This is a genomic window from Pollutimonas harenae (genome assembly GCF_004153685.1).
Lineage (GTDB): Bacteria > Pseudomonadota > Gammaproteobacteria > Burkholderiales > Burkholderiaceae_B > Pusillimonas_C > Pusillimonas_C harenae.
On record NZ_SDQD01000001.1, the window covers coordinates 1 to 230,686 of the forward strand.

Here is a 230,686-nt window from a genome sequence, read left to right on the forward strand (position 1 = left end):
TGTTGCGCGGAATTGCTGGCCGGGTGATCGCGATTCGGCCTTGCTGAACGGCTGCTATCGGGAAACGCAACTTGCTGCTCTGGGTCGGACTGAGTCATCGGGCTTTGGCTACAATCGGCCAGAAGCTGTCATTGCAAGCTATCTTCAAACGACTTCAGGTTCCAGCCATTCGATCCGGCATGCAGCAAGTCGGTCAGTCTCAGCCGTTTTAAAAATTCCTGGTCGTGTGATGTAACGATCAGCGCGCCACCATAACCCGTCAACAACGCTTCCAATGCTGCCAGCGATGGCAGATCCAGGTGATTGCTCGGCTCATCGAGCAACAGCAATTGCGGAGGCTCATCTGCATAGATCACGCAAGCCAAAGCGGCTTTCAGGCGCTCTCCGCCACTGAGCGAATCTGTTGGTACCGCAATCTTTTGTGCATCCATTCCCAACTGGGCCAAGCGCATGCGGAGCTCGTTCTCGCTGAGCCTGCGGTTGACATCCTGCAGCACCTCGATAGTGGATCGCTTGGCATCCAAGCAATCCAGTCGTTGATCGAGGTAGGCCACGCGGCCAGTGACCTTACACAGCCCAGACAGAGCATCGATTCGCCCTGCGATCACCTTGAGCAAGGTCGATTTCCCGATGCCATTGGGGCCGATCAGGCCTATGCGCTGTTGACCATTGACCTGCAGGCTGATGTGTTGAAGCGGTGGCGGCACGAAGGGCGGGAGCTCTAGGTAGTCCAGCGCCAGCACCTGTCGTTGAGCGACCCCGTTGCTCATGGGCGCGTGCAGGTGGATGTGCACGTCCTCCGCGACCTGCGCGGCGGCATGTCGCACACGTTGCGCAAGTTCGGTCCGTGTCTGAGTCTGTTGGCGTTGCAACTTGCCCATGGACTGATCACTGCGCTCCTTCTGATGGTCAAGCAGGCTTTTGGCTTGATTCGCCTCCTTACCACTGCGGGCTGCGCGAGCCTGACGCTTTTCCTGCCGCTCGCGCTGATCGCGCAAAGCTTGCTCCTCGCGCTTTCGCTCCAATCGGGCGCGTTCCAAGTCGTTCAGTGCATGCTGCTGCTCCTGAGCTTTTGCATTGGCGTAGAACGCGTAGTTGCCGCCATAGCTTCGCAAGCCCAGTGAGGACAGTTCAACAATGCGCGCCATTGCGGCCAGTAACTGCCGGTCATGGCTGATGACCAGAAGTCCCTTGCGCCATTGCTGTAACCATTCAATGAGGCGCAGGCGGCTGGGCTGGTCCAGGTGGTTGCTGGGTTCGTCGAGGATCAGGAAGTCCGCGTTAGACAGCACTGCTCCGACCAAGGCCACGCGCATGGATTCACCACCACTGAGTGCGCTTGCTGGGGCGTGAGCATCCAGATGCCCCAAGCCTTCCTGCGCCAATGCGTTTGCCAACTGCGCAGGTGCATCCCAGTGGGAATCCACCAGGTCAAAGTCAGCCTGCGCACAGCTACCGTTTTCAATGCGTTGCAGCGCGTCGAATACGCCACGCAGGCCTGCCAAGTCAGTCACTGTGGTGCCGTCTTGAGCACTCACCTGTTGGGCGAGGTAATGCACTGCGCCTGATCGCACGCAACGCCCTTGCGTGGGGTGCAATTGACCGGCCAGGATACGAGCTAGAACGGATTTTCCACTACCGTTGCGGCCAACCAAACCTGTGGGGCATTGGCCAAAGTGTTCGTTCACATGGGAGAAAAGAATCTCACCATTCGGGAGTACGAAAGAAACGTCCTCCAACGAGATATAGGGAGTCGCCATACTGTTTCCAAAGATGCAAAGAGCTCCCCCTGCGAATGGGGGCAGTGGAGATTTGCCGTTGTCTCAACGGCCGCATCAATGGCGCATGGGTCTGATTCCTAAAAAATGTATTGGACTGTGAATTATAGCCAAGCGGTCCGCATATCGCGCCGAGAGGCAGCTTGGGGTCGGTTTCTGCCCTTCGGACCTAGTGATACCTGTCTGCTAAAGTATGAATCAGCAGCTCTGACAGTTCCCCGTATGCTTGATGTCACAGCAAGGTGAAGCTACCGTCACCGATGCGTAACCATCACATAGCACCCTTGCTGTCGCCATGCAATCAAGGTGCAGATTGAAAGTCATAGACATGTAGTCATTATGTTGAGGACACAGGCTGGTTACAGCGTCTACGTGCAAAAGGGCCACAGCTGTGGCCCAATTTTTTCCCAAAATATCAATGCCTTAAATCACTTTGTCGCTCTATTCTCCCTACAGCAAGAAATACAGTCGTTTTCGCGCAAACGATTGAAAAACAAGCGCTTTCCTTACCCCGCCAGGGGTGCGTCTTGTGTGGCACTTTTAAGGCCACAAATGAGCGGCAGCGAATTTGGGGATTTATAAGTGCCAGCCAGGTCGAAGAGCTGGCAACGTCATCAGTCAGGGACCCATCGAAGATGGGATGCCAATACTATTCAGTTGATACCCACTACAAATGTCCCATCAAAATGACTGGTGAATTTTTCCTTAACTGCACTATGGTTCTTCATCAACCCTCACTTGCTGCAGTAATGAAATAGCACTGAGCGGCGCCAGTTTGATGGGCGTCCGGGCACCGTGCCGGACCTGCCATCGTGCAGCTATATAGACAAGAATGATGAAGATCATCGCAGCGACACCAAGGCATGCAAAAGGGGCCAAGAACGCTATCGCTTTTAAAACGGTGTCCTGGAAGGTATATCCCAAAGCCAACGCAGAGCCCGCCCAGATAATGGAACCTATCGCGTCGTAAGCAATGAACTTACGCAAGCTTGTCCTGTTCGTTCCGGCAAGCAGTGTCGTCATTGCGCCAGCGCCAGGTAAAAACTTAGCAATCAATAATGCGCTGAGCCCGTATTTTTGATTGAAACTGGTGCTACGCATGACACACTCGTCTGGCGACATGGACAGATGGCAGATTCTGCGAGTCAAGGCGCTGCCGAACCGGCGACCCATCCAGTACCACACCATGTCGGCCGTGAGGCAGGCGAGAACAGCCATACCGAGCATCTGGCAAAGAAAGCCAGCACCAGCCATAGTTGCAGGAAGGGCGCCGGCGACAATTAGTGAGGGATAGGCCGGCACAGGCAACCCAATCTGCTCCAGAAAGACCGTTGCGAACAAGAGTAGCTCGGTGTGCTGTTCGAAGATCTCTCGTGCAAGGTGAAGCAAATGGTCCATGATGTTGTCTCCGTCTGAGCTTTCTGTGTAAAGCCAATTCTAGAGAGCCGCATCATCGCGCGGTAGGCTTGGAGACGGTCTCACTATATTGCCTTCCAGGCATCAATCGAAGCGCGCCATCATCTTGTTGAACCCGACATTGACTCGATACGAATCATTGGTGTTGTGGACATGCCAACCCTCAGCTTTGCTGCCGAAGGTTGGCCGGGATCGATGCGAATGCGCACGGGCAAGCGCTGTACGATCTTCGTGAAGTTGCCGGTAGCATTGTGTGGAGCAATAGGGGAATAGCTGACTCCGCTGGCCGGCCCCACGCTGTCCACGGTTCCTTTCAGTACATCTCCTGGCAGGGCATCCACCTCGATATCAACGGCCTGCCCCTCTTGTACGCGTGCCAGTTGTGTTTCACGGAAATTGGCTCTGATGTAGACAGCATCAAGGGGCACGATCGCTAGCAACGGCTGTCCGATGTGGACAAATGAGCCAACGCGGACCGATCTTTTCCCCACTGTGCCGCTGATCGGTGCAATGATGCGGGTATAGGAAAGCTTCAGCTCAGCGGCTACCTGAGCAGCTTGCGCCTGCGACAGGCCTGCCCTTACTTTTGCCAGATCGGCTTTCAGAATACTCACCTGTTGTCGGGCAATTTCCAAACCGGCTTGGTTGGTTTCCAGCCCAGCGAGCTGAATGTTCAACTGCGCTTCGGCCTGCTGCAGGGCCTGCATCGTTCCCGAGCCATCCTTGGCCAGATTCCGGTAACGCTTACGATTTGCTCTGGCCAGTTTAAGCGAGGCGTCGCTTACGGCAACCGCCGCTTGTGCCTGTCGTATGGTGGATCTCTGTTGCATCAGGCGCGCTTCTAGGCCGGCGATAGTGGCCCGTGCACTGGACACTTGGGCCTTTGTCGCGTTCACTGCCACGACAAAATCACGATCGTCTATGGTAAAGAGCAATTGCCCCTTCTTTACGTGCTGGTTGTCTTCGATCAATACCTCGTCGACAACTCCCGCTACTTGGGGCGCTACCATGGTGAGGTCCGCCTGTACGTACGCATCGTTTGTTGTTTGAGTCGATGCGCTCGATTCGGAACGATTAAGATAGAGAGCACTGCTGATTGCCACTACAAGCAATAGCACGGCACTGATGATTTTAGCTTTCTTTGGTAATGCCATAATCTATTGTCCGTATTAGGGAGATGGGACGGAAGATGCTGCCGTGGCGACATGTGAGCCCGGTGCAGGGATATAACTGAGCCGCAGCACTAAGGGGATCAAAAGGAGTGCCAGAATGCCCAGCACGCGATAGGCATCCGCGATAGACAACACCAGCGATTGTTGGCTGATGATCTGCGTGAGCACGGCAGGTTCGGGAAAAAGCGAGAGAGAGGCATTTGTAAGGGCTGCATGGTTCAGCAGCATCTCGGCATGAAAGCGCCCACGCACAGTAACCAAATGGCCGACCACCGCAGCGCCGAGCAGAACACCGAAGGCTCGCAACGTGTTGACGATACCGGACACATATGGCCCTTCGTGAGGCTGCACAACGCTAGTGCATAGAAATAACATCGATATCACGGCCATGGGCTGGCCAAAGGCCTGCAAGGTTTGCGGGACGACGAATTGATCTCCGTTCCAGTCTGAGCTCAATTGCGCACCGGAAAAGCACGCCAACGAAATCAGCAACAGTCCCAATCCAAATACAAGCCGCGCATCGATCCACTTCTGGTACAGCAGAAGTGCCACACCAGCCCCCAAAATCAGTTGCGGTATGGCAACGATAAGACCAATAGATGCCATCTGTCGTGGTCGGTAGTCTTGAACATGCCCAAGATAGCTTGATGGCAGTAGCGAGCTCGACATTAGCACTACCAACAGGAAGATGAACAGAGTGAAGCCCAACCCCAAATTCCTGCGGCCCATGATCTGCAACTTGATGAATGGGGACGGGTGATACCACTCAGTCAGCAAATAGACGGACAGCAGCACAAGACCGGCCACCAGCGAAAACACAATTAAAGATGAGTGAAACCAGTCCAGCCGGGCACCTTGGTCCAGTGTCACCGCAATAAAACCAAGAGCTGGTATACCGCATGCCATGCCAAACCAGTTAGCCTGCCGGAAGCGCGAGGTCTGGACGGGTTCATTCGGCAAACCCCAAGCGACCAGGTAGCCCGAGATGACAGCCAGGGGAATGACCTGCCAGTACGCCCAGCGCCAGTCGAACACACCATCAGCCCAGTAGCCCGTCAGCCAAATAGAGAGATTGGGCGCGAAGGTGGCGGTCATCGCATACAAGCCCAGCCCATGTAGGCGTATAGGCGGCGGCAGAAACTTCAGGGCAGCCATCATTAATAATGGGATCATCGTGCCGCTGGCAATGCCTTGCAAGAAGCGCAAGATCAACAACAGGTTCAGATCCTGGATGAAGGGCAGCACTAGGGCCAACATCGCACAAGCACCGAGCATCCATAACTCGAAGCGGCGCACTGAGAGCGTTATGGCAAACCACGCCGAAAATGGCATGGCAATAAACTCCCCTGCGCTGTAGACCGTGGTAATCCATGAGGCGCCGTCAAAACCGAATCCAAGGGCGCCACGTATATCCGCAAGTGCCAATGCGCCAACTCGATTGTTCAACCCCGCCATCATGGCAGCGATGAAAATGCCGACAAGTCCCGCCATGAGCCGCATGGAGAAAGTGACCATAGGCGTCCCGGGAGCTGAGGCTACCGCCGGCTGCGACAGTGCAGCGCTATTCATTGGATAGCCCGCGATCGGGAGCTGATCGGCGAGACGATGGGAACTGCCCGGATGCCGAGGTGTTCGCTGAATCATAGTCGGTGATTCGCGGCTCGGTGTTGAGTCCGTCTGGGTCCCAGCCACCTCCCAAGGATTTGTATAGATTGACCACGGTCAGTGCAGCATCGGTTGCGCTGGCATTGAGACGGGTCTGGCTGGCAAGCAGGTTCCGCTGCGCCGTCAGAACGCTTAGATAATCGGCTACGCCTTGCTGGTAACCTCGCTCGGCAATATGCAAGGCCTGCTTGTTCTGTTCATATGAAACCCGCAGCTCACCGTATTGACTCTGCTGGGCGGCCCAGGCATCGAGAGCATTGTCCACTTCGTGCCAGGCTCGCAAAACCGTTTGCCTATACGCGATGGCAGCGGATTTTTGCCGTGCTTCATTCAGAGCCAGGCGTTGCATCAATCGCCCGCCCTGGAAGATAGGAAGGTAAATCGTCGGTCCTATCGAAAACAGGCGGGAGTCCCAGCTATCTAGATCACCGCTTTCGAATGCTTCTACGCCGACTCTGCCTTTCAACCCGATACGCGGATAGAAGTCGGCCTTCGCCGCGCCGATGGCCGCTGTGGCAGCATGAAGCTGCGCTTCGGCACTCAGAATGTCGGGGCGCCGATGGGCCAACTCAGAAGGGATTCCAACTGGTATGCGAGTCGGAATCGAAGGCAAGGGCATGCCTTTGCGTAGTTCCGCATCGAGCGCGCGAGGCTTTTCTCCCAATAGCAAGGCAAGCGCGTTCATCAGCAGGTTTCTGTGCGCAACCAACTCGGGCACAGTGGCCTTGGTCGTCGCCAACTGCGCACTGGCTGATGAGGTTTCGAATCGAGTTGCGACGCCGTTGCGCACACGGCTTTCAGCCAGCCTCAAGGTACGCTGCGCAATTATGAGGTTCTCTTGAGCGATATCCAGCTGGGACTGTATTCCGCGAAGCTGCAAATAGGTCCGGGCAACTTCGGCGGATATGGATACCCTAACAGCCTCGCGGTCATACACAATGGCTTCCATGGACGCAGCTGCGCCTTCTCGCACTCGTCGCGCCCGGCCCCACAGATCAATCTCCCAACCGGCGTCAAACCCTATCTGCCAGAAGTCGCTGGGACCCGCAGGCGCGCCCAAAGCGACAAACTTGCCATGTTCGCTGAGCCTCTCACGCGTGTAGCGGGAACTGGCTGCTACGCGGGGCTGCAACTGCGAGGAAGCGATACCAAGCTGCGCCCGGCTTTGTTCAATGCGTTCGGACGCCAGTTGCAGATCCAGATTTTCATCCTGTGCACGCATTTGCAGCGTCGCCAGCAACGGATCGTTGAATAACAGCCACCACTTCGTAGGTACCTTGACCTCCGAAATCGAGAGAGGCACCATATAGTCCTGCCGGGGAGCTAGCACCACTTTGCTAAGCCCGCTGTCAGGTGCCATGAAATCAGGGCCGACCGTGCAACCAGCCAGAGAAGCCGTGCATAACACAGCGCCTATGCACCGATACAATTGTGAAAGCACTGTTTTTGAGATCATGGCGATGTCCAGCCGGATAGTGCCCCGGCACTGCAAAGACATCCTTATGACTGTCTTCAGAACAAATCTTAGGCGTAGTCGAGGAGCGGCAGTAGGGCCGTAAATGGGCTCAAGGTGTTGTCTCTGCAACAACAATCGACTATTGTCACTATTCTTGAACGCATGAAATAGACCAAACCGCGAATACGTAATCGTGAACAAACCGAGTTTCAGAAACTCTATGAAACACCAGCCAACGCTGAAAAAGCTGCCGACATAACCATCTGCCCATGACCGACGCTGCACCTATCTTTGATCAGCTTCGCTCACGATTGCAGCAAATCGCGTATCGAATGCTGGGCTCGGTCGCCGAAGCCGAAGACGTCGTGCAAGACGCGTGGCTACGCTGGCATGGGGCGGCCAATCATAGTATCGACAACGAAGAAGCCTGGCTCGTCGCTGTCACGACGCGCTTATCTATCGACAGGCTTCGCGCCGTCAAGGCGCAGCGTGAACATTACTCCGGCATATGGTTGCCCGAGCCTCTCATGACTGAGTTTCCGGCTACGCCGGAAGAAATCCGCGAGCGCGCCGACGATGTATCCATGGCTTATCTACTGCTGCTCGAACGGCTAACGCCCGAAGCGCGTGCAGCGTTTCTTTTGCACGAGGTGTTTGATGCTGACTATGACCAGATTGCAGAAACCCTCGGGAAGACGCAGGCGGCATGTCGGCAGTTGGTGAGCCGCGCAAGAGCACAACTGCGTAATGACCAGCCGCGCTTTACCGTGTCGCCCAAAACGCATCACAGTTTATTACAGACGTTTGCGCAGGTACTCGAGCACGGAGATTTTGCCGAAATCACTGCGCTGCTGGCCGAAGATGCCGTATTGATGGGCGATGGCGGCGGCAAGGTAACCAGTTTTCCGAAGCCTATGCTTGGGGGCAGGCGGATTGCGCAGCTTTTCTTTGCCGCATCACTCCGCTACAAGACCGAGCTTCGCATGGAACTTGCCGCGCTAAATGAACAGTGGGCATTGCTGCGTTATATCCAGGGTGAGCTCGAATCGGCATTAATGTTCGAAGTTGACGGCGAACGTATCACCCGCATTTTCGTTCAGCGCAATCCCGACAAGCTGACACGTATCGCTGCGGCATATATGCGTAGCTGAGTATTTGCTCGCGATCTTCGGAGCTCAGCCCATATCAGGGAACTCCTGTTTGGTGCGCATGAGACAACACAGTGAGCCCGCTTGCGTGTCTACCGCCATACACCATTGCTCCCTACGATGATGACATGCGGCCTTCTGCCGTGATCAGGGCCCTGCAAACCAGGGCGCTGCCCTCATCATCATCGTCTGGAGCAATCATGACACATCGCATCAACTACATTCAGCAATCCCCCGAACTGTTCAAGAAATTCATGGAGTTCAGCACCGCCCTGAACAACACCACAATCGAACAGGCAATCCGCGACTTGGTTTCAATTCGAGCCTCTCAGCTCAACGGCTGCGGATTTTGCCTCGACATGCACGTAAAGGAGGCACGCATCCATGGCGAGCGGGAACTGCGTATTCACCATTTGGCGGCATGGCGCGAATCCACACTCTTTGCACCACGCGAACGCGCAGCACTCGCTTGGGCCGAAGTGCTAACAAAACTGCCTGAACACGGTGTATCGGACGAGATCTACGAACGAGTGCGGACTCAATTGAGTGAAAAAGAGCTGTCTGACTTGACGTTCGATGTAATGGCCATTAATGCATGGAATCGCGCGAATGTCGCGTTTAAGACTGTACCGGGTTCGGCCGATAAGGCTTTTGGCTTGGACAAAGCCAACCTCGCCTGAACGGCATCTTGTTGCCAGTATGCCGACTGGCTTGGCCCGGACAATCGGGCTTCCTCTGTGGAGATTAATTATGAATAGCTTAGACAACACCTTAATCCTCAATAACGTGGGTACCAATGAACTAGTTCCGTCGCGCTACGCAGTGCAGGTTGGCGAAATCGAAGTGCTGGTGATCAGCGATGGCGTACTACCGCTCCCAACCGCGATGTTGGGACACAACGCCGACCCAGCCATCCGGGCAGCCTGGATGGAAGACATGTTCCTGCCTCCAGACGCTTTCGACTGGGCACTGAACGTGGTCGTGGTACGCAGCGGCGAGCAGACGATACTGATCGACGCTGGGCTAGGATCGGACCCCGACTTACAATTACCTCGAGCAGGGCAGACGGTCAAGCGGCTACAGTCCGCTGGCATCGACCTTCGCTCAGTAACTGACGTGGTACTCACTCATATGCACATGGACCACATTGGCGGGCTACTCGTCGAAGGGGTGAAGGACCAGTTGCGCCCGGATCTCCGTATCCATGTGGCAGCCGCCGAGGTCAAGTTCTGGGAGTCGCCCGATTTCTCTCTCACCTCGATGCCTTCTGGGTTCCCGGACGCGCTTCGGTCAACTGCGACGCGGTTCATAAAAGAGTACGGCAGCTACCTGCGACCTTTCGAGGACGAATACGAGGTAGCCCCGGGGGTGGTCGCCCGTCGTACCGGTGGTCATACGCCCGGGCACGTCGTAGTCCGCGTAGCGTCTGGCGGCGAAGGGCTAACGTTCGCCGGTGACGCTGTGTTTACAGTCGGATTCGAGCATCCTGACTGGCACAACGGCTTCGAACATGACCCCGAGGAGGCTGCCCGTGTTCGGGTCGGTCTTTTGCGGGAAGTAGCGGCAACCAGCGAACTACTGGTAGCCACTCACCTACCGTTCCCATCCGTCGGCCGAGTGGCGGTCGATGGCGACGTATTCCGCTGGGTACCGGTCTTCTGGGACTACTGACCGTCTGTGGGTCCGATCCGAACAATCGGGCTTTCTCTTTGGAGTTTTTACTATGGTTATCCTAAAACAAGCTGCGTTCAGCCTATTGATGACCGCAGGCATACTAACCGGCGTGGCTCAAGCAGCCCCGCCCGAAGCGATAGTCAAGCAGGTTATGACTAAGCCGCTGGACGATTACCCGGGCAAGGAAGCCCTCATGATTACGGTCGACTATCCCCCCGGGGCTGTGGACCCAGTGCATCGGCATCGTGCACACAGCTTCGTTTATGTGTTGGAAGGTTCGATCGTGATGCAAGTGCAAGGTGGTCAAGAAGTGACGCTGACACAAGGACAAAGCTTCTACGAAGGTCCCAACGACTTGCATACCATCGGGCGTAACGCCAGTCAGACGCAACCGGCGAAATTTTTGGTTTTGCTGCTGAAAGATCAAAACGTACCGTTCTTCATCCTGGAGCATTAGGCCGTTTCGGTGCTAATGTAACGATTTGAAAAAACGAGGCGAACAGAGTCACACAGGGAAGTATTCATACGTCTAGTCAAGTATGAATACTCCCACTTCCCTCCCTACACCGAATGAGCAATCGCGCCGCGTCCCAGCCAGCGCGGCCGACTCGCTCGCCAATAGTTTTGTCACCAGTTACGCGGGTGTTGTTGCATTTCTGGCCGTGGCCGACGAAGGCAGCTTCTCGCGAGCCAGCGATCGCTTGGGCATAGGCCGCTCGGCAGTGAGCCGCAGTGTGCAAAAGCTTGAAGCGCAACTCGATGCCCGCCTGTTTCACCGAACGACGCGCAGCACGGCGCTAACCCGCGAAGGCGAATTGTTCTACGAAAACTGCCAGCCAGGAGTGACGCGTATCGTGCAGGCGCTGGAAGATTTGCGCGAATTGCGAAACGGCCCGCCGCGAGGCCATCTGCGCATACATTCGACACCCGGTTTTGGACGCAAGGTGATTGCCCCGCTGCTGCAGAGCTTCCATGCGCAGTACCCCGATATCACGTTGGAGCTGTTGCTGGACGACCGGCCTGCCGATTTCACTGCAGACCGTATCGATGTGTCGTTTCGCGATGGACGAATGGAAGACTGCGATATCGTGGCGCGCCAGTTGATTTCGATGCAAATGGTCGTATGCGCTTCGCCCGGCTATGCAGCTGCCAATGGCCTTCCGCGCCGTGTCGATGATCTGACTCAGCATCGCTGCGTCAACTTTCGTATGGCGTCGGGGCGCGCGAGAGAATGGGAATTCAAGATCGATGGCTATGCCCAGAGGTATTTGCCGTCCGCCGAACATACGTTCAACGATCTGGATCTGATCGTACAGGCGGTACTGCATGACCAGGGCATCGCGCAACTCCCCGCTTACTTGGTGTGCGATCTGCTCAATGACCAGAAACTGGTCGCTTGCCTTGCACAGCATGCCCCCGACGATGGCGGCCATTATTTGTGCTACCTAAGCCGCAAACAGCTTCCCGCAAGAATTCGCGTATTCGTTGACCACATCGCCGAACAAATTCGCTCACTTGACCTGCAATGCCTGACCACGCTGGCGAACGCCGCTGCGGCCTGATGAGTGCATCCATTGATGCACTCAATGCAACACCATGAGTCCGTTTCCGGCTCTACCGCAAGTCCGCGCTCAATCCTACAATTTTCATACATACCCACCATCAGGAGAATGCTATGAAAATCGTTGTCATTGGAGGCACTGGCCTCATCGGTAGCAAGGTCGTCCAAAAGCTAAAAGATCAAGGGCATGAAGTTATTGCAGCGGCCCCTGCAACAGGTATCAACACCATCACGGGTGAAGGGCTGACACAAGCCATGGTAGACACCGCTGTTGTGGTAGACCTTGCCAACTCCCCGTCGTTCGCCGATAAAGATGTTTTGGAGTTCTTTGAAGCCTCCGGCCGCAACATCTTAGCCGCCGAAATTGCGGCCGGAGTGCAACATCACGTTGCCCTATCCGTTGTAGGAACCGACCGCTTAGCACAAAGCGGCTATTTCCGCGGAAAAATTGCACAAGAGAAACTCATACGCGAATCTGGCGTGCCTTATACCATCGTCCAATCAACGCAATTCTTCGAATTTCTGGGCGGTATTGCACAGGCAGGTAGCTCCGGTGAAGCCGTTCGGATATCTCCGGCGTTCTTCCAGCCGATTTCATCAGACGACGTCGCTGCGGCTGTAGCGGACTACGCTGTTCACAGCCCTTGCAATGGCATCGTCGAGATTGCCGGTCCGGAACGTGTAAGACTGTCTGACCTGGTTCGACGTTACCTGGAGGCGACGGCCGATTCACGTAGGGTTGTAGAGGACGTACACGCTCCTTACTTCGGCGCAGAGCTTAAAAGCGACACGCTTATGCCAGGCATCAATCCTCGTCTCGGCTCCGTGAACTTTGATGCCTGGTTCGCTCAGTCGAGCACATCGAGGTAAGTAACAAGCTCAGCAAATTATGGCCACATTAAAAGCACCACCCCTATCCTTACTAGACAAATACCGCGGACGCGATACGCGAACGCTTTACTCGACCACCGTCACGGTGACAGGCGGCGATGCTAGCCATGGGCGGGCGTCTGGCGTTGCTCGCTCTGATGACGGTAACCTGGACGTCCACCTGCGCCTGCCAGAGGCGCTGGGCGGACCGGGCGGAGGCTCCAATCCGGAGCAACTGTTCGCAGCCGGATATGCCGCCTGTTTTCACGGTGCCCTGAGCTTGCTCGCAGCGCGTGATGGGATCGCAATTCCTAACAGTTCTGTGCAGGTCCAGGTCGACTTTAGCCGTGACCCGATGGATGGCTTGTTCGTCCTGACCGCTCACACGCGGATTCGTTTACCCGGCGTAGAGCGAGCTATCGCCGAAGAACTGGTCCGCAACACCGAACGCTTTTGCCCGTATACAAAGATGGCACGGCAAGGCATTACAAATATTGTGGCGCTTGTGCCGACGGATGAGACTGGCGAGCAGTAATACCGGAAATTAACCTTCTTCTTTCTTGAGTAACACAATGACCAAATTCAATAACCAAGTCGTGCTGGTGACCGGCGGTGGCGCCGGCATTGGCCTCTCTGCGGCATCAACGTTTGCCAAGCAGGGCGCTCGCGTAGTCATCACCGGTCGTAGACAGGAAGCACTCGAGCAGTCTGTGCGCACCGCATCTGGCATCGATTACATCGTGGCCGACGCTGGCAACCCTTCCGATGCTACGCGAACTATCGATGAACTCATACGTCGACACGGACGGCTGGATGTACTGGTCAACAATGCAGGTGCCGGTGCCGTTCTCCCTTTGTCACAGGCCAACTTTGCGCAAATTAACGAAATATTCTCTGTTAACGTCATTGGCCCGTCGTTGCTGGCTACGGCGGCACTGCCTTATTTGAAGCAGTCCGGCGGCACCATTGTCAATGTAACAAGTACCTTCGGACACAAGGCGGCAGAGGCCCTCTCGCACTATGCAGCCAGCAAGGCGGCGCTCGAGCATATGACCAAGTGTTGGGCGCTCGAACTTGCGTCCGACGGCATACGAGTAAATGCCGTTGCCGCAGGTCCTACAGAAAGCGATTTTCTCTCGGAAAGAATGAAGTTGTCGGCTCAGCAAATCGAAAACATCAAGGCGAGTGAGCGTGCCCGCATTCCGCTCGGTAGACGCGGTCTGCCCGATGATGTGGCTGGCTGGATCGTTGCGCTCGCGTCCCCCGATGCTGCCTGGGTCACCGGTCAGGTGTTTGCCATTGATGGCGGACTCAGTGTGACCTAATTCGAGAGTGTCCGTCAGCATGCTGGCAACCAACCCCACTAGTGCTAACAGCAAATCTTCTCAACTCCGAGGTTAACAATCATGCGAACTCCAACTGACAATACTCGTGCTACTCTTCCCCAAAGCTCGCTTATCGAAAGCGGTCCAGCTGCAGAGAAGCTGATTGCATCTAGCTTCATAACGGCACCACCGGCGACAGCCAAAACGGCAGTTAAAGGGAATAGCAAATCCGCCTCGAGATCAGTCAATATCATCACGGCGGCCGATGGTACACACCTTTACTACAAGGACTGGGGCGAAGGTCGCCCCGTAGTCTTCAGTCATGGGTGGCCGCTGAGCTCGGATAGCTGGGAGGCACAGATGCTATTCCTAGCATCCCAGGGTTTTCGTACCGTAGCTCACGATCGCCGCGGTCATGGACGCTCCAGTCAGCCATGGCATGGCAATGACATGGACACCTATGCTGATGACCTTGCCGCCGTTATCGAAACTCTAGATCTGCAGGACATAGTACTGGTGGGGTTTTCGACGGGTGGTGGGGAAGTCGCCCGTTATATCGGGCGTCATGGTACATCCCGTGTTTCGAAGGCGGTGCTTATCTCTGCCGTGCCTCCCCTGATGCTCAAGACCGCAACAAACCCCCACGGCCTGCCGATCAATGTATTCGACGATATTCGTGCTGCTCAACTTGGCAATCGGGCTCAGTTTTACCGTGACCTACCTGCCGGCCCCTTCTATGGCTTCAACCGCCCAGGCGCCAAAATTTCCCAGGGATTGATTGATGCATGGTGGCAGCAAGGCATGCAAGGCGGGCATAAGAACACGTATGATTCAATTAAGGCTTTTTCCGAAACTGACTTTACTGAGGATCTGAAGAAATTTGATATTCCCACGTTAGTCATTCATGGTGATGATGACCAGATAGTGCCCATTGACGTCGGAGGCCGGCAGTCAGCCGCCCAGATAAAAAATGCCAAACTAATCGTCTATTCCGGCGCGCCCCACGGGCTCACCGAGACGCATAGAGAACGCTTGCATTCCGATCTGTTGACTTTTCTGCAAGGCTAAAACTCGTCTGGTGTTGTCAAGTGGGTGGAAGGAGTATCGTATACGATACTCCTTGAGCGACGACGCTGGCGAAAGGGCTTTAGTCCTTCTCGGGCTGACAAAAACAGATTATCGTGCGGTGGATCGGACATCATATGAGATAGCACATACGCAGGTGATTGTTCATCTTGTTTTAGGAAGCAAGTGCTCTGTTGATCACTATTTCCCATCAACACAAGTTCTTCGGCTAATAATGCGCTGATTTCGGCCAAGTCAGCTCGTTCGAGAGCCTGGACGAAGATCTTGAGCAGACGGTGATGAATTTCCTGGGGCACGAAAAAGTGTGACCGCTCGCCACGCAACTGTACCTTTGCACGGCTAACCAGTTGCCGGCATGCTTCCCGTGTTTTATGTAGTATTTGGGCTATCTGATCGTAGTCGATCTCAAAGATCTCATGCATCAGGAAGGCCGCACGCGCCTCAGGTGCGAGTTGCTCGAGCAGTATTAAGTATGCCATCGACACATCATCAGCTCGCTCATTGATTTCTTGGGGTGTCGCCGGAGATTCTGTCATCTGAAGCTCCGACAGCCATAGTTCTGAATGGTGTTCACGTTGAGTCTTAATGACACGGAGTCTGTCAACGGACAACCTTGTCGTGACTGAGACAAGCCATGCTTCCTCATTCTCAATCTCTTGTCCGGCTGCTGCATTCCATCGCAGCCAAGTTTCTTGAACTATATCTTCGGCTTCGGCGACCGAGCCCAGCATACGATAGGCAATTCTTTGCAGTCGCCGGCCAAGTCGAATGAAAGTATGTTCGTTACCGCCCTCAGTCTGTTGGCTCTGGTGGTCAGCAACTTGGGAAAGTGATTCATGCTTCATGGCATTCCCTCAGGCACGCGCCTTTATATATAGGCTGCTATGGAGGTTGCCGCACTGTGCGCGACAACCTTAGCTCAACTGTGGAGGAAGGCAAGTAGGTCAGCGTTGAACTTGTCTCGGTGCGTCTCGGGCAAACCGTGCGGAGCGTTTGGGTAAACGATCAGCTTCGAGTTTCTTATGAGTTTTGCTGAGGCCCGGCCAGCTGCTTCTATAGGTACGATCTGATCGTCGTCTCCGTGGACGATAAGCGTGGGCACGTCAATCTTTTTAAGATCTTCAGTAAAGTCGGTTTCAGAAAAAGCCTTGATGGATTCGTAGGTGTTGTGGTGACCACCCTGCATACCTTCGCGCCACCATTCGTCGATCAATCCCTGCGATGACTTCGTACCAGGACGATTGAAACCATAGAATGGTCCGGCCGGAAGATCTTTGTAAAACTGTGATCGGTTTGCCACTTGCGCCGTGCGGATTGCATCGAATGCTTCGATCGGCAACCCTTTCGGATTCCTCTCGGTCTTGAGCATCAGCGGCGTCACCGCAGAAACCAGCACGACTTTGGCAATACGCCGCGTACCATGGCGTCCGATGTACCGGGCGACTTCCCCACCACCCGTCGAAAAGCCAACGAGTACGGCGTCTTCCAGTTTTAGCGTTTCGATAACAGTTGCGAGATCATCTGCATAGTGGTCCATGTCGTTGCCCAGCCATGTCTGGCTGGATCGTCCATGACCACGGCGATCGTGAGCCACAGTTCGAAATCCCTGCGAGGCGAGGAACAGCATTTGCGCCTCCCAGCTATCCGAACTGAGAGGCCATCCATGGCATAGTATGACGGTAGGGCCGGAGCCCCAATCCTTGTAGTAGAGCTGTGTGCCGTCAGCCGCGGTGATAATGCTGGCTGACGTCGGAGCAGGCCTGGCGTCTGTTACTGCTACGGGCTTACCGCCCGCAACTGCAGCCTTGGCAACGCCTGAAGTCAAAAGGGCACTAGCGGCGGAGGCGCTGCCAAGCAGCAGACTCCGACGATTGGGGACAAAAACATTCGTACGGGACATGATGATAATCCTTTAAAAGTTGAGCTGCGGCGCAAAAACGCTCTAAATATAAACGACCAGTCATCTATAAATAGAGCAAAAAAAAGGAAACAAATTAATCACTCTAAGATATGCGGTAACGTAGTGTCGATGAAACGCTGAAACGCGTTGCCATTGCGCTCTATCTTGGACCGCAATGTGGCTCCCTCGAAGCTATCTATGATGATCGCCGCCAGCTTATGTGCATGACGCTGTTTGGCAGAACCAGTTGCGCTAAAAAATTCTTTTATGCATAAGGCCAGTGCGGCTTCCCACTTACCCAAAATATGTGTCAAGGTCGAACGTACCTCATCACTGTTATGGGCTAGCTCGAGAGATAGATTCCCTATGAGGCAACCAATTGTGAAGTTGTTCGACGCGTGCTCGTTTATAAGCAATTCAAAGAAGCGTTTGATTCGCATCAAAGGCTTTATGCTTGGGTCATACAGTACGGGGACTAGGCGGTTCTCAATGTCAGTCCAATACTCTTGCAATATGGCAGATGCAAATGACTCCTTGCTGTCAAAATAACTATAAAAAGATCCCTTAGGGATTTTCGCTGCGGCCGCTATGTCTTGAACGCCAGATGCGTGGAATCCGACTTCGTGTACCACGCGCCCGCCGTCTTTGAGGAGGCGCTGGAGAATTTCAGGATTGGGTCGTCTTGACATTTCATTCTTCGCTAGCTAGGAAAACTAAATATAAATGACCGGTCGGTTATTGTCAAAGCATTTTTTAAGAAATCGACGCAGTCAATAGTACTTGCAGCGCTTATTCCAGGTCCTTGGATCAGATTCGCCAGGCTGCTGCGCCGGCTCAGACATTTTTGCGTGCCAGGAGCCGAGCGGTCGCAGTCATAGAAGCTGTTATATAGCGAATTCATTAAGCTCCTTACGCTTCGATGTAAGCGTAAACCTTGCCTGTGCTTATCGCTTCGGCCAGTTCGGCTTTGACTTGCTCACGGCTTTTATTGGCCATTTGGTGCTGTGCAGGATAATTTTGAGGAAACTGCTCGTTGAGCTTTAGGCCGCTCTCGCCTGAACTTACGTTGCCTGTACGGACGGCTTCGGCCAGTTCGGCATTGACCTGTTCACGGCTCTTGGTGGCGACCACCTGCTGTGTAATGTAGTTATTTGGAAATTGCTCGTTAAGCTTTAGGCCACTTTCACCGTAACTAACGTTGCCGGTACGAATGGCTTCAGCGAGTTCTGCTTTGACTTGCTCCCGTGTGACGGGCGCGTCGGTGGTGGCGGCCATGGCTTGGCCGGCAAACATGGTGGTGAATGCGAGCGCAACAGCGCAGGTATGGGTACGTGTCATGATATATCCCTTAAGTAAATGATTGCCTTGAACTATCCCTTGAAAAATATTCAGGGGCTTCGACGAGCTACGTCTTTATCTCGCCGATGTAGTTACTTTAAAAGTGGCAACCAAATGGATAAATGGCTTCGAAGGACATGTACTTTCCACTCTAATGAAACAATGGGAGGTTCTGAAAGAGCCCGTCGGCAAAGACATTGACCACGGATAGGGCTCGGCTGCTAATGCTTACCAGTTGGTAGCCGAGACATAGGTTCTGTCACAATAAAGCATGTGCAATCGCTATGTGACACCGACCGAAGCTGAGATTGAACGGCTTTGGCATATTGGAAACCGGAACCAGCCTCGATGGTGGGAGGCCGCCGTTCACCCTCGCGCTGCCGGCCCATTTATTCGGGAACACGATATCGGGCGTGAGCTGGTGGTCGGCCAGTTGGCTCTTATCCCAGGGGTGCGTCTTGTGTGGCACTTTTAAGGCCACAAATGAGCGACAGCGAATTTGGGGAATTGAAGGTGCCTGCCAGATCGAAGAGCTGGCAACGTCATCAGTCAGGGACCCATCGAAGATGGGGCGCCAATCATGCTCAGTTGGTTGTAATCTTCAGCGACAAATGACATCGAATTTTTAGCGCTATGTGGCTCTGGTTTGATCGAGGATCAGGTGGCGCTATAGGCTGGACGCTGGTGAGATAATCTCAAACGTTGTCCATTGTGCCGTTGAGCTAACGATAATCTGACCGCCATGGGCTTCGATAATGGATTTTGCGATAGCCAGGCCTAGACCGGCCCCTTCACCGTTGCGTTGTCGAGACGCGTCTGGTCTATAGAACCGTTCAAAAATGTGGGGCAGGTGTTCAGCAGGAATGACGGGGCCGGGGTTTTGTATGCGAACCTTTACCACATCGCCCGTAGCTTGAAGGCTTACGTCGACAGTTTCTCCAGTTGGTGTATAACGGATAGCATTGGACAGCAGGTTGCTTAGCGCACGGCGAATCATCAGCCTGTCGCCCGACATGCACACACGCTCGCCCGCCAGTTCTAGGGCAACACCGCGTTCTTCGGCCCAGGCACCGAAATAATCAAAGAGCACCCGGATTTCAACATCGAGATCAATCGTGACAAGTTCTGGTTTCAGGAGATTGTTGTCGGCTTGAGCCAAGAACAGCATATCGCCCACCATCTTTGCCATACGCTCATACTCTTCAAGATTGGAGTACAGTATCTCGCGATACTGTTCGACATCGCGCGCCTGCGAGAGCGCCACTTCAGTCTGCGTTTTGATATTCGTAATCGGGGTGCGCAGTTCATGTGCAATATCTCCCGAGAAGTCAGATAGTCGTTTGAAAACATCTTCGAGACGGTCCAACATCTGATTGAAAGATGTTGCGAGTTCGACTAGCTCAGTGGGGACTGCGTCAGCTGCCAGCCGGATATGCAATTGATCAGACCTGATGCTTCGTATTTCACGGCTTATCCGCCGTATGGGCGCATGACCTTGATGTACGGCCAACCACGTGGCCAGAATCGCGATAAGGCAGGCGAAGACCGTGATGAGGCGAAGATAGTCGCGGAAACTCTCCAGGTAGTGCAAATGGAAGTTAATCCCGGTAGCCACTGCAATGGTAAGCGGGGCCATGCCGGGCAGCCCATCAGGTGCAATCCGTAGAACAGCGCCTCTGAACGTTTCGCCATGGTCTTGCCAGATGCCCACTGTCCCGATCGTGATCTGCTCAACAGGCTGCGCAATAGTCGCAAATCTAGCGAGGTCTGAGCCGGGCGTCGCATAAATCACGGCACCGTTTGCCGTTGATATCCGGTACTGCGCATTGTGGTGGCCGGAGACCGCGTTTGCGAGCCGCCCTCGTAGTGCTTCAGAGCTGTCATTGGGCGGCAGAGTTGCGAGCGTGTGCTTTAACGCTTGAACAACAGCATTCAACTCATCTACGTCCTGTTGGATAAAGTGATCGTTAATTGACCGCTCGATAACCCATCCGAAGGACAGTAGTACCACCGTTATAACCGTTCCGATAGAAACGGTTAGCCGTACGGCCAGAGACGCAGGACGCCGTTTCATCGGCTAGACAGGAAGGGCAACATCTAGCATATAACCCATGCCGCGCACCGTATGGATGAGCTTGGGCTCGTATTCATCATCGATCTTGGCTCGCAGACGTCGGATGGCGACATCAATGACATTGGTGTCGCTGTCAAAATTCATGTCCCAAACTTGGGAGGCAATGAGTGAGCGCGGCAGCACTTCGCCCTGACGTCGTACCAGAAGCTCCAGCAAGGCGAATTCCTTATTCGTAAGGTTTATACGTATCCCATTACGCTGAGCTCGCCGGCGGGGAATGTCGAGAACGAGATCAGCTATCTGCAGTTGATCGTTGAATACAGGGGCGGAACCGCGTCTCAGTAATGTACGTACCCGAGCGAGAAGCTCAGAGAAAGCGAAAGGCTTTACCAGGTAGTCATCCGCCCCAAGTTCCAAGCCCTTTACACGATCGTTAACGCTGTCGCGTGCTGTCAGAAAGAGGACGGGAGTAGGCGATTTTGCATCACGTAGCGCCTGCACAATACGCCATCCATCCACATCGGGCAGCATGACATCCAAAATTATCAGGTCGTAGGATCCTGTCAGCGCAAGATGGTGGCCGTCCAAGCCGGTACGTGCCAAGTCAACCACGAACCCGGACTCCATGAGGCCTTGGCGTACGTAATCGCCCACCTTGATCTCGTCCTCAACAACGAGCAGTTTCATGCGATTGCTCCTGTAATTCGCGTGTAAGCGACCAGCGAAAAGACCTTGTCGCTGCTTGTTCCTGCGTGTCATCCGAGTCTAAAGCTGGGACTCTGACGCACAGATGACCGGATGATTACAACATTGTAATGATCCCTTCAAAACAGGTTTGTGCGAGCTAGCACAGCGACCGTTGCCCCTTTGATTACAGAAAAGTAATGGAGCCGTCACGCATCCGACAGGCGCACTTGATTAAAGTTAAGAAATGGCATCTGTCGTTTCTACTTTCGACCCGACAGAAGAAGCATTAACACACAATTAACTCACAGGATTTTCTCGCGTGAAACGCCCCTCTACGCTAGCCGTTCCCGCATCGTTCATGCCCCGTCGCCGCTTTGTTCAAGGGTTGGCGGCTGGTGGCGTACTTCTGGGCCTTTCACCCTATGCCCGGGCCCTTGGGCAGTCGGACCGCACCAGCACGGGATCTGCGCAAATACTGAGCGGAACCGAATTTAACCTGGAAATTGGTGAATCGCCGGTGAACTTCACTGGTAATCCTCGCATAGCCACGACGGTAAATGGTTCGCTCCCAGCGCCCACCTTGCGCTGGCGTGAAGGCGACACGGTCACTATCCATGTGAAAAATCGCTTAAAGGAAGCGACGTCCACCCATTGGCACGGCATCATCCTGCCCTTCCAAATGGATGGCGTGCCAGGCATCAGCTTTTCCGGCATCCCACCTGGCGAAACGTTTACCTACCGATTTAAAGTTGAACAAAGCGGCACATACTGGTATCACTCGCACTCAGGCATGCAGGAGGCCACCGGTGTTTACGGAGCAATTATCATCGATCCGGTACAAACCGATCCGATCCACGCTAACCGCGAATACGTCGTTCAGCTCTCGGACTGGACAGATGAAGATCCGATGCGGGTCCTGGCCAAGCTCAAAATGCAAGGCGACTACTACAACTATAACCAGCCTACCGCTATTGATTTCTTCCAGGATGCCTCACGAGATGGCCTGAAAGCAGCCATCGACAAGCGCAAGATGTGGAACGAAATGCGCATGAGTCCCACAGACTTGGCCGACCTATCCGCGAACGTGCTGACCTACCTGATGAACGGCACAACGCCTGCGGGCAACTGGACGGGGCTTTTTCGGCCCGGTGAGCGGGTCCGCCTGCGTTTCATCAACGGGGCAGCCAACACCTTTTACGATGTGCGTATACCAGGCCTGAAGTTAACAGTCGTTCAGGCCGATGGAGTCAATGTAGAACCCGTAACGGTGGATGAGTTTCGCTTTGGGCCAGGGGAAACCTACGACGTGCTGGTCGAGCCCAAGGACGACACCTATACCGTTTTTGCGCAAGCCATGGACCGCACCGGCTACGCAAGAGGCACTTTGGCTACGCGTGCCGGTCTCGACGCGCCCGTGCCTGCGCTTGACCCTGCGGAATGGCTCACCATGGCGGACATGATGGGTTCAATGGGCGCGGGTATGGCCGGAATGAGCCACGGCGCAGCTGGCCAATCTTCCATGGGCGGTATGGACCACGGCACGATGGCCGGAATGGACCACAGCAAGATGACTGGAATGAACCATGGCAGCATGCAAGGCATGAATCACGGTGCAATGGCAGGCATGGACCATAGCGCCATGTCAACGACCGGCGCCAGTACTCAGGTACGCCATGCCCGAACAGAATACGGTGCCAGCATCGACATGCGGGTAGACATGCCGCGTACCAACCTGGACGATCCCGGTATCGGTCTACGAAATAATGGGCGACGCGTACTGACGCTCTCCGACTTACACACCGTGGGCGGCGCGATGGACCCTCGCGGCGCGGAACGCGAAATCGAGCTTCATCTGACCGGAAACATGGAACGCTATGCCTGGTCATTTGATGGCGTCGAATACGGCAAGTCGACCCCCGTTCATTTCCGGTACGGAGAGCGGGTCAGGGTTATTTTGCACAACGATACGATGATGACGCATCCAATGCACTTACATGGCATGTGGAGCGAGCTGGAAACACCGAGTGGAGAGTTTCAAGCCCGTCGACACACGATACCTGTGCAACCGGCTCAGCGAATCAGCTTTCTTGTAACCGCCGATGCCCTGGGGCGTTGGGCCTGGCACTGCCATCTGATGCTGCACATGGATGCTGGCATGTTCCGCGAGGTGGTGGTGGCATGAAAACAATCAACGAAACGTTAGGCATCCCGCTCATGAGTAATCAATTGAAGAAAAAACTCCTTGCTGCGGCAATCGCAACAGCGGGTGCTGCGCCCATGTTTGCCTATGCCCAGACACATGCGGGCCATGCTGTCCACACGTCGCCGACACCACAAACAACCACATCCACGATGGCTCCAGACATGAATCACGGCTCGACAGCCACCGCGCACGCTATGAGCGCTATGGATCATGGCAGTGGCGAAATGGATCACGGCGATATGCAAATGCAAGGTGGCTCGGCCCCGCCGGATGCCCGTGATCCGGATGCCTACTCCGAAGGCTATGTGCGTAATGCGGGCAAATATGCGTTGCCGCCATCAGAGACGCTAGTCATGTCGGACATGCATAACTTCGGTTCCGTAAACTTCGACCGGCTGGAATACGTCAGGGCTCGGGGTAAGGAGTGGACGGCCTATGAAGGTGAGGCCTGGTATGGCAGCACCTATAACCGCGCCGTAATCAAGGCTGAAGGGGAAGTCGCAAGCGGCAAGCTGCAAGCGTCCGAAACTCAACTGCTTTGGCGGCATGCGGTCTCCACTTTCTGGGACACAGAGCTGGGTGTTCGTTTTGACCACGCACAAGGCGCGCCAAATCGAGAATGGTTGGCCTTCGGCTTTAAAGGGCTTGCTCCTTACTGGTTCGAGGTGGATGCCACCGCATATGTCGGCCCCAGCGGGCGAACCGCTCTTAGACTCAAGACGGAATATGACATTTTATTTACTCAGAAGCTCTACCTTCAACCGAGCGTAGAAGTGAATTTCCATGGTAAGGACGATGAACGTTGGGGGATCGGTAGCGGCCTGACGGACGGCACTGCAGGCTTGCGCCTCAAGTACGAAGTCACGCGTCAGCTTATTCCCTACGTTGGCGTGGAGTGGTCCAGTAAATTCGGAAAAACGGCGGATTACGCTCGCGCAGCCGAAGAGTCCAAACAGGAAACCCGCTTCGTCGCAGGCTTGAGTTTCCGGTTTTGAGATTCCTTCTAACGGAGGGTGGCCAACCTGAAGCGCTTCCCTCATTAAACCAAACAACTTAAAAGAGCATCCATAGTGAAAAAAACCTTATCCATTTTGGCGTTATGCACCCTACCCGCCCTTGCGACCGCTGCAGGTAGCCATGCGGGCGGTCATGACATGCCTGCACACGGCATGCCTGGCCACGATATGTCGACGATGTCGCAAGTGGCGTCGCCTAACGGTCAACCCGGAGATTCAGCCAAAGTTTCCCGGACGATCGAGCTAACCATGGATGACACCATGCGCTTCACCCCCAGTGAAATCCAGGTCAAAGCCGGAGAAACGATCCGTTTCTTTATCAAGAACTCAGGAAAAATACCGCATGAGATGGTGGTCGGCTCGCTGGCAGACCTCAAGGCGCATGCACTGGAAATGCGAAAAATGCCAAACATGCAACATGCCGAACCAAACGCGATTACGCTCAACGCCGGCCAGCGTGGCGGTCTAATCTGGAAATTTGACCAGGCAGGTACGGTCGATTTCGCGTGCACGATTCCTGGCCATATGGAAGCTGGAATGGTGGGTAAGGTAAAGGTCAATTAAGCTAACGCAAAACATGACCAACAAAAGATTAATCTTCGGAGTAGTCGGTATCTTCGCCGTTGCGGTCTCCGCCCTCATATACAGCGTCGGGCGCGATTCTGGCCCAGCATTCATCGATCCTGCGGACAAGGCGTTTGTCATACAAGGCAAGGCTATCTACGAAAATAGTTGCGCAGCGTGCCACGGCGTGCAGTTGCAGGGGCAGCCAAATTGGCGCGAGCGTCTCCCTAACGGAAGGTTGCCAGCGCCGCCGCACGACAAGTTCGGTCATACTTGGCACCATCCTGATGCGATGCTGTTCGATATGGTCAAAAACGGTCTTGTCCCGGGGAAGACAGCGCCTCCCGGTTATGAAAGCGACATGCCAGCTTACGCTACGATGCTGTCTGACGAAGAAATCATTGCCGTGCTGACTTACATCAAGAGTAACTGGCCGCCCAAGGTTCTACAGGCACAGAAAGAAGTCACCATGCAACGGCGCGAGTAGACGAATCAGCTGCCCTCTCGAGGCTAGAGTTAAGTACTCATTACAACAGAATATAAAATAATCAAATTCGCGCAATAAATCAGATTTATAATCGTTTTTGATCGGATGTAATCGATTTTGCGCAACAGCCAAATAGAAAAATCAATCCAGCTTGCATCTGAATAGACATAAAAAAATCAAATTTTTACTGAAAAGCACTTTTATGACTAATTTTATGCAGGCATAATTGAATTAACGCATTGCCAGCATAAATTCATCATTTTTGCGCATCCTGCAGCAACAGCATCAGGAATATTCCATGAGTGACCTTCCCAACGACCCTATTGGTGCGGCGTGGCTAGCCCAGGAGTATCAGCTTCTTCCGATCGGACGTCTGCCAGTACACAGCCAGATCGGCGGGCGAAGGGCCTCACAGATCAGCGACAGCGACAGACTGGAGACCTACCCGGAGGCCATGCGCCCTTCAGTTGAGCCCGCAGCACACCTTCAATTCCATCTGCGCCATGAAGTGCCGCATCTCGAATTCCTGTCTCGCCTGTTCGCCAAGACCGGACCCGCCTTTGTTCAGGCCTGGGTCAATGCCGAGCCGACCGGGCAGTATGCCCGCCGGGCTGCCTTTCTGTATGAATGGTTGACCGAAAACACCCTGCAGGTGCCGGAACGCATCGGCGGCAATTATGTCCATGCCATCGACGACACCAAGCTTGTGGCTGCCTCGCCAGATTGCGCTGTGAAAGTGCCGCGCTGGCGCATCAACGACAACTTACCCGGCACACGATATTTTTGCCCGACCATCGTCAAGACTGAGGCAACAATCCAGGCCATGGCCTTGGATGTACCGCTGCTCTTCCAGAACCTGACGAACGAATTCGGCGAAGACCTGCTACAACGCGCCGCCGTATGGATGACGCTGCGTGAAAGCAAGGCCAGTTTTGCCATTGAGGGTGAAGCAGACCGCGCCAGCCGCATCGAACGATTCGCCGACGTCATAGCCCGACGAACGGGCCACGGCGACAGCCCGTTAAGCGACACTGCGCTTGCTCAACTGCAAGGCGAGATACTGGGCAGGCGCACTACGCTCACCCATTTCGGCTTGCGCCAGTCGCCCGTCTTCGTAGGAGAAACTGTACGCTATCAGGATGTTGTGCATTATGTAGCGCCACCAGCCGATGACGTCGCCGCCATGCTGGAAGGCCTTCGTGTGTTCCTTGAGCGCACACAAGGACAATCGCCTGTCATGCGCAGTGCGGTAGCCGCTTTCGGCTTTGTCTACATTCATCCGCTGGCTGACGGTAATGGTCGCGTACATCGTTTTCTGATCAACGATATATTACGGCGCGATGGCGCAGTACCCGAGCCCGTAATTCTGCCCGTATCAGCCGTCATCACCGACGATGCCGGAGAGCGTCGCAGTTACGACCTCGTACTGGATGAGGTATCCAAGCCCCTGATGCAAGCGGCGCGTAAACATATAGCGTTCGCATCCAGACACACCACCTACCCAGATGGTGTCGTTTCCAACTTCGAGTTCAACGGAGATGAACAGGTTCGCCCTGTGTGGCGCTATCTTGATTTAGGTCCGCATGTCGTCTATCTGTCCAACATCGTCAAGCGTACTCTGACGGAACAGATGCGCGAGCAATCACGCTATCTACGCAACCATGGGCGTGCTCGCCAGGCGCTCAAAGAGGTGGTCGAAATGCCTGACCCACAGGCAGACCGTGTTCTTAGATCCATTGAGCAAAATAATGGTGAATTGAGTAACGCACTGGCCAAGCAAATGCCAATACTGAGTGAGCCCGGCGTATGGGCGGAGATTATCGAGGTTGTATCCCAAGCTTTCCAAGAGGACCTGCCCGCCGATAGTCATATTCTCGACCGCTACCATCCATCACGGCCCGCCGGGAGGGAATCATGAATGCTTACAAGCGCTGATCTCAACTGAACCGAGCTGTAGCACTGCACCCTATTTCGGTCCCTTGCCTATTGACAGCCCGTTATGCAGAACATGGGCAAGAACTCGAACCCCGACAAAGGCGGCAAGGTTTCCGGCTAGCGTTACGTTCCTCGGATCTGTTTCTGGACGCGTGAGAAACCGATACGGCCAGCAGCGATATAAACTTGATGCTGATCAGCAATGAAATCCGCTATGGAGAACTATTCTCTGCATTGAAGGACGCCAGCACCAAGCTCGGCCGCCCCGTAAACCCCACGATTTTGACCCATGAAGAGTTTGACAAACGTTTAGCGAACCAGGAGTCCCTTCTGACTCGTGTAATGGGCAACCCAAAATCTGGATCATAGGAGAAAGCAATGTCCTCGATATTTGAGAACATGAGCGGCCCATGCGCTGTGCTTAGCCGCATTGCGCTGGCATGGCTACCGCCCCACTAGTCGGTACGTCGTATTTTAATTACTACCTAGTACGCTGGACCTAGGCCCCGAAATATGGCGCGTGCTAGACAAATGCCACAACACCCGCAACCTGGGCGAATACGAAGGCGATCTGAATATCGATGATCGTATCGTCACCGATTTGGTGGCTGCGTGCGAGATAGTTGCCAAAAGTGTCGACGTTTTAACTCCACTGAAGTAAGGTCATGCGTAAAGCTGATATCTTCTCCCGAGATAACCAAGTCCAGGTAGCCAGATACTGGGCCTCTTGCAAGCGAACTAATTCCGTATGCGTTATTGGTGGGTCAATCAAAACCAAACTTACCGCCATGAAGTGCCAGGCGGTTATCTTTGGTCGCCCAAACGCAAAGCAAACCAAGCTCAAAACCCGTTCTATGATTTCATGCGTGAAGTCACACCGGGTGATGTCATCTTCTCGTTCAGTAACACCAATATCCGCGCAATCGGGATTGCTGCTTCACATGCTTACGAAGCTCCAAAACCTTTAGAGTTCGGCCAAGCCGGCGCCTACTGGAATAACATCGGCTGGCGTATTGACGTCAAATTTCATGAATTACGGCGAACCACAAGGCCCGCCGATCATATGAACGTGCTGGCACCGCTCCTACCCACGAAATACGCTCCACTACGTCCTAATGGTGCTGGCCTGCAAAGCGTTTACCTGACACGCCTTCCGGAAACGTTTGCAGCGGCGCTTATCGATTTGCTAGGCGCTGAGGCACATAGCTTAGTGAAAGGATATTACCTTGCCGAAGAGCAACCAACATACACTGCTTCAGGTGTTGGGCTTGTGCAGTGGGAAGAATATGAACTGAACCAAGTGCAGGCGGACGCGACACTGATGGAAACCGAGAAACAAGCGATTGTTCTTGCGCGTCGTGGGCAAGGATTGTTCAAGAAACGTGTGATGACGCTGGAGCATGGCTGCCGCATTACAGGCGTGGATCGCGAGGAGCACCTGCGTGCCAGTCATTGCAAACCTTGGCGTGACGCCACTAACGAAGAGCGTCTGGACGGCGAAAATGGCTTATTGCTGACGCCCAGCATGGACCATCTGTTTGATCGGGGATTTATTGGGTTTGATGACAATGGTCAGACCATTGTCTCCCCAGTCGCACATCAAGAGTCTTTGGCTCGTATGGGGCTAGACCCACAGCATCCGCCCAATGTCGGTTCGTTCTCCACTGGGCAACGCAAATACCTGGCATTTCATCGTGAAAATGTACTGCTAATGTCCAGATTTCTAGAGCATTTATAAGAAACCCATGGCTGCGTTAAAGAATTGACGGCAAAACGCCCCTCAATCACCGCATAAAAAGCGGCGAATACGCCTGATAACCACCGCAATAACTCAACAATCAGCCCACAATTTGCCGCACTAGGCTCACCCAGCGGAAAGAGCACATCGTGCACACAAATTGTCCAAACATTTGCCGGACTGTGTAACATATCGTATAAGTACTAATACGAATATGGACAGGCCCCCGTGACCAATCACACAGACGTTTCGCAAACAGCCCCTCTTATAGATGTCGCTCCTCTAAGCAGCGCATTAGAAAAATTCGCTGCAGACCGCGATTGGGCCCAGTTTCACTCTCCCAAGAATCTCGTCATGGCGCTCACCGGAGAGGTCGGCGAGCTGACAGAAATCTTCCAATGGATGACGGAAGCTCAGTCACGCGCTGCTGGCACCAACCCTGACACCGCACAAGCGGTAAAGGAAGAACTTGCAGACGTGCAGCTTTACCTAGTCCGTCTGGCGTCTGTACTCGGGGTAGACCTTAACGAGGCCGTACAACACAAGCTTCAGAAAAACGCCGAGAAATACCCTGCCGACAAGGCCAAAGGTTCGAGCAAAAAATACACCGAGCTCTAGTATCCGCCACTGGCAGGGGACAACAACAATGATCGTCTACGAAGCCGATAAGAAACAGTTTCTACACCAGTCCGACTACGACGACATTGAAAACGTCATCCTTGCGAGCTTCAAGACAGCGACCGGGAAAAGTGTCAGTAACTCCGAAATTCAATCATGGAGAGAATCCCTACGCCATGTTGCCATGGTGTTGCGCGATGATGAGATCCCCAACGAGATGGGCATTGCGGTAGAGCTGCACATCCCCCAATCGTCGAAACGAATTGATGTCACGCTAACAGGCAGGGATGACGCCGGAAACAAGAACGCCGTCGTTATCGAGCTCAAGCAATGGGAGAAAGCCACCGCCACCGATAAGGATGCCATCGTGGTTACGTATCTGGGCAAAGGACAAAGAGAGGTTGTCCATCCCTCCTACCAGGCCTGGTCATATGCGTCATTACTCGAAGGCTTCAACGAGGCGGTATACGATGGCGGCATCTCCATCAAGCCCTGTGCCTATCTGCATAATTACACTCGAGACGGTGTGATAGATGCGCCCCACTATTCCGGATATACCCTCAAAGCCCCCCTGTTTCTTAAAGGTGCAAAAGAACGCCAGCAACTTCGGGACTTCATCAAGAAGCATGTCAAATACGGCGACTCCAAAGAAGTTCTGTATGAGCTAGCCAATGGCCGTATCAGACCATCCAAGGCTTTAGCCGATGCCCTTAAAGGCCTTCTCACAGCTAAGCCAGAATTTGTCCTGATCGACGACCAGAAAGAGGTGTTCGAAGCCACTCAGGCATTAGCTAGGACAGCCTCACCAGAGCAGCCGAGAGTCGTGATTATCGAAGGGGGCCCGGGCACTGGCAAAACTGTGCTTGCGATTAACCTTCTGGTTCGCCTGACTAGTGCAGGCCTGTTTGGCCAATACGTTTCGAAAAATGCAGCACCCCGTGAGGTATACCAATCCCGACTGGTTGGAACCATCACCAAGACCAAGTTCTCAAGTATGTTTACCGGTTCAGGAAGTTTTTGTAACGTCGAGGCCAATACATACGATTTCTTGGTCGTCGACGAAGCCCATCGTTTGAACGAAAAAAGCGGTCTGTACGGGAACCTAGGAGACAACCAGGTCAAGGAATTAATTAACGCATCAGCATGCACAATCTTCTTCATCGACGAAGACCTCCATATCTTCACACTCAATTAGTAAGGTATTTAAGGAGCTTTCGATGAGAGACGACTTGGATCTCATAGAAGTTGCGCGCCGCGAGTACGTGTACTTGCCTCTAATTGAAGGAAGCGTGAAAGGCCTCTCTATTCACGCCCTGCTTGCGCAAGATCCAGCTGAGTATGTGGGAGTAATTAGGAATGTTTTTGTCAGTAAAGACAAGGAACGGGACTCAAACCCATCGGAGGAAGGGCGAACGAGGGCTAGGATGTCATATCGACTACTCAAGTCTTTTCATACCATCCCCGGTGATGATGAAGGAGTCATTGACGAACCAACGCTTAGCGCTTGGGTTCTAGAGGTTCGCAGACTGGCAAGTGAAAGTGGACACGAAGGCATCACAGACGAACTGATCGGTCAACTTCTTGCGCACTCACAGCCCGACGTGGGCACCGGAGCTTGGCCTTCATCAGCGGTTGCAACCGTTCTGGAGCATATCTCGTCCGATAGAGCAGAGCGCGGAATCGAGATTGAACGCTTTAACATGCGAGGAGTCTATTCCAAAGGAGCCCTCGATGGGGGTGCTCAGGAACGTGAGCTCGCTGACCGCTATCGCGAATGGGCACAGCAAACCTCGGCAGCTCGCACCTCAGCAATGTTAGGCAGAATATCCACGAAGTGGGAAGAAAGAGCTAGGCAAGAGGATACTGAAGCAGAGATGAGGAAACTAAAGCGATAAATTATTCTCAATCTCCGATTATCGTCTTTTGGTACTGTACCGAAAAAATCCGGTACAGTACAGGTACACACATCAGCTTCCAGCAATTTCACAAAACTACACTAACCTACTGATCTATAATTACTTTCACCTTCATTAACCTACGCTCACCTTCGCCCCACTTCCCTACGGAAACACCTTCGCACGACAACTCAAAATCCCCCGCCGCAAGGCGTACCGGTTCGATTCCGGCCCCGGGCACCACTCAAATAATCCCTTGATCCTCAAGATAATTTCCAGACAACCTTCACTGTCCGGTTAAATCGCCGTTGCACCCAGTTTTTGCTTGTGCACAGTATTTCTGCCATTACAAACTTCTGCATCCAGGTCGCGAGCTTTTCGATACGGCAATTATTTGATTCCAATAATTAGCGCTTTCGAATAATTTTGAGTAATCATGGCAACGATCTTCCACCGGGCAGACTACGATTGCCCAACGGATCGAACTGCTCACTGACCTAACCACCAAATCACGCAAGCACCTAATGACCGCTCTCAAGACCCACCTCGCACGAACAGGGATAAGCCAGGCAGAAGCAGCCGGGCTTCACATAGAAATCCGGGTACTTGAATCAGCCTGACGCCATTACCGCTCCACAGCAAGCGAAAAGCCATGTGATAGCAAAAAACCTAAAATGGGTATGATAAAACCCAATATGGGTACAACAAGCTGAGCGGCCCGAGAAACAGTATTGTTTGCCGAATAGGGTGTGCTGTAACGTCCGAGGCCTCGACCCATTTTTTGGTAATTGTTCGGTTAAGCCACTATAGCCACCTGCGAACGTTATTCTTGTAAGACAGGAACTCCGCCTGGAATTTTTCCTCCAGCAGACGTTCTTCAGGAATGATTTGAAAGCGCGTGATGTAGGCAATAAAGATGAATGTGCCCAGTATCGACAGTAGATTGCCTAAATAAAACATCCATCCAACAAGCACGAGCAGCACACCGAGATACATGGGGTTTCGGCTGTAGCGATAGATGCCTGAACTGATCAGCGAGGAGGCCTCTGTCGGGTGTTTTGGATCTATGGTGGTGCGGGCACGCTTGAAAGTGGCAATGCCCGTCAGGCTGACGGCAATACCCAGCAGAGCTATGGCGACTGCCGCCGCAACGTTATGAAGCCAGGCTATGGTCAGCGCTGGAAAGATCTCGGACACCAACCACATGAGCAGCCCGCTTAGCAGCATGACTAGGGGTGGCGGAATGAGCAATTCAAGTCGTTTCATTGTTATTATCCCGATAAGCTTTATTCAACAAGCAAGAGGCCATCAAGATCAAGAATGGTGATCTTGCGCTGCCCGGTCTGCAAAATCCATCCTGCTTCTTCAAATTCACCAAGCCTGCGGCTGACGGTTTCAGGTGTAGTTCCCAGGAAGGAGGCGAGATGCCTGCGGCTCATGGGCAAGTTGAAGTTGAAAGAATTTTCCTGTTCCACGAGGTCGGCCAGGTACTGCGCCAGACGGGCATTGATGGATGCCGTGGCGATCGCCGTGGTTTGCTTCTCGCTGGTACCCAGACGTCGTGCTAGCTCGGCGAGCACATGCAGGCTGATGTCAGGATATTGGAGCAGAAGCTCGCGCACGTCAGCCCGATAGATGGCACAGATCTCCGATGACTGCATGGCCTCGGCGTAAGCGTCGTGGTCGGTGGATGAAAACAAGGCCATTTCCCCGGCAAAATCACCCGGTATCAGGATGCGCACAAGCTGTTCCTTGCCGCTATCGGAAAGGCGATACACCTTGATCTTTCCTTTGTGGACGATAAAGAGCTTATCGGATGGATCACCGGCGCGATGTATGAACTGCCCGCGTTCATACGTACGCATGACTGCTTTATCGGCAACAACGGCAAGCGCCTCGGAAGGTAAATGGTTGAAAATCGGCACCCTTGAAACGCAGAGCGTGGGTATATGCTCGCAGCTTGCATCAGATGGTGAAGAACGGGGCTTAAGGCTCATGCTGAATCGCTCATTTGGATGATTGTGCTGTGGCTTGTGGGCCTGCGGGTTTCGTTTCTGTATTTCCCACGTGCCCGGTAACGTATGAGTCTAACGGCATTGAGCGTCACCAGCAGTACGCTCAATTCATGGACGAGCATGCCCGAAGCCAGGAATATTTTGCCCAGCAGCACGCCGGTGAGCAACAGAATCACAGTGCTCACGGCCATTATCGTGTTTTGCTGCATGTTGCGCACAGTGACCTTGGAAAGAGAATAGGCATGTGCGAACTGATCCAGCCGGTCTGACATCAGAACGATATCGGCCGCTTCCATCGAAATATCGGTACCGCCGACCCCCATGGCCAGACCGACATCAGCGGTCGCGAGTGCAGGCGCGTCGTTGATGCCGTCTCCTACCATGGCCACGCGATAGCCTTGGTTTTTCAGTTCGTTGACCCACTTCACTTTGTCCTGCGGCAGCAGTTCGGCGTGCACGGCATCCAGGCCCAGTTCGTCACCCACCAATTGCGCCGTATGGCGGTTGTCGCCCGTCAGCATGATCGCCTGCTTCACACCCGCATGACGTAGTTGCTGGATGGTGCTCTTGGCCTCCGGCTTGATCTGATCGGCAATCGAAATCACGCCAGCCAGTTGCTTGTCTACCGCGATCAGCACGGCGGTATTGCCTGCTTTCTCGCGTTGGATGGCATAGGCATCGACTTGCTCGGCGATAGATACGCCCTGGTCTGCCATGAGCTTGCGATTGCCAATAGCCAGATGCCGCCCCGCGACAGTGGCGACCATGCCGCCACCCTTGATGATGGTGACATCTTGCGGTTCTTCGCTCAGGGCCAGTTCACGCTTTCTGGCTTCAGCCACGATAGTCTGCCCCAGATGGTGTTCGGAAAGCCTCTCGGCTTCGGCCACCAGGCGCAGCAGCGTATTTTCTTCCATGCCCCAGCTTTTCACTTCGGTGACTTCGGGCTTGCCCTTGGTCAGGGTGCCGGTTTTATCGAAAATAACGAGGTCGACCTTGGAGAGCTTCTCCATGATTTCGCCGCCCTTGACCAATACCCCGTTACGCGCTCCATTGCCTATGCCCGCCACCATGGAAACGGGTGCCGATATGACCAACGCACCAGGACAGGCGATGACCAGGAAAGTCAGTGCCAGTTCCACGTTGCGCGAGAATACGTACACCAGAATGGAAAGCACAACGATAGTCGGTGTGTAGATATTGGCGAAACGATCAAGGAACTTTTGTGTGGTGGTCTTGGATTCCTGAGCCTCTTCCACCATCTCGATGATCTTGGCAAAAGTGGTGTCATTGCCCACGCGGTCGGCGGTGACTTCGATGTAGCCGTTGTCGATGATGGTGCCGCTGAACACGCGGTCGCCCATCGACTTGCTGACCGGGACGGATTCACCTGTAATGGCCGCCTCGACAATCAACGCCCGGCCCGAAACGATGGCGCCGTCCACGGCAACCTTCTCGCCAGAGCGAATCAGTACCCTATCGCCTTTGATCACTTCTTCGACAGGAACTTTGACATGGCCTTCCGGACGAATCACCGTGGCTTCGGTCGGCGTCTGATCGATGAGGTTACGCAGGGATGAGCGTGTTTTCTCCAGCGTGCGTGATTCCAGGTAGGCGCCGAAGATAAATAGAAAAGTCACTACTGCCGATTCGACATACTCGCCGATGATCAAGGCGCCGATGACGGCGATGGTGACCAGCAACTCAATGCTGAAGGCCTTCATGCGCAGTGCCTTGAAGGCCTTGATGGCAATAAAGTAGCCCGCAAACAGCGAGGACGCGATCAGGACATAGTCCTTCCATTGCGCAAGCCCGGCCCAATGCAGACCAAAAGCAATCAGCAGCATCAGGCCGGTGATGCCAGCAATATGGGAATTTTTAAGCTTATTCATGTCATGCTCCAATGCACCCAAGTTAAGGTGACCGGATATGGGTCGCCAATGACGACCCATATCCGAACGTGCTTACGAGACCTTCTTCGACAACACCGGATAGCCGAGCCGTACGATCATGCTCTCTAAGGTGTCGGCATCCGTCCTGGACTCATCGAATTCCGCCCGTATGCGCCCCGAGTTGAACATCACCTTGACCTCGCTTACGCCATTGACTTTCCCGACCGTATTCTCGATCTTCTTCACACAGGAAGGACAGGTGAAGGGTTCCATGTTGAAAACGACTTTTTTCATTTTTTGCTCCTGGTTGATGAGTTGATGACTTCATCCTAAGCGAGCAAGACACTTCAAGCATTGACGGGTGACAAGTTTCAGAATTGAATGAAATCAATAGTGACGCAGGTCAATTTCATTTGTGGCCGCGTGATCCGAACCCATATCGTGAGGGCGGAATATAAAAATTTTCTTTTAGTTAAAAAGTGACGACTGTCAATTTATTTCTTTTCAAGGCTGAGTAAAAGGTCTCATGGTCGCCTCCGGTATCAGTGAGTTGGAGCCGGGGCAGCGTCGATTTTTACGCGCAGCAGACTGTAGGGTTTGTCGCGCAGATCCTTGCCAGCATGGAATCCCGCCTGGCGTTGGAGCTGGTTGGCGATAAAGTACAGGTAACCGTCGGGCCCGATCGAAAGAGTGTCCGGCCACAGAACCCGGGGATCATGGACGATGGTCTGCCAGCTTCCGTCAGCCAATCGCTTCCGGATACTGTTATGTTCGTAATCACCGGCGTATACGGCACCATTGGCGTCGGCCTCAAGGCCGTCGGAGGCACCTTTTTCGCCCAGGTCTTTTACCGCTGCCGCCAGTTGGACCTCGCTGACGTTCGGGTTCCGCAACAGCGCGGTAGGCACGGAATACAGATGGCGGCTGGACAAAGGACAGAAATACAGCGTCTTACCATCGGCAGACAGCGCAATGCCATCGGATGCCACGGTCAGTGTCTTCGGTTTGCCGTCGAGGCCCTTGGTGATGAGTGCAGGCTGCCCCTCGACCACCGGGATGAAATCCGGATCCGGAGAGGTCGATTTAGCACCGCTCAGGCGCCGCATGGCTTTGCCGCTGGCGATGTCCATCACGATGATGGCGCCAGGGCCGGAGATGGATGAGTCAGTGACGTATACCGTACCTTCCTTACCGACGCGGAAGTCAAAGCGCATGTCATTCACATAGGTGCTAGCTAGCATCACGGTAGCCGGAAACACAAGGGTTTTGACGACCTTGTTGGTGGCCAGATCCACCGCTACCAGTTTCGCGCCGCCTGCCTTGGGGGCCGCAAAGCCGGGGGCTGCGGTATCCAGCAGCCAGACGCGACCCTTGCCGTCGGCAACGACGCTCTGCACGCTGATCAGGGCTTTGGCAGGATCTTTGATATCCTCGCGGTTGAACGCCGCATCAGGATAAGGAAAGACCTGGCCCTCACGGATTTCGCCGACCGTGAACGACACATCGTCTCCCCATTTCGGGTAGTTGACGAAGATGCGTCCGTTATCGGTGACGGTGACACCTGTGGGCATCGCGTCATGGAAGGCGAACACCTGGTCGAGCTGACCAATGGTTTTATCTGTCGGAGCACTTGCAGACAATGATGTGGGTTCGGTGGCGAAGCTGGTCTGACTTGCTGCGGCAACCGAAATGGCGAGTGTAGATGCGAAGAAACGAGACTTCATGGACATGAGTGAACTCCTGAGCCTGCGGTAACAGGTCAGTTAAATAGTTGAAATGGCTGTCAAGAACCTTCGAGGACGATTTTGTTAGTGGCCTCAGCACTGCGCAGCCTATGCGCTGGTTCGGGTAGGTCTCGGGAACTCATATTTCACTTCTCTTTATGTTCATTAAGTTAAGACTGTCGGACGGCGTCAGATACCTGCGTACCACTCATAGCCGCGATCTTCCCAGTAACCGCCTCGGCCACCCCACAAAGCGTCGAAGGCAGAGACGACTTCAATCCGCATCAGGTACTTCGCATGCTTGTAGCCCAGTTGTCGTTCAACCCTAAGGCGTAGTGGCGCGCCGTGCGCCACGGGAAGGTTTTCGCCGTTCATGGCATAGGCGAGGATGGTCTGAGGGTGATAAGCATCAAGCAGATCAATGCTCTCGTAATAGCGGCCGCTGCCATCAAAAGTTTTCTCCAGCTCGTCCGCACAATGGAATACAACATAGCGTGCGCCGGGCTTGAGGCGTGCGAGATCAAGAATTCGACCTAGAGCTACGCCTTGCCACTGCCCGATTGCGCTCCACCCTTCTACGCAATCATGGCGGGTGATCTGCGTGCGCGATGGCAGGCGCTTCAAATCGGAAAGCGACAGGCTGAGCGGCTGTTGCACAAGCCCGTCTACCTGTAGTCGCCAATTGGCGAAGCCGTGTTCAAGCAGGTGGGCATACTCCTCGGAATCCGGAGCTTGAGTACCATTGGCGCGAAACACCGGGGAGAGGTCGGCCACACTGTATTCCCGAGCCAGCGACTGGCGCTCGAGCAGCAATCGTTGGCTGCTCATCGTCAGCTTCTCAGTATTGCGTAACAACGCGCCAAACTGGGTGCTTTGCGTCATGCGATCGCAGCCGGCAAGCATGGCCACACCGGCGCCAGCCATTAAGCCGGTCAACATCCGTCGACGTGAGAAATCTGGCTTCATGATGCACCTCCTGAGTGATCGATGGCGTAACGCCCGTTGATCATCGACCGAATGTTGTTCCAAAAACCTGATAAGACGACCATCAACACATGGACGACAACGAACAGCACGAGCGAGGATGCGGTGATGAAGTGCAAGGTGCGCGCTGAAGGACGTCCGCCAAACAGGTCAGGCAAAAAGGGAAAGACAGCGTCAAGACCCGGCGACATGGTCAGTCCCGTCAATACCATGGACGGAAGCAATACCAGCGCCACGAGCAGGTAGGTAATTTTCTGCAAGGCGTTGTACCGCCGCGCCTCATTACCCTTGGCAAAACGAAGACGAGCATGGTCGACCAACTCTTGCCACAGATGTCGCAGTTTCAGTTGGTCCCGATTCGGCAACAAATCACGACGAATGTGACCACGCCAAAATCCGTATGCCAGGTAGACCAAACCATTAATGACAAGCAACCAGGCAAAAAGAAAATGCCAGTTTCTTCCAGCGCCGAGGTCATGGTAAGAAGGGATCGTGAGCCAGGTCGGAAATGCTCGGGCTATGATCGCATCGCCTTCGCGAGAGGCCCCCATAACACCGGTTGTCTCGATGCGCAGCGCACCGACTCGCAAGAAACCATGCAACCCATCTTCGTGTTTCTGGGATTCAATAGCGATGAAGGCCTGGTCTGCATCAGCCCCATATGCCCCCCAATATAGCCGGGGGTGCGCATTGAGGATCTGCAGACCGCTCAGCAGCAGAATGGAAAGACAAAACACATTTATCCAATGTGTCATTCTCACAACCGCCGAATGCCGTCGGATGAACTGACGTCGATTTAAGCCACCAGTTGGTGCTCTGGGCCTGCGCTTCGATTCAAAGGTTTTCATGAAGTGCTCTCGCGCCGACTGACCAATATGCCAGCCGGCGATTGTGGTTGATTACATTGGCGGGACAACACCGTCTTTGCCGACGATCACATACCCGGCAGACAGAGTGCCCTTTGCGTCTTTCTCTGTGGGAATGAACACCGCCACGCCGGGCTTTACATCGTCGACGGTGGCCGGCGCGAGCGTGACGACTGGCGTGCCGGTGGGGATGGAGATTTTTTTCTCTTTACCATGATAGTTAACCGTCACAACGCTGCCATCTACGGACTTGACTGCATCCCCGACGGTTGCGTTGGTCATCGTACTGTTGGGTTTCAAGTCCCAACCGTAACTGCCTTCGCCGGTTCCCTTCATGGCTGGTGGGAAAATCAGCACTTCCAGCGCGCCGTCGCCGCCTTCCGATTTAGGCAACGATGCAATGCCCACAAAATCCCCCGGCTTGATATCGCTTATGCTGGCTTTCTTTACTGCCGACACCATCCAGCCGTCTGCGAGCTTTACGGTTACCGGCTGACCATCGCGTGACTTCACCTGGAGTTGGTCGCCCGCCAACGAGACGACTGTGCCCCGCACGCGAATGCCTTGTTCCGCCGCACTAGCAGCAGTGGCGGCAGCTAATCCGCCGACGGCAAACATGACGCCAGCCAGCCCGCTGGTAAGAAGCTTGTGAAATCTTGAAATATGCATGTTGAAACTCCTGGGCGATAGAGCATCGCCTTATCAATACCCGGCGCACGAGTAAGTAATACCGCCGAAAGCTGCACCGAGAAAACTTTCGAAAGTGGTAGATCGATTGGAACGATCAGGTAGGGGTAGAAAGCTTAATAAGCTCTTAAAAAACAGAAGCAAAAAAGAATTCAAAAAATGAGGGCTTCTTTCCCTATGAGAGGCCTTATGCCTCATTAAGGCATGGGTCGCAAGATTGAAACGTCAGGTGATCCGTTCAAAAGTGGCTTCAGAAAATTCATGAAACTTTGCGATTCCGGCAGCTTCTCGAAGGCTTTGAACGCATCCTCATTTCTGAAACTTTCAAATGCCACGAAGACATGTTGATCAGGGGTGGCAAGGACTCGAAAGTCCACGACCTCGGAACGTTGGCGACTCGCTGTAACGCGATCCTTGATGATCCGAAGGAAGTCAGAACGGCTTTCCGGTCGAATCGAAAGCTTGACGAGCAGGCCGTAGCCGGCCGCATCAAGAGCCTCGGAGAAATTCTCCGCCGATTGGGCGCGAGCGGCGGACGAAAGGCACAAGGCCGCAACGACGGCAAGGGACAGAGCGTGGGAGAGTGTTTTCTTCATTTGTTTATCCATGTAGATAAGGCAGTCTTTTAAAAGACTGCTCTTCATATAATTTGCCTTATTGCAGAAAGCCGGCGTTACGTAGAGCCTCTTCGGCAGCCTCGTGGTCTTGGGCAGAGGTTCCGCCAGAGATACCGATGCCGCCCAGGAGGCGCCCTTCATGAGTGATGGGCACGCCACCGCCCACTGGCGTCATGCGTGGATGATGTGCCAGCCCAGCCACGCTAGGGTCTGCCATGTACTGGTTCCATTGATGCGTGGTCATGCCAAACGAGGCAGCCGTCCAGGCCTTGTCGGAAGCAACTCCGACGGTTAGGAAAGGGGCTGTATCTGCGCGCTCAAAAGCACGCAGATGACCTCCTGCATCGGTGATGGCGATGGTCGCAGCGAATCCACGCGCGGTACAAGCGCGGCGCGCCTCTGCCAGCAATGCTTGTGCGGCCTCCAGACTGATCGTTGCCGTATTGATAATTTGCATGCTTCTTCTCCGTAAGGTTCAGGGGTTGGCGATTACGACTTTGCCGATCATGCTGCCGGCTTCGACCAGCGCATGTGCCTGGATCAGACCCGCGGCGTTGATGCCGTCGATGCGCTGGGTAAGGGTGTGTTTGATATCCCCCCGATCGACCAGTTCAGCCACCCGGCGCAGCAAGGCATGTTGGCGGGTGATGGTATCGGTTGCGAACATGGCTCGGGTGAACATCAGTTCCCAGTGGATCGAAATTGACTTCCCCTTGAATGGTCCGATATCCAGATCCACCGGATCGTCGATGAGCGCGAACTGACCTTCGGGACGCAGTACGGCGGCGATCTGTGGGACATAGGCGGCGCTTTGGTTCAGACTGGCTACGTGGGTGACGTGCTGGATGCCAAGCTCGGCCAACTGCGGCGCCCACGGCTGACGGTGGTTGATCACATGATGCGCGCCATGCTCCAGCACCCAGTCGCGGGTTTCTGCCCGCGAAGCCGTGCCGATGACCGTCATGCCTGTTAGCGTGCGCGCCAATTGCGTCAGAATGGAGCCGACTCCGCCTGCCGCGCCGATGACCAGCAGCACGTTGTGGTCGGCGGGGTCTGCCGCCTGGACACGCAGACGATCGAACAACAGCTCCCAGGCGGTGATCGCCGTCAGCGGCAGCGATGCCGCTTCCGCGAAATCCAACGAGGTCGGCATCGGTCCGACGATGCGCTCGTCCACGGCATGCAGTTCGCTGTTGCTGCCCGGTCGCGTGATGTCACCGGCGTACCACACGCGATCACCTCGCTTGAAGCGTGTGGCCAACGGCCCTGTGGCACGCACGATGCCCGCGGCGTCCCAGCCGAGGATGCGGGCGCCATCCGCTGGAATATCGCCACCGAGCCGAACCTTGGTGTCCACCGGATTGACTGATACCGCTTTGACTTCGACCAGCAGGTCGTGGTCACGCAGTTCCGGCGTCGACACCTCGATGTCCCGCAAGGCCTGCGGGTTGCTGATGGGGTGGTTTTGATAGAAGCCTATGGCCTTCATGAAAAAACTCCTGTGAATATTGGAAGAAAATGGAAGAACTTCATGCTAATCTTCTTCAATTTGCAGATAAACCATCTGAAAACCAAAACACTTTCTTTGATTCAATGAAAATCATTCGACTCGATGACGTTCAGATATTTGTGCTCACTGCAGACGCCGGCAGTTTCTCGGAAGCGGCACGTCAGCTGAACATCGCACCCGGACTGGCGAGCGCTTCTGTGCAAAGGCTCGAGAAGGCCCTTGATACCCGGTTGTTCACGCGCTCCACACGCAGCATGCAACTGTCGGAAGCCGGCGAGCGCTATCTGCCGCATGCACGGGTCATGGTGGGCGCGCGGGACCAAGGCGAGCAGGCCTTGGCTGACGGCCGATCGGCACTAACCGGGGCGTTAAGGTTGTCGATGCCCTCCGACTTCGGGCGCAACCTGCTGCTGCCATGGCTGGACGACTTCCAGCACCAGCACCCCGGTCTGTCGCTGCACCTGAAAATGAGCGACCGCTCCGCCGACCTCATCCGCCAGCCGCTGGATGCTGTCGTGCGCTACGGCACGCTGCCCGATTCATCGCTTCTGGCCCTGACTCTGGCCGGCGATAACCGGCGTGCGTTGTGCGCCGCTCCGGCATACATCAAGCGGCACGGAGCACCGGCCAAGCCCGACGACCTGCGGCGGCACAACTGCCTTCGGTACGTATGGAGCGAACAGGTCCATGAGCGCTGGCGCTTTACCTTGCCCGGCGGCGAACGCACTGTAGCGGTAACGGGTAACCGCGTCAGCGACGATGCCGATGCGGTGCGCCGCTGGGCTATCGCCGGGGAAGGCCTGGTCTACAAATCGCGGCTGGATCTCATCGACGATCTGAAGGCGGGGCGGCTGGTGGAGTTGTTTCCACCAGCGCATTGCGAGCCCGCGCCGTTGCATCTGATCTGTGCCCACCGCTCGCAGCTGACGACGGCAATCAACCAACTGCACGATTTCCTGCGGGAACGTTGCACCACCTTGTTGGCCAGCCATCCGCCACGAGATGACATTGGCTAAATTTACCAAGCTGCACGGTTAGCACCCGAAGCAGATCACCGACTGGAAGCCCACTGCCAGAGCAGATGACAGCCGTGTTCGGCGCAGATACAAGCTATCGAAGGTTTACAGCCCGAGCAACGTCATTTCGTCGCTTCGGCCAATAACAACGCCGCCAAATCTGCCGGCCGATCCAGCATGATGGAGTGCCCACACGGGATTTCATGGACGGTCCACCGAGAATCGGATTTCAAACGGGCGTGTGTTTTTACAAACCAATCCCCACCATTCCTTGTGGCGAACACGTAAGTGCGATTGGCAACCGGCGTTGAATCCACTCCTGCTTTCACACCTTGCACGAAGGTGGCCAGCGGCTGTGACACCGACATGGTGTCAACCCTGACCACATCTGCTTCATTCACGTTAAATATCGCGGCCGGAATCGGCGGAATCATTCCACCGTTCTGATTTGCCTGCGCGACGAAAGCCAGCGCGGTTTCGTCACCTGTGATATCGACCAGGGACTGTCCATCTGCCGGCGCATAAGCATCAAGATAGAAGAGCGTCCGGATGCGCTCTCCAATCTCATGCGCAACGCCAGTGATGACCAGTCCACCGTACGAATGACCACATAATATTGCGTCGGTAAGGTCCTCGTACTTGAATACGTTCACAATGTCTTGGATATGCGTGTCCAGGTTGATCGCCCGATCAGCCAGGTGAGCCCGCTCTCCGAGACCAGTCAGCGTGGGTGTGTAGACATCGTGTCCGGCTTCGCGAAGCTTGCGGGCGACCCTTGCGTAAACCCAGCCGCCTTGGAAAGCGCCGTGCACTAGAACGAATTTCGCCATGAATGATTTCCTTTGATTGGCATTGAACATACGGTGGTGCCATCTGGCCTTGCTCACCGCGTCTTGTCTTTTATGGGCTGTCGAATGAATAACGGCCACTGACTGAGCGCGACACCTGAAACACAAATAACTGCGCCCAGCATCAGCAACGGGGTTATCGGCTCGTGTCTAAAGGCGACACCAGCACCAATAGCGAAGAAAGATTGAAGCAAGGCATAGGGAGCGACACGAGCCATTGAGAGCCGGGCAATCAACCAGAACCATGTGATGAATGCAACGATGCCGCCCAACATGACGGTGAAGGTAAAGGCCAGCCATTCTGAACTTGATGCACTTTGCAAAGCGTGCATCTGGCCGCTTTCGACGATCAGCGAAAGTCCAAGAAGCTGGAACGCCGTGAAGAATGACATCCAGGCAAAGAGTCTCACTGGGTCGAATGGACCGAGTTTCTTAGCAAGCACATTTCCAATGGCCAATCCAATCGCAGAGACAAGCACAAAGAGCATGGGGACAGCCGGCACTTTCAAGCCGGGATCGACAACGGCAAATGCGACACCACACAGCGCAACGCCAACGCCGAGCATCACGCGAGCAGAAGGTTTCTCGCCTAGCATGGGCCAGGCAAGCATCAGTGTGAATGGGGTCCAAAGTTGGTTGGCAATCCCGGCAATACCCGCTGGAGCCTGGGTCAATCCGATGAAGGCACCAGCGAAGTTCACGCCTCCCATAAAAAGAGAGATCAAGAAAATCGGCCGAATCTCCGACCTTTGAATGCGCCCAACAAAAGGAATGAGAATCGCCGCGATCACTGCGAATCGCAGTCCGGCGAAGAATAGCGGCGGTAGCACCGTGAGTCCGGCTTTGATGACGACATATTGGAGGCCCCACAGTAACGGTACAAGCATCGCTGCCGCGATATGAATAGCGTTCATTTATAAACTGATCAGTCTAAAATTAGTCAAAATAAATGCCTCGTACCTTCATCTTCAATGATCAGGCTACGAGGCCAGTAATAAGTGCTTGTACGGCAGCCCTTGCTCTCTGGGGCTTAACCTCGACCTTGCGAACAACACGTAAGCCCTCGAGGAAACAAACCAGCATGTGCGCTGTCGCGGCCGGGTTGACACCCTTGGCCAAACTGCCCTCTTCTTGGGCACGCGTCAAGGCCTTTTTCAAACGGGACTCCATCGCGCCAAAAAAATGGGCAATCCGCTGCGAAGTTTCCGGATCCCAAGCCGCAAGCTCCATCGCGGTAGCGACCACCAAGCAGCCGCGCTGACCAGCAGCCCCGTCGGTACGCGCGACATAGCCGTCCATACACGTCTTGAGTCCTTGAAGAGCATTCCGGCCAGAAGCAAGCTCTTCGTCCAGGCGCTCGAGCGCCTGGCTGATGTAGCGATCGAGGGCCAGAAGGAAGAGCCCGTGCTTGTCACCGAAGGCTGCGTACAGGCTTCCGCGGGAAAGCTTCGTCGCCCCCATGAGATCCGGCAAAGATGTGCCTTGATAGCCTTTCGTCCAGAAGATCTGCATTGCTCGTTCGATAGCCTGGTCAGGATTGAACTCGCGTGGGCGCCCTCTCTGTCGGTCAGATATCGTGTTTGTGTTGAGCATCAACAAATAATAAACCAATCAGTCTATAAATGTAAAGCAAAAGTGGCGAGGAATTCACGCAAAAAATGGCTAGCTAGTCGCTCAAGCTGACTGCACACGATGCCACAGCCTGATTCCAGCAATAGACGACTGACCACATTGGGTCGAGTTCGGCCCTCAGGCATTGACGGTGACGCCCGTTCCGGCAACGAGCTCTGCCAGCCCGGATTCGCTGCTGACGAACACCACACGTCCCCAGCCGCGTGCCATCCCTTCAGCGATTGCACGGCCAATGCCCGCGGTGGAACCTGTCACAATCGCCTTGCGTTCCTTGAGTCGATATGCATAAGATTGCTCTCCGTTCGATGAATAGCCAGTTTGCGCCGGCTCAGTAAGACTTGACGAGGTCCTGGAAGACCAGCGGAGCCCAAGTCTGTCCACGCGCCTGGACGAGCGCGCCACCTTCGGCGAGCTTGCCCAGCGGTACCGGAGCGAACCCGAGGCGTTCGGCTAGCGCGGCAACTGGCGGCACCGAGTTGTCATCGTCGCTGGCCAGAAAGACGACGCGACGCCCGCCCTCAACCTGTGGATCGGCGGCCAATAGACCGGCGGGCAGATGATTGAAGCCCTTCACGAACTTGGCACCATTGAACGCCTTGGCGATGACAGTGGAGGATGGCAGGCCGCCCAGTTCTTCGACTGCCACGCCATAGGCATTGGTCACGTCAATAATCGTCTTCCCCTGCCAGTTCGGCAGCGCCTTCGCGACATCTGGGTGCGACTCGTAACGGACAGCCAAAAAGACAATGTCCGCCTTGACGACTTCCGCCAATGTTCTGGGAATGATTTCGGGCCCTATCGCGGCAGCATCGGCTGCAAAGCTTTCCGGGTCGCGAGTGGTTAGAGTTGCGCGAGGCCAATGCCGGTAGCACCACCGGTGATCACGGCGGTCTTTCCATTTAGTCTGTTCATGTCATGCATCCTTCGTTGGAGTTGTACGGAAAATTGTTCGGTAAGGCCTAGAAACATGCTAGACTTATTACTTGCAAAACACAAGTAATATTCACAATTTAACTTGCCCAATACAAGCAATGTTAAAATTTAGCTATGAAACCGATGCGCAACTTAACGACGAAAACGACGAGCAAAGAAGTTCTTCGATCTCATTGCCCAGTGAACTACGGCGTGGAGATCTTCGGCGACCGGTGGTCGCTCTTGATCATTCGCGACATCGTTTTTATTGGCAAGAAGACATATGGCGAATTCCTGAAATCGGAAGAGGGAATCGCGACAAATATCCTGGCTTCCCGCCTTGCCTTGCTTGAGGAGCAAGGGATTCTCTCGAAGGCGCCTAGCCCCACCGATAAGCGCAAGGATTTCTACACGCTGACAGAGAAGGGCCGGGACCTCATTCCCATCCTACTTAACATCATTCTTTGGAGTGCGCGGCACGATGCGAAGTCGTACGCGCTGCCCGACAAGGATTTCTTTGTGCGACTACGTCAAAACCCCGTGCAGGTGAGCGATGAGGTGAAGGAGTTGGTCCGAAACGGCGGGTGTGTCTTTCCTGAGAGTCAGGAATAAATAAGACCGAAAAAAAATCCAGTCATGCCTCGCAGAAATGGAAATTGGGCGAGCGCGACGGGATCGATCGATAATGCTTTAAGCTGAAGTCGAACGTTTAAATTTGATCTTTGAGCGTTCGACAATACCTCACTTAGTTATTCGCTTAGCCATCCCGGACCCGTTCTGCGTGCCCGTGGTGCCGATGACTCAGCCGATATCAACCCGCAAGGCAATGTCGAAGGTGCCTGCGCCGTTTTTTGCCAGGCCGATCATCAGCAAGCCAAGCGATTCGAGTGTCTGGGCCATATGCAGGCCGCCGACATCCAGCGGGCGCAGCCCGAGACTGTCGAGGTAAGTCGAGACAAGTACCTTGGCCTGGGCATCGTCGGCTGCGATGAACGCGTCGAGGCGTCCGGCGCGGGCAAGGACATGGCCGAAAAAGGTGTTGAACGCCTTCACGACATGCGCGCCGGCCGGAACGACTTTGGCAGTTTCCTGTGCGCCAGAACTGCCGCTAGGGGTAAGCAGGCCCGAGAGGTCGAGGGCGACCGGGTTGGTAACGTCAACGATCACCTTGCCGTCGAGTGCGTTCCCGAAATTGGCCACCGCCACTGCCGCTGCGCTATACGGCACGGCGAGGATGACGATGTCGCCCGCCGGCGCGGCGCCGTACGTTCCTGTGGTCGCTCCGGTACCAAGCTTGTCGACCAACGCCTGCGCCTTGACAGGGTTGCGGCTGATCACCTCGACTGCGTGTCCGGCCTTAATGGTACGGTCCGCAATCGCCGAGGCCATGCCGCCCGCACCGATGATGCTGATAGTTTTATTCGTGTTCATGTGTCGTTTCCTTGATAGTTGGGGTATTGCCTGCTGCAGCTCATCAGCCGGCAGGGAAGTAATGGCCGTTATCCAGATCGGCTAGCAGACTGGGCTGAGCAGGCTCCCAGCCAAGAGCCTGGCGGGTAATCACATTGGACGCAGGGAGATCCAACGTGACCAAATTCGCAAGGAAACCAAAGTATCCCGGCAGCATCAGTACGTCTGCGGGAATGCTCACGGCCGGCAGGCCTAGACGGCTGCCAATCGCCTCGGCGATCTCGCGCAACCGGATGCCTTCGCCCTCAATGCCGTGCCAATATTTGCCAGCCGGACCCTTCTCCAGCGCTAGACGGAACAGGGAGGCGAGGTCGCGGCTGTGCACCGCTGGCCACAGATTCGCGCCTTCTCCCGGGTAGCCGATGACGCCCTTCTCCTTCGCGAGCCCGATCAGCAACGGGAGAAAGCCGGCATCGGTGGCGCTGTGCGCGATCGGAGGAATCCGCACGATCGAAGACCGCACGCCCCGCTCGGCAAGGCCGATCACGGTGGTTTCCACGACGTTACGAACCCGCAAGGTACCCTTGTATGCATCGCCGCCAGGCAGCGCTGGGTCGTCCTCGGTCGCGGGTCGGCCCAGGTTCTCCCACCCGGGCGAGCCAATGCTTCCCGACGCAACCAGCGGCTTTCCGGTCCCAGCCAGTGCCTCGCCGTACGCGAGCATGATCTGGAGCTCGGCGGCAGCCACGGCGTCGATCCCGCCAGACGGAAGCAGGTCTTGCCTGTGCGCGACATGAATGACACCGTCGGACTCCGCTGCCGCTGCCTTGAGCCCATCAAGATCGGAAATATCCCCACGCCGCACCTTCGCGCCGAGCGCGGACACGGCAGCTGCGGACTTATCCGACCGGGCCAGGCCAGTAACCTCGTGGCCCGCAGCGATGAGCTCGGGGATGATGTACGAACCGATATGGCCGGTTCCCCCAGTAACGAAAACGTGCATATTGCTGTTCCTTATGAGCGATGTGATATATGGAAGTGATGTTACGGGTGCACTCAGCCGGGGCAGCGCAATCCGGCAACCGTGCTCAACATGAAAACATGCTATCCATGTAACTTGCAAAAAGCAAGTAATTTTAAGAATTTAACTTGTAAAATACAAGCAATGCTAAGATTTAACTATGACAACGCTATACAGGTGAGCGAAGAGGTGAAGGCGCTAGTCCGTAAGGTGGGGTCGTAAATGACCGTGCGTAGCAACACGCGGGTGTCGAGACCGGCGCCAGCACAACGACGCGTAGCCAGATAGACCGAAACGGCAAGACTGCCGGAAGGCGTGCCACCGGATCAGACGAGCATCTAGGCCTTTTCATTCGGGATGAGTCTGGATGTGAACATAGCCAAGCATTTCGCCTGGCCAGATTCTGGAGCGGCACGGCAGCCATACTGCTTCAGTGCGCAAAATACAACTCGTGCAGGTGCTCCATATCGATATTGCTGGCCCGTTCCGACAATACGACCTTGCCACTTTGCAGCAAGTAGACCTGATCCGCCACGCCCACCGCGCGATGCGTGCTTTGCTCGACCAGAATAATGGTCCGCCCCTCTTCCTTCAAGCGGGACAGCGTCTGAAAAAGTTCGTTCACGACGACCGGTGCCAGGCCCAATGAGGGCTCGTCAATAATCAACACCTTTGGATCGGCCATCAGGCCACGGCCCATGGCCAGCATCTGCGCTTCGCCACCAGACAGCGTCCCGGCGCGCTGGTTTCGTCTTTCGTAAAGGCGGGGGAACATCTGGTAGGCTTTCTCACACTGGCGACGCGAAGCAGCCCTATGCCTGGGCGAGAAAGCGCCCAGCATCAGATTCTCTTCTATGGTCATGTCTTTGAAGATCATCCGGCCCTCGGGAATCATTACGACTCCCAGATCCGGCATCCGCCATGTCGGTGTGTCCGTAAGCACTTTACCGTTAAGCAGAATGCTTCCTTGCGCCAGCGGCAGCAGCCCCATGATGGCACGCAGCAAGGTGGTTTTGCCGGCGCCATTGGGCCCGATAATAGTGGTGAGCTCGCCTGGCCGCACCGAAATCGACACATCCCACAAGATATTGATGGCACCATAACCGGCGCGTATGTCTTGAACCTCAATCATGACTGGCCTCCGGTATAACTGCGCACCACTTCGGGATCGCTGAACACCTCGTCAGGCGTGCCCAGCGCAATCAGTCTGCCGAAATCGAGCGCGGCCACGCGGTCGCACAACTGGCTGATGGTTTCAATATCATGTTCGATGATCAAGATGCCAACCGAAAATTTCTTGTGCAGTTCCTGCAGCATGCTCATGAAACGCCGCTTCCCGGCTGTTTCCAGTCCGGCCAGCACTTCATCCAGCAGCAACAGCTTGGGATCGGTGCACAAGGCCTTGGCGATTTCCAGCGCTTTCAGCTCGGTCAAAGCCAGCTCGGTTGCGGCGTTACGGTCGGCACGCAAGTCCAGCTTGGTAAAAGCCAGCACTTCCGCAATGCGTGTTTCGTCCACCTTGCCGGTGCCAAAGCGCTGCGCCACCAGCAGGTTCTCACGTACCGTAAGTTCGTGCAAAGGCTGTGGTATCTGGAAGGTGCGCCCTATGCCCAAACGGGCGCGCCTGTGCAGCGGTGTCCTCAAAAGGCTTGCAGAGTCGAAGCTGATACGCCCTGCAGACGGTTGGACCAGGCCCGACACGGCGTTAAACAGCGTGGTCTTGCCTGCCCCGTTGGGGCCCACCAGACCCAACACCTCGTCACGGTTGGCGGTCAACGTAACGCCATCCACCGCAGTCAGCCCGCCAAACCGCACCGTCAAGGCCTCAAGTTGCAGCATGTCTTCTCCTGAAACCTTTGCCCAGCAGCGGCAAAAGACCTCGCGGGCTGAAGATGATCATGGCCACCAGCAGTCCCCCAAGAATAAGCTGGTGCCCCGAAGAAATCAGGTTCTTGAAGACCAGCTGATCAATCAAATAGACCGTCAGGGCACCCGCCACAGGACCGAGTATGGTGCGATAACCGCCGAAAATCGCAGCGATAATAGGCAGCGTCACCCACACCCCGTTGAAAGCGTAATCGGGTTCCAAAAAGCTGATGTAGTGCACATTGAACGCCCCTATCACACCCGTCATGAAGGCCGATACAAACAGCATCATGGCCTTGAGCAAAGTGCTGTTGACACCCACCACGCGGGTGGCGTCTTCGCTGTCATGCATGGCGCGCAGGGCAATCCCGTAATAGCTTCCGCGTATGGCACGATACGCCAGAACGAACAGCACCAGCAGCGTCAACAAGATCAGGTAGCTGCCCACCTTGCCTGCCAGGTCAACACCCAGCACAGTGGGAAAAACGGGAATGCTGGACAAGCCGCCAGAACCGCCCGTCATGGAAGACCACTCAATGGCGATAATCTTGAAGATATGCGCATAAGCCAGAATGGCCAGCGCAAAATAAGGTCCACGCAGACGCAGTACAGGCAGCATCACGGCTGACGCCAGCACCGCCCCCACACCGCCCAGCAGCAGACCCCACATGACCGGAACTCCTGCTTCCATCGTCAGCAGGGCCGAGACATAGGCGCCCACCCCAAAGAAGGCTGAATGTCCAAAGCTGACCATCCCGCCCAGATTACCCAGCAACGCCCAGGCCAGGGCAATGCCGCCAATAACCAACGCGGCAATAATAAGGCTCATCACGTAGTTATTCTGGCCCAGTAACAGCGGCACGGCAATATAAGCCAAGACAAGGCCAAGCAAAGTAAAAAGCGCTGTTTTCATCCCCGCCTCCCTGCCGCGCCGAACAAGCCATTCGGCATAACGAACAAGACTAATAGGAAGAGCAACATGCCGACCAGCTCCTGTAAGGCCGAACTGGCCAGGGTAATGGTTAGCGCCTCGGCGATGCCCAGCAAAAGCGCGCCCACGAGCACGCCCGGTATGGATCCGATGCCAGCCAATACCGTAATGATGAATGCCTTGATGGTCAGCACATGACCCAGTGACGGCTGGATGACGCCGTAACTAAAGATGGCCACCCCGGCAAAAGAGGCCAGTATGCCGGCTATTAAAAAAGACACCATCTCGGTGCGGCGGGGATCGATGCCCATCAGGCGGGCAGCATCACGGTTGCCCGCCACCGCTCGCACGGCGCGTCCGTACCAACTGCGCGACAGCCACCACCACACCCCCCCTATCAGCACAACGCTGACCACAAAAAATAGCGGCTCACTGCGCATACTGTATAGCGGCCCCATCACCATGGCTTCCTGCATCCATGCCGACGAGGTGGATTTAATTTCGGCAGACCAGATCAGCAGAATGGCATTGGTCAGAATGACACCTATGCCGTAGGTCAGGATAAGCGAATTGAGCTCGCGGTCGGTCCTGATAAGGCTGACCAGGAAATACATAATCACCGCGGTGGCACACACAATTACCAGAGCCACCGGAATGGCGAGTATCGGGCTAAGTCCACTGCTCGACTCCACCGTATAGGCAATATAAGCGGCCAGCAGCACCAGCTCGCCATGGGCCAGGTTGATAATCTTCATGGTACCGAAGACCAGCGCCAAACCCAGCGCAATCAGGGCATACGAACCGCCCTGAAGCACGCCGGAATACAAGGCCTGCAGGATGAGGTCAGTCATGGGTGGCGCCGCTTCTTATTTCCAGGGCACGCCCGGATACTGCATGGGAGCTGTCGCCGCGTCGGCCGGCCACACAATCTCGATACGATCACCCTGATGCTGGCCCATATGGTGCACAAAATTCAAGTTGTCGCCCTCGGTAAACTGCACCCGTCCAATCAGCGTGTTGCGATCCGTCTTTGCCAGCTCTTCGGCAATACCACCGTTCTTGACGGTGCCTTTATCGGCAGCCCGTGCTATGGCTTCGAACAGCAACATGGACTGCACGTAACCGAACTGACCCAGATAGTCGGGGTCTTTGTTGTAAAGCTTCTTGTAGGCATCGTAAAAAGCCTTGCCCTCTTCTGTCTTGAACTGGGCCGGATACGGCAACAATGCCGTGCCATAAACCTTGGGCATCAAGTCGGGAAAGTCGGCAGCCATTTTGGGCGTGGCCAACGACCACACTCCCACCATGGCGCTGACGTCCGGCTTCAGCACCTTGGCTGCACGCAGAATGCCGACGTAATCGTTCTCGTATCCCACCATCAAGATCACATCTGATTTATCGCGCAGGCGCACTTTGTTTACGATGGGCTTGAAGTCAGATATGCCCGGATCGAAGGGGTGCATACCGACTTTCAGACCTTTGCCGGACAAATCCTTTTGCACGTCTTCAGCCAAATGGGCGGTCGCCTCTTTGGTCGAGTAAATAATAGAGGCGGATTCGATCTTCATGTCACCCAGCACCCCCACCATGGCTTTCTGGTATCCGGCCGTATTGTTGATACGGAAAAACGTTTTGTAGCCGCGCTGCACCAGGCCGTTGTCTACGCCACCGGAGGTAATGTAGGGCAGGCCCAGCTTGTTGGCCGCATCGGAAGCCGGACCGATATTGTTGGAGCCATAGCCTCCGGTGAACGCCACCACACCCTGTGACGCCAGCTTTTCTACAGCCGCGATGGCCTTCGCCGGTGACGACTCATCATCCTCCGTCAATACTTTGATAGTGTGTTTGCCGTTGGTATTGTTGAAGACTTCAACCGCCACAGCAATGCCTTCGTGCATGCCGGTCCCCACGCGCGCCAGCGCGCCCGTCAGGGGTTCCTGCTCACCCACGAGGAATTCTTCCGCCATCGCCGTGGTGCTGAAGACGGACAGCGCCAGCGCCGCCCACCCCACCTGTTTGCATAGTCTGTTCACTGTCTCTCTCCTTTGAGTTTTATCAGGGCTCCGGATGGAGCTCTTCTTTGAGTAATCGCTGCGCCAGTTCTTTAAGCTGGCCCTTCAATATCTTGCCGGTTGCCGCCGCCGGCATCGCCTGCATCACCACAATCTGCGACGGCCGCTTGTAGGGCGACAATCGTGATACCAGCCAATCGTGCAGACTCTGCTCGTTTGGTGCCGGCTGTGTGGGGTCGAGCTCTACAAACGCCACGACTTCTTCATTCCCACCATGGCCGGGACGGCCCACCACAGCAGATTGCGCGACCGCCGGATGAGCATTAAGCGCCGCCTCGACCTCGATGGGATACACGTTGAAGCCCGAACGGATAATCAGCTCTTTGCTGCGGCCGATAAGAAACAAAGCTCCGTCCGAGTCTTGACGCACCAGATCGCCCGTGTTCAGCCAGCCCTGCGCGTCTATTGTTCTGGCCGTCAATGCCTCATCACGGTAATAGCCCTTCATGACGTTGGGACCGCGCACCCACAGCTCACCTGGCTCGTCCTGCGGCAGGTCTGCGCCCTGGCTATCGACGATGCGTGCCTCGACACCAGGGATAACTGAACCAACCGAGGTATCGCTGCGCGGGGCATCAAGCCGGGTCTGGCTAATGGTGGGGGAGCTTTCCGTCATCCCGTAGCCGTTATGCAGGGTACGTCCGAACAAGCGCTCAGTCTCGAGCTTGAGCGTGGAATCCAGTGGCGAACCGCCTGCGTAGATAAAACGCAAGCTGGTCTGCGCAAGATCCTGGCGACCCTTGTCGTATTCGAGCAAGCGTGCGTACATCGCGGGAACCCCCTGGATTATGGTCAGCTTGTCGTCGCGAATAGCCTGAAGCAGTGCTGCCGGCGAGTAACGGGCTGCCAGATACAGCGTCGCACCAGCATAGAGGGTACCCAGTGCTACCGAGGCCAGGCCAAACACATGCGTAATCGGCAGCACACCGTAGGCCCGATCGCCGGGAACCAGGCCACGCACTTGGCTAGATGAGGCCGCAATAAACAGCAGGTTTCGATGTGTCAGCATGACGCCTTTGGGGAGGCCTGTAGTGCCGGTGGTATAAATCAATGCGGCAACCTGTTCGCTACCCGACGCGCATACCGGTTCGACAGAACACGTCTCGTTCAGCGCGCCCACCGCGATTTCACCCACCCCGGTCAGCTGATGCGCCAGCGCACCGCCTCGTTCGGCATGCGCACGTGCTTCGGCCGACACGCTGACGGTATAGATAATGCGCCGTGGCTGGCTGTGGTCACCGATGGCATCCACTTCAGCGGCTGACAACCGCGCATTGACATTGACGATCCAGGCGTCAATACGCGCAGCCGCAAAAATAAGAACAATCTGGGCGATACAGTTCTCGGCCACGACCATCAGGCGGTCACCCGGACGTACGCCGCTATCGCGTAGCCACTGCGCAGCCTGGATTGATGCCTGCGCCAATTGTTGAAAAGTAAAGGCGACACCATCCTGGCACAAGGCGATCGCCTCGGGCGTCTGTTGGGCCCAGCGCTCGGGTATGCCGCTCAAGCGCTGCGGCAGGCTGTCCAGCAACAGGTTCGTAGAACCGGACATCAGCGACCAGCCTCCTTGATCATATTGCGCGCAATCACCAATTGTTGGATCTGTGTAGTGCCTTCGTAGATACGAAAGAGACGCACATCGCGATAAAACCGCTCGATGGCATAGTCAGAAACATAGCCGGCGCCGCCATGAATCTGCACCGCTCGGTCAGCTACTCGACCGCACATTTCGGTTGCAAACAGCTTGCAGCACGATGCCTGCGTGGATACATCTTCACCGGCATCACGGCGCCGAGCCGCATCGACGACCATGCAACGCGCAGCATAGATTTCTGCCTTGCTGTCGGCCAGCATGGCCTGTATTAGCTGAAACTCTGCTATCGGCTGACCGAACTGCTTGCGCTCCATCGCGTAGTTCAAGGCGTCGTTCAGCATTCTTTCGGCAGCGCCCACGCTAACCGCGGCAATATGCAAACGTCCTTTATCCAATACTTTCATTGCCGTCTTGAAACCCACGCCCTCGCGTCCACCGATCAGGTTTTCGGCTGGCACCCGGCAGTCCTGGAACACCACATCGCAGGTATGTGCACCGCGCTGGCCCATTTTTTTATCGATCTTGCCCAAAGACAATCCAGGCGTCCCCTTTTCGACAATGAATGCCGAGATCGCGTGGCCACCGCGGGCCTGTTGGTCGGTGCGCGCCATCACCGTAAACACAGACGCTTGCGGCGCATTGGTAATGAACCGTTTGGTGCCATTGAGCACATAGTGGTCGCCATCGCGCACGGCCGTGGTGCGCAGCGAGGCGGCGTCCGAGCCCGAACCCGGTTCTGTCAAGGCAAAAGACCCTATGATCTCGCCCGATGCCAGGCGCGGCAAATACTTGCGCTTTTGCTCCTCGGTGCCGTCGATCACGACCCCCTGCGAACCTATTCCGTTATTGGTGCCTATCAGGGAGCGAAATGCCGGCGAGGTCTTGGCGATTTCAAACGCAAATAACACCTCCTCTTCCATCGTCAGTTCCAGGCCACCGTATTGCTCGGGTATTGCCAGGCCGAACAGGCCCAGTTCCCGCATCTGCGCGATGATCCGGTCAGGCACCTGATCAGTCTCGGCAACCCCGTCTTCCAGCGGCACCAACTGCTCACGCACAAAGCGTGAAACACTGTCCAGCAGCATTGTTAAGGTTTCCTGATCACGTATCATGCAGTTCCTTTCGTACTGTTCGGTAGGCTGGCATATCCACCCATGCTTTTTTCCACATTCCTGACCAGCTCGACCAAACGCGGCCCAAGGTCGGTTTCAAGCTTGTCGCGGGCCAGCAAATAAGCGGGCCCACCGCAATTGAACGCCATCTGTTTCTCGCCGCGCATACCCAGCAAAGGGACACCCACGGCCCGAATCTCGGGCTGCCACTCTCCCAGTGCTATGCAAAACCCCGTGCTGTCATAGTCACGAAATGCCTTCTCCAGGTCCTTGCGAAGGCGTGACCAGTTCTCGGGGTCGGCATTGCGGATCTCGTCCATCACGCCGTCGCGTTCATCATCGGCCATGCCGCAGATCAAGGCCTTGCCCATGGACGTGGTGGCGATAGGAATGCGCGAGCCCACGTCCAGGCGCAAAGTCACGCGCGCGCTGCTACGGCAAGTTTCCACATAAATCATGCTAAGGCGATCGCGTACACCGATGGCAACGGACACGCGTGAATGTTCGGCCAGCTCTTGCATGGCAGGACGGGCCAGATTACGCACATCAAGATTGGCCAGCATGGAATAACCCAGACCCAGAACGCCCGAGGCCAACTGGTACTTGCCAAGATGCTCGGAAAATTCCAGGTAGCCCAACTTGCAAAGCGTATAGGTCAGGCGAGACACCGTGGGCTTGGGAAAACCGGTTTCTCGCGCCAGGTCGGCGTTGGTCAAGTACGCCTTGCCCGGCTGAAAGCAACGCAGCAGCTCCAGACCGCGTGCCAGTGCGTTAACGAACTGTCTGTCTGTATTCTGGTCTTCTATTGAAATAGGATCCGCACTCTGCGTCATGTTTGCTGCCTCCTGCCGCGACCCTGCGCCATGGGGAAAGACTGGCCTTGCGACAAGATAATTCTTTCACGACAAAAACAATGGGGTCAAATATTTCGAAACAGTGGTTCGCTATGCGAACCATGCTGGCACCCACCCCAAGGCTGGAAGATTTTCGACGATGGCGAGTTACATACAGCTGCGACCATTAACCGCAATTAAATCCGGCGCAGATGGTTATCCCAAGACAGATCGGTCGTGGGCTTTCTCAGCATATGTTGGTCACCCAGAATCCCAGTCATCACCAAAGCGCCCTGGCCACTGCTTATCACAAAGCCCTCTTGCGAGGCGGCAGCCACTCCGCAGCCATCAAATATTTCGCTGCTTCCCAGACAACGCCCGCTCGATGCATCCCAAAACACGACGCGTCCCCCTACCGGACTGGATGTTGCCACGATAGTGCCTGTTGAATCCGTAGCCAGCGAACCAACGTAATTCTTCATGCCACGCAAGGTCTCGTCCGGCCCGACAAAAAGTTCGGGTTGCCGGCCGCGACGATGACGACCAACAAGGGCCGGCCGCCGCGCATCGGTCGCCATGTACTGACAGCCGAACCAGACGGCGCCCGCCGCGTCTACGGCCAGGTGTCGAATCGATGATCGATGCAAGTCGGGTGCAAGGAACACTTGCTCTAACAGATCGCCGGTGTAGACATCGATATACGCGAGCGATGGCAGCATGTCGTCGGGATTAAGCTGCAATTTGCCGTAATCAGGGTGCGTAAGAATACCGCCGTTGGCCACGCAAAGCGTGCGTCCATCGGGCATCAGCACCACTTCGTGCGGTCCTACCCCAGCTGTAGAGAACTCGCCCATACGACGATAGTCGCCCCCGGGGCTCGCATCGTAAACCCCCAGCACGCCACGACCAGCCTCAAAGTCATTCTCGGTAGCCACCATAAGCTTGCCGTCGGGCGTATAAACACCGTGCCCAAAGAAATGGCGACCCGCTGCCACCGACAGCGCTTGCGGCGCGTGATGTCCTGCCAAATCGAAAGCGATGGCAAAGAACCCTGGTTGCCGGCCAAAGGCTACCGCGCGGCCGCGAGCCGAATCGATGGCGAAACTATGGCCTCGGTCAGGCATGGGCACCACCAATTGATCGCGCCCACGCTCGTCAAACACAGCTGCCTCGAAATGATTGCCATTTTTTCTTGCGGCCAGATAAAGGACGTCGTCACCAACGACTTCGCCTTGCCGCGAAACTGCCAACCCAGGCCACGCACCGCAAGCTGCCAAAAGTGCCAGGAAATTGCGGCGATCAATCTCCATCGAGGGCATTAAAGCCTATCCTTACTCCCAAGGCGGGGGCTACATTTTCGTCAACCAGGCCTTTGGCATTTTTAATCATTAACGCAGCCAGCTTGAACTGGCGATACGTTTCTTCTGAGCTGGCTACCTGTTTAATATCTGCATTGACACTATTGAAGTTATCGCGCACCCGGATCAGCTCGTCCGTCGTACTAGCCTGCACCCAGGCGTCGTCAGCCTTGTACTGATAGCCGCCCGCCTGGTAGAAGCGCAGCATTCCATCCACCCCTGCCGCCATTGATGGCGCCGTCAGACCACTGCGCCAGAATGGGGCGCGCTGATACTTGGCGCGGCTGATGTCATCTCCGAGCATCGGGAGCAGCTTGACGTCGCGGGCGAACTGCAAGCCGCTGGAAAGCGCCTTGATGGCTTCATGGGCAATTTCGTCAGTGCTGCGATAAAGCGAATTTTCTGGCGACGGCTGCGAAAATTTTTGTGCATAATCGCCCCCTTTACCCCAGGCGGAACCAAGCTCTGATCCGATCGCGACAAGATTTTCGCTAATGGAAACGGCGTAAGCACACTCGGACGAAAAGGAGTCGCCGCCTTGGCTGGCGAGTAAACCGCTATCGCGATAAAGGGTGTACTCAAGCGCCGGCAGCCCCTGCACCGCGACACTATGCTTGGATAAGGCCTGCGCGGCCGGTACGCCTGCCGGGTCGGCTAACAGTTTTTTGACTTGCCGTGAGGTCCGCCCTCGCGGATCCGGCCAAAAATAAACGCGTTCGAATCGGTGCTCGGCTATCAAAGGCCCAAACCGTAAAAACTCTATGCCAGACCAGGCCATCACCACATTCTTGAACTTGTCTTTGATTTCTTGAGCGCCCTGCTCTGTCGGTGATGAGCACCACGCCTGAAGGCCAGTATGAAGCTGACCGGCCGATCGATGAAAACTTTGCATGGCGGGCGCTATATAACCCTGCGCCAAGCGGCTGCCAAGATCTGCCGGCAGCTCGCCCGCACGGGCGATACCTGCCGCCAGTAAAAATCCGATTCCAAGCGTTGTAAAGCGCCAGGCAGCGCCGTGCATGCGCCCAATGGAATTCTTTGTATAGTCAGGCATCGAGCTGTCCCTTCCGTATGAAACTGCAGGTATGGAATCTATAAGGACTCAAGGAAGCGAATTAGATCAGCACGCTCTTGAGGTGTCATCGCCACGACACGATCACGTGCCGCCTGCGCTTCGCCGCCATGCCACAGCACGGCTTCCAGTAAAGTCCGTGCACGCCCATCGTGCAACCAGGTCGCATCCGGATTAACCGTTTTGGTTAGCCCGATTCCCCACAGTGGCGGCGTACGCCACTCGCGCCCACTCGCATCGCCTTCTTCCTGCCCATCGGCTAAGCCCGAGCCCATGTCGTGCAACAGTAAATCGGTGTAAGGCCAGATAAGCTGAAAGCGATGTTCAGGCCGCGAAGCATCGCGCCGCGTGACGTATTTAGGTACATGACACGCAATGCAGTTTGATTCGTAGAACTGCTTTTTACCTGCCAACACGCGCGCATCATCAACATCGCGCCGCTGCGGCAGTGCCAGGTTTTGCGAATACATCGTCACAAAATCCATTAAACGCGCAGGCACTTCATGTTCGCCTAGGTTCTCTTGAGCGCCGTTGGGCATGAGAAAGCAGGCCTGCTGTGCGGCAGTGCAATCGCCATAATGGCTCGGGAATAAGGGTGTAGATAAGCCCATATCGCCTGAAAACGCAGCGGAAGCCTGATGTTCGACATCGGGCTGGCCGGCCTTCCAGTTAAACCGTCCCAGCACCTTTTCTCCGGTTTCCTTATCGCGCACCCAGTTGGCACGACCCGACACGCCTTTAGCAATGCCGCGGTCAATATTGGCCAATATGTCATTCTGATGGATGGCCTCAAGCAGGCCCAGACCCAACATGGGCGGCGCCAGCCTGGGAGACAGCCGAAGCTCGGGATGCAGCGGCCCATAACCCAGATTTTCAATGCTATAGGCCGGACTCATTAAATAGGCCATTTCGCCGCCATTCAGCGAGACGGGGATTTCAGTGTAATCAATTTTGATTTGGCCCTCGGCCGGCAGCCCGGCCACGGCAAACGGCTGTAGCTGGTGCCCATAGATCGGGTCCGGCAACGACACTACTTCACCTCGATCCAGTCGGGCGCGGGCATCATCGTTGCTGCTCGGCAAGGAAAGACGCACCAGTAAAGATACTGCATCGCTACGATCTATGGACTCAAAGCCGGGCACGGATCCACGACCGTCTTTCACGTGACATCCCTGACAAGAACGAGCGTTGAACAACGGCCCCAGGCCGTCGGAAGCCTGGGTTGAGGCCGGTGACGATACCCAGTCTTTACGAAACAGACCGTTGCCCACCATAAACTCTTGACGCGCCTCGAACGTCAGGTTGGCGGCAGGGTGTGAAAAAATGTCGGGATTGATCCGTTTTTTTACGGTACCCGCCCCACCCTGCATGATCTCGAAGGCTTCGGGTTGCGAGAAGTCGCTTGTAGGCTGAGTAATGGCCGCGACTCGTTCAAGGTCTTGCGGATTCAGGTCGGCACGCTGCGTTACCGAACCGGCTGACGCCTCTAGCGCCAGCCCCAGTAAAAGCAGGCCAATAGCTTGTTGCATAGATAAGTCTTACTGAAATACTGCACCAGCATTATCAAGGCTATCGGAGCCTTCGATTTGCACCTCACCCAGCTCGAGCACAGCAATGACACGCTCGAAACTACGTGTCTGAGCGACCAGGCTGTCAATCACCGCCTGAATAATCGCATTACCTTTCTCGTTGCCTTGCGCAATCATCTGGTCATAGGTTTCGACAGTTTCCGCATGTTCTTTCATGGCTTGCATGGCCTTGAGTGTCGTGTCCAGTTTGGCCAGTACTTCTTCATTAAGCCTGGCGTCACGCTCTTTGACCAGATTTGCCAGGCTCTCGCCTTTGACCACGGTGCCATCAACGCGCTTGTATTGCCCTGTGTAGACATTCATCATGCCGACTTGATCGTACAGATGAGAGTTATGTGTATTGTCGGAAAAACAATCGTGTTCTTCTTCAGGATCGTGCAGCATCAGGCCGAGCTTGATGCGTTCGCCCGCCAGTTCGCCGTACGACAAACTGCCCAGCCCTGTCAGCATGGCGACCAGCCCTGCTTTTGGATCGTCCTCGACAGCAGCGCGCGCCTCGCCCTTCACTGCCCAGTTATCCACCATTTCAGTCAAATCGCTGACCAGCAAATCGGTGGCGGCCTTTAGGTACTGACCTCGACGCTCGCAATGCCCACCCGTGCAATTGGCCACGTCAAAATCCGTATGAGGACGATTGCCCGCATGACGCTCTTGCGGTGTACCCGTCCGGCCCTCTGGCGCCGGACCCGTGCCATTCAAATCCTGGCCCCACAGCAGAAACTCGACCGCATGGTAGCCTGTTGCGACGTTGGCTTCGTTGCCATCCGCCTCATGCAAGACCTCGCGCAGCAGTGTTGGCGTAATGTGACTGACATCCACCGCCTTGCCTCCCACACTGATCTTGTCATTGGCAATTACATTCACCACATAGTACGCATTGACGTCGGAATTAGTTCCGTATGAGGCATCGACGTAATCGATCATGCCTTCATCCAGTGGCCAGGCATTAACCCGACCTTCCCAGTCGTCGACAATGGGGTTGCCAAATCGGAACGCTTCAGTTTGCTGATAAGGCACGCGCGCCTCAAGCCAGGCGACCCGCGCCGCTTTAAGCGTATCGGCACCAGGTTTGGCCAACAAGGTATTCACGGCAGATTGAAGCAGCTTCGCCGAAGACAAGGCATCTTCGTATTCCGCCAACGCCAGGTCGGCGTAGTTTGTGACCACGGCCTTGGGCGTTGTGGTCGCGTAGGCGGTGGAACCCAAGGCAAACGAAAGAACTGCTCCAACAAACAAGCCACGCATAGAAATTTCCCAGGGCTGCACCCAGCCCTAAAAGTGATAAGTTAAAAATACCGTAAGCCTAATGTTCAATGGGCCTGACCGCACGTGTCACACCACCCGCATCGCGCGGATAGCAAACCTGAACCAAGGCTGATTGATATTGAGAATCATCCGCATTCTTGCATGGAAAAACGCGTGAAGTCAATACTAAATCTACGCCCGTCCATCGGCCCCTGCAAACTGTTTCTGCTGTGGTGTTGCTAGAACCTGTAAGTCGCGCTGGCCACGATGGAGCGGCGCGAACCGTACCAGCAGTCGCCACGGCCCAGGCACGTGCTGACATAGGTCTCGTCCGACAGATTGTTGATATTCAGCGCATAGCGCCACGATGGCGTCTCGTAGGCCAGCATGGTGTCGACCAACGTGACGCTGGGCGTACGCGGTGCGGCGCCGTCCTGGAAACCACCCAGCCAGCGGACGCCGGCGCCAACTGAAAGCCCGGTGACGTTGCCGATGGCAAAGCGATATTTGCCCCACAACGAGGCCTGGTGCTTGGGCAAGCCTTCCAACTGATCGTCCAGATCAATGTAGCTGTAGTTGGCGATCAGGTCGAACTGCCGGCCAATTGCAGTCTTGAGCTCGAGTTCGATGCCGCGGTTGCGGGTCTTGCCGATCTGCGCCTGTTCCGTCGGGTCGTTGGGATCCGCAACCAGTCGATTTTCTTCATGCAGTGTGTAAGCGGCCGCGTTGACTACCAGGTCACCATCGGCGGACTCATACTTGACTCCCGCTTCCAGTTGCTTGCCGCGTATGGGTACGAATGATGTGCCGGATGCATCGCGGCCCAGTACGGGGGTGAACGATTCACTATAGCTGAGATAGGGGGAGAAGCCGTTGTCGGCTGTGTACATGACGCCCAGGCGCTTGGACGTGGCCTGGCTGACTTGGTCTTCTCCGCCCTCGACGATATTCTTGGAACGATCCCGCCGCAGCCCGGCCACTGCAATCCAATTGCCGTAGCGCAGCTGATCCTGCAGATAGACTCCCATATCGCGCTGACGCACCGTTGGTTTATGGTCGTTGAACGCGGGCGGCGTATAAGCCGGGTAGATCGGGTTAAAGGCATCGATCAGCGGCACAGTATCGTACGATTCAAACGCAGCTACCTTGTCTTCCTTGGAGTAGGTTACATCGAAGCCGACCAGCATCTGGTGTTCGATCGACCCGGTATCGAATGTGCCCTCCAGATGCTGGTCCGCCGAGGCCATCTTGACTGTGGTAATCGTGCCGTCCGCATAACGGCTAAGCAGACGCTTGTTAATGGGATCTGCCGGCCAGCCATCGGCACCGCTGAACGCGTTGGCGTAGAGGCTGCGGTAGTCGACCTCATTGTGGGACCAGCGTGTATTTTGGCGCACCGTCCAGTTGTCGTTAAACGCGTGCTCGAAGCTCCATCCAATAGCACGCCGGCTCGAGTTGTAGCGATCCCAGTCGGGGTCTCCGATAAAGGTGTCAGTGGGGATCTGACCATTTGGGTTGGGCAGAGCTACGCCTTCCCAGGGGAAGAACTGCGCCGTCGATCCGGATTTGTCTTCTTGCAGCAACGCCCGCAAGGTGAGCGATGTGCTGGCCGATGGCTGCCATGTCAGCGACGGTGCAAGCACCCAACGATCATCCGGAACATAGTCCACTTGTGTGTCTGAAAGGCGACCCAATGCGACGACGCGGTATAACCATTCTCCGTTCTCATCGATCGGGCCAGTGAAATCTGCCTGAATCTGCCGACGGTTATACGAGCCGTAAGAAATGCCGATCTCGCGCATGGGCTCGGCCAGCGGGCGCTTGGTCACCATGTTGACGACACCGGCCGTACTGCCTTGACCATATAGCATGGACGATGGGCCACGCAGCACCTCAATGCGCTCGAGCGTGTAGGGTTCGGCGCGCGTGGTGCTGGTGTACCAGTTGTAGTTCGTACGCAGGCCGTCCAGGAAAACCGAGGGTTCCGAGCCGCGAATGCGGAAATTATCAGAACGTGAATCCAGGCCATAGGCATTAGAGCGCACGCCTGCCGCGTAATTCAGCGCATCCTGCAGCCCTGTGGCCCCTTGGTCCCGAATCTCTTCACTGGTGACGACGGTCACCGACTGCGGTGTTTCGCTCAGCGGTGTGTTGGTCTTGGTGGCCGAGATAGATCGGCGTGCGATATAGCCGTCCACCGGTGCGAAGGGCGATTCCAGTGCTGGTTGCGCTGTAACCGTAATAGGTGCCAATGTACGCGTATCGCCCTGTTGAGCCGACGACTGCGTCTGAGCCGAAGCGATCGACATACCTCCCGCTAATGAATACGAAAGCCAGCCCGTCGCGGCGAGTGCACGCACGGTCGGCCGGGTCAATGTCTTGCACGGCATAGTGTTCCTCTTCCTGTTTTATCGTTGAACTCAATCGGCTTTTTTGTGGCGCCGGATTGCGTGGCCTTATCGTCGCGGCCACATCCAGAACCAGACTCCGGCCGCAACCGGTGCCGCAAGCGCGGTCCAGGCGAGCCAATGCCAGACGCCCACACCCAACAGGGCGGCCAGCAAGCCGAAACAGGTCAGCACCCCCAGCAGCACGGGAGCGCCCCACACCCGTCTCAGGGCAGTATTTTGTTTTGCTGCCATCAGACCCTCGCCGGGGCCGGGGCGGCCGAGATGTCCCGCACCATGAGGGCGATACGGGCGTCATTTGCCTTGCGGCGCGCAAACCACAGATACAGGCCACTGACCAGCACGATGATCGTCAACAGATCAAGCAGCACCCAGATCACCTTCAAGGGCATGCCGCCGTAGTCGCCAAAGTGCAGCGGTCGCGACAATTCCAGCAGATTCAAATACCAGGGCGGATGCGCTACGGCCGTCACTGCGCCGGTTCCGGCATCCACCAGTACGGGAGTAAACAGGTGACCGGTCAGGGGGGTGTTGCCTTTAGTCCAGATCACGTAGTGATGCGGGGTCGCATAAAGGTTGCCCGGGTAACTGATACTGACCACTTCATTGCCCGGTACCGCAGATGCCGCTGCGGTGACCGCGGCATCCATCGAGGTATGTTTTAACAGTGGAGCGTCATGCTTGTACGAGGCAATCAGCTCGGCCACTTCGGTGGATTGCCATAACCCATACAGCGGCACGGCCAGCTCGTTGATGACACCCGTTACGCCGACCACGGTCGCCCACACCAGCGTGACGGCGCCCAGCAAGTTGTGCAGGTCCAACCACTTTAGCCGCGTCGAGCGCTGCTTGCGCACCGTGCCGAAGGACAGCTTCTTCATGAAGGGGCCATACAGCACCACGCCGGAAACGATGGCGACGACGAACAGCAGACCCATCAGGCCCAGGAACAGCTGTCCTGGCAGGCCGGCGAACATGTCCACGTGCAGTGCCAGCATCAAACCCATGAAGGTGAACTGCTCCGCCGCCAGCGTATCGCCATCCTTCAGCAGCTCGCCGGTATGTGCGTCAAAGCGCATGTAATGGTGCTGCTTCGGATCGGACGCATAGGATTCGGCCATCCCGACATACACCGTCGGCTCATGGTCATCCATGTACACGTATTGCACGGCTTCACCGGGATATTGCTGGCGAGCGCTCTGAACAATGCTGTCCAGCGTGCTGCGCGGCGTGCCTTCTGCCACAACAGCATAGGGTTTGCCGTCATCCAGCAAGTGCTCGAGTTCTTCATGGAAGACCAGCGGGAGCCCGGTGATACAGATCACCAGCAAAAAGAGTGTGCAGACCAGGCTAGACCACTTGTGGATCCAGTACCAGGACTTGAGTGACGCGGCGGCCGTCATGTCTTACGCCCCGTGTCATCAGAGGCGCTGCCCCAGCCCAAAAGCTTTTGCGTTGTCATATTCTTCGCACTGCTTATTAAAATGAGAATCGTTCGCATTTTATTTACACTCTTTTGGAGTGTCAATGAAAAGTTGGACGAGGGGGCTAAACAAATGCGGCGGGCAGGGGTACGCAGGCACAAGGTCGGGGATCAGCGCTAGCGACTGCTAGCTGCTATCCACCAATGTGACTCATTTCAACGCGGCGCATGTAGACAGTTGCAACCCGGCATAAGAGGTTTGATTGGGCCAGCAGCAGGTCACGCAAAGACAAGACGAGCCAGTTTATCGGGGTTGCGCACGATAAAGACACCAGTAAGACGGTTCTCCGCATTGCAGGCAAAGCTGACCGTTGCGAAAATACGGCCCTCTTGCAAAAGAAGCGCCCCTCGCATGCCATTGATGTCCAGCGCTTTCCATTCCAGACCCTTCCAGTAAACACCCAGCTTGCAAGCGATGAAATCGAGCACTTTCTTCTTACCTGTAAGTGGTACAGGTAGCGTTTGGACTTTGCCTCCTCCGTCAGCCCTCAACTCAACATCCTCCGACATCAACTCAGTAAGCTGATGGATGTCGCCTGTGGTAATGGCCAACTGGAAAGCCGTGAGCAGCGCCTCCTGTCGCTCCATAGGCACAACATTAAGCACTTGTGTACGGCCGATGTTGGTCCTTGCTCGGGACACAAGTTTTCGACAAGTCGCTTCCTGCACCGACAGCGCATGGGCGATGTCGGCGTAAGACAAGTCGAAAATATCATGCAACAGGTACGCAGCGCGCTCCTTCGGAGCAAGGCGCTCCAGCAAAAGCAGGAAAGCCATGGATAGCGATGATGACATCTCCAGAGCACTTTCCGGCGTCTCATCGGTCAGTGCATGAATGGGCTCGGGTAACCATGCCCCCACATAGACCATGCGCGTTTTCTGAGCAGCGCGCAACAAATCTACGCAATGGCGTGTGCAAGTCGTGGTCAACCACGCCGCCGGATTTTCGATCTGGCCATGATCCGCCTCACTCCACTTAATATAAGTGTCATGCACGGCATCTTCCGCTTCGGCCACCGAGCCCAGAATACGGTAGGCGAGACCGACAAGAAATTTTCGCCGGGCCTCAAACACGCTTGTGTAGCTTGCAGCAGTCATGTCAGTGCGTAGAAATTTGAATACGATTCCATAAGTTGATCATCGCCACGGTGAAGGTCAGCGCGCTGACCTCTTCATCGCTGAAGTGCTCCTGCAACGCGCCCCGTAATGTCGCGTAGTCCACATTCCGGTCCAGGTAGGTCAATGCTTCCGTCCACGCCAATGCGGCACGTTCGCGCGGGGTAAAGTCGTCCACCTGACGCCATACAACAAGGCGATCCAGGCGATCGTTTGTTTCGCCGTCTTCACGCGCCTCTCTGGTATGCATTTTCACACAATAACCACAAGCGTTGATCTGCGAAGCACGTAACTGAACCAAATGATGCAGCGTTCGGTCAAGGCCATGGATATTGATGGCTCTGTGAACGTTTTGCAGGGCAGTAAAAACGTCAGGAACAATTTTGTAGTGATTGATGGGGTTGATTGACATGAATTTCCCTTTCGACATGTAGTGAGTTCATCTATATGACGATTGGGGCTGCCTGTTTGTGACGTACCCAGGTATCAATTTACACCTCTACCGCATCAAATCAGCCACCCGTTTCCCTACTGTGGCAATAATCTGATCACGCTCTGGTCCCGCAATGGCATCCGTTTCCAGATAAACAGACGCAATAACAGCCGCCCCGCCAGGCGCTTGGACGAAACCTGCATCGTTGGCGCCAATCGAGGCAGTGCCTGTTTTTTCTCCGACTATCCAATTGGGTGGAATACCCGCCCGCAATCGTCTATCACCCGTGGTGTTTGCCTTGAGCCACGACTGAAGCAGCTGCCGCGATTCTGGCTTTAGGGCTGTACCAAACAGCAGCGTGTTAAGCGTGCTGGTCATGGCATTCGGGCTGGTCGTATCCATCGGTTCGCTCGCATTCGGCTTATTAAGCTCTGGCTCATAGCGGTCATGCCGCGTAACAGTATCCCCCAGACTACGGATGAACTGGGTCAACGCCTGAGGTCCGCCATAGCTTCGGTGCATTAAATTGGCAGCCGTGTTGTCGCTGGTAGTAATGGTGGCGTGACACAGCTCGGCCAAGGTCATGCCCTGCGGTCCTATGTGGCGTCGCGTAACCGGAGCGTACTCCAGGATATCTGCGTCAGTAATCGACATGCGTCTGGTCAGTTTATCGACACCCTGATCGGACCGCGCCAAAATATAAGCCGCGGCCAAGGTCTTGAATGTGCTCAGCATCAGAAACCGTTCATCACCTCGATAGCTCGTTACTTGTCCGCTTGCTGTATCGAGCAGGCCGACCCCAATACGTCCTCGGCTGGTCCGCTCCAGCTCGACCAGCGCTTGGTTCAAGGCAGTCAAGTCTACCGAGGTCCATCGATATTTCTTATTTGTCTGCCCTATTGCCAATGCGGGTAGTGTTGTTGCAGCTACGCAGCTTGTCATGAATTTTCTTCTATCCATTAATATTTTCTCCTATGGAAACTCCCTGCATACTAGCGGCTGGACAAGACCATGCACAAACGGGAATAATTTTGGCTTGTCAATAGAAAAACTTATACATGACATGGATCTTCCATTAAATGCACTGAGAGCGTTTCAGGTATCTGCGCGGCACTTAAGTTTTACGCGCGCTGCTGATGAACTCAATTTGACTCAGTCGGCCGTCAGCCAGCACGTCAAGAACCTGGAGTCTCGTCTGGGTGTTTCGTTGTTCCGCCGTGTACCGCGCGGCCTCGTGCTGACGGACGAGGGAGTGGCGCTGCTACCCGTGCTGTCTGAATCGTTCAACCGAATCGAGACGGCGCTAGCCGGCTATCGTGGCACTGTGCCCAAGCAAGTCCTTTCAGTTGGCGTTGTCGGTACTTTTGCGGTGGGTTGGTTGCTGCCGCGTATACACGACTTCCAGGCACAGCATCCACACATCGAGCTCCGCCTGTCCTCCAATAACAATCGCGTTGACCTGGCTGCCGAAGGCCTGGACTTCGCCATCCGTTTTGGCGATGGAAATTGGCATGGAGTAGACGCCCGCCCACTGCTGTCCGCACCCCTCTCTTTAGTGTGCTCACCCACTGCCGCTCGCCGGCTGCGTACGCCGCGAGACACCTTGTTTGAGCCGCTCTTGCGCTCGTATCGGCCAGACGAATGGCCCGCCTGGTTCAAGGCTGCGGAACTAGAGCCGCCTGTACTCACAGGCTCTATGTTCGACTCGTCAATGGTGCTGGCTGATGCAGTTGCTCAAGGTGCGGGGGTCGCCCTACTGCCAGTGCGCCTCTTCGAGCGCGAACTTCTGTCCGGACGGCTATGTCGGCCGTTTGCATTGGAAGTCGACATGGGGCGGTACTGGCTGACACGTATCGCCAGCCGCCGTGAAGATGAAGCCATGCTGGCGTTCAGCTCTTGGATACTAAGACAGTCGACTTGAGTTTTCCAGCGCAGCACGCCCTCACTCCACAAACTTCATGTCGCCTCGCTTGCCACCATCGTGAATGCATCACCGGCTTCGTCATAATCCCAGCGTTCGATTACACAACGACGTGTACTGCCATCGAAAGCATAACGAATGAGATTGATTGAGTTATTGGAGTCATGACGAATCCGGGACGACACGGCTGTGCCGGCCTGAACGGCCCAAACTGGGTGCGGCAAAGATGCGTCGATGTGATGGAGCCCACTCATGAACGGTCGATGGATATGGCCACCTAATATCAAATCGGCCCCCGCTTCTGCCCAGCTGCGGATGGCCTGTTGATGACCTCGCAGCAATTGCCCTTTATCGGCATCGTGCTGCACATAGACAGGTTGATGCGTCACTACAACACGCAGCTGATTGTGCCCCGCTTGTTGCAAGCGTCGGGCCACTCGATCAATCTGACGGGCGGATACCTCACCTTCGATATGACGATAACGACGCGTGGTCCGCACCCCAATCACCAGAATGGAAGGCGTGTCGAGAACCGGTTCAAGCTCCGGCCCAAAGGCGCGCTTGTAGCGAGCGTATGGCCAGAGCAGGCGGGAAACGATATCAAACAACGGCACATCATGATTCCCCGCTATGACTAGCCTGGACGGAATGGCCAAGCGATCCAGAAAAGACGTAGCAGCAAAGAACTCAGCAGCCCGCGCCCGTTGCGTGATGTCGCCCGAAAAAATTACCACATCAGGCTTTTGTGCAAGCGAAAGCCGTTCCAGGGCACGCACGACCTTAGGTCTTTCGGTGCCGAAATGGGTGTCGGAGATGTGTAACGCTACGTTCATGCAGCGTCTGCATCCGGGTGGCGTTTAATGAGCAATAAAGGTTTGGGCGCTACGCGAAACTGGAGGGGCGTTTGCAGCCACATGATTTCTCCATCTGCAGCCACCTTGATACGGCGTTTGCTATGGCGGCCTTCGCCCTTTACTGGCCCAGCCTGGCTCGCACTGCGCTGCCTGCGCAACAAGCCAGATGGCGCCACGACCAGGCTGCCAAAGCTGAACCCTGTGACATTATCTGCATCACCCAGGCGCCCCAAGGCACCGCGCACAGCCAGCCACAACATGGATAGTGTCCCAACGTGATTCACCGCAATCGCCGCGAGTTTTCCTTGCTCGAGTACTTCAGCTTCCCGCATGCCGACCTGCTCGAGTTGAAGACGATTGTTGCCGATGAAGAGCGTCGTTACCCGAAGGTGGGCACGTTCACCCTCAGTGTCCACCTCTAAATTCAGATAACGATTATTACTCAAGGCCGTAACCAACGCAGACCACATCGCAACAAGGCGGCTTCTGCCATAACGCTGTTTGAATGCTTCACGATCTTCGAGCAGGTCGGGATACAAACCAACACTGGCATTGACAAGAAACACCTTGTCGTTGACTAAGCCAACCTGCACAGGAGTTGGCTCGCCTTGCAACAAATCATCGAGTGCACCCGTGATTTCTTCAGGGATGCCATGTGTACGCCCAAAATAATTAAAGGTGCCCTGCGGAATCGCCCCGAACACACAGTCACTTGCCAAGGCCACACCAGCCACCGCATTGATGGTTCCGTCTCCTCCGACAGCCACCACAATGCCATTTTTTGCAAGCGCCGTATCGACCGCTTCTTGTACGGTTGTAGCCAGATCATTGGGTTCACCAATAACAAACAAGCGAAATGTGCGCCCGACCACTTGCATGGCGGATTCGATGGCCTGACGGGTTGTACTTGAATCATTGCCGCCCGAAGTGCCGTTAAGAACGAAAAACAAGGGGGGATTGCTGGACATATGAGTGATCAAACGAACTCCCTGCATCTCGGTGATATCCTGGATTTTAACGTATTGAGGCGAGGCCGATCACCCGCTTTCCAGCAGCACAGCCTGCATGAACGGCCAGCAACTAATTGCATATGCATGCAATTAGATTGACATCAAAAATATTCTTATTTAATATGCATGCACATGCACTTATATAACAAGGTGATCTCAGTCCGCACCACAACCTGTTTGTGCACAGTCCATCCAACTACCCAAAAAAGGAACCATTATGAGCTGGCTATACCTTGGAATTGCCGTGATTTTTGAGATAGCGGTCGCCCTCTCCGCAGGAAATGCAAAAGGATTCACCCGGCTCGGGTGGACCATCGCCACACTCGTCAGCGGCGTCATAGCCACCTATTTTCTTAGCCTTGCGCTACTTACCTTCGATGTCGGCATTGGCTACGCCATCTGGACATCGGTCGCTGGCGTCGGGATTGTCGTCCTGGGTGCTTTGTTCTTTGGGCAGCGGCTGAACTGGAAGAAGGCCCTCGGAATTCTTCTCGTCATTGGTGGTGTCGTCGGCCTGCAACTCAGCAGCGTCGCATGAAGTCTTCATGCGTACTGATTTATTTAACTTTGCTTAACCTGAAAGGAACAGGATATGACTACAAGAAAACAAACAAGCCTTAGTGGCCGGCATGCATGGGGCATGTTGCTCTTGGCCGGAGCCTTTGAAATTGGGTATGCGCTCAGCGTAGGAAGCAGCCGGGCCTTTACAGTGCCGAGCTGGTCGATCGCTGCTGTCGTTTTCTTTCTGCTCACACTATATTTTCTCAGTGCAGCCCTCCGAACGATTGACGTTGGGATAGCGTACGCGGTCTGGGCCGGTATCGGCGCAGTCGGTGCGGCGGCCTTCGGCAGTATCCTGCTCGATCAGGCTCTCACTGGCATACAAGTATTTTGGCTGGCGGTCATTATCGCTGGTGTCGTCTGGCTGAAGCTCGCTGACAGTACCAAGCTCCAGGCCGAGAAAAGCATCATTTCCTCGTAAATGGGAGTGATGGACACCAGGGTCTTGCATTCTGACTTTGCATGGACATACATCTGATAAGATGTTCTGCTAGTCGATCAACAGGAGTACAAGTCCTCAATGTCCAGGAAAAGCGATTCATGGCTCAAACTGATTCAGGTCATCGCCAATGTCGAAACCGAACTTGGGAAGCTTCTACAAGCACAACATGGGCTTGGCCTCTCTGAGTATCGCGCCCTCGAAATATTGGCACGCTCACCGGATTCCGAACTGCGCATGCAAGAACTTGCCTCGCATCTGCATCTGAATCAAAGTTCGGTCTCACGAATGGTCGAGCGTCTGGAGCGCGGTGGGTTTACCCTGCGCGACCTCTGCCCCGACGACAAACGTGGCGTATATACAGTGCTTACCGACAAGGGACGAGCGCGTCTGGAAAGTGCGAAAATCGACTACGAAAAGGCTCTGGATGCTGCCATCAAGGAATATAGCTGCGAGAAACTGCTGGCAGTGAAACTCGTTAGTACTAAATAGGCGATACCCTCCAAAAACGTACAGACGGCATCCAACTGATTTCCATTGCTGCCGCCCGCACAAAAACTGTCAAAGGCTCGCATGCATGTCGCGGAACAAACGCGGCGAGATACCGAAGCGACGTTCAAAAACATTGTTCAATCTAGCCGCCGGGAACAAGCCCACTCGCGCAGCAACCGATTTAAGCGGCACCCCGCGTGTCAGCAGCAGGCGGGCTGCGTCCAGCCTCGCCGTCTCAACGAAACGGGCTGGTGTTGCACCTGTTGCTGCCACAAACTTCCTGTGAAATGTGCGTGCCGACAGGCCGGCGTGCTCCGACAAGACCGTCACATCCAATGGTGCGTCCAGATGAGCCTGGATCCATGCGATAAGATCGGCAAAGGGGCTGTCCGCTTTCGTCTGTGCTTGCAGCAACGAGCTGAACTGAGATTGATGGCCAGGACGACGAGCATAGAGCACCAGCCGCTTGGCCACCTCACCAACGATCGCCGCACTCAGATCGTAGGCCACCATGGCCAGTGCCATATCGATGCCGGTGGTCACGCCAGCAGAAGTCCAGTAGCGGCCATCTTCCACATACAGCGCCTCGGCATCGACATTCAGCGCGGGGAAGGCCTGCGCAAGCGGCGCACAGCCGTCCCAATGCGTAGCGACACGATGGCCGTCGAGCAAACCTAGCCCAGCCAGAATAAAGGCCCCGGTACAGATCGAGCCCAGACGCTTGGCCTGGTGAGCCAGGGCTGGCAGCGTCTTACGCAGGATGGGATCTTCCATTGTTTGCAGCAAAGGCTCGCGCTCGGCTCCCACCACCAGCAAAGTGTCGACGGCCTGGACCGCTGCGTCGTCAAGACTACGCGTATGAACGACCACCCCACTGCTGCTGGCAACCGGGCCACCAGCGGCCGAAGCCAGTTCGACGCTGTAGCACAACGGCTCCCCGTGCGCTGCCAGCGCCCGGTTGGCTCCGTTAAAGACTGCGACGGGCCCGGACATGTCGAGCAGTTCGAATTCCGGATAGACGATAAAGACAATACGGCGCATTGGCAGAAATTTACATATTTTTGGCATGCCTGACAACACGTACAAGAGTAAGCTGATCACCATGAAGCGTTTCCCTCGTCGTGTGGAGTCGAGCCGTGTCTATCCGTCATGTCCTGTGGTTTGTATTGACCGTGCAGGCATTATTGCTGGCCGGGTTCGGTCTTTGGCTGCGTAGCCTGCCCATACCCGTCACGGCACAGGCGCAAGCTGTCCCCAAGGCAGAAACACAGGCCATGCTGGCCGCCCTGAGACCACCAAAGCAGACACGGCCGTTGGTTGCGGTAGTGGGCCTTAATGAGGCCACCGAAACTACCGATTATCTCTTGACCACTGGGATCTTGCGCCGCGCCGATGTAGCCGACGTGCTCTTGCTTGCCACCGAAGCCGGGCCTGTACAGTTATACCCGGCACTGACCGTGCTTGCGGACCAGACCGTGGCTGAATTCGATAGGCGTTACCCCGACGGAGCCGACTATGTCATCGTGCCTGCCATGGGCCGCGACAACAACCCAACCGTCCTGGCGTGGCTGCGTGCGCAGGCAGACAAAGGTGCACTCATCATTGGCGTCTGCGCCGGGGCCAAGGTCGTTGCGGCTGCTGGACTGCTGGACGGCAAGCGCGCCACGACGCACTGGTACTACCGCCAGGAGATGCTGAAAAGGCACCCTTCGATTACCTATGTACCGAACCGGCGCATGGTGGTGGACCACCGAGTTGCTACCACCACTGGCGTCACGGCATCGATGCCCATGATGCTGGGCCTGATCGAAGCCATCAGCGGACCGCAAAAGGCGACAGCAGTGGCACACGATTTGGGCATGGCGCCATGGAACGCACGTCATGCAAGCGACGCTTTCCGATTCACACGCCCGTTCGCGACAACTGTGCTCAGCAACACCGTAGCCTTCTGGCGCCATGAGCAGATCGATATCGCCCTGCACCCTGGCATCGACGCCGTGTCACTTGCACTGGTGGCCGATGCCTGGTCGCGCACCTATCAGTCGAAAGCCATTACCTTCTCTAACGCCGACACCGCCATCAAAAGCCGCTATGGGATCCGCATCGTTCCAGATCAGCGCACTGCCACGCAGCACAAGCGTCCCGCTTTAGCGCTGGAACTCAAACCCGCCAACGCATTGGACCGGACCTTGTCGGGCATTGCGACACGCTACGGAGAGCGCACCGCTGATGTCGTCGCCATGCAGCTTGAATATCCCGACTTCCACTTACAGGAACCATAAGCAACCAAGCGCTGTTTTTTACCCCCTGCACCAAGGAGACATCCATGTCCAGCACCATTCGCCTGCACCGCGTCATCGCTACCAAGCCCGACAAACTCTACCGCGCCTTCCTCGAGCCGGATGCCGTCGCAAGTTGGCTACCGCCTTTTGGTTTTCTCTGCACTGTTCATGAGCTGGATGCAAAAATCGGAGGCCGCCACCGGATGTCGTTCCGGAACTTTACGACAGGCAAAAGCGACGCCTTCGGCGGTACTTATCTGGAGCTCGTGCCCGGCGAGCGCATCGTCTATACCGACAGCTTCGATGACCCGAACCTGCCCGGTGAGATGCGGGTCGCGGTGACCCTGACGGCGGTATCAGTTGGCACCGAGCTACACATCGAGCAGCAAGGTGTGCCTGATGTCATCCCGGCCGAGGCCTGCTACCTCGGCTGGCAGGATTCGCTCTTCAAGCTCGCCAAGCTCGTCGAGCCGGACATCAACGAGTAGCCTTGACTGAATCAAGGCATGGAGGCAAATACCAGCGATAAAACATCCAGAATGTACGCATAGCGGTGCAGTTCCCAGACCCCAGGATCACTTTCGTGCCGGTCGATTATCGGGATCGCGACGAGCGTTGACGCAAAGGTACTCGGGAGACATCCGCTGCCATACGTGATGTCTCTATCTTGACTATCAACCTACTAGTAGGTAACAATCAAGCCATGAGTACCACCACCCGCGAACAACTTTTGGCGCATGCCCAAACTCTTATCAGGCAACGAGGCTACAACGGCTTCAGTTACCGGGATCTGGCTGACCAAGTAGGGATCAAGACATCCAGTATTCATTATTATTTCCCTTCTAAAGACGACCTGCTCGCTGAAGCAATCGACAACTACGCCGAGCAGACAGCCAGTAAGTTACAAGGGATCGACCAAACGCTGCCTGCCTGCGAGCGCTTGAATCGCTATGCTGGGCTGCTCCATGGTTCGCCCACCGATCAGATTTGTCTGTGCGGCATGCTGGCCGCCGACTTCTCATCCTTAACTGACCGAGCGCGCCAGGCTGTGCAATCGTTCTACCGTACGCACGAATCCTGGCTGAGCAAAGTCGTTGCAGATGGCCAACGCGATGGTACTTTGGCGCGGTCCGAAGACCCCGCAGCGGCAGGGCGCTACCTGTTCTCGGCATTTCAGGGGGCCTTGATGAGCTCCCGTCTGTTTCAGACATCGGACCGTATACAAGACGTTGTGGCTTCGATGAAAGCGTCGCCTGGCCCGATTTAAGGCGTGTCGACACGCTACTGTCGGCTGAGCGCAGCCTGCAGCAAGTCGTTCATGCGCTCACTGTCATTGAACAGGCGCGCGGTGGCCAAGCTACCTTGCAGCGCTGCAAACATAGAGCGCGCTGCAATGCGCACATCACCGGGCATATCCAGGCTACCCTCTCGGACGCCTTGCTCCAGTACTTGGGCCAGCCAATCTTCATTGGCGCCATAAAACCCTTGCAGCATTTTTCGTATGTCTGCGGGCAACGATGCCAGATCAGCCGCTAGTGCGGCAGCCAAGCAGATACGTTCGGTGTTACAGAAAGCCTGTCTGTGCATATCTACATAGGCACGCAACTTGACGTCGGCGCTTAGCCCGGTATCAATAGCTTGTATGGCGGCCAGCCAGCGTGCATGATATTGCTGCACGATTGCCAGCAGTAAATCTTCTTTCTGTGGGAAGTAATAGTGAATGCTGGAGGTCTTGATGCCGATCAGCGTAGCCAGGTCGCGGTAGCTGAAGCCGTTGTAGCCACGCTCCTGGACCAGACGCTGGGCGTGTTGCATGATCTGTGTACGAGTGGTTTCGGTGTTCATAATAAAACGCTACCTGGTAGTCGACGAGGTTCAAGAGTTCGTATTGAAAAAAACCAAGCGGACCGCCGGGCCGAAGCCGGACGGAGCCGCAAAGTGAAACATACGTTGTCCTTAGCCGCACGATGTGGCAGTCATGCTTCTGGCTCTGACAATTGTCCGGCAGCCTTGGCCGCATACAGCTCAGCCACGACTTCGGCGCGAGTTACTGTGCTGGGGTGGCTGCTAGCAATCGGATAGTCAAGCTCGCCGACACTCAGTTGCCCAGCAGCCTTGGCTGCGGCCAGCTCGGCCACAACCTGTTCACGGCTGAGCGAACGGGTCTGGCTGATGGCTATCGGATAGTCGAGCTCGCCAACACTTAATTGTCCGGCAGCTTTAGCAGCTTGCAGTTCAGCCACGACTTGAGCGCGGGTCAGGGAATTCGTCTGTGCGTCTTGAGCGTAGGCAGTAGTGCCGATCAAGGAAGCGGAAATCAATAATAGAGAGGCAAGAGTTTTCATGATGGGGCCTAATAAAAGTTAAAAGTGAGTAAAGATTTTTAGGTATCTACCAATAGATAGATTTATATAGAAAATAAAAAGCGGATTAAGTACTACGTGTTGAGGTGGGCAGTGATAGCTTCGTCACGAACCTGTTCGCGGCTTAAGCCTCTGGTTCCACCAATTGACCGGCTGCCTTGGCCGCATACAACTCAGCCACGACTTCGGCGCGAGTTACTGTGCTGGGGTGGCTGCTAGCAATCGGATAGTCAAGCTCGCCGACACTCAATTGCCCAGCAGCCTTTGCTGCAGCCAGCTCAGCCACAACCTGTGCCCGGCTCAGCGAACTGGTCTGGTTGATGGCTATCGGATAGTCGAGTTCGCCAACGCTCAATTGTCCGGCGGCTCTCGCAGCTTGTAGTTCGGCCACGACTTGAGCACGGGTTGTCGAGTTTGTCTGGGTGTCTTGAGCGTAGGCAGTAGTGCCGATCAGGGAAGCGGAGATCAATAATAGGGAAGCAAGAGTTTTCATGATGGGGCCTAATAAGTTAAAAGTGAGTAAAGATTTTCAGGTATCTACTAATAGATAGATAATCAAATTCATAAAAACGCGCTTTTCAGCGCGGAGGTGAAGAACGTATTGTTTGTTCGCCATCCATGAAACGTATTCTACCTACCTATAGATAGAATTGTCAAAATTATATTTGTATTTATTTGTATCCTTGGGTGTATGCTTGGCCTGCTGCCGGGCGGCTCATGCATTATGACTGGGCGGATTCTGCGCATGTATATCTATCCACTTGCTGTGGCGGAGGCAACAAAATGGCATCTCCGCCACAGCAACAATCAAAATGTTGCGCAGTGCCCCCCCGTAGGCGCTTGGCCAGAACCCGCTGCGATTAGTGGCGGCTCCATATGCACATTGATGGGATCGGAAACCACCCAATCCCATGCAAAAAAGCCGATCAGCGCCAGCCAGAAAGCGGCGAACAATATCGATTTCTTCATATTGCCTCCGACCTCAGAACTGAAAATGGCGGCGAACGCGCACACCAATCAGCGACCCCAGGAAGGCCATCGGGACCCAAATCCAACCGTGTAGGCTGCCGGTCGAAATACCACTGACCATAGCCCCAATATTGCAGCCGAAAGCCAGTCGCGAACTGTAGCCCAGCAAGAAGCCGGCTACGATCCCGACAACCCACTGAGTGCCGGTAAGCGGCTTGGATGGCTTGGATGAGGACTTGCGCGCGGCAATATACAGCGCCCCGGCCAATATGCCGATATTGGTGATGGACGTTACGTCCATGAACACCGATTGCGACAGATTGGCCATATTGACGGGCTGGCTCCAAAAAGGGTTGGTGGCAGGATCAAAGACACCCGCCACAGTGGCGATTTTGCCGAACCACAGTCCAAAGCCATACACCACGCCCCACGGCTGACCAGCCACCACCAAATTCAGCACAGCAAGCACTGCCAGTAAAACCGCGCCTATGAGTAGCTTGCGGTCGAACCAGCGTGCCGATTTTCCGGACCAGAGCACCGCGGCAACGCCCAGGACGGCCAGCCCACCCAGTGTCAGCAAGAGGGCCTGCAACGGGCCATACTCTGCAACCAGCCCCACCGGCTTGACCGCTCCCAACTGCAGCCATTGATCAAGCTGTGCTGAGCCCAGGAAACTACCAAGGGCGAAAACAGGCAGAATGGCCATGTTCAAGGGCGTACCCATGCCGGCCTTATACAAGGTACCCGAACCGCAGCCGTCGGCAACCTGCATGGCCGCCCCGAACACAAAGGCCCCTACAAGCAGACTGATGCTTGGCGGCCCGAGGGCAGCAGCCAGGTCAGTGGGAAATGCAGCCAACAAAGGTATGGACACTGCTGCCGCCAAGGCCAGCAAGAACAACTGCGCCAGTACACCGCTGGGATCCCGCTGCTCAATCAGCCGGCGCCAACCGGTCGTAAACCCGAATCGGGCGCCGGCCAGCACGCTGCCCATGCCTATACCAATCAGAAATAAAACAGCCTGGCGTACGGAGACGAACCAGACCAGGAAAACAAAAAATGCGGCCATCACGGCCGCAAGCGGGAGGCGTTTCATAGGAACGGATCCGAAAATTGATTAACCTACGAGGCCTTTGAGACGGTTAAGAAGCTGCTGTCCGCGCCCAGGCACGTTGTCCATGGGCAGACCTGCCGGAGATTGAGTCCATTCTGCCAGAGAAGCAGGATACAGCTTGACGTTTTCCTGGCCAACAATTTCAGACAAAGCAAACCAGTCCGTGGCCGCCCAGTGCCCAGTGTTGCAGAATGAAATCGTCTCGTCTACCGGTTTGTTGAGTTCGCGTGCGGCAATCTGCTTGGCCTCTTCAGTTGAGACAAATATGGACGTACCTGGCTTGAACCACTTGTCGTTTTCCAGATTGACGGCATTTTGTATCGTACCGGGGACGCTGGCGGTTGGCGCCTTAGTTTCGCCACGGAAGAAATTGGCCGGACGCGCATCGACCAAAAGAGTCTTCGGATTATCAACCTGTGCCTTGACCTGTTCGGTGGTTGCGATAATGGATTCGTTCAATACGGGCTTGTATTGGCTGGTCGCCACAGTGGCTACACTGCTGTTCTGCGGCAGATCTGCATCAGCCCAGGCTTTTACACCACCATTCAAGATCGACAGATTGGTCAGACCCAGGTACTTCAAGGTCCAGTAAACGCGCGCCGAAGCACCAAAATCAGTGGAGTTGGCACCCGACGACACAACGACCGCATGCGACCCCTCGTCCAGGCCCAGGCTTTGCACCAATGCGGTCAGCTTGTCCAGCGGCGGCAACTGGCCCGGATTATTGGCCGGGCCACGCCAGGAACCGTAAGGCGCATTCAAGGCACCGGGAATGTGACTGCTACCGTATGCGTCAGCGGGCCGGATGTCGATAATACGCACGGTTGCGTCGCTGCGAACGCTGTTGAGTTCCGCAGGCGTCAGCAATGGAGCCGCTTGACTGGCAGCGCTGATGGCCACCGCCGCAATGGCAGACGCTATGGATAAGAGGGTTTTCATGTCGGAGTCCAAAATAGAAAAACGAATGTGTTTATTTTCTCAAATTTTCATATGACCAAACAGACTGTTTAGTTGTTTTTTTATAACTGTTTGGAATTAAAGATTGGCACAAGTCAGTACATCAACCCGCCTCGCAACTTATAATGCTTTGATCCCTGCCAAAACAAAGCCGAGGCCACGCATGCAAGCACTAAAACTTATGATGGCCGTCTCGTTAGCCACCCTAGCGATACTCCCCACACTCTCGTCGGCCCAGGCAACAACAGACAAGCGAATTAAAATCGGTGTTCTGACTGATATGTCAGGGGTGACAGCAGATGCAACAGGCGCCGGCTCGCTAGAGGCTGCAAAGATTGCCATCGAAGAAGCCGGTGGCAAAGCGCTTGGCCAGCCGATCGAGATTATTTTTGCCGACCATCAGCACCGCCCGGATATTGGTGCTTCAACGGCGCGCACCTGGTTCGACGTAGATAGCGTCGATGTCATCGTAGACATCCCCAATTCCTCAGTTGCGCTCGCCGTGCAGAACATAGCCCGCGAAAAGAAAAAGATTGTCATGTTCTCCAGCCCCGGCACGACGGCTCTGACCCAAGCGCAGTGCTCTCCTTACGGCGTACAGTGGACATACACCACTTATGCGCTGGCGCGCGGTACTGCAAGCGCGGTTGTTGATCAGGGCAAGAAAAATTGGTTCATTCTGGCCAGTGACTATGCTTTTGGCCAACAGTTGGCCAAAGACACGGCCAAGGTCGTCACAGCCAAGGGCGGCAAGGTATTAGACACGGTTTACCATCCATTGAGCACGGCGGATTTTTCTTCCTTCATACTGTCTGCACAAGCATCACGCGCCGACATTCTGGCATTAGCCAACGCGGGAGGAGACACGATCAATGCCATCAAACAGGCCGCCGAGTTTGGCGTTGGCCAAGGCTCGCAAAATATTGCGGCCATGCTGTTCATGCTGACTGATGTGCACAGCCTGGGGCTCGACGTAGCGCAAGGTACCTATCTCACTACACCTGCTTACTGGGATTTCAATGCTGGAACACGTGCCTTTACAAAGAAATTCCAAGAACGACTGCATAAGGCGCCCACTTTCCTGCAGGCGGGCGTATACGGTTCGGTTCGGCATTATTTGAAAGCAGTTGAAGCGGCAGGCACAGACGACGCGGATGCCGTCATGGCGAAAATGCGAGAGCTACCCATCGATGATGCGTTCAGCCAGAATGCCCACATCCGGGACGATGGCCTGGTCGTTCGCGATATGCTGCTCGCCCAGGTCAAGAAGCCCTCCGAATCAAAAGGCCCTTGGGACTACTACAACATCCTGGCAACCATACCTGGCGCTGACCTGGTGTGGCCTCTATCCGAAAGCCAATGCCCTTTGGTCAAAGACAAAAACTCATAGCCATTAGATAGGCCCGGCTCCACCATGAACAAACCACCAGCCTGTACCGTACGGTTTGGCAGTTTCTATGCGGGGGGCCGTTCCCTTCACATCACCAACGAGCCTATCCGTTCGATTGCCTTTACAGAGTCGGCGTCCTATCAATATGATCCCAATGGCCTATTCCACATCGAACAGGCTTACGTTCAGTTTTTTATTCCTGCCCAACAGCGCCATCCATTGCCTCTGGTCTTGCTGCATGGTGGAGGAATGTCAGGCACCATGTGGGAACAAACACCAGACGGCCGCAATGGTTGGGCACAGACTTTTGTCGAACAAGGTCATGCCGTCTATATCGTAGACAATATCGAACGTGGGCGAGCGGGCTGGGCGCCATTTCCCGGAGTATGGCCCGATACACCCATTATTCGTAGCGCTGAAGAAGCCTGGACATTATTTCGCCTCGGAGAGGCTGTCGGTTTCGCCGAGCGCATTCCATTTGCCGGTCAACGCTTTCCCGTCCAGCACATGGAGTCCTTTGGAGCATTTTCCGTACCACGCTGGCTATCCAACAACGATACGGCAGTTGATACCTTCTGTGCTGCCCTTGACCGCATCGGCCCATGCATCGTGCTGGCACATAGCCATGGTGGGGAAGTGGCCTTTCGGGCCGCAGCACAGCGTCCCGATATTGTCCGCGGCATGATAGCCGTCGAACCCTCCGGTTTTTGCCACGAAAAAAACGTATCGGAGTTGGGCCTGGCGGCTTGCCTGTTCGTCTATGGCGACTATCTGGATCAGACACCGCTTTGGCGCGACCTGACCTCACAAGCCGCGGCATTCAAAAACACACTACGCAATGCAGGTATCAACACGCACTGGTGTGAGTTGCCCGAAAAAGGAATTACGGGAAACTCGCACATGCTGATGATGGACAACAATAATGACGTCATTGCACGCGACATTGCGCGTTGGATACAAGACTCAATCTAGCCATCAGAGCCAGGACTGGCGGGACGCCCCCAATCAGCCCAAACCTTGGCTATGGCCGCATAATCATCACGCCCAGAGCACTCTGTGCCTTGACTAGGGAAGTCTTATCAAGATCCGCCACCTGCAAAGAAAAATGCTTGGGGATTCGCTCGGCTACCAAGTAAGCCATATTACCCAGCCCGTACAGGGCTGCTTGCTTCATACTCATGACCAGTTCCTAATACCTGCTTATTCAGGATCTCGACTTCCGCAAAGCGCAGCATAGGCTTTCTGTACCGCCGCGACCGTCACCTTTCACCTGCCAGCCGGACCTTCATCGAGAAGGTCAAGGAAGTCGTGTCACAAGGATCTGCTACCGTACACCCATGAAAACAGTTATCCAACGCGTCAGCCAGGCCAGCGTCTCTATTGATAGCCATATCACAGGTCGTATCGAGCAAGGGCTACTGGTGCTGGTTTGCGCCGAAACGGCCGATACGCAGGCGACCGCCGACCGCATATTGAACAAGTTGCTTAAATTGCGTATTTTCAGCGATGACGCTGGCAAGATGAATCGCAGCATCCAGGATGTTAAAGGCGGTTTGCTGATTGTCAGCCAGTTCACGCTGGCGGCCGACGTGTGGAGCGGCAACCGGCCAGGCTTCAGCGGCGCGGCCGATCCGAAAACGGGTGAAGATCTATACGATTATTTTGTGGAAGCAGCCCGAAAACTGCATCCTATTGTAGAAACCGGCACCTTTGGCGCAAACATGCAGGTCAGTCTGGTCAATGATGGCCCAGTCACTATTTCGATACAGCTCTAACCGAGTTGCCTAATGCCTGGATGCCACAGAAGGCTTGCATTTCATCCCGGGTAAATGCAATTTCTACCGCCTCGTCTGGCGCCATACTCTCGAGCGCGTCTATCATGGCTCGAAATAGCGCAACAGCGGCAGGCGAAAGGCTACGCCCCTTTTTCTTCACTACATATAGCTTGCGGCGTATGCCTGGGCGCGACAATAAACGGAAGCGCAGTCCTTCCACTACGAGCGATTTGGCCGCCAATGCGGGCAAGGCGCTAAAGCCGAAGCCCCGCCTGAGCAAGGCTTGAAGCGATGCAACGCCACTCACTTCATAAGCCGTATTTTTATTGAAAAATCCTGCAATCTTCGGCTCTTGGTCGAGCAATATACGTATGCCATTGGCTTTGCTTAGGCGAACCATGGTGTGGCGGGCTAACTTGCTCCATACCAATGAGCCCGGCTCTGTATTTAAAGAATGGTCGGCACAATACACTGCGCCGTAGGCATCGGTTAACAGAAGGGCTGTATCGAGCTCAGGAATAGGTTCGAACAATGTGGTAACGCCAAAGTCCGCTTCGCCCGCCATGACTTGCTGCGCCACGCTTTGGGTCGTGCCTTCGGTAAAGCGCGTGTTGATGCCAGGGTAACGGTGCGCCAAATCCATCAAGGCAGGGGTCAACACGTACGTAATGAAAGAGCCCGCAGCACAAACTACAACAGACCCTCGCTCTCGCTCGGCCACCATACGCAAGTCGTCCAGCACGTCATCCAGGTCGCGTAGCAGCCGCTGTGCCGCAGGCAGAAAAATACTCCCTTGTCGTGTCAGCACCACCGAACGTGTCGACCGATCGAACATTTGCAAGCCGACCTCGTCTTCCAGGACTTTGATTGATGAAGTCAAGGTTGACTGTGTGACGTGCAGACTATCGGCCGCTTTGGTAAAGCTCCCCTCAGCCGCTACGGCGATAAAGGCCCGAATATGCTTTAAGGTGATATTTGCCATTGATTAAATCAATTAATGTATAGAAATTATTCGTTTGTTCAGGCATTAGCATGAGTTTAAACTTTTTCCATCTTTTTGATCTACATCAAGGAAAATCATGAGCACTGCAAACGATGACCAATTGAAAGAAGCACCTGTTGCCGTCGAAGGTGCCGCAGCCTGGTACGGACGCGATCTGAGCAACAGCACCGCATGGATACATGAACTTCAACCGGAAGACATCCAGGAAATAGACCATGCGATTGCGTCCTTTCATGCCCAAGACCTTTCTATGGCCGACATCAGTCCTGCAACGTTCTCCTTGCCTATGCTGTCCAAAAAGCTGGGGCAAATACTCAACGAAATCCTCGACGGCCGGGGTTTTGTATTGCTGCGAGGCTTACCTGTAGAACGCTACGGCAAAGGTGATTCGGCAATCGCATACCTGGGCATAGGCGCTCACCTTGGAAGCTTCCGCTCACAGAATGCCAAAGGACATCTGCTTGGCCATGTCCGTGATATGGGAGCAGACATCAACCAAGCCAAAACCCGCTATTACCAAACCAATCGTGGTCTGGAATACCACACCGACTCCTGCGATATTGTTGGCTTGCTGTGCCTGCAGACATCCCAAAGCGGTGGAGAAAGCCGTATCGTCAGCTCCGTCACCATCTATAACGAAATGATGGCACGGCGCCCAGATCTGGCTGTCCAGTTATTTCATGCATTCCCGACAGACCGTCGTGGGGAGATTCCCGAAGGCATGCTGCCATGGTTCGAAGTACCAGTCTTCAACTGGCATGCAGGGCATCTCACGACCATTTATTCTGGCCAGTACATCCGCAGCGCCCAAAAGAACTTTCCGCAAGCACGGCGGCTGACGCAAACCGAGATTGAAGCACTTGAAATGCTGGACGACCTCACCAATGATCCAGATCTCAATCTGCAGATGGAATTCAGGGTGGGTGACATGCAGTTCTTGCACAATCACCAGATACTCCACTCCCGTACGGATTTTGAAGACTGGCCCGAACCTGAGCGCCGCCGACATCTCCTAAGGCTTTGGCTGTCGCCCAAGACCGCCCGCTCTTTGCCCGAGAGCTTCGCAGCACGATATGGCTCGCTGGAACCTGGCAATCGCGGTGGAATTGTTGTCAAGGATACTCGTCTCAACTTTACGCTTGAAGACTTCTAAGCCGGCTACTCCACTCCATACGCTCAAGGTGAATGGGTAGTGGCCGCAAGTAAACGCGTCCCTACCATTTTCTATTTCGGTCATTAAAAAAATTTAAATTGAGGCAGACAACATGACAGGCAAATCAATCATAAGCAAGAAACTTTCAGTCGTTGCAGCAACCATCGCTTCGGTATTTTTCTGTGGCGCCAGCCATTCAGCATCGTCAGGAGACGAATGGCCCACACAGCCAATAGAAATAGTGATTCCGTATAACGCTGGTGGTGCTGTCGATACCTTGACCCGAATAGTTGCAAAAGAGATGAGTAGCGACCTTGGCCAGCCTATCATCGTACAACCACGCCCAGGTGGCGAAGGCAATATTGCAGCCATGGCGGTAGCCAGAGCCAAGCCTGACGGATATACCTTGCTGTCTAGTTCGGCAGTACTGACCAGCATTCCGGTCTTGTTCGACAACATCAGCTGGAGTGTCGATGATTTCGCACCAATAGGTCGTATTGCGACCTCTTCAGGCTTTATTCTGGCGTCGGCAACACTGCCGGTAAAGACGATTCCCGAACTTGTCTCCTATGCCAAGAAAAACCCAGGGCTACCTGCCGCGGTGATCATCGGTGGCGCTTTTACAACTTACATCACACACACTTTGGCCAAAGAAGCCAAGCTGGATTTGCTGTTTGTGCCGTATCCGGGTGCGGCACAGCACATGACGGATCTTTATGAGGGGCGAGTTGCGCTGGCCACCGTGTCCGGCAATTTAGCCTGTGGCTCTATTAGCAACGACAAGGTTAATGTCCTGGCCATTACAGGAGAAGAGCGATCCAGCATGGCACCCGATATTCCGACCATGGCAGAAGCAGGTTACCCAGCAATCGACACCCAAGGCTGGTATGGTTTGCATGCTCCCGCAGGTACCCCCGCCGACCGAATTGCGCGATTGGACCAAGCACTCAAGAAGGCACTTGCCACGGAAAGTGTTCGGGAAGCCCTGACCAAGGCTTGCGTAAACGTGTCGTATCAAAATTCGGAAGCGTTCGCCAAGTTTGTAAAGCAGGACGCGAAACTCTGGACCAAGGCGGTTGCGCTCATGAAGCGTCAGGACAAAGGAACTGCGGGCTCGAAGGAAAAGTAGCTCACCGCAGCATAGCCAGCAGTGATGGCGCCGGTTTCAGCAGCAATCCGCTGATGAAGAGCACCTTGACCAGCGTGGCCGCCAGCACATACGAAAGTACCACCATACCCAGTATCAGCATGGCAATGCCAACTGCTACAAACCAGCCCCAATGCGTCTTCAGGGCGTTGAGTGGCTTGGTGAGTTGCTCGCTGGGCCGAGGGAAATTGCAGATGGGGTCTGTCATAGGATTCGATCCTGAGAAAATGCACCGAGCCAGACGTGTAAGGCTCTGACGCCTGCCACCGGAGGATGGCCAGCCATTTGTACGGCTGGCCATTGCATGTCCTCACCCCCACGGTTTATTGTCACTGATGTTTTCATCACGTTAAGGGAGCGGCCATGCAGCTTGTTGCGATCGTATTGTTGATGGTGGTGATGCCCATCATCTCTATTGTTCATGATGTCGCAAATAACCAGGCGGCTTTAGTCTACGCGCTCGGAAAATGGTTTGTATTCTGGGGCGTGGGATGGCGTCTTGTCAGCGCAGCGGCGCACCAAATGATGCGCCCGGCTTATACCGCCAAGGATATTTTTGAAATCGACGACCCGGCTGCCGGCAAGCTTGTCCTGGAAATCGGCTTTGGCAATCTGGCGATAGGCATCCCTGCTATCGCCAGTCTGTACTTCCCGGCCTGGGTGCCCGCCCTTGCCTTGGCGGGATGCATTTTCTTTGCATTGGCCGGTTTCCAGCATATTCGGAACAAAGCCACAACTCGCGCGGAGGTTGCCGCCATGGTGTCAGACCTTGGCCTGGCTGCGGTCCTGGCTGTCTACCTGCTCTGGCTCGGCCTGTCGGGTTAGAGCCCGAACGCTTACTTCGCCTGGCTACCCGGCGGAAACTCAGCAAACACCTTGGCGATACCCGTTTAGATGCCTTCGTTGAGCCTTTCGGGTGAGCTGGGTATGGTTCCGCTGACATTGCTCCGCCAGACGGCTCGCTTGCTCTTCAGATCAAGCATATCGATCGCCAGCGTGCCAACATCGAAAGTGCTGGTAGCGGTTGAGGACAACCTGGATCAGGCCAATATACAAAGATCGTTTCATAAGGGTTTAGCCTAAATTTCCCAATTTTCAGGAATTGAATTCCTCGTTTATGGGAAACCAGAATAAAGTAGCACCTTGTTTCTGATTTGAGATACTCCATGTCCGACGAGTTCGTGGCCAAAGGCGGCGCTGATCGGGTTCTATTTGTACTGGCAACACTGGCCAAGCTCGAACGGTCTGTGACACCTGCAGAACTGATCGCCGAGACCGGCCTGAGCAAAAGCACCCTGTACAGGCAACTGGCCTTGCTCAAGCGCTGGGGGTTTGTCATGGAGAGCAACGGCGCCTATTTACCCGGGCCGATGTGTCTACCCCTGGCATGGGGGTTCGACCAATTGTCTTACTTGGTTCAAGAGGCCCATGGCGAGCTCGAAACGCTGGCCCGAAACACGGGAGAGTCAGTTGGCCTGCTGGCAACCGCGAATAACCAGGTGGTTTGCCTCGACATGGTCGAAAGCCCAAGTTCGCTGCGTTGTTCCTTCGTCAAAGGTCGAGGGCTTCCTCTCTGGAAAGGGGCTTCCGCCAAAACGCTGCTCGCCTTCATGGACAATGATCGCCGTGCCGCCGCTTTACGCCATCTGGAGCACAGTGGCCTGGTCCAACAGCAAGATATCGTTGCCCTGAAAAAAACGCTCGAGGACATACGCGCTCAAGGCTACTGTATTTCAGACAGCGAAGTGGACGAGGGCGTCTGGGGTATCGGTGCACCCATATTCCAGCAATACGGACATGCGATAGCGGCCATTACCCTCATGGCCCCCAATACCCGAATCCATAACCGCGAACGGCAGTTTATCGACATGACGTCTGCCATTGCCGCACGCATTTCATCACGGCTGCAAAGCCATTGAGAGCCTTCCCACACAAGGAGATTGTCATGACATCACGCAAAACCATCCTGGCAGCGCTGTTTGCAGTATCGATGAGCGGCTTTGCCTCCGCCGGCCTCGCTGCCGACACCGTACGCATTGTCACGGATCCCACCTTCCCGCCCATGGAGTTCAGCAAGGACGGCAAGCGCACTGGCTTCGACATTGAGTTGACCGAAGCCCTAATCAAGGAAATGGGCAAGGAGGCGTCCTGGACCGATATTGATTTCAAGGGACTGATCCCTGCCGTTCTGTCGGGTCGCGCCGATATGGCAGTATCTGCCATCTATATTACAGACGCGCGCAAGCAGGTAGTGGATTTCACCGACTCGTACTATGCCGGCGGCCTCGTCGTATTGACTCGCCGTGACGGCCCCATCAAGTCGCTCAAAGACCTCGATGGAAAGCGCGTTTCCGTACAGGTGGGTACCAAGTCGGTAGGCTACCTCCAAGAGCACTACCCCAAAGTGCAGCGCGTCGAGGTAGAGAAGAACGAAGAAATGTTCAATCTTGTAGGCGTGGGTCGTGCGGATGCTGCAGTAACCGGCAAACCCGCCGCCAAGCTGTACGCACAATCCCATCCCGACCTGGTTGTTCTGGACGCACAAATCACCACTGAAGAATACGGAATCGCTGTAGACAAGCGTCAACCCGAGCTGGTGACGGACCTGAATGATGCGCTCAAGCGCCTCAAGGAGAAAGGCACCTACCAGCAGATCGTCGACAAATGGTTTGAAGGCGGGAAATAATGAATTTGGACTTCACGCCCGCGTTCACTGATTGGCGTGCGCTGCTAAGCGGCGCCACAGTGACGGTGGAAGTAACGATCTGTGCACTACTGCTTTCCTGCCTGCTCGGACTTTTGATAGGCATAGGTCGGCTCAATCCCCAGCGGCGCATGGTCTATGGCATTTCCAGCGTCTATCTTTCGTGCTTCCGCGGTACGCCGCTGCTGGTCCAGCTCTTCATCTGGTTCTTCGGCCTGCCGCGCTTCGGCCTGCTGCTGCCTGCCTTTGCTTGCGGCGTATTGGGCCTGGGGATGTATTCCGCCTCGTATGTGTCGGAGATCGTGCGTGGTGCGATTCAGTCGGTCGACAAAGGACAAATGGAAGCGGCCCGATCACTGGGCATGTCGGGCCGGCAAGCGATGTTCAAGATCATTCTGCCGCAAGCTTTCGTACGCATGATCCCGCCGCTGGGCAACGAGTTTATCTCGCTGATCAAGAACTCGGCGCTGGTCTCCCTGCTGACCATCCACGATCTGATGCATGAAGGCCAAAAAATCATCAGTGTGTCGTACCGCTCCCTGGAAATCTATCTGGTGATTGCCGTGATCTACTGGCTGATGACCACTTTTGTAACAATGGCATTGCGTAGCGTAGAGCTGCGCCTTAAAGCAGGAGGCATGGTGCAATGAGCGGTCAATCAAGCGAGCAGTCTTCAGAACCGACACAAGCCATGATTCAGATACAGGGCTTGCACAAGGCTTATGGCGACCACGAGGTGCTTAAGGGCGTGAATCTGGAAGTTGACAAATCGCAGGTGGTGGTGGTGATCGGCCCCAGCGGCTCCGGCAAGAGCACCTTGCTGCGTTGCTGTAACGGACTGGAGGTCGCGCAGCGCGGCATGATCGACATCTGCGGCCAGCGTTTGCTGACAAACGGTAAGATGCTGAACGACAGCCAATTGAATGCCTTGCGGACGCAAGTAGGTATGGTGTTCCAGTCGTTCAATCTCTTCCCTCACCTGACCGTGCTGGACAACATTACGGTCGGGCCGCGTACTCTCAAAAAGACCAGTGCCGCAGCCGCCAAGGAACAAGGCATGGCACTGCTCGACAAAGTCGGCCTGTCCGAGAAGGCCGCGGCCATGCCCGCCAGCCTGTCCGGAGGACAAAAGCAGCGTGTGGCGATTGCCCGCGCGCTGGCCATGGAGCCCAAGGTCATGCTGTTCGACGAGCCGACGTCGGCGCTTGATCCCGAGCTTGTCGGTGAAGTGCTGAGCGTCATGAAACTGCTGGCCAAAGAAGGAATGACCATGATGGTGGTCACGCATGAAATGGGATTTGCCCGCGATATGGCCGACACCGTTGTCGTCATGGACGGCGGACGGATCATAGAGGCCGACAAGCCGGAAGTCATTTTCACGAACCCCAGCCAGGAACGTACCCGCAGTTTTCTGCAGGCTGTACTCAAGAAAGACGCATAGGACGGGGCATGGATACGACTCAGAATATTTGGCAGGGCAGGAACGATGCTGCCGAACAGGGCGATACCCGTCGTCTGTTCCAGATCGTGCGACAGGCAAACAACGGGTTTGCTGCGGGCGAGCCCGTACTGCTCGGGTTTGCCTGCGATGCCGGCGTGCGCCGCAACAAAGGCCGCCCCGGAGCACGCAAAGGTCCGCACGCAATCCGCTCGATGATGGCGGGCTTGCCTGCACATGACTTCGATGTGTTGTGGGATGCGGGTGATATCGTCTGCGAAGACGATGCGCTGGAGCAAGCACAGGCGGCGCTGGGACGGCAGGTGGCCAGTGCACTGGCTGCCGGCACTCGTCCGCTGATATTGGGCGGCGGGCATGAAACGGCCTGGGGCACGTATCAGGGATTGGCGCAGCACCTTGCCGTGCGAGCTACGGATAACGCGTCGAGCAAGCCGTTGCTTATCGTGAACCTGGATGCACATTTTGACCTGCGCAGCAGCCGGCCAGGCAGCTCGGGCACGCCTTTTGACCAGATTCTCGAGGCTTGCAGGCAAAACGCCACACCAGTCACTTATGCCTGCTTTGGGGTATCAAAGCTGAGCAACACCGCCGGGCTCTATGCCCACGCGCAAGAACTCGGTACTGTGTTTTATGAAGACACAGACATGCAACCGCAGCATCTGGAAAACCGCCTGGCAGACCTGGACAAGCTGCTTGCTCTAGCCGGCGACGTCTACCTCACCATCGACCTGGACGTTCTGCCGGCCTCGGTCGCGCCAGGTGTTTCAGCACCCGCCCCGCTGGGCGTACCCTACAGCGTGATAGAGTCCTTGGCCTTACGGGTCAAGCAAAGCGGCAAGCTGCGTGTCAGCGATATTGTTGAAATCAATCCCGACTTTGACATTGACAACCATACCGCACGCATTGCCGCCCGGCTTGCGTGGCAGCTGCTGGCGCCCTGAGGCATGCTCCTCGGACAGTCCGTGAGCGCCGCCATAGCTGCTTGAGCATGATGGCGCTTACGAGGCGCCTGCAACCCTGCAATCCTTGATTAGGACGTTGCTGACGGTGGACGTCTGGCTGGCTGCCCCCCGCTGCGGGTCCTGGGTCAGCATTTTTCCGTTCACCGCAGCCACATTCTCACGCGTGAATTTATCGGTGGTCCATGTGTATCCGTTACCGCGGAATGTGTTGCCGACCATATCGGCGTTGCTGGTAGTGGCACGGGTGAGATCTATGGCTTGGTTGTTATAGATCACCTTTGCGGCCATCGGCTCATCTCCCTGGAAGGTATACAGGACGCTTAAGGGCTGGGTGCTTCCTTGGCCGCAGTTGTATTCGACCGTTTGTTGCGACAGCGTCTTGACGTTTTCGTCTGTCGTCGAACATGCCGCCAGCCCTGCGCATAAAAACAAGCCGGCCAGTGTTGTGAGTTTACGGTTCATGGATGGTCCTTTGAAATTCCAGGCATCAAGCCTGCTCTTAAATTTTTATACCATCGCCGCCATGCAAGGCCTGTAAGCGCCCGTGTCCAATTGAAATTCAATGGACAGCAGCAAGCGTTCAAGCCATTCGCCTTGCTGTCTGCTTCATCAGCAGCAATGAACCTAATTATTATTTTTACTAATACACCGCAATAATTAATTGAATCTAATCAAACAGAAGCTAATATTTCTAATATAAGGATGAGACATGAAGATTGCACATTCGTTGGACATCAAGTCTCTAAGGGTATTTGAAGCCGTTGCCAGCATGGACAACCTGGTACGCAGCCAACTGTACAAGGAGTCCATTCTGATTGTTGTGCCTAAAGACAAGGCACAACGGGCAAGGCACAACGATTTTCAGGGCTGGACTTGGCCGAATGCGCGCAGGAAATGCCATTTATCCGCTTTTCGGCACGATCGCACTTGCAGAAAAAAAGCGGGGGCCGAGCGGTAAGACATCACACTAGCCACTATCCCTAGTTGTATTGTTATCAGTACATGTATATGATTACACCTAAACTTACTCATACATAAAATCAACCGGAGATTAAGGCATGCACAAACGTTACTTGGGCGCCGGCGTACTGGGCGCCGTCCTGGCCTTTTCCACAACCATTCCCACACTGGCACTCGCCGCCGATCAGCCGCCACTCAAACTTGTCGTAGGCGCTTCACCCGGCGGCACGACCGATCGCGTTGCTCGCGGTATCGCTCAGGAAATGACCGATATTCTGGGTCAGACCGTCATTGTCGAGAACAGGCCTGGCGCGGGTGGCAACATTGCAGCCGACGCTGTGGCCCGTGCACCCAAAGACGGCAATACCCTGCTGGTCAGCTTTACCAGCTTTACGGTCAACGCAACCCTATACAAAAAACTGCCTTTCGACCCTGAGAAAGACTTTACGCCCATCAGCATGTTGGCCGAGGTGCCCAGCGTGCTGGTAGCGCGCAAGGATTTCCCAGCCAGTGACGTGGCAACCTTGATTAAGCTGGCCAAGAAAGATCCGGGTAAGTATTCCTTCGCCATTGGCGGTGTTGGTTCCTCACTGCATATGGCCACGGCAAGCTTTGAAATGGATGCGGGCATAGAAGGCCTGACCGTCCCCTATAAGGGCACAGCGCCGGCACTACAGGACTTGGTTGGCGGGCAAGTCGACTTGATGTTTGCCAGCGCAGTCAATGTGATGCCTTTATATGGCAGCGACCGCATCAAGTTTCTTGGTGTGACCAGCCCCGAGCCCATGAAGCAATTTTCTTCGGCCCCTCCTATTGGGGACACCGTCGAGGGCTTTACTTCCAAGGCCTGGTTTGGCATGTTCGGGCCGGCCGGCATATCGGCAGAACGCCTGGAGCAGCTGAACCACGCCGTTCGTGAAGGCGCAAAGCGTGAAAGCTTCATCAAGCTTATCGAACCGGAAGGTGGCACGGTCGTAACAAATACGCCCGAAGAGTTTGCTCAGTTCGTATCGAAAGACATCAAACGCTATGCCAAAGTCGTAAAATTCACCGGAGTGACCGCCGACTGACCGAGACTATGATCGACAACCCCACCCCCCGCTACTACAAAATCTACCGCCTGCTCAAGCACGCAATAGAGAACGGCCAATATGTCGACAATGAGGCCATGCCGGGGGAAAATGTTCTGGCGGAACAATACAAAGTATCCCGCCTTACCATCCGCCGATCTCTGGAGCTGTTGCAGCGCGAAGGCCTGGTGGAAAGGCGCCAGGGGTCTGGCACCTTTCCGATAGCCGGCAACGTTGCAAGTCAGCCTTTGCGCGCTGACATCAACAAGCTCGTTGCCCACCTGAACAAAATGGGCACAGGCACCCAGGTTCAGGTGCTGAGTTTTGGGTACGAGACAGCCAACGAAATGGCCAGACACCAACTGGAGTTGCCTGCCAACGCCAAAGTGCAAAAGGCCATCCGTGTGCGCTATCACAACCAGGTACCCTTCTCATACCTGGTGACGTATGTCCCGGAGTCCATCGGACGACGCTATTCAGAAAAAGATATGACCCAGGCGCCTTTGCAGGCATTGTTAAAAGGTTTGGGAATACGCCTGGGGTCCGCCGAGCAGTCATTTACGGCAACAGCCGCGGACGCGCATCACGCCGAAGCACTCCAGGTGGGCATTTCATCACCGTTGCTGTGTATAAAACGGCTGAACCGCGACACACAAGGCAGGCCTGTTGAATACTTGGTCGCCGTCTACAACCCCGAGCATTTTGAGTATCGCATGGCGCTCTCGAACAAGCGCTCGAAAGGGGTGGATGGCTGGATCGTCAACGATAGCCACTAGCCACCCCGGCAGCCACCTTACTCGTAGCGTTGGGCCTGCTCCATCAAGGCAGGGGTGCCGATCAGTTGGTTCAGTTGCTCGAAGTTGAGCATGGCGTCAGTCGAACCGGCTGTACTGCCGTTCTGCTGCAGCAAACCATAGTACGCTTGTAGGGCATGCGAAACGGCACGTGCCGCCCCCCCCGGAAAGATGACCATGCTAAAGCCGATTTCTCCGAGTTCGCTGGCGGAATGCACTGGTGTCATGCCGCCTTCCACCATATTGGCTAACAAGGGCACCTTGCCCTTGAAGCGCCCGCAAGCCTGGCGCATTTGTGCATCGGTCCGCAAGGCCTCTATAAAGAGCACGTCTACGCCGCACTCCAGGTAAGCTTGTGCACGATCAAACGCGGCGTCAAGCCCTTCTACTGCCACAGCGTCTGTCCGCGCCAGAATCAGGGTCTCGTCGCTACGGCGCGCGTCCAGTGCAGCTTTCAGCTTGCCGCACATCTCAGTCACCGGCACCACGGCTTTGCCTGATAAATGCCCGCAACGCTTGGGAAAAGTCTGGTCTTCGAGCTGTATCATTGCCGCGCCGGCTTTTTCAAAGCCCTTGACGGTACGCGCCACATTCAATGCGTTGCCAAAGCCCGTGTCGCCATCAACGACAATGGGCAGCTCTACACGATCGGCAATGCGCGATAAGGTTTGCTCGACCTCGGTATAAGTGGTCAAGCCAACATCGGAGCGGCCCAGCCGCGTATAGGCGATCGATGCACCCGAGAGATAAACGGCTTGGAAACCCGCCTGCTCGGCAATAAGCGCCGACAAGGAATCATAAACGCCGGGCACCAACAGGCAAGGCGTGGACTGCAAAAGAGATTTGAGTGACTTCATCAGTTTCTACAAAATGTGCTTCGAACCGCCCCATGAGCGGACCGCAACAAGTTAGGAAGTAGCGAATTTACGTTGCAGTTGAGCCAACAGACCGCCTGCAGCGGCCATCTCTACAAGAAATGACGGCGTTTTCTGGCAAGTAATATCCTGCGATGCTTGTTCGACATCTTTTTCGTACAGCCGCAAGACAGATTGTTCAGTATCGATCTCAACCAGACTGCCCTCGGGTATCTGCTCGGCATCGGGGCAAACAATGGCCAGAAGGCCCAGATTAAATGCATTGCGGAAATACAAACCACTAAAAGACGGCGCAATGACGGCCTTGACGCCAAGCTGCACCAGCACACCCACCGCCTGCTCGCGCGATGAGCCTATGCCAAAGCCAGGGCCTGCCACTATCACGTCGCCGGCACGAAGATTCGCGGCAAGGCCCGGATAACGGCTTTCCAGGCAGTGCCCCGCCATATCGGCCAGGTCCATCTTCATATAGGCGCCCGGAGCCAATGCGTCGGTATCGATATTGTCACCCACTCGCCATACACGATGCTTTTCCATCATTTGTTCTCCGCCAGGACTTTGCGGGGGTCCATAATTCGGCCATTCAAGGCTGAAGCAGCCACGGTGTACGGCGAAGCAAGAAAGACATTGGTATCCGCCGAGCCCATGCGGCCTTTGAAGTTGCGCGCCGTACTGGAAATGACATTGGATGCTCCCGCCAATGCATTGCCGTAGCCCGAGCACGCACCGCAGGACGTTGCAAAGACTTGCGCCCCCGCATCGACCAGAATGTCCATGATGCCTTCGTCCTGGGCGTCCTGCTGGTCACGCAAAGTCGCCGGGGCTACCATGAGACGTACCCCGGTATTGACGCGATGGCCTTTCAGGATCTGTGCGGCAGCTCGCAGGTCGTCCAGCTTGGCGCCCGTACAGGCGCCAATATAGGCGATCTGCACGGCTATATTGTCCAGCTCATCCACCGCATGCACATTGTCGGGGCTATGCGGCGCGGCCACCATGGGGGCAAGACTGCCGGCATCAAACGATCTGATATCACGCTCAGCTGCGGCATCGGTCTTCCAGTGAGCCAGGTCGATGTCCGCCTCCACACCCATTGCTTTCAAGTAGTCCATGGTGACCTGGTCGGGCGCAATCAACCCCGCCTGCGCACCCAGCTCAGCACTCATGTTTGACAGGGTCATGCGCTCTTGCATGGACAGCGCACCAACGGCCTCGCCAGTATATTCAACAGCCCCATAATTTGCGCCGTTCGTGCCATATAAACCTATCATGTGCAACATCATGTCTTTGGCGCTGACACCGTCGGACAGGCGACCTGACCAATGCATGTCGATCGTGACTGGCGTCCTCACCCAAATCTGTCCGGTCGCCACCACGCCCAGCATCTCAGTGCTGCCTATCCCGAACATATAAGCACCAAATGCACCGCCAGTGGGCGAATGCGAATCGCCCCCGACACAAAACATACCGGGCCGCAAATGCCCCTTCTGAGGCAGCACCACGTGACAGATACCTATCGAGTCGTACACATGTGGCAGTTGTTGCACCTGAGCCCAGTCTCGAGCGATTTTAAGAATACGTCGCGAGTCATCATCCTCTTCGGGTACATAGTGATCCATGACCAGCACCACTTTGGATTTGTCCCAGATCTGGGCGCCAATCTTCTCGAGCATAGGTTTGAGCCTGCGAGGCCCGCTTGAGTCGTGGAACATGGCAAGGTCCACGTCGCATGTCACGATCTCATCAACGGCCACCGCATCGCGATGACAGGCACGGGCAATCAGTTTCTGAGCTAGCGTCTGGGCAGCCATGTAAGTCCTTCGGAGAAAATAAGGAAAGCCGGAACAATTGTAAAGATGTACTTATAACAATACAAGCTATCCTCGAGCGCTACGTTTACACTGTGCGTATCATGAAGCCAGCTACCAAAACCTTGTCGCTCTCTCCTTGTCCCTGTGGCAATTCCGTAGCCTACGATGCCTGCTGCGGGCGCTGGCATCACGGTGCCCAGCGACTTAAGGCACCCGACGCAACAACGTTGATGCGCTCCCGGTACACGGCTTTCGTGCTGAACGACCTAGATTACCTGCTGGACACATGGCATGCCAGTACGAGGCCTGCCAGCCTGGAAGGCAACGGCCCCCAGGTCAAGTGGTTAGGCCTGCAATTGCGCAATCACCACCAGCAAGACGCCGACCATGCAACCGTCGAATTTGTTGCGCGCTCCCGGCACCGCGGGCAAGCCGTCCGATTGCACGAAATCAGCCGCTTCGTTCGTGAAGACGGCCAATGGTTTTACGTTGATGGTGACTTTGTACAGAAGGCGTGATCAGCACACACGACGTCAATTCCTGTGCCTTTGCGAAGAAGCCGGCTCGCCATGCAACGTAAGCCGGGCCACGATTCTGCCCGCCTTCTGAATCAGGGAAAACTCATTTCTACCAGGATAATGCAGATCCAGGCGGCGGCATAGATTATTCAACCCCTTACCGCCTTGAGCCAAGACATGACGCGACTGCAATTGTCCTGGATTATCAACCTCGATCGTCAGTGCATCGCCCTGACGGCGTGCGCTGATATTAACCAGGAAACGTTCATGTTCTGCCCATTGACCATGCTTGATGGCGTTTTCAACCAAGCCTTGCAAAGTCATGTGGGGGATAAGGATAGATAGCGTGGATGGGTCCACCTGGCTTTGGTATTCCAGGCGCTTGTCAAAACGCAGTTCCTGTATGCGTATATAGGACTCTGCAGCCTCGATCTCTTCGTCGAGACGGCACATTCCATCCCCACGATTTCCCAAAGAATACCGCAGATAATCCGCCAGACGACGCGTCATTTCCTCGGCGATGTGGGGACGCTCGGGTATTTCGGCCACCAGGGCATTCAGCGCATTGAACAGAAAGTGCGGTTCTATCTGTGTTTGCAGATGCTCTAGCTCCAGCTGTACTGCACGGGTTTCGGCTTTCATTTTGGAAATACGCTCATTGCGTGCGGCCAGTTCGGCTTCTACGCCGAAATAAACCAGTGTCCAGATGGACAGAATACCCATGTAGTAAATGACACCTAGCCTGAATTGGTGCCCGCGCGCGATGCTGAGCTCTCCGAGCTGGAACAGGCTATATATGGTGTAGCCGATAGCCGCCAATAAGACCGAGGCCGCCGCACACAGCAGTACGGCGCAGGCCAGTACGATGGTCAGGGATGCGTCCTTGGGCGCGTGACGCACATGCCATACCGCTGCAGTGCTGGTCAGTGCAAAGGCCAGCGGCTCCATCGCCAGGGTCAGCCAGAACGAAGCCTCGACATTGCCAAAAATCACAAGACGGATACAGAATCCAAGAACAAGAAGAATCGACCATCCAGCAACCTGGGCGCGCCAAAATCCCGTAGAGAGCATCCTGCGTACCGGTTCACCACTTTCAGAGGTAATTGTCATAAGTGCAACACCCAAAGACGCCATACGGGAATAAAAGCAACCCACCAAAGCGTGGTCTGTTCACTTGATTCCAAACATGATTTATATTATTGACATTAAATAAAAGAAGCACCGGCGCAACATCTCTTTTTCGACGAATCAGCATTTGTCGTCGACGAACAGACATAAATCAGACTTGCAGCCCCTGGCATCGAGCCGTTTAACAATGTCTGGCACGCCGGACATCATAAAGGAGCCGGATGCTGCGGGTACTGATAGTCGACGATGAAGCCCCGGCGCGGCGCTATATGCGCCGGCTGCTTGAAGCAGCGCCAGATGTCCTGATCGAGGGCGAAGCCGCCACTATCGACCAAGCCCGCAAGCTTATCCACGCCCATCGTCCAGATGTCATTTTCCTGGATATCATTCTGACGCAAGGTACGGGATTCGAGCTTCTGGAAGGACTGGACCGCACACCCAGCGTCGTCTTCGTCACTGCACATAGCAATTATGCGGCGCAGGCTTTCGACATCAATGCTGTCGACTATCTGCTCAAACCCGTCAACCCCGACCGCCTGGCCCAGACACTGAACCGGCTCAGACCGCGCGCCACCGACTATCTGACCACTCGCACCCGGACAGGCACACGACAGATCAAAGTCAGGGAACTCACGGTCATACAAGCCGAAGGAGATTATGTTCGTCTGCACAGTGCTGCCTATGCCAACGAACTGATACACATCACCTTAAAGCGTCTGGCGGCACAGCTCCCCTCTCCTCCATTCTGCCCGGTCTCCCGCTCCCTCATCATCAACCTGGATCATATTGCCCATTTGGCACATCGATCGGGCACACAAACCGAAGTCAACTTCATCAATAGTGTCACACCTGTCATGCTGGGCCGCACCGCAACGCTGCGGTTGCGGCGTGCCATGGCCTAGCCCATGATATATACGTAGTATCTACTAAAATGGCACCATCACTTTCAACGTGCCGCTATGGCTTTGCGCATGACTGGAAAACTCGCCGTCATACTGAAGGCGAAAGTCCACCTTGCCAGCATTCGATATTTGCAGGCCTACTCCCACTCTGCCTACCACATCATCCATGGGCATTGACGTCTCGAAGTCCCCGCTGCCCGCCGGCGCGCCTTGCAGGCTGGCTCTCACCTCATAGCTATCCCTGGACAGGAAGGACACTCCGGCATAGGCAAACGGACGCATGACAGCACCATCGTCGAGCTCAACTCGCCCACCCACTTCCACCATAGGCGAAAATCCGACGATGAACTGATCACTGTCCTGCACGGTTAAATGGGTGTCGCCACGTGACTCGTCATAACCCGACATACGGGTATAGTTGGCATCCAGATCCAGATAAGGCTTGACGTAAAAATTGCCCATCGTGAAGGTCCTCGCAACACGCAGCCGTGCAGCCAAGCCATAGACATCCGGACTGGACGACGCCGTGCTCTGCAAATTCGGAATACGAAGATTGCGGTCTATGTCGTAACGCCCATAACCCGCTCCCAGCCCGCCTGAAAACACCCATGGACCAGCCTCGCGCTTAAGCACCACGCCCAAATAGCCCGATGAGCCATCTCCGCTGACACGGTTGTCATCACCGCTAAGCGTGGCAGTCTGGTAGGCAGCCGACCCGCCGACAAACCAGTTTGGCTGGAACTCGCGCTGCCCGCCGAATTGATAGGTCACGCTATCAAGGGAATGCCCAGAAATATCGTCACGGCTTTCCTGATTGGTATTGCGCCCTGTCACTTGCCCCCAAAGGCAGTCCTGCTCGCCTGTCAGAGCGCTTGCCCCCGTAAATACCGGGCAAGAGAACATACTTCCAGTAAAGTTACTCATGCCGGCGTGCATCTGGGCAGCTGGCGCCAGACTGACACCCGGCGACAAATCCGAGATCATGTCGCCATAGGCGCTGGCACCACTACGAGACCCCATGTCCAGCGAAGCAAACAGGGTTGACATCGCCGAGTTGCCTCCCAGATCCCAGGCGCGCTGCAAGTGTCCTGCCACGGCTCGCTGGTTCGGACCCAGTCCCATGGATTCGGCGGCAAAGTCTGCACCCGCCGCACGTACACGCACATGCTTGCCATCCAGCCTGGCATCGTAGTCGATCACCGGACTGTCCTTGGCTCTGGGAGCACCCTGGATGTCGCCCTCGAGCGTAGCGACCGTCACCTCACGATCGGGCAGCAAAGTGAAGGGCTGGGTATTGATCTGACCGTCAAGATGGGTATCGCCCAGCACCACCATACGCGGCGACTTGAGCTGGTCGAAATCCACATCGGCCTGCAGGATGCCTGCCGAATTCAGGTTGAAGTCACCCGTCACCGACAGCGTATCGAATGCCCCCGGCTTGCCTATGACGACCAGGCCGTCATTATCGATATTGGCCTCGTAAAGCGTGGCATCGCTCAAGACACCGCTTTCCCTGTTGTTGACGTCGCAAGCTACTTGGCCAAGACCGTTGCTGCATTGAATGTTGCCGTATACGCGACCCGAGTTGTTGACCGACAGCGAAGCGGAAGCAATATCGCTGACTGCCAATGCCTTGGACTGCTGGACAGGGGCGCCACTTTGATAATTGATCGCTGTGTTGCTGAGCGCCTTGATGACACTGTCAGGGCTTGTATTCAGATAATTCTGGTTGTCGCCCGTGATCCAGATGGCACTCCCGGAGCCGTCTCCTCCTGTGATCGACCCATCGACATTGACGGTGACCACACCCGATCCTTGCGGGCCAGCGCTTTGTGCAAAGATACCGGTCGAGCTGTATCCCAGAGTCTCGATAGTGCCGGACTGCGTTACGGTGACGTTGCCCGCAGCTTGTGTGGCCTGCCCACCATTGCTTCCCGCGTAAGTGGCCGCCATGTCGCCACCCAAGCCACCACCACCGCTGATGGACTGCGCGACGATGCCAAATGATACATCGCCTGTCGTAGCGATGGATCCATCTACAGTCACATTCACATCATGGCCATTGCCGGAGCTCGCTTCGCCACCCGTCGATCCACCCCAGGCATCCGGGTCCAGCTGGAAGAACAGGGAGACATCACCTGCAACTCCTCCGCCGCCGCCAATAGATTGAGCGATGACCGCGTGTGCGCCCAGTCCGGCCGTCGCGATAGTGGTGCCCGGCAGCAGGTTCACTGCCACGCTGCTGCCATCGCCGCTGCTGTTGTCACGCCCCCCCAGCGATACACTTGCAAAGTTGTCGGCCGTGCCGGCACCGCCGAGGCCGCCGCCACCGCCTATGGACTGGACAACCATGCCGTATGAGCGATCACCAAATGTGGATATGGCGGCACCTGTTTCCAGGTCGACCATACCGCCATTGCCGGCGCTGCCTCCCTGGCCACCCACTGAAAGATTGATCGAGTGGCTGCCGACTCTTTGGGATGAAGTGCTGTTGCCCGCACCACCCACGCCACCTCCACCGCCGATGGACTGCGCCACAAGTGCCGGTGACTCTGGGCCTTTAGTGGTGATGGCTATCCAGTTGCCAGGGGCACCGGGCTGGACGGCGGACTGGATGGCACCGCCCGAGCCACCTGCTCCGCCGCCACCGCCATCTGAGCCACCAATTGTCAATGTCCCCGCCGCCTGGTCAGAGCCGTCGCCACCTTGCCCGCCGCCGCCACCTATCGACTGCATCAGCACACCATAGGCCGAGTAACCTTGCGTGGTGATGGCGCCATCGTAGTCGCCGCTAAAGATATAGTTGACCGGACCGCCGTCGTTGCCGCTGCCGCCCGAACCGCCGACCGCCACTTCAATATTGGCCGCCACCTTGCTGCCCGATGCCGAAGCCGAACCACCGGCCCCGCCTCCGCCGCCTATGGACTGCGCCACAATGCCATCGGCCCAATCGCCTTGGGTGGATATTTTTCCGGCGTGATACAGGTTGACGGTACCACCGACGCCGCCTTCGCCACCCTTACCCCCCACCGACACGCCAAAGGTATAGACCCCACCCTCGTCCGAGAACCTGGCCCGATTGTCCATGCTGCTGCCTATGCGATCCAGAATGGAATGGGAAGATGCATCGGCGCCAATTGAACCACCCAGCCCGCCACCACCACCTATGGACTGCGCCATCACGCCGTCAGCATCACCACCCAGCGTCTGAATTACACCGCTGGTATTGGCATTGACAGTGCCACCGTTGCCTCCATTGCCTCCCGTCATGCCTACGCCCACGTTCAAACGTGCGCCTTCTCCTTCGACTGCAGCGCTTAACGCCATGGTGCCGCCCTGTGAGGCCCCACCTCCGCCGCCTATCGACTGCGCCACAATTCCGCGCGAACCCGAGCCTAGCGTCTGGATGGTGTGGTTACGATTCTGGGTCACGGTCACGGTATCACCGCTGCCTCCACCGCCGCCTGCTCCGCCGAGTCCTACAGTGGCCTTGATGCTGATCGCGCCGCCCAGTGAATAGGCATTGCTGCTGCCCAGACCGCCATTGCCTCCACCACCACCCACCGATTGCGCCAGAACGCCGTCAGCGTAATTTCCATAAGTCACGATGGAGGATGCCAGCGGCGTGCCGCTGGGAGGCAGCGTCATCGGCGGCACCGATACTGGAGCCACTCCGGCATCTCCCAGAACGACGTTGACCGCGCCGCCATGGCTGCTGCCGTCGGTGCTGCTGCCTCCTTGTCCGCCCAGCGAAACGCCAGCCGTCAGCTGAACGGAGTCTCCATCACCCATCGAGGTGGACAACACGGAAGCATCACCACCATTACCACCACCCCCGCCCACGCTTTGCGCCAGCACGCCGTGCGAGCCATCCCCCAATGTCGTCACTGACGTGCCACCCGTCAGGTTGACGCCAACGACACAATCACCGGAGCCGCAAGCATTCTGGCCCGACCCACCGTTACCGCCCATGGCAGCCTGGAAATTGAATGAAACCGATACGCCCGTACCGGTCGGCATTGCCAGCATGAGGTCACTGGCGCTGGCCGTGCCGCCGTTGCCGCCACCGCCGCCGATCGCCTGCGCCACAATCCCCATGGCGTCATTAGGTGCAAACGTAGCCGCATCAACACCCTGGGGCGGCAAACCGGTGGTAATCCGGCTATTGTCCAAAGAAACTGTCACGTCGCTTGCCGAGCCTCCACTGCCGCCGCTGCCCCCCAACACATACGCTGCAGTAAAGCCCAGGTCGACGGTACTCGAAGATGCACTTCCACCGTTGCCACCGCCACCGCCTATGGATTGCGCCACAATGCCCGAAGCATGCGCACCGCTGGTCGTGACAGATAACCCTGTGTGCTTGATGTTTACAGAACTGGCGCTACCGCCAGCCCCTGCTGAGCCACCCACCTGCAACGATATGACGTCCCCGAGCCCGTAACTGGTGTCGCCGCCCCCGTTGCCACCACCGCCCCCGATGGATTGCGCCAATATGCCTATGGCCTGGTCACCCAGCGTGGTGACGGACTCGGCCGCGGAACTTGCTGCGCCTCCACAGCTACCGTCATCTGAAATACAAACAGCGCCGCCATTGCCTCCGCCTTCGGCGCTACCACCGATGCCCACGGAGGCTAGAACAGAAAAGTTCATCACGTCGCCGCCATTACCTCCGCCGCCGCCCACCGATTGAGCCAGTACTCCCATACCATAATCACCCTGAGTACTGATGGTACCCAGGCCATGTATGCTCACCGTCGAGCCCGAACCACCCCCTGAGCCCGAGCCGCCCACGCCCGCAACCCCCAGGGCAGAGCCCCCGGTGCCACCACCACCGCCTATGGATTGCGCCACGATCCCAGTAGCGGCGATGCCCAGCGTAGATATCTGGCCCGAATTGGAGATAGACACTTGCCCGCCTGTCGAGCTGGTGCTGCCTTCCGCACTGCCTCCTATGGCCAACACGGCAGTAGCCGAACCCGCCGCGCCGCCGCCACCGCCTATGGAATGCGCCACAATGCCGTGGGCGCTATAACCTTGCGTAGAAATATTACCGCTATTCGCCACCGTGACCATACCGGCGTCTCCGCCTCCGGCGCCGTCACCGCCGAGTCCTACCAGGCCCGTAACCGCCACACCGCCCGCACCGCCACTACCGGCAATGGATTGCCCCAGTGCACCATAGGCGTGATCGCCACTAGTTTGAATAGTGCCATGCAAATCCAAAGTCACCGTCTCGGCATTGCCACCATTGCCGCCATTGCCTGCCTGACCTCCCAGCACGCTAACAAAGTCACCGCCAGTACCCCCGCCGCCGCCCACTGAGTGGCCCACGACTCCCGCTGCATAGTCGTTGAGCGTACTAATCTGTGTGCCTGCATCGGTACTTACCGCAACCTCACCCGCATTGCCTCCATAGCCACCACCTCCGGCCTGGCCCACCAGGGCACTGGCATCGCCACCGTCACCGCCCTGTCCGCCGACACTTTGCGCCAAGAGTCCGTACAGTGTTCCGCCAGACGTGCTCACACTGGCGTTGCCGGTAAGGTTAATGGTTGCGTTGTATGCCGACCCGCCATTGCCGCCCGTCTCGTCTTCAGGCGGCCCCTTACCACCATTGCCGGCGAAGCTCTGGGCCACCATGGCCGCGCCCTCCAGGCCAGAGGCGTTCACGATATCCATCGTTATATTGGCCGATGAATTCAACGTCACTATGCCACCACCACCTCCATCGCCACCTTGGTCAGAGTTGTCATTGTCGGTTGAGCTGCCCTCCCCAGCCTGGGCTAAGCCACGAATCGCGTACATTTCGACCACACCATCCTCAGCAGCATCCCAGTACATGCTGATGGGAGCGTTGTTGTTAATGGTGACCCTATTGGCATTGCCTGCAATTCCATTGTCGTTCCCACCCAAACCACCAATCGACTCAGCCAGTATTGCACCACCGTATCCCGGGCCCAAAACACGATTACTGGTAGAAGTACCCAGTGAAATAGCCTGTTCATTTGTAATAGTGACGTCGCCGCCAGAGCCGCCAGTGCCGCCAACCTGATCGCCTATCGCACCGTTGTTCTGATTCCCACCGGTGGCACCGACGCTCGATGCCCGAAGCGCAATGAACGGATTACCAACATAACCAAGAGTGCCGGTCAGGTTGATGACGCCCGAGTTCGTTATATTGATCGTCCCGCCGTTACCACCGCCGCCGCCGTATGAGTCGTTATTGTCGTTGTCAGTGTCACCCGCACCACCCAGTGACCTCGCATAGGTAATATGGTTGTAGTAATAGGTGCCGTCGCCTCCAAGCGTCATGGCACCATTATTCTGGAACGTCAGGTTGCCGCCCTGGCCACCTCGGCCTTCATCCACACCCCGGCCACCTGTCGTGCTAATGAAGTAAACACTGTTTTCTTCGCCCGAGATAGTTGTCGTGTTGGAGATAACATAATCATCATTATTGGCATAGTCTATGTTCGTGCCTGCTATCCCATTCTTTTCATCACTTTTATCCACACCATCGGCCGAGGTGTACGATAAATCGTATGGCGTAGTTACAGTGTCCGCCAAGGCTGGGTAGGCTGCCAGCATCAGCGATGCGCCTAGTGACAGCGCCAGAACCAAATGGGCATGACTATTACCGGAAGTTGCGACTGAATCTTTTGCTATTCTCATTGAATTCACCTGGTTTTTTGGTGTGTTGCCGTGCAAAAGTTTCCCACCAAATAAACCAGGCTGAAATATTTTTTCGACGAAATAGCTGTTTGAGTCGTTGAAATTACATGTATTTGTTGACCACGGCAGACAAATGGGCGCACGATACATTTATCTAAACCACTTGAAGTGCTTTTATATTTTCTGCAGTATCTTTATATTTTTTGTGAACTCCAAAGTTCGTCTACAGCCTGTAAACCAGAGACATACTTCGAAGCAGCACATCATAAAACAACTCGACCGCTTGCAACTGAGCATCCACGTCGTCTACATAGACCTGGTCACTCGACAGCATCGGACTGGCTGGGCGCGCTTGACCAGCCAATACCGACGGAAGACGCGAAAACAGTAGCCGCAGGACTGTAAAAGCAGTAAAACTGTCTGGCTGGATCATCAAACCATCAAACACTTACATCAAGGAGTGTTGACATGAGCATTCATGAATCTTTATCAGCATCAGCATTACGTCGAGCAGTCCTGGCAGCCAGCCTCGCCATAGGGGCCGGAACAATAAGCGCCGGTACCGCCATGGCAGCCGACAGCCAGCTTACGCTCAGCGGCGCCAATGAAATTCCTGCTGTGACGACTTCAGCCAAAGGTAGTGGCACAATCACCGTAGGTGACGACAAGACCGTCAGCGGCAGCGTCAAAACATCTGGCATCAGTGCCACCATGGCACATATACATCAAGCGCCAGCAGGCAAGAATGGCCCGGTAGTCATTCCCCTGGAAAAGAAAGGCGATAACGAGTGGGCCGTACCGGCGAACGCAAAGCTGAGCGATGCACAATACAAGTCATACAAAGAAGGCAATCTTTATGTCAATGTGCATAGTGACGCTCACAAGGGCGGTGAAATTCGCGATCAGATCAAGCCTTGAGCGCCCTGCGTCTGCCATAAAAATCCTGCCTTCCCAGGTATGACCTTAGACATCGTCGTAGTTCTCGTCATTGCTCTTGTGGCAGTGATATTGTTTGCCACCGAGAAGCTTCGTATTGATGCCGTAGCTTTACTGGTGCTGTCCAGCCTGGCTCTGACCGGCCTGGTCGACACAGGAGACGCCCTTAGCGGCTTCAGCAATGCCGCCACCATCACTGTTGCAGCCATGTTCGTACTTGCGGCTGGGCTGCAAAACAGTGGTGCGCTTTCAGGAATTGGCAACCTGCTGGGCAGCGCCAAGTCGCCGCTGCAGTTTCTTATCATGCTGTTCGCCATACTGGCCGTCATCGCGCCTTTCGTGAACAACACCGCCGTGGTGGCCGTACTCTTGCCCATCGTCATGGCCGCCACGGCCAGCATAGGCATGTCCGCTTCCAAGGCGCTCATTCCCTTGTCCTATGTTTCCCAGATGGCCGGGGTGTGTACCCTGGTGGGCACGTCGACCAACCTGCTGGTCAATGCCATGGCGCGCGATCTTGGCCACCCGGGCTTCACCATGTTCGAATTCACCTCCTTCGGTGTAATCTGCTTCGTGGCCGGCTGCCTGTATCTGCTCACGGTCGGACGCTGGCTGCTGCCCGAGGCACGCAACCCCGAACTGGTCGAGCATTATGAGCTGGGAAAATACATCACAGAACTGCGGGTCATGCCCGAGTCATCGCTAATCGGCACCTCAGTCGGAGAAGCCAAGCTTGGCGAAGAGTTCGGCGTTTTTGTCCTGGAACTACTGCGCGACAATCAAAAGGTCTGGTCACCTCGCTCCCAAACTTTGGAAGAAGGCGATATTTTGCTGGCACGTGGCGACTGGTCACAGTTGGACGAGCTGCGCAAGGACGCTGGGCTGGAAATGAACGCTGAATTCAAGCTTAAGCAGCACTCTTTCGAAGACGTCGAACAAGTTCTGGCCGAAGTCATGATTGCCCCCCAATCACGTCTCATAGGCAGCTCCCTGGGCATGTTGGATCCTGGCTGGCATCACGATACGACGTCTCTGGGCATACACCGGCGCGGCCAGATCCTGAGAGAGGAGCTGCGCCACGTACGCCTGCAGGTCGGTGATATCTTGCTGATGCTGCTGCCAGAGTCCGGCATGGCGGGGCTCAGGAAAGACACCAACGTTATCGTGATGTCGGAGCGGCAACCCGATAAACCAGGAGGATGGCGAGCTCCCTTTGCGCTGATTACCATGGCGCTGGTCATAGGCGTTTCGGCCATGGGTTGGGCACCTATCGCCGTAACCTCTTTAGTGGGCGCCGTAGCCATGACACTGGCAGGCTGCCTGGATGCCGAGGATGTCTACGACGCCATAGACTGGCGCATCATCATCCTGATGGGCGGACTGCTGCCTCTGGGCATCGCAATGAGCCAGACCGGGGCGGCACAATTTCTCGTCGAGAACACCATAGGGCTGGTGAGTTCATACGGACCCACAGTGGTGCTGGCCGTTCTTTACCTGATGGCTTTGCTATTGACGGAGTTCATGAGCAATGCCGCCGCTGCGGTGCTGCTTACCCCTATCGGCATGTCTACCGCCAAAATGCTGGATGTCGATGCCACACCATTTTTGATCGCAGTTACCTTTTCAGCTTCAACCAGTTTCACCACACCCGTAGGCTACCAGACCAACACCATGGTGTATGGTGCTGGCGGATACCGCTTCAGCGATTTCGTCAAAGTCGGTCTGCCGCTCAACCTGATCTTCTGGGCGTTGGGCGTAATATTCATCCCGATTCTCTGGCCTTTTTAGCATCGGCTGACTAAAACTCCACCCTTGCCCCAGCCATGATGCTGCGCCCCTGGATGGGCGCCTCGCGAGCAATAAACGACGTATGGTTGTACGCGAGCTTGTTCAGCAGGTTGCTACCCTGCAGGTAAAGCAAATAATCAGTGCCAGCCATCTTGCCTTTGTACGATACGCCGGCGCCCAATAAGCCATAGCCCGGAGTGCTTTCCTCGTAGCTTGCAATGCGGTCCTGGCGCAAGACCTGTGTGTACTCCAGGAAGCCACCCCATTGTCCCCAGCTCAGGTCGGTACGGGTACCGATACGTGCAGACGGAATACGCGGCAGATTGCCCCCGCCATCTCGCAGCTTGCCACGTACATAGTCACCGAATATGGATACCGACACATTGGGCGACAGCCTGTAAGACGCTTCGGCCTCCAGGCCTGCAAAGCTTGCATCACCTTGCATGTATTCGATCAGGCGGAAATCCTCGTGCTGATCCAGTGTATTGCCGTAAATGTAGCCGTCGATCCGACTAAGGAAAAAATTAACCGCGAACCGCAGATCTCCATCGACCTTGCGCAACCCCAAGTCCAGAGTATGAGCAGTTTCCTTATCCAGGCTGGCGTTACCCTTTTCGTAGGTCAGTGTGGCAAAGTGCACGCCATTGGCATATAGTTCCTGCGCGTTGGGCATGCGCTGCGAGCGTGACACCGATAGCGTGGCGGCGTAGCCAGGGGTGAAGTTCCAGCTTGCGCCGGCCGACAGCGAGGTGGCATTGCCGTCATAGTCGGGCTGGCTGCCGCTTTCTGGGGTCACCGTCTGCCATTCATGCCGCGCGCCCAGTTCGAAGCGCCAATCATTCCCTTCATAGCTTTCCAGCAAGAACAAACCAGTCGACTGCGTATGGGTCTTGGGAATGAAATCCTCGCTTCCACCAAAAGACGCGAAGTCATAGCGCGCAGCCTGCACGCCCATTACACCTTCCCAGGCGCCCACAGGCTGATGGCTCAACTCAAGTCTGCCATCGTATCCGCGATTCGTGAACGTCGTGCCCACCACACCGTCCTCACGCTCATCATGCCGATAATCGGTATAGCCGCCCCGAAAGCGCAGCTTGGAAAAGCCTGCGAAGGGGTCACGCAATTCACCCCTTATATCCAGCCGCTCGCTACGCAGGTGTGCTGTCGCCGCATGCTCGCCGTCCTCGTGGTGATCATGATCGTGCTCTCCATCCTCGCCGTCATCATGACCACCACAATGCAAGGTTGAGCCGTGCGGGTGGCAATCCTCGTACTCATGGCTATGGCCCGGCAAGCCGTAATCATCTTCACGATAGGAATAAGCCGCACCGACATAGCCCCGGCTTCCGATGAACGATAGGCCCACACTGCCGGTGGTACTGTCGGCATTGGAATTGGGTACCCGGCTCTCATCCCAATCGGCCACCCGATAATCGTCGGCACGGCGCCTTGCTCCCTCAACGTGCAAGGCAATATTGCCTTCTCCGACGGTCAAACCTACCGCAGCCGCACGCTCTTTTGCCGCCGTCGCACCCTGCAATTCGGCTGAACCGCTAAAGCCATCTTCCGGCACCTGTGTGGGAATCCTGTTATCCAGCACATTGACCACACCACCTATGGCACCCCCACCATACAGCAGTGCGGACGGGCCGCGCAGCACCTCGACGCGACGCGCCAACAAAGTATCAACCGCCACCACATGGTCGGGCGAGACGCCTGAAGCATCCATCACCTCCGAGCCATCGCTCAGCACCTTGACACGCGGCGCAGTCTGTCCACGGATCACGGGCCTGCTTGCACCACCACCAAAGGTATCTGCATTCACGCCAGGCAGGCCCTCAAGCAACTCGCCAAGCGTGCCTCTCCGCTCCAGCACCAGCCGCTCTCCTTGCAACACACTGGCCGGCGTGGTCAGGCTGTCACTATCCAGGTCCAGGGGGTTCGCCGCCACCACAATGGGCGGTAGGCTCTGGACCTCCGTTTCTGGAGCAACCGCTTGTGCGTAAACAGAGGGTACAAACGCAATGAATAGTGCCAATGACGAATGGCGTGAGGTCGGTCTCATGAAAATTCCTGGCGAATAAAGTGTTATGTTATAACATAACATTCTTGTCTACTGACTATGTGCAATGCATTTGGGGAACATGCAGCAACTCAACGGGAACGCAGACAACAATACCGTCCTCTAATGCGGTGAAGCCCGACGATTTACGTCGGCATCCTCTCAGGAGATCACCATGTTCAAGACGTTGTTATGTGCGGCCGCAACGGCTGCTTTTGCCTTAAGTCCAATCGGCGCCAATGCGCATGACGCAGGTACCAATGCATTGCTCAAAGCGCCACCCGCAACGCCTTACAAAGCAGTTAGCTCCCTAGTCAAATTACCCGACTTCCTTCCAGGCATAGGACAGCTTTACGTTGATCCCAAAACGCTTCCCGCCGGCCCCTTCCTGGCCTATGACCACGATGGGAAACTGGTCAGCACTATCTATATGATTCCGCTGTCGTTGATGAAAGCGGATATGAATCTTGATAACCTGGGCGCTGCCGGCGCACCGGTAGACCATGTGGACGTCGTCTATAACGCCGGCCACCCCGGAGTAGAAGAACCGCACGTGCACGTTGTGCTGTGGCATGTAGCGGCTGACCAGGAAGCCCGGGTAGCCAAATGAGCACCCTGCCCAACGCAAACCGTCGCCGTATTCTGCAAGCCAGCGGTAGCCTGCTGCTGGTCGCCATGGCGTACTCACGCCATGCTCGGGCAGGCGAAACCATTGATATTGAGTTGATGGGCGCAGGCAATGGTGCACATGTCTGGTTCAACCCTCGCGGGCTCATCATAAAGCGTGGTCAAACCATACGGTGGATCAATCGGGAGGAGGGCAATGTACACACTACCACCGCTTACCACCCCGACTATCACGGCAAGCCTTTGCGTATTCCCCATGGCGCTCAGCCATGGGATTCGGGTTATCTGATGCCAGGTGAGTCGTTTTCAGTCACCTTTGATACCCCAGGGGTATACGACTACTATTGCGTGCCGCATGAACACGCCGGGATGGTCGGGCGCATTATTGTCGATACTCCCGACGCGGATGCACAGGCACTGCGACAGGCCTCGGACGCTCTGTTGCCCGCAGCCGCCCGGGATGGTTTTGTAGCGATCGAGCTGATTATGGCTAAGCGTGTGGTGGAGTAGCGTTTAATATTCTCCTCATCATCGCCAGCCCTTACATAGCCCGAACCCACGCCAGGCATTCCTCCGCTAAAAGCTTGCCCATGGTTTGCCTGCGCGCGGCATCCAGCCTCTGACTGATAGCGCCGAAGCTAATGGCGACTTTGGTAATTTTAGAAATCGAGAATGAATACCCCACACCCGACACACCGGGTGTGATGCCATCAACAATTTCCGAAAAACCCTGCTGGCGGGTATGGCGCACCTTTTGCAGCAAACAATCCAAAGGTAAGCCGGCCTGCTCGTACTCGACCGCATGGCGCGCATATATCTTGGCAATAGCTTCGTTGCTGTAGTCGGCAATCAGCGCCAAGCCACCGGCGCCTATGCCCATCAAGCGCTTTTCACCGGCATCAATAGTGAATATACGCACCGGAAAATCGCCATGCTCACGCAACAGACAAAGCGCGTAATCACCTTGCTGCACCACTAAAAAAACCGTGTCTTCTGATAAGCGGCACAAGCGCTTGGCCAATGGCCGCAGCGTATCGGCGATGGGTACACGTTGCATGGCCGAAAAACCTATTTGCATGGCATCGATACCCAGGTAATAACGCTTGGATTCCGTGTCTTTGCGGGCGAAGTTTTCTGCCGCCAGGCAAGTAATGATGCGGTGTGCGGTTGATCGTTCCAGGCCGCTAAAGCTTGTGATTTCCTGCAAGGACAACCCCGATGCTTCGTGTTGCGCCAGAAGACGCAGCATGTGCAACACCCGTCGAATACTTTGCGTACCGCCCTTAGATGAAATGTCCATATTATGGGAAATATATAACTTAAAGTTTGTATTGTAGGATATTTGGTGAGTTAATTCGATCTCGCAATTGGCATCAGTAAACAAATTATTGGAGTACCCATGAGCTATACCTCACTGCTTATCGAAGACACTGACTCGGTCAGACGCATTTGTCTGGCGCGGCCGCAGGCTCGTAATGCGCAAAGCCAGCAGCTGCTGGATGAGCTTGACCATGCTGTAAGGCAAGCAGCACAAGATGAGCAAGTCAAGGTGCTGATTATTGCGGCGGTTGGCGATCACTTCTCAGCCGGGCACGATCTTAAGGAAGCCCAGGCCAAGCGGGCCAACTTCACAGTCGAAGAGCGCTGGGAGTACGAATCACTACGTTACTTTGACTACTGCCTACGTATATGGGACTTCCCAAAACCCACAATTGCCGAGGTTCAGGGTGCCTGCGTGGCGGGCGGCTTCATGATCGCCAATATGTGCGATCTGGTGGTGTGCGCCGAAGATGCATTTTTTTCTGATCCGGTGGGACAAACCTTGGCCGCTGCGGCAACAGAAGTCCTGATCCACCCCTGGGTTATGGGTCTGCGCAAGGCTAAAGAGATGTTGTTCACGGGTGAAAAGCTGGATGCACAGGAAGCACTGCGCATAGGTATGGTGAACCGTGTCGTTCCAGTGGCTTCGCTGCAAGAAGAAACCATGACTATGGCTCAACGTATCGCCAAGGCACCACCGTTTGGCCTGCGCCTGATCAAGAAATCCCTGAACCGGACGCTGGATATGCAGGGGTTTCGTAGTGCGTTGTCCGCGCATTTCGACACCCATCAGCTTTCACATGTCAGCGAAGAATTCAAGACCGTGCGGGATCGCGGCCTGGCTCAAGCAATTCAACGGAACAAGTCGGGTGCAAGTGCATGAATCACCGCCTCGAGCCTTTGCTGAACCCGCAATCAATTTCTTTTATTGGTGCCAGTGCACGGGCCGACCGCATAGGCGGCATGCCCATTGATCTACTGACACGATACGGCTATGACGGGGATATTTATCCCGTGAATCCCAAGTACCAGGAAGTATTTGGGTTGAAGTGCTATGCCGACATCGAGTCTTTGCCGAAAGCGCCAGATCTGGCTGTGCTGGCAATAGGTGCCAAGGACGTCACGCCCATGCTCGAACGTTGCCATGCCAAAGGCGTCAGGGCGGCTATCGTGTATGCCGCCGGATTTGCCGAAGAAGGACCGGCCGGACGGGCCTTGCAGGAGCATCTGGAAGACTTCGCCAAAAAATCCGGCATGATCGTGGCGGGACCGAACCTGATGGGGCTGGCCAACCTGAACACGCAAGCGCATACGGCTTTCGCTTCCGTATTTAATACAGCTCCCATGCAGGAAGGCCCCGGCAATGTCAGCATGCTTACTCAAAGCGGCAATGTATGTGCAGCCCTGTATGCGCTGGTCAGAAAGCTGGGCCTGCCGGTATCGCACTTCATCAATACAGGTAACGAGGCTTGTGTAGAGTTCTCGGAGTATTTGAATTTTCTAGCCGACGACCCTCAAACAGAAGTCGTGCTGGGGTATATCGAGCAGTTGCGTAACGGCGCCGGCTTTATCCAGGCCTGCCAGACGCTACAAAAAAAGGACAAGTTGCTGATCGCACTCAAGGCCGGCACCACCGACAAAGGCGCAGTCGCGGTCCAGTCGCATACGTCTGCCCTGGCCGGAGACAAGCATGTTTATCGCAGTGTTTTCGAAAAACTGAATGTAATTGAAGCCCAGGACTTCGCACAGATGGCCTTGCTGGCGCAGCTCGCACAGCTACGGCACCGAACCGCGGGAAGACGTGTCGCCGTAATAACCATGTCAGGCGCTCTGGGAGCGATACTGGCTGATCGCTTTATCGAAGCTGGGCTCGATTTGCCAGATCTGCCCATCGACGTACAGGCAGTGCTGCGCAAGGGAATCCCGGATTACGGCATGGTGGGTAATCCCGTCGATGTAACAGGCAATGTTGTTAACGACCCCGGCTTTGTGCAAGAGGTGCTGCGTGCCCTGGCCAGCACCGACGCCTTGGATGCCGTGGTGATCTACGCACCCGGCTATATGCTGGACCGCATGGCGGACAGCATCGCAACTGTCGCCAGCGAATACCCCAGGTTCTTTGCCGCCATTGACACCGGGCGCGCCACATGCCGCGACAACCTCAGGCAAGCGGGTATTGCGGTATTCGACGACCTGGGTCTGGCGGTATCGGCTTTAGCGCCCTTCTTGCTGTGGCAGGAAAGGCGCAAAGCCCAGACGCCGATTGCCGCCCCGGCAACATTGCCGGCATCCGGCCTTGCTTTGCGAAAAGACGGCATGAATGAAGCCCAGGCGCTGCAATATCTCTCTTCTTTTGGCGTGCCGTGCAAAGAAGACTTGATCGCAACAACGCTGCAAGAGGCGCAGACGCATGCCGCTGCGTTGGCTTACCCCGTTGTGCTCAAGATACTCAGCGCCGATATCGCGCATAAAACAGAAGTTGGCGGTGTGGCCCTGAATATCAAGGATGAAACCCAGCTTGCTGAGTGCTACCAAGCCATGATGGATTCAATTCGAGAAAAAGCGCCCAACGCACATATTGATGGCGTGCTTGTTCAGAAAATGGAAGGCAAAGGGGTAGAGCTGATAGTCGGCGCCCGACATGACCCTGTTTTTGGACCGATGTTGACAGTAGGCCTGGGGGGCGTGCTGACCGAAATCTATCAGGACACCAGCCATAGCCTGCTTCCAGTCAGCGAGCAAGACGCAAACGAACTACTGAAAAAACTGAAGGCGTTTCCTTTGCTTGATGGGTACAGGAACGCGCCTAAGGCCGATGTGGCTGCAGCCTGCAAGGCAATTGCCGCGCTGGCACAAGCCATGGCGGCAGCACCGGAATCAGTCAGGGAAATAGAAATAAATCCATTACTGGTCAGGCAGCAAGGCCAAGGGGCAGTTGCCCTTGATGCCTTGATTCTTATGTAGGAAAACTCTCGATCGCACACAGCGCCTGAGGCGCTGTTCGGTACGAGTATTTTATTAGAACTAAACGGAGATGCTAATGATAAAGAAACTATTAACTGGATTGTGTCTGACGACAAGCCTGGTTGCCGGTACAACGTATGCCGCCACCGACTATCCCACGCGCCCAATAACCGTTGTCGTACCATTCTCGCCGGGTGGGGCCACTGATATTCTTGCCCGCCTTCTTGGTGAGCGTCTAGCCGAAAAACTGGGCCAGCCCGTTGTGGTGGAAAACAAGCCCGGTGCCGGAACCATGATTGCGTCCAATCACGTCGCCCGTGCCAAACCCGATGGCTATACCTTCTTGCTGGCCGCTTCTTCACTGGGTATTGCCCCCAGCATCTACAGCAAAGTCGATTACGACCCAGTCAAGGATTTTACGGCCGTCACACAAGTCGCTTCGGTGGTGCATGTACTCGAGGTCGCCCCTTCGCTGCCGGTAAAAACCGTGCAGGAGCTGATTACATACCTTAAAGCCCATCCTGGTGAAGTGAGCTATGCATCAGTCGGAGTAGGCACATCGACCCACCTGGAAGCTGAAATGTTCAAAAGCATGGCTGGCGTGGAGATGCAAGAGATTCCCTATAAAGGCAGCGCACCCGCGCTGACTGACCTAGTGGCTGGACGTGTACAAGTTATGTTTGATGCCTGGGCATCTTCTGGTCCTTTTGCAAAGAGCGGTAAAACCAGGGTATTGGCCGTAACAACTGACACCCCATCAAAATCGGTCCCTGATATTCCTACGATTTCGACCGCCGTCCCAGGCTTCTCGGCCATGCCCTGGCTAGGTCTGGTCGCTCCTGCCGGCACACCCGCTCCCATCGTCGACAAGATTTATACCGAGGTAGCAGCCATCCTGAAGGAGCCTGCTGTCCAGGAAAAATTTACTTCGCTGGGCCTTGATGCGATTGGCAGCGACCCAGCAACCTTTGCCGCCTTCATCGAGAAAGACATCAAGACCTGGGGCAAAGTCGCCAAAGACGCCAACATCCGCCTGGATTAAGCCACTTTACTTAGTAAGCAGCAACAAGGGTAGCACCATGAATTTTCCCAGCAGCAACGAGGCATTCCGGTCATTGATAAGGGCCTGGCTAAGCGAACACTATGCGTCGTTCACCCAGCAATGGCCCACACCCGCAGATCCACGTGACCTGGACTTTCGTCGCGCCTGGGAAAATCATTTGTGCGCCCATCAACTATCGGGGCTAGGCTGGCCCAAAGAGTATGGCGGGCAAGAACTAGATTTGGCCAAGCAAGCCATCTTTCATGAGGAGCACGCCTTATGCGGTGCACCTTTGGGTATCAACCTGATCGGTCATGGCATACTGGCCCCTACCCTACTGCATTTTGGTTCGCAAGACCAAAAGCAGGAATTCCTGCCTGGCATACTCAGCAATCAAACCATTTGGTGCCAAGGTTATTCGGAACCCGCTGCAGGGTCCGATTTGGCATCTTTGCGTACACGCGCAATAAAAACAAGCGATGGCTATCTATTGAATGGCCATAAAATATGGACATCGTTTGCCGACAGAGCCGATTGGTGCTTTGTATTGGCCCGCACAGACCCAGCGCAGGCGCGGCATCGCGGCATCAGTTTTCTGCTGGTCAATATGCACCAACCTGGCGTACGGGTTGAACCCATCAGGCAGTTGACCGGAGAAGCGGAGTTTTGCGAAGTCTTCTTCGAAGATGTAAAGGTCGAGGCCCGCTACTTGCTGGGCGAAGAGAATCAGGGTTGGCGCATAGCCATGGCGGCCGCCAGTTTCGAGCGTGGCACCTATTTTCTGCCCCGATTGGTCCGGTTTCAACAAGAGCTCAACAATATCAAGAAATGGGTGGGCACAAACACTACAAACACAAATAGCACAGCGGCAGCCCGACAGCGCTGGGCCCGTCTGGCCGTCGACAGCTACGTCCTTAAACTCAAATCCCAACGAGCATTGACTGCGGCAATTTCCGGCGCCCCTCCGGGCCCGGAAGGCTCATCGACCAAAGTGCAATGGAGCGAATCCCATCAATCGTTGCTGGAATTTGCGCTGGAGCTGCTGGGCGAAAAAGTGTGCCAGGCCATTCCTTACGATCAGGACCAGGAAGCAGCACAGTTTGTGCATGCCTATCTATGGTCCAAGGCAGAAACCATACTTGCCGGCACATCCGAAATCCAGCGAAACATCATCGCCGAGAAAATACTTGGTTTGCCCAAAGGAGCATAGTATGAGCGCCATACTGACAGATGAACAAACCCTATTGCTTGACTCGGTGCGCCGGTTCCTGGACGACAAGACCTCAACCTACACGCAAAGAAAAAATATCGGTGCGGCTGAGCTGGCCTCGCTTTGGAATGAGTGTGCCCAAATGGGCTGGCTGCAGATTTGTGTACCCGAAGATCAATCGGGTCTTGGCTTAAGTCTGCTGGATGCTGCCCTGATCTCCGAAGAAGCAGGACGCAGCCTATTGCCTTTGCCCCTCACCCAGGCAATAGCGGTCGCCGCCTTATTGCCAAGCTGCGCACTGGATGACAACGAGAGCAGCCAGACACTAGCACACTGGCTACAAGGCGATACCTATTTAGGGACTACTGCAAGCCAGGACAGCGACAACAATAGCTGGGCCGAATACGCCATGGTGGGCGAGCAGGCCCTAGACATACACTGGGCTGACAATCGTGTGATATTCAGCGGCTATAACATTACACACGCAGACCATGGCATAGACCCTCTCATTTCCACCTCCACCATCACGCGAGAAGCTCCTGCCTGGACGACAAGTGGCGACTGCTCTTCAGCATCGTGGCAAGTATTTTATCGTCGACGCCGCGTACTGAGGCTCGCAGAGCTGATAGGCACATCCAGCAAGGCACTGGAGGCCGCAGTGGCCTATGCTTGCGAACGCGAGCAGTTTGGAAAGGCCATAGGAATCAACCAGGCGCTCAAACACCGCCTGGCCGATAACTGGATGGCCATAGACAATGCCAGGCTTGCTCTGCACGCGACGTGCACCGCAATCGAAGAAGAGCGTGATACCGAGCTGCCCATGCTTATGGCCGAGTTACTGGCTATCGAAGCGAGCGATGCCACAACACGGCATGCGATACAAACGTTTGGCGCCATGGGATTTACGTGGGAATGCCCCATGCACTTCTATCTTAAGCGCGTAAAACATATTGTTGCCTTGCTGGGCCGCCGGCACGATACGGCAGCAATACTTGCCCAGATCTGGGAGCTTGCATAGCAGCAACGCTAGCCGACGGGCGGTTCGAACAGGTTCCGCTGAATCTGCGCCAAATGAACCTGTAAGGCATCACGAGCCTGCTCGGCGTCTCGATCCTCAAGCGCAGCCACGATGGTACGGTGCTGGCGCTCGTATTCGGTACGACGCTGAGGGGTAAGTGAGTTGCGTTTTAGGCGACCCCAATCACCTTGTTCGCGAACACGGTTGGTCAGCGCGAGCACCTGCAGGAAAAAGTGATTATGTGTAGCTTGCGCCAATGCCTGGTGCAGCGCTCCATCCCAATGCTCAAAATCCTCTATGGTTTGTGCTTGTTCGCCCCTTGCCAGGCACTCGTGCATACGTGCAAAGTCGCTGCGGGTGGCATGGCGCACAATCAGCGCCGGCATAAGAGGCTCGATCAACAAACGCGCCTCCATGAGTTCCGCAGGACTGGTTTGATCTGAAAACAGATCGCTATCGCCCCACTCCGCAGAAGGCTCATGGGCCGGACGAGAGGCAAAGGTGCCGCTACCTACTGCCTGGGTGATCCAGCCCGCCTCACGCAAGGCCGCCAGGACTCGCCGCACCGAGCCTCGGGATGTATTGAAGCGTTCGCCCAGCTCACGCTCGCCGGGAAGCTTGGCGCCTGCCGGGATTCGGCCGGAGCGAATTTCTGTTAGCAAATAGGTGGCCAAGGTTTGCGCCCCGGCACTGCGCAGCCCCAACTCAAGAACGTCAGATGTCATGACTCAGATTACAGCATGCCTTTGATAGTTTCTGCAGCATACCATTAATAGTACCAATTGGTTCATAATCGCTGATTGCCAAGCCATAAAATCTATTAAAAAGAGTCATTGCGTGGTGAATGACTAGACCATATACTCTAGCAACCAGACCACGAAAGGAAAATTGGTATAAAAGTGGTACTGTTCATTCTTGAAGGAAGCATATGCGCATTGCAACTTATATAAAAGACCAGCAACACCACGTGGGCCTTGTAAGCGAAGACGGCCTGACAGTACAGGCACTGGACATCGACCCAGCGCTTGCCAAGCTAGGCGTACTTGGCCTGATAGAGGCTTATGGCGATTCATCCGGGCTGGCCGAATTGGGCCGCGGGTCGCCAACACCGCTGGATGCTGTCAAACTGCTCGCCCCCATTCCACACCCCCGCCGTAATATTTTCTGCGTCGGTCGCAATTACCATGCGCACGCAAAAGAACTGTCGGGCTCTGTATTCAAGGGCAACAGCAATGATCCCGCCGCGTGGCCAATTGTGTTCACCAAAGTCCCTGAAACCGTTATCGCCCATGGCAACGATGTCATGCTGCCCACAGGCATTACCGAACAAGTCGACTACGAAGCTGAACTGGCCATCGTGATCGGCAAAGGTGGCAAGAATATCAGCCAGGCCGATGCAATGAGCCATGTATGGGGCTACACCATCGTCAACGATGTCACCGCACGCGACGTCCAGATGCGGCACCAGCAATGGGACCTTGGCAAGTCATTCGACACCTTTTGCCCCATGGGACCCAGTCTGGTCACCGCCGACGCATTCGATGCAGCGAACACACGGGTACGCTGCTGGGTCAATGACGAACTTCGGCAAGACGGCCAAACCCAGGATTTGATTTTTGATTTGCCTACCCTTATCGAAACCTGCTCACGCGGAATCACCCTTTACCCCGGCGACATTATCGCAACCGGTACACCCGCTGGCGTGGGCATGGGCTTTACACCACCCCGCTATTTGAAATCCGGTGACCGCGTTCGAATCCAGATCGACGGCATTGGTACGCTTGAAAACGTTTTCCGCTAGTCGCTTCACACCTCGCATCGCATAAAAGCACAAAACAAAGAGTCAATAACTGACTCTTTATTCATCGAAGGAGACATTAATGAAAGCATCAGGATTGAAGCTATTGGCCGCCGGGTTGACTATGCTGGCTTCCAGCACGGCTTGGGCCCAGTACCCCGAACGACCTATCACCATGATTGTTCCGTTTCCTCCCGGCGGCGTAACGGATACCGTCGCACGCCCCATCGCTGACGCACTGGGTAAAGAGCTGGGGCAGTCCGTAGTGGTTGAGAACAAGGCCGGCGCGGGCGGCGCCATTGGCACAGGCGCTGCCGCACACGCCAAACCTGACGGCTACACCATCATGCTGATGCTCTCGTCCATCTCCATCTTGCCGGAAGCCGACAAGATACTGGGACGCAAAGCCGCATATGAAACCACCGATTTCAAGCCTATCGCGCGCATCACCGCAGACCCCACCGTTCTGGTAGTGCCGGCCAAATCACCCTGGAAAACAATAGACGAGTTTGTTGAAGCTGCGCGTGAGGCACCCGGCAAATTGAACTACGGCAGCTCCGGTATCTACGGCTCCATGCATGTACCCATGGCTATGCTCGAGAAGAAGGCAGATATTCGCATGACACACGTTCCTTATACGGGTGCAGGCCCGGCGGTCGCGGCCTTGCTAAGCGGTCAGGTCGATGCCATCTCGACCGGCCCCTCCAGTATTCTTCAGCATATCAAGGCGGGCACCGTGCGTCCCCTGGCCCATTGGGGTGACAAGCCACTCAATACTCTGCCCGAAGTACCCAGCCTGTCTGAAGCAGGTTATGACGTCAAGTTTGTCCAATGGTCGGGCATTTTCGTCCCGAAAGACGTACCGGCCGAAGTGATCCAACGCTTGCGTGAGGCAGCCAAGAAAGTGGCCAATGATCCAGATATCCAGAAAAAAATCCTGGCTGCCGGCAGCCCCATCGACTACATGGACGCAGATGAATTCCAGACCTATTGGGACGCAGACGACGCAGTGTTGCGGCAAGCTGTGCAAGATATCGGGAAGCTGGAATAGCGCCACCATCGACTACTTCGTGTAGTCTGGCAGCAGAATAAACTCTGATGTTAATTATACAGACTGGTATGTATAATTAACATCTCTTTTATCTGCTTTAGCGTAGGAGTGCCATCATGGCGCGTCCAACTGGCTCCTTATCATCCGCGCGTTTACGCATTCTGTCGTGCGCATCAGATCTGTTCTATCGCAAGGGCATCAATCACGTCGGCATCAACGAAATTATCGATGCCAGTGACGTGGCCAAGATGACGCTTTACCATCACTTCAAGTCCAAACACGACATCATCGCAGCAGTCCTGGATGCGCGCAGGGCGCAGCGGCTCGAAGGCATACAGGCTGCAATGGCCAGCGCCCGCACACCACGCCTCAAGGTCCTGGCGGCATTCGACTATCTAGCTAAGATCATCAACGATTCAAGTTTTCGCGGTTGTGCATTTATCAATGCCACTGTTGAACTGGCCGAGCCAACACACCCTGCTGCCCTCATTTCCACGCAGCACAAACAACGAATGATCGACGAGTTCGAATATGTCGCCGCGCGGGCGGGATGGCCCAACCCCAGGCTCTTCGCTCTGCAGTGTCAGTTGCTGTGGGATGGCGCGACCGCCGCAGCGCAGATCAATTATGACCCTGCTCCGGTGCAGGCAGCTCGCCATGCCGTCGAAACACTTATCAGGGCGGCTCAATCCGAGCCCATGAAAATAAGGAGTACAGACGCATGAGGCCGGCCATTGTCGCCTTGGCCTTGTCAGGTGGTTCAGCAGTCTCCGTCGGCTTTGCCCGCTTTGGCTATGCGCTGATCCTGCCGGCCATGCAGGCTGATCTGCAGCTTAATTACGCACAAGCTGGGTGGCTCAATACAGCGAACTCATTAGGTTATTTGCTAGGCGCCTTGCTCGTCATCTATTTTGTTGCAAGCCTGGGAAACCGACGACTATTCATGTGGGGCATGGCGCTCACCACCCTGTCTTTGCTGGCCTGCGGCCTAACGCACAACTTCCTGTGGCTCAGCATATTTCGATTCCTGGCCGGCTTTGGCGGTGCAGGTACGTTTATCTGCGGTGGAGTGCTTGCCGGTGTAATCGGCACTCGTGCCATCGTGATTTTTTTCAGCGGTGGTGGCCTGGGAATGCTACTGACGGGTGTGGCTTTGCCATGGATGTTCGAGCTACAAGGGGCTGTTGCATGGCCAATGGCCTGGCTGGCAATGGGTATCTTATGCATACCGCTTTCCATCGCGGCCATCAGGGCAGCCCACACTATCGCAGAGCCTTCTTCAACGCAGGCCAGCGCAAGTTGGCCATGGCGTCGGTGCATGCCTGTACTGATCTCGTACTTTATGTTCGGCCTGGGCTACATAGCCTACATGACCTTTATGGTGGCTTGGGTCAAGCATCACGCTGGCGATACCTCAAGGCTGGCTTCCACCACTTCCGTCATGTGGGGGCTACTGGGAATCATGACACTGCTCGCACCACTAATCTGGGCACGCCTGTTCAACGGCCGGCAAGATGGCCGGCCCATGGGCATGGCGCTATTTGTACTAACCACCGGAGCCGGCTTGCCTTTGATACTGCCAGACCTGGCGGGGATATGGCTTTCAGCAGCGCTTGTTGGCGCCAGCGTCTTCATGGTGCCCTCGGCGGTCACAGGCTTTGTCAAAAGCAATCTGGCCCGACCGGCCTGGGGCAACGCCATGGCCATAGCCACCAGCCTGTTCGCTATCGGCCAGACGATAGGGCCAGCCGCTTGTGGCTGGATCAGCGACATGGCCGGATCGCTGTCCTTTGGGCTGGCTATCTCGGCCATGATGCTGCTGCTGGCAGGCCTGCTGGCATTGTTGCAGAAGCCTGTAGCCACGACTAGCTAAGTCGGTATTTATGCCGTCTTTGCGCTAAGCTATTGCTATTCATCCATGATGTGTCGCAGTGCCCTTCCCTATATATCAGGAGCGCCATGAACACCCCAAACGACTCGAAAGCATTCGAAGCCCTGGCGAACATCACCACGGCCACACTGACCACGGTCCTACTGAAAAAGGGCCTGCGCAATGTCTGGATTCGCGGCGCTTTTCCTATCGCGGCCGACAGCAAAAAACGAATCGTGGGACGCGCATTCACTGTACGTTTCATTCCCGCCCGCGAAGATCTGGCCACACCGGAATCATGGAGCTCTCCCAAGTCCACCCGTGCGGCCATCGAGCAAATGCCTGCTGGTTGCATCGCCGTTGTCGATGCAAATGGCGTAAAGGATGCTGGCTTCTGGGGCGATATTCTTTGTGCACGAATGTCCCAGCGTGGCGTGGCCGCACTGGTCAGTGACGGCGCAGTACGCGATCTGGCGGGGGTGCTGTCCACAGGACTGCCAGTATGGGCCAGCGGTGCCGCAGCGCCTCCCTCGGTTGCCGCGCTGACCTTCGTGGATTGGCAACAGCCTATCGGCTGCGGCGGTGTCGCCATATTCCCAAACGACGTCATTGTTGCCGACCAGGACGGTGCGGTGGTCATTCCAGCAGGGCTATTGGCCGAAGTCGTCGATCTCGCCCTGGAGCAAGAGCGCCTGGAAGGCTGGATCATGCAAGAAGTGGAAGGCGGCGCGTCATTGCCTGGCCTATACCCGCCTAATGCTGAAAACAAGGCGCGCTACGAAGCCACCAAAAAATAGCCGCGCCTGGCCGCTAAATTCTGGCCCCGCCAGTGCGGACCGCTCCCGGCGCATAGCCCATCACACGCGACGAACCCAGATCGCTGGCACTGGGCATATCTGTATCCATACAAGCTTTTTCTCAAGCACGTATCGAGCAGGAAGTCATCCCCAAGCTACGACATGTCTGGCAAAATATTCGAAGGCTGATGCACTTAGGGGATATCTGAACTACGATGGAAACTGAAGCGATTGTCGACAGTCCGCATGCGGAGTGCATGATTGCAACCGAATGGATGCTGGCTGGCACCACCAGGAAAAATTGACGCGATGAAATAGCAGTACAGACCTACAACATGAAAACATTCACCCGCAGCGACGCGATCACGATCGGAGAAATCCTGGCCGATGTGTCACGCACCGAAATCATGCCGCGCTTCACGGGAGCCGTGCTCAACAACACACGGGAAAAATCATCGGCATTTGATGTCGTGACTGATGCGGACGAAGTTGCAGAACACGAAATCGCGTCTCGTCTGCGCAAGCTTTTTCCCACTGCAGCCATTATTGGCGAAGAAGCCGCCGAACGCGACCCCAGTATCCTGGAGCACATAGCAACAGCCGATCTCGCATTCATCATTGACCCCATAGACGGGACCAAGAACTTCGCCTCTGGAGTCCCTTTGTTTGGCGTGATGGTTGCAGCCACAGTACGGGGTGAGATTGTGATGGGCGCCATCCATGACCCTGTTTGCCGCGATACGTCTTTTGCGGTGCGCGGATCAGGCGCCTGGCGACAAGATGAAAACCAGCAAACCAAAGACCTGAAGGTCGCCGACCCGGTGCCAGTATCTCAGATGCAAGGGGTGGCAGGTTCGAGCTTCTTGCCCGAGCCCATGCGCTCCATCGTGGCACAAAACCTGCCAAAAATGTCCATGAACTTCTGGATGCGCAGCGCAGCGCAAGAGTACAGGATGGCTGCGGCAGGCCACTGCCATGTTCTGGTCTACAACAAATTGATGCCGTGGGACCACGCCGCAGGCTGGTTGCTGCACCGGGAAGCGGGTGGCTACAGCGCACACTTTGATGGAACACCATATAAGCCATCAAACTTTGCCGGGGGCCTCATCTGTGCTCCTGATCATCTGTCGTGGGAACTGATCAGAGAGGCTCTTTTCGAACCGTCCGTCTAAGCAGATCTCATGGACTGCCGGTAATGAAGGGCCTCACCATGATAAAAACGTTTCCCCTGACCGGTGCCCTGACATTGCCTGGCTCAACAGCAGTTGCCACCACGCCATCGAACAGCCCCGTTACCGAGCTTACCCCGGTACACTTTGCGCACCTCGATACCTCGATGCGGTACAGCACTACATCAGAGCCAGCCATGCAGGCATCACTTTTTCAAGTGCACGCTTCTCATTGACTCTATCGCCCGAGACGACAAATCCCGTGGGCTGGTTCTGATCATCATAGAAAATAGCCTTGGTGCCATTAGCTCCCAGCTCGTCAAATTGCCACTGCCCATTACTGGATAAAGGCGCAGAAATAGCAAGGGGAAATAGCGGCGTTTTTACAACCACGGGCATGGCGGCGTAATTAACAGGGGTCAACTGGCCAGCCAAAGTTTTTGCTAGTGCTCTAGCACATTGCATAATAGGCATCACATAGGGTAGATGTAGGCCGCTGACTTCGGCGCAGTCCCCCAGTGCATAAATATTTTTCTCGCTGGTTTGCAAGTATCGGTCAACCTCTATACCTTTATTTACTTTTATACCGGCCTTGGTCGCCAGCTCTGCTCTGGGCCTCAGCCCCACCGCGCTTATCACAACATCAGCATGCAATTTGGTTCCGTTTTGCAGGCTCACTAGAAAGCCATCGCTAGCGGACTCCACTGAGCTGCAAACCGTGCCGGCATGCAAGTTTATTCCTGCAGCCAGCAGTGCCTGCGCCATGTGTTCCGCTATCTCGGCAGGTAGCAAGCGACCCAATGGTAAAGGGCCCGGATCAATCAAGCTCACTTCATAACCTGCTGAACATAGGTCATTGGCAAACTCGCAGCCGATCAAACCAGCACCCAAAATCGCGATGCTCTTCTTACCTTCAAGACGCTGAAGAAGAACGTGATAATCAGACAGGTTGTTGACGGATACGATCGCGTCAACTCCGTTTCCCTGCAACGGAATCCGAATCGGCTCGGCCCCTACTGCCAGCACCAGTTTGCTATAGGATCTTTCCACCCCGCGGGTCAAAATGGTTTGATGCGCGTAATCAATTGCGTCGACAGTCTGGTCAGTATTGATTTCAGCCTGGAGCTGCTCAGCCATTTTGACGGCAGGCTGTGTCAACATATTTGCAGCCGTCTTCTTCGCAGAAAACCCATTTGACAGCATCGGTTTCGAATAAAAGCCGCCGTTGTCGCCTGTAAACATCTGTATTTCTACAGTGCTATCAAGACGCCTCAATTCACGTGCCACGGTATAACCCGCCAGGCCTGTCCCGATTATTACAACGGGTGCTTCCATTGCATCACCTATAAGAAAAAAATCGCCACAGCATAGGCTGTGGCGGTGCCTAGTAGAGAATGATAGACCATCAAGGATGGAATCACCGCATCCACCCCATGCCGGCTTACTCCGGTCGATTCAACATTAAGACAGCATCACAGATCTTTTTTACATCAGGAATGAGCGCTTCCTGCAAATGTGCGGCGGCGGGCATGCGGACGTCAGGCGTGCCCAGACGTTGAACGGGGGCACTCAGCGTACGGAAATGCTTTTCTTGAACTTGCGCGGCTATCTCTGCACCAAAGCCCCCGGTCTGATTCGCTTCATGCACAATCAACAAGTGCCGTGTCTTGCGCACACTGTGATCGAGTGTGCTCCAGTCAAAGGGAGCAATCCACCGTGCATTAATAACCTCAACTGAAATACCGTGCTTCGAAGCCAGTTCCTCTGCAGCCTCGAGGACTCGAAAAAGCATAGCCCCCCACACCACAACAGTTACATCATTACCTGCCCGAGCAATACTGGCACCTTCAGTTCTTTCGATCTCACCATCGATTTCGACATTCTGTGCCGCACCATAGTACAAACCACGGTTTTCTATGATCAACGCTGGGTCATCGCTTTTCACTGCAGCCAATAGCATCGAGTATGCATCTTGTGCCGTTGCAGGTACACCCACGCGCAAACCCGGAATATGCGCATACAGCGCTTCCAGATTCTGTGAGTGCTGAGCACATGATCCGGGCAATGCCCCCTGCTGTGTCCTGATGGTCAGGGGTGCACTGAGGCGGCCCGCTGAAACGTATCGAATATTGGCAGCCTGATTCACGATCTGATCCATTGCAACCAAGCTGAAATCAACCCACATGATTTCAACAATTGGTCGAATGCCCGTCATCGCGGCTCCGACGGCTGTGCCCAGCATTGCAGTCTCACTGATCGGGGTATCAAAAACTCGCTCGGAGCCGAAGTCAGCTTGCAGGCCTTTTGTAATACCAAATACACCACCCGGCAAGGCGACATCCTCGCCGAACAGGATCGAGTCGGGAAACTCGCTCAAAGCACGCTTTAAAGCCGCATTCGCCGCCTTTCCGTAACTCAACTCAACAACAGCACTTTTTAGGTCGTTATGCATACAAATGCTCCAAAACAGTATTCGTGTCGGCCATGGGTGCGGCTAAAGCCTCTTGACTGGCCTGCTCAATCTGCGCACGCGCATTCGCCTCAATTTCATCCAGTTCGATTTGCTGTACGCCATTGTTCTGCAGTCGTTGCCGCATTCTGACGATAGGCTCGTGCCTCTTTGCTTCGGTCAGCTCACCTTTGGGCCGATAGCTCTGCATATCGCCGTAATAATGCCCCACCAGCCGCTGAGTCATCATTTCAATCAACACCGGCCCCTTCCCTGCACGGACGGTGCTAGCCTGCTCTTGTACGCAAGAACGCACGGCCTCGAGGTCATTTCCGTCAATCCGCACACCTCTCATGCCGTAGGCTTGAGCGCGCTTGTAAAGATCAGAGTCTTTCGTCATATCGGCAATCGGCGTCAACTCCGAATAGGTATTGTTCTCGCAGATGAACAGCACGGGAAGCTCCAAATATGATGCAAAATTCATGGCCTCGTGAATGGCCCCCTGGTTCATGGCACCATCGCCGAACGCGGTCAAGGCCAACGCTCCGTTGCGCTTAAGCTTGTTGCTTAAAGCTGCGCCACAGGCAATGGGCGCGCCGGCACCGACGATAGAGTTTTCACCATAGAAACCCCAATCTGCCGCGCTAAAGTAGGCAGAGCCGCCCCGACCCTTATTGACACCGGTTTCCCTGCCTAGTAGCTCGGCCAGGATGGAGCTTGCCGGCACCCCGCAAGCCAGAGCCCAGCCATGGCCTCGATATGTTGAAAACACCTGATCACCTTCGTTCAAGGCTTGTAGCGACCCGGTATAAATTGCCTCTTGCCCAATGCAAAGATGGACGGAACCTTGAATAGTCTGCTGTTTACGCAGCTCAGTGATTTTTTCTTCCAGAAATCGGATCTGGTACATCATTGCAAGGCCAGTAAGCTCTGGCCCACGGTCATCTAATGAAAAATTAGTACTCATGGCTACCTCTAAAAAAATAATCTGGTCACGCTTCAATGCCTGATCGGTGGTGCTGATAAACGGCTAGAACAAGCCCCGATAAGCCCCACCATCCACCAGCAAACTTTGGCCCGTGATGTATGCGGCCTTCTCGCTGCACAAGAAGGCGCATACATCCCCGATTTCGGCTGGAGTGCCTAAGCGCCTCATGGGTATGGTTTCCTCTACGGCCTTTAGCTGCGAATCAACAGAAACTCCATTTTTCTGCGCCTCGCGAGCGAGCGCGTTCTTTTGGCGATCCGTATAGATGCGACCTGGCAAAATAGAGTTAATGGTGACGCCATACTTAGCCGCTTCGCGCGCCCGACTTGCCAGCAAACTGGTCAAGCCTGTCCGAAAGACCCCCGAGCCCAGAAGATTGGGGATGGGCTGCTTGATCGCACTGGATGAGATCGCTACGACACGTCCCCATCCTCGAGCCTGCATGGCAGGCAAAGCTTGATCAAGCATATCGGCCAATGGCAAAAAAACAGTCTCGAATTCAGCCTGCCACTCGTCCGGAGAATAGCGTGCGCTGTCTTTAGCAGTGGGGCCACCTACATTCAATACCAACACATCTACTGTCGGCATGGTGCTCAGCAGCTTCCTGCGCTCATCTTGTGAATGAATGTCGGCAACACACGAAGTTACGGCTGCCTCCGGAACCTCTGCAACCATGTCGCGCACGGCACTGTCTAGCCTCTCTTTATCACGACCATTCAGACAGACGGTATGCTTATCCTGAGCAATAGATTTGGCACATGCCCAGCCCAGGCCTCTGCTAGAAGCCAGTACCAGCGCATTCCTGGCAACGGAGGAAGTCATCGCTGCTCCGTTTCATATTGTGTACGCACCCGTTCAATCAGAGCATCGGCACCCGCAACCAATATACCGATTTCCGATGCCAGAGCAACGACCGTCGCCCCGGCATCCAGATAAAACGCACAGTCTTTTTCACCTGCCAGAACCCCGGCAACTTTACCGGCTGCCCGAACTTGCTGAATAGCTGCGGCAATGGTTTCCCGGACCTCGGCTTGTGCCGGCATTCCGAAGTAGCCCATATCCGCCGCCAAATCATTAGGGCCAAAAAAGACGGCATCGACACCATCAACATCCGTGATCTCCTGAATGTTCTGTATCGCCTCGACACTCTCAGCCTGCACAATGAGTGCCACTTGAGCGTTGGCCTGCTCCAGTGAAAGCTTCCGGCGTCCATATGCGCTGCCACGTACACTTCCAGCCACACCGCGTCTGCCCAGAGGGGGATATTTCATGAACTGGACAGCCAGCTCGGCTTCTTGTGCGCTCTGGACGTTGGGAACCATTAGTGCATGTACACCCAAGTCCAGATACTGTTTAAAGAGGCCTTGGTTCAGTTCGCTCACACGCACAATACTGGCTGTTGTCGTTGGTGCCAATGCCAACAACTGCGCATGCAGGCCCGGCATGGTGTTGGGGCAATGCTCACCATCGAAGATCAAAAAATCGTAGCCACTTTGCGAAATAGCTTCGGCCGCCTGAACACTGTATGAGCAACAAAAGAGACCATACAGGCGCTGCGCGGGAGTTAGTTTCTGGCGTAAGAAATCCTGCTTCACTTGTTACCTTCCCAGCTCGCCAGCCCGTGTTCCGTCCCCGCATACCCCACTGGATGACCAAACCGCTCCTGCATGACCACGCTCAGTTTCTTCTCTGCGCTCGCAACCCAGCCTCCCGACCTCACCGCATACTTGTCAGCATTCCGTGCCTCTGCCGGCTCTTGACCTTCTTGAGCCAGAGCTTTAGCGCGCTTAAGCATGTATTGACGGAATTTCACAAGACCAATATCGGTCGCACCGAGATTCTCCTTGCTACGGTCAACGATGGGACCCTGGCTGTTTTGTACGGCAGCATCCTGCTCCGATACCCCTTTGATACCAGTAAAGCTGCTGTGCTTTTGCTCTTCACGATCAAGCAGATAATCGTTATGTGGGCCACGTATCGGATAATAATTTTCGTCCACTTCGGCATGTACCGTCATGCCTTTGCGGCATGCTTCGCGCTCCTCTTCGGTAAGAGGGCGATCAGGATTCCATGTGTAGTTATAGATCCAGCACGAGGTATCACTAGCAGGCGCCCACGTCTGGCCATGATAGTTTTCGCCAGGAAAAGCGCTGGGCACCAAAGCGTGGTTGGGCATCAAAAACTGAGCAATACGCCAGTAGAGTTCATCGTTATCGGCCTGCCTTGCTCCACCGATTGTTAGCCCTGCCGGAAACTCGTTGATCTCGAACTTGGGCATCGGATCTTCTTTGACCCAACGAATCCGATCATTCTTGACGCTTTGCGACCCAATGGCTGCGTGCTGCATTAGGTCCAGTGCTTTCTTTTCGTCCGATGCGATCACCATATGCAAAAACGAAAAATGAGCCGTGTCTATGGCACCCTCGAGACACTGTACCCAATTGCAATCCTGCCATTTTTTGGACACATAACGATGGGACTCAGGAACCAGCAGAAACTCCATGCTGTGCAAGTCGGGCATATGCTCGGCTGGTCCAAGATAAGCCCAGATAATATTGCCAGCCTCTTTGACCGGATATGCCGTGATCTTCATACGGTCTTTGTATGGAGAATTACAGGGGGCTGTTGGCATGTCGACGCAATTGCCTTCTACGTCGAATTTCCAGCCATGAAACACACAACGCAGTCCCCCTTCTTCGTTACGGCCGTAATACAAATTGGCTCCCCGGTGAGGGCACACCGGATGAACCAGCCCAAGACGCCCATCGGAATCCCGGAACGCGAGCAAGTCCTCACCCAGGATCTTCACTTTTTTCTGGGGACATCCAGGCTCTGGCAGCTCTTCCGATAGCAGGATCGGCATCCAGAATCGTCTTAGAAGTTGTCCCATTGGCGTGTCCGGACCCGCACTAGTCAATAATTCGTTATCTTCTTTCGTCAACATCTCGCTGTTTTTCCTTATGAATTACGCTTTCGGCAAGCACATATAGGCCGTGCCAGTTTTCAGATTTCCACCATCTCGAATTCGTCCTTGCCCACGCCGCAGTCCGGACAGGTCCAATCATCCGGCACGTCGGCCCAGCGTGTGCCTGGCGCAACCCCATTAGCCGGGTCTCCAGCACTTTCGTCATAAACCCAGCCACACAGAATGCAAATCCACGCTGCATACGGCTCGCCTTCCGATGGCTGCCCACCAGCCATCAGAGTTTGCTCATTCGTAGAAAAACTTGTCATTTCCATGCCACGGCTCCTTGCATTAGGCTAGTAGGCGATTGTGCTAATCTACCTACATTCAATACATGCCTCTATCAACGTTTCATTATTTAGAACATCGTTCAATACATCAACACAATGGCAAGCTCTTCTGGTCACACTCCCATTCGATCACTGGCCGAATACGACGGGGACCCACAGTTCGCCATGACACTGGCGAAAGGGCTAGAGCTACTTAGCTGTTTCACACCTGAAAAACCCATCCTTGGCAACAAGGAGCTGTCGGAGCTCATGGGTCTTTCAAAATCGACCATTTCCCGGTTTACCTATACCTTGTCACGGCTGGGATACATGACTACCGACAAGAACTCTGGAAAGTTCCAGCTGGGGTCAGCGGTTCTGTCCATTGGCTACCCGCTGCTAGCCAATATCGCGCTTCGGCAGATCGCCAGGCCGCTTATGAGCGAGTTGGCCGAGTACGCACAAGGTTCAGTGTCAATGGGTATTCGAGACCGCTTGAACATCACGTATATCGAAACCAGTCGACACCGATCCATCTTCAACTCGCAGATGTCGGATATAGGGCTATCGATTTCTTTGGCGGGAAGTGCCATTGGGCGCGCATACTTATGCGGCTGCAACCCAACGGCACGTACGCAATTGCTCAATGAGCTGCAGGTCAAGCAGCCAGAACAATGGAGCAAACACAAAGACAAGGTGATGCAAAGCTTTGACGACTATGAAAAGTTCGGATTTTGCATTGCCCAGGGCGATATCCGCCCTGATGTTTATAGTGTAGGAGTGCCGCTGGGGTATTTAAGCAATGGCCAGCTCATCGTTTTCAACTGTGTGATCCACGCCTACCAAGCAAAAAATGACAGGCTTGAGAACGACATCGGGCCCAAACTCGCAGCCTTGGTAAAAAACCTGGATAACTTTGCGCTGACCAATACGGCATAACACTTATTATTGCGGCACCACACCCACTTGTTTCATAAAACCAGGCCAACGCCCTGCCTCTTTCTTGATCAACGCAGAGAATTCTTCCGGGGTGCTGCCTTTTATCGCTATCCCGGTGCTGCTCAGCGAAGCTACGAAATCAGGGCTGGAGATAATTGAATTAACATCCTTCGATAGTTGGTCAATGGCGTTAGCCGGGGTACCAGCACGAGCAATCAAGCCCCACCAAACACGAATATCGACACTGGAGAAGCCCACTTCGTCCATACTTGGCACGTCTTTCAAAGAGTCGGAACGCTGATCACCCGTGACCGCCAGAATGCGAAGTTTTCCTGCCTGGGCCTGCGGTATTACCGTCGAGCCGCCATCAAAAATCATCGTTACTACACCGCTCATCACATCGGTCAAGGCTGGCACGCTTCCCTTGTAAGGCACGTGGAGCAAATCGATTCCGCCTTCTTGCGCAAACAACTCTCCGGCCAGATGTAGGCTACTGCCCATTCCGAGCGAGGCATAAGACAATTCACCCGACTTCGACTTGGCGAAATCGACAAGTTCCTTCACATTTTTCACTGGAACATCTGAACTGACAGCCAGAAACAACGGCGTCGAAAACAAGGTTGTGATGGGAGCTACGTCTGTTACGGGATCATAAGATAGTTTTTTAAAAGACCCCAGGTTGGTCGCAAGACTTGTCATTGACCCCAGAAAGACCGTGTATCCATCGGCAGGGGCTCTAAGCATGTTTTCCATGCCGATAATTTGACTGGCCCCAGGCTTGTTCTCCACGATAACAGGCTGATTGCGCTTCTTTTGGAGACCATCCGCCAATAAACGGGAAAATGTGTCCCCAAGACCACCAGGTGGATAAGGAACGATAAACCGGAGAGGTTTATCGGTATATTTCGCGGTGTCCTGGGCCAATGAGACACCAGGAAGTACCAGGCTGCATACAAGCAAAGCCTTGAGGAGTGAATTCATAAAAGTTCGTCTCTGTGTTTTGTTGTCGGAATAGACAATCTAGACAATAAAAAAATTGAGTCAATTTTTATTTGAATATTTTGAACACTATTCAATCTATGAGAACAAACCAAGCACAGGTATCGCAGATACCGTAGACCCTCAAAGCATTCAGGTGCTCAATTTTGTGATTGAGCACCTGAAAAATTGCCGGCCGCTAGCCGCAGCCCTGAAAGATTGCAAAAGTTACTTAAACCCTCTTAAGCCAGCGTCTCATCAATCAATGCGCCTGGCGCATGATTTTTTACTGACAGTATGCCGTTGTTGCGTGATGCCTCGGCCTCGTAGAGCTGACTGGTGCCGATGACCTGGCCATTCGTGGCTTTCAGATTGAACATGTACTTGCCAGACTGAGACTGCTTGCTCTCGAACATAGCATCGTTCGTTGCGTTTTTCTTGACTGACTCAACCCCGTTCAAACACGACGCCTTGGTCTTATAACCTTCGCTGGAAAGAATGGACTGCCCATTGCTGGCATTCAGCCTGAAACGGAACTCACCAGCTTTGTCTTTATAAATTTCGAATTTTCCGGCCATGAAAACGCTCCTTTTGTGCAGAAGAATTAGTACCCGAGATCAGGCAAGGGCTAGGCAAGAGTATCAGATTTTGATGACAGGCTGTGATATGGGAAATGATAGGCTTTGTAAACGCTGGGACGTAGCGGGACTTCACTGACCAGGGAAGAGGTTGAAATGTGGTCCACGAGGAACCTGCAAGCCAGCCGCAATCGACGGGAATACGGCTGGTATCGATGACTCGATTGCTGATCACGGAGGTTGCTGTAAGACCCGGTGCGACGCAATTGAGTGGCCTATGCGTCATACGTCATAACCCGGCGCTAAACGTGTCAGCTTGCGCAGCAATGCCGGCCACTCCCTGTTGTGCGTACTGGAAAAATCGTCCTGCCATTGTTGTGCGGTCAATGCACATATCTTCTGATCGGGTATCCTGATCGGACGGTTGCCTGCGGTGGCCAGTAATTGCGCCCTGGCCGCCTTTTCCAGATAAAACATTTCCACAAAGGCAGCACCTACCGACTTACCCACCGTAAGCGTGCCGTGATTACGCAGCACAAGGGCGTTATGGCTGCCCAAAGCGTTTATCAGGCGCTTGCGCTCATCGTTGGATAGCGCGATACCTTCATAATCGTGGTAGCCGATGCGCTCATAGAATCGCATGGCATGCTGGGTTAGAGGCAGCAGCCCCTCTTCCAATATCGACAAGGCCATGCCATGCTCGGTATGCAAATGCATGATGCTTACGGCATCTTCCCTTACCTGATGTATGCCCCCGTGAATCACGAATCCTGCCGCATTCGGGCGATACTTGCTCTCGCCAATGATATTTCCGTCCAGGTCGATCTTTACCAATGAAGAGGCGGTAATCTCATCAAACCCAAGCCCCAGCGGATTGACTAGAAAATGGTGTTCGGGCCCAGGCACTTTCGCAGAAATATGCGTATAGATCAGATCATCCCATCCATGCAAAGCGCACAGCCGATAAGCTGCCGCCAGGTCGACACGTACGGCCTTTTCTTCTGGTGTGATTCCCACGACATCAGGCTTACTCCGGGACGCCAGCTCAAAGCCATTATTTGAGGCGGCCTCTTCGGCAACTGGTGAAAGCCGTGTATGCTCAACTGACATTGCTTCCTCACTGTAATTTAGATACGATACGTACAGTATATAAATTAATTGATGCAAGTCAAGAAAAACTCATGCCTACTTCTACGCCCATAATCACCAAAAATCCCAGAGGACGCCCTCGCAGCAAAGAAGCAGAAGATGCGGTTTTGAATGCAACTTATCGACTGCTATCAGAAAAAGGGCTGCATTTAACGACAATAGAAGCTATTGCCCAAGAGTCCAAAGTCAGCAAGGCAACGATATATAGGTGGTGGCCCAATCGCGCTGCAATCATCATGTCAGCTTTTTTAAAGGCATCGCGAAACTCGATCCCCTATCCTGATGACTTTTCTGAAGACGATGTCGTAAAGAGACTGTCGAGCATGGGGAGGGAGTTCCTGGGCCCCATAGGCAAAATGATGGCTGCGCTGATTGCAGAGGGATTGTCCGACCCCGTCTTTGCCGAGGAATTTCGAGCCGGCTATATCAATGCCCGTCGTGAGGACGGCATCAACATCGTGAACGCAGCCATCGCAAAAGGCCTTATCAAGAAGGCCGATCCGCACACAGTTCTGGATGTAATTTACGCACCGCTATACTACCGGCTGATGGTTGGGCATCAGCCGCTGTCTGACAAATTTGTCAAAGAGTATTTAAGTTTGGCAATGACAGGGATCTTGAGCAATAAAGCTTAGCTGGTGCGCATACAACACCGTTCCGGCAGCGTTATTTCAGCCCTACTTTCTCGACCAACGCCCGGTTCGATGCCAGCTCTTGCTCGATATTGTCAGCAAATTCCTGTGGCGTACTGGTGGCAGGAATATTATTGCTGTCTATCAGCAATTTCTGAATTTCGGGTGTGGCCACTACCTGGTTGATCTCTTTATTGAGCTTTGCCACGATGGCCTCTGGCGTTTTGCCTGGGGCAAAAAAGCCGAATACCGACATCTTGTTCGCTTCGGCGTAGCCCAGCTCACTGAAGGTAGGCACATCGGGTAATGACTCTACGCGCGCGGGTGCCGCAATGGCCAGGGGCACAAACGTGCCATTGGCCAGGTTGGATTTAATGGCGGGGCTCATATTGGTGGAGATCAGCTCAAACTGACCGCCCAAGGCATCGGTCAGTTGCTGGCCCGCCCCCTTGTAAGGAATATGCGTAACCTCTATCTTGCCAACCTGCTGCAACTGCTCCAGCATCAAATGCCCTAAAGAGCCCTGCCCCGACGTCGACCAGCGCAACGCTCCAGGCTCGGCCTGCGACTGCGAAATCACGTCTGCGATACTTTTGCCACTGAATGCTTTGGTGCCCAACAAGATGACCGGGGACACCATGACACTACCGATCGGTGCAATATCTTTCTGTGGATCGTAGGGTACCTCGCGAATCGCAGGCGACAATACCAATGGGCTGACGGATGAAAACCCTATGGTGTATCCGTCGGCCGGTGCTCGGGCCACTTCGTTCATGCCTACCGTTCCGCCTGCACCACCCTTGTTCTCGACCACGAACGACTCGCCCAGGCGCTCGCTCAGTTTGTCTGAAATGGCACGTGTAACACTGTCGCTGACACCGCCAGGAGGATAAACGACGATGACCCGCACGGATTTTTGAGGCCAGTCGGCTGCAAAAGCGGTGGCTGAGACGACTGCCAGCACAGCGGTAAGCAGCGCGCGATGAATTATTCTGGAGCGCATGGATCTTATCCTTAAGATATGTTGGATACATCAAGAGGACGAAAATTGTACTGCGCTTGCACCCCAGGCGCTCCCGATCAAAGATTATTAGGCAACCACGTTACTAGCTGTGGGAAGAAGTACACGATCACAACACTGGCCAGCATAATGAAGATAAAAGGTACAACTCCGCGCGCCACAACCCCCAAAGGAGTGCCCGCAATGGCTTGAATCACAAACAAATTCAGGCCTACCGGAGGGGTGATCAAAGCGAGCTCGATCAAGATGACAAAGTAGATGCCAAACCAGATCGGGTCGATACCCAGGCCCAGTACCGTAGGAAAGAGCACAGGTACCATGATCAGCAGCATCGACAGGCTTTCCAGAAACAAACCGATGACCAGCAAGATGACCGTCACCAGCAGCAGGAACCCGTCTACCGACGAAATATGTACGTCTACCAGTTCAGACAACATGGCGGGCACCTGATACAACGTGATGGCCTTGCCAAAGATCTTTGCACCGATGACGATAAGAAACAACACAATGGTGGTTTTCAGGGTCTGGTTGACTGCTGCCAGAAAACTTTTCAGTGTTAGTGTGCGCAGTACAAACGCCGTGAGCAGGAACGATGCAAACGCCCCCACAGCCGACGCCTCGGTGGGAGTAAATGCGCCCGCATAAATCCCGCCTATGATCAGGACAGCCAGGACAATCGTAGGCGCTGCGCGCAGCGTGGCCGTCATGCGCTCACGGCTGGAGCATGCCTCTTGCCGCTGATGCAGCCCTGTGGCCCAGGCATATGCCACTGTGTAGATACTAAATAGAGCCAGAAGCAGAATGCCTGGGCCAACACCAGCCATGAATAGCTTGCCGATGCTTTCTTCTGTAATCACTCCGTATACGATCAAGGGGATGGAGGGCGGGATCAAGATGCCCAGCGTTCCCCCTGCGGCAAGCAGACCTAGCGTAAAGCTTTTGTCATACCCTCGCTTGACCATCTCGGGGATGGCTACAGTACCAACCGTTGCAGCTGTCGCGACCGAGCTGCCCGAAATCGCAGAGAAGATTCCGCAAGAAACCAATGCAGACAGTCCCAGGCCGCCGGGCAAATGCCCCACCCATTTCTGCACAGCGTCGAACAAATCCTTACCCACGCCACCCTTGAGCAACAGGTTGGACATCAACAGGAAAAGTGGAACGGACAACAGTACAAAATTATCCAGTGCACCATGAAGGTTCTGTGCCACCATCGCCAGCGGCAGCCCTTTGATAATGAGCAGACCTGCACCGAGGCCCGCCAGCGAGAAAGCAACAGGTACGCCTAGAAAAAGCAGGGTCAGCAGAGCAAGAGCAATATAAAGTAATGTCACGAACGATTCCCCTGCTGATTAAGCACTCCGAGGTCAGCGTCATCGGCCTCGAGCTCACTTTCTGGAGCAAAGGTCGGAGGCCCTCGGAAAGGCAATCGGATCAGTTCAGCGCCAGACTGCACAGCCAACAGCGCGAAGCCCAACACCACCGGCAGCTCTGCTATCCAGTTGGGCAGAGCCAGCATGGTGGGTTGGCGACGGCCAAGGCGAATGGAGTCCGAAACAACGTCCCAGCCTTTTATTGTGGCCATCAGTGAAAAAAGTAGAATGATCACAAGCGCCAGCGCTTCGCACGCATAACGCATCCAGGTCGGAGCGACGCCCAGGACGGCCGTAATACGGATCATCTTGCCGTCCCTAAGCACCAGGGCCATGCCCAGATAGGTGAACCATATCTGCAGCGTCACGGAAATGTCTTGGGTCCATTGTGTGGGCGCATGAAAAAAGTAACGTGCGACAGCTTCGTAAGTCAGTACGGCAGTGATGAAGATGATCATGTAGACACCAACACTGCCGCACAAACCCGATATGCTGTCGACCGCGCGCAAGACTTTGCTGCGCTCTACGGACTGAACACTGGACATGGAAACCACCTATTGCTGTTGCAAGAAGCATCTGGAGGCCAGGACGGGGAACAGAACATCTCCCCGTCTTTGGCCATTACATCAATAAAGCTTCCGGACTTCCTCGACCAGGCGCTTGCCGACGTCGCCGGCCTCTTTGATATAAGCGTCAACAGCCGGCGCAGCCGCTGTCTGCCAAGCCTGAACCTGCTCGGGGGACAGGTGCACGACTTTCATCGAAGTTTTTGACTTGATGAACTCTTCGGACTTGAGGTTATCGCTCTTGGTATCGGCCCGAATAGCTTCTTCGGCGCTGCGTGCCGCCGTGCTTACCCACTGCTTTTCTTGGTCAGAAAGCGAGTCCCACAGCTTGTCGTTCATAACGATCAGGAACTCGGTTTGGGCATGGTTGGTGATAGTGACGTAGTCCATGACCTCGAAGAGTTTGCGCGACTGGATGGCTGTGGTGCCGGTCATGCCGATATCGACTGTGCCACGCTGATAAGCAATGAACTGCTCGGACCCACCGATTTTTACGGGGATCCCTCCTACTGCGGTGATGAAATCACCCGATGGCTTACCCAGAACACGTACCTTTTTACCCTTCATGTCGTCGGGCGACTTGAGCGGACCATCCTTGGAAAGCAGTTGGACAGGACCGTAATCTTGCCACCACAGCACACGCGTACCCGTTTTGCGGATCATTTCGTCGATCTCTTTGCGGACGGGGCTGTCAGCCGACGCGGCTTTGGCGAGGACTTCGTAGTTGGGGAACAGAAATGCGACGGAAAACAGGCCTGTTGCCGGCAAAGTGCCCGCATACTCGTCAATCAGCACCAGCCCCATATCGATGGCGCCCGCCGCCACTGCTTGTGGAACCTCGCTGCCCTTATACAGTTGAGCTGAATCATAGATTTCAACCTTGATCTGCTTGTCGGAGATCTTTTCTACTTGCTCTTTGAAATAGACGACATTGGCCCCGACAGGGTGCTTGGTATTCACTTGAAGACTGACCTTCAGCGTACGTTCTGCATGCGCAGACATAGCACCGCATAGCATGAAGGATGCAAGTGCCGAGAGGCAAAGCGATTTGACAATACGTTGTGACATGGGGCGGTCTCCTGGTATGAATTATTTGCAAGTGCGCTGAGAAGAGGCTCTTTCCAAGAATTGTATACAACAATAAAAATGAGCGTCAATCAGGGTGAACGCCTATTTCGGCAGCATACGCCGCGTTGCCTGATGCCCCGCCAACAAGTGAGCCCGCATCACGCTTTCCGCCCAAGCAGAATCACGCGCAAGAAATGCATCTGCCAATTCACGATGGTGCGCCATGCTCCGCATAATCTCGGTGTCATCATAGATATTGAAAGTGCGATAAATCAAAGGCAGCGAAATAACTTGCGCAATCAGCGCACGAAGGCGCTCACTGTGCGCCGCCTCGACCACGAGATTATGAAATTCCTCGTTCAATTGTGTCAGTTGCTGGCGCGCGGAAACATCATCCCGCCCCTGGGCCACCACTTGTTCCATGGCCGAGCACAAGGTATGCAGGCGCTCTTGCTCTGATTCGGTAATTCGCTGCGCAGCCAGCCCCGCCCCATGTGACTCCAGCAAGACACGCAAGCCGAAAATCTCATCCAGATCATGGTCGCTCCAGCTTTGCAGACGACTGCCCTGATTCGGAATCGTTTCAACCAGTCCCTCAAGAGTCAGGCGCCGCAATGCTTCGCGAATGGGTGTGCGGCTAACGCCTATCTCGCGCGACAAGGAGCTTTCTTTTAGCTGGACACCATCTGGCCAGTCATTGCGCAAAATGCGGCTCTTTATCCATTGATAAGCTAGTTCGGCCGTGTGACCATGCCGTCTTGACGCTTTCATCACAAACCGCTCTCCAGATAAACGCCTTAGCAATCTCCGTTTTATTGTATACAATAAATTTAAGTTTGCGTCCAAAGAACAACCAGCAAGGAGATTAAAATCGTGATTAGTGCCGCTTCCAAACGCCAACGCCTGGCCACCCGCATGGCCCAGCCCGGGCTTATTACCGCTCCCGGGATTTTCGATTTGATTTCTGCGCGCCTTGCCGACCGCATGGGGTTCGATGCGCTGTACATGACAGGCTATGGGACCGTAGCGTCATACCTTGGGCTGCCCGACGCAGGGCTAGCCACCTTTACCGACATGCTGAATCGTGCAAGCGCATTTGCACACGGAACGGAAACCCCGATTATTGCCGATGGAGATACAGGTTACGGCGGGCTGCTCAATGTAGCGCATACCGTACGTGGCTACGAAGCTGCCGGTCTGGCGGGCATCCAGCTTGAAGACCAGGAATTTCCCAAGAAATGTGGGCACACACCCGGACGGCGCGTAATAGCCATGAATGATATGGTGCGCAAGATCAGCGTCGCTTGCGAAGCACGCGAGCACGATGACTTCCTGATTGTGGCACGTACCGATGCCCGCACGACGCTAGGCCTGGACGAAGCGCTGCGCAGGGCCGAAGCCTATGAAAAAGCTGGTGCAGATATCCTTTTCGTGGAGTCACCAGAAAGCGAAGAAGAAATGGAACGCATTGCAGGCGCATTCGACAAGCCCATCCTCATCAACAACGTCGAAGGCGGCCGAACGCCTGTCCTGACAAAGTCCAGGCTCGAGCAAATGGGCTTCAAACTGGCCATCTACCCCGCTACTGGTTTTCTGGCTATGGGGCAAGCACTAGAGCAGGTATACAAAGGACTGCAGCAAGATGATGTCGTGGGAGCTACCAAAGACCATCTATACGAGTTCGAAGCATTCAGTCGACTGATGGGCTTTCAGGCGGTATGGGATTTCGACAAGGCACATGCCGACGAATAACTCCCGACAATCCAGGGCTGCTTTACCAAGTCGACAACGTGCTTAGAAACGGAAGTGGGGCATAATGGCGTGACCGTCTTATCTGCTGCGGCTTAAGTCGCAGCCCCCACCACACGCAGTTTTCGCATGACCTCCCCTAGCCCTTCAAGACCAAGAACAGAAGCCACGGAGTTCTCCGTATGGACACTCACCATGCCTGTCGCCATGGGATACATACCATTGGGCATGGTATTTGGATTTCTGTTTGTACAGGCCGGCGCTACCGCCTGGCTGGCCATATTGGCCAGTATCGTCGTGTACGCTGGCGCAGCTCAATACATGATGATTCCCATGCTGGCTGCCGGCCTGCCTGTGAGCACCATTGCGCTGGCAACCCTGATCATCAACCTGCGCCATATGTTCTACGGGCTGTCTCTGCTGAGCAAATTCCCGCAAGCAAAATGGCCCCGATGGTACATGGTCTTTGCCTTGACCGATGAAACGTATTCGGTACTAACCACTTTGCCGGCCAGCACCCCTACCCGACAGCTACTCTGCATTGCCGGCCTGAATCACGGATGGTGGGTATTGGGGACGACAATCGGTGCAATCATTGGCGCTCAAGCCCAACTACCCTTGTCGGGCCTGGACTTTGTCCTGGCCGCCCTATTTGCCGTCCTGGCGGTCGAGCAGTGGCGCATCAAAACCAGCGCACTGCCCTTGTGGACGGCATTGCTCTCTTATGCTGTGGCGTACGCCCTTGTACCGGCGCACGCCCTGGTGATCGCCATCGCACTTTGCATTGCCACCGGTATCTATTGCCAGCCCAAGGCGGCAAACACCAAGAGGGATGTGTAATGGAAACCGGCTACGTTCTGGGGGTATTTGCAGCCATGGCTATCGTCACCTTTGCGCTGCGCGGCCTGCCCTTTCTCACTGCGCAATGGCTGCGACATAACCCATTGGTTCGGCATCTGGGACGGTTCTTGCCTCTGGCCATCATGACGCTGCTCGTGTTGCATTCGGTGATTGGGCTATCCGGTCAACACACCGCCCCGCCCTGGCCAGAGGGTGTAGCGGTAGCCTTGACCGTGCTTGCGCAATGGAAAACAAAAAACCCATTACTGAGCATTGCGACCGGCACCCTGATTTATGTGTTGATACGCAATTATGTACTGGGGTAGTCAGCCATTCAGCCCGATCGTGCCGGGCTGAATAATGGACTTAATGCGCCCAGATCATGCCAATAAGCAAATAGCACAAGCCAGTTATCACGAATACGCTAACCAGATTCAGAACGAAACCGGCCCTGATCATGGACTGGATCTTCATGTGGCCGGTACCAAACACAATGGCGTTGGGGGGCGTAGCCACAGGCATCATAAAGGCACAACTAGCGGCGATGGCGGCAGGTATAGCCAACATTTCCGGCGGGATACCCTGTGCAATGGCCAGGGCACCCAGTAGCGGCAAGAACGTTGCCGCAGTAGCAGTATTGGAGGTCAGTTCAGTCAAGCCCAAAATCACTACTACAACGACAACCACCATGAACAGGCCGGGCAATGTAGCCACCCAATCCATATTTTCGGCAATCCACTGCGCCAACCCGGACGTCCCGATTACGCCTGATAGCGACAAGCCACCACCAAACAACAGCAATACGCCCCAGGGCAACTTGTCTGCACTTTCCCAATCCATTAGAAAAACGCGCTTTCGGATATCGACCGGAATGGCGAACAAGAGCAAAGCTGCTGCGATAGCGATGCTCGTGTCGTTCAGACCCGGAATGTAATTTGCCAATATAGGGCGGAAAATCCATGCCAGCGCAGCCAAAACAAAAACCAGCGCCACCAGCTTTTCACCACGGCTCATGGGACCAAGCTCAGCCAAGGCCTGCCCAATGGCTGCACTGCTATCACCACCTTTCAGATTGAAACCTTTGCGTGTAAGCCACCACCATGTAAACGCCATCACGATCACGGCAACAGGCACACCCAACAGCATCCATTGCCCAAAACCGATTTCCACGCCATACGTTTTACTCAGGAAGCCCGCCAGAAAGGCATTGGGCGGTGTGCCAATCAATGTAGCGATGCCGCCAATACTGGCCGCATAGGCTATAGCCAGAAGCATGGCCGTGACAAACCGGTTGTTTTCTTCTTTTGAGCTCGAGCCGGCAGTCAGCATATCGGCTACAGACAGGCCTATTGGCAACATCATGATCGCCGTGGCGGTATTGCTGACCCACATACTCAAAAACCCGGTAGCGATCATGAGGCCAGCAATCTGCTTACGTGGTTTGTTGCCCATTGCCTGCAAGATGCTCAGCGCAATACGACGGTGCAAATTCCACCGCTGCATCGCCAGGCCAATAACAAAACCGCCCAGAAAGAGGAAAATGACCGAATTGGCGTAGGGGGAAGTCGCGCTGCCCAAGGTGCCAATACCCAATACAGGAATGAGTAAAATCGGAAGCAACGAGGTGGCTGGAATAGGTATGGCTTCAGTGGCCCACCAAACCGCCATCAATAGCGTCAGGCCTGCCGCAGACCACGCCGCTTCAGACATACCCCCGGGCGGGTCTGAAACTATACATACCAAAAATAAAAATAGACCCAGAATCAGTCCCACCCAGGCGGTGCGGGACGACGTTGGGGCCTCGGTTGTCGATGCCATTTTAAGTATTTCTCCTAAGTTACAGGCGGCATTTTATCGTGTATAAGACTTTGCGTCCTCGCCTGGCTATGGAGATTGACTATCGAGCAAGAATTTCCAGCATTTTGCTAAGGGCCAAATCTGGCTCCTCTTTTGCAATATAGTGCCCGCAAAATAGGCTGCGCACCGTATCTGCCTGAATGGCACGAAACTACCAAGATAACGTTAGCAGCAGGCTCCATTGCTCACTTGGCACCCATCGCCGCTGGCATTTTGGCTGTTGATGTGATCATTAAAGTTCCCACCGCCAGCAAGAGCGGCGCCAAGGCAACCCACAGAACTACGCTCCAGTCATAGGCTGCAAGCAAGCTGCCGGATGCAAACGAGCCTATTGCCATCACGCCAAAAACAATAAAGTCATTGAACGATTGCACACGCGTTTTTTCTTCCGGACGATGACATTCCAGCACCAATGCCGAGGCACCGATAAAGCCAAAATTCCAACCTACGCCCAGCAAGATCAAGGTAAGCCAGAAATGGGCGACATCGATTCCCGTCAACCCTACAGCCACGGCAAGCGCGGTAAGGCATAAACCTGCCATCACCACCCGCCTGGCTCCAAACCGGGTGATGAGCCGGCCTGTAAAGAAGCTGGGCCCATACATTGCAATCACATGCCATTGAAGGCCCAGATTGGAACTTTCCTGTGGCAGGCCACACAACTGCATGGCCAACGGCGCCGCCGTCATGAGAAAGTTCATGAGCAAATACGATACCGTGCCGCAGATTGCTGCGGTAATAAACAGCGGCTGACGCACGATGGCACCCAGCGGCCGCCCCCCTGCGGTCTCTGCTGCCGTCGGCATCGGCAAACGTACACCGAACAACACCAATGCCGACAGCACCGCCACGGCGGCCTGGGCCAGATACGACACAGCAAATAAATGCGGCGGCCACAAATGCATGGTGTAGGTAACCAGTTGAGATCCTATGACCCCGGCAACCACACCACCCCCCATCACGAACGAAAGCGCACGTGCGCGCTGGGCTGGCTCTACGCCGTCAGCAGCGGCGAAGCGAAATGACAGGATGACGGCCGCGTACGCACCGCCAAAAAAGGTGGCCAGACAGAATAACCAGAACGAGCCCAGCACCACCGCTATCGCTGCCAGTACACCGACCAACACGCCACAACCCGTTCCGGCAAGAAAGGCAGCACGCCGTCCGTGCCGCCGGGCGATGGCACCGGCCGGCAAGATACATGCGGCCATGCCCACGACGAAAATCGAAATCGGCAAGGTTGCCAGCGACTTATCTGGCGCCAGGGTATGGCCGATGATGGAGCCGGTGGCATACACCACCACCGCGTTGGCGCCCGCCAATGCCTGCGCAATCGTCAGGCGGGCAATATTTCCGCGTTGCTCACGCTCCGATAACGCGGAAGATATTGAGTTCAATGGTGCAGCTTCAGCTTCGGACAAGAGATGCTCCGGGTTCAAACGTCCTGACACACAGACCGAACATCATTTGTTGTTCAGCAGAAAACCTATGGTTTACCACATATTCGGCAAAACCGGCTTACACCGTTCCATCCTCTCGATGCACAGCCTTAGCGCCAGCTCAAGTTGATTTTTTTTGCCGTTTTTCTACTGCATACCGCAATAAAGAGGCGCTGCGAAAAAAACCATGCGCGAACTTGCCGTAAGGCATGGTCAGGAAAAGAGCCATGACTGCGCCCAGATGCAAGCACAGCAGAGCAGCCATGGCCGGCGTACTACGTCCCAGCCACAAGGCCAAACCACTGGCACTGATCAGGAACAGCAAAGCGATAAACCCAAGGTCCATGGGTTTTTGCGCAGCATCACCGTGCAAAGGATGACGGCGGCGATGCAAGACCCAAAGCCCTGCCGTGCCAAGCATCAGCGCCACACCGCCCACCGCTCCAAGTATTTTGGGCAGGCTGGGCAAGTCATACGGCGCCTGCCAACCGAACGCATAGTGATACACAGTAGCGAGACTGGTCGCGGCAAAGCACAGCATGAAGCCGTAAAAGGTCAGATGATGAAAACGCCGGCGCGACAAGGTGAATCTGTCATCTTCATTATTGCAACCCTGCCCGTGCCCACCGTCCAGGTATTTCAACTGCAGCACGGCACTAGTGGCTTCCAGGGCCGCTGGCGCATTGGCCTGTGCACCGCTGGTGGCGGGCCCGACATCACGCAAGAAACGACGCACGCCCATGCCCAGCGCCAGAATCGCAAACAGGAATATCGGCGCAAACAGTCCTACCAGAAGATTGTGCGGAAAGACGTTATAGAAGTCACCCGCCACGGCACTGTTCCACAATCCGCCGCCCATGGCCACGGCCAGGGCAAGAAACAGCGCCAGGCCAGCGGCCAAAGCCATGGCCAACACAAGACTGTTGCGCTCGTACAGTTTTCCCAGAGCGGGCGGCCAGGCATAATCTTTGTACGTTTGGCCACGCACTTGCGCCATGACTTGCGGCACATTAATTGCAAACTCGTGCGGAGGCGCATACTGACAGGCGTGCAAACAGGCACCACAGTTGTGGCACAGGTTTGCCAGGTAATGGACATCTGCCTTTTCAAACATCAAGCGTTGCGTCATGGCCGGGAACATGGCGCAAAAGCCTTCGCAATAGCGACAGGCGTTGCACACCTGCAGTTGCCTTGCCGCCTCGGCCTCTGTTGTCGTCAACGATACAGCGCCGCCGCCCAGGTCCACGGCGTCTTTGGTCAGGGTATCAAGCGACTGCATGACTGGCCTCGCTGCTGTTTATGGGGCTCAAAGCAGCCTTGGCGGCATTCGTGCCGGCAATACGTCCAAAAGCCGTCCCGATCGACATCCCGATACCGGCGGTATAACCTTTGCCCAGCACATTGCCGGCCATCATTTCGCCGGCGACAAACAGATTCACGCTTGGTTGATCCTGAAAACGCACGGCTGCAGTCTCGTCGGTCAGCAACCCTTGATAGGTAAAAGTCACGCCTGGCCGCAGCGCATAGCCGTAGAACGGCGGTTTATCCAGGGGCAAGGCCCAATGCGTCTTGGCGGGCGATAGCCCCTCGGTATGGCAGTCGTCCAACTTGGTATGGTCGAAAGTACCGGGCTTACAGGCCTGGTTGTAGCTGTTCAGTGTTTGCATGAATACATCTGTGTTCAATCCCAGCTTGTCCGCAAGCTCGGGCAAGCTGTTGGCTTTTTCGCCGGGGAATACCGGTGGCATGAAGCGTCCCACCGCTTTACTGTCAATAATGGAGTAGGCAGTCTGGCCTGGCTGGCCAGCCAGCAAACGGCCCCATATGGCATAGCGCTTGGGCCAGAAGTCTTCCCCTTCATCATAGAAACGCTGGGCCTCGCGGTTCACCACCACGCCCAGCGATACACAGTCGATACGGGTGCAGATGCCGCCGTCATATAAAGGCGCGCGTGCATCGATCGCCACCATGTGCGCCTGGGTGGGGTCACCAATCTTGTCGGCCTGATGGACCTCAAACATGTGCTTAAGCAGCACCCCTTGATTGAACCGCGTGCCGCGGATCAGGAAATTGTCGACCGGCCATTCACCACGCTCATTCTGGCCCCAGGCCTCACGCAGCCACTCACGGTTGGACTCGAAGCCGCCGGCAGCCAATACGCAGGTACGCGCTTCGATCCGTTCGCCGTTGGTGTAAGCGGCAATAAAGCGCCCATCACGTATTTCAAGCTTATCTACGGGCGAGTCGTAGCGTATCTGTACGCCCAGGTCCTCTGCACTACGATAGTAGGCATTGACCAGGGCCTTGCCCCCGCCCATGAAAAAAGCATTGGTACGCGCAACATGCAATGCACCCGACAGCGGCGGCTGAAAGTGCACGCCATGCTTGCGCATCCAACCCCTGCAGGACGAGGACGCACGAATGACCAGGCGCGCCAGCTTTTCATTGGTCTGGCCACCCGTCACGGCCAGTAAATCGCGCCAGTACTCCTCTTCGGGATAGGCGTCTATCAATACATCCTGGGGCGCATCGTGCATGCAGCGCAAATTGCGGGTGTGCTGGGAATTGCCGCCACGCCATTCGCGGGGCGAGGCCTCCAGCAAAAGTACGCTGGCGCCGGCTTCGCGCGCGCACAGGGCAGCGCACAGGGCAGCGTTGCCACCCCCAATAACAAGTACATCGAACATGGATCGACTCGTGGAGAACTATATAGTCGACACTGTAGGTCTGTTCGTCTTGTTCCGCTACGAGGCATATGGCCACAGGTCTTCACGATTTGTGAAGAGTCGCAGGGCTAGCCTGTGAGGGTTGCGCCAGGCCAACGCCCCTCCGCAACCAGTGCACGCATCACGTCCATCAAGACGACTCTTGCGGCTAGTCCGGCCGGAGAGAGCTGATCATCAGACAGGCTGGCAACGATATTACGGCGCACCATCCTGTCATGCAGCAAAGGGACCCGCAACAACTGCCGGTCATTCGCCCGAACGACCGCAGCACCGGGCTGTATGGTAGCAGCCAGGCCAGCATGGACGATGTCCATCAGCATAGATAGTCCATCCACTTCGGCAACCACATTGGGCTCGCGCCCTTCATGGAAGAAGGCCGCATCAATAACCGCCCGCAAACCATGCGACCCAGTGGGCAAAACCAGTGGCAAATCGACGATATCGTGCAGTGTTAAGCCACCCACTTCGGGCAACGCGTATCGATCTGGCTGAGCCACCACAAACAACTGTTCGGTCAGCAGCGGCAATAAGGTCCAGCCCTGATGACTGCCCGCATGAAACAATACGGCAAGATCGAGCTGTCGCCTGCTCAACAGTTGCGACAGATTCCCCGACAGGCTTTCAACCAAATGCAGCTTGACATCCGGATAGCGGGATTGCATGGCGCGCAGCAAAGGCACCCCCAATATCGAAGAGGTCGTGGGAGCCATGCCTATTGATACGTGTCCGGCAAGCCGTGCCGCCTGCGCCGCACGCACCGCATTGGCGGCATGCCTCAGCACCAGTTCGGCCTCTTGGCACAGTGCCAGGCCTGCCGCCGTAGGCACTACACCCGTGGAGCTACGCTGCAAAAGGCGCGTACTGAGTTCGCTTTCCAGGCGGCTGATCTGTTGGCTGAGTGCAGACGTGACGACGCCAAGATCCTGGGCAGCACGGCCCATGCTGCCCAATTCAACGACCCGCACAAAATAACGCAGCTGGCGCAGTTCCATAGTGGCAGATGCCTAGCAAAGATTGAAAAGCGTATTCATGCTGGGAATTGTAGCGGCCGTTTTCCATTACAGCGCTACACTGCATCACCTTCTATTGGATTCCCCATGAAAAAAACCGATCTTGAAAAAAACAAAGCCCTGAAGCTAATGGGTAAAATGAAGCAAGCCGCTGTGCCGGGACGGTTCGCCGGCGATACAAACAGCCCGGCTCTCGACCGCCGCGAGCAGCGCAAGCTGGACCAGGCACAGGGACTGGTCTCCTTTCCCGTCAAGATCAAACAAGCACAGATCGACGAAATCCGGCGTTTGGCCGGCGAACGAGACATCAGCACGAATGAAGTCATTGGCGAACTGCTGGAGCGCAGCCTGGGCTCAGCGTAAAAAACTCAAGCACTCTCATGAACACGAATCCAAAAATCTACGTCGCCTGCAATTTTCCTCCCGAAGTCCTGGCGCTGTTCACTACCCGCTTTGGCGCAGGCTATAACGACACGGGCCGTGTGCTGCATACCGACGAGCTGATTGAAAATGCGCAAGGCATGGATGCCATTGTGCTGACAGCAACCGATCGTCTGGACAAGACTGCCGTAGAGCGGCTTGCGCCTTCGATAAAGGTGGTGTGCACCTATTCCGTCGGCAACGACCATCTTGATCTGGATGCCTTGCAGGCCAAAGGTATAGCCGTGCTGAGTACACCCGACGTACTGGACGAGGCCTGCGCCGATACCGCCTGGCTGCTGATGCTTGGCGCGGCACGACGCGTCATCGAGGGCATAGATCTTATACGCGGCGGCACATGGCAAGGCTGGAGCCCACGCCAACTGATAGGTCGCGACGTTTGGGGTAGTCGGCTGGGTATTCTGGGCATGGGTCGCATAGGGCGCGCCATCGCCAAGCGGGCACGCGGCTTCGACATGGCGGTGCATTACCATAATCGCAACAGGCTCGGCGCCGAGCTCGAAGCCGGGGCGCAGTATCACTCCAGCCTGGAAAGCCTGGCCCGGCATAGCGATTTTCTGTGCATAGCCTGCCCGGCCAGCCCGTCTACCCGAGGTCTTGTCAACGCAAGTATTCTGCAACTTCTGCCACCCGATGCGGTCGTTTGCAATATTTCACGCGGCGACATCATATGCGATGAAGACCTGCTGCAGGCCTTGAAAACGGGCACGGTGGCCGCTGCCGGACTGGACGTCTTTGCCGGCGAACCCAACATACACCCAGAGTACAGGCAGTTGCCCAATGTGTTCGGCCTGCCCCATATTGGCAGCAGCACCCTGCGCACGCGCCTGGCCATGGGCGAGCTGCTGTGCTCTGGCCTGCAAGCGTGGTTCTCTGGCGGCACGCCCTCGAACCGGGTGCGCTAGCCTCCCACGACAACAGGTTTCAGGCCTAGCAGCCTTCCTATTTTTTTGGCGGCATCATCAGCTGCCTGGCGGGTTTTATAGCCTGTCACGCGAATATTCCGGTAATCCTTCCCATGCAGTGTAATGGGCTCATCCTGTAGTGTGTACTGTGCCTTCTCAAGCGCATCGCTTACTTTTTCAGGATGGGCAAAGACTCCCACCTGAACTGCATACATGCCTTGCGTCTTCGTATCATGGCCCTGGTTCGGCGGCGCCTCTTCCGGCTCGGGCTTCACTGCAGGCTCAGCGGAATTTTCTGGCGCGTGTGTCTCTATGCTGGCTGTCAACACCGGGCTGAGGCTGTCGGCAGTGCCCATGCAGGCCATGATGATCTGCTCGGGCAAGGCAGGAAGCCCTGATGTGCTTTGCGCCTCGGGCGCCTGCGCTGCGTCTTGCTGCATGGCATCGAGCCTGGCCTGGATTTCCTGGGCCTGTGCATGCAGTTTGTCGGCTTCTGCAAACGCTTTCAGCACGCTTTCCTGCCCCTGCTGCCGATAAGATACATCCAGCCACTCGATACCGGCCTGTTTCAGCATATCGGCCTGCTCCGGAAAATCTGCCGGCGTATAGCGTCGGACACCGCTGGCATATTCATTCAGAAACTGAATGAAGCCACCCGCACCACTCCACTGTTTCTGCAGCTCGAACCCTGGATACTTGATACTGAGCATGGTGTTTGCGCAGCTGGACATGGACCAGGAGAACACCTGACTGTTGGCAAAATTCAAATTCTGCAGCGTAACGGGGCCGCTGGCACATTGCAGGCTCAAGCTTATGCTTTCAGGACGCAACTGGGCGCTGGCGTTGGTTTGCGAGGGCTCTGTGCTCAAGGTCACATTACCCTTGACGGCTTCCAGTTTGGAAATTTTTTGATCCAGTTGCTGGGCTTGCTCTTTCAATGCGGCGTTGGCGTCCTTGTTGCGCTGGTCCTCCAGTTGCTGTCCGGCCTGGTTCGCCGTACGCTTTTGCGCCAGGCCGGCAAAGGCATAGAACTGGCCATTGAGCGGAACGACGTCGCCCAATGCCTCCCGTGCCATGTAGCGCGTTCCATCGCGTGAAACAAAATAGCTGGCATCGCCATCCAGAAACACATTGACCTGGCCTTGCGGTCCGAACAGCAAAGTGTTGGCCAGCTGCTTGTCTGTCAAACCCTTGACGGTGCCCAGCACATTGACGTCCCAGTTGCGCTGAAGGCTACATGCCGCGCTGCGCGCAGCATAGTCCAGGGTGAAATCCATGGCACCCGACTCCAGTTGCCACACGACGGCTGTTCGAGGATCTGTCGGGGTACCGTAAGATCGCCGCAATTGCTCCATGGCCTTATGGGCATCGACCAAGGCAACGCTCTTTACCTTCGGATCATGACCGTAAGACCAGATCTGCTTGGCCGTATCCATTGCTGTGCCTTCGCCTTGCTGCAGCGAGTGGATGGTTGTCCTGACGCCCACCCAATGGTTTTGCAGCAACGATAATGCCTGCTGGTCAGAACTCAGGCTGGAGACACCTTGCCTGATGGCGTTGCCTTCGGGCAGGGCCTTGAGCAAGTCTCCGCCGAAATCCTGCACGACTTTCAGGTTTTGCAATGTCGTCAGGCTGGAACCTCCGGCAGCAGGAGCCTCTTTGCCATCGGGCTTGGGCAACTGCACCAAACCAGACAGCTTTTCCAGGCGCATAGCCTGCTGCAACCACTCTGGTCGTGATTGTGCTGGCAATGACTGGCCCAGTTTGGCCAGCTTGCCCATGTATTTATTGTAGGGCCCGGTGGTTGTCATGAGAGAAGCCAGAACGGTGCGACGTGAACTGGCATCTCCAATCAGATCCGGTGCATGTACAAAGGCATCGGAAAAGGTATACCAGTGCTCCAGACCTTCCTCCAGGAACAGCTTCTGGTACTGAGACTGACGTTCCTGCCAGGCTTTGTCATTGCCCGTGGCGCGCGCCAGCTCTTTCATGAATGCCGTGACGGCTTTTTTGCCACTCAGCGTCATGGCTGAAGGCACTTCCGGCAGGCCCTCTACCTTCCCGATTGTCCAGAAATCCGACATACGCATGGGCTGTAAGTCGGGCTGCAAAGCCGTCCAGGTATAAATCCACTGTATGGGGCGCGCTGACAAACCCAGATTGCTCAAGGCCTTTTGCAAGGCATGCTGCTCGTCGGTGAGAATAGCTTTATTTTTCTGCCAGCTCAGATAATCGCGATACATATCGCCAAGCAGCAACCCATCAATGGGGCTCAACGATCCTTTCTGTATAGCCGCTGCGATGGCCTGCACCTCTGTACCAGGCAAAGGCAGCTTGCTCAGGTTCTGGCCTGCAAGCCGGGCTTGCAGCAAATTGATACGCCTAACAAGATTCTGCGCCAATGCGATCGCCGCCTGATCCGGCACACCCGACTGGGCTCCATTGAGTACTGTTGCCAGCAAGGGGTTAAGATTTTTCGCGATCACCTCGCGATAAAAGGCATCGGCATACGCATCTGCAAGCTGGCTCTGCGCCTTATTTACATCCCGCTGGAATGGCATCCAGTCTTTTTGCCAGCCTTGGCGATCATCCAGGGTGTGCACTGCGCGACGTATGGAATGCAAGGCACGCAAGTCCGATGCCAAATCACCCGAAAAATCAGCGCCAGCGGTACCGGCACCCTTGCCCGCCAGCCGCATTTGCTCGCGGGCCGTCTGCGCCGAATACACCAGCATCACGCCAACTGCCACGCAGGCAAACAGCCAGCCCGCAACAGCAGCGTGACGCAACAACCGACGCCAGTGGCGCATACGCTCCAGTGCTTGCCAGGCATGGCGCTGCCCCGGCAATACGTCGTCAAACAGGCCCGCGCTGAACCAGTCGGCCTGGTGACTGTCATTTCCTGTGCGGCCAGCCGTCAAGAACAAACCTCGCAGCAGTGGGGTTTCAGCATAGGGAGTCACCTGGAACGCGGGTCGCAGCACTTTGTCGAGGCGACCGGACAAGGCAAGCATGCGTTCGGGCAGACCGAAGGCTTCGGGGGTAGGATGCTCATGCCTGCCCTGCAGCACACGCAGGTCGCTCATCCGCGCCACGATATGACCAAAAGCATCTCCGATGAACTCTCCGATACTGGCCAGCTTGCCTTTGTTCACGTAGCCCATGGCCTGCTTGCTGGCATCATCGGCAAGAGACCTGGCCCATGCCGAAAAACCGTCAACAGACTCACAATGGGTCAATACGATATAAACCGGCACCCGGGCGTTATAGATACGCACCAGCTCATCAAGGCGCTGGCGCAACATATAGCCAGTATCCGACAACTGCGCATCGCTCGATTCGCCCAACCACTCGCTGCTGAAACACAGCACCAGTCCGTTCAATGGCTCGCGCCGACGAGTGTGCATCATCCAGTGCAGCATGCGCTGCCATCCGGACGCAGACGGTGCCAGTGCCTGCTGCACTGGAGCCGGGTCCAGCATTACCATGCTGGGCAACAACCACCACTGCAAAGCCGGATTTTCATCACCGCTGGCCGTCACGGCATCACGGCCGGCTGCGCGATGCAGCATGGACGAACGCGCCTGGTCTTCGGGCCCAAGTGTCAGGAACCAAGGCAATACATACAGTGGCGAACCAAAACGCGACAGCCGCGACTGCCTCAGGGCCTTCAGCCCGGCACTCCAATCAGCATCAAGTTGGGCCGTGCTTTCACTCGTACTCAAGGCCGGACGCGCCAGCCTCCTGCGCAGGCGCCATGCATGCCAACGACGCCGCAGCCACCCCAGGACTAATACGGCAATAACGCAGCCAAGGAACAGCGCCAGCGATTGCCATAGCTGCCAACCCAGAATCACGCCTACTAGCCAGCACGCCAATGCCAGGATAAGCAGGACGATGAATCCTGCAAGCACGCTCAGTAATTTCTTTGCCATGACCTCAAAGCCCCTTGGTCAAGGGCTTGACCAGCTCTGCCGTGTCGTAAAATAGCTGGGTATTCAAGTACACATACAAACCCACCAACACGAGTAAAGGCAGCACCACCATCAAAATAGCTGCCGTCGACGGACCAACTGGACGCCGGCTCATGGCGACTTGCTTTCCGAGTGCGTAGGCCTCTGGAAACAAAGGCTGACCGCCTCCCACAGGAGCCATATTGGATTCCTGTGCCACCCGTTCCAGCAACGCATTGCGAAACTGTTCCAGCTCGGCGGCCGGCCGGTGAGCAAACTGACCCTGGAACCCGGCGATCAGCATCAAGGCGAAAACTTCTCGCACATCGGTCGCCTGTTCGGGCAAATCCTGCAGTCGGTCAAAAAAACCTACCCCAGCACGCGTCGTGGCAAAGTAGTGACGCTGCAGCGGTGACAGGCGCCACGCTGCCGACCCCGGCCACGCGACCGACATGGCCAGCTCATCTATCCAGGCCACCGTTGCATACAAGGCATTCTGTACAGACTCGGACGAGTGGCCAGCTCGCCTGGCTTGCGCACCGGCTTGGTCCAACGATTCCTTGAGCTGTGCAACAATACCCTCTACATTCGTATCGCTTTGCCGGATAGCCGCGTAAGCCAACTCCATTCTTGGTATCCAGTAACTGGCGAGGCGCATCTTCTATCCTTTAATGACGATCAACTCAACACGCAACTCTTCAGGCGGGTTGGGCAGGAATAAGGCCAGGCGGCCATCGGCAGCCACGGCATCCCACAGTTCAGACTGGCTTTCCACCCTGAAATACGCAGCGCCACTGCGGCGCGGCATACCGAGCGGCAATGTCTGCAGTGGAATCAGCTCTATGCCGGGCAAAGATCGGTTCACCGTGACCTCCATGCTTTCCATCGGGGCCAGTTTGCCTTCCAGCATCAGCAAGCTGCTTGTCTCGGAAACCTCCAGTGCACTTCTTACCATCAGGTAATAGCGATACCTGGTGCCGAAGAAGCTGGCTGGCAGTTCTGCGCGATACAAGGTGTCGGCGGCACCATCACGCTCAAAACGCACGAACATTTCAGGCCCCAGCGTGATTTCGTTGAGCAAACGGAAGAGCAATGTACGTATGCTGTCGAAGACAGGCCCCAGGTCGGCATGTTCGTATGGCTGCAGTAAAGAGTGGCTATCGCGTGTCTCGCCCAGCAGATCACAATATTCGGTGAAGGTGCTCAGCTCTCCAACCAGCTGGCGCAGAACCCCATAAACAGTCCACGGATGAGCCTGCGGCCCTTCGATCAGATGATTCAACTGCGAACCATATCGATTCAGCACCGACAAGGCCAGCATGGAGGTCAATTGCGTATCGCCCTCCTGCTCGCGACTGGTCAGCGGCTTCTTGAAGACTTCCAGCTGGCGGGCGCGGCCAATGATTTCATCACGCAACTCTTGTAGCAGGCGTTGCAACTGAGGCGCTGCGGCCAGAGTCATGCAAGGCGGGGTAAACGCCGGCATTGGGTGCACGGTTTCTCCGCTCTGCTCCAGGCTGACCAAAGGCAATAGCTGGTAATCACCCAGGTGCTCAATTTCGTCTTCCCAGAAGATTCTGAGCACATAGTCCATGACGGCAACATGCCCGGCGGCGCCGTCTGAATACAGGTCGGGCACCTGCTGCGGATCAGCCAATGCCGCAAACCGCGAGCGGCTTTGCGTAACGTCTTCGATGTGCTCATACCGCAGCACATTGACTTCGTCTTCCATCAGGCGGCGCAGGCCCAAATAGGCCTTGCGGGGGCCCTGCGCAAAATCAGTCAGCTCGAAACGACGGGACTCCACCCTGGCATTGCCGGGGAATTCGGTAAAAGCGCCATCGTTCCAGCGCACTGCGACATGACTGATACTCAGGCTGCGGGCCTGCAGCGCGGACTCGTCCAGTTGCAATGAGCAGAAGCCCCAGGCCCAAGGGGTGGTCAGTTCCAGATGCCGCTCCAGCGCACGCTCCAGCTTCGCATCCTGATGCTGAAAATGCTGCGGCTCCAGAAAGAGTCCCTGGTGCCAGAAGATGGCTGGTTTAAGTTGCGTGTTCATTTGGCATCCGAAGGTGTGGCGTTTGAAGTAGTAGAGCTGGCTGCTGATGTTGCATTGGGCTGGGTAGGCGCTGCTGCGGGTACCAGGCCAGCCTTGGGCTTGGTCGGTTCGACCGGTTCGAGCTTGCTGCCCGGCGATTCCTGTATGCCTTCAGGCCCAAGGCGCAGCTGAATCCTGAGAGGCTCGGGTACGGCGGTACGAGACTTGACGATGATGCCGGATGAGTCCACCTCTACCCCGATGCGATAAAGGCGCGTGCACCGGGCCGGATCCAGATGGTCATAGCCTGCAGCCAGGCCTATGTATTGGGCTTTCTCGACACGCTCCAGTGTCAGGTTGCGGACCTCGCCCGGTGCGATGAAAATACGCTTTATGGACAGCACCCCCTGGGGCGGGCTATCGGACAGCAGTAAGGTTTTGAGCTTTGCGGCATTGGCGGTCAGTGCGGTAAAGCCGTTTGGATCTTCCATTTGCACCACCGCAAGCGTCAGCATGTGTGGCTGACCCTGGACTTGATTCAAGGCAGGAGCGGCCTGCACCTGGATTTGTACACCGTCGTCCGAATAGCTCCATTTCATTTCCTTCAGGGCGTCTTTCTCGGAGGTCCCGCAAGCCGCCAAAAGCAAACTGCACGCGGCAACCACCAACAGGCGGGCCAAGAAAACTGGCAAGAGGCTTATGACTATCATGGGGGTACTCAACTCATCAGCATAACGGTGGCCTGGCTGGGCGATGCCACGAGGCCGGTTGTGTTCTCTTTGTTATGCATGGTCATGCAAGAAAGTCGTACGCCCGGCTTGCCGCCTATCATGACCTTCATGCTGCCGTTCACGAAAGCGACTTCGCCCATGATCATATGGCTGACAACGCCACCACCGGCTGTGCCGCCCTGGTCGCCATTGCTGAGCAATATCTTGGTCATTTGGTTCAAGGCAGGCGCAGCGCTGATCAGTACTTTCTCGACGATGCCGCCGGGGTCGGCGGCCGCAGTGGTGGCCATGTTCGGATACGGTATGGGCACAGGCGACGGCGCTGCCGGCGTCAGGCAGGTGTCGGGAATGGTGGCAACAGCCTGGGCGCCTGCGATAGTCAGAGCAAACATATGAGGTCTCCTTGAAGGGTGTTGACTGGCCCTAGCCTATTTGAACGGAATCGCCATCGACCACCATGCGATCCCTCCCCACCACGCTGGCAGTGCCTGCAAGCGTGGACCAGTCTTTCTGCACCACGCTGCGACTGGATTCCGCACTGGTTTCTTCATGGCCGCTGATACGTCGCGTGCTCGTACCCAAATAGACTTCGCTGCGGGCGGCGTATTCCAGATGCTCTGTTGCAATGTCGGTGCGGTGCTTCCAGCGCGTGGACAACCGCTCACCCTGCACCTTCATGTCCTGGCAAGCTATTTCCAGCTGACCATGCTGAACCTGCAACCTGGTGTCACCCTCCATTGCCAATACCGCGACCCTGCTGTCGTCGGCACGCTCAAGCACAGTCAGCACGTAGGCTGTACCGTTCATGATGCTGACCAGGACGGTGTCACCCACCGCAGGCTGCAGCAGACAACCAGCGGCAGCCACCGTCCATATGGCTCCTTCGTCTGTTAGTGCACAATACCGACGTCCCTCCTGCATGAGCAGGCGCGCATGGTATTGTCGCGCCTGCCCGTGTGCGGCCTGGGGATAAGCATGATTGGCATTTTTTCTGGGTGAGGTTTGGGTTTGTGTCATGTTCATAGTTTCGCTTTAGATATCAGACGGTGGGTTGCCACAGCTCCGCTTCGCGCAGTATCGGGTCGTCGCGACGGACGTTCTCGAGCCTGGCGTCGCGCCACGACACGCTGGGCAGTTGCGCCGCATGCAGCAGTGCGCCCTGCAGGCTGGCGCGGGTGAAATCGGCATTGACGGCCTGGAAGTGAGATAAGTCTGCATCACACAGATTGCTATCGCTGAAGTCCACGCCCAGCGACGTCGCGGCATGCAGTCGGGCACGGCATAGCGATGCTCCTTTCAGCGTGACGTGATCCAGCCTGGCAAAGTCCAGAATGGCACCGTCGAGCGATGCTGCGTCGAAACAAGCCTCATCAAGAGTGGCCCGGTACAGCGATATTCCATCGGCCTGTGCATTGCTCAGGTTCAACCCAGACGCCGTGACACGATTGAAACCACACTGCGTCAATACGGCTCCAGCCATCGAGCACATCTCCATTTTGCTGTCCGGTAGAAAAACCTTGTCCCAGCTAGCGCCATCCCATTTGATGTCCTGGAATATGCATTTCGACATCCAGGCTTCCTTGATGATGGCGGTATGCATCGTGCAACGGTGAAAAGTACTGCCTAGCGCTGCCAGGCGCGTCATGTCCGTCACATGAAAATCACATTCGTCCCAGTCACAATCCTGCATCCATATGTGGTCCAGCTTGGTTCCGCGCAGCGAAGCGTGCCTGGCTGTGCACTGGGTAATAATGGCCTGTGTGAGTACCGCCGCATCCAGGCAGACATGGTCCAGCGCACAGTTGCTCAGGGCGCAGCCTTGCAGGTTGGCACCAAGCAGTTGCGCTCCACTTAGATCCAGCCCTGTCAGACGCACGCCAGACAAGTCAGCCTGGCGCAAATCAGCGCCCGCCAGCGCGCTACGCTCCAGACGCCCCCCATTGCGCAGGATCTCCAGCATGGTCTGCACACTGCGCGCTTCAGCCACGGTCATACTCCTGTAGCAGCCGACAACGCGTCATGAGCGACTGCTCAAGCTTCAGACCCTGCACCATGGCGGTGCGGGTCTGAAATGCGTGCAGATTGGAGCCGGTCAGGTCGGTATCCACCAGTGTGGCCTTCCGCGCCGAAGCATGCATCAAATTCACGCCCCGCCAGCTTGCCTGCGCAACGCGGCTGTCTGTGAAATCAGCTGAACGCGCCTTCATGCGCCAGGCATCAGTGCCGGTCAGGTCACAAGCCTTGATAAAGGCCCTGTCCAGGCAGGCTTCGCGCAGATTGGCACGCAGCAGCGAGCTGTCTTGCAGACTGGCATCTGCCAGATTGGCGCCTTGCATATTGGCATCGCTTAGCTGTGTGTCCAGCAAGGTGCGTAGCCCGGGCATATTGGCTCCATCGAACTGCACGCGCGATGCCTGACATGCCTGCAAAGTTGTTCCCGTCATGTCGGCCGTGGAAAACAGCGTACCTTCCATTGCACACTGGAGGAAAACCGCAGACTCCAGGCTGACCGCACTGGCGTCCATGCCCACCATGCGACAATTTCTGAACTGGCAACGTTTGCCGCTGGCTTTTTTCAATATGACTCCGGGAAAATCACACTCATCGGCCTGAGCGTCAGACCAGTTGCTTGCTTCAAGATTGGCATAGTCCAGCGTGCACTCCGCTATGCGGGCGTGCTTGAGATCCATGTGCTCCATGCGGGCGTTACGAAAAGTGCAGGCCTTGATCTGGGCGGACTCACAATTGGCGCCCGCCAGGACGGCCTCGTCCAGGTCGCATTTTTCCATTTGCGCTTCAAACAGTCTGGCTCCGGAAAGCACCGCATTCTTCAGCGAGCATGTCCGCAACACAGCTCGCGTCATATCGGCCCCACTGAAATCCAGCCCATTCAGGTCCAGCCCTTCAAGCTCCGTCCAGCCTAGCGACTCCTTACCAGCCAGCCGTGCGCATACCTGCTCCCGGGTCAGCCGCTCACGCGGGCCTTCAGGCGCGTCAGCCATATCGCCATACATGAGTGCCAGCGTTTCCCGCAACTGCGCGTCGGACTCGGCCTTGGCCTGTTCGTGCGAAGCTTTGATTTCGTCTGGCAAGGCGTCCATTTCCTTTTCAAAGGCCAGATAGTCGTCGATGGCTGCCTGCTTGCCTGGATGGCTGTCAGGCAGAAAGGACATGACCTTCATCATGTCCATTCCATCATCAGGCATGTTCTGCGCCTTCAGCTTCATATCGTCCAGATCTAGCCCAATATCCTCGAGGTGCTTGCGCGCCTCGGACTCTCCTGTCGCGAATGCTTCATCGATATACGCTTCGAGTGCAGCGGCAAAACCGGCGGCATTGTCAGGCGGCTTGAATGGCAAGTCACCCTCATCGGGCACGTTCGAATACTTGCTTTTCATTTCCTCCAAGTCCAGGCCAATATCGCGAAGGGCACTGGCTGCCTCCTCCTCGCCTTCCTGCATGGCCTGGTCATATTTATTGTCTATGGCATCGGATAAGGCCTGTGCTTTTTCCTCATACTGCTTGCGCATGCCCTGAACCAGTTCCAGCGACTCGGGATCCGCTGCAGGTACGACACTGGGAACCACCGCAGCCTGCTCCAGCTCATGCCGCCATTTCTGCGACCAATGCTCAAAGGACAAGGGATTCGACGACAGGTTTTCAATGAATACGGCCAGGCCAAGCACATCTTTGGCGTCTTCACGACTGACCTCAACCTGGGCACGGTAAAGCACAACAATGCGCTCGTCGTTGGGAAACAGCCATACCGTGTCCAGGTCCATGCCCAGCTCCATATGCCTGTCAGGATTGCCAGCCGTACGCATCAGCAAACGAGGCCGCAAGCCCGGGAGTTTGCCGCGCACCACACCCTGAGGATGCATGTTTTCCACATGCCACGATTCATCACCGCGCCAGTAACCGTCCTGGCACTGCGCAGCGTCGAAACGGTCAAACCAGCGCACATCAGTATCGTCCGGCAGCCACGGCAGGCGTTCCTCCATCCAGCGGTTATCCAGCGTGCCGAGCCACTGAAGGCGATGTTCGCTGGCCACAGGATGAGCACCCAGTGTTGCCGTGCGAGGCTGGTCAGAAGGCGTGAGCACGGGTGCAGCCGGCCATTCAATATTGGGCAGCGGTTGATTCTCGCCTGCATTCGGATCGGGAAAATAACCGCGCCCATAGGGGTTATAAGGCCAGTCCGGTCCACCGTAGGCACGCGCCAGCCCAATAGGCATACGTTCAAAAGGCTTGGGAGCACTGGTACTCCAGCCTGTCACCCCCTTTATCCAATAACGTTCCCCTTGTACCAGCAGATGGCTTTTCTGCTTGCCCACACCGGCACGGACGGTCAGGCCCGTAACCGCTTTGCCCGCAGGAGCGCAAGCGCTACCCGCCACGCCGAAGCCGCCACGATTTTTTTTCTCGCCTAGATCGAAGAGTTCGTCGGGGAACTGTGACACCAGCCATTTCCAGGCATCCTGCTCTTTCAATCGCTCGTGTTGACTGTCGCAGGCAAAACCTACGGTAATCGTCAGCATGGGCTTGCCCGCCAGGCTTGCATAGCCCAGCATCAGCATGGCATCTTCTGGTTTATGGATATGCACGCCTCTTCCCCTTAGCCCAGCTTTATCAGCTCGCCTTCCACTTCGACGGAGCCTCTTCCTTGCAGAGATGTCACAGTTCCGGCTATCTTTATTGACCCCGCAGGATTCATATCCATTTCTGTGACGCCACTTTTCACGCTCAAACCTGCATTACCGCTAAGTGACAATGTGGACGTGGCAGAAACAATGGTTTTGTTCCCGCATAGCGTCGTTCCCGCAGCATTAATGGAAAGCTTACAACGTGCACCTGGAATTACGTATCCAATATCCACATTGGGGCTGTCCACGTTGTAGTGCACATACGCGTTGGTGTCGTATTTCAGCGTCTTATGTGTAACTGTTTCTGTATAGGCATTTTCTTCTTTGATGAACTTGATCACTTTCCTCGTAATCGCGGTCTTGTCATTGTTAAGTTCTGTACGTCGCATGATCTTGATGTCTTTACTCGGCCCGGCCGTGTACTCCCGACCACCACTAAAGGTGAGGCTATACTTGATTCCAGCAAATACCTCTGTACTTACTCCGAAGGTCACGGACACATCAAGCCCTTCCATAAGCTCTACTTTTCCGCCTACGTAGTTGCTTACATTGACTGCCATCGTATTTTCAATAACGGCATGCCCATTAGGACTACTCTTTTCCCAGTCCACCAAGCTGGAAATCTTATCCGGACCTCCCGCACATATCGTCAATTTGTTAGGTACTTCTATCAATATGCTTTCGCCGGAATAGATCTCTCCGTTTTCGGACGTAGCCAGAAGGAAACCTCTCTTTCCCTCCTCTTCTTCCGGCGCCCCCAGGTTCAGTACGGCATCCGAAGTAGGCGCCGAGATAGTCACACGTGTCTCGTCAGCCTCATAACCCTCGGGATTATTGCCGTCCTCTGATGACTCCTCTCCTTCTTCTTCACTGGAGGCAAGCTGTACGGCTGAAGCACCATCCAGGAAAGTAAAACCAGCCCCTCCGGGCGTACGCACTACATGCTCGCGGGAATTGTTCTGGTTGACGACACTGGGTGCTTCGGCGTTGGGCAAGGACCCGACAATGACCGGCATGTCGGGATCACCATTCAAAAAGGCAATCAGTACTTCCGTGCCCTCGCGCAGCGGGAAATGCATGCCAGCCGCCGTCAGGCCTTTCTGGGATGCACCGGCCGCGTATGGTGTGCTCAAACGCAGCCAGGCGGAGTTGCGATAGCTGTCGTAGCGTTGCCGCGTAAAGGCCAGCCTGATCTTGTAGCGCCCCTGGTCATCGGGTTGGGCATAGCGCTTGGCGCCTGCCTTGTCATCCATATCGACAAAACCCGACATCAAACGCGTCACGCGCGGCACCGGGGTTTTGCGCGCGGGCCGGAACTGTATGGGGTCGTCCTGCTGTGCCTGATCACGCCAACGAGGCAAGGCGGTAAAGCGCGCCAGGTAAGACGGCGTTTCACCGCCTGGAGCGGTATCCAAGGTCTGCGTTCCTTCGTGCTCAACCTGCACGATGTAATACTGGCTGGAATCGGCGGCTTGTTGAAACACTGACACGGCCAGGAAGCGGCCCGCGGTCACACCAGGGGTGCGTGCATCGCCCCGAACACCCAGGCTCTGGCAGGCAAGTTCCTGGGCGCGCCAGCGTGCCAGTGTGTCGCCCGGCACGCCGTTAGCGCCACCGCTGTCGCCATCCAGGACGGCAAAGTGGTCGGCCGCGCTGAAGATTTCACCCTGGCCCGAATGAGAAGCTGGCACGTCAGCCCCCGCCTGCAGATGCAAGAGCGTGTTCTCGGGCTCGTGCAGCGCACGCAAGGACACCGCAGCGGGACGCATGGTCACTCTTCTGTCCATGCGGGTCAGCACTATATGGCGTGTATCGGGATCGAGCACTCCCTTTGGATAATAGATGGCGCTATCGACCTGTGCTGGCTGCTGGGATGCATCGTTCGCAAAGACGATGGACTCACGATCTTCGCCCTGTTCAAACCAAAAATACACTCCGTAGTACTCCAGCTTGCGCATCAGAAAGTCAAGGCAGTTTTCCTCAAACTGGCACACAAACGGGCGACGCATGGACGAGAGGTCCTGCCCCTGCACCGCAATACGGTAATCATAGGGAGCATCATCGTTATAGTATTTTTCGGTCAACTGGCCCTGCCGCAGCAGGCTCTCGATCAGGTCATCAAGCTGCTGGTCCAGATAGATGTCTGACCACTGGCGCAGAGCCAGGCGCGCCAGCCTTGGTTCGAGGATAAGCTGGTAATAGTCATACACTTCATCATGGCCATGTTCTGCACCCTGGGTGATGATGCCATGCCACCTTGCAACAGAGCCGTCGGGTCGGCGCAGGCGGAGCGTAGCCGGCTTGTCGAGCAGGTTCTCGAGCGGCAGATCGGCACTGCGTACGGCGATGGTGATTTCAAAACGGTAAGGTCGTGAAACCGCCTCGGTGCCACGCCATTGCGTCACCAGGATATCTTCTCCCGCCAGCAACTCTTGAAGTGCCTGGCACTGCAAAGCGTAATCGAAAGTGTTGTCAGTCATGACGCGGCTTCCTTCAGTTCATCGTCTTGCTCAGGCACCAGAGCCTGCGCATCAGCACCCTGCGGCTCAATAAGCCATTCGCCCTCTCCGGACGGACTGATGTGCAAGGCCCCCAAGTCACGCCCCTCTGCCATGGCCGACAAAATGACATCAGACAGCGCAGGTGTAAGGCTTTTAGCGAGGATGAAGTCGATATTGCGGGCACCGCTGTCCACTTCGGTGCATCGTGCGGCAATGGTTTCCGACACGTCGCCCGCAAAGTCCAGCGTGATGCGGTTGGCGGCGGCCAGGCGTTGCGCCAGCCGACCCAGCTTCAAGTCGACAATACCCTTCAGGTAGGCTGGCGGCAGTGTGTAATAAGGCACGACCGTCATACGGGCCAGCAGCGCCGGCTTGAAGTATTTGGCCAGCAAAGGGTGTATGGCTTCCGATACGGCGTCGGGCTCGGGCCGCTCTTCACGAGTCAGGTTCTGGATTTCATCTGTGGCCAGGTTGCTGGTCAGAAACACCACCGTGTTGCTGAAGTCTATGATGCGACCTTCTCCATCAGACAAGGTACCCTTGTCGAACACTTGATAGAACAGGTTGAGCACATCGGGATGTGCCTTTTCCACCTCGTCCAGCAGCACTACCGAATACGGCCTCTTGCGCACGGCCTCGGTCAGAATGCCGCCCTCGCCATACCCCACATACCCCGGAGGCGAACCCACCAGGCGACTGACGGTGTGCTTCTCCTGGAACTCGCTCATGTTGACCGAGACCAAAGACTGCTCGCCGCCAAACAACTGGTCGGCCACAGCCAGGGCCGTTTCTGTTTTACCCACACCCGACGGCCCCACCAGCAAAAAGATGCCCATGGGCTGGCGCGGATCGCGCAAGCCGGATTGCGCCGCCTTGACGGCGGCCGTGATCTTGTCTACCGCATGATCCTGGCCTCGTATGCGGGCCTTGATGTTGTCGGCCAAAGACAAGATGCCTCCGACCGCGTCGCGCTGCATCTTGCCCAAGGGCACACCCGTCCAGTCCGATACCACGCGAGCGACCGCATCGGGGTCTGTTTCGATAAAGATCAAAGGATCGCCGTCTTGAAGCTCGGCCAGCTTGTCGCAAGCCATCTTGAGCGTCTCCCGCAGGCTGGTATCGTCGGGCGCATCGTCAATTTTCCTGCGCAAGGCAATGACCTCATCAACGGCCGTCTTCTGAGCCTGCCAGCGCTCATGCAAGGCATCGTGCCGAGCCTGGACATCGTTGTTCTCCTGGTCAATAGCAGCCAGCCGTTCGCTGTGGGCATCCGGGTTGTAGCTAGTCTCACGCTGCAAGGCCACACGCTCCCGTTCCAGGCCTGCCAAGTGACGTTCAAGCCGCTCCAGCTCCGCCGGTTTGATGCCCATGCCTATACGCACCCGCGCCGCTGCCGTGTCAAGCAGGTCGACAGCCTTGTCGGGCAGCAGACGGCCGGTGATATAACGGCTGGCTAGCTCTGCAGCGGCGACAATGGCATCGTCGCGCACAATGACGCCATGGGCGGCTTCGTAATTATCTTTCAGGCCGCGCAAGATCTGAACCGCCGTCGCAACATCGGGCTCGTCGAGTTTGACCACCTGGAAGCGTCGGGCCAGGGCCGGATCTTTCTCAAAGTATTTCTTGTATTCCGACCAGGTTGTCGCCGCTATGGTGCGCAGCTCGCCACGCGCCAACGCAGGTTTGAGCAGATTCGCGGCGTCACCGCCTCCCGTCTGTCCGCCTGCGCCTATCAGCATATGCGCTTCATCGATGAACAGGATGATGGGTTGGGTCGATGCCTTCACTTCATCGATCACACCACGTAAACGCTTTTCAAATTCTCCCTTGACGCTGGCACCCGCCTCGAGCAGGCCCAGGTCGAGGCCCAACAGGCGCGTACCACGCAGGAACTCCGGGACATCATCCTGCACTATACGCAAGGCCAGGCCTTCAACCACAGCCGTCTTGCCAACGCCGGGTTCGCCAACGCATATCGGATTATTTTTGCGGCGCCGGGCCAGAATATCGACCATTTGTCGGATCTCGGCATCGCGCCCGAACACCGGGTCTATCTTGCCCGCTGCGGCCTTGGCCGTAAAATCTTCACAAAACTGGCTTATGGCTTCTTCACCTCGGGGCGCCGCGGCCCCTGCACCTGGCGGCCTGTCCCCGCTATGCAAGTCTACCTCTGGCGAACCAGTCGTAATGTCATCGAAATGGCTGGCCAGGGCTTCTCGCGATACGCCACGTAAAGTATCCACCCATTGCGTACCGGCACCGTAATAGCTCAGCCGCGCAACCAGCGCCAATAACAATGCCCCGCTACGCACCCGGCTTTCGCCCAATGTAATGGAAGCGACCAGCCAGGACTCTTGTACCCACTCAGTCAGCAGACCGGAAAACACCGGCCTTCCCGGATTGCCGTTCTTCAGTTGTGCAAGACTGTCGTCAAGCTGGGCCGACAAGCGCAGCGGATCGACATCGAAATGTGCCAGTATGCGCCCCGCGTCGCTGCTCACGTCATCCAGCAAACGACGCAACATATGCTCGACACTGATTTCGTAGTGGTTACGGGACAGCGTCAATCCGGCGGCGCCTTCCAGCGCGGCCGAACAATAGGGGTTCAGGCGTGCGAACAACGGTTTGAGTTCTACGAGCATCATGATGGGACTCTCTGGTTTTGTAAGTGTTTCTCAAGATCAACGAGCGGCAGGAAAATTTCATCTGCCGTACGACCAGGCGAATTTTGAGCTCCAGCATCAGCTTCTGGCAGCCAGGTATTCAGGCCCAGGCTATGCCAGCCCCCGCCCAGTGCGGCAGCCTCGCGTTGCGCTGGTTCTACACGCAAGCCCAGCACACAGGCTATGGGGCTTTGCACATAATGCGTAACGGCCTGCGCCACCCGCTTGTACAAGTCTTTCCCCGGAAGCAGGCGTTCGAACACCGAGGCGGACAAGGGGCCCGCATGTATAAGGGCTTGCCCGGTGCACTCGGCGACCTGGCTGCCCAGTTGCACGTCGTTGCCGAGGCTGCAGGCCAGCACGCCCAGGCGGCTGCGATCAGATGCGGGAATAGATACCGTACGAGGCACGCATGGCTCAACTGAAACGGGCAAGCCGTCTAACAGTCCCGATACGAGGGCCTGCAGGCCCAGCGCAGAACGTGGGTATTGATTGAAGTTGCCCGCATGGGGCAGCAGCGCACGCAGATCGCGCGATGGCGTTGCTCCCGTGTCGCGGTGCAAGCCCAGCAAGGCCATCAGTTGATTTAATCTTGTGCCATCCTTCTGTTCCAGCACGGCTAGCCAGATACGATTTTTTTCCCAGGCCTTGAACAGCATCGGATAGAGCACTGCGTGCAGGATGTCGAGGAAATCCCGTGAGTTCGACGTACCCAGCAGTTGCTCTTCGATCAGATCTTCGGTGTAGAAGGTAGGCAGGGGCGAAGTCACCCCGTACAGGCCGAAGAAATTGGCGGTGATGCGCAATACATCGTCTTGACGCACGATGTTGTCTATATCTTGCTCGGGAAACGAAAGACTCAAGGCCGGGCGTACACGCACGGATCGCTCAAAAGCCTCTTCGCCCAGGTACAAGCGCAACAAGCGCAACGCTTGAAAGAAAGCGTAGCGAGACCCTTCAGCCAGCAACGGCTCTATGCTCGCTACAGAAGGCGATAGCGACCGGTCTTCGCGGGCCATTTCAAGGTCTCTCCGTTTACTGTGTCTACCAGCGTCAGGGCGCTGAAAGTATTAAGGGCCACCGTGCCAGCCAGCAATTCATCCAGCACCGTACCGAACAGGAACATGCTGCCCACGCCGGGAAAATGATCGCCCTGGCATTTGATTGTGACCTCGCTGCCCTGCACCGGCATGCCGCGCACCATTCGGCGTACAGGCTCAACACCAATGCTTTCTATGGACGAGATCATGCGCCGGGCGGCGGCATGGCGTTGAACACTGGACTGCCGCGATGGCAGGTACAGGGACAGCAGATCTTGCAACTGGTTATCGGTGGCCAACGACAGATGGTTGGCATTCAAGTGCGACAGCACTCTCCAGAGCAACGCACTGTCGAAAGTCGGCGGGCTGTAAGGCGTTACCCCCAGAATATTGCGAAAGGCTATGCGCGGCGGCGATTTATCAGTAGGCTCGCTGATGTCACCCAGTCGCAGGCCTTCGGGTAAGTGGCCATGTGTGCAACTCAGGCGGGCTGAAAGCGTGAGTGGCTGGGGGTCAGCTTGCGGCACGTAGGGCAGGCTCAGATAGTGGTCATAACCCCGCCCCAGGGCCGAGGGGCGTATGCGCAGGTTATAGCTGGTGCTGTCGTCGCCACGGAATGCAGAAAACGAGTGGTATTCCTGCTCTTGTCCGTCGGGCGATCGGGCCAGAACCTGCTTCACTGCATAAATCTGTTCAGCCTGGCGGTTGCTGCGTGCAACAGGCTGGATTTTGTAATCGGGCTGGCGGTGATCAACGCGTATCGGATGGGCATCGACATTGACCAGATTGGCTGCCGGCGTGGCATTCATCACAAAGCTATCACGCCCCACGGACGGTGCCCAGTCAGGAACATGGTCAAACAAAAACTGAACCGAAAAATCACGGGCGACAGATCGGCCAGGCCAGCGCGAAAATCCCGACAAATCAATGAACAGCAGTTTTTCAGGCAAAGCGAAATATTCGTGCAGAATACGCCAGGCTGGGTGTGCATTACCCGGCCAGGGCAACAGGCCCAGGTCGGGGTTCAGCCCTGCTGGCTTGATGCATGAAGGCGGCAAGCTGGCAACAGGGCCGCCTTCGGAAGAAATGCGTACCTCCCGCACATGACGCATGAGCAGCAAGTACAGCCGGGTTGCATCGGCATGGGCACCACCCAGGAAGAAGCGCAGGCTGTCATTTTTCCAGCTTCCTGCCTTGATGCCCGTATAACGCATGCGCAGGCGCAGTGTACGCGCCTGCGCACCCCCGCCCTCCCACACCGCGGCTGTCAATTCAACAGGCTCTATCGTGACGGGAAAAGAAGACCGGAAAACCAGTCGCTGCCCTTCAATCGGCGCGCTTGAGAACTCAGTGTCAGCGGCAACGGTCACGGCCTCTTCCAGCTGCATCCTGGGCTCATATTGCATGATGGTCATGCAGGGCAGCGGGCGTAAAAAATTGGGGAACAGCAGTTGAGCAAGGTTCTGGATAAACTCGGGAAAATCATCTTCCAGACGGTGCCGGATCAAGCCGGTCAGGAAGGCGACACCTTCCAGCAAGCGCTCGACGTCTGGATCGCTCGCGCGATCGGCACCCAGCAAGGGCGCCAGCGCAGGATTACTCTGGGCGAACTCCGAGCCCAGCTTGCGCAGATTGGCCAGCTCTTGTTCGTAGTACCGATTCAGCATTTATTCATTGCCTCCTCAGGGAGACCCTGCCATTGGCCGCAACCTGCGTCGTCAGTCTTACTGGCACTTCGCGGTCGTCGACATTGACCGTGCCGGAAATCGAAAAGGCAAGGGTCAGTACCTCGTCGCGATTGGCGGTAAAGACGATTTGCGGTTGGCGCAAACGGGGCTCGTAGCGCTGGATCATACGACTCATGTCCTGAACAATCTGATCTGTCGTGCCAGTACTGAAGGAGCCTGCCAGGTTAGTAAAGTCAGGTACCCCAAATTCGGGATCCACAGGCACACTACCCTGCCGCGTATTCAGTATGCGGCGCAGGTGCTCCAGTATGGAGTTGACGAGGATTTCACTACGGGAATTTTGCCCCCGCCCACCCTCGGCACCCAGACTGGAGATATGTTCCAGAAGTCGACACTCGTTCATGAGAATGGAAGCGCGGCAAGCCGCGCCCCTTGTTCCTTGTCAGCTTACTTGGGAGCCAGCCATGAGTCCTCGGCTTCGATGCCGTCGGGCTCCCATGTCCAGACAATTTTTTCGTAAGTCAGGCCCACATCTTCCATATGCCCCATCTGACGATTGTCCGGATGCAGACAATTGGGCACCCATAGGCGCGTACCAACGATCACGGCCTTTTCCAGATGAATGGTGTAGTACTTTTCTTCAGTACCCTTGGGACTGATGCGGTAGAACTCCAGATCGACCGTCTTCATCTGCTCACCGGAGCACAACGCCTGGTAAAGCTTGGGAGACGACTTGTCGATCTCTTTGGTCAGCGTGATGCCCAGGTGCTGGCGCTTGCCGGAGGGAAGGCCGCTTTGTGGATTCTTGGGCAGCTCGATATGATGTTCAACGGCTTGCACGAGGACTTTTCCTTCGTGGCCGGATACTTCGCAGGAGCCTTCGATTTTTCCTTGATTCTCACCTTCCAGAGTGAGGTAGCACGGCATTGGCATGATAAACTTTCCTTGCAGTTAATGAGTTGAAATGCAGGTACTGCTGAAGTCCCGGTGACGTGCGGGTGGCACCCTGCGCGCCACCGGGCATAGTTTGTGGGTCAACCTTTATCAAGCTTGCCCACAAGCGAAAGCGTGAAAGAAGCCCCCATGTACTTAAAGTGCGGGCGCACCTTCAAACCTACGCGATACCATCCCGGGTCGCCTTCCACGTCCGAGACTGTCACTTCTGCCTGTCGCAGCGGCCTCCTGCTGCGCACGCCGGCGGCCGGGTTATCCATGTCGGCCACATACTGGCGTATCCAGGTATTGAGTTCGGTCTCCAGGTCATTGCGCTCCTTCCATGTACCGATGTTTTCGCGTTGTATGACCTTGATGTAATGCGCGAGCCGGCTGACCACAAAGATATACGGCAGTTGCGTGCCCAGCTTGTAGTTCAGCTCCGCCTGCTTGCCCTCGGGGTTGTTGCCGAAGAACTTGGGCTTTTGCACCGAGTTGGCCGAGAAGAACGCGGCATTGTCCGTGTTCTTGCGCATGGTGAGCGAGATAAAACCCTGCTCGGCCAGTTCGAATTCACGACGCTCCGAAATCAGCACCTCGGTCGGGATCTTCACTTGGGCTTCACCCATGGCTTCATAGTTGTAGACCGGTAAATCACCCACCGTACCGCCGCCTTGAGGCCCTATAATGTTCGCGCACCAGCGATACTGCGCAAAGCTTTCAGACAGGCGGCTGGCAAAAGCGAACGCTGCATTGCCCCACAGGAAATCTTTGTTGCCACCGCCTACATCCTCGTTGTAGCGGAACTTCTTGGTGGGCACGGTTTCATCGCCATAAGGCACACGCAGAAGAAAATTCGGCATGGTCAGGCCGACGAAACGCGCATCCTCCGACTCGCGGAACGCATTCCACTTCGCATACTGTGGCCCTTCAAACACCGCCGACAAGTCCTTCAGGTTTGCCAGATCCGAATAGGAATCCAGTCCGAAGAACTGCGGTCCAGCGGCAGCGATAAAAGGAGCATGCGCCATCGCGGAAACACTGGCGATCGACTGCAGCAACTTGATATCCTGGCCGCCAGGGCCAAAATCGTAGTTGCCGATGATGGTTCCTATGGGTTCGCCGCCGAACTGTCCGAATTCTGCCGTATACACCGCCTTATACAATCCGGAGCGTGTAACGTCCGGCGCATCTTCAAAGTCGGCCAGCAAGTCTTCCTTGGAAACGTTCAGGATTTCAATGCGGTTGTTTTCGCGAAAATCCGTACGGTCGACCAGGAACTTCAGTGAACGCCAGGACGATTCCATTTTCTGGAATGATTCCTCGTGCATGATGGCATCGACTTGCTGGCACAATTTGCGATCCAGGCCTGCAATCATTTCGTCGATCATGCCCTGGCTGACTTTTTCCTTGGCCCGGCTCGGTTCCAGCAGCTCGGCAACAAAGGCTTCCAGACCCTGTCGCGTCATGGAATAAGCATCATCGTCCGGCCTGATGCGTGTGGACTCGATCAGTTGATCAATAAGCGAGCCTTCGGCCTGTGCCGCCGGCTGGGTCGAATCCTGTTGTGCTTGGGTGTTCTCGCTCATGTAGCTTACTCCTTGCCTTGCGCATCAGGGTCGGCGTCTTGCACGCCAAGTTCACCTAACAGGCGCTCACGGGCACCTTCATCCTGGATCAGGGCCTGCAGCTTTTTACGAAACTCGGGCAGGTTGCCCAAAGGCCCTTTCAGCGCCTTGAGTGCTTCACGCAGCTCGACCAGCTGACGCAGCTCCGGCACCTGCTCCACAATGGCGTCTGGCTCAAAATCACGGATATTTTCAAACTTGAGCGTGACCGGAATCTGCTCATCCTCGACAGGCTTATCCGACAAGCGATTGGGTACGGCCATGGTCAGGCCCAGCCCTTGCCCCTTGAGCACATCATTGAAGCTGTCCTTGTCCACTTGTATGGGCTTGCGCTCGTCCACCGGGGTCTCTGATTCTTTCTGCGTGAAGTCGCCAATGACGAGCTGCTTGAGCGGGAGTTCTACTTGCTCCTGGGCGTCACCGGTGGATGGCTTATATACAATGTTTACACGTTCCTTGGGGGCTACAGATCCTTCTTTGGCCATTTTCCTCTCCTTGGGACTGAATGAAATCAGTCAACGGTTGATTGCGACAGCTGCCACGCAGCCTGAACATCGACACGGGACAAACGTCCCAGCATGGGCACTGCGGGTGCGGCACCGTCGGTACGGCGCCGCAGTTCGATACCCGCCGCCAGTTCCAGTGCCTGCCGGGCCAAGTCCGGTTCCCAGGTGGATAGGTGATGGATGTCGAGTTCTTCTATCAGCGGGGCGATCACGGCCCGCATATCAGTCTTGACGTCAAATCGGTGTATCAGGTGGCACTGAGCCAGTCGCAGCCTAAAGCTCGCCCGACGGCTTTCTGCAGCGCGCACCGCTACCTGTAACTGCGACAAGGCATCCTCCAGCTTTCCTGCGACGGCCTGGCCTTCCGCCTCATGCGCCAGGGCCGTGATGGCATCACGCTCAGATGTGGTGCTGCCCGAATCGCCGGATGCCTGCAAAGCATCGAGCCATGCTTGTGTGGTCGGGTCTGCAAAAGCCTGGCCATCGCTGAAAGTCAGCTCCGTGAGTCCGGGGAGCCGGGCCATGAAGTGCGTCGTCTCTAGCGCAAGAGACTCTGCGGCCTGGCTGGCTTTCAGCTGTGTCAAAGCCATATGGCTGGCACGGCTCAAATCCAGCCAATACGGGAAGGACGCCAGGCGTGCCTCGGCATAACGAATAATGGCCTCCGGCTCGCCCCCTTTCAGTACCTGCCCGAAGGTATCGATCAACTGCCCAGGTGGCGGCGGCAGGCGAGTGCTGCGCCCTTGCGCGGGAGGTAACTGCTCGAGCGCCGTCCAGGCACAAACACGATTCAAGCGGAACAACATGGGCGCAGTAACCCGCTCCTGCATCAGCCATGACACCAGCGGATGCAGGCTGCCAAGTGCGTGCTCGACTGCGCTGGCGGTATCGGCCCCGTTGTCCGGCATTTTGACTGCAGCAGCCTGCAACGCGGGCATGGCTGTGCTCGATGCTACGGGAGCGTTTGAGCTTGTCGATGCGAGCTGAGACTCGACCGGCGCAGTCGGCTGGGCAGACTCGGCCGAATCGGCGACCTGCTCTACCGGCAAACGGCGCATGATGGCACTGAGCCCATAGAACGCCGGAGCTTCTTCATCACGGCTTTGCCATGCGGCGTCCAGCGCGTCCCAGTCCTCCAACATTTGAATATGCTGTTCAGAAGGCATGGCCGACATCTGCATGATGGCCTGCTCATCCAGAGCTGACGTCAATTGATCCAGCAGCCACTGCATCTGATTGCGGCGCCCACGCAAGCGGGACGCCGGAGGCGACATATCCTCCCAGTAAGTCTCGACCAAGTCACGCAATATGTGGACACCGTCTGCCAGACCCGACAAACCATGCTGATAAAACAGCGCCGTCGCAAGCCAAGTGGCAACCGCCAGGTCCTTGCCCTCGTTCTGCAGTACGGTCGCACTCAATCTGGCGACAACTGCCCATTCAATGCCTTGCCCGGCATGCAAATCTGTCAACCTGTCCAGTTGAGATTGCAACTTATCGAAGCTTTCTCCATCGCGTGGATTCATGCCGGCAGGCTGTGAAGCACTGACGGGTACTGAACCCAGATTACGCACGGAGGTGTTTTCAGACACGATGTAACGCCTTTTTCATCTAAAGGAGTGAAACTTCAAGCTGCATCGAACGACAGTCCAATACTGAATTTCCACGCTTGAACGAATACTAGAGAAAAAAACGTTAATAAACTGTTGAACCAAAATCCTTTTATTTTGTGTGCACTTACTCTCAATTAACGATTTTTAAACGTTCAAGGGTTTCCCCTAGATAGGGTTTACTCTTTCGTAAATTAATGTTTTCATTCAAAAGATTTAGCAAATAAATGCAGTAATAATCATTGCTTTCGCTCGCAAGAGTCCATGCTTGAAAAAGGGTCTGGTGCCCCACCCCATGCAGGCCTCTCAGGAACTTCATGCATCCAAGTTTGACTCGGCCCATCCAGTTACGATTACTCGGGGAATTCGATGTCGCCGTGAACGACATCAGCGCTACACGCAGAATCAGCTACACCAAGCCCAGGCTCTTGCTAGCCATCCTGGCAATATCACAAGGCAAACCCATTGCTCGCAGCAATCTGGCCAATATGTTGTGGCCAGCAAGCCAGCAGGACAGCCGTGCCAACTTGCGGCATGCTTTGTTCGTGCTGCGTCGTCTGTTCGAATCGGTTCCCGACATCTGGCTACCTAGCCGTCACACACTGGCCCTCAACCCTGATGTCATCATGGTTGACGCCCTGGCCATAACAGGCGGCTATCGCGACCTGAACTACCGGGACCGCCTGGACTACGACCGCGGCAGCTTGCTCGAACACATGGAGCTTCCAGACAGTTCGGCCTTTACGACCTGGCACAATAATTGGCAAGCACGCATCGAGCGCGACATTGCTGAGTGCCGCGAAAGACTGATTGGCCAGCTCATGGACCAGGAAGAGCACGAACAGGCCGTCAGGCATGCCAAGCGTTGGGTACAGCAACATCCGGCCGACGAAAGTACACATCGTCATTTGATCCGCTTGCTGCGTGATACCGGTAATGACGAAGCTGCCCTGCTGGCGCTGGAACACTGTCGACAAATGCTGCGCGAGCATCACAACCAGGAAGACCCTTCCGAACAGACACTCGCCTTGCTGCATCGAGCAACACCCACCGTCACCGCGACAGCAAGCAAGCCCGATCCTGCCTATGCGCTCGTACCGACACGCGAGTATCGCCCGCTGGCACTTCTTGGTGTCGCCATCATGCTGGACACCGTGGACGTTGAGCGCGACAACCCTCTGCAAGACCTTCAAGTAGCCACAGACCGCATACGTTCCAGGGCCGAAGCTGCCGGCGGACAGGTGCAACCTGGCCTGGACGGCAGTCTGTTGATTATTTTCGGCTTTCCCGCGTTGGCGGAGAGGCCCGCGCACTTGTGTGCCCGCCTGGCTTGCGCGCTGCGCGAATCGGTATTGCCCGATGGCATATACATGGGCATGGGCATACACGCCGATGTCGCGATGATGCATTCATCCGATCTTGCAAAGATAGTCCGGCCACTCAGCCAGCATGCCATGAAGCTTGCTTATCTGGCTGAGCCTCATGAAATCTTGCTTACTGCAAGTACGCGCGATCGCATTGTCGGCCAGTTTGCCGTGCACTACGAAACACGTTATGACCATGAGCTATACGTATTGGACGCCCAACGGGATGTGCGCCCTGTAGAACGTATGTTCGGACGGATGCGCGAATTCGATACGCTGGTACGATTTTGGGCAAGATTACCCAAGGCACAGACACCTACCAGCATGGTTGTGCGCGGCGGCCCCGGCGTCGGCAAGTCTTTACTCGTCAATGTAATGGCAGAATATGTTCGACGTACCGGCGGCGATATACGCAAGTTGTACAGCGAAGAAGGCTATGAGGCTAAGCCATTCCATCCCGTGCGCAGCCATTTTGCCGCAGAACCGTCATCCGCTGTCAGCATCGAGGCCCACCAGAATACGCGCGCCGGCATGATGGAGACTTTGATCTCCGCCTTGCTGCAACGATCCCGCCCAGATACAAGCTTGCTGATTATCTGGGAAGACCTGCATTGGGCCGACCCATCAAGCATCGCGCTGATCACTGCTTTGCTGCAGCGTACACAGGCTGCGCCCACTCTTGTCCTGATGTCGACGCGCAATGAGTTCGAAATTCCTGATAGCTGGAATGAGCTCCAACTAATGCCTTTGGATCGCCGGGCAATGGCCGAGCTGGTCGTACACCGGTCCCGTAGCCATCACCTTACCGCGCCACAGCGCGACCAGATCGTAGAGCAGGCTGACGGCATACCCTTGTTTGCTGAAGAAATTGTGCGCCAGGTTGCACTGGGCGCCGAAATCGGCACGACCCCAGTCATTCTTGATTTAATCGCCGCACGTATTTCAGCACTAAGCCCCGCGGCAAGACAACTCGCACAGTTTGCGGCAGTGGCGGGCAACATAGACGACAGTTTGCTGACCCATGCCTCCCAGAAGCTGGACGTCAACCCAAGACAAGTGCACACTCTTATGACGCAATTGCGTCAGCATGGTCTGGTCGAAGACGGCATGCCGACTCGTTTCTGCCATGATTTGACACGGGTTGCGGTCTACCAGACCATGGATCCGGTGCAGCGTAAGCAACAGCATGCAAATGTGGCTCAGTTTCTGATTCACCGTGATGCTCAGCAAGCCCAGGCCCAGGCGGTATGCATTGCCCAGCACCTGGATGCCTCCAGACATCCGGACGCTTGCCACTGGTGGTGCGTTGCGGGGCGTGACGCCTTGGCGCAAGCGGCCACCAGCGAAGCCCAAACAATGGCCGACCGGGCACTGGACGCACTGGAACGGATTCCCGATGAACGCAGGCGTCGAAAAGCGGAGTTTGAATGCCAGTTGCTACGCGGTTCCATATTGACTCTGCTCAAAGGCGGCGGTGCGTCCGAAACATCACAAGCATACGAGCGCGTGGTCGAACTGCATCGGAAAGATGATGACCCCGACATGCAGTTCCAAATGCAATGGGGTGAATGGGTTGTTGCGTTCAACACTCAGGCCCATGCCATTGCCCTCGGACTGGCCGAGAACCTGATGCAGCATGCGGAGCAGCGCAACTCGGATATTGTGCTGGGCTCTGCGCAATACGCAGTAGGCCAGACACGCTTGTTTATGGGCGATGCAGCGCGCGCCGAACGCTGGCTACGTACTGCTTTGCACACGTTGGGCAGACGTGCAGTGGCCGGCCACCACATGACAGCCTGGGGTACGGAAACCGCACATTCGGCACGCGGCATGCTGGCGTGGGTACTGGCACTGCAAGGGCGCGACGACGAGGGCATACGAATTGCTCAAGAAGGCTTGGCCGGACGTGATGAGTCCGTCCAAATGCCCAGCCGCATCTTATGCCAGGCCGTCTTGTGCGAACTCTACCGCCTGCAGGGCGACGTCGACAGCACACAAGCCGCCGCCCGGACACTCAAATCCACCACCCAGGACACCAGCCTGGTTTTCTGGCGAGCACTGGCCGATGGCATGATGGGGTGGACAGCAGCGCATCGCGGCGATCAGCGCGGCCTGCACGCCATAGAACACGCAGTACAAGTTGCCAGCCGGGCCATGCCGGTATGGCAATCTCCACTAGAGCTGTTGTTGGCCGATAGCCGAAGCTCTCTGGGTCAAACAGAGCTGGCGCTCGAAAGCATTGAGCGTGCCGGCTCTCTGATTGAACACTACGGCACTCATCTGATACGAGGCGCCTATCTGTGCCAACGCGGCACGGCGCTGGCTGCGACAGGCCAATCGAATGGCGCCATTTCATGCTGGCAGCAAGGTATTGTCGAAAGCCGACGACTAGGCTTGTCGGTGTATGCGCGACGTGCTGAAATACAGCTCAATGCGCATCTGCATGCTGCCTGACCGGGCTTGGCGGGTTAGTGAAATACCTGCTCGTACCAAGCCAGCTCCGCAAATTGTGACTATAAATTACAAGAAAGAAACTACCGGTGCGTGCGCGAAGCGAATGTTGTACCGTTTACTTACACTCAAGCAAGCTGAGGCCACATGTCCAATGCTATGATTATTAAAGAAAAACAGCACAAAAGCACAAGCCATTTCAATGATTCCACCAAGTTACCAGACCACCGCCAGCAAAATACCCCTTGAATTTTTATCACAATGCAGCATATACTGGCCCGCTATTCGGTTGCTGTTTATGTGTTGCATGCTGGCTCCTGCCAGCCTGCTTGCCAATAGCTTGAGCAACTACCAAGATGGCACATTCTCGGCTCAAGTCACATTGCAAGCATGGCCCGAACACCAGGCAGCACTCATTCCCGAACTGGAACAGCTCGGCGACCAAAAGATACAGTCTCTGCTGGAAGATGCCGCCAAACAGGCGCAGGCCAACTACCTTGCACAAAAGTATCGGAAAAAAACCAAGGACGTCCGCAAGTTCGTAGACCTTGCATGGTCTGAGGCCGACAGGCGCAATGGCGATATCAAGCCCGAGCTGCTTATCGCCATTATGCAAAAAGAAAGCTCTTTACGCCCAAAAGTACAGAGCCGCTATGGTGCTCAGGGTTTGATGCAAGTAGTTCGTCGCTGGCATCGTGAAAAGCTGCACCCCTCTGAATCACTTTTCGATCCGGCTGTCAATATTCGCGTGGGCACCGACATTCTGGAAGAGTACCTGGCGTCAGCCGGAGGCAGCCTGGCCAAGGCCTTGATCAAGTATTCAGGCAACGCTCGCGGCTACAGTAAGAAAATTCTCAAAGAATCCCATAAGCTTGCCCGGCTGGCTGATCAAGCCACGATCAACTCAAACACTGCACAAGCGCAGACGGAGTCAGATGCCGGGTGATTGATACCCGGCATCGCCAACAGCAATGGCTACGCTATACCGCCTGAAGCGTTTGCTTCAGGGCGGGATCAGCCGCAAGCACCTATGGCACCGCATACGGTGCAAAACTCGCAGCCGTCCTTCTTGATGACGGCATGATTGCCGCATTCGCCGCAGCGCTTGCCCACCATGGGTTCAACCGCCACGGCCTGGCTGGCGGGTTCCGCAGCCACGACTCCCATGGCCTTGATGGGCATGCCTTCCTCGGTCAGGATGCCCAGCATTGCATAGCGATGTATGACCAACTGCGCCACATACGCCACAGTAGACGGATAATTGGCCTGTCGCTCGGTGCCTGGCACACGCGCCAGGAAATCCCCGCGCGGTTCGGCGTAGTTCAGCAGCTTGCGCAGCTTCATGCCTATCCATGCCGGGTCTATTACCCGCATATCCAGACTCAGCAACTTGCACAGCCCATCGAGCGCACGTGGGTGCGCACCCGTCAACCACATGCTGTAGGGCCGACGGCTGCCATCGGGCATTTGCAGCTCTTTCAGCATCAGCACGAAGTCGTCATCAGTGGACGGATTGCGGACATCGGCCACCCAGGCCAGCGTGCCGTCAGCACCGGTTTTGGGCTCGTGTGGCGCAAACAAGGCATTGAGCACCGGAGAAGGATCGTTGCCGGTGGAGTCCAGCGCACCGAGGTCGTTGTAGCGCCAGTCGACCAGGCGAGCTAGGGCTGCCGTTGCGCTGGGCACCTGCACACGCTCGCCATTGGGTGGCATGGGCATCTGGAAACCATCGCCATAGGCATGCGCCAGTACAGAAAGCTTTTTGCGCAGCCAGCCGCGGTCGTTGGCACGCATGTCGGTGGACAGCGTCTTGGCAATGGCATCCAGTCCACGAGGCGGCTGTCCGCCCAACACCCATACCTCGAAAGGTACGCGATCTTTATCGGCCACCACCACCGCGAACTCACCCTGGGGAGTCTGTATGGTCTCGCTGACCCACCCCGATGCACCGGCTGGAAGGCCCGGGCGCGATGGCCAGCGCAGCGATGCCAGCGGCGGCGATTTGGCAACTTCAGTCAGTACCAGACGCTTATCTTGCTCGGACAAGGTAATGGGCTGTGGCGCGCCGTCCTGGCTTTCGCCTGGCACCGATAGCACGGCACCCAGAATATTGTTGGGGCGATAGGTGGTAATACCCTTCAGGCCTTTATGCCAGGCCTGCATATACAGATCTTTGAAGTCGTCGTAAGGGTAGTCTGCTGGCACATTCACGGTTTTGGAAATGGCTGCATCTACATAAGGCGCCACGGCGGCAACCATCAGCATGTGATCAATGGCGGAAATTTCAAGGGCCGAGACGAAGAAATCCGGCAAGGCATTGACATCGCCGCCCATGGCCCGGTAGACGCGATACGCGTGATCTTCGACCGTGTAGTCTTTCTTGCTGCCGTCCGGCATGCGCTTGCTGCGCTTGTAAAACCAGGAAAATGCAGGCTCGATGCCATTGGAGGCGTTATCGGCAAAGGCCAGCGATATGGTTCCGGTAGGAGCGATGGAAGTCAGGTGGGAATTGCGTATGCCATGCTGGCGGATGGCTTGCTTCAGCTCATCGGGCAGGCGCTGGGCAAAGTCACTATGCAGATATTCGTCTGCCTGCAGCAACGGGAAGGCGCCACGCTCTTGCGCGAGCTCTACCGAGGCCTCGTAAGCAGCGTCACGCATCTGGCGAGCGAGCTCCGCAGCCAATTGACGGCCTTGCTCGGAGTCGTAACGCAGCCCCAGCATGATCAAGGTATCACCCAGGCCTGTAAAGCCCAGACCCAGGCGTCGTTTGTCGTCCGCTTCGCAACGCTGTTCTTCGAGTGGCCATTTGGTGGCGATCAGAACATTATCGAGCATGCGCACAGCCAGTTTTGTCGCCTTCCTCATTTTTTCGAAATCGAAAGCTGCGGCGGTGTTGAAAGGCGACACAACGTAGGAGGTCAGGTTCAGGCTACCCAGACAGCAGCAACCATAGTCAGGCAGCGGCTGTTCGCCGCAAGGGTTGGTGGATTCGATTTTTTCGCAATACGCAAGATTGTTTTCTTGGTTGATGCGATCCATATAGAGCACGCCTGGTTCCGCTGCAGCATAAGTGCTTTGCATGATCAGATCCCAGACCTCTTGCGCCCGCACGGCCTTATAGACCCACAAGCCATCATCACGCAAATAGGCGCCACCTTCCTTCAATTCCTGGGTAGGTTCTGCCACATGAGCCAGCTCGAACATGCCGTCAGTTTCAACAGCCTTCATGAACGCGTCGGTGACTCCGACCGATACGTTGAAGTTGTTCAACTGGCCGCGCTCTTGCTTGGCCGTAATGAACTCCATGATGTCAGGATGGGTGACATTGAGCACTGCCATCTGTGCGCCACGGCGCGACCCGGCAGACTCGACCGTTTCGCAGGAGCGATCGAAGACGCGCATATAGGAAATTGGCCCCGAAGCGCTGCTGCCCGTACCTTTTACTCGGGCGCCGCGCGGCCGGATGTCGGAAAAGTTATAACCCACACCACCACCACGGCGCATGGTTTCGGCGGCCTGTGCAAGTGCTGTGTAAATACCGGGCTTGCCGTCGACCTCTTCGGTGATTGAGTCGCCCACAGGCTGTACAAAGCAGTTGATGAGAGTGCTTTGCAAATCGGTGCCCGCAGCGCTATTGACGCGGCCTGCGGGAATAAAGCCATTTTCCATGGCCCACAGGAATTCCTGGGTGTATTGTTTGCGCAACTTTGCAGGTTCGACGCGAGCCAATGCTTCTGCCACGCGGGCCCGCACTTGTCCGATATCGGACTCGTCCCCTTTTGCGTATTTTTCTATGAGGACTTCAGTGGAAATAAGTTGGGGTTCTGCCAGCGCAATGGCGGCGCTTTCCAAGTGTTGCATGATATTTCCTAGGTACTTTGGGTGTCAGTCTAACAAGATATCATACTGAATTTGCAACGCCTTTGATTTGCATTAAGGGTCGCCGTGAAGGCCCCGGACAATCTGCCAGCAAGCCATATATCCCCGGACAAATACGGCCGTCCCGCGATGGCCCATACATAAAGAACCGCTTTCGCGCACATCTGGGTATAAAGCCATTTTAAAGACATGGCTTTTTAAACTTTACCGTCCTATACTCCCCAAATAATGGGGTCGCTGTTAATCGCCCCAACGCTTCTTGTAAATTTATTTCAACTACTTGGGGGGGCGCCATGGTCAACATGAGCCGGCGGCAATTCTTCAAGGTGACAGGTACGACACTGGCCAGTTCCAGCCTTACGCTGCTGGGTGCGGCGCCCACTCCGGCAATGGCCGAAGTGCGCCAGTACAAACTGGCGCGCATGACTGAAACGCGCAATACCTGTCCCTATTGTTCAGTAGCGTGCGGCGTACTTCTGTACGGCTTGGGCGATGGCGCCAAAAACGCCGAAGCCAACATCATGCACATCGAGGGCGATCCCGATCACCCTGTGAACCGAGGCACACTCTGTCCCAAGGGGGCGGCACTCACCGATTTCATCAACAGCCCCAACCGGCTGAAGTATCCCGAGTATCGCGCCCCCGGCTCCGACAAGTGGGAGCGCATCTCATGGGATGACGCCCTAACCCGCATCGCACGGCACCTGAAAGACGACCGCGATGCCAACTTCATTGAACGCAACGACGAAGGCCAATTGGTCAACCGTTGGTTAACCACGGGCATGCTGGCGGCATCGGCCAGCTCCAATGAAGTTGCCTACGTTACACACAAGGTATTTCGCAGTCTCGGCGCACTAGCATTCGACAACCAAGCACGTGTCTGACATGGTCCGACGGTGGCAGGTCTTGCCCCGACGTTTGGCCGTGGAGCGATGACGAACCATTGGGTCGACATCAAGAACGCCGATATAGTACTGATCATGGGCGGCAATGCAGCCGAGGCTCACCCTTGCGGGTTCAAATGGGTCACGGAAGCCAAGGCGCACAACAAAGCCAGGCTGATCGTTGTCGACCCGCGCTTTACGCGTTCGGCATCAGTCGCTGATTACTACGCACCTATCCGAACCGGCACCGATATCGTCTTCCTGGGCGGCGTCATACGCTATCTGCTGGAAAACGACAAAATCCAGCACGAATACGTGCGCAACTACACCGACCTTCCCTTTATCGTTCGCGAAGACTTCAGTTTCGAAGACGGCCTGTATTCGGGCTACGATGAAGCCAGCCGCAAGTACGACCAGTCCAGCTGGGATTACGAACTAGGCGACGATGGCTATGCCAAGGTCGACCCCACCTTGCAGCACCCTCGTTCGGTCTACCAATTGCTCAAGAAGCACTACGAGCGCTATACACCCGAAATGGTGGCCAGGGTTTGCGGTACGCCTGAAGACAAGTTCCTGAAGGTCTGCGAAATGCTTGCTTCCACAGCAAGTCCAGATCGCGCCGGCACCGTGTTGTATGCATTGGGCTGGACGCAACACTCTATTGGCTCACAGATCATCCGCACCGGGGCCATGATGCAGTTGCTGCTGGGCAATATTGGCATTCCTGGCGGAGGCATGAACGCTTTGCGCGGGCACTCCAACATCCAGGGCCTGACCGATCTGGGGCTGATGTCCAATCTGTTGCCAGGCTATCTGACCCTGCCGTCAGACGGCGAGCAGTCATACCCAGACTACATCACCCGCCGTACACAATTGCCGCTACGGCCCAATCAGCTCAGCTACTGGCGCAACTACAGCAAGTTCCACGTCAGCCTGATGAAGGCCTGGTGGGGCGATGCCGCCACGGCAGACAACAACTGGGCGTACGATTACCTGCCCAAGATGGACCGGCCCTACGACATGCTGCAGGTCTACGAGCTGATGCACCAGGGCAAAATGAATGGCTATATCTGCCAGGGCTTCAACCCGCTGGCCGCGGCGCCCTACAAGCGCAAGCTGCTCGAAGCCTTCGCCAAACTCAAGTTCATGATCATCATGGATCCGCTGGTCACTGAAACTTCAGAGTTCTGGCGCAATGTGGGCGAGCACAACGACGTGGATTCTTCACAGATCCAGACCGAAGTATTCCGTCTGCCCACCACCTGTTTTGCCGAGGAAGAAGGCACGCTGGTCAATTCCGGGCGCTGGCTGCAATGGCACTGGAAGGCAGCCGAACCCCCTGGAGAAGGCAAGAGCGACATTGAAATCATGGCGCTGATCTACCAACGCCTGCTGGCCTTGTACAAGAAAGAAGGGGGCGCCTATCCCGACCCCATTGTGAACCTGGCTTGGCCCTACTCCACCCCCGGCAATCCCAGTGCGCACGATCTGGCCAAAGAAATCAACGGCCGGGCACTCGTCGACATTGTCGATCAAAGCAGTCCGTCCGATCCGGCCAAGGTGCTGCGCAAGGCGGGCGAGCAGTTGTCCGGCTTTGGCGAGTTGCGTGACGACGGCACTACCATCAGCGGATGCTGGCTGTACACCGGAAGCTGGACCGCAGAAGGCAACCAGATGGCCCGCCGCGACAACAGCGACCCCACCGGCATAGGCCAAACCTTGAATTGGGCCTGGGCCTGGCCAGCCAACCGCCGCATTATGTACAACCGTGCATCGTGCGATACCGCTGGCCAACCCTTTGACCCGCGTCGTGGCCTCATCCACTGGAACGGCAAGGCCTGGGTGGGCGCCGATGTACCCGACTTCAAGCTCGATGAAGATCCCGCCGGCGGCATGGGTCCCTTCATCATGAATCCTGAAGGCGTGGCCCGCTTCTTTGCCCGTAAAGGCTTGGTCGAAGGACCTTTCCCGGTTCACTACGAGCCGTTCGAAACACCGGTCGGCTACAACCCGCTGTTCCCAGACAACAAGCTGGTCGTCAGCAACCCTGCCGCACGCATCTTCGACCAGGACCTGGCTGCGATGGGCAAGGTAGCCGATTTTCCCTATGTGGGTACCACTTACCGCTTGACCGAGCACTTCCATTACTGGACCAAGCACGTCAAGCTCAACGCCATTATTCAGCCAGAACAATTCGTCGAGATCGGCGATACTCTGGCGGGCGAGCTGGGCATCGTGGCTGGCGATCGCGTCAGGGTCTCGTCCAACCGCGGCTACATCAAGGCCGTGGCAGTGGTCACCAAACGCATCAAGGCACTGACGGTCGAAGGCAAGACCGTTCATCAGGTCGGCATTCCGCTGCATTGGGGTTTTGTCGGCCTGGCCAAGCCGGGCTTCCTGGCCAATACCCTGACGCCGCCCGTGGGCGACGGCAACTCGTATACGCCCGAGTCCAAGTCATTCCTGGTCAAGGTCGAGAAGCTATAGGAGCGCATATGGCATTGCAATCATTAGATATAAAACGGCGCTCGGCCACCACGACTCCTCCGCCCAGTGCTCGACAAGAGGTCATAGGCGGTGGTGTCGCCAAATTGATCGACACCACAAAATGCATAGGCTGCAAGGCCTGCCAGGTGGCCTGTATGGAGTGGAACGACCTGCGGGACGAAATCGGCACCAACGTCGGGGTGTATGACAACCCTGCCGATCTTACCGATCAGTCCTGGACGCTCATGCGGTTTTCCGAATACGAAAACACGGCGGGCGACCTGGAGTGGCTGATCCGCAAAGACGGCTGCATGCACTGCGAAGACCCGGGCTGCCTGAAGGCTTGCCCGGCACCAGGCGCCATCATCCAGTACAACAACGGCATTGTCGATTTCCACGAAGAAAACTGCATAGGCTGCGGCTATTGCATTACGGGCTGCCCCTTCGACATCCCGCGCATTTCCAAGAAAGACAACAAGGCCTATAAGTGCACCTTGTGTTCCGACCGGATTGCGGTTGGACAAGAACCCGCCTGCGTCAAGACATGCCCCACCGGTGCCATTGTGTTCGGCACCAAGGAAGACATGCAGCACCACGCAGACGAGCGTATTGTTGATCTGAAATCCCGTGGCTTCGACAATGCTGGCCTGTATGACCCAGCCGGAGTGGGTGGTACGCACGTCATGTACGTGCTGCACCACGCAGACCGCCCCGGCCTGTATAGCGGCTTGCCCAAAGACCCTGAAATCAGCCCGATGGTGGGTCTATGGAAGGGTATTGCCAAGCCGCTGGGCGTGGCCGCCATGGCGCTTGCAGCGCTGACAGGCTTCTTCCATTACATCCGCACCGGGCCAAACGAGACAACCGAGGAAGATGAGCGCAAGGCCACCGAGGAAGACCCACGCAAAGCCCAGGAGGTCATCGATGAATAAGGTGGATAAACCTCGGCTGATCCAGCGCTATACCGCCAGCCAGCGCATCAACCACTGGATCATTGCCATCACATTCGTATTGCTGGCGGTATCAGGCCTGGCACTGTTTCATCCTGCCTTCTATTGGTTCAGCCACCTACTAGGTGGCGGCGTCTGGACGCGCATTCTGCATCCCTTCATCGGGATACTGATGTTTGTCTGCTTTGCAGTGTTTGCAGCACGCATGTTCAGCCATAACCTGATGAATCGTGATGACGTGGAATGGGTCAAGCACATTGGCGATGTACTGAACAATCACGAAGAAAAAGTCCCTCAGGCAGGTCGTTACAACGGCGGCCAGAAACTTCTTTTCTTTGCTCTTATTGTCCTGATGCTGGGCCTGTTACTGACCGGCGTGGTCATGTGGCGCTCGTATTTTTCGTATCTGTTCCCCATCTGGGGCATACGCCTGGCATCATTACTGCATGCGCTCTTTGCATTTCTGATAATTTGCGCGATCATAGTGCATATCTATGCCGGGATTTGGGTCAAGGGTTCGGTACGTGCCATGACGCGCGGTACGGTCACACCAGGTTGGGCCTGGAAGCACCACCGAAACTGGTGGCGTCAATTGCGCGGTACAACGTCCCACAACAAGTAAACGCCTTTCTGGCTTGTTATCTCTGCATGGCTGCCCCGCGTTCACCGCATGGGGCAGCCATGTTTTTTCAGGAGTAACTGCTTTGCAGCGAATTCTTCCTCGTGGCGAAATCGAAAGCCTCGACCATACAACCATTCCACGCCTGCGACAGCCTGTGCGGGCCTCCGTTTTCGCCGACCGTGCCGCGCGCCTGCGGCAATTGGCACCAAACCACCCTCTTTCCACCTATCTGCTACTGATGGCCGACTTGGCCGACGGCCAGGGCAAAGCGCTGAAGCATAGCCATATGCCTGGTCCCGGCAGCGAACGCATCGACCTGGCACAGGCGCACGGCATGCCGCCCTTGCAGGCAACAGGCTGGGAACGCGACCCCGGCTGGCGCGACTTGCTCGCCGGTCTGCTCGAACACATGTCGGGTCTGACTAACCTGCCGCCTCAAGCACTCGAGATCGCACAAGCGCTGAAACAGCGTCTCAATGACGACCCTGCTGCCATCGAAGCCCAAGCCGACGCCTTACTGGCCGAACGCGAAGAAGACGTAGACGCAGCGACCGCCCCCTTCATCATGGCGGCCTTGCAGGTGTACTGGACCGGTCTCGCCGCCGATTTTCAAGAAAGCGCTCTGCCCGTGGTAACGCCACATGGCGTATGTCCGCTCTGCGGCAGCCTGCCAGTGGCCAGCATCGTGCATGTGGGTGGCCAGGCCGATGCCTGCCGCTACCTGTGCTGTTCGCTGTGTTCTGCCGAATGGCACTTGGTGCGCGTCACCTGCTCGCATTGCGAAAACACCAAACAGATCGCCTATCACGCCATCGAAGGCGGACCAGAAGGCATCAAGGCTGAATCTTGCGACCATTGCCATACCTATCGAAAAATCTTCTACCAGGAAAAAGTCCTGGGCGTGGATGCAATAGCCGACGATCTCGCCAGCCTCACCCTCGACATGCTAATGGGTGATGCAGGCTACTCGCGCGCCAGTGGCAACCCATTGCTCTGGCAGCATGCACAGGTTGAATCATGACGGCATCGCAGCCCGTTGAAGCGTCCAAAGCAGCAACCCCGACGGCAAAAGCTGCCGACATTCCCTCTTTAGAGCGTTTACTGAGCTCGGCGTCCGGACAAACCCTGGCGGGCGAGGTTGGTCGCAGCCGACTCACTGCCATATTGCGACAGACCCTGGATCAGGCGCGAGCCCAGGTACTGTCTGGCTCGCTTTCCACTGCAGCACTCGAGCCCGCCACTCTATTGAGCCAGGCTCAGGCACAGCTTGCGGCCCAGGATCAGCCCCGGCTGCGTACTGTCTACAACCTGACTGGCACCGTATTGCATACCAACCTGGGTCGCGCCCTGCTGCCCGACCAAGCAGTACAAGCCGTAATACAGGCTTTGACTGCACCCGCCAATCTTGAGTTTGATCTAAGTTCGGGCCGCCGCGGCGATCGCGATGACTTGATCGAAGACCTGCTGTGCGAACTGACCGGCGCCGAAGCGGCAACGGTCGTTAACAATAATGCGGCTGCCGTATTGCTAATGCTCAATGCACTGGCCAACCGGCGCGAAGTCGTGGTGTCGCGCGGCGAGCTGGTCGAAATTGGTGGGGCATTCCGCATTCCCGATATCATGCAACGCGCCGGCGCACGTCTGGTCGAGATCGGCACCACGAACCGCAGTCATCCGGCTGACTACGAAAATGCGTTGGGGCCGCGCACTGCCTTGCTGATGAAAGTTCATTGCAGCAACTACGCAATAACGGGTTTCACACGCAGCGTAGACATAGCCCAGGTGGCCGAGATCGCTCATCGCCACGGCCTGCCCGCTGCGGTGGATCTGGGCAGCGGTACGCTGGTGGACCTGACCCAGTGGGGCCTCCCCCAAGAAGACACGGTCCGTGCAACCATAGAAGCTGGCGCAGACATTGTCACCTTCAGCGGCGATAAGTTGCTGGGTGGCCCCCAGGCCGGACTGATTGTGGGCCGCGCCGACCTGATACGCAAGATCAAGAAGAACCCTTTGAAGCGCGCACTCCGCGTGGGCAAGCTGACCCTGGCCGCACTGGAACCCGTCCTTGCCTTGTATCGCGCACCCGAACTGCTACCCGAAAGACTCACCACACTACGCTTGCTGACCCGACCTGCCGCCCACATACGCCAACAGGCCGAGCGCCTGCAACAGGTATTGCAACAGGTGGTGGCGCCAGACTACGAAGTACAGGCCATGCCCATGTTCAGCCAGATAGGTAGCGGCGCCTTGCCGGTAGATCAACTGCCCAGTCACGGCCTGATCGTGCGCCATGTCGGTGCGGGCCGCTCTGGGCGGGCCCTGCAAAAACTGGAAAGCATGCTGAGGCAACTGCCGCGCCCCATCATCGGCCGCATCGTGCAGGATGCTCTCTGGATGGACCTGCGTTGCCTGGAAGAAAGCGACGAACCGGCCTTTATTCAACAGCTGCCAGAGCTTACTGCATGATCGTCGGCACAGCTGGCCACATCGACCACGGCAAAACGACATTGGTACGCGCCCTGACCGGGGTAGACACCGACAGGCTCAAAGAAGAAAAAGCGCGTGGCATTTCCATTGAACTGGGATACGCCTATACCCCATTACCCAATGATGATGTACTGGGGTTTATCGATGTACCTGGTCACGAACGCCTGATACACACCATGGCGGCAGGAGCAAGCGGTATCGACTTTGGCCTGCTGGTGGTGGCTGCCGACGATGGCATCATGCCTCAGACGCTGGAGCATCTTGCCATTCTTTCCATATTGGGCATAAGCCGTGGTGCCATTGCGATCACCAAGGCTGATCGTGTCGATGAAGCCAGGCTGCACGACGTGCAAGAAGCCGTCGTCCAATTAACCAAAGACACATTCCTGCAAAATGCCGCGGTGTTTTTTGTTAGTGCCACCACCGACGACGACGCAGGCTTGCATGAACTGCGGACGCATCTGCACGCCATGGCCCAGACTGTGGCGGCACGCAACGCAGCGGGGTTATTTCGCCTGGCCGTCGATAGAGTATTCACGCTTAAAGGCCAGGGCACAGTTGTGACAGGTACTGTTCATGATGGTGTATTAGCTCTCGATGATGATACATTGGATATACGCCTAATGCCTGCCGGACAAAAACTGCGCGTGCGCAGCATTCATGCGCAGAACCAGGCTTCGCAAGAAGCACGGGCCGGCCAGCGCTGCGCCTTGAATCTGGGCGGCATCGACAAGAGCGCCATTACGCGGGGCGACTGGATAGCCGATGCGCGCTGCTTTGTGCCATCGCGCAATATCGACGTCGAATTAAGCCTGCTGCCGGACAGCAGCAGTGCAGTACGCGCCTGGAGCCCCCTGCACATACATCTGGGCGCCTCGCACTTTCTGGCACATGCCGTGCCTTTGTCCTGTGCAGCACTGGCCGCCGGTGAAACAGGATGGATACAGCTGGTCTTCGACCAGGCTATATGTGCCATGCCCGGAGATCGCTATCTCGTGCGCGACGCACAGGCCAGGCACACAATAGGCGGGGGTGTGGTACTGGATCCCAATGCCCCTCAACGCAAGCGTCGCTCACCCGAGCGCCTGGCCTGGTTGCAAGCCGTATCAAACCATCATGCCGGAGCAGGCCTGCCGGGCCTGCTACAGCAAGCACCCTGGGGACTGGACGAGTATCATGTCTTGCGCCTGACACGCCGCAATCCGGATGAAAAACCCTTGCCTGCAGGCACCTTATGGATTTCGGCCCGGGGCGGCCAGTCTACCCGCAGCCTGATCCTGCAATCACACTGGAATGCGCTCATCAGCCAGACGCTACAAACCATCGCGTCTTTCCATAAGCACTGGCCGGACGAACCTGGTATCGACGCGGCACGCTTGCGTCGCATGGCCTGGCCGACACTGCCTGAAGCCATGTGGCTGGCCCTAAGCGAACATCTGACCAGCACCAATCAGCTGGCACGCAACGGACCCTGGCTGCATCTTCCGGAGCATGCCGTCGGCCTGACGGCCAAAGAGATCGAGCTGGCCGGACACTTGTTGCCCTTGCTTCATGCAGGCCGTTTTGATCCACCATGGGTGCGCGACCTGGCCGTCCAGCTCAACGAAGACGAACAGTCTGTGCGACAAACCCTGCTCAAGCTGTTGCGGCGCGGTGATGTCTATCAAGTGGTACGCGACCTGTTCTACCATCGCGAACAAATCATTCAGTTGGCCGGCTTGATCACTGCCATGGGCGGTAACGAGGGTGTGAATGCGGCTCAGTTCCGGGACAAAACGGGCCTTGGACGTAAGCGCGCCATACAAATACTGGAATTTTTTGACCGCGCCGGCTACACACGGCGCTTACGCGACCACCATGTTTTGCGCAAGAATGGCGCAGACTTCTGGCACCAGCTATCATAGCGACCTACAGGAAGGCATTCGTGTCCGGTGGCATGGCTGGGCTTCAAACCCAGTTGGGGACGTCAGACGTTCCCAGGTAGGTTCGACTCCTGCTGCTTTCCGCCAAGATCGCAGGAGCTCAAAAATGAAAGACACGGTATCTGTACAAGACAGGCCACGCCTGACCTCGCTTTCCCACGGAGGCGGCTGCGGCTGCAAGATTGCACCCGGAGTACTGTCAGAGCTGCTGGCAGGCATCCCGGCAGGCCAGCCTTATGCCGCCCTCATGGTCGGCAACGAAACCTCCGACGACGCCGCGGTCTACCGACTGAACGACCAGCAGGCCCTGATCGCCACCACTGATTTCTTCATGCCCATCGTCGATGATCCTTACGACTTTGGGCGCATCGCTGCGGCCAATGCCCTGTCTGACATCTATGCCATGGGCGGTTCACCCATCATGGCGCTGGCCCTGGTCGGCATGCCCATCAGCGTACTGCCCAAGTCCGATATTGCCGGCATACTCGAAGGTGGCGCGGCCATTTGCGCTCAGGCTGGCATACCCATTGCGGGGGGACACTCCATAGATTCGGTAGAGCCCATATACGGCCTGGCGGCCATGGGCCTGGCACACCCAGACCACATCAAGCGCAACGGCGATGCACAGGCCGGTGATATGCTGATCCTGGGCAAGGCGCTAGGCGTTGGCATCTTATCGGCCGCCCTCAAGAAAGACATCCTGGATGCAGACGGCTATCGTGCCATGATAGACAGCACCACCAAATTGAATAGGCCGGGTGCCATCCTGAGCGGACTGAATGGCGTACACGCCATTACCGACGTCACGGGCTTCGGCCTGCTGGGCCACACCCTGGAAGTCGCCCGTGCTTCAGGCTTGACGGCAACGCTGCACCACACCGACCTGCCTTGGCTGACCGGCGTGCCTGAGCTGGCCGCGCAAGGTGCCATCACGGGCGCATCAGGCCGTAACTGGGCATCGTACGGCGACGCCATTACCCTGGCACCACAGGTAAATGAGACCATGCGTGCTTTACTGTGCGACCCGCAAACCTCAGGTGGCCTGTTGGTTGCATGCGCACCAGATGCCGTCGCACAAGTGCTTGATATCTTCCGCTCCGAAGGCTTTGCTCAGGCGGCCGTGGTGGGTGAACTGACGGCCGGCGACCCCACTGTACGAGTCACGCTTTAGGCAATTGGCCCGGAAGCAGTTCTGTCACCAACCCGGTAATGGTCTGTCTAAGCCATTGATTCAGCCGGGCACTATCGTTCTGGACACTCCAGACCATCACCATGCTCAACTCCCGCAAGGCCGCCGGCAGACGGATCAGCTTCAGATCAAAGTATTGCAGATGTTTTTCTGCAATGACCCTGGGCATGGTCGTGCCGTACTCGGTTTCCATCAAGAAATACGGCGCCATACCAAAGCTCGATACATAGGCATTAAAGTGCATGGCATAGCCACTACCCTCCAGCGCCCTATCAAAATTGGTTGTCTTGCCATGCATGTGTGAGAAGGCCAGCCACTTCACACGGTGCAAGTCTTTCAGGGCAAGACGCTCCAGATGAGCAAGAGGATGCCTGGACGACATTACAGCCACCCTCTCATCTTTGAATAACACCTGACTGGGATAACGTGCGGGCAGCCCTGAAAAAAGGCCAATAGCCAAATCCATCCTTCCCGAATCCAGATCATCAGGCGAGAAGTCACCATGCACGGGCTGAAACCGCAGCATAAGTCCGGGCGCCAATGCTTGCAGTCTCGTCGTGAGCGGTGCGGCAAGCAAGAGCTCGATATGGGCGGCGGCGCCTATATTGACGACACCGGAAAGCTCTGCAGGCGAAAATGGCTGACCTGCGCTCAAGACATGCTCCAGCTCGGCAAGCGCCGCGTGCACTTGCGCATGCAGTGACAGCGCGCGTTCGGTCGGAACAAGCTTTTTCCGGATCACCACAAAGACGGGATCTTTCAGCAGCAGGCGCAGGCGCGCGAGATCACGACTGATGGCCGGCTGACTTTTATTCAGATGCTGCGCCGTCACGGTGACGCTGCGCGTACGCATCAGAGAGTCGAAGCAAAGCAGCAGCGGCATGCTGACCCGGCGCAGCAGGGAAAACGTTGGGTCTGGGTCATGCGACATGACAACGCTCTCTTTTATACATATCTTTATTGATATGAATTATATAAAAACAAATCATTATTTAAATATAACAGGCGTGGCTAGAATGAATCGCACGAATAGACCTGCACGGAGACAAAACATGACATTTCCTACTCTTAAACGCTATGGCTGGACTCTGGTTGCGGCAATCAGCACAAGCGCAGCCTTGCTTGCGCCAGCACAAGCCGCAGACTCATTTCCCACAAGACCAGTAACAATAGTCGTCCCCTTCCCCGCCGGCGGAACGCCCGATATCATTGCGCGCGTACTGGCCGAAAAAGCCAGCACCAGTCTAGGCCAAACTATCGTGGTCGAAAACAAGGGCGGGGCCGGCGGAAATATTGGGGTGAAATACGTCTCCCGCAGCAAACCGGACGGATACACTTTGGTCATGTGCGCCTACAGCTGCGCCGTGGCACCGTCCTTGTACAAGCCCGCTCCATATAGTATTTCCAATGACTTCAAGGCGGTCATGATGGTTGGAACCGTTCCCAGTGTGCTGGTGGTGAATCCTCAGGTGCCCGCAAAGAACGTCGCTCAATTCATCGACTATGCCAAAGCAAACCCCAACAAGCTGAACGCCGCCTCTTCCGGCGTAGGCGGCTCGGCGCATCTTGCCCTGGAGTTATTGAAACGTGAAGCCACGGTTGATATTGCCCACATTCCCTACAAGGGTGCCGGGCAAGTAGCCGGCGACTTGCTTGGTGGACAGGTCGACATGTATTTCGACAATCTGCCCGCATCACTTGCGAGCATCAAGGAGGGACGTTTGATTGCCATTGCCGTGGCCAGCAAAGAGCGTGCCGCCGCCATTCCTGACGTACCCACTTTTGCGGAATCTGGCTACCCCAACATGATCGTGAACCCCTGGTTCGGTCTGCTCGCACCTGCGGGGACACCTACAAATGCCATCAACAAGCTGAATACTGCATTCAACGAGGCGTTCAAGGCTCCTGAAGTGCAAGAACGCTTGGACCGTCTTGGTGTCAACCTGGCGGGTGGCTCGCCCGACGAGCTGACAGCCTTTCTTGATCAGGAAACGGCCACCATCGCCCAACTGATCAAGGAAAACAACATCACGGTTGAATAAGGCCCATGCCCGACACTCGGACAAATGCGCCGCTATGCTTGCGTGCAATGGGTTCCTTTCATGTAAGCGGCCGTCGTGTACTGCTTGAAGGCCGTCCGCCTTACGTCCGTACCATGAGCGAAGGCGGCGAACCCGTCAGCATCAATCCCAACGGCAGCTATCTGATTGAGCAGATGTACGTGCAATACTTCCTGCCCCAGCATTCCAATGGCAAGGGCCCATTAGTATTCTGGCACGGTGGGGGCATGACGGGTGCAACCTGGGAAACCACACCCGACGGACGTGAGGGCTGGGCCAATTATTTTGTCCGGCAGGGCTGGGACGTCTATGTGTGCGATGCAGTGGAACGTGGGCGCTCAGGCTTCGCTCCCCACCCGGACATCTGGCCAGAGGGGCCCGTCGTTCAGACGGTGGACGACATACATACACGTTTTCGGATTGGCGACCGCCCGGGCAGCTACCATACTGACCCCGCCCGGCGCAGCGCCTATCCCGATACCCGCTTCCCGCTGGAGAGCTTTGATACCTTCTGCTTGCAGATGGTCCCGCGCTGGACACACACCAACACAGCTATGATCGAGGCTTTCCATATACTGCTGAAGCGTATTGGCCGATCGACCATCATCTGCCATTCGCAAGCGGGTCCGCTGGCCATGATGCTGGCCGCTCAAGCTGGCGACCTGATCAGAGCCCTGGTGGCCATCGAGCCAGCGGGCATCGCATCGCTGGCTCCAGACGCCTACAACACGCCCACTTTGGTCGTCATGGGCGGCAATATGGCCGACGACAAACGCTGGCAACGATTAAGCCAGAAAATTTCCAGCTTTGCACAACAACACCCCAGCGTACAGATTCTTCACCTGGAAGAGCTGGGCATACACGGTAACTCCCATGTGCTGATGATGGATACCAACAGCGACGATATAGCATGCCGGGTCAACGACTGGCTGAGTCATGCTAGTGGCGTCTGAAACGTTGCACCACCCAGACCAGCCCAACGGCAAGCAAGCCAGCGACCACACCCAGCACGGCATTAGCCAAAGCAGGGCCGGCCACCGTAAAGACTCCCTCGATGAAATCAGGCCAAGTGCTTGTGGCCGACATCAGCTTGTGCAGCCATGACTCAAAGCCTGGCAAGCCATGCGCCAATATCCCGCCTCCGACCAGAAACATGGCCAGCGTACCAACAATAGAAAGACCCTTCATCAGATACGGCGCCAAGATCAAGATACCGCGTCCGAGGGCGTTCAATACGACGCTTTCACGCTGACTCAGGTATAACCCCGCGTCGTCCAGCTTGACGACACAAGCCACAAAGCCATACACGCCTATGGTCATGACAATGGCAATAACCGATACCACAACCACCTGCGTAGAAAAAGAAGCCATAGCCACCGTGCCCAGCGTGATAGCAATAATCTCGGCAGATAAGATGAAGTCTGTTTTTATGGCGCCCTTTATCTTTTGCTGCTCGGGTGTGACTGCGGCAGTAGAGGCGTCGACGGCCAGATTGGCAGCGTCAAGATGGGCGCGATCTTGCGAGTGAAACACACTGTGGAGAATTTTCTCTACGCCTTCATAACATAGGTATATACCCCCCAGCATCAGCAAGGGTGTAATGGCTGCTGGTAAAAATGCACTGATAGCCAGGGCCAACGGTACGAGAATGAGCTTGTTCAGGAAGGAGCCCTTGGCAACCGCCCACACCACGGGTAGCTCGCGCTTGGCCACCACACCGCTGACTTGTTGTGCGTTCAAGGCAATATCATCGCCCAGCACGCCCGCTGTTTTCTTGCTGGCCGCCTTGGTCAGCAAAGCGACGTCGTCCAGCACGCTGGCTATATCATCAAGCAAGGCTAATAAACTGGCACCTGCCATACCATCCCCTAGTCTGTTTTCGACATCGCTATGGTAATGCGAGCCGGCAAATAGCGCGAAGGGTTTTACACATGGCACTTTACTCGTGCATGCCGCTCAAGCCTGAGCCAAACAGTCCGCCTTCGTCGAGCAGCTCATAGACTATGCGCTCGTTGGCTGCCAGCCCTCGCCTGATTGCTGCGGGAATCGATGCCCTGACTTTGCGGCATAGCCCCGGTTTTTCGCGCAGTTCGATATGCAGCCCCATAACTGTACGCACCTCGCCGGAGCTGGCAGTCACGTCCACCACAACGCCCAGCTGCTTATAAATCAAGGCTTGCATGTGACGTAGGTCGGCCAGGCTGGCAAGACACTCCAGCCGCCGAATCAGCTTTTTTTCCTCTTCTCGAGTCAGCAACAATACCCGCATGTCGTTATCGGGGCTGGACAACAGTTGCTCTCGTTCGCAGATGCAGGTGCCCGGCGGACACGCCGTGCGCAAAGATGGCATGGTTCAGGTCGGTTTTCTGATTTCGGATAAAGCTATTCTACGATGCCTGCACTTTGCGGCACCTCTAGAACGTCAATACACGTTGCGCTGCTGGAATTGCCGAACGGCTTTAAGCAGGAAAGGCGCGAATTTTTCAGCGTAGGACTGTGCCGACCATTCATATGAGGAGCCGGAAATATGCAAGGCACCATAAGGCACACCACATTCATTGACGACGGCCGCCCCCAGGCCAGTCTCGCCCATGATGAACTCATCGACTGCTTGCGCATAGCCATTCTCGCGAGCCTTGCGCAACTCAGCCTTGATCGCATCGACGGATGTCAGTGTCTTGGTGGTATGGGCAAACAGTTCTGTTGACAAAAAAAAGGCTTCTTGGCCGGCCTCGTCAAGTTGCGATAAGTACGCACGTCCACCAGCAGTGCAATATAAGGGGATTCGACGTCCTACCAGCGCAGCATGGTAGTGCTGGTCTTTGGTTTGATGCCGCACCACATGCACCAGCTCATTGCCATCGTGCAGCGACAGGCTGATCTTTTCTCCCGTGGCTTTCGACAAATCAAGCATGATGGGGTTCAAAGCCTCAACCAATTCGTGAGTGCGCAGGAAATGAAAAGTAAGGTCCAGCACACGCTTGCCTAGCCGATAACGTCGCGTAGCGGGATGCTGTTCGAGATAGCCTTCCACCTGTAGCGTATACGTGTAACGCTGCGCCGCGCTTTTGTCCAAGCCGCTACGCGCCATGATTTCAGTCAAACTCAAATCACCGGGCGTCCCCTTGAAACAGTTGAGTACCTGAAAGGCTTTGCCTACGGATCCAACATACAGTGCATTGGTGCTCACGGCTCCTCCTGTGAAAATAAAATATTTATTATTAATTTATAATACCTAATATTATATAGTAATACTTAGGATATATAGTGCTGGGCCCGTCTTCGGACGGGCTCAGTTCATTCTCTCAAGGATAAAGCTCACCGTATGACAAGCACGCTCGCCATTGTTGTTTCTCTTGTTTTATTGATGTACCTGGCCTATCGGGGTATTACGGTACTGCTGCTGGCACCACTGATGGCCGCATTGGCGGTATTGCTCTCGGGAGATATCGCTTTTTTTCTGCCCATCTATACCGAAACCTTTATGTCGGCGCTGAGCGGCTATGTACTGCAGTTCTTGCCCATCTTTCTGCTGGGCGCACTATTCGGACAATTAATGGCTGACTCGGGCGCTGCGCACAGCATTTCCCGATGGATAGTTGATCGTCTGGGCGACGAGCATGCCATCTTAACGGTCGTGCTGGCCTGCAGCGTTCTGACTTATGGTGGTGTATCACTTTTCGTGGTGGCCTTTGCCATTTATCCCATCGCCATAGACTTGTTCCGCACGGCAGACATTCCCAAGCGTCTGGTTCCCGCGTCGATCGCCCTCGGTTCGTTCACCTTCACCATGACGGCCCTGCCCGGCACGCCAGCCATCCAGAACGCCATTCCTATCCCCTACTACGGCACCAATGTCTTCGCGGCCCCTGGACTGGGGATTATTGCTTCAGCCATAATGCTGGGTGGCGGACTATGGTGGCTACGCTCGCGGGCAGCTGCAGCTCGTTTGAAAGGCGAGGGCTATGGCCAGCATACCGAGGCGAAAATACTTGGTGCGCAACCGGACGAAAACAATAGCGCCATGTCGCATATGCCGCTGGTTCTGGCAATCTTGCCACTCATCCTGGTCATAGGCGTCAACGGTCTGTTTACCTATTTCATTTTCCCCAATATAGACCTCTCTTTCCTGACAGAAAAATTTCCCAGCGTGTCCCCGGCAAAGATGACAGGACTATGGTCCCTGATCGTAGCCTTGGTTGTTGCTTGTGCAATCTTGGTCATATCGCGCCTGGGCCACTGGAGCAATCTTAAGGAAACGATAAACAAAGGCGTGTTCGGATTCATGCTGCCACTGTTCAATACTGCCTCTGAAGTCGGGTATGGTGCGGTTATCGCTGGTCTGGCTGGTTTTGCCATTATTCGCGATGCCGTATTGAACGTGGCGCCCAGCAACCCCCTGATCTCGCAAGCCGTCGCCATGAACGTACTGGCCGGTATCACGGGTTCATCGTCGGGCGGTCTGAGTATTGCTTTGCAAACCTTGGGCTCAGACTATCTGCGCATGGCACAAGAAGCCGGTATCAGCCCCGAACTGATGCACCGTGTTGCCGTAATGGCAGCCGGCGGATTCGACACCCTGCCCCATTGCGGCGCCATTATCACTTTGTTGGCCATCTGCAAACTGACTCATAAGCAGTCTTATCTGAACATCGCCGCCGTCACCATGGCCATACCGCTGATCGCACTGATTTCAGTCATCGCACTGGGCACGATGTTCGGCAGCTTTTAAATTCCGTTCCGGCATCAAAAAGCGGGAATTCAAGCGCAAGAACCGGATTTATTCCGTTTTGGTATAGGATTACTCTGGAAACATGTTCAAGTTTTCCAGGGTGTCCATCATGAATCCGGCTCTTACCTCTGTTGATACCTATGCCACCGACGATGCCCGCTGGCAAGCCGTACAGACGCGCGATCACAACGCCGACACACATTTTGTCTACGCCGTCCGCACTACCGGCGTGTATTGCCGACCCAGTTCGTCGGCACGTCTGCCCAAGCGCGAGAACGTAGAATTTTTCAGCTCCGCCGAAGCGGCTGAAAAAGCGGGCTATCGAGCCAATCGCCGCATCAAGGGCGACCAAACCCGCGTCTCTGCCGCGCGCAGCAAAATGGTCGAACAGGCGTGCCGCCTGATCCAGACTTCTGAAACGCCACCCAGCCTGGCGCAACTTGCGGCCAAGGCTGGCTTGAGTCCCTTCCATTTCCATCGACTGTTCAAAGCCGAAACAGGCTTGACGCCCAAAGCCTATATCTCTGCGGACCGTGCCAGCAGATTGCGCCAGGAACTCAATGCAAGCGGAGCCTCGGTAACCAAGGCTATCTACCAGGCGGGCTTCAACTCCAGCAGCCGCTTTTATGAAACATCCGATCAATTGCTGGGCATGCCAGCCCGCGACTACCGTGCAGGCGGAGCCGGCGCCGCCATCCGGTTTGCCGTTGGCCAGTGCTCACTGGGCGCCATTCTGGTCGCCCAAAGCCAGCGCGGCATCTGCGCCATCTTGCTAGGCGACGACCCAGACGCACTGGTGCGCGACCTGCAAGATCAATTTCCCAAAGCGCAGTTGCTGGGCGGCGATGCCCATTTCGAGCAACTGATCGCTCAAGTTGTTGGCTTTATCGAAACACCCGCACTGGGCCTGAACTTGCCGTTGGATGTGCGCGGTACGGCATTTCAGCAGCGGGTCTGGCAAGCGTTGCAGGAAATTCCTCCGGGCGACACAGTAAGCTATAGTGAGCTTGCAGAACGCATAGGTAAGCCCAATGCCGTCAGAGCAGTAGGTACTGCTTGCGGCGCCAACTGCATAGCTGTGGCCATTCCTTGCCATCGCGTGCTGCGGCGCGACGGCGAGATCTCGGGCTATCGCTGGGGCGCAGAGCGCAAGCGCGAGCTACTGAAGCGAGAATCCAAAAACTGAAATTACCAAGCGAAGTCGCAATAGTTGCCCATGACTGATCAAGCCCATACCCCACATGCCCTCATTGTCGGAGCCGGTATTGTTGGCTTATATACCGCATTTCACTTGCGTCGGGCCGGTTGGCGAGTCCAGATCATGGACCGTGGCGAACCCGGCATGGGCTGCTCGGCCGGAAACGCGGGTGCGCTCAGCTCGGCGTCTGTAGCACCGCTTGGCATGCCTGGTATTGTGCGCCAGGCACCGCGCATGCTGCTGGACCCATCTGGGCCTTTATCTGTCCCGCCGTACTACTGGCTGACCGCAGCGCCCTGGTTGCTGCGCTTCATTCAAGCGTCTCGCCCTGAAAATGTTGCGGCTATTTCACAGGCGCTCAGGCATCTGCTGGACCAGGCCATCTCCTGCCATCTGCAAGCCATGCATCAGTTGGGTGAAGACAGACTCGTACACATCACCGGCCAGCTCCATCTGTATCCAAACGATAAGGCTGCCGCTAAAGACAGCAGCGGCTGGGCTTTGCGACGCCAGCATGGCATACAGGTAGAAAAGCTGAACTACCCACAAATACAAAGCCTCGAACCTCATATCGGACCACATTATCAATTGGGTTACTTCATGCCCGATCAGGGCATGGTCGTCAATCCTTTGCGCCAGGCGCAAGCCCTGGCCACCGCCCTCGCCTCGCAAGGCGTCGAATTTTTACGCGACGAGGCCCTATCCTTACAGCGCGAAGAACAGCGGATTACAGGAGTGGTTGGCAGGCAAGGCATGCACAAGGCCGATCATATCGTCGTATGCGCCGGAGCCTGGTCGGCCAAGTTGTTGCAAGCGCTGGGATATAAGATTCCGCTGGAAACCCAGCGCGGCTATCACCTGACCCTGTCCGACAGCGGCATAGCGCTCAACAGGCCGGTAGTCGCCGCCGACCGCAAGATTTTTGTGACGCCTATGGAAACCGGCCTGCGGCTGGCGGGTACAGTAGAGTTTGGTGGACTCAACCGCGGCCCCACACAGCGACGCCTGAAGCCACTGCTGCAATACGGCAAGCTCTTGCTACCTGAATTGAATACCTCGGCAAAAGCTCAATCATGGATGGGGCACCGCCCTTGCCTGCCCGATTCACTGCCTGTATTGGGGCCCGCCCAGGCACTTGGCGGCCTATGGCTGAATTTTGGCCACGGTCATCTGGGCCTGACCATGTCGGCCGTCAGCGGCAAGCTGCTCAGTCAGGCCATGCAGGGTCGCACACCAGATATAGCTTTGGCTCCTTATGCGCTGGAAAGATTCTCCACGCGCCCGTAGCGGCGCCATACTGTCACCGCCGTGAGCAGCAGCAATGCCGCGCAGCTTCCCATGACCACCACAAAACCTTGATCAAAGGCAGCCCTGGCCAAAGTCAGCAAATTGTCGGCCGCCTCGGCCGACAAGCCCTCGGCCACTCGCATGGCCTCATCCAGACTGTCGCGCACTAGGTTATCGGGAGGCAAACCCGCGGGCGGCTGCAAGACCGCATCGTATACCACCGACAGGATGCTGCCCATCAAGGTGACGCCTATGGCTCCGCCCAACTCGTATGACACCTCTTCGATCGAAGCGGCCATGCCTGCCCGATCAGGTGGCGCTTTATTCATGATGGTGCTGGAGGCGGCAGTCATGGCGGCTCCGAGACCAGCGCCCAGCACAAACAGGACGACCATCTGCACAGGTACCGATGCGTTGTAAAGCGACATGCAACCCGCCATACCCAGGCCCGACAACAGTAGGCTGCCGGTAAGCATTTTTCGACTGCCGACGCGTGGCAGCCAGCGGCCGGCCAGCGGCCCGGATACAAACGAAGCCAGAGGTAGGGGAATGATGAAGATACCGGCCTCCAGGGGCGACATCTCCAGCACCAGTTGCAGTCGCTGGGTATAGACCAGTTCCATACCCATCAGGGCAATCGCCGCCACTAAGGCCGAGAGTACGGCAACACCAAACCCTGGATGCAGAAAAATGGCGAAATCGAGCATGGGATCAATACTGCGACGCTGACGGCGTACGAACCATGTCATGAAAAGACCGCCCACCAGACCAGCGATCAACACCGCCTGAAAAGAAGGCATGGGCTTGCCCAATTCCTTGATGGCATAAGCCAGCCCGATCAGGCCCACCATCACCAACACGGACCCCGTTAAATCCCATTTGCGGTCCGGGTTGCCCGGACGGCCGGGAATCAGCCAAGCTGCCAGCACAAGCGACAGCATCACCACGGGCACATTGATGAGGAATACGGAACCCCACCAGAAATGCTCCAGCAGCACACCGCCCAGCACAGGACCAAAAGCCGCTCCACCCGACGCAACGGCCGCCCATATGCCTATGGCCATTGCACGCTCGCTCTCGTCTATAAAGACCAGACGCAAGATCGATAGGGTGGCTGGCATCATCATGGCCGCACCTACCGCCAGTAGCCCACGCGAGGCGATCAGAAACGCAGGTGTCGTAGAAAAAGCCGCGCACAAGGAAGCCAAGCCGAACACGACCAATCCCGCTATAAACAGGCGCTTGTGCCCCAGGCGGTCTCCCAGTGTGCCCATACCCAGCAACAAACCGGCCACCACCAGCCCGTAGGCATTGACGATCCAGAGTTTTTCCGAGGCCGTCGCCCGCAAATCGTGAGTAAGCGTGGGTAGCGCCGTATACAGCACCGTCATATCGATGACGATGAGAAACAGAGCGCTTGAAATAATGGCCAGAATCAGCCAGCGGCTCGCGTTTGCATCAGGCATGAAAACTCTTGATGTGGAACAAAATGGAATCGTATCTTACTTTGTTCCACCCCACTTTCTACTTGTGTGCTTGTGGGCGACCTGAGCTCTGGCAGCGCCAGAAGGCTATTTAAACAATAGCGTCCAGGGCTTGCTCCAGACGTGCCACGGTGCGCTCTACATTGTGCAGTTTATCGAGCCCGAACAAACCCAGACGGAAAGTCTTGAAGTCGCTGGGTTCGTCGCACTGCAATGGAACCCCCGCCGCAGCCTGCAGACCAGCGGCGGCGAACTTCTTGGTAGAGTGTATGCCGTCGTCGTCTGTATAGCTGACGACCACGCCTGGCGCAGCATAGCCATCGGCCGCCACGCTTTTAAAGCCTTTTCTGTGCAGTAATGCACGCACCGCGTCGCCCAGCTCTTGTTGCTCGGCCTTTACCTTATCGAAGCCATAGGCCTCGGTTTCGAGCATGACATTACGCAGTATGGTCAGGGAATCGGTGGGCAAAGTAGCATGGTAGGCATGGCCACCGTTTTCGTAGGCCTCCATAATTTGCAGCCATTTGCGTAAATCGCAGGCAAAGCTTGAACTGACTGTGTCTTCGATGCGTTGTCGGGCCAGCTCGCTCAGCATGACCAGCCCGCAGCAAGCAGAGCCTGTCCAGCCTTTCTGCGGTGCACTGATCAATACATCGACACCGGTCGCCTGCATATCGATCCAGATGGTGCCGGACGCAATGCAGTCCAGGACGAACATCCCGCCTTCGGCGTGTACGGCATCGGCAACCCGTCGCAGGTAGTCATCCGGCAAGATAATACCGGAAGCGGTTTCAACATGCGGCGCAAAAACCAGATCGGGCTTATGCTGCCTGATGGCGGCTACCACCTCTTCTATGGGTGCAGGCGCGAAAGGCGCCTGTCGTCCTTCACTGGCGGGACGCGCCTTGAGCACGATGGTCTCTGAAGGGATGCTACCCATATCGAATATCTGGCTCCAGCGATAGCTAAACCAGCCATTGCGTATGACCAGGCAGCGCTTGTTGCCTGCAAACTGCCGTGCAACAGCCTCCATGCCGAAAGTGCCGCTGCCAGGCACCACGATCGCCGACGACGCCCTATAGACGTGCTTCAACACTCTTGAAATATCTTTCATCACGCCTTGAAAGGCATTTGACATATGATTGACGGCGCGATCGGTGTATACCACCGAATATTCCAGCAAACCGTCGGGATCGACATCAGGCAAGAGGCTGGGCATGGTTGTCTCCAAGAAATGTAATTAAGCATGGCTGGGTACTGCTGCATAAACAAGCTTGAGCTGTGCCACGATGTTTTTGGCCGATTGTAGACCATAGTGGCATACAGATACGGCCCAGCCTCAAGTCACTTGGCTGTCAATCCAGTCTATGCCTGCTTCGCCATGCTCGTGCAGCCAGTCATTGGCTTTCTTGAAATGCCCGCAGCCCATGAACGGGCGAGGCGGCCGTAAGGCCGACAGCGGCGAAGGGTGATTGGACTTCAGCACCAGCACCGGACCGGCGGGCGGGTGCGCCTGCAGCAGCGCTTCTTTTGACTGGGCGTGCGCCCCCCAAAGCAAGAACACCTTGGGCCGGGTTTCGCGCAACACCCGTTCAATAATGGCATCGGTGATGATTTCCCAGCCACGTTTGGCATGCGACGCCGGCTTGTGCGCCTCGACGGTGAGCGACGTGTTCAGCAACAACACACCTTGCCTTGCCCAGCGCACCAGGCTATGGCGCTGCGGGACAAAAGTATCTGGGTACTCGTTGCCCAGCTCGGCAAACATGTTTCTTAAGCTGGGAGGCACCGGGCAAAAATCAGGCACGGAAAACGCCAGCCCCTGAGCCTGATTAGGCCCATGGTAGGGGTCTTGCCCCAGAATAATCACCTGCACCGCCTCGGGCGACGTTTCAAGCAAGGCTCGGAAAGGGCGTAGTGGGAAAATTTGCGCGCCTTCCTGCAAACGATCATCCAGAAAGCCATCCAGGTCGTGCAGGGTTTGTTGTTCACGCATACTTGCAAACGCGTCTTGCCAGGCAGCAGGCAAGCTCGCAGCCTGTGCCAGCAAGTCGCCCTGAAAGGCGTTCTGTGCCTGACCAGCGGATGGTGCCGCTGTCGTAGAAGGTTCGGTATCCATAGCAAGCAAATGCTAGCACAGCCTTCTTGAATCGAATCTGGAGCACGTCTAACAGCAAGCAGGCGCCACAGCGCGCAATCGTGCTCGAGGCAGCCTTCAGGGGTAACAGTTCCTGAACACGCCAAACAAGCCAAGCTGATTGGGTTATTCTGTTGGAATCACTTTAGAAGGAGTATTTACATGACCCAAGCTTCAGCCCGCCACATTCTTGTATCCACCGAAGAAAAATGCAATGAGCTAAAAACTGCCATCGAAGGCGGCGCCGACTTTGCTGAAGTTGCCCGCGAAAATTCCAGTTGCCCTTCCAGTCGCGACGGCGGCAACCTGGGTACTTTTGGCCGTGGCCAGATGGTCAAGGAATTCGACGAAGTCGTATTCAGCGCACCTGTAAATGTGGTGCAGGGACCAGTAAAAACCCAGTTTGGCTACCACTTGGTAGAAGTCACCAGCAGGCAAGATTAAATTCCATTAGCGCCGAGGCCGTAAACGGCCACCGGCGCCCCCTCTCCTACCGCTTTCTGATCAAAACCTTGGCCGCCGCCAGCACCGATTCGGTCAGCGCATCCATGGCCAACGAATTGACTCGCCAATGTTGCCAGTACAGCGGTACGTCCTCCCAGGCCCGGGCACGCAAGGGGACCAGCAGGCCGTCATCCAGGTGCTGCTGAATCAGTGGTAGCGGATTCATGGTCCAACCCAAACCGGCAAGGGTTGCCTGTACAAATGCACGCGAAGAAGGCAGCCACCACACAGCTGGGCGCCACGGTGCATCCCGCATGATTTTTTGCGCAAAACGGGCCTGCAGGGCATCTTTACGATTAAATACCAGGACCGGCGCTGCCGCCAGCGAAGACGAGTTCAGACCAGTGGCAAAGTAGCGGGCGTGAAACGCTGGCGAGCATGTGGCCACGTAACGCATGCTGCCTAGAGCATAGTGCCGGCACCCCTGAACCGGATCTGCCAGGGTGGTGACCGCCCCCAGCACGGCGCCTTGACGCAGCAGTCCGGCCGTATGATCCTGGTCTTCAGACTGCATATCGAGTGTTGTGCGGGTCCGACTTGCGAATAATTCAGCTGCCTGCATGAACCAGGTTTCCAGACTGTCATGGTTGACTGCCACCGCAAGGCTGGCTTGCGGCATGTGCTCATCAATGCCCAGACGATTGATAGCGTCGTGTTCGAGCAAAGCAGTTTGCTCGGCCAATTGCACCAGCACTTGCCCATCAGGCGTGGCAGACGCAGGTATGGTGCGCTGAACCAAAAGCCTGCCCATACGTTCTTCGAGCGACTTGATGCGCTGCGACACTGCCGAAGGGGTCACATGCAGGGCTTCGGCAGCCCGTTCAAAACTACCTTCCCGAACAACGGCCGCCAGAGCGCGCAAATTTCCATGGTCGATTTTCATAATTAGAATATCTTAACTGTATTTAATAAGTTTAGATTTATTTTATTACCAAGTCAGGCCAGAATATAGACCTGACAGCCTCTTGGTTCAAGCGGCTTCACGCAACGACTGCTGGATTCTGATTATGCTCGCGCTTGTTACTTCCTCTTCTTTTCTTTCCGCCTGGGCCAGTGGCGCAGCCACAGGCCTGGGGCTGTTTGCCGTAGTCGGCGCACAAAGCGCTTTTATCCTGCGACAAGGGCTGATGCGCCTGCACCTGCCAGCCATTTTGCTGACCTGTGGCCTGATCGACATGGTCTTCATCTTTGCCAGCATCTGGGGGCTGCAGGCCTTGATCGAACAGTTTCCCTTGCTGACCCACCTCATTCTATGGTTCGGTGTTGTCTTTCTGCTCTGGTATGCCCTTCAATCCGCAAGACGCGCACTAGGCAAAGACCAGCAGTTGAGCATTGCCCGGCAAGCAGTACCTACCCGGCGCGCCGCATTGCTGGCTGCAATTGGCTTCAGCTTACTGAACCCTCACTTCTGGCTGGACATGGTGATCGTAGGCTCGCTTGCCCACAGCTTTTCCGATGCACGCTATGGTTTCGCGGCCGGCGCATTCACCGCCAGCATTATTTGGCTGCTGATGCTGGGTATAGGCGCCCGCCTGCTTGCACCGCTGTTCAGCAACCCACGTGCCTGGCGAATACTGGACGGCATGATTGCCCTCATTATGGCGGGACTCGCCGTTGGCCTTATCGTCAAAGGCGTTTAGCGGCGCCCCAATCGTCAGGCGTGGGCATCCACACGCTAACGGGTGGCCAGTACATAGAGCCCCTGAGTCAGATAGACAGCGCCTATGCTCACCACTATCCACTGTGTCCAGCGCCGGAACTGATGGTCCGTCAGCTTTTCAAGCACGAACTTGCTGAGCGTCGTACCCGCTATGGCCATCACGACAGCGATCACCATGGCGATTTCGTCTGCTCCGCTATCCCCACCCATGGCGTGCGTAAAGTAGATAAGCTTGGCCAAATGGGATAGGGTCTGGCACGCAGCCTTGGTAGCCACCACAGAACGCCTATCCATGTGACTGCGAACAAAGAAGACATCAAGCAAGGGCCCCGACACGCCTGCAATGAACTGCATGCAGGTATTCACAAAACCGCACGCTTCCGCACCCAAACGGCTGCTGGCCTGCGGCACAAAGCGCGCCGGCACCAGCACAGCCAGGAAGGGGATGATGCCCAGGCTTATCAGCACTACTGCCCGATCGGGAACAAAGCCAATGAATGTGAACAATAGGCCAGCCGCAAGCAGTCCCACGATATAGCGACCGAATATCCGGAAATCGATATTTCGTCGCCATAGTACGGCGCGCCAGCCATTGGATGTCATTTGTGCAGTACCATGCAGCACCATGGCGGCGGAAACCGGTAGCACTGCGATGAGAATGCCCATGAGGACCATTCCGCCCGCCATGCCGAACACCCCCGACAGGAAGGAAGTACCCAGCACCGATAACGCCAATACAGCGAAAAAACCTATTTGCACCTTTTATATCTGCCTGAACAGTAATGAGCCTGCGGCGCGAATATGCTACAGCGGAAATTTGGGTAAGGACCGCTTGTGCTCCGACCCGCGATAAATACGCAAAATGGTTTCATACGCATGAGCAGAGACTTTCTTGCCTTCAAGAAAATCGTCGATTTCGTCGTACGTCACACCAAATGCTTCTTCGTCTGGTTTTAGTGGCGCAAGCGCCTCGAGGTCGGCCGTAGGTACCTTCATGACGAGTGAATCGGGTGCCCCCATGACTTGTGCCAACGCCCTGACCCGGCGCTTGTTCAGGCCGGTCAGAGGCGTTACGTCAGCGGCGCCATCACCAAACTTGGTAAAGAAACCCATCAGGGCCTCGGCGGCATGATCGGTGCCCACGACCAGCCCACCATGCGCGCCCGCGACAGCATACTGAGCAATCATGCGCTGTCGTGCCTTGATATTGCCATGCAGGAAATCCTGATGAGCCGCATCACGAAAAGCCGTGCCACTGGCCAGTAACGACTCCAGCATGGCATCAGCCGCCGGTTTGATATTGACCGTAACCAGGCGGTCGGGCTGGATAACGTCAAGTGAGGCCTGCGCATCCTGCTCGTCGCGCTGCTCGCCATAAGGCAGGCGCATGGCTAAAAATGTAGCGGTCTTTCCCTGCTTGCGGACTCGTTCAACGGCACGCTGCGCAAGACAGCCCCCTACCAAGGAATCAACACCTCCGCTAATACCCAGAACCAGGGCGCCGGCGCCAGTGGAAACCAAATAGTCTGCCAAAAATACTACACGACGCTCTATCTCGCGCTCAGCATCAAATACGCTATCGACGCGGAGTTCGGCAATGATGTTATTTTGGACATTGGTTGACTCGGATTCAGACACGATCTTTCCTTTCAGGTTGGTGTCACACGCAGGGTAATGACTCCCGCATGGCTGGTAGGGCTATGATACGACACAGAACAATACAGGTTTTTTTGCCACATGAGCGCCACACCATCTACTTCCGTCGTACTCGCAGCCACACTTTCCGTGCAAGCCTTGGTTGCCATGGCGCTGATCACCCTGCCGGTTGTGGCACCTGTGGTCGCCGAATCACTGGGTATATCCGCCGCCTATGTAGGCCTCTATATAGCCATGGCCTATGCTGGAGCCATGACCGCAAGCCTGTTCGCCGGGGGGGCGGTACGACGCTTTGGCGCCATACGGGCCAGCCAGGCTGGCCTGGCCCTGTGTGCCCTGGGCGTTTCAATTTGCGCCATAGCCTCGCCCATTGCTTCGGCGATCGGCGCTGTACTGATCGGGCTGGGCTACGGCCCCATTACGCCAGCCAGCTCTCACCTGCTTGCCAAAAGCACGCCAGCGCATCGCATGTCTTTCGTGTTCTCCATCAAGCAAACGGGCGTCCCCCTCGGAGGCGTGCTGGCTGGCGTGATGGTTCCCGGCCTGGCCGGCATCATCGGCTGGCAAAGCGCCTTCCTGGTTGTTGCATTGATCAGCTTGTTATGCGCAGTTGCCATTCAACCTTTGTGTGCCTCGCTTGATGCCGACAAAAATCCAGACCACCGCCTATCTTTCGGTAATGGTCTGGCCGGACCGCTGCGGTTGGTTTTCAGTCACCGCAGCCTGGCGGTGCTGGCTGGCGTCTCTTTTCTGTTTTCCATTACCCAGGTGTCACTGACCACGTATATGGTTACGTACCTGCACGAAGACCTGAGCATGAGCTTGATCGTAGCCGGTTTCATTCTGGCTGTTGCGCAAATGGCGGGCGTCATTGGCCGCCTGCTGTGGGGCTATATGTCGGACCGGTTTCTGGGCCCCATCAAGATGCTGGCCTGCCTGGCGCTCCTGATAGGCGTGTGCGCCCTGATCACACCCTTGCTGAAACACATGGGGACGTACTGGCTCATCCTGATCGTACTATCGATTTTTGGAAGCTGCGCCATCGGATGGAATGGTGTTTATCTGGCTGAAGTCGCACGCCAGGCTCCTGCAGGCCAGGCCAGCATCGCAACCGGCGGAACCTTATCCATGACCTTTTTGGGTGTGGTGGTGGGCCCCCCACTGTTTGGCCTGATCGCCAGCATAACGGGCAGCTACGGCGCAGCCTTTGCTGCGCTGACGCTGCCCGTTGTAGTGTGCCTGTGGCTGCTGTGGCGCTATCGGGCGGCCTTTGCAAGAACCGCCCCTTAGCCACTACTGATTTTAGAAGTTGTCGAGGACAGCTCCGGTGCTGGCGGTGGATGCATTGAAGGCAAACTTGGCCTGTACGCCACGGACATAACGTGGCGCCGGAGCCTTCCAGGCTGCACGTCGCTTTTCAAGCTCGGCATCAGGCACATTCAATTGCAGCAACAGCTGGTGCGCATCAATAGTGACGGAATCATCTTCCTGAACCAGGGCAATCGTGCCCCCCACTGCTGCCTCGGGTGCGACATGGCCAACCACCATACCCCAGGTACCGCCCGAAAAGCGACCATCGGTGATCAAGCCAACGGAATCACCCAGCCCGGCACCGATCAGAGCACCGGTGGGTGCCAGCATTTCAGGCATGCCAGGACCGCCCTTGGGCCCCAAATAACGCAGCACCATGACGTCGCCAGCCTTGATCTTGCCATCGAGAATGGCCTTCAGTGCGGATTGTTCGTCGTCGAAGACGCGGGCTGGACCAGTAATGACTGGATTTTTCAGGCCGGTGATCTTGGCCACAGCACCTTCGGGCGAGAGATTGCCTTTGAGAATGGCCAAGTGGCCCTGTTTGTACAAAGCCTTGTCCAGGGTATGGATTACCTTCTGATCAGCGCGGGGCGTATCGGGAATATCGGCCAGTTGTTCAGCAATGGTCTGACCCGTGATGGTGATGCAATCGCCATTGATCAGCCCGGCATTCAGCAGCATCTTCATGACCTGCGGCACGCCGCCCGCCTTATGGAAATCGACCGCGAGATACTGACCGCTGGGCTTGAGGTCGCAAAAAACCGGTACGCGCTGGCGCACGCGTTCGAAATCGTCGATAGTCCATTCAACGCCCGCGGCATGGGCAATGGCCAGAATATGCAGCACGGCATTGGTCGAACCGCCTGTAGCCATGATTACGCTGACCGCATTTTCGATGGATTTTCGGGTAACGATATCGCGCGGTTTCAGATCAAGCTCGATAGCCTTGAGCAGCACACGGGCCGACTCGGCCGCTGACTGCGTCTTTTCGTCGTGTACGTTGGCCATGGTGGACGAGTATGGCAGGCTCATACCCAACGCCTCGAAGGCGGAGCTCATGGTGTTGGCCGTGTACATGCCACCGCAAGAACCCGGACCGGGAATCGCGTGCAGTTCGATCTGCTTGAGTTCCTGGTCGCTCATGCGACCGGCAGCGTTTTCGCCAACAGCCTCGAAGACGCTGACAATGTTCAGGTCTTTATTGTTCAGGCGTCCGGGAAGTATGGTGCCGCCATATACGTAGATGGACGGAACATTGGCGCGCAGCATGCCCATCATGCCGCCCGGCATGTTTTTATCGCAGCCGCCGATCACCACAACTCCGTCCATCCACTGCCCTTGCACACAAGTTTCGACGCAGTCGGCAATGACTTCGCGCGAGACCAGCGAGTACTTCATGCCTTCGGTACCCATGGCCATACCATCGGATATGGTAGGTGTGCCAAAGACCTGGGCATTGCCACCTGAGGTTTCGATGGCTTCGATGGCCGCATCGGCCAGCTTCTGTAAGCCGCTATTACAGGGAGTGATCGTACTGTGCCCATTAGCCACGCCCACCATGGGCTTGTTGAAATCTTCTTCTTTGTAGCCCAGGGCATAGTACATGGAGCGATTGGGTGCGCGGGCGGGCCCCTGGGTGATGTTGGCAGACCGCAGACGTTTGGACGAGCTCATTACCTTCCTTGTATTCAAACCAGTGAACTAAAGCCCGCCTTACCAGCCGAGCCGTGATGGATGGACTCAGTTTATTCCATTTCCAAAGCCAATGGGTGCCCGGCAAACCTTTTCAGCCCCGTCTGGCAGCACATGGCAAAACCCACAACAGGCATGCAAAAAACGGCCCGATCTGAAAAATTGATCTACATCATGGTTATTCAGGCGCTGACATGTGATGATGAAGGACTAGGACACTATTGATCATGAACTATCCCGTACTGCTTACCCTGCACCTGTTCGCTGCCCTGTTTTTTGTAGGCACTGTGTTCTTCGAGGTGCTGATGCTTGAAGGGGTACGCAAGCATGTGCCACGCGACGTAATGCGCACCATGGAAACCGCCATTGGCAACCGTGCACGACGCATCATGCCATGGGTACTTCTTGTTCTTTACGGCGCTGGCCTGGGCATGGCGTGGTATCACCGTGCAGCACTGGCTCACCCACTCGACAGCAGCTTCGGCCTGCTGCTTACCATCAAAATCGTGCTTGCCCTGAGCGTATTTGGCCATTTCCTGGCCGCCATGACACTGCATCGCAAAGGCAAACTGCGTTCCATACATTTCAAGTACATCCATATCAGTGTTTTCTGCCACATGATAGGCATCGTCCTGCTTGCCAAGGGCATGTTTTACTTGCACTGGTAGCCATCACGGCAATTTAAAGCATAATGCTCCTGAAGCAAAAACAGGAGACATCATGACAGCCCATGCCCCTACTGTCCTCATCACCGGTGCCAGCCGCGGCATAGGTGCAGCAACAGCTATTGCTGCCGCCCGCAATGGCTACAACGTCGCCATCAACTATCTTAAAGACGCAACGTCCGCCGAAGAGGTTGCCAATAAGGTCAGGCAGCATGGTCGCAAGGCAGTCACGATTCAAGGCGATGTCGGCTTGTCCACCGAGATTCCGCGCCTGTTCCAGGAAGCCGAGCAGCATCTTGGCCCGTTGACAGCTCTGGTCAACAACACAGGGATCACAGGTCCCATAGGGCCATTTTCCCAGACCACCGACACCACCATAGAACGAGTTTTTCAGGTCAATGTATTTGGCGCCATGCAATGCGCCCGTCTGGCGCTGGAATGCTTTGCCCGCAATGGCCGGGGCGGAATTATCGTGAACGTATCATCGGTGGCTGCCCGTACGGGCAGCCCCAACGAATATATTCACTATGCAGCCAGCAAGGCCGCGCTAGATGCCTTTACCCTGGGCCTGGCACGCGAAGTTGCCACAACAGGAGTACGCGTGTGCGGTGTCTCGCCAGGCTCCACCCTGACCGAAATCCACGCCACAGCTGGCGAACCTGGCCGCCCCGAGCGTATAGCACCCAAGATCCCCATGGGCAGGCTGGCCAGGCCCGAAGAAATCGCCGAGGCAGTGGCATGGCTGCTCTCACCTGCCGCCTCTTACATGACCGGCACTGTCGTGCAATGCGCCGGTGGGCTATAACAACCGGCGCCACTACAATGGCGCCATGTATATGCCTAGCCCCTCACACATCTTATGACTACCAGTGCTGTCATTGTCTGCCCCTCTTCCCGTCTCGTTGATGGCGGTGTGGCCCGCAAGCTCCCTGTAACGCATAGCGGTGAACCGACGACGGCCTTTTTCGTCCGTTACCAGGGTCTGGCCCATGGCTATCTGAACCGCTGCCCTCATATGGGCTCGGCACTGGATTGGGAAGGTCATGTTTTTACGCGCGCGGGTGATCAACTGATGTGCGCACGGCATGGTGCCACGTTCAGGCCCGATACCGGCGAATGCACCGGGGGCCCATGCCAGCCTAGCAGGCTGACTGCTTTGAACGTATCGGAAGAAGAGCGGGACGGAGCACTTGTTGTGCTGTGGTGGCCAGAGGGCAAAACCGTACCGGTCTGAGCAACCTGGCCCTGATCAAGCCAGGATATGTACTCATATCACCTGATTCAGACGATATGAGTACAAAAACTGCTGTTTAGAACAGCTTGGCGCCCGAAACCTCGACGATTTCCTTGTACTTGGCCAAATCGTTCTTGACCAGTGCAGCCAGGTCTTCCGGTGTACCTGGCTTGGTATCGGAACCCATGGTCAGCAAGTTCTTGCGTACGGCGGGATCATTCAGAGCCTTGGCATACGCGGCATTCAGGATGTCGATGGTTGCACTGGGAGTACCACCGGTGGCAAATACGCCAAACCAGGTGCCGATATCGAATTTATCGATGCCGGCTTCCTGCATAGTGGGCAGATCTGGGTAAATGGACGAGCGGTCGGCTGTAGTAACTGCCAATGCCTTGACCTTGCCTTCTTTGATCAAAGTCGAGGCTGACGCCAGGTTGTCGAACATGAAGTTGGTTTGCCCTGCCAGCAAAGCCATTTTGGCTGGTGCGGCACCGGCATATGGCACATGCACAGTGTTGATATCGGCACGCACATTCAGCAACTCGCCCGCCAAGTGGCCAGCGCTACCATTGCCACCCGAGCCAAAATTCAGCAGGCCAGGATTTGTTTGTGCGTAATCGGCCAGATCCTGTACCGTGTTGATTTTGTTATTGTTGGCAAAATCAGCGTTCAAAATCAAAACGTTAGGCACCGACGCCACCAAGACGACTGGCTCAAAGCTGGTAACCGGATCAAAAGGCAGTTTTTCGTACAACCAAGGGTTGATGGCATTGATGGCGACGGCCCCCATTACCAGGGTATAACCGTCGGGCTTGGCCTTGGCTGCCACGCTCGCACCAATATTGCCCCCTGCACCGGGCTTGTTCTCGACAACCACGGTACCCAAGTCATCTTTGACTTTTTCGGCAAGCAAACGTGCCATGCCATCGAGCGGGCCGCCGGCCGAATAAGGCACGATGAACTGAATAGGCTTGGAGGGGAAGCTCTCTTGGGCTAGTGCCGGGGCGGCAACAGAGGACAGAGCCAGGCAGGCGGCCAGTGCGCTGGCGGCGGACGTCAGGGTTTTAATGCCAAACAACATACAAAATACCTAATAATGGTTTACACAAAGATAGAACCCTACACCAATTAAGGGCATTAGTGCAGGATTTGACTCAAAAACAGCTTGGTACGATCACTTTGAGGGTTATCAAAGAAGGCATCAGGGGTGTTCTCTTCGATAATCTGGCCCTGATCCATGAATATGACGCGGTCAGCAACTTTGCGCGCAAAACCCATTTCGTGCGTGACGCACAACATGGTCATGCCGCTTTCCTCGGCCAGGCTGACCATGACGTCCAGCACCTCTTTGACCATTTCAGGGTCCAGCGCCGAGGTGGGCTCGTCGAACAGCATGATCTTGGGACTCATGCACAAGGAACGCGCGATAGCCACACGTTGTTGCTGGCCGCCCGACAACTGACCGGGAAACTTGGACGCCTGCTCGGGAATACGTACGCGCTCAAGGTATTTCATGGCGGTGGCTTCAGCCTCTGCCTTGGATTTCTTCAGTACCCAGACCGGGCCCAATGTCAGGTTTTCGAGCACAGTAAGATGAGGGAAAAGATTGAAATGCTGGAACACCATGCCGACATCGCGCCGGATGGTTTCGATTTGCTTTAAATCGTTGGTAAGTTCCGTGCCATCGACCACAATACTGCCCTGCTGATGCTCCTCCAGCCGGTTGATGCAACGAATCATGGTCGACTTACCCGATCCGGATGGGCCGCAAATGACGATACGCTCGCTGGGCGCAACATTCAGATTGATGTTGCGCAGTACGTGAAACTGACCGTACCACTTGTTGACATCTGCCATGCGAATAATGGCTTCGGACATGTCCGTGCTCCCTTGTTATTTCGGCCCGCACAGCGGCGGACATGCTGATTACCGCTGATATCCCGTCTGCAAGTGCTTTTCAAGCGACTGGCTATAGCGGGAAATCGAAAAGCAGAAAATAAAATAAATGACAGCGATGAACAGATAGGCTTCGGTGCTGAAGCCCCGCCATGCGGCATCGGCCACTGCTGTCTTGGCCGCCTGGGTGAGGTCGAAAATACCAATAATGACCACCAACGACGTGTCTTTGAACAAAGAAATGAAAATACCAACCAACGGCGGAATAACCACCTTCAAGGCCTGTGGCAGGATGACCTTGCGCATCTGCTGCCAATAGCTCAGACCTATGGAATCAGCGCCTTCGTACTGTCCCTTGGGTATGGCCTGAAGGCCGCCGCGCACGGTTTCAGCGACATAGGCTGCTGCAAACAGAATAATGGCGATCTGCGCACGCAAGAGTTTGTCGATACTGAAACCCTCGGGCAGAAACAGGGGCAACATGACCGACGACATGAACAGCAGGCTGATCAGCGGTACACCGCGTATGAGTTCGATATAAACCACGCATAATGCTTTGACGGCCGGCATGTGCGAGCGTCGCCCCAAAGCCAGCAGCAAGCCAAATGGAAAGGCCGCCGCAATACCAAAGGTGGCCAGGATCAAGGTGAGAGGCAAACCACCCCAGCGGGAATTTTCTACGTGCGTCAGGCCAAACACCCCGCCCCACATGAGTATGCCCACGACCACCAGCGCAACCATCCAGATCAAGCCCAGAAAGGGCTTCCAGAACCATCGTATGCAACTGCACACGATGACTGCGACCAGGATGATGCTGGCCAGCAAGGGGCGCCACTGCTCGTCGTAAGGATAGACGCCGAACAGAATCAAGCGATGCTTTTCGGCAATGAATGCCCAGCATGCTCCGCCCGATTGCCGGCACTCCTGTGCATTTTGTGCATTGAAGTTCGCACTGATAAACAGCCAGTCGACCAGTGCTGGCACCGCCATCAGCAGGAGCCACGCAACCAGGACGGTGAGCAGTGTGTTCAGGGGCGACGAAAACAAACTTGTGCGCAGCCAGCCCAGTACGCCTTGATGCGTACGTGGCGGCGGTAAACTTTGCACGGTGGCAGTATTCGTGCTCATTTAGCGCTCCACTAGCGCAATGCGCTTGTTATACCAATTCATGAATATCGAAATCGACAGACTGACCGTAAGATAGGCCGCCATAATGATCAGGATGCCTTCAATGGCCTGGCCTGTTTGATTGAGCGTGGTATTGACGACCGAAACGATATCCGGATAACCCACCGCCACAGCCAAAGAGCTGTTCTTGGTCAGATTCAGGTACTGGCTGGTCATGGGCGGGATAATGACGCGCAGCGCTTGCGGCAAAATAACCAGACGCAGCAGACGCCCGCGGGGTAAACCTATGGCTTCGGCCGCTTCCCATTGCCCTCTGCTGACCGACTGAATGCCCGAGCGCACGACCTCGGCCACAAATGCCGAGGTATAGATGACCAGCCCGGCGAGCAATGCAGCGAACTCGGGCGACAAGCTGATGCCGCCCGAGAAGTTAAAGCCCTTCATGACAGGCATTTCGAGCGACAGCGAGGCACCGCTGACCAACCAGCCAGCCACTGGCAGGACGATCAGCAAGCCGATTGCGGCACGAACGAGCGGAAAAATCACGCCGGTGGCTTCCTGCCGTTTTTTAGCCCAGTGGCCCAGCAGGATGATGGCAACGATGGCCAGGGCCAGGCCTGCGACCATCCAGTCGAGCGCATCGCCCTGCAATGCGGGCAGTTTCAAGCCACGGTTGGAAAGAAACACACCGGGGATGGGGTTGAGCGCTGTACGCGGCCCCGGCAGGACTTCGGTGATGATGGCATACCAGAAGAACAACTGCAGCAATAAAGGAATATTGCGCATGACTTCGATATAGGTGCTGGCTACCCGCGAAACCAGCCAGTTCTTGGACAAACGGGCAATACCCAACAATGTGCCGAACAAGGTGGCTGCAATAATGCCGATGACTGAAACACGCAGAGTATTCAGTATGCCGACCCAGATGGCCCTGCCGTAGGTATCGGCCGGGGTGTAGTCGATGACCGACTCGCCTATCGCGAAGCCGGCTTCACGGTGCAGGAAGTCGAAACCAGTCGAAATATTGCGTATGGCCAGGTTGTGCAAGGTATTGGACACCAGGTACCAGACCCCCAGGCCTACGATACTCAGTATCAATACTTGATAAATCAGCGCGCGAACGCCCGGATCGTTCCAGGATAGTCGTCGCTTGGGTGCTTGGGGTACTGAAGTTTTTTTCGTCATCGAGTTCAAACCATTGGGGAACCTGACGCAGCACTCCCCTTGCTGGACGGCCAGGCCGGGTGAAACCCGGCCTGGCGACACCGGCGATTACATGCTTAGCGGATAGGCCAGCCGTACATCAGGCCACCATCACGCCATTGAGCGTTGATACCACGCTCAAGCTTCATGGCCGAGCCGGCGCCAAGATTGCGCTCGAACGATTCGCCATAGTTGCCCACTTGCTTGACGATGTTGTAAGCCCATTTGTTGTCGAGGCCCAGGCCTTTGCCCATTTCGCCCGTTACACCCAGAATACGCTGGATATTGGGGTTGGAGCTCTTGAGCATTTCATCGACATTCTTGGACGTAATGCCGTACTCTTCGGCCTCCAGCATGACATTGAGGGCCCAGCGCACAACCATGAACCATTGATCATCGCCCTGGCGCACCATGGGGCCCAATGGCTCTTTGGAAAAGTCTTCGGGCAGAATGATGTGGTCGTCTGGGTTGGCCAGTGTGGTACGAATGGTTGCCAGACCTGATTTATCGGTAGTAAAGGCATCGCAACGACCTGCCACATAAGAGCGCATGGCTTCGTCGGGGCTGTTGATGACGACTGGCTTGAATTCAAGCTTATGGGCACGGAACCAGTCGGCCAGGTTCAGTTCGGTGGTGGTTCCTGGTTGCACGCAGACTGCCGCGCCACTGAGTTCGGTAGCGCTTTTTACACCCAGCTCTTTGCTGACCATAATGCCCTGGCTGTCGTAATAGTTGACGCCAGCGCTCATGAGACCGAGCGTGGTGTCGCGCGTCATGGTGGCAGTGGTATTACGGGTAAGGACATCAATCTCGCCCGACTGAAGGGCGGTGAAGCGCTGCTGTGTGGTGACCGGAGTTGTCTTGAACTTGCTGGCATCACCAAACATCATGGTGGCGATGGCCTTGCACAGATCGACATCGATACCGCTCCAGACGCCTTTGCTGTCTGCAATGGAAAAACCCGGCAATGCAGTGTGTGTGCCGCACTGCACAAAGCCTTTGGCCTTGACTGCGTCGTAAGTTTCGCCAGCCTGCGACGTTGCGGCAACGAAAAATAGCGAGGCGCCAAGTGCTGCTGCTTTAATTAGTTTCATGGTTGTCTCTTCCGTTTCAGTTCAATTTGATGTTCACGGCATACAATGAGTATTGGACCGTCAGCGAACGAATCGTAGCTGCTGCAGGTCGTGAAAAACATGGGGGATATCCCTTGCGACATGCCTTGTAACACTCGTCAAACACTGTAAAAACTGCCAGTCAAATAGCTCATGATCGAATTTCAGCATGTGTTCAAATCATATGGCCGTAGCCGGAATATTCTGGCTGACATCAACTTTCGCATTGAACCGGGCGAGTTTATTTTCGTCTCGGGCCCATCGGGCGCCGGCAAGTCTACGCTACTAAAGCTCATAGGCGGACTCGAACCGCCCAGTCGCGGTTCTGTTCACGTGAACGGACATCGCGTCGATAAAATGCCCCGGCGTGCCGCGCCCTATCTGCGCCGCGCGGTCGGCGTCATTTTGCAAGACATGCATCTGCTGCAAGACCGCAAAGCCATCGATAATGTCCTGTTGCCGCTGGCCGTTACCGGACTCGAAACTCGGCTTGCCAATACCCGCGCACGCGCTGCCATGGAAAAAGTCGGTCTATCAGGCAAAGAAGACCTATATCCAGTCGAAATGTCCGGAGGCGAACAACAGCGCCTGGCCATCGCCCGAGCCATCGTGAATCGACCCGCCATCCTGATAGCTGATGAGCCCACCGCCAACCTCGACGAAGAAAGCGCGCGCCGGATCATGCAGGTCTTTCGCGATTTCAATCGGGTGGGCGTCACCACCTTGATCGCATCGCACGACCGCGCACTGATGGCCGCCTATGCCACACGCACTTTGCGCATAGACGCGGGCCGGTTTTCAGACATAAAAGGAGTCCATCCATGAGGCGCTGGCTGCGACAACACCGCTACGCTCTGCTGGTTGCTGTACGTCGCCTGGTGACACAGCCCTTTTCCTCGCTGGCCAATATACTGGTCATTGGCTTGTCGTTGGCGGTACCCATTATTGCGGCATCGGTATTGGTGTCAGCACAACCCATCGCCAGTGAAATCCCGGTTTCACCCGAGCTCACACTATTTCTTGACCCCAGCACCTCGAATAGCGATGCCGTCAGCTTGGCTGAAACCCTGCGCAACAAGCGGTCTGACGCTATTCTCGACACAAGACTGATTACACGTGAACAAGCGTTGCAAAGCCTGAAGGCCAACCCTTCCTGGAGCGAAGCGCTGGCCGTCTTGCCAGATAATCCACTGCCCGACGCCATCATCGTCACGCTACGCGACTCGCCCGATCTGGCGCTGCATGCCAATGAGTTGGCACAAGAATGGCGAAATCTGCCACAGGTTGACTCCGTACAGCTGGACAGCGACTGGGTCAGGCGCCTTGAAGCCATATTAGGATTCATAAAGATAGGCCTGGGGATGCTGGCCATCGGCGTTGCACTAGTGGTGCTGGCTACAGTGTTCAACACGGTGCGCATGCAGGCATTGACCCAGCGCGAAGAAATCGGCGTCGCACGCCTGGTGGGTGCGACCGAATCCTTTGTGCGGCGTCCCTTCCTGTATTTGGGTGCACTCACCGGAATTGTAGCCAGCGTGACTGCCATCGGCCTGGCAGCCCTCGCATTACAACCGATCAATACTGCACTGGCACGCCTGGCCAGTCAGTATGGTGCGCAGTTTTCGCTACACTTACCCGATCCTTTGAGCCTATCGATGTCCGTTGCACTCGTGGCAATACTGGCCGCCCTGTCCGCCCGCTGGTCAGTCACGCGCAACACGAGATTCTGATCTTGCTGAACAGCCATCCTGATATAAACGGGTTTGCCAAAATCATCATGAGCTGGCAAAGAAAACACGGCCGGCAACATTTACCCTGGCAAGGCACGCAAAACCCCTACCGGATCTGGCTGTCTGAAATCATGCTGCAACAAACCCAGGTGGCTACCGTCATCGGCTATTACCAGCGCTTTCTTGAACGCTTTCCCGATATCCAGGCTCTGGCGCAAGCCAGCCAGGATGAGGTCATGCCCTACTGGGCCGGACTGGGCTACTATGCACGCGCTCGCAACCTGCACCGCTGCGCACAGGCGATTTGCCAGGACTGGGGTGGCAAGTTTCCCTCCTGTTCGCAGGATATCGCCACGCTGCCAGGCATAGGGCGCTCTACGGCAGCCGCTATTGCCGCCTTCTGCTTCCGGGAACGCAGTCCCATCATGGACGGTAATGTCAAACGGGTCTTTACTCGCTATTTCGGTATTGAGGGCGTCACCAGCGAACGCAGCACCGAACAGCGTTTATGGCATACCGCCGAAGCCGTACTCGACGCCGCGCCTCACAACCTGGACATGACGGCCTACACACAAGGACTGATGGATCTGGGCTCTCAATGCTGTACGCGCAGTCGGCCTGCATGTACAAGCTGCCCTGTGCAGAATACTTGCTACGCCCACATGCACGGCCGGCAGCATGAACTTCCCACACCCAAAAAAAAGAAAGCCAGCCCCGAACGGCAATGCCGCATGCTGATTGCCCGACACGCCGATCATATTCTGCTGGAACAACAGGCTTCGCCGGGCATCTGGGGAGGTCTATGGAGTCTGCCCAAATACGATAGTGATGAAGATCTACAAACAGCCTGTTACCGATGGGGCAGTCGCGAAGCGTCGGCACAGAAGATGGCCGGCATGATCCATGTATTCACGCATTTCCGGCTTCATATAGAGCCCTGGTACGTCATTAACAACACACCGCAGCTCGCCGAACCAGATCCGGCACAACGCTGGGTAGCCATAGACGACCTGCGCAACGCGGCACTGCCGGCACCCGTCCGGAAAATACTGGAGGGCCTGTTTCCGGCTAGCTTCGCACCGGTCGATAACGGCTGATGCTCATGAGTATCCCACAAGCAATACCCAGAGTCAGCAGTGCGGTTCCGCCGTAACTCATGAAAGGCAGCGGCACACCCACCACCGGAAGTATGCCAGTCACCATGCCCACGTTCACGAACACATAAACAAAGAACATCATGGACATCGACCCGGCCAATAGTCGGCCAAACTGGGTATGCGCCCGCGCAGCGATGCTCAGCCCACGCACGATCAGCAGCCCATACAACACCAGCAGCATGATACCGCCATATAAACCAAACTCTTCGGCATACACGGCAAAGATGAAGTCAGTCGTGCGTTCCGGAATAAAGTCCAGATGAGTTTGTGTACCCATCATGTACCCCTTGCCGTATACACCGCCTGAACCCACCGCAATCATGGACTGTATGGTATGAAAGCCTTTACCCAGCGGATCAGATGAGGGGTCCAGCAAGGTACATACCCTGTACTTCTGATATTCGTGCAGAACCACCCAGTCGACACCAGGCTGGCAGATATCGGTCTCGTAGTACACCAGGGTTCCCAGTCCCAACACAATGGCAAGCGCGATCGGTACCAGCAGTTTGAACGACAGCCCACCAAAATAAATGACGCAAAAGCCCGAGACAAACACCAGCAAGGCCGTGCCCAGGTCAGGCTGCAGCACAATCAAGGAAAATGGCAGCGCCAGCAAAACACCCGCAACAAAGAAATCCAGCACGCGCAAGCGACCCTGATTACGATGAAAATACCAGGCCAGCATCAGAGGCACCGCAATTTTCAGCATTTCAGACGGCTGTATGCGTACCAGCCCCAGGTCCAGCCAACGCGTCGCGCCCTTGCTGGTTTCGCCGAAAAACTCAACACCCAGCAAAAGCACGACCCCTATGACATAAAAGTAAGGTGCCAGACGCATCAGCAAAGGAGGGGGCATCATGGCAGCAATCCACATGCACAGGAAAGCCAGCAGGAAATTACGTAACTGATCAGCAAAACGCCAGTCGGTTCCACCCACAGCAGAATGCATGACCGTCATACCCAGTATGGCCATCAGGACCAGCAAGGCCAACAACGGCCAGTCAAATGCGGTCACGGCCTTGATCAGCCAGTGAATAATTCGCTTCATTGGCTTGCCTCCGGTTCAGTCGGGGTGGCAGGAGCCAAGCCAGTAGCCGGGGCGAGCTTCGCCAGACGTTCGGGAGTCAACCAGTAGTCGAATATCCTGCGGGCGACAGGTGCCGCTACTGTTGCGCCCCAGCCGCCATTTTCAACAATCAGTGCCAAGGCTATCTGCGGATGTTCTACGGGCGCATAAGCCATGAACAATGCATGATCGCGCAAACGCTCATCCACCTCGCTAGCCTTGTATTTTGAGCCACGCAGGCTATAAACCTGCGCTGTACCCGTTTTTCCGGCCGCCTGATAGCCGGCACCCGCAAAAGCGCGACGTGCAGTACCCTTGCGCAGGACATCAGCCATGGCGTTACGGATGACCTCAAGATTCTCTGGTTTCAGGTCTATGACATGCGCAGGTTCTGTAACCGTACGCTCCATCAGGCTGGTCTGAGGGTTTTCGATCTGGCTGACCAAGTGCGGTGTCATGTAGACACCATTATTGGCCAGCACCGACGTCGCTTGTGCAAGTTGCAGCAAGGTAAACGAGTTATAGCCCTGCCCCACCGCCACCGATACGGTTTCACCAGCGTACCAGCGCTGTTGCTCTGGCTTTTTATAGGCCTTGCGTTTCCATTCCTGGGACGGCAGTACGCCCCGACGCTCACCGTCCAGGTCAATACCTGTAATCTGCCCAAAGCCAAACTGCTTGCTGAAATCATGCAGGGCGTCAACGCCGATTTCCGGCCCCAATGAATAAAAATACGTATCGGACGACACCACAATGGCGCGGTGCATATCGGTGGAGCCATAAGCTGCCCCACCCGCGTTGCGAAAACGCTGTCCGCCCAGCTCGAAGTATCCCGGGTCCGAGATGCGCTCAGTGGCGCTACGCTTGCCCAGCTCAAGCGCGGCCAGCGCCACAAAGGGCTTATAGGTGGAGCCGATGGGATACGTACCGTACAAGGGCCGATTGATCAGTGGGTGGTCGGGAGACTCGTTCAGCTTGCGCCAGTTCTCGACATCGATTCCGTCGATAAATAAATTGGGATCGAAGGAAGGGGCCGAGACAAAAGCCAACACCTCGCCAGTAGCGGGCTCTATGGCCACGAGCGCCCCCCGCTGGCCGACGAACTCCGCCTCGGCGGCCTTCTGCAGGCCGATATCGATGGACAGAACCAAGTCTGATCCCGGTATGGGATCCACTCTACTGAGCGTACGCACCGGCCGACCAGTTGCTGTTACTTCAACTTCTTCGATGCCCGTGCGTCCGTGCAGGGTTTCTTCCCAGGTTTTTTCTATGCCTTTCTTGCCAATGATGTTGCTGCCACGGTAGTTGCCCGTGCGCCCCTCTTTTTCGAGCGTCTCGAGATCGGACTCAGAAATACGGCCTACATAACCCAGTACGTGTGCTGCCGCCTCACCTTCCGGATACTCACGCACCCAACGGGCACTCAACTCAACCCCCGGAAATTTATATGCGTGTGCCGCAAACCACGAGGCTTCGGTGTCGTTAAGATTATTGCGCAGCAAGACCGAGGTATAGCGCCCGCTTTGATTCAGACTCTGGTTAAAACGCTTACGGTCATTGGGACTCAAATAAACCAGTTGCCCCAGCTCATCGAGCAGCTCATCGGCGCTCTGTTCAAGATAAGCCCGGGTAACAGACAAGGTATAGTCACGATAATTTCTGGCCAACACCACCCCATTGCGATCGACGATCTCGCCTCGTCGTGGCGGAATGGGCACCACCGCGATCCGATTGCGATCCGCCCTGGCAGCCAGCCCTTCGTAGCGGACCACCTGCAAGTACCATAGACGGCCGGCCAGCCCGGCAAAGCACAGCGCCGCAAAGACACCCGCCACCACAACGCGTATCAGCATGCGCCGTTTCAGGTGGTGAGTCGTCTTTTTGAATTCGAACATCGTCAGGCCCTGACTATGCTGAGCCGGCGTCGGCGTCGTCCAGTCTGCGCTGGGGCATATGCAGCAGAGTATCTGCCAGCGGCCATAGCGCCGCCGTGAACAGGGCAGACCACAACCATCCCCAACCTGCCCATTCACCTAAAAGCCACGCATAAATGACACGCGATACGGCGGCCGCCAGCACAAATACAGGCAGCATGTGTACGGCCTGGATGATGGAGTCAAAGCGGAGCAGGCGACGACGCAAAACCAGCGCGCCATAGGCAACAAGGGTATAAGTCAGGGCATGGCCTCCCAGTAAGGCTACGTCGTGTACATCCATGAACAGCCCAAAGACGAATGCCGCCAGCATGGTGACACGTTGAGGCTCATGCAGACACCAGAAGGCAATGACCAGCAGCAACAGATCAGGCGCAGGCTGCCACAAACGCCATGGCAGCAGTGAAACCATCCATACCAGCACGATGGTGAACCAGATAAACCAACGGCTGGACGGCTGCTTGAATGGCGAAGTGTCGATAGGCTGCAGTCCGACAAGAGATGACGGACGACCCGTCACCACTGCCCGACTATTCGGCTTGCGAACCATGCGGATCTCCCTCTTGTTGTTCCTGTGCAGGGATATCGACACGCAAGACCAGGAAATGACGGTGCCTTTCAGGGTGCGACAAAGGCGAGGCTATGGCCAGGGCAAAACCCGATGCAGCATCACGGTCGACCCGATCAATCTTCGCTACAGAGAGTCCGGCCGGGAACAGTCCCCCGATGCCGCTGGTGATCAGTGTATCGCCAGGAACCAGGTCGACATCGGCGGTCAGGTAGCGTACCTCGACCTTGCCGGGGACCGTGCCGCCAAAGGCGATCAGGCGCAGGCCATTGCGCAGCGCCTGGACCGGTATCGAGACTTTGTCATCAGTCAGCAAGGCCGCTTCGGAGGTGAATGGCGTCACCCGCACAATCTGACCGACGACACCGCCTTCATCTATGACCGGCATGCCGGGCAAGATACCGCTGGACGAGCCTTTGTTAAAAATAAGATGGTGGGAAAAGGCATTGGACGGCTCATACAGCACCTCAACCGCCACAGACGGTTGCAACACCGCGTCTGCGACGCTCAGCAGGCGCCTGAGCTGCTCATTTTCGGTAGCCAGCTGTGCTGCATGAGTGGAAATCTGTGCCAGCTCAATACGCTGTCGTTGCAAGGCTTCTTTTTCTTTCTGGGCGACAGCTGCGGCGTCCGCCCAGTTACGGACACGCTCGACAGCATCGCGCGGCGCAAGTATTGCACGCTGGAACGGGTAAATCACGACGGAAATCGCCTGCCTGGCCGGATTGAGCACCGGCCATCGCGCATCGATAATCAATAGACCGAGCGCCAGCAGCACGAATATGAACAACCTGAGCTCGGCAGTGGGTCCGCGCTTGAACAGCTTGATCGTGCCTGACTCTTGCATTTAGCCTGCGCCTTGATAGATGCGGCGCACATCATGGGCACCGCACCCTTACTGAACCAAAATTAATCGTAGATGAATACTGAGCCAAGACGCTCAAGGTGCTCGAGCGCTTCGCCGCAGCCACGCACCACGCAGGTGAGAGGGTCTTCGGCCACAACCACTGGCAAGCCGGTTTCTTCTTGCAGCAAGCGATCAAGGTCGTGCAGCAGTGCGCCGCCGCCGGTCAGGGCGATACCCTTGTCGGTGATGTCGGCACCCAGCTCGGGGGGAGTCTGCTCCAGTGCGGTCTTGACGGCCGAGACAATCTGATTGAGTGGATCAGTAAGCGACTCGAGGATTTCGTTGGAAGACACGGTGAAGCTGCGTGGCACACCCTCGGAGAGATTGCGACCCTTGACTTCGATTTCGCGTATTTCCGAGCCCGGAAACGCAGAGCCGATTTCCTTTTTGATGAGTTCAGCCGTAGGTTCGCCAATCAGCATGCCGTAGTTACGACGGATGTAATTGATGATGGCTTCGTCGAATTTATCGCCGCCGACACGCACCGAGCCCTTGTAGACCATGCCGCCCAGGGAAATAATGGCCACCTCTGTGGTGCCGCCACCGATGTCGACCACCATGGAACCGCTGGCATCGGACACGGCCAACCCTGCGCCTATGGCTGCGGCCATGGGTTCTTCGATAAGGTAGACCTGACTGGCCCCTGCACCCAGCGCCGATTCGCGGATGGCGCGGCGCTCAACCTGGGTAGAACCGCAAGGCACACACACAATAATGCGGGGACTGGGAGCAAACATGCTGCGCGGATGCACCATGCGGATGAACTGCTTAAGCATCTGCTCGGTAACGGTAAAGTCGGCGATCACGCCGTCTTTCATGGGGCGAATGGCCTCGATATTGCCTGGCACGCGACCCAGCATCTGCTTGGCTTCACGACCAACAGCCTGGATGATCTTTTTGCCGCTGGGTCCACCATCGTGGCGAATGGCGACGACCGAAGGCTCATCAAGCACAATGCCTTTGCCTCGAACATAGATCAATGTGTTGGCGGTACCGAGGTCGATCGCCATATCGCTGGAGAAATAACTACGAAGGAATCCGAACATGGGCGCTCAGTGATATGAAAATTGAAAGAAATCCGTTGTTTCGAGGCCGCTGGCACACATAAGGGCACGCGCCGAAAAAACCACCAACGAATTAAACCGACAATGATAACTTATAATTGGGAGCTGATAAGGTCGAATGACGGCATATTATTTCCTGTAATCGGCCGGTAAGCTGCGCTGCTTACTTCTTATTGCATATCGGCCAAAACCCTTTCTTATAGTAAAACCCATGTCCATTACCGAGCAAGACGTAGCCCGCATCGCGCGGCTCGCGCGTATTGACCTTTCGCCAGATGATATCACCCGTGCCCAACACGAGCTGACTGGCATTATGGGGCTCATTGAACAGCTGCAGGCGGTCGATACAAGCGGCATCGAGCCCATGGCCCATCCGCTGGCGGCGCACC

Annotated in this window: 216 protein-coding genes, 1 tRNA gene and 1 pseudogene (1 of these 218 cut by a window edge); 90 read left to right on the top strand and 128 right to left on the bottom strand. The window is 55.9% G+C overall.

Going from position 1 to position 230,686, the window contains the following annotated elements; translation table 11 throughout:
* Window positions 1-128: 128 nt before the first annotated feature.
* From ERD84_RS00005 to ERD84_RS00025, 5 genes are all read right to left on the bottom strand, one after another.
* Window positions 129-1,760, bottom strand: coding sequence for an ABC-F family ATP-binding cassette domain-containing protein (locus tag ERD84_RS00005; protein ID WP_130037046.1), 1,632 nt, complete (start codon window positions 1,758-1,760; stop codon window positions 129-131).
* 732 nt (window positions 1,761-2,492) lie between these two features.
* Window positions 2,493-3,176 (bottom strand): DedA family protein, encoded by a 684-nt coding sequence (locus tag ERD84_RS00010; RefSeq protein WP_130037048.1) that lies wholly within the window; start codon window positions 3,174-3,176, stop codon window positions 2,493-2,495.
* A gap of 119 nt (window positions 3,177-3,295) precedes the next feature.
* Window positions 3,296-4,348, bottom strand: a complete 1,053-nt coding sequence (locus ERD84_RS00015; protein WP_130037050.1) for an HlyD family secretion protein — start codon at window positions 4,346-4,348, stop codon at window positions 3,296-3,298.
* A 15-nt stretch (window positions 4,349-4,363) separates the two neighbouring features.
* Entirely contained in the window at window positions 4,364-5,935 is a 1,572-nt protein-coding gene (locus ERD84_RS00020; protein ID WP_209019796.1) for an MFS transporter, read from the bottom strand.
* Window positions 5,928-7,487 carry an efflux transporter outer membrane subunit gene (locus ERD84_RS00025; RefSeq protein WP_130037052.1) on the bottom strand — a complete coding sequence of 520 codons (1,560 nt, stop codon included), beginning with the start codon at window positions 7,485-7,487 and terminating at the stop codon, window positions 5,928-5,930. Before ERD84_RS00025 ends, ERD84_RS00020 begins: the two co-directional genes overlap by 8 nt.
* 269 nt (window positions 7,488-7,756) lie before the next feature.
* Between ERD84_RS00025 and ERD84_RS00030 the strand changes: the two genes are divergently transcribed.
* The 9 genes from ERD84_RS00030 to ERD84_RS00070 all read left to right on the top strand — a co-directional run bounded on the left by ERD84_RS00030 (window position 7,757) and on the right by ERD84_RS00070 (window position 15,133).
* A complete protein-coding gene (locus tag ERD84_RS00030; protein WP_130037054.1) occupies window positions 7,757-8,638 on the top strand; it encodes an RNA polymerase sigma-70 factor in 882 nt (293 codons plus the stop codon).
* A 197-nt stretch (window positions 8,639-8,835) separates the two neighbouring features.
* Complete coding sequence (locus ERD84_RS00035; protein WP_130037056.1) at window positions 8,836-9,315, top strand: carboxymuconolactone decarboxylase family protein; 480 nt, start codon at window positions 8,836-8,838, stop codon at window positions 9,313-9,315.
* A gap of 70 nt (window positions 9,316-9,385) precedes the next feature.
* On the top strand, window positions 9,386-10,306 hold the full coding sequence (locus tag ERD84_RS00040; protein WP_130037058.1) for an MBL fold metallo-hydrolase: 921 nt from the start codon (window positions 9,386-9,388) through the stop codon (window positions 10,304-10,306).
* A 52-nt stretch (window positions 10,307-10,358) separates the two neighbouring features.
* A complete protein-coding gene (locus ERD84_RS00045; RefSeq protein ID WP_130037060.1) occupies window positions 10,359-10,766 on the top strand; it encodes a cupin domain-containing protein in 408 nt (135 codons plus the stop codon).
* A gap of 82 nt (window positions 10,767-10,848) precedes the next feature.
* Window positions 10,849-11,871, top strand: a complete 1,023-nt coding sequence (locus tag ERD84_RS00050) for a LysR family transcriptional regulator (protein ID WP_130037062.1) — start codon at window positions 10,849-10,851, stop codon at window positions 11,869-11,871.
* 113 nt (window positions 11,872-11,984) lie between these two features.
* Complete coding sequence (locus ERD84_RS00055) at window positions 11,985-12,740, top strand: SDR family oxidoreductase (protein WP_130037064.1); 756 nt, start codon at window positions 11,985-11,987, stop codon at window positions 12,738-12,740.
* 19 nt (window positions 12,741-12,759) lie between these two features.
* Window positions 12,760-13,275 (top strand): Ohr family peroxiredoxin, encoded by a 516-nt coding sequence (locus ERD84_RS00060; RefSeq protein WP_130037066.1) that lies wholly within the window; start codon window positions 12,760-12,762, stop codon window positions 13,273-13,275.
* A 37-nt stretch (window positions 13,276-13,312) separates the two neighbouring features.
* Window positions 13,313-14,065, top strand: a complete 753-nt coding sequence (locus ERD84_RS00065) for an SDR family NAD(P)-dependent oxidoreductase (protein ID WP_130037068.1) — start codon at window positions 13,313-13,315, stop codon at window positions 14,063-14,065.
* Window positions 14,066-14,146: 81 nt separating this feature from the next.
* Window positions 14,147-15,133 carry an alpha/beta fold hydrolase gene (locus ERD84_RS00070; RefSeq protein ID WP_130037070.1) on the top strand — a complete coding sequence of 329 codons (987 nt, stop codon included), beginning with the start codon at window positions 14,147-14,149 and terminating at the stop codon, window positions 15,131-15,133.
* Here the strand turns inward: ERD84_RS00070 and ERD84_RS00075 are convergent.
* The 6 genes from ERD84_RS00075 to ERD84_RS00105 form a co-directional block, all read right to left on the bottom strand.
* Window positions 15,130-15,996 carry a sigma-70 family RNA polymerase sigma factor gene (locus ERD84_RS00075; RefSeq protein WP_130037072.1) on the bottom strand — a complete coding sequence of 289 codons (867 nt, stop codon included), beginning with the start codon at window positions 15,994-15,996 and terminating at the stop codon, window positions 15,130-15,132. The two genes, ERD84_RS00070 and ERD84_RS00075, sit on opposite strands and share 4 nt — an antisense overlap.
* A gap of 74 nt (window positions 15,997-16,070) precedes the next feature.
* On the bottom strand, window positions 16,071-17,051 hold the full coding sequence (locus tag ERD84_RS00080; protein WP_130037074.1) for an alpha/beta fold hydrolase: 981 nt from the start codon (window positions 17,049-17,051) through the stop codon (window positions 16,071-16,073).
* A 98-nt stretch (window positions 17,052-17,149) separates the two neighbouring features.
* Window positions 17,150-17,740, bottom strand: a complete 591-nt coding sequence (locus ERD84_RS00085) for a TetR/AcrR family transcriptional regulator (protein ID WP_130037076.1) — start codon at window positions 17,738-17,740, stop codon at window positions 17,150-17,152.
* Window positions 17,741-17,960: 220 nt separating this feature from the next.
* Entirely contained in the window at window positions 17,961-18,389 is a 429-nt protein-coding gene (locus ERD84_RS00090) for a DUF4148 domain-containing protein (protein ID WP_130037078.1), read from the bottom strand.
* Between the two features lie 667 nt (window positions 18,390-19,056).
* A complete protein-coding gene (locus tag ERD84_RS00100) occupies window positions 19,057-20,463 on the bottom strand; it encodes a Cu(+)/Ag(+) sensor histidine kinase (protein ID WP_130037080.1) in 1,407 nt (468 codons plus the stop codon).
* Window positions 20,464-20,466: 3 nt separating this feature from the next.
* Window positions 20,467-21,150, bottom strand: a complete 684-nt coding sequence (locus ERD84_RS00105; protein ID WP_130037082.1) for a heavy metal response regulator transcription factor — start codon at window positions 21,148-21,150, stop codon at window positions 20,467-20,469.
* A 358-nt stretch (window positions 21,151-21,508) separates the two neighbouring features.
* Here ERD84_RS00105 and ERD84_RS00110 point away from each other — a divergent pair, with 358 nt between their 5' ends.
* The 10 genes from ERD84_RS00110 (at window position 21,509) to ERD84_RS00155 (ending at window position 31,606) form a co-directional block, all read left to right on the top strand.
* On the top strand, window positions 21,509-23,332 hold the full coding sequence (locus ERD84_RS00110) for a copper resistance system multicopper oxidase (protein ID WP_130038831.1): 1,824 nt from the start codon (window positions 21,509-21,511) through the stop codon (window positions 23,330-23,332).
* Window positions 23,329-24,348 carry a copper resistance protein B gene (locus ERD84_RS00115; RefSeq protein WP_257215213.1) on the top strand — a complete coding sequence of 340 codons (1,020 nt, stop codon included), beginning with the start codon at window positions 23,329-23,331 and terminating at the stop codon, window positions 24,346-24,348. The genes ERD84_RS00110 and ERD84_RS00115 overlap by 4 nt, the downstream gene beginning before the upstream one ends.
* Window positions 24,349-24,423: 75 nt before the next feature.
* A complete protein-coding gene (locus tag ERD84_RS00120; protein WP_245150581.1) occupies window positions 24,424-24,933 on the top strand; it encodes a cupredoxin domain-containing protein in 510 nt (169 codons plus the stop codon).
* A gap of 13 nt (window positions 24,934-24,946) precedes the next feature.
* Window positions 24,947-25,420: a c-type cytochrome gene (locus ERD84_RS00125; protein ID WP_130037084.1), complete on the top strand. Its 474-nt coding sequence runs from the start codon at window positions 24,947-24,949 to the stop codon at window positions 25,418-25,420.
* Window positions 25,421-25,718: 298 nt separating this feature from the next.
* Window positions 25,719-27,338 carry a Fic family protein gene (locus tag ERD84_RS00130; RefSeq protein WP_130037086.1) on the top strand — a complete coding sequence of 540 codons (1,620 nt, stop codon included), beginning with the start codon at window positions 25,719-25,721 and terminating at the stop codon, window positions 27,336-27,338.
* Between the two features lie 537 nt (window positions 27,339-27,875).
* Window positions 27,876-28,016, top strand: coding sequence for a hypothetical protein (locus tag ERD84_RS15990; RefSeq protein ID WP_209019797.1), 141 nt, complete (start codon window positions 27,876-27,878; stop codon window positions 28,014-28,016).
* 87 nt (window positions 28,017-28,103) lie between these two features.
* Window positions 28,104-29,093 carry an HNH endonuclease gene (locus tag ERD84_RS00140; protein ID WP_130037088.1) on the top strand — a complete coding sequence of 330 codons (990 nt, stop codon included), beginning with the start codon at window positions 28,104-28,106 and terminating at the stop codon, window positions 29,091-29,093.
* A gap of 228 nt (window positions 29,094-29,321) precedes the next feature.
* On the top strand, window positions 29,322-29,711 hold the full coding sequence (locus tag ERD84_RS00145) for a nucleotide pyrophosphohydrolase (protein ID WP_130037090.1): 390 nt from the start codon (window positions 29,322-29,324) through the stop codon (window positions 29,709-29,711).
* Window positions 29,712-29,739: 28 nt separating this feature from the next.
* Window positions 29,740-30,906: a DNA/RNA helicase domain-containing protein gene (locus ERD84_RS00150; protein ID WP_130037092.1), complete on the top strand. Its 1,167-nt coding sequence runs from the start codon at window positions 29,740-29,742 to the stop codon at window positions 30,904-30,906.
* Window positions 30,907-30,928: 22 nt separating this feature from the next.
* Window positions 30,929-31,606 (top strand): hypothetical protein, encoded by a 678-nt coding sequence (locus ERD84_RS00155; RefSeq protein ID WP_130037094.1) that lies wholly within the window; start codon window positions 30,929-30,931, stop codon window positions 31,604-31,606.
* Between the two features lie 804 nt (window positions 31,607-32,410).
* Here the strand turns inward: ERD84_RS00155 and ERD84_RS00160 are convergent.
* The 11 genes from ERD84_RS00160 to ERD84_RS00210 all read right to left on the bottom strand — a co-directional run bounded on the left by ERD84_RS00160 (window position 32,411) and on the right by ERD84_RS00210 (window position 41,880).
* The gene (locus tag ERD84_RS00160) at window positions 32,411-32,872 is read right to left on the bottom strand and encodes a methyltransferase family protein (protein ID WP_130037096.1); all 462 of its coding nucleotides are present in this window, start codon (window positions 32,870-32,872) and stop codon (window positions 32,411-32,413) included.
* Between the two features lie 20 nt (window positions 32,873-32,892).
* Window positions 32,893-33,603 carry a Crp/Fnr family transcriptional regulator gene (locus ERD84_RS00165; RefSeq protein WP_130037098.1) on the bottom strand — a complete coding sequence of 237 codons (711 nt, stop codon included), beginning with the start codon at window positions 33,601-33,603 and terminating at the stop codon, window positions 32,893-32,895.
* Window positions 33,600-35,513 (bottom strand): heavy metal translocating P-type ATPase, encoded by a 1,914-nt coding sequence (locus ERD84_RS00170; RefSeq protein ID WP_130037099.1) that lies wholly within the window; start codon window positions 35,511-35,513, stop codon window positions 33,600-33,602. Before ERD84_RS00170 ends, ERD84_RS00165 begins: the two co-directional genes overlap by 4 nt.
* Window positions 35,514-35,585: 72 nt before the next feature.
* Entirely contained in the window at window positions 35,586-35,807 is a 222-nt protein-coding gene (locus tag ERD84_RS00175; protein WP_130037101.1) for a heavy-metal-associated domain-containing protein, read from the bottom strand.
* Window positions 35,808-36,055: 248 nt separating this feature from the next.
* A complete protein-coding gene (locus ERD84_RS00180; RefSeq protein ID WP_167667277.1) occupies window positions 36,056-37,237 on the bottom strand; it encodes an L-dopachrome tautomerase-related protein in 1,182 nt (393 codons plus the stop codon).
* Between the two features lie 189 nt (window positions 37,238-37,426).
* Window positions 37,427-38,203 (bottom strand): molybdopterin-binding protein, encoded by a 777-nt coding sequence (locus ERD84_RS00185; RefSeq protein WP_130037105.1) that lies wholly within the window; start codon window positions 38,201-38,203, stop codon window positions 37,427-37,429.
* Window positions 38,200-39,069 carry a cytochrome b/b6 domain-containing protein gene (locus ERD84_RS00190; protein WP_130037107.1) on the bottom strand — a complete coding sequence of 290 codons (870 nt, stop codon included), beginning with the start codon at window positions 39,067-39,069 and terminating at the stop codon, window positions 38,200-38,202. The genes ERD84_RS00185 and ERD84_RS00190 overlap by 4 nt, the downstream gene beginning before the upstream one ends.
* A 51-nt stretch (window positions 39,070-39,120) precedes the next feature.
* A complete protein-coding gene (locus ERD84_RS00195; RefSeq protein WP_130037109.1) occupies window positions 39,121-39,756 on the bottom strand; it encodes a hypothetical protein in 636 nt (211 codons plus the stop codon).
* A 215-nt stretch (window positions 39,757-39,971) separates the two neighbouring features.
* Window positions 39,972-40,418 (bottom strand): putative quinol monooxygenase, encoded by a 447-nt coding sequence (locus ERD84_RS00200; RefSeq protein WP_167667189.1) that lies wholly within the window; start codon window positions 40,416-40,418, stop codon window positions 39,972-39,974.
* Between the two features lie 10 nt (window positions 40,419-40,428).
* Window positions 40,429-40,848 (bottom strand): GlcG/HbpS family heme-binding protein, encoded by a 420-nt coding sequence (locus tag ERD84_RS00205; RefSeq protein WP_130037113.1) that lies wholly within the window; start codon window positions 40,846-40,848, stop codon window positions 40,429-40,431.
* 18 nt (window positions 40,849-40,866) lie between these two features.
* Window positions 40,867-41,880, bottom strand: a complete 1,014-nt coding sequence (locus ERD84_RS00210; protein WP_130037115.1) for a zinc-binding alcohol dehydrogenase family protein — start codon at window positions 41,878-41,880, stop codon at window positions 40,867-40,869.
* Window positions 41,881-41,990: 110 nt separating this feature from the next.
* Between ERD84_RS00210 and ERD84_RS00215 the strand changes: the two genes are divergently transcribed.
* A complete protein-coding gene (locus ERD84_RS00215; protein WP_130038834.1) occupies window positions 41,991-42,917 on the top strand; it encodes a LysR family transcriptional regulator in 927 nt (308 codons plus the stop codon).
* Between the two features lie 122 nt (window positions 42,918-43,039).
* Here the strand turns inward: ERD84_RS00215 and ERD84_RS00220 are convergent, their stop codons facing one another.
* From ERD84_RS00220 to ERD84_RS00240, 5 genes and pseudogenes are all read right to left on the bottom strand, one after another.
* A complete protein-coding gene (locus ERD84_RS00220) occupies window positions 43,040-43,747 on the bottom strand; it encodes an alpha/beta fold hydrolase (protein WP_130037117.1) in 708 nt (235 codons plus the stop codon).
* 53 nt (window positions 43,748-43,800) lie between these two features.
* On the bottom strand, window positions 43,801-44,679 hold the full coding sequence (locus ERD84_RS00225; protein ID WP_130037120.1) for a DMT family transporter: 879 nt from the start codon (window positions 44,677-44,679) through the stop codon (window positions 43,801-43,803).
* Between the two features lie 61 nt (window positions 44,680-44,740).
* On the bottom strand, window positions 44,741-45,358 hold the full coding sequence (locus ERD84_RS00230; RefSeq protein ID WP_130037122.1) for a TetR/AcrR family transcriptional regulator: 618 nt from the start codon (window positions 45,356-45,358) through the stop codon (window positions 44,741-44,743).
* Between the two features lie 156 nt (window positions 45,359-45,514).
* Window positions 45,515-45,652 carry a hypothetical protein gene (locus ERD84_RS15890; protein ID WP_167667185.1) on the bottom strand — a complete coding sequence of 46 codons (138 nt, stop codon included), beginning with the start codon at window positions 45,650-45,652 and terminating at the stop codon, window positions 45,515-45,517.
* 73 nt (window positions 45,653-45,725) lie between these two features.
* Window positions 45,726-46,238: pseudogene (locus ERD84_RS00240) on the bottom strand (NADPH-dependent F420 reductase); the annotation flags it as partial.
* 215 nt (window positions 46,239-46,453) lie between these two features.
* Between ERD84_RS00240 and ERD84_RS00245 the strand changes: the two are divergent.
* Window positions 46,454-46,921, top strand: a complete 468-nt coding sequence (locus tag ERD84_RS00245; RefSeq protein ID WP_130037128.1) for a winged helix-turn-helix transcriptional regulator — start codon at window positions 46,454-46,456, stop codon at window positions 46,919-46,921.
* A gap of 189 nt (window positions 46,922-47,110) precedes the next feature.
* On the opposite strand, the gene ERD84_RS00250 is transcribed toward ERD84_RS00245, so the two are convergent.
* The 20 genes from ERD84_RS00250 to bla form a co-directional block, all read right to left on the bottom strand.
* Window positions 47,111-47,740, bottom strand: coding sequence for an NADPH-dependent F420 reductase (locus tag ERD84_RS00250; protein WP_130037130.1), 630 nt, complete (start codon window positions 47,738-47,740; stop codon window positions 47,111-47,113).
* Window positions 47,741-47,783: 43 nt separating this feature from the next.
* The gene (locus tag ERD84_RS00255; RefSeq protein ID WP_130037132.1) at window positions 47,784-48,722 is read right to left on the bottom strand and encodes an SDR family oxidoreductase; all 939 of its coding nucleotides are present in this window, start codon (window positions 48,720-48,722) and stop codon (window positions 47,784-47,786) included.
* A gap of 448 nt (window positions 48,723-49,170) precedes the next feature.
* Complete coding sequence (locus ERD84_RS00260; protein ID WP_130037134.1) at window positions 49,171-49,872, bottom strand: ABC transporter ATP-binding protein; 702 nt, start codon at window positions 49,870-49,872, stop codon at window positions 49,171-49,173.
* Entirely contained in the window at window positions 49,869-50,579 is a 711-nt protein-coding gene (locus ERD84_RS00265; RefSeq protein ID WP_130037136.1) for an ABC transporter ATP-binding protein, read from the bottom strand. The genes ERD84_RS00260 and ERD84_RS00265 overlap by 4 nt, the downstream gene beginning before the upstream one ends.
* Window positions 50,566-51,519: a branched-chain amino acid ABC transporter permease gene (locus ERD84_RS00270; RefSeq protein WP_130037138.1), complete on the bottom strand. Its 954-nt coding sequence runs from the start codon at window positions 51,517-51,519 to the stop codon at window positions 50,566-50,568. Before ERD84_RS00270 ends, ERD84_RS00265 begins: the two co-directional genes overlap by 14 nt.
* On the bottom strand, window positions 51,516-52,388 hold the full coding sequence (locus tag ERD84_RS00275) for a branched-chain amino acid ABC transporter permease (RefSeq protein WP_130037140.1): 873 nt from the start codon (window positions 52,386-52,388) through the stop codon (window positions 51,516-51,518). The genes ERD84_RS00270 and ERD84_RS00275 overlap by 4 nt, the downstream gene beginning before the upstream one ends.
* Before the next feature lie 15 nt (window positions 52,389-52,403).
* The gene (locus tag ERD84_RS00280) at window positions 52,404-53,570 is read right to left on the bottom strand and encodes an ABC transporter substrate-binding protein (protein ID WP_371743147.1); all 1,167 of its coding nucleotides are present in this window, start codon (window positions 53,568-53,570) and stop codon (window positions 52,404-52,406) included.
* Window positions 53,571-53,592: 22 nt separating this feature from the next.
* Entirely contained in the window at window positions 53,593-55,167 is a 1,575-nt protein-coding gene (locus tag ERD84_RS00285) for a class I adenylate-forming enzyme family protein (protein WP_130037142.1), read from the bottom strand.
* Window positions 55,167-56,321 carry an acyl-CoA dehydrogenase family protein gene (locus ERD84_RS00290; protein ID WP_130037144.1) on the bottom strand — a complete coding sequence of 385 codons (1,155 nt, stop codon included), beginning with the start codon at window positions 56,319-56,321 and terminating at the stop codon, window positions 55,167-55,169. Before ERD84_RS00290 ends, ERD84_RS00285 begins: the two co-directional genes overlap by 1 nt.
* Window positions 56,318-57,154: an IclR family transcriptional regulator gene (locus tag ERD84_RS00295; protein WP_130037146.1), complete on the bottom strand. Its 837-nt coding sequence runs from the start codon at window positions 57,152-57,154 to the stop codon at window positions 56,318-56,320. The genes ERD84_RS00290 and ERD84_RS00295 overlap by 4 nt, the downstream gene beginning before the upstream one ends.
* A gap of 197 nt (window positions 57,155-57,351) precedes the next feature.
* Window positions 57,352-58,464, bottom strand: a complete 1,113-nt coding sequence (locus ERD84_RS00300) for a DUF1513 domain-containing protein (RefSeq protein ID WP_167667279.1) — start codon at window positions 58,462-58,464, stop codon at window positions 57,352-57,354.
* Entirely contained in the window at window positions 58,454-59,566 is a 1,113-nt protein-coding gene (locus ERD84_RS00305; protein WP_130037150.1) for an imelysin family protein, read from the bottom strand. The genes ERD84_RS00300 and ERD84_RS00305 overlap by 11 nt, the downstream gene beginning before the upstream one ends.
* A gap of 38 nt (window positions 59,567-59,604) precedes the next feature.
* Window positions 59,605-61,113: a di-heme oxidoreductase family protein gene (locus tag ERD84_RS00310; RefSeq protein ID WP_130037152.1), complete on the bottom strand. Its 1,509-nt coding sequence runs from the start codon at window positions 61,111-61,113 to the stop codon at window positions 59,605-59,607.
* A gap of 9 nt (window positions 61,114-61,122) precedes the next feature.
* On the bottom strand, window positions 61,123-62,418 hold the full coding sequence (locus ERD84_RS00315) for an imelysin family protein (protein WP_130037154.1): 1,296 nt from the start codon (window positions 62,416-62,418) through the stop codon (window positions 61,123-61,125).
* Window positions 62,419-62,657: 239 nt separating this feature from the next.
* A complete protein-coding gene (locus ERD84_RS00320) occupies window positions 62,658-64,808 on the bottom strand; it encodes a TonB-dependent siderophore receptor (protein ID WP_209019798.1) in 2,151 nt (716 codons plus the stop codon).
* A 66-nt stretch (window positions 64,809-64,874) separates the two neighbouring features.
* Window positions 64,875-65,060 carry a hypothetical protein gene (locus tag ERD84_RS00325; protein WP_130037156.1) on the bottom strand — a complete coding sequence of 62 codons (186 nt, stop codon included), beginning with the start codon at window positions 65,058-65,060 and terminating at the stop codon, window positions 64,875-64,877.
* Window positions 65,060-66,229 (bottom strand): PepSY-associated TM helix domain-containing protein, encoded by a 1,170-nt coding sequence (locus tag ERD84_RS00330; protein ID WP_130037158.1) that lies wholly within the window; start codon window positions 66,227-66,229, stop codon window positions 65,060-65,062. Before ERD84_RS00330 ends, ERD84_RS00325 begins: the two co-directional genes overlap by 1 nt.
* Window positions 66,230-66,528: 299 nt before the next feature.
* Window positions 66,529-67,407, bottom strand: coding sequence for an RNA polymerase sigma factor SigJ (sigJ, locus tag ERD84_RS00335; protein WP_130037160.1), 879 nt, complete (start codon window positions 67,405-67,407; stop codon window positions 66,529-66,531).
* A 1-nt stretch (window position 67,408) separates the two neighbouring features.
* Window positions 67,409-67,837, bottom strand: coding sequence for a carboxymuconolactone decarboxylase family protein (locus ERD84_RS00340; RefSeq protein ID WP_130037162.1), 429 nt, complete (start codon window positions 67,835-67,837; stop codon window positions 67,409-67,411).
* 87 nt (window positions 67,838-67,924) lie between these two features.
* On the bottom strand, window positions 67,925-68,818 hold the full coding sequence (gene bla, locus ERD84_RS00345; RefSeq protein WP_130037164.1) for a class A beta-lactamase: 894 nt from the start codon (window positions 68,816-68,818) through the stop codon (window positions 67,925-67,927).
* Between the two features lie 103 nt (window positions 68,819-68,921).
* Here bla and ERD84_RS00350 point away from each other — a divergent pair, with 103 nt between their 5' ends.
* Window positions 68,922-69,779, top strand: coding sequence for a LysR family transcriptional regulator (locus ERD84_RS00350; RefSeq protein WP_130037166.1), 858 nt, complete (start codon window positions 68,922-68,924; stop codon window positions 69,777-69,779).
* Between the two features lie 35 nt (window positions 69,780-69,814).
* On the opposite strand, the gene ERD84_RS00355 is transcribed toward ERD84_RS00350, so the two are convergent.
* Window positions 69,815-70,612: a metallophosphoesterase family protein gene (locus tag ERD84_RS00355; protein WP_130037168.1), complete on the bottom strand. Its 798-nt coding sequence runs from the start codon at window positions 70,610-70,612 to the stop codon at window positions 69,815-69,817.
* Window positions 70,609-71,601 carry a diacylglycerol/lipid kinase family protein gene (locus ERD84_RS00360; protein ID WP_130037170.1) on the bottom strand — a complete coding sequence of 331 codons (993 nt, stop codon included), beginning with the start codon at window positions 71,599-71,601 and terminating at the stop codon, window positions 70,609-70,611. Before ERD84_RS00360 ends, ERD84_RS00355 begins: the two co-directional genes overlap by 4 nt.
* Before the next feature lie 259 nt (window positions 71,602-71,860).
* Here ERD84_RS00360 and ERD84_RS00365 point away from each other — a divergent pair, with 259 nt between their 5' ends.
* The 3 genes from ERD84_RS00365 (at window position 71,861) to ERD84_RS00375 (ending at window position 73,135) form a co-directional block, all read left to right on the top strand.
* Window positions 71,861-72,181: a DMT family transporter gene (locus tag ERD84_RS00365; protein ID WP_130037172.1), complete on the top strand. Its 321-nt coding sequence runs from the start codon at window positions 71,861-71,863 to the stop codon at window positions 72,179-72,181.
* Window positions 72,182-72,235: 54 nt separating this feature from the next.
* Complete coding sequence (locus ERD84_RS00370) at window positions 72,236-72,625, top strand: DMT family transporter (RefSeq protein ID WP_130037174.1); 390 nt, start codon at window positions 72,236-72,238, stop codon at window positions 72,623-72,625.
* Window positions 72,626-72,724: 99 nt separating this feature from the next.
* Complete coding sequence (locus tag ERD84_RS00375; protein ID WP_130037176.1) at window positions 72,725-73,135, top strand: MarR family winged helix-turn-helix transcriptional regulator; 411 nt, start codon at window positions 72,725-72,727, stop codon at window positions 73,133-73,135.
* 69 nt (window positions 73,136-73,204) lie between these two features.
* Here ERD84_RS00375 and ERD84_RS00380 read toward each other — a convergent pair whose 3' ends face one another.
* On the bottom strand, window positions 73,205-74,176 hold the full coding sequence (locus tag ERD84_RS00380) for a GlxA family transcriptional regulator (RefSeq protein ID WP_130037178.1): 972 nt from the start codon (window positions 74,174-74,176) through the stop codon (window positions 73,205-73,207).
* Window positions 74,177-74,271: 95 nt separating this feature from the next.
* Here ERD84_RS00380 and ERD84_RS00385 point away from each other — a divergent pair, with 95 nt between their 5' ends.
* From ERD84_RS00385 to ERD84_RS00395, 3 genes are all read left to right on the top strand, one after another.
* Window positions 74,272-75,417 (top strand): DJ-1/PfpI family protein, encoded by a 1,146-nt coding sequence (locus ERD84_RS00385; protein WP_130037180.1) that lies wholly within the window; start codon window positions 74,272-74,274, stop codon window positions 75,415-75,417.
* Window positions 75,418-75,461: 44 nt separating this feature from the next.
* On the top strand, window positions 75,462-75,905 hold the full coding sequence (locus ERD84_RS00390; protein ID WP_130037182.1) for an SRPBCC family protein: 444 nt from the start codon (window positions 75,462-75,464) through the stop codon (window positions 75,903-75,905).
* Window positions 75,906-76,120: 215 nt separating this feature from the next.
* Window positions 76,121-76,684: a TetR/AcrR family transcriptional regulator gene (locus ERD84_RS00395; protein ID WP_130037184.1), complete on the top strand. Its 564-nt coding sequence runs from the start codon at window positions 76,121-76,123 to the stop codon at window positions 76,682-76,684.
* A gap of 14 nt (window positions 76,685-76,698) precedes the next feature.
* Here the strand turns inward: ERD84_RS00395 and ERD84_RS00400 are convergent, their stop codons facing one another.
* From ERD84_RS00400 to ERD84_RS00420, 6 genes are all read right to left on the bottom strand, one after another.
* Window positions 76,699-77,262 (bottom strand): TetR/AcrR family transcriptional regulator, encoded by a 564-nt coding sequence (locus ERD84_RS00400; protein ID WP_130037186.1) that lies wholly within the window; start codon window positions 77,260-77,262, stop codon window positions 76,699-76,701.
* Window positions 77,263-77,393: 131 nt separating this feature from the next.
* Window positions 77,394-77,762 (bottom strand): DUF4148 domain-containing protein, encoded by a 369-nt coding sequence (locus ERD84_RS00405; RefSeq protein ID WP_130037188.1) that lies wholly within the window; start codon window positions 77,760-77,762, stop codon window positions 77,394-77,396.
* A gap of 142 nt (window positions 77,763-77,904) precedes the next feature.
* Complete coding sequence (locus ERD84_RS00410) at window positions 77,905-78,273, bottom strand: DUF4148 domain-containing protein (protein ID WP_130037190.1); 369 nt, start codon at window positions 78,271-78,273, stop codon at window positions 77,905-77,907.
* Window positions 78,274-78,587: 314 nt separating this feature from the next.
* Window positions 78,588-78,749, bottom strand: coding sequence for a hypothetical protein (locus tag ERD84_RS15895; RefSeq protein WP_167667191.1), 162 nt, complete (start codon window positions 78,747-78,749; stop codon window positions 78,588-78,590).
* 13 nt (window positions 78,750-78,762) lie between these two features.
* A complete protein-coding gene (locus tag ERD84_RS00415; protein WP_130037192.1) occupies window positions 78,763-79,845 on the bottom strand; it encodes a YeeE/YedE thiosulfate transporter family protein in 1,083 nt (360 codons plus the stop codon).
* 21 nt (window positions 79,846-79,866) lie between these two features.
* Entirely contained in the window at window positions 79,867-80,802 is a 936-nt protein-coding gene (locus ERD84_RS00420; RefSeq protein ID WP_130037194.1) for a sulfurtransferase, read from the bottom strand.
* Between the two features lie 181 nt (window positions 80,803-80,983).
* Between ERD84_RS00420 and ERD84_RS00425 the strand changes: the two genes are divergently transcribed.
* Window positions 80,984-82,210, top strand: coding sequence for an ABC transporter substrate-binding protein (locus ERD84_RS00425; RefSeq protein ID WP_245150582.1), 1,227 nt, complete (start codon window positions 80,984-80,986; stop codon window positions 82,208-82,210).
* Window positions 82,211-82,234: 24 nt separating this feature from the next.
* Window positions 82,235-83,182, top strand: coding sequence for an alpha/beta fold hydrolase (locus ERD84_RS00430; RefSeq protein ID WP_130037196.1), 948 nt, complete (start codon window positions 82,235-82,237; stop codon window positions 83,180-83,182).
* 49 nt (window positions 83,183-83,231) lie between these two features.
* On the opposite strand, the gene ERD84_RS15900 is transcribed toward ERD84_RS00430, so the two are convergent.
* Window positions 83,232-83,390, bottom strand: a complete 159-nt coding sequence (locus ERD84_RS15900) for a hypothetical protein (protein WP_167667193.1) — start codon at window positions 83,388-83,390, stop codon at window positions 83,232-83,234.
* A gap of 157 nt (window positions 83,391-83,547) precedes the next feature.
* Between ERD84_RS15900 and dtd the strand changes: the two genes are divergently transcribed.
* A complete protein-coding gene (gene dtd / locus ERD84_RS00435; protein ID WP_130037198.1) occupies window positions 83,548-83,985 on the top strand; it encodes a D-aminoacyl-tRNA deacylase in 438 nt (145 codons plus the stop codon).
* Here the strand turns inward: dtd and ERD84_RS00440 are convergent.
* Window positions 83,966-84,967 (bottom strand): LysR family transcriptional regulator, encoded by a 1,002-nt coding sequence (locus tag ERD84_RS00440; protein WP_130037200.1) that lies wholly within the window; start codon window positions 84,965-84,967, stop codon window positions 83,966-83,968. The two genes, dtd and ERD84_RS00440, sit on opposite strands and share 20 nt — an antisense overlap.
* A 97-nt stretch (window positions 84,968-85,064) precedes the next feature.
* Here ERD84_RS00440 and ERD84_RS00445 point away from each other — a divergent pair, with 97 nt between their 5' ends.
* Both ERD84_RS00445 and ERD84_RS00450 read left to right on the top strand, forming a co-directional pair.
* Complete coding sequence (locus ERD84_RS00445; RefSeq protein WP_130037202.1) at window positions 85,065-86,141, top strand: TauD/TfdA family dioxygenase; 1,077 nt, start codon at window positions 85,065-85,067, stop codon at window positions 86,139-86,141.
* 112 nt (window positions 86,142-86,253) lie between these two features.
* Window positions 86,254-87,270, top strand: a complete 1,017-nt coding sequence (locus ERD84_RS00450; protein ID WP_130037204.1) for a Bug family tripartite tricarboxylate transporter substrate binding protein — start codon at window positions 86,254-86,256, stop codon at window positions 87,268-87,270.
* Between the two features lies 1 nt (window position 87,271).
* Here the strand turns inward: ERD84_RS00450 and ERD84_RS00455 are convergent, their stop codons facing one another.
* On the bottom strand, window positions 87,272-87,496 hold the full coding sequence (locus ERD84_RS00455; RefSeq protein WP_130037206.1) for a hypothetical protein: 225 nt from the start codon (window positions 87,494-87,496) through the stop codon (window positions 87,272-87,274).
* Between the two features lie 155 nt (window positions 87,497-87,651).
* Here ERD84_RS00455 and ERD84_RS00460 point away from each other — a divergent pair, with 155 nt between their 5' ends.
* Complete coding sequence (locus ERD84_RS00460; RefSeq protein ID WP_130037208.1) at window positions 87,652-88,113, top strand: hypothetical protein; 462 nt, start codon at window positions 87,652-87,654, stop codon at window positions 88,111-88,113.
* A gap of 65 nt (window positions 88,114-88,178) precedes the next feature.
* On the opposite strand, the gene ERD84_RS00465 is transcribed toward ERD84_RS00460, so the two are convergent.
* Window positions 88,179-88,322, bottom strand: a complete 144-nt coding sequence (locus ERD84_RS00465) for a DUF4136 domain-containing protein (RefSeq protein WP_130037210.1) — start codon at window positions 88,320-88,322, stop codon at window positions 88,179-88,181.
* A gap of 132 nt (window positions 88,323-88,454) precedes the next feature.
* On the opposite strand from ERD84_RS00465, the gene ERD84_RS00470 reads away from it, so the two are divergent.
* From ERD84_RS00470 to hutG, 5 genes are read left to right on the top strand one after another with little or no spacing between them, the layout of a single operon-like run.
* Window positions 88,455-89,207: an IclR family transcriptional regulator gene (locus ERD84_RS00470; protein WP_130037212.1), complete on the top strand. Its 753-nt coding sequence runs from the start codon at window positions 88,455-88,457 to the stop codon at window positions 89,205-89,207.
* A 26-nt stretch (window positions 89,208-89,233) separates the two neighbouring features.
* The gene (locus ERD84_RS00475; protein ID WP_130037214.1) at window positions 89,234-89,974 is read left to right on the top strand and encodes a transporter substrate-binding domain-containing protein; all 741 of its coding nucleotides are present in this window, start codon (window positions 89,234-89,236) and stop codon (window positions 89,972-89,974) included.
* Window positions 89,974-90,642, top strand: coding sequence for an amino acid ABC transporter permease (locus tag ERD84_RS00480; RefSeq protein ID WP_130037216.1), 669 nt, complete (start codon window positions 89,974-89,976; stop codon window positions 90,640-90,642). Before ERD84_RS00475 ends, ERD84_RS00480 begins: the two co-directional genes overlap by 1 nt.
* Window positions 90,639-91,433, top strand: a complete 795-nt coding sequence (locus ERD84_RS00485) for an amino acid ABC transporter ATP-binding protein (RefSeq protein ID WP_167667195.1) — start codon at window positions 90,639-90,641, stop codon at window positions 91,431-91,433. Before ERD84_RS00480 ends, ERD84_RS00485 begins: the two co-directional genes overlap by 4 nt.
* An 8-nt stretch (window positions 91,434-91,441) precedes the next feature.
* Window positions 91,442-92,392 (top strand): formimidoylglutamase, encoded by a 951-nt coding sequence (hutG, locus tag ERD84_RS00490; RefSeq protein ID WP_130037218.1) that lies wholly within the window; start codon window positions 91,442-91,444, stop codon window positions 92,390-92,392.
* A 57-nt stretch (window positions 92,393-92,449) separates the two neighbouring features.
* On the opposite strand, the gene ERD84_RS00495 is transcribed toward hutG, so the two are convergent.
* Window positions 92,450-92,875: an ACP-like domain-containing protein gene (locus tag ERD84_RS00495; protein ID WP_130037220.1), complete on the bottom strand. Its 426-nt coding sequence runs from the start codon at window positions 92,873-92,875 to the stop codon at window positions 92,450-92,452.
* A gap of 596 nt (window positions 92,876-93,471) precedes the next feature.
* On the opposite strand from ERD84_RS00495, the gene ERD84_RS00500 reads away from it, so the two are divergent.
* Window positions 93,472-94,443: a Bug family tripartite tricarboxylate transporter substrate binding protein gene (locus tag ERD84_RS00500; RefSeq protein WP_130037222.1), complete on the top strand. Its 972-nt coding sequence runs from the start codon at window positions 93,472-93,474 to the stop codon at window positions 94,441-94,443.
* Window positions 94,444-94,451: 8 nt separating this feature from the next.
* Window positions 94,452-95,219: a GntR family transcriptional regulator gene (locus ERD84_RS00505; protein WP_130037224.1), complete on the top strand. Its 768-nt coding sequence runs from the start codon at window positions 94,452-94,454 to the stop codon at window positions 95,217-95,219.
* 17 nt (window positions 95,220-95,236) lie between these two features.
* On the opposite strand, the gene ERD84_RS00510 is transcribed toward ERD84_RS00505, so the two are convergent.
* Genes ERD84_RS00510 through ERD84_RS00520 form a run of 3 tightly spaced genes read right to left on the bottom strand, consistent with a single transcriptional unit; the run spans window position 95,237 to window position 97,923 of the window.
* The gene (locus ERD84_RS00510) at window positions 95,237-96,094 is read right to left on the bottom strand and encodes an isocitrate lyase/PEP mutase family protein (RefSeq protein ID WP_130037226.1); all 858 of its coding nucleotides are present in this window, start codon (window positions 96,092-96,094) and stop codon (window positions 95,237-95,239) included.
* A gap of 51 nt (window positions 96,095-96,145) precedes the next feature.
* Window positions 96,146-96,652: a LeuD/DmdB family oxidoreductase small subunit gene (locus ERD84_RS00515; protein ID WP_167667197.1), complete on the bottom strand. Its 507-nt coding sequence runs from the start codon at window positions 96,650-96,652 to the stop codon at window positions 96,146-96,148.
* Window positions 96,649-97,923 carry a 3-isopropylmalate dehydratase large subunit gene (locus ERD84_RS00520; RefSeq protein ID WP_130037228.1) on the bottom strand — a complete coding sequence of 425 codons (1,275 nt, stop codon included), beginning with the start codon at window positions 97,921-97,923 and terminating at the stop codon, window positions 96,649-96,651. Before ERD84_RS00520 ends, ERD84_RS00515 begins: the two co-directional genes overlap by 4 nt.
* A gap of 101 nt (window positions 97,924-98,024) precedes the next feature.
* Here ERD84_RS00520 and ERD84_RS00525 point away from each other — a divergent pair, with 101 nt between their 5' ends.
* Window positions 98,025-98,441 (top strand): YchJ family protein, encoded by a 417-nt coding sequence (locus tag ERD84_RS00525; protein WP_167667198.1) that lies wholly within the window; start codon window positions 98,025-98,027, stop codon window positions 98,439-98,441.
* Between the two features lie 15 nt (window positions 98,442-98,456).
* Here ERD84_RS00525 and ERD84_RS00530 read toward each other — a convergent pair whose 3' ends face one another.
* Window positions 98,457-99,551: a sensor histidine kinase gene (locus ERD84_RS00530; RefSeq protein ID WP_245150583.1), complete on the bottom strand. Its 1,095-nt coding sequence runs from the start codon at window positions 99,549-99,551 to the stop codon at window positions 98,457-98,459.
* A gap of 239 nt (window positions 99,552-99,790) precedes the next feature.
* Here ERD84_RS00530 and ERD84_RS00535 point away from each other — a divergent pair, with 239 nt between their 5' ends.
* A complete protein-coding gene (locus ERD84_RS00535) occupies window positions 99,791-100,471 on the top strand; it encodes a LytR/AlgR family response regulator transcription factor (RefSeq protein WP_130037232.1) in 681 nt (226 codons plus the stop codon).
* 24 nt (window positions 100,472-100,495) lie between these two features.
* Here ERD84_RS00535 and ERD84_RS16065 read toward each other — a convergent pair whose 3' ends face one another.
* Window positions 100,496-107,143, bottom strand: a complete 6,648-nt coding sequence (locus ERD84_RS16065) for an autotransporter outer membrane beta-barrel domain-containing protein (RefSeq protein ID WP_130037234.1) — start codon at window positions 107,141-107,143, stop codon at window positions 100,496-100,498.
* 468 nt (window positions 107,144-107,611) lie between these two features.
* Between ERD84_RS16065 and ERD84_RS00545 the strand changes: the two genes are divergently transcribed.
* Together ERD84_RS00545 and ERD84_RS00550 are read left to right on the top strand one after the other, a co-directional pair.
* Window positions 107,612-108,061, top strand: a complete 450-nt coding sequence (locus tag ERD84_RS00545; protein WP_130037236.1) for a CHRD domain-containing protein — start codon at window positions 107,612-107,614, stop codon at window positions 108,059-108,061.
* A gap of 39 nt (window positions 108,062-108,100) precedes the next feature.
* Window positions 108,101-109,867: an SLC13 family permease gene (locus ERD84_RS00550; RefSeq protein WP_130037238.1), complete on the top strand. Its 1,767-nt coding sequence runs from the start codon at window positions 108,101-108,103 to the stop codon at window positions 109,865-109,867.
* A gap of 10 nt (window positions 109,868-109,877) precedes the next feature.
* Here ERD84_RS00550 and ERD84_RS00555 read toward each other — a convergent pair whose 3' ends face one another.
* Window positions 109,878-111,974 (bottom strand): TonB-dependent receptor domain-containing protein, encoded by a 2,097-nt coding sequence (locus tag ERD84_RS00555; protein ID WP_371743146.1) that lies wholly within the window; start codon window positions 111,972-111,974, stop codon window positions 109,878-109,880.
* A 130-nt stretch (window positions 111,975-112,104) separates the two neighbouring features.
* Between ERD84_RS00555 and ERD84_RS00560 the strand changes: the two genes are divergently transcribed.
* Together ERD84_RS00560 and ERD84_RS00565 are read left to right on the top strand one after the other, a co-directional pair.
* A complete protein-coding gene (locus ERD84_RS00560) occupies window positions 112,105-112,539 on the top strand; it encodes a hypothetical protein (RefSeq protein WP_167667200.1) in 435 nt (144 codons plus the stop codon).
* On the top strand, window positions 112,536-113,066 hold the full coding sequence (locus tag ERD84_RS00565) for a plastocyanin/azurin family copper-binding protein (protein WP_130037242.1): 531 nt from the start codon (window positions 112,536-112,538) through the stop codon (window positions 113,064-113,066). The genes ERD84_RS00560 and ERD84_RS00565 overlap by 4 nt, the downstream gene beginning before the upstream one ends.
* A gap of 31 nt (window positions 113,067-113,097) precedes the next feature.
* Here ERD84_RS00565 and ERD84_RS00570 read toward each other — a convergent pair whose 3' ends face one another.
* Window positions 113,098-113,856 (bottom strand): IclR family transcriptional regulator, encoded by a 759-nt coding sequence (locus tag ERD84_RS00570; protein WP_130037244.1) that lies wholly within the window; start codon window positions 113,854-113,856, stop codon window positions 113,098-113,100.
* 99 nt (window positions 113,857-113,955) lie between these two features.
* On the opposite strand from ERD84_RS00570, the gene ERD84_RS00575 reads away from it, so the two are divergent.
* From ERD84_RS00575 to ERD84_RS00595, 5 genes are all read left to right on the top strand, one after another.
* Window positions 113,956-114,759, top strand: a complete 804-nt coding sequence (locus ERD84_RS00575; RefSeq protein ID WP_130037246.1) for an enoyl-CoA hydratase — start codon at window positions 113,956-113,958, stop codon at window positions 114,757-114,759.
* On the top strand, window positions 114,756-116,840 hold the full coding sequence (locus ERD84_RS00580; protein WP_130037248.1) for an acetate--CoA ligase family protein: 2,085 nt from the start codon (window positions 114,756-114,758) through the stop codon (window positions 116,838-116,840). Before ERD84_RS00575 ends, ERD84_RS00580 begins: the two co-directional genes overlap by 4 nt.
* 76 nt (window positions 116,841-116,916) lie before the next feature.
* The gene (locus ERD84_RS00585) at window positions 116,917-117,882 is read left to right on the top strand and encodes a Bug family tripartite tricarboxylate transporter substrate binding protein (RefSeq protein ID WP_130037250.1); all 966 of its coding nucleotides are present in this window, start codon (window positions 116,917-116,919) and stop codon (window positions 117,880-117,882) included.
* A 37-nt stretch (window positions 117,883-117,919) separates the two neighbouring features.
* Window positions 117,920-119,092, top strand: coding sequence for an acyl-CoA dehydrogenase family protein (locus tag ERD84_RS00590; protein ID WP_130037252.1), 1,173 nt, complete (start codon window positions 117,920-117,922; stop codon window positions 119,090-119,092).
* 1 nt (window position 119,093) lies between these two features.
* Window positions 119,094-120,110: an acyl-CoA dehydrogenase family protein gene (locus tag ERD84_RS00595; protein ID WP_167667202.1), complete on the top strand. Its 1,017-nt coding sequence runs from the start codon at window positions 119,094-119,096 to the stop codon at window positions 120,108-120,110.
* Window positions 120,111-120,118: 8 nt separating this feature from the next.
* Here ERD84_RS00595 and ERD84_RS00600 read toward each other — a convergent pair whose 3' ends face one another.
* Window positions 120,119-120,835 carry a FadR/GntR family transcriptional regulator gene (locus tag ERD84_RS00600; RefSeq protein WP_130037256.1) on the bottom strand — a complete coding sequence of 239 codons (717 nt, stop codon included), beginning with the start codon at window positions 120,833-120,835 and terminating at the stop codon, window positions 120,119-120,121.
* A gap of 203 nt (window positions 120,836-121,038) precedes the next feature.
* Between ERD84_RS00600 and ERD84_RS00605 the strand changes: the two genes are divergently transcribed.
* The 6 genes from ERD84_RS00605 (at window position 121,039) to ERD84_RS00635 (ending at window position 126,798) form a co-directional block, all read left to right on the top strand.
* Window positions 121,039-121,911: a fumarylacetoacetate hydrolase family protein gene (locus ERD84_RS00605; RefSeq protein ID WP_130037258.1), complete on the top strand. Its 873-nt coding sequence runs from the start codon at window positions 121,039-121,041 to the stop codon at window positions 121,909-121,911.
* A 79-nt stretch (window positions 121,912-121,990) separates the two neighbouring features.
* A complete protein-coding gene (locus tag ERD84_RS00610; protein ID WP_130037260.1) occupies window positions 121,991-122,959 on the top strand; it encodes a Bug family tripartite tricarboxylate transporter substrate binding protein in 969 nt (322 codons plus the stop codon).
* 116 nt (window positions 122,960-123,075) lie between these two features.
* Window positions 123,076-123,684, top strand: a complete 609-nt coding sequence (locus ERD84_RS00615) for a TetR/AcrR family transcriptional regulator (protein ID WP_130037262.1) — start codon at window positions 123,076-123,078, stop codon at window positions 123,682-123,684.
* Window positions 123,681-124,832, top strand: coding sequence for a YbfB/YjiJ family MFS transporter (locus ERD84_RS00620; RefSeq protein ID WP_130037264.1), 1,152 nt, complete (start codon window positions 123,681-123,683; stop codon window positions 124,830-124,832). The genes ERD84_RS00615 and ERD84_RS00620 overlap by 4 nt, the downstream gene beginning before the upstream one ends.
* 86 nt (window positions 124,833-124,918) lie before the next feature.
* A complete protein-coding gene (locus ERD84_RS00625) occupies window positions 124,919-125,626 on the top strand; it encodes a ribonuclease activity regulator RraA (protein ID WP_130037266.1) in 708 nt (235 codons plus the stop codon).
* Window positions 125,627-125,961: 335 nt separating this feature from the next.
* Window positions 125,962-126,798 (top strand): inositol monophosphatase family protein, encoded by an 837-nt coding sequence (locus tag ERD84_RS00635; protein ID WP_209019800.1) that lies wholly within the window; start codon window positions 125,962-125,964, stop codon window positions 126,796-126,798.
* A gap of 177 nt (window positions 126,799-126,975) precedes the next feature.
* On the opposite strand, the gene ERD84_RS00640 is transcribed toward ERD84_RS00635, so the two are convergent.
* The 7 genes from ERD84_RS00640 to ERD84_RS00670 form a co-directional block, all read right to left on the bottom strand.
* Window positions 126,976-128,130 (bottom strand): FAD-dependent oxidoreductase, encoded by a 1,155-nt coding sequence (locus ERD84_RS00640; RefSeq protein WP_130037268.1) that lies wholly within the window; start codon window positions 128,128-128,130, stop codon window positions 126,976-126,978.
* Window positions 128,131-128,236: 106 nt separating this feature from the next.
* Complete coding sequence (locus tag ERD84_RS00645; RefSeq protein WP_130037270.1) at window positions 128,237-129,247, bottom strand: alpha-ketoacid dehydrogenase subunit beta; 1,011 nt, start codon at window positions 129,245-129,247, stop codon at window positions 128,237-128,239.
* Window positions 129,240-130,211 carry a thiamine pyrophosphate-dependent dehydrogenase E1 component subunit alpha gene (locus tag ERD84_RS00650; RefSeq protein WP_130037272.1) on the bottom strand — a complete coding sequence of 324 codons (972 nt, stop codon included), beginning with the start codon at window positions 130,209-130,211 and terminating at the stop codon, window positions 129,240-129,242. Before ERD84_RS00650 ends, ERD84_RS00645 begins: the two co-directional genes overlap by 8 nt.
* 63 nt (window positions 130,212-130,274) lie before the next feature.
* A complete protein-coding gene (locus tag ERD84_RS00655) occupies window positions 130,275-131,054 on the bottom strand; it encodes an SDR family oxidoreductase (protein WP_130037274.1) in 780 nt (259 codons plus the stop codon).
* Entirely contained in the window at window positions 131,051-131,827 is a 777-nt protein-coding gene (locus ERD84_RS00660; RefSeq protein WP_130037276.1) for an HpcH/HpaI aldolase family protein, read from the bottom strand. Before ERD84_RS00660 ends, ERD84_RS00655 begins: the two co-directional genes overlap by 4 nt.
* A complete protein-coding gene (locus ERD84_RS00665; protein WP_245150584.1) occupies window positions 131,824-133,122 on the bottom strand; it encodes a Rieske 2Fe-2S domain-containing protein in 1,299 nt (432 codons plus the stop codon). Before ERD84_RS00665 ends, ERD84_RS00660 begins: the two co-directional genes overlap by 4 nt.
* Window positions 133,123-133,235: 113 nt before the next feature.
* Window positions 133,236-133,433 carry a rubredoxin gene (locus ERD84_RS00670; RefSeq protein ID WP_130038843.1) on the bottom strand — a complete coding sequence of 66 codons (198 nt, stop codon included), beginning with the start codon at window positions 133,431-133,433 and terminating at the stop codon, window positions 133,236-133,238.
* A gap of 219 nt (window positions 133,434-133,652) precedes the next feature.
* On the opposite strand from ERD84_RS00670, the gene ERD84_RS00675 reads away from it, so the two are divergent.
* Window positions 133,653-134,405 carry an IclR family transcriptional regulator gene (locus ERD84_RS00675; RefSeq protein ID WP_245150621.1) on the top strand — a complete coding sequence of 251 codons (753 nt, stop codon included), beginning with the start codon at window positions 133,653-133,655 and terminating at the stop codon, window positions 134,403-134,405.
* A 6-nt stretch (window positions 134,406-134,411) separates the two neighbouring features.
* On the opposite strand, the gene ERD84_RS00680 is transcribed toward ERD84_RS00675, so the two are convergent.
* The 3 genes from ERD84_RS00680 to ERD84_RS00690 form a co-directional block, all read right to left on the bottom strand.
* A complete protein-coding gene (locus ERD84_RS00680; protein WP_130037282.1) occupies window positions 134,412-135,386 on the bottom strand; it encodes a Bug family tripartite tricarboxylate transporter substrate binding protein in 975 nt (324 codons plus the stop codon).
* A 239-nt stretch (window positions 135,387-135,625) separates the two neighbouring features.
* Window positions 135,626-135,961, bottom strand: coding sequence for a YegP family protein (locus tag ERD84_RS00685; protein WP_130037283.1), 336 nt, complete (start codon window positions 135,959-135,961; stop codon window positions 135,626-135,628).
* Window positions 135,962-136,243: 282 nt separating this feature from the next.
* Complete coding sequence (locus ERD84_RS00690) at window positions 136,244-137,071, bottom strand: class II aldolase/adducin family protein (protein ID WP_130037284.1); 828 nt, start codon at window positions 137,069-137,071, stop codon at window positions 136,244-136,246.
* 71 nt (window positions 137,072-137,142) lie between these two features.
* Here ERD84_RS00690 and ERD84_RS00695 point away from each other — a divergent pair, with 71 nt between their 5' ends.
* The gene (locus ERD84_RS00695; protein WP_130037285.1) at window positions 137,143-137,745 is read left to right on the top strand and encodes a TetR/AcrR family transcriptional regulator; all 603 of its coding nucleotides are present in this window, start codon (window positions 137,143-137,145) and stop codon (window positions 137,743-137,745) included.
* 31 nt (window positions 137,746-137,776) lie between these two features.
* Here the strand turns inward: ERD84_RS00695 and ERD84_RS00700 are convergent, their stop codons facing one another.
* The 5 genes from ERD84_RS00700 to ERD84_RS00720 form a co-directional block, all read right to left on the bottom strand.
* A complete protein-coding gene (locus tag ERD84_RS00700; RefSeq protein ID WP_130037286.1) occupies window positions 137,777-138,745 on the bottom strand; it encodes a Bug family tripartite tricarboxylate transporter substrate binding protein in 969 nt (322 codons plus the stop codon).
* A gap of 77 nt (window positions 138,746-138,822) precedes the next feature.
* A complete protein-coding gene (locus ERD84_RS00705; protein ID WP_130037287.1) occupies window positions 138,823-140,097 on the bottom strand; it encodes a TRAP transporter large permease in 1,275 nt (424 codons plus the stop codon).
* Complete coding sequence (locus ERD84_RS00710) at window positions 140,094-140,681, bottom strand: TRAP transporter small permease (RefSeq protein WP_130037288.1); 588 nt, start codon at window positions 140,679-140,681, stop codon at window positions 140,094-140,096. The genes ERD84_RS00705 and ERD84_RS00710 overlap by 4 nt, the downstream gene beginning before the upstream one ends.
* Before the next feature lie 81 nt (window positions 140,682-140,762).
* Window positions 140,763-141,770 carry a TRAP transporter substrate-binding protein gene (locus ERD84_RS00715; RefSeq protein WP_209019801.1) on the bottom strand — a complete coding sequence of 336 codons (1,008 nt, stop codon included), beginning with the start codon at window positions 141,768-141,770 and terminating at the stop codon, window positions 140,763-140,765.
* Between the two features lie 102 nt (window positions 141,771-141,872).
* Window positions 141,873-142,541, bottom strand: coding sequence for a GntR family transcriptional regulator (locus tag ERD84_RS00720; RefSeq protein ID WP_130037289.1), 669 nt, complete (start codon window positions 142,539-142,541; stop codon window positions 141,873-141,875).
* A 99-nt stretch (window positions 142,542-142,640) separates the two neighbouring features.
* Here ERD84_RS00720 and ERD84_RS00725 point away from each other — a divergent pair, with 99 nt between their 5' ends.
* The 3 genes from ERD84_RS00725 to ERD84_RS00735 all read left to right on the top strand — a co-directional run bounded on the left by ERD84_RS00725 (window position 142,641) and on the right by ERD84_RS00735 (window position 144,685).
* Window positions 142,641-143,522, top strand: a complete 882-nt coding sequence (locus ERD84_RS00725; protein WP_130037291.1) for an isocitrate lyase/PEP mutase family protein — start codon at window positions 142,641-142,643, stop codon at window positions 143,520-143,522.
* 126 nt (window positions 143,523-143,648) lie between these two features.
* On the top strand, window positions 143,649-144,359 hold the full coding sequence (locus ERD84_RS00730) for an AzlC family ABC transporter permease (protein ID WP_245150585.1): 711 nt from the start codon (window positions 143,649-143,651) through the stop codon (window positions 144,357-144,359).
* A complete protein-coding gene (locus tag ERD84_RS00735) occupies window positions 144,359-144,685 on the top strand; it encodes a branched-chain amino acid transporter permease (protein WP_130037293.1) in 327 nt (108 codons plus the stop codon). Before ERD84_RS00730 ends, ERD84_RS00735 begins: the two co-directional genes overlap by 1 nt.
* 40 nt (window positions 144,686-144,725) lie before the next feature.
* Here ERD84_RS00735 and ERD84_RS00740 read toward each other — a convergent pair whose 3' ends face one another.
* From ERD84_RS00740 to ERD84_RS00760, 5 genes are all read right to left on the bottom strand, one after another.
* Window positions 144,726-146,177, bottom strand: a complete 1,452-nt coding sequence (locus ERD84_RS00740) for an SLC13 family permease (protein WP_130037295.1) — start codon at window positions 146,175-146,177, stop codon at window positions 144,726-144,728.
* A 224-nt stretch (window positions 146,178-146,401) separates the two neighbouring features.
* The gene (locus ERD84_RS00745; protein ID WP_130037297.1) at window positions 146,402-147,637 is read right to left on the bottom strand and encodes an MFS transporter; all 1,236 of its coding nucleotides are present in this window, start codon (window positions 147,635-147,637) and stop codon (window positions 146,402-146,404) included.
* A 139-nt stretch (window positions 147,638-147,776) separates the two neighbouring features.
* Window positions 147,777-148,934 (bottom strand): tricarballylate utilization 4Fe-4S protein TcuB, encoded by a 1,158-nt coding sequence (gene tcuB, locus ERD84_RS00750; RefSeq protein ID WP_130037299.1) that lies wholly within the window; start codon window positions 148,932-148,934, stop codon window positions 147,777-147,779.
* Window positions 148,921-150,342 carry an FAD-dependent tricarballylate dehydrogenase TcuA gene (gene tcuA / locus ERD84_RS00755; RefSeq protein WP_130037301.1) on the bottom strand — a complete coding sequence of 474 codons (1,422 nt, stop codon included), beginning with the start codon at window positions 150,340-150,342 and terminating at the stop codon, window positions 148,921-148,923. Before tcuA ends, tcuB begins: the two co-directional genes overlap by 14 nt.
* Before the next feature lie 107 nt (window positions 150,343-150,449).
* Window positions 150,450-151,373: a LysR family transcriptional regulator gene (locus ERD84_RS00760; protein ID WP_130037303.1), complete on the bottom strand. Its 924-nt coding sequence runs from the start codon at window positions 151,371-151,373 to the stop codon at window positions 150,450-150,452.
* A 105-nt stretch (window positions 151,374-151,478) separates the two neighbouring features.
* Here ERD84_RS00760 and ERD84_RS00765 point away from each other — a divergent pair, with 105 nt between their 5' ends.
* Together ERD84_RS00765 and ERD84_RS00770 are read left to right on the top strand one after the other, a co-directional pair.
* Complete coding sequence (locus ERD84_RS00765) at window positions 151,479-151,754, top strand: hypothetical protein (RefSeq protein WP_130037305.1); 276 nt, start codon at window positions 151,479-151,481, stop codon at window positions 151,752-151,754.
* A gap of 17 nt (window positions 151,755-151,771) precedes the next feature.
* Window positions 151,772-152,737 carry a 2-hydroxyacid dehydrogenase gene (locus tag ERD84_RS00770; RefSeq protein WP_130037307.1) on the top strand — a complete coding sequence of 322 codons (966 nt, stop codon included), beginning with the start codon at window positions 151,772-151,774 and terminating at the stop codon, window positions 152,735-152,737.
* Here ERD84_RS00770 and ERD84_RS00775 read toward each other — a convergent pair.
* From ERD84_RS00775 to tssA, 17 genes are all read right to left on the bottom strand, one after another.
* Window positions 152,734-156,672 carry a type VI secretion protein IcmF/TssM N-terminal domain-containing protein gene (locus ERD84_RS00775; protein WP_130037309.1) on the bottom strand — a complete coding sequence of 1,313 codons (3,939 nt, stop codon included), beginning with the start codon at window positions 156,670-156,672 and terminating at the stop codon, window positions 152,734-152,736. The two genes, ERD84_RS00770 and ERD84_RS00775, sit on opposite strands and share 4 nt — an antisense overlap.
* Window positions 156,673-156,676: 4 nt before the next feature.
* Window positions 156,677-157,348, bottom strand: a complete 672-nt coding sequence (locus tag ERD84_RS00780; protein ID WP_130037311.1) for a DotU family type IV/VI secretion system protein — start codon at window positions 157,346-157,348, stop codon at window positions 156,677-156,679.
* Window positions 157,349-157,351: 3 nt separating this feature from the next.
* Window positions 157,352-158,749 carry a type VI secretion system baseplate subunit TssK gene (gene tssK, locus ERD84_RS00785; protein WP_130037313.1) on the bottom strand — a complete coding sequence of 466 codons (1,398 nt, stop codon included), beginning with the start codon at window positions 158,747-158,749 and terminating at the stop codon, window positions 157,352-157,354.
* Window positions 158,746-159,438, bottom strand: coding sequence for a type VI secretion system lipoprotein TssJ (gene tssJ / locus ERD84_RS00790; protein WP_130037315.1), 693 nt, complete (start codon window positions 159,436-159,438; stop codon window positions 158,746-158,748). Before tssJ ends, tssK begins: the two co-directional genes overlap by 4 nt.
* Window positions 159,439-159,446: 8 nt before the next feature.
* Complete coding sequence (locus ERD84_RS00795; protein ID WP_130037317.1) at window positions 159,447-159,851, bottom strand: DUF4150 domain-containing protein; 405 nt, start codon at window positions 159,849-159,851, stop codon at window positions 159,447-159,449.
* Window positions 159,852-159,882: 31 nt separating this feature from the next.
* On the bottom strand, window positions 159,883-160,482 hold the full coding sequence (locus ERD84_RS00800) for a DUF3540 domain-containing protein (protein WP_130037319.1): 600 nt from the start codon (window positions 160,480-160,482) through the stop codon (window positions 159,883-159,885).
* A 16-nt stretch (window positions 160,483-160,498) separates the two neighbouring features.
* Window positions 160,499-161,446 carry a pentapeptide repeat-containing protein gene (locus ERD84_RS00805; RefSeq protein WP_167667204.1) on the bottom strand — a complete coding sequence of 316 codons (948 nt, stop codon included), beginning with the start codon at window positions 161,444-161,446 and terminating at the stop codon, window positions 160,499-160,501.
* Window positions 161,439-164,063, bottom strand: a complete 2,625-nt coding sequence (locus ERD84_RS00810; RefSeq protein ID WP_130037323.1) for a DUF2169 family type VI secretion system accessory protein — start codon at window positions 164,061-164,063, stop codon at window positions 161,439-161,441. The genes ERD84_RS00805 and ERD84_RS00810 overlap by 8 nt, the downstream gene beginning before the upstream one ends.
* A gap of 11 nt (window positions 164,064-164,074) precedes the next feature.
* Window positions 164,075-166,582: a type VI secretion system Vgr family protein gene (locus ERD84_RS00815; protein ID WP_130037325.1), complete on the bottom strand. Its 2,508-nt coding sequence runs from the start codon at window positions 166,580-166,582 to the stop codon at window positions 164,075-164,077.
* The gene (gene tssH, locus ERD84_RS00820; RefSeq protein WP_130037327.1) at window positions 166,579-169,248 is read right to left on the bottom strand and encodes a type VI secretion system ATPase TssH; all 2,670 of its coding nucleotides are present in this window, start codon (window positions 169,246-169,248) and stop codon (window positions 166,579-166,581) included. Before tssH ends, ERD84_RS00815 begins: the two co-directional genes overlap by 4 nt.
* Entirely contained in the window at window positions 169,245-170,285 is a 1,041-nt protein-coding gene (tssG, locus tag ERD84_RS00825) for a type VI secretion system baseplate subunit TssG (RefSeq protein ID WP_130037329.1), read from the bottom strand. Before tssG ends, tssH begins: the two co-directional genes overlap by 4 nt.
* Window positions 170,249-171,973: a type VI secretion system baseplate subunit TssF gene (gene tssF / locus ERD84_RS00830; protein ID WP_130037332.1), complete on the bottom strand. Its 1,725-nt coding sequence runs from the start codon at window positions 171,971-171,973 to the stop codon at window positions 170,249-170,251. Before tssF ends, tssG begins: the two co-directional genes overlap by 37 nt.
* Window positions 171,974-171,977: 4 nt before the next feature.
* Window positions 171,978-172,397, bottom strand: a complete 420-nt coding sequence (tssE, locus tag ERD84_RS00835) for a type VI secretion system baseplate subunit TssE (protein ID WP_130037334.1) — start codon at window positions 172,395-172,397, stop codon at window positions 171,978-171,980.
* Window positions 172,398-172,441: 44 nt separating this feature from the next.
* Window positions 172,442-172,927 (bottom strand): Hcp family type VI secretion system effector, encoded by a 486-nt coding sequence (locus tag ERD84_RS00840; protein WP_041682713.1) that lies wholly within the window; start codon window positions 172,925-172,927, stop codon window positions 172,442-172,444.
* Between the two features lie 101 nt (window positions 172,928-173,028).
* Entirely contained in the window at window positions 173,029-174,516 is a 1,488-nt protein-coding gene (gene tssC / locus ERD84_RS00845; RefSeq protein ID WP_130037336.1) for a type VI secretion system contractile sheath large subunit, read from the bottom strand.
* Window positions 174,517-174,521: 5 nt separating this feature from the next.
* Window positions 174,522-175,040: a type VI secretion system contractile sheath small subunit gene (tssB, locus tag ERD84_RS00850; RefSeq protein ID WP_130037338.1), complete on the bottom strand. Its 519-nt coding sequence runs from the start codon at window positions 175,038-175,040 to the stop codon at window positions 174,522-174,524.
* Between the two features lie 26 nt (window positions 175,041-175,066).
* A complete protein-coding gene (gene tssA, locus ERD84_RS00855; RefSeq protein WP_130037340.1) occupies window positions 175,067-176,653 on the bottom strand; it encodes a type VI secretion system protein TssA in 1,587 nt (528 codons plus the stop codon).
* Between the two features lie 335 nt (window positions 176,654-176,988).
* Here tssA and ERD84_RS00860 point away from each other — a divergent pair, with 335 nt between their 5' ends.
* The gene (locus tag ERD84_RS00860; protein WP_130037342.1) at window positions 176,989-180,489 is read left to right on the top strand and encodes an ATP-binding protein; all 3,501 of its coding nucleotides are present in this window, start codon (window positions 176,989-176,991) and stop codon (window positions 180,487-180,489) included.
* A 304-nt stretch (window positions 180,490-180,793) separates the two neighbouring features.
* Entirely contained in the window at window positions 180,794-181,432 is a 639-nt protein-coding gene (locus ERD84_RS00865; RefSeq protein WP_130037344.1) for a lytic transglycosylase domain-containing protein, read from the top strand.
* A 68-nt stretch (window positions 181,433-181,500) separates the two neighbouring features.
* On the opposite strand, the gene ERD84_RS00870 is transcribed toward ERD84_RS00865, so the two are convergent.
* Window positions 181,501-184,350, bottom strand: a complete 2,850-nt coding sequence (locus ERD84_RS00870) for an adenosylcobalamin-dependent ribonucleoside-diphosphate reductase (protein WP_130037346.1) — start codon at window positions 184,348-184,350, stop codon at window positions 181,501-181,503.
* Between the two features lie 311 nt (window positions 184,351-184,661).
* Between ERD84_RS00870 and fdnG the strand changes: the two genes are divergently transcribed.
* From fdnG to selD, 8 genes are all read left to right on the top strand, one after another.
* Window positions 184,662-187,739, top strand: a complete 3,078-nt coding sequence (gene fdnG / locus ERD84_RS00880) for a formate dehydrogenase-N subunit alpha (RefSeq protein WP_167667206.1) — start codon at window positions 184,662-184,664, stop codon at window positions 187,737-187,739.
* A gap of 8 nt (window positions 187,740-187,747) precedes the next feature.
* Window positions 187,748-188,671 carry a formate dehydrogenase subunit beta gene (fdxH, locus tag ERD84_RS00885; protein ID WP_130037352.1) on the top strand — a complete coding sequence of 308 codons (924 nt, stop codon included), beginning with the start codon at window positions 187,748-187,750 and terminating at the stop codon, window positions 188,669-188,671.
* Window positions 188,664-189,311 (top strand): formate dehydrogenase subunit gamma, encoded by a 648-nt coding sequence (locus ERD84_RS00890; RefSeq protein ID WP_130037354.1) that lies wholly within the window; start codon window positions 188,664-188,666, stop codon window positions 189,309-189,311. Before fdxH ends, ERD84_RS00890 begins: the two co-directional genes overlap by 8 nt.
* Before the next feature lie 82 nt (window positions 189,312-189,393).
* Entirely contained in the window at window positions 189,394-190,332 is a 939-nt protein-coding gene (gene fdhE / locus ERD84_RS00895) for a formate dehydrogenase accessory protein FdhE (RefSeq protein WP_130037356.1), read from the top strand.
* Entirely contained in the window at window positions 190,329-191,777 is a 1,449-nt protein-coding gene (gene selA / locus ERD84_RS00900; protein ID WP_130037358.1) for an L-seryl-tRNA(Sec) selenium transferase, read from the top strand. The genes fdhE and selA overlap by 4 nt, the downstream gene beginning before the upstream one ends.
* Window positions 191,774-193,702 (top strand): selenocysteine-specific translation elongation factor, encoded by a 1,929-nt coding sequence (selB, locus tag ERD84_RS00905; protein ID WP_130037360.1) that lies wholly within the window; start codon window positions 191,774-191,776, stop codon window positions 193,700-193,702. The genes selA and selB overlap by 4 nt, the downstream gene beginning before the upstream one ends.
* A 9-nt stretch (window positions 193,703-193,711) precedes the next feature.
* Window positions 193,712-193,807, top strand: a tRNA-Sec gene (locus ERD84_RS15905).
* 19 nt (window positions 193,808-193,826) lie between these two features.
* A complete protein-coding gene (gene selD, locus ERD84_RS00910) occupies window positions 193,827-194,891 on the top strand; it encodes a selenide, water dikinase SelD (protein ID WP_130037362.1) in 1,065 nt (354 codons plus the stop codon).
* On the opposite strand, the gene ERD84_RS00915 is transcribed toward selD, so the two are convergent.
* Entirely contained in the window at window positions 194,881-195,840 is a 960-nt protein-coding gene (locus tag ERD84_RS00915) for a LysR family transcriptional regulator (RefSeq protein WP_130037364.1), read from the bottom strand. The two genes, selD and ERD84_RS00915, sit on opposite strands and share 11 nt — an antisense overlap.
* 121 nt (window positions 195,841-195,961) lie before the next feature.
* Here ERD84_RS00915 and ERD84_RS00920 point away from each other — a divergent pair, with 121 nt between their 5' ends.
* Both ERD84_RS00920 and ERD84_RS00925 read left to right on the top strand, forming a co-directional pair.
* On the top strand, window positions 195,962-196,951 hold the full coding sequence (locus ERD84_RS00920) for a Bug family tripartite tricarboxylate transporter substrate binding protein (RefSeq protein WP_130037366.1): 990 nt from the start codon (window positions 195,962-195,964) through the stop codon (window positions 196,949-196,951).
* Window positions 196,952-196,998: 47 nt separating this feature from the next.
* Window positions 196,999-197,922: an alpha/beta fold hydrolase gene (locus ERD84_RS00925; RefSeq protein WP_245150586.1), complete on the top strand. Its 924-nt coding sequence runs from the start codon at window positions 196,999-197,001 to the stop codon at window positions 197,920-197,922.
* Here ERD84_RS00925 and ERD84_RS00930 read toward each other — a convergent pair.
* The 3 genes from ERD84_RS00930 to ERD84_RS00940 all read right to left on the bottom strand — a co-directional run bounded on the left by ERD84_RS00930 (window position 197,909) and on the right by ERD84_RS00940 (window position 200,159).
* On the bottom strand, window positions 197,909-198,829 hold the full coding sequence (locus ERD84_RS00930; RefSeq protein ID WP_130037370.1) for a DUF808 domain-containing protein: 921 nt from the start codon (window positions 198,827-198,829) through the stop codon (window positions 197,909-197,911). The two genes, ERD84_RS00925 and ERD84_RS00930, sit on opposite strands and share 14 nt — an antisense overlap.
* A gap of 79 nt (window positions 198,830-198,908) precedes the next feature.
* Window positions 198,909-199,319, bottom strand: a complete 411-nt coding sequence (locus ERD84_RS00935; protein ID WP_130037372.1) for a hypothetical protein — start codon at window positions 199,317-199,319, stop codon at window positions 198,909-198,911.
* Window positions 199,320-199,391: 72 nt separating this feature from the next.
* Window positions 199,392-200,159, bottom strand: a complete 768-nt coding sequence (locus tag ERD84_RS00940) for an IclR family transcriptional regulator (RefSeq protein WP_130037374.1) — start codon at window positions 200,157-200,159, stop codon at window positions 199,392-199,394.
* 135 nt (window positions 200,160-200,294) lie between these two features.
* Here ERD84_RS00940 and ERD84_RS00945 point away from each other — a divergent pair, with 135 nt between their 5' ends.
* From ERD84_RS00945 to ERD84_RS00955, 3 genes are all read left to right on the top strand, one after another.
* Window positions 200,295-201,701: a GntP family permease gene (locus ERD84_RS00945; RefSeq protein ID WP_130037376.1), complete on the top strand. Its 1,407-nt coding sequence runs from the start codon at window positions 200,295-200,297 to the stop codon at window positions 201,699-201,701.
* A gap of 109 nt (window positions 201,702-201,810) precedes the next feature.
* Complete coding sequence (gene ada / locus ERD84_RS00950) at window positions 201,811-202,887, top strand: bifunctional DNA-binding transcriptional regulator/O6-methylguanine-DNA methyltransferase Ada (protein ID WP_130038846.1); 1,077 nt, start codon at window positions 201,811-201,813, stop codon at window positions 202,885-202,887.
* Between the two features lie 30 nt (window positions 202,888-202,917).
* Window positions 202,918-204,186 (top strand): NAD(P)/FAD-dependent oxidoreductase, encoded by a 1,269-nt coding sequence (locus tag ERD84_RS00955; RefSeq protein WP_130037378.1) that lies wholly within the window; start codon window positions 202,918-202,920, stop codon window positions 204,184-204,186.
* Here the strand turns inward: ERD84_RS00955 and ERD84_RS00960 are convergent.
* The 3 genes from ERD84_RS00960 to ERD84_RS00970 form a co-directional block, all read right to left on the bottom strand.
* Window positions 204,153-205,652 (bottom strand): MFS transporter, encoded by a 1,500-nt coding sequence (locus ERD84_RS00960; RefSeq protein ID WP_130037380.1) that lies wholly within the window; start codon window positions 205,650-205,652, stop codon window positions 204,153-204,155. The two genes, ERD84_RS00955 and ERD84_RS00960, sit on opposite strands and share 34 nt — an antisense overlap.
* 109 nt (window positions 205,653-205,761) lie before the next feature.
* Window positions 205,762-206,889, bottom strand: coding sequence for an aminotransferase class V-fold PLP-dependent enzyme (locus ERD84_RS00965; protein WP_130037382.1), 1,128 nt, complete (start codon window positions 206,887-206,889; stop codon window positions 205,762-205,764).
* Window positions 206,890-207,009: 120 nt separating this feature from the next.
* On the bottom strand, window positions 207,010-207,789 hold the full coding sequence (locus ERD84_RS00970) for a uracil-DNA glycosylase (RefSeq protein WP_130037384.1): 780 nt from the start codon (window positions 207,787-207,789) through the stop codon (window positions 207,010-207,012).
* Window positions 207,790-207,969: 180 nt separating this feature from the next.
* Between ERD84_RS00970 and ERD84_RS00975 the strand changes: the two genes are divergently transcribed.
* Window positions 207,970-208,251: a peptidylprolyl isomerase gene (locus tag ERD84_RS00975; protein WP_130037386.1), complete on the top strand. Its 282-nt coding sequence runs from the start codon at window positions 207,970-207,972 to the stop codon at window positions 208,249-208,251.
* A 46-nt stretch (window positions 208,252-208,297) separates the two neighbouring features.
* Here the strand turns inward: ERD84_RS00975 and ERD84_RS00980 are convergent, their stop codons facing one another.
* Entirely contained in the window at window positions 208,298-209,194 is an 897-nt protein-coding gene (locus tag ERD84_RS00980) for a LysR family transcriptional regulator ArgP (protein ID WP_130037388.1), read from the bottom strand.
* 124 nt (window positions 209,195-209,318) lie between these two features.
* Between ERD84_RS00980 and ERD84_RS00985 the strand changes: the two genes are divergently transcribed.
* Complete coding sequence (locus ERD84_RS00985; RefSeq protein WP_130037390.1) at window positions 209,319-209,951, top strand: LysE/ArgO family amino acid transporter; 633 nt, start codon at window positions 209,319-209,321, stop codon at window positions 209,949-209,951.
* A gap of 35 nt (window positions 209,952-209,986) precedes the next feature.
* Here ERD84_RS00985 and ERD84_RS00990 read toward each other — a convergent pair whose 3' ends face one another.
* Both ERD84_RS00990 and nadE read right to left on the bottom strand, forming a co-directional pair.
* A complete protein-coding gene (locus ERD84_RS00990) occupies window positions 209,987-210,730 on the bottom strand; it encodes a sulfite exporter TauE/SafE family protein (protein ID WP_209019802.1) in 744 nt (247 codons plus the stop codon).
* 45 nt (window positions 210,731-210,775) lie between these two features.
* Complete coding sequence (nadE, locus tag ERD84_RS00995) at window positions 210,776-211,609, bottom strand: ammonia-dependent NAD(+) synthetase (protein WP_130037392.1); 834 nt, start codon at window positions 211,607-211,609, stop codon at window positions 210,776-210,778.
* A gap of 99 nt (window positions 211,610-211,708) precedes the next feature.
* Between nadE and ERD84_RS01000 the strand changes: the two genes are divergently transcribed.
* Window positions 211,709-212,917, top strand: a complete 1,209-nt coding sequence (locus ERD84_RS01000) for an MFS transporter (RefSeq protein ID WP_130037394.1) — start codon at window positions 211,709-211,711, stop codon at window positions 212,915-212,917.
* A 12-nt stretch (window positions 212,918-212,929) separates the two neighbouring features.
* Here the strand turns inward: ERD84_RS01000 and ilvD are convergent, their stop codons facing one another.
* Complete coding sequence (ilvD, locus tag ERD84_RS01005) at window positions 212,930-214,615, bottom strand: dihydroxy-acid dehydratase (RefSeq protein WP_130037396.1); 1,686 nt, start codon at window positions 214,613-214,615, stop codon at window positions 212,930-212,932.
* 245 nt (window positions 214,616-214,860) lie between these two features.
* On the opposite strand from ilvD, the gene ERD84_RS01010 reads away from it, so the two are divergent.
* From ERD84_RS01010 to ERD84_RS01020, 3 genes are read left to right on the top strand one after another with little or no spacing between them, the layout of a single operon-like run.
* Complete coding sequence (locus ERD84_RS01010; RefSeq protein ID WP_130037398.1) at window positions 214,861-215,301, top strand: CopD family copper resistance protein; 441 nt, start codon at window positions 214,861-214,863, stop codon at window positions 215,299-215,301.
* A 52-nt stretch (window positions 215,302-215,353) separates the two neighbouring features.
* Window positions 215,354-216,103 carry an SDR family oxidoreductase gene (locus ERD84_RS01015; RefSeq protein WP_130037400.1) on the top strand — a complete coding sequence of 250 codons (750 nt, stop codon included), beginning with the start codon at window positions 215,354-215,356 and terminating at the stop codon, window positions 216,101-216,103.
* Between the two features lie 54 nt (window positions 216,104-216,157).
* On the top strand, window positions 216,158-216,532 hold the full coding sequence (locus ERD84_RS01020; protein WP_130037402.1) for a Rieske (2Fe-2S) protein: 375 nt from the start codon (window positions 216,158-216,160) through the stop codon (window positions 216,530-216,532).
* Window positions 216,533-216,608: 76 nt separating this feature from the next.
* Here ERD84_RS01020 and ERD84_RS01025 read toward each other — a convergent pair whose 3' ends face one another.
* The 5 genes from ERD84_RS01025 to ERD84_RS01045 all read right to left on the bottom strand — a co-directional run bounded on the left by ERD84_RS01025 (window position 216,609) and on the right by ERD84_RS01045 (window position 221,853).
* A complete protein-coding gene (locus tag ERD84_RS01025) occupies window positions 216,609-217,613 on the bottom strand; it encodes a Bug family tripartite tricarboxylate transporter substrate binding protein (protein ID WP_130037404.1) in 1,005 nt (334 codons plus the stop codon).
* A 56-nt stretch (window positions 217,614-217,669) separates the two neighbouring features.
* Window positions 217,670-218,410 (bottom strand): amino acid ABC transporter ATP-binding protein, encoded by a 741-nt coding sequence (locus ERD84_RS01030; protein WP_130037406.1) that lies wholly within the window; start codon window positions 218,408-218,410, stop codon window positions 217,670-217,672.
* A gap of 48 nt (window positions 218,411-218,458) precedes the next feature.
* Window positions 218,459-219,556 (bottom strand): amino acid ABC transporter permease, encoded by a 1,098-nt coding sequence (locus ERD84_RS01035; protein WP_130037408.1) that lies wholly within the window; start codon window positions 219,554-219,556, stop codon window positions 218,459-218,461.
* A complete protein-coding gene (locus ERD84_RS01040; RefSeq protein ID WP_130037410.1) occupies window positions 219,557-220,741 on the bottom strand; it encodes an amino acid ABC transporter permease in 1,185 nt (394 codons plus the stop codon).
* Between the two features lie 95 nt (window positions 220,742-220,836).
* Window positions 220,837-221,853 carry an amino acid ABC transporter substrate-binding protein gene (locus tag ERD84_RS01045; protein ID WP_130037412.1) on the bottom strand — a complete coding sequence of 339 codons (1,017 nt, stop codon included), beginning with the start codon at window positions 221,851-221,853 and terminating at the stop codon, window positions 220,837-220,839.
* Between the two features lie 171 nt (window positions 221,854-222,024).
* Here ERD84_RS01045 and ERD84_RS01050 point away from each other — a divergent pair, with 171 nt between their 5' ends.
* Genes ERD84_RS01050 through mutY form a run of 3 tightly spaced genes read left to right on the top strand, consistent with a single transcriptional unit; the run spans window position 222,025 to window position 224,698 of the window.
* A complete protein-coding gene (locus tag ERD84_RS01050; protein ID WP_130037414.1) occupies window positions 222,025-222,696 on the top strand; it encodes a cell division ATP-binding protein FtsE in 672 nt (223 codons plus the stop codon).
* Window positions 222,693-223,601 carry a cell division protein FtsX gene (locus ERD84_RS01055; RefSeq protein ID WP_130037416.1) on the top strand — a complete coding sequence of 303 codons (909 nt, stop codon included), beginning with the start codon at window positions 222,693-222,695 and terminating at the stop codon, window positions 223,599-223,601. The genes ERD84_RS01050 and ERD84_RS01055 overlap by 4 nt, the downstream gene beginning before the upstream one ends.
* 2 nt (window positions 223,602-223,603) lie before the next feature.
* Window positions 223,604-224,698: an A/G-specific adenine glycosylase gene (gene mutY / locus ERD84_RS01060; protein WP_257215211.1), complete on the top strand. Its 1,095-nt coding sequence runs from the start codon at window positions 223,604-223,606 to the stop codon at window positions 224,696-224,698.
* Here mutY and rodA read toward each other — a convergent pair.
* The 5 genes from rodA to ERD84_RS01085 all read right to left on the bottom strand — a co-directional run bounded on the left by rodA (window position 224,670) and on the right by ERD84_RS01085 (window position 230,279).
* Window positions 224,670-225,806: a rod shape-determining protein RodA gene (gene rodA / locus ERD84_RS01065; RefSeq protein WP_130037421.1), complete on the bottom strand. Its 1,137-nt coding sequence runs from the start codon at window positions 225,804-225,806 to the stop codon at window positions 224,670-224,672. The two genes, mutY and rodA, sit on opposite strands and share 29 nt — an antisense overlap.
* Window positions 225,803-227,719 carry a penicillin-binding protein 2 gene (gene mrdA, locus ERD84_RS01070; RefSeq protein ID WP_130037423.1) on the bottom strand — a complete coding sequence of 639 codons (1,917 nt, stop codon included), beginning with the start codon at window positions 227,717-227,719 and terminating at the stop codon, window positions 225,803-225,805. The genes rodA and mrdA overlap by 4 nt, the downstream gene beginning before the upstream one ends.
* Before the next feature lie 13 nt (window positions 227,720-227,732).
* Window positions 227,733-228,308 (bottom strand): rod shape-determining protein MreD, encoded by a 576-nt coding sequence (gene mreD, locus ERD84_RS01075; RefSeq protein WP_130037425.1) that lies wholly within the window; start codon window positions 228,306-228,308, stop codon window positions 227,733-227,735.
* On the bottom strand, window positions 228,289-229,173 hold the full coding sequence (gene mreC / locus ERD84_RS01080; protein ID WP_130037427.1) for a rod shape-determining protein MreC: 885 nt from the start codon (window positions 229,171-229,173) through the stop codon (window positions 228,289-228,291). The genes mreD and mreC overlap by 20 nt, the downstream gene beginning before the upstream one ends.
* A gap of 62 nt (window positions 229,174-229,235) precedes the next feature.
* On the bottom strand, window positions 229,236-230,279 hold the full coding sequence (locus ERD84_RS01085; protein WP_130037429.1) for a rod shape-determining protein: 1,044 nt from the start codon (window positions 230,277-230,279) through the stop codon (window positions 229,236-229,238).
* Window positions 230,280-230,508: 229 nt separating this feature from the next.
* Here ERD84_RS01085 and gatC point away from each other — a divergent pair, with 229 nt between their 5' ends.
* Window positions 230,509-230,686 carry the 5' portion of an Asp-tRNA(Asn)/Glu-tRNA(Gln) amidotransferase subunit GatC gene (gene gatC, locus ERD84_RS01090; RefSeq protein ID WP_130037431.1) on the top strand. Its footprint extends 131 nt past the window's final position, so only the first 178 of its 309 coding nucleotides appear in the window; its start codon is at window positions 230,509-230,511; its stop codon lies off the right edge, out of view.

Excerpts from the sequence above, each read along its gene's own strand:
- ERD84_RS00005 (WP_130037046.1), bottom strand. The coding sequence starts at position 1,760 with ATGGCGACTCCCTATATCTCGTTGGAGGACGTTTCTTTCGTACTCCCG.
- ERD84_RS00010 (WP_130037048.1), bottom strand. The coding sequence starts at position 3,176 with ATGGACCATTTGCTTCACCTTGCACGAGAGATCTTCGAACAGCACACC.
- ERD84_RS00015 (WP_130037050.1), bottom strand. The coding sequence starts at position 4,348 with ATGGCATTACCAAAGAAAGCTAAAATCATCAGTGCCGTGCTATTGCTT.
- ERD84_RS00020 (WP_209019796.1), bottom strand. The coding sequence starts at position 5,935 with ATGAATAGCGCTGCACTGTCGCAGCCGGCGGTAGCCTCAGCTCCCGGG.
- ERD84_RS00025 (WP_130037052.1), bottom strand. The coding sequence starts at position 7,487 with ATGATCTCAAAAACAGTGCTTTCACAATTGTATCGGTGCATAGGCGCT.
- ERD84_RS00030 (WP_130037054.1), top strand. The coding sequence starts at position 7,757 with ATGACCGACGCTGCACCTATCTTTGATCAGCTTCGCTCACGATTGCAG.
- ERD84_RS00035 (WP_130037056.1), top strand. The coding sequence starts at position 8,836 with ATGACACATCGCATCAACTACATTCAGCAATCCCCCGAACTGTTCAAG.
- ERD84_RS00040 (WP_130037058.1), top strand. The coding sequence starts at position 9,386 with ATGAATAGCTTAGACAACACCTTAATCCTCAATAACGTGGGTACCAAT.
- ERD84_RS00045 (WP_130037060.1), top strand. The coding sequence starts at position 10,359 with ATGGTTATCCTAAAACAAGCTGCGTTCAGCCTATTGATGACCGCAGGC.
- ERD84_RS00050 (WP_130037062.1), top strand. The coding sequence starts at position 10,849 with ATGAATACTCCCACTTCCCTCCCTACACCGAATGAGCAATCGCGCCGC.
- ERD84_RS00055 (WP_130037064.1), top strand. The coding sequence starts at position 11,985 with ATGAAAATCGTTGTCATTGGAGGCACTGGCCTCATCGGTAGCAAGGTC.
- ERD84_RS00060 (WP_130037066.1), top strand. The coding sequence starts at position 12,760 with ATGGCCACATTAAAAGCACCACCCCTATCCTTACTAGACAAATACCGC.
- ERD84_RS00065 (WP_130037068.1), top strand. The coding sequence starts at position 13,313 with ATGACCAAATTCAATAACCAAGTCGTGCTGGTGACCGGCGGTGGCGCC.
- ERD84_RS00070 (WP_130037070.1), top strand. The coding sequence starts at position 14,147 with ATGCGAACTCCAACTGACAATACTCGTGCTACTCTTCCCCAAAGCTCG.
- ERD84_RS00075 (WP_130037072.1), bottom strand. The coding sequence starts at position 15,996 with ATGAAGCATGAATCACTTTCCCAAGTTGCTGACCACCAGAGCCAACAG.
- ERD84_RS00080 (WP_130037074.1), bottom strand. The coding sequence starts at position 17,051 with ATGTCCCGTACGAATGTTTTTGTCCCCAATCGTCGGAGTCTGCTGCTT.
- ERD84_RS00085 (WP_130037076.1), bottom strand. The coding sequence starts at position 17,740 with ATGTCAAGACGACCCAATCCTGAAATTCTCCAGCGCCTCCTCAAAGAC.
- ERD84_RS00090 (WP_130037078.1), bottom strand. The coding sequence starts at position 18,389 with ATGACACGTACCCATACCTGCGCTGTTGCGCTCGCATTCACCACCATG.
- ERD84_RS00100 (WP_130037080.1), bottom strand. The coding sequence starts at position 20,463 with ATGAAACGGCGTCCTGCGTCTCTGGCCGTACGGCTAACCGTTTCTATC.
- ERD84_RS00105 (WP_130037082.1), bottom strand. The coding sequence starts at position 21,150 with ATGAAACTGCTCGTTGTTGAGGACGAGATCAAGGTGGGCGATTACGTA.
- ERD84_RS00110 (WP_130038831.1), top strand. The coding sequence starts at position 21,509 with ATGCCCCGTCGCCGCTTTGTTCAAGGGTTGGCGGCTGGTGGCGTACTT.
- ERD84_RS00115 (WP_257215213.1), top strand. The coding sequence starts at position 23,329 with ATGAAAACAATCAACGAAACGTTAGGCATCCCGCTCATGAGTAATCAA.
- ERD84_RS00125 (WP_130037084.1), top strand. The coding sequence starts at position 24,947 with ATGACCAACAAAAGATTAATCTTCGGAGTAGTCGGTATCTTCGCCGTT.
- ERD84_RS00130 (WP_130037086.1), top strand. The coding sequence starts at position 25,719 with ATGAGTGACCTTCCCAACGACCCTATTGGTGCGGCGTGGCTAGCCCAG.
- ERD84_RS00140 (WP_130037088.1), top strand. The coding sequence starts at position 28,104 with ATGCGTTATTGGTGGGTCAATCAAAACCAAACTTACCGCCATGAAGTG.
- ERD84_RS00150 (WP_130037092.1), top strand. The coding sequence starts at position 29,740 with ATGATCGTCTACGAAGCCGATAAGAAACAGTTTCTACACCAGTCCGAC.
- ERD84_RS00155 (WP_130037094.1), top strand. The coding sequence starts at position 30,929 with ATGAGAGACGACTTGGATCTCATAGAAGTTGCGCGCCGCGAGTACGTG.
- ERD84_RS00160 (WP_130037096.1), bottom strand. The coding sequence starts at position 32,872 with ATGAAACGACTTGAATTGCTCATTCCGCCACCCCTAGTCATGCTGCTA.
- ERD84_RS00165 (WP_130037098.1), bottom strand. The coding sequence starts at position 33,603 with ATGAGCCTTAAGCCCCGTTCTTCACCATCTGATGCAAGCTGCGAGCAT.
- ERD84_RS00170 (WP_130037099.1), bottom strand. The coding sequence starts at position 35,513 with ATGAATAAGCTTAAAAATTCCCATATTGCTGGCATCACCGGCCTGATG.
- ERD84_RS00175 (WP_130037101.1), bottom strand. The coding sequence starts at position 35,807 with ATGAAAAAAGTCGTTTTCAACATGGAACCCTTCACCTGTCCTTCCTGT.
- ERD84_RS00180 (WP_167667277.1), bottom strand. The coding sequence starts at position 37,237 with ATGAAGTCTCGTTTCTTCGCATCTACACTCGCCATTTCGGTTGCCGCA.
- ERD84_RS00185 (WP_130037105.1), bottom strand. The coding sequence starts at position 38,203 with ATGAAGCCAGATTTCTCACGTCGACGGATGTTGACCGGCTTAATGGCT.
- ERD84_RS00190 (WP_130037107.1), bottom strand. The coding sequence starts at position 39,069 with ATGAAAACCTTTGAATCGAAGCGCAGGCCCAGAGCACCAACTGGTGGC.
- ERD84_RS00195 (WP_130037109.1), bottom strand. The coding sequence starts at position 39,756 with ATGCATATTTCAAGATTTCACAAGCTTCTTACCAGCGGGCTGGCTGGC.
- ERD84_RS00200 (WP_167667189.1), bottom strand. The coding sequence starts at position 40,418 with ATGAAGAGCAGTCTTTTAAAAGACTGCCTTATCTACATGGATAAACAA.
- ERD84_RS00205 (WP_130037113.1), bottom strand. The coding sequence starts at position 40,848 with ATGCAAATTATCAATACGGCAACGATCAGTCTGGAGGCCGCACAAGCA.
- ERD84_RS00210 (WP_130037115.1), bottom strand. The coding sequence starts at position 41,880 with ATGAAGGCCATAGGCTTCTATCAAAACCACCCCATCAGCAACCCGCAG.
- ERD84_RS00220 (WP_130037117.1), bottom strand. The coding sequence starts at position 43,747 with ATGGCGAAATTCGTTCTAGTGCACGGCGCTTTCCAAGGCGGCTGGGTT.
- ERD84_RS00225 (WP_130037120.1), bottom strand. The coding sequence starts at position 44,679 with ATGAACGCTATTCATATCGCGGCAGCGATGCTTGTACCGTTACTGTGG.
- ERD84_RS00230 (WP_130037122.1), bottom strand. The coding sequence starts at position 45,358 with ATGCTCAACACAAACACGATATCTGACCGACAGAGAGGGCGCCCACGC.
- ERD84_RS00245 (WP_130037128.1), top strand. The coding sequence starts at position 46,454 with ATGCGCAACTTAACGACGAAAACGACGAGCAAAGAAGTTCTTCGATCT.
- ERD84_RS00250 (WP_130037130.1), bottom strand. The coding sequence starts at position 47,740 with ATGAACACGAATAAAACTATCAGCATCATCGGTGCGGGCGGCATGGCC.
- ERD84_RS00255 (WP_130037132.1), bottom strand. The coding sequence starts at position 48,722 with ATGCACGTTTTCGTTACTGGGGGAACCGGCCATATCGGTTCGTACATC.
- ERD84_RS00260 (WP_130037134.1), bottom strand. The coding sequence starts at position 49,872 with ATGATTGAGGTTCAAGACATACGCGCCGGTTATGGTGCCATCAATATC.
- ERD84_RS00265 (WP_130037136.1), bottom strand. The coding sequence starts at position 50,579 with ATGCTGCAACTTGAGGCCTTGACGGTGCGGTTTGGCGGGCTGACTGCG.
- ERD84_RS00270 (WP_130037138.1), bottom strand. The coding sequence starts at position 51,519 with ATGAAAACAGCGCTTTTTACTTTGCTTGGCCTTGTCTTGGCTTATATT.
- ERD84_RS00275 (WP_130037140.1), bottom strand. The coding sequence starts at position 52,388 with ATGACTGACCTCATCCTGCAGGCCTTGTATTCCGGCGTGCTTCAGGGC.
- ERD84_RS00285 (WP_130037142.1), bottom strand. The coding sequence starts at position 55,167 with ATGTCCGGTTCTACGAACCTGTTGCTGGACAGCCTGCCGCAGCGCTTG.
- ERD84_RS00290 (WP_130037144.1), bottom strand. The coding sequence starts at position 56,321 with ATGATACGTGATCAGGAAACCTTAACAATGCTGCTGGACAGTGTTTCA.
- ERD84_RS00295 (WP_130037146.1), bottom strand. The coding sequence starts at position 57,154 with ATGACGCAGAGTGCGGATCCTATTTCAATAGAAGACCAGAATACAGAC.
- ERD84_RS00300 (WP_167667279.1), bottom strand. The coding sequence starts at position 58,464 with ATGGAGATTGATCGCCGCAATTTCCTGGCACTTTTGGCAGCTTGCGGT.
- ERD84_RS00305 (WP_130037150.1), bottom strand. The coding sequence starts at position 59,566 with ATGCCTGACTATACAAAGAATTCCATTGGGCGCATGCACGGCGCTGCC.
- ERD84_RS00310 (WP_130037152.1), bottom strand. The coding sequence starts at position 61,113 with ATGCAACAAGCTATTGGCCTGCTTTTACTGGGGCTGGCGCTAGAGGCG.
- ERD84_RS00315 (WP_130037154.1), bottom strand. The coding sequence starts at position 62,418 with ATGCGTGGCTTGTTTGTTGGAGCAGTTCTTTCGTTTGCCTTGGGTTCC.
- ERD84_RS00320 (WP_209019798.1), bottom strand. The coding sequence starts at position 64,808 with ATGCCGTGCAAGACATTGACCCGGCCGACCGTGCGTGCACTCGCCGCG.
- ERD84_RS00325 (WP_130037156.1), bottom strand. The coding sequence starts at position 65,060 with ATGGCAGCAAAACAAAATACTGCCCTGAGACGGGTGTGGGGCGCTCCC.
- ERD84_RS00330 (WP_130037158.1), bottom strand. The coding sequence starts at position 66,229 with ATGACGGCCGCCGCGTCACTCAAGTCCTGGTACTGGATCCACAAGTGG.
- sigJ (WP_130037160.1), bottom strand. The coding sequence starts at position 67,407 with ATGACTGCTGCAAGCTACACAAGCGTGTTTGAGGCCCGGCGAAAATTT.
- ERD84_RS00340 (WP_130037162.1), bottom strand. The coding sequence starts at position 67,837 with ATGTCAATCAACCCCATCAATCACTACAAAATTGTTCCTGACGTTTTT.
- bla (WP_130037164.1), bottom strand. The coding sequence starts at position 68,818 with ATGGATAGAAGAAAATTCATGACAAGCTGCGTAGCTGCAACAACACTA.
- ERD84_RS00350 (WP_130037166.1), top strand. The coding sequence starts at position 68,922 with ATGGATCTTCCATTAAATGCACTGAGAGCGTTTCAGGTATCTGCGCGG.
- ERD84_RS00355 (WP_130037168.1), bottom strand. The coding sequence starts at position 70,612 with ATGAACGTAGCGTTACACATCTCCGACACCCATTTCGGCACCGAAAGA.
- ERD84_RS00360 (WP_130037170.1), bottom strand. The coding sequence starts at position 71,601 with ATGTCCAGCAATCCCCCCTTGTTTTTCGTTCTTAACGGCACTTCGGGC.
- ERD84_RS00365 (WP_130037172.1), top strand. The coding sequence starts at position 71,861 with ATGAGCTGGCTATACCTTGGAATTGCCGTGATTTTTGAGATAGCGGTC.
- ERD84_RS00370 (WP_130037174.1), top strand. The coding sequence starts at position 72,236 with ATGACTACAAGAAAACAAACAAGCCTTAGTGGCCGGCATGCATGGGGC.
- ERD84_RS00375 (WP_130037176.1), top strand. The coding sequence starts at position 72,725 with ATGTCCAGGAAAAGCGATTCATGGCTCAAACTGATTCAGGTCATCGCC.
- ERD84_RS00380 (WP_130037178.1), bottom strand. The coding sequence starts at position 74,176 with ATGCGCCGTATTGTCTTTATCGTCTATCCGGAATTCGAACTGCTCGAC.
- ERD84_RS00390 (WP_130037182.1), top strand. The coding sequence starts at position 75,462 with ATGTCCAGCACCATTCGCCTGCACCGCGTCATCGCTACCAAGCCCGAC.
- ERD84_RS00395 (WP_130037184.1), top strand. The coding sequence starts at position 76,121 with ATGAGTACCACCACCCGCGAACAACTTTTGGCGCATGCCCAAACTCTT.
- ERD84_RS00400 (WP_130037186.1), bottom strand. The coding sequence starts at position 77,262 with ATGAACACCGAAACCACTCGTACACAGATCATGCAACACGCCCAGCGT.
- ERD84_RS00405 (WP_130037188.1), bottom strand. The coding sequence starts at position 77,762 with ATGAAAACTCTTGCCTCTCTATTATTGATTTCCGCTTCCTTGATCGGC.
- ERD84_RS00410 (WP_130037190.1), bottom strand. The coding sequence starts at position 78,273 with ATGAAAACTCTTGCTTCCCTATTATTGATCTCCGCTTCCCTGATCGGC.
- ERD84_RS15895 (WP_167667191.1), bottom strand. The coding sequence starts at position 78,749 with ATGAAGAAATCGATATTGTTCGCCGCTTTCTGGCTGGCGCTGATCGGC.
- ERD84_RS00415 (WP_130037192.1), bottom strand. The coding sequence starts at position 79,845 with ATGAAACGCCTCCCGCTTGCGGCCGTGATGGCCGCATTTTTTGTTTTC.
- ERD84_RS00420 (WP_130037194.1), bottom strand. The coding sequence starts at position 80,802 with ATGAAAACCCTCTTATCCATAGCGTCTGCCATTGCGGCGGTGGCCATC.
- ERD84_RS00425 (WP_245150582.1), top strand. The coding sequence starts at position 80,984 with ATGCAAGCACTAAAACTTATGATGGCCGTCTCGTTAGCCACCCTAGCG.
- ERD84_RS00430 (WP_130037196.1), top strand. The coding sequence starts at position 82,235 with ATGAACAAACCACCAGCCTGTACCGTACGGTTTGGCAGTTTCTATGCG.
- ERD84_RS15900 (WP_167667193.1), bottom strand. The coding sequence starts at position 83,390 with ATGAGTATGAAGCAAGCAGCCCTGTACGGGCTGGGTAATATGGCTTAC.
- dtd (WP_130037198.1), top strand. The coding sequence starts at position 83,548 with ATGAAAACAGTTATCCAACGCGTCAGCCAGGCCAGCGTCTCTATTGAT.
- ERD84_RS00440 (WP_130037200.1), bottom strand. The coding sequence starts at position 84,967 with ATGGCAAATATCACCTTAAAGCATATTCGGGCCTTTATCGCCGTAGCG.
- ERD84_RS00445 (WP_130037202.1), top strand. The coding sequence starts at position 85,065 with ATGAGCACTGCAAACGATGACCAATTGAAAGAAGCACCTGTTGCCGTC.
- ERD84_RS00450 (WP_130037204.1), top strand. The coding sequence starts at position 86,254 with ATGACAGGCAAATCAATCATAAGCAAGAAACTTTCAGTCGTTGCAGCA.
- ERD84_RS00455 (WP_130037206.1), bottom strand. The coding sequence starts at position 87,496 with ATGACAGACCCCATCTGCAATTTCCCTCGGCCCAGCGAGCAACTCACC.
- ERD84_RS00460 (WP_130037208.1), top strand. The coding sequence starts at position 87,652 with ATGCAGCTTGTTGCGATCGTATTGTTGATGGTGGTGATGCCCATCATC.
- ERD84_RS00470 (WP_130037212.1), top strand. The coding sequence starts at position 88,455 with ATGTCCGACGAGTTCGTGGCCAAAGGCGGCGCTGATCGGGTTCTATTT.
- ERD84_RS00475 (WP_130037214.1), top strand. The coding sequence starts at position 89,234 with ATGACATCACGCAAAACCATCCTGGCAGCGCTGTTTGCAGTATCGATG.
- ERD84_RS00480 (WP_130037216.1), top strand. The coding sequence starts at position 89,974 with ATGAATTTGGACTTCACGCCCGCGTTCACTGATTGGCGTGCGCTGCTA.
- ERD84_RS00485 (WP_167667195.1), top strand. The coding sequence starts at position 90,639 with ATGAGCGGTCAATCAAGCGAGCAGTCTTCAGAACCGACACAAGCCATG.
- hutG (WP_130037218.1), top strand. The coding sequence starts at position 91,442 with ATGGATACGACTCAGAATATTTGGCAGGGCAGGAACGATGCTGCCGAA.
- ERD84_RS00495 (WP_130037220.1), bottom strand. The coding sequence starts at position 92,875 with ATGAACCGTAAACTCACAACACTGGCCGGCTTGTTTTTATGCGCAGGG.
- ERD84_RS00500 (WP_130037222.1), top strand. The coding sequence starts at position 93,472 with ATGCACAAACGTTACTTGGGCGCCGGCGTACTGGGCGCCGTCCTGGCC.
- ERD84_RS00505 (WP_130037224.1), top strand. The coding sequence starts at position 94,452 with ATGATCGACAACCCCACCCCCCGCTACTACAAAATCTACCGCCTGCTC.
- ERD84_RS00510 (WP_130037226.1), bottom strand. The coding sequence starts at position 96,094 with ATGAAGTCACTCAAATCTCTTTTGCAGTCCACGCCTTGCCTGTTGGTG.
- ERD84_RS00515 (WP_167667197.1), bottom strand. The coding sequence starts at position 96,652 with ATGATGGAAAAGCATCGTGTATGGCGAGTGGGTGACAATATCGATACC.
- ERD84_RS00520 (WP_130037228.1), bottom strand. The coding sequence starts at position 97,923 with ATGGCTGCCCAGACGCTAGCTCAGAAACTGATTGCCCGTGCCTGTCAT.
- ERD84_RS00525 (WP_167667198.1), top strand. The coding sequence starts at position 98,025 with ATGAAGCCAGCTACCAAAACCTTGTCGCTCTCTCCTTGTCCCTGTGGC.
- ERD84_RS00530 (WP_245150583.1), bottom strand. The coding sequence starts at position 99,551 with ATGACAATTACCTCTGAAAGTGGTGAACCGGTACGCAGGATGCTCTCT.
- ERD84_RS00535 (WP_130037232.1), top strand. The coding sequence starts at position 99,791 with ATGCTGCGGGTACTGATAGTCGACGATGAAGCCCCGGCGCGGCGCTAT.
- ERD84_RS16065 (WP_130037234.1), bottom strand. The coding sequence starts at position 107,143 with ATGAGAATAGCAAAAGATTCAGTCGCAACTTCCGGTAATAGTCATGCC.
- ERD84_RS00545 (WP_130037236.1), top strand. The coding sequence starts at position 107,612 with ATGAGCATTCATGAATCTTTATCAGCATCAGCATTACGTCGAGCAGTC.
- ERD84_RS00550 (WP_130037238.1), top strand. The coding sequence starts at position 108,101 with ATGACCTTAGACATCGTCGTAGTTCTCGTCATTGCTCTTGTGGCAGTG.
- ERD84_RS00555 (WP_371743146.1), bottom strand. The coding sequence starts at position 111,974 with ATGTTATGTTATAACATAACACTTTATTCGCCAGGAATTTTCATGAGA.
- ERD84_RS00560 (WP_167667200.1), top strand. The coding sequence starts at position 112,105 with ATGTTCAAGACGTTGTTATGTGCGGCCGCAACGGCTGCTTTTGCCTTA.
- ERD84_RS00565 (WP_130037242.1), top strand. The coding sequence starts at position 112,536 with ATGAGCACCCTGCCCAACGCAAACCGTCGCCGTATTCTGCAAGCCAGC.
- ERD84_RS00570 (WP_130037244.1), bottom strand. The coding sequence starts at position 113,856 with ATGGACATTTCATCTAAGGGCGGTACGCAAAGTATTCGACGGGTGTTG.
- ERD84_RS00575 (WP_130037246.1), top strand. The coding sequence starts at position 113,956 with ATGAGCTATACCTCACTGCTTATCGAAGACACTGACTCGGTCAGACGC.
- ERD84_RS00580 (WP_130037248.1), top strand. The coding sequence starts at position 114,756 with ATGAATCACCGCCTCGAGCCTTTGCTGAACCCGCAATCAATTTCTTTT.
- ERD84_RS00585 (WP_130037250.1), top strand. The coding sequence starts at position 116,917 with ATGATAAAGAAACTATTAACTGGATTGTGTCTGACGACAAGCCTGGTT.
- ERD84_RS00590 (WP_130037252.1), top strand. The coding sequence starts at position 117,920 with ATGAATTTTCCCAGCAGCAACGAGGCATTCCGGTCATTGATAAGGGCC.
- ERD84_RS00595 (WP_167667202.1), top strand. The coding sequence starts at position 119,094 with ATGAGCGCCATACTGACAGATGAACAAACCCTATTGCTTGACTCGGTG.
- ERD84_RS00600 (WP_130037256.1), bottom strand. The coding sequence starts at position 120,835 with ATGACATCTGACGTTCTTGAGTTGGGGCTGCGCAGTGCCGGGGCGCAA.
- ERD84_RS00605 (WP_130037258.1), top strand. The coding sequence starts at position 121,039 with ATGCGCATTGCAACTTATATAAAAGACCAGCAACACCACGTGGGCCTT.
- ERD84_RS00610 (WP_130037260.1), top strand. The coding sequence starts at position 121,991 with ATGAAAGCATCAGGATTGAAGCTATTGGCCGCCGGGTTGACTATGCTG.
- ERD84_RS00615 (WP_130037262.1), top strand. The coding sequence starts at position 123,076 with ATGGCGCGTCCAACTGGCTCCTTATCATCCGCGCGTTTACGCATTCTG.
- ERD84_RS00620 (WP_130037264.1), top strand. The coding sequence starts at position 123,681 with ATGAGGCCGGCCATTGTCGCCTTGGCCTTGTCAGGTGGTTCAGCAGTC.
- ERD84_RS00625 (WP_130037266.1), top strand. The coding sequence starts at position 124,919 with ATGAACACCCCAAACGACTCGAAAGCATTCGAAGCCCTGGCGAACATC.
- ERD84_RS00635 (WP_209019800.1), top strand. The coding sequence starts at position 125,962 with ATGAAAACATTCACCCGCAGCGACGCGATCACGATCGGAGAAATCCTG.
- ERD84_RS00640 (WP_130037268.1), bottom strand. The coding sequence starts at position 128,130 with ATGGAAGCACCCGTTGTAATAATCGGGACAGGCCTGGCGGGTTATACC.
- ERD84_RS00645 (WP_130037270.1), bottom strand. The coding sequence starts at position 129,247 with ATGCATAACGACCTAAAAAGTGCTGTTGTTGAGTTGAGTTACGGAAAG.
- ERD84_RS00650 (WP_130037272.1), bottom strand. The coding sequence starts at position 130,211 with ATGAGTACTAATTTTTCATTAGATGACCGTGGGCCAGAGCTTACTGGC.
- ERD84_RS00655 (WP_130037274.1), bottom strand. The coding sequence starts at position 131,054 with ATGACTTCCTCCGTTGCCAGGAATGCGCTGGTACTGGCTTCTAGCAGA.
- ERD84_RS00665 (WP_245150584.1), bottom strand. The coding sequence starts at position 133,122 with ATGGGACAACTTCTAAGACGATTCTGGATGCCGATCCTGCTATCGGAA.
- ERD84_RS00670 (WP_130038843.1), bottom strand. The coding sequence starts at position 133,433 with ATGGCTGGTGGGCAGCCATCGGAAGGCGAGCCGTATGCAGCGTGGATT.
- ERD84_RS00675 (WP_245150621.1), top strand. The coding sequence starts at position 133,653 with ATGACACTGGCGAAAGGGCTAGAGCTACTTAGCTGTTTCACACCTGAA.
- ERD84_RS00680 (WP_130037282.1), bottom strand. The coding sequence starts at position 135,386 with ATGAATTCACTCCTCAAGGCTTTGCTTGTATGCAGCCTGGTACTTCCT.
- ERD84_RS00685 (WP_130037283.1), bottom strand. The coding sequence starts at position 135,961 with ATGGCCGGAAAATTCGAAATTTATAAAGACAAAGCTGGTGAGTTCCGT.
- ERD84_RS00690 (WP_130037284.1), bottom strand. The coding sequence starts at position 137,071 with ATGTCAGTTGAGCATACACGGCTTTCACCAGTTGCCGAAGAGGCCGCC.
- ERD84_RS00695 (WP_130037285.1), top strand. The coding sequence starts at position 137,143 with ATGCCTACTTCTACGCCCATAATCACCAAAAATCCCAGAGGACGCCCT.
- ERD84_RS00700 (WP_130037286.1), bottom strand. The coding sequence starts at position 138,745 with ATGCGCTCCAGAATAATTCATCGCGCGCTGCTTACCGCTGTGCTGGCA.
- ERD84_RS00710 (WP_130037288.1), bottom strand. The coding sequence starts at position 140,681 with ATGTCCAGTGTTCAGTCCGTAGAGCGCAGCAAAGTCTTGCGCGCGGTC.
- ERD84_RS00715 (WP_209019801.1), bottom strand. The coding sequence starts at position 141,770 with ATGTCACAACGTATTGTCAAATCGCTTTGCCTCTCGGCACTTGCATCC.
- ERD84_RS00720 (WP_130037289.1), bottom strand. The coding sequence starts at position 142,541 with ATGAAAGCGTCAAGACGGCATGGTCACACGGCCGAACTAGCTTATCAA.
- ERD84_RS00730 (WP_245150585.1), top strand. The coding sequence starts at position 143,649 with ATGACCTCCCCTAGCCCTTCAAGACCAAGAACAGAAGCCACGGAGTTC.
- ERD84_RS00735 (WP_130037293.1), top strand. The coding sequence starts at position 144,359 with ATGGAAACCGGCTACGTTCTGGGGGTATTTGCAGCCATGGCTATCGTC.
- ERD84_RS00740 (WP_130037295.1), bottom strand. The coding sequence starts at position 146,177 with ATGGCATCGACAACCGAGGCCCCAACGTCGTCCCGCACCGCCTGGGTG.
- tcuB (WP_130037299.1), bottom strand. The coding sequence starts at position 148,934 with ATGCAGTCGCTTGATACCCTGACCAAAGACGCCGTGGACCTGGGCGGC.
- tcuA (WP_130037301.1), bottom strand. The coding sequence starts at position 150,342 with ATGTTCGATGTACTTGTTATTGGGGGTGGCAACGCTGCCCTGTGCGCT.
- ERD84_RS00760 (WP_130037303.1), bottom strand. The coding sequence starts at position 151,373 with ATGGAACTGCGCCAGCTGCGTTATTTTGTGCGGGTCGTTGAATTGGGC.
- ERD84_RS00765 (WP_130037305.1), top strand. The coding sequence starts at position 151,479 with ATGAAAAAAACCGATCTTGAAAAAAACAAAGCCCTGAAGCTAATGGGT.
- ERD84_RS00770 (WP_130037307.1), top strand. The coding sequence starts at position 151,772 with ATGAACACGAATCCAAAAATCTACGTCGCCTGCAATTTTCCTCCCGAA.
- ERD84_RS00775 (WP_130037309.1), bottom strand. The coding sequence starts at position 156,672 with ATGGCAAAGAAATTACTGAGCGTGCTTGCAGGATTCATCGTCCTGCTT.
- ERD84_RS00780 (WP_130037311.1), bottom strand. The coding sequence starts at position 157,348 with ATGCGCCTCGCCAGTTACTGGATACCAAGAATGGAGTTGGCTTACGCG.
- tssK (WP_130037313.1), bottom strand. The coding sequence starts at position 158,749 with ATGAACACGCAACTTAAACCAGCCATCTTCTGGCACCAGGGACTCTTT.
- tssJ (WP_130037315.1), bottom strand. The coding sequence starts at position 159,438 with ATGATAGTCATAAGCCTCTTGCCAGTTTTCTTGGCCCGCCTGTTGGTG.
- ERD84_RS00795 (WP_130037317.1), bottom strand. The coding sequence starts at position 159,851 with ATGTTTGCTCTGACTATCGCAGGCGCCCAGGCTGTTGCCACCATTCCC.
- ERD84_RS00800 (WP_130037319.1), bottom strand. The coding sequence starts at position 160,482 with ATGAACATGACACAAACCCAAACCTCACCCAGAAAAAATGCCAATCAT.
- ERD84_RS00815 (WP_130037325.1), bottom strand. The coding sequence starts at position 166,582 with ATGACTGACAACACTTTCGATTACGCTTTGCAGTGCCAGGCACTTCAA.
- tssH (WP_130037327.1), bottom strand. The coding sequence starts at position 169,248 with ATGATGCTCGTAGAACTCAAACCGTTGTTCGCACGCCTGAACCCCTAT.
- tssG (WP_130037329.1), bottom strand. The coding sequence starts at position 170,285 with ATGGCCCGCGAAGACCGGTCGCTATCGCCTTCTGTAGCGAGCATAGAG.
- tssF (WP_130037332.1), bottom strand. The coding sequence starts at position 171,973 with ATGCTGAATCGGTACTACGAACAAGAGCTGGCCAATCTGCGCAAGCTG.
- tssE (WP_130037334.1), bottom strand. The coding sequence starts at position 172,397 with ATGAACGAGTGTCGACTTCTGGAACATATCTCCAGTCTGGGTGCCGAG.
- ERD84_RS00840 (WP_041682713.1), bottom strand. The coding sequence starts at position 172,927 with ATGCCAATGCCGTGCTACCTCACTCTGGAAGGTGAGAATCAAGGAAAA.
- tssC (WP_130037336.1), bottom strand. The coding sequence starts at position 174,516 with ATGAGCGAGAACACCCAAGCACAACAGGATTCGACCCAGCCGGCGGCA.
- tssB (WP_130037338.1), bottom strand. The coding sequence starts at position 175,040 with ATGGCCAAAGAAGGATCTGTAGCCCCCAAGGAACGTGTAAACATTGTA.
- ERD84_RS00860 (WP_130037342.1), top strand. The coding sequence starts at position 176,989 with ATGCATCCAAGTTTGACTCGGCCCATCCAGTTACGATTACTCGGGGAA.
- ERD84_RS00865 (WP_130037344.1), top strand. The coding sequence starts at position 180,794 with ATGCTGGCTCCTGCCAGCCTGCTTGCCAATAGCTTGAGCAACTACCAA.
- ERD84_RS00870 (WP_130037346.1), bottom strand. The coding sequence starts at position 184,350 with ATGCAACACTTGGAAAGCGCCGCCATTGCGCTGGCAGAACCCCAACTT.
- fdxH (WP_130037352.1), top strand. The coding sequence starts at position 187,748 with ATGGCATTGCAATCATTAGATATAAAACGGCGCTCGGCCACCACGACT.
- ERD84_RS00890 (WP_130037354.1), top strand. The coding sequence starts at position 188,664 with ATGAATAAGGTGGATAAACCTCGGCTGATCCAGCGCTATACCGCCAGC.
- selA (WP_130037358.1), top strand. The coding sequence starts at position 190,329 with ATGACGGCATCGCAGCCCGTTGAAGCGTCCAAAGCAGCAACCCCGACG.
- selB (WP_130037360.1), top strand. The coding sequence starts at position 191,774 with ATGATCGTCGGCACAGCTGGCCACATCGACCACGGCAAAACGACATTG.
- selD (WP_130037362.1), top strand. The coding sequence starts at position 193,827 with ATGAAAGACACGGTATCTGTACAAGACAGGCCACGCCTGACCTCGCTT.
- ERD84_RS00915 (WP_130037364.1), bottom strand. The coding sequence starts at position 195,840 with ATGTCGCATGACCCAGACCCAACGTTTTCCCTGCTGCGCCGGGTCAGC.
- ERD84_RS00920 (WP_130037366.1), top strand. The coding sequence starts at position 195,962 with ATGACATTTCCTACTCTTAAACGCTATGGCTGGACTCTGGTTGCGGCA.
- ERD84_RS00925 (WP_245150586.1), top strand. The coding sequence starts at position 196,999 with ATGGGTTCCTTTCATGTAAGCGGCCGTCGTGTACTGCTTGAAGGCCGT.
- ERD84_RS00930 (WP_130037370.1), bottom strand. The coding sequence starts at position 198,829 with ATGGCAGGTGCCAGTTTATTAGCCTTGCTTGATGATATAGCCAGCGTG.
- ERD84_RS00935 (WP_130037372.1), bottom strand. The coding sequence starts at position 199,319 with ATGCCATCTTTGCGCACGGCGTGTCCGCCGGGCACCTGCATCTGCGAA.
- ERD84_RS00945 (WP_130037376.1), top strand. The coding sequence starts at position 200,295 with ATGACAAGCACGCTCGCCATTGTTGTTTCTCTTGTTTTATTGATGTAC.
- ada (WP_130038846.1), top strand. The coding sequence starts at position 201,811 with ATGAATCCGGCTCTTACCTCTGTTGATACCTATGCCACCGACGATGCC.
- ERD84_RS00955 (WP_130037378.1), top strand. The coding sequence starts at position 202,918 with ATGACTGATCAAGCCCATACCCCACATGCCCTCATTGTCGGAGCCGGT.
- ERD84_RS00960 (WP_130037380.1), bottom strand. The coding sequence starts at position 205,652 with ATGCCTGATGCAAACGCGAGCCGCTGGCTGATTCTGGCCATTATTTCA.
- ERD84_RS00965 (WP_130037382.1), bottom strand. The coding sequence starts at position 206,889 with ATGCCCAGCCTCTTGCCTGATGTCGATCCCGACGGTTTGCTGGAATAT.
- ERD84_RS00970 (WP_130037384.1), bottom strand. The coding sequence starts at position 207,789 with ATGGATACCGAACCTTCTACGACAGCGGCACCATCCGCTGGTCAGGCA.
- ERD84_RS00975 (WP_130037386.1), top strand. The coding sequence starts at position 207,970 with ATGACCCAAGCTTCAGCCCGCCACATTCTTGTATCCACCGAAGAAAAA.
- ERD84_RS00980 (WP_130037388.1), bottom strand. The coding sequence starts at position 209,194 with ATGAAAATCGACCATGGAAATTTGCGCGCTCTGGCGGCCGTTGTTCGG.
- ERD84_RS00985 (WP_130037390.1), top strand. The coding sequence starts at position 209,319 with ATGCTCGCGCTTGTTACTTCCTCTTCTTTTCTTTCCGCCTGGGCCAGT.
- ERD84_RS01000 (WP_130037394.1), top strand. The coding sequence starts at position 211,709 with ATGAGCGCCACACCATCTACTTCCGTCGTACTCGCAGCCACACTTTCC.
- ilvD (WP_130037396.1), bottom strand. The coding sequence starts at position 214,615 with ATGAGCTCGTCCAAACGTCTGCGGTCTGCCAACATCACCCAGGGGCCC.
- ERD84_RS01010 (WP_130037398.1), top strand. The coding sequence starts at position 214,861 with ATGAACTATCCCGTACTGCTTACCCTGCACCTGTTCGCTGCCCTGTTT.
- ERD84_RS01015 (WP_130037400.1), top strand. The coding sequence starts at position 215,354 with ATGACAGCCCATGCCCCTACTGTCCTCATCACCGGTGCCAGCCGCGGC.
- ERD84_RS01020 (WP_130037402.1), top strand. The coding sequence starts at position 216,158 with ATGACTACCAGTGCTGTCATTGTCTGCCCCTCTTCCCGTCTCGTTGAT.
- ERD84_RS01025 (WP_130037404.1), bottom strand. The coding sequence starts at position 217,613 with ATGTTGTTTGGCATTAAAACCCTGACGTCCGCCGCCAGCGCACTGGCC.
- ERD84_RS01030 (WP_130037406.1), bottom strand. The coding sequence starts at position 218,410 with ATGTCCGAAGCCATTATTCGCATGGCAGATGTCAACAAGTGGTACGGT.
- ERD84_RS01035 (WP_130037408.1), bottom strand. The coding sequence starts at position 219,556 with ATGAGCACGAATACTGCCACCGTGCAAAGTTTACCGCCGCCACGTACG.
- ERD84_RS01040 (WP_130037410.1), bottom strand. The coding sequence starts at position 220,741 with ATGACGAAAAAAACTTCAGTACCCCAAGCACCCAAGCGACGACTATCC.
- ERD84_RS01045 (WP_130037412.1), bottom strand. The coding sequence starts at position 221,853 with ATGAAACTAATTAAAGCAGCAGCACTTGGCGCCTCGCTATTTTTCGTT.
- ERD84_RS01050 (WP_130037414.1), top strand. The coding sequence starts at position 222,025 with ATGATCGAATTTCAGCATGTGTTCAAATCATATGGCCGTAGCCGGAAT.
- ERD84_RS01055 (WP_130037416.1), top strand. The coding sequence starts at position 222,693 with ATGAGGCGCTGGCTGCGACAACACCGCTACGCTCTGCTGGTTGCTGTA.
- rodA (WP_130037421.1), bottom strand. The coding sequence starts at position 225,806 with ATGAAGCGAATTATTCACTGGCTGATCAAGGCCGTGACCGCATTTGAC.
- mrdA (WP_130037423.1), bottom strand. The coding sequence starts at position 227,719 with ATGTTCGAATTCAAAAAGACGACTCACCACCTGAAACGGCGCATGCTG.
- mreD (WP_130037425.1), bottom strand. The coding sequence starts at position 228,308 with ATGGTTCGCAAGCCGAATAGTCGGGCAGTGGTGACGGGTCGTCCGTCA.
- mreC (WP_130037427.1), bottom strand. The coding sequence starts at position 229,173 with ATGCAAGAGTCAGGCACGATCAAGCTGTTCAAGCGCGGACCCACTGCC.
- ERD84_RS01085 (WP_130037429.1), bottom strand. The coding sequence starts at position 230,279 with ATGTTCGGATTCCTTCGTAGTTATTTCTCCAGCGATATGGCGATCGAC.